General features: G+C 71.3%; 208 protein-coding genes, 3 tRNA genes, 3 rRNA genes, 2 pseudogenes and 2 riboswitches (1 of these 218 cut by a window edge). Of the genes and pseudogenes, 115 read left to right on the top strand and 101 right to left on the bottom strand.

The genetic code is table 11. The annotated features are described in order from the left end of the window. A protein-coding gene (locus ACRAKF_RS22055; RefSeq protein ID WP_447039005.1) for a DNA repair helicase XPB crosses the window boundary here: on the bottom strand, positions 1-1,397 show its 5' portion. The gene continues 247 nt to the left of window position 1, outside the view; 1,397 of the gene's 1,644 nt are visible here — the first part of the coding sequence; the start codon lies at positions 1,395-1,397; its stop codon lies off the left edge, out of view. 216 nt (positions 1,398-1,613) lie between these two features. Here ACRAKF_RS22055 and ACRAKF_RS22050 point away from each other — a divergent pair, with 216 nt between their 5' ends. Both ACRAKF_RS22050 and ACRAKF_RS22045 read left to right on the top strand, forming a co-directional pair. Then, entirely contained in the window at positions 1,614-4,160 is a 2,547-nt protein-coding gene (locus ACRAKF_RS22050; protein WP_447039004.1) for a helicase-associated domain-containing protein, read from the top strand. Positions 4,161-4,389: 229 nt separating this feature from the next. Then, the gene (locus ACRAKF_RS22045; protein ID WP_447042103.1) at positions 4,390-6,447 is read left to right on the top strand and encodes a HelD family protein; all 2,058 of its coding nucleotides are present in this window, start codon (positions 4,390-4,392) and stop codon (positions 6,445-6,447) included. Here ACRAKF_RS22045 and ACRAKF_RS22040 read toward each other — a convergent pair. The 3 genes from ACRAKF_RS22040 to ACRAKF_RS22030 form a co-directional block, all read right to left on the bottom strand. Continuing rightward, positions 6,444-6,983, bottom strand: a complete 540-nt coding sequence (locus tag ACRAKF_RS22040) for a DUF2165 domain-containing protein (RefSeq protein ID WP_447039003.1) — start codon at positions 6,981-6,983, stop codon at positions 6,444-6,446. The genes ACRAKF_RS22045 and ACRAKF_RS22040 overlap by 4 nt on opposite strands. A gap of 74 nt (positions 6,984-7,057) precedes the next feature. Then, positions 7,058-7,753, bottom strand: a complete 696-nt coding sequence (locus ACRAKF_RS22035; RefSeq protein ID WP_447039002.1) for a copper homeostasis protein CutC — start codon at positions 7,751-7,753, stop codon at positions 7,058-7,060. A 171-nt stretch (positions 7,754-7,924) separates the two neighbouring features. Then, a complete protein-coding gene (locus ACRAKF_RS22030) occupies positions 7,925-10,234 on the bottom strand; it encodes a heavy metal translocating P-type ATPase (protein ID WP_447039000.1) in 2,310 nt (769 codons plus the stop codon). Positions 10,235-10,446: 212 nt separating this feature from the next. On the opposite strand from ACRAKF_RS22030, the gene ACRAKF_RS22025 reads away from it, so the two are divergent. Continuing rightward, positions 10,447-11,400, top strand: a complete 954-nt coding sequence (locus ACRAKF_RS22025; protein ID WP_447038999.1) for a hypothetical protein — start codon at positions 10,447-10,449, stop codon at positions 11,398-11,400. 9 nt (positions 11,401-11,409) lie between these two features. Here the strand turns inward: ACRAKF_RS22025 and ACRAKF_RS22020 are convergent, their stop codons facing one another. Together ACRAKF_RS22020 and ACRAKF_RS22015 are read right to left on the bottom strand one after the other, a co-directional pair. Continuing rightward, on the bottom strand, positions 11,410-12,858 hold the full coding sequence (locus ACRAKF_RS22020) for an NF041680 family putative transposase (RefSeq protein WP_447042102.1): 1,449 nt from the start codon (positions 12,856-12,858) through the stop codon (positions 11,410-11,412). 179 nt (positions 12,859-13,037) lie between these two features. Continuing rightward, complete coding sequence (locus ACRAKF_RS22015; protein ID WP_447038998.1) at positions 13,038-13,724, bottom strand: maleylpyruvate isomerase family mycothiol-dependent enzyme; 687 nt, start codon at positions 13,722-13,724, stop codon at positions 13,038-13,040. 123 nt (positions 13,725-13,847) lie between these two features. On the opposite strand from ACRAKF_RS22015, the gene ACRAKF_RS22010 reads away from it, so the two are divergent. From ACRAKF_RS22010 to ACRAKF_RS22000, 3 genes are all read left to right on the top strand, one after another. Beyond that, positions 13,848-14,513, top strand: coding sequence for an HD domain-containing protein (locus ACRAKF_RS22010; protein WP_447038997.1), 666 nt, complete (start codon positions 13,848-13,850; stop codon positions 14,511-14,513). 41 nt (positions 14,514-14,554) lie between these two features. Beyond that, a complete protein-coding gene (locus ACRAKF_RS22005; RefSeq protein ID WP_447038995.1) occupies positions 14,555-15,625 on the top strand; it encodes a GNAT family N-acetyltransferase in 1,071 nt (356 codons plus the stop codon). A 131-nt stretch (positions 15,626-15,756) separates the two neighbouring features. Then, positions 15,757-16,974: a Cmx/CmrA family chloramphenicol efflux MFS transporter gene (locus ACRAKF_RS22000; RefSeq protein WP_447038993.1), complete on the top strand. Its 1,218-nt coding sequence runs from the start codon at positions 15,757-15,759 to the stop codon at positions 16,972-16,974. Positions 16,975-17,011: 37 nt separating this feature from the next. On the opposite strand, the gene ACRAKF_RS21995 is transcribed toward ACRAKF_RS22000, so the two are convergent. Together ACRAKF_RS21995 and ACRAKF_RS21990 are read right to left on the bottom strand one after the other, a co-directional pair. Then, entirely contained in the window at positions 17,012-17,278 is a 267-nt protein-coding gene (locus ACRAKF_RS21995) for a DUF4031 domain-containing protein (RefSeq protein ID WP_447038992.1), read from the bottom strand. Continuing rightward, entirely contained in the window at positions 17,275-17,631 is a 357-nt protein-coding gene (locus ACRAKF_RS21990; protein ID WP_447038991.1) for a hypothetical protein, read from the bottom strand. Before ACRAKF_RS21990 ends, ACRAKF_RS21995 begins: the two co-directional genes overlap by 4 nt. 115 nt (positions 17,632-17,746) lie before the next feature. Here ACRAKF_RS21990 and ACRAKF_RS21985 point away from each other — a divergent pair, with 115 nt between their 5' ends. Continuing rightward, positions 17,747-18,670, top strand: coding sequence for a MurR/RpiR family transcriptional regulator (locus ACRAKF_RS21985; RefSeq protein ID WP_447038990.1), 924 nt, complete (start codon positions 17,747-17,749; stop codon positions 18,668-18,670). Positions 18,671-18,843: 173 nt separating this feature from the next. Next, on the top strand, positions 18,844-19,860 hold the full coding sequence (gene murQ / locus ACRAKF_RS21980; protein WP_447038989.1) for an N-acetylmuramic acid 6-phosphate etherase: 1,017 nt from the start codon (positions 18,844-18,846) through the stop codon (positions 19,858-19,860). Positions 19,861-19,867: 7 nt separating this feature from the next. Here murQ and ACRAKF_RS21975 read toward each other — a convergent pair. After that, positions 19,868-20,002: pseudogene (locus ACRAKF_RS21975) on the bottom strand (PIN domain-containing protein); the annotation flags it as partial. Between the two features lie 108 nt (positions 20,003-20,110). Here ACRAKF_RS21975 and ACRAKF_RS21970 point away from each other — a divergent pair. Further along, complete coding sequence (locus ACRAKF_RS21970) at positions 20,111-20,584, top strand: N-acetyltransferase family protein (protein ID WP_447038988.1); 474 nt, start codon at positions 20,111-20,113, stop codon at positions 20,582-20,584. Between the two features lie 109 nt (positions 20,585-20,693). Here the strand turns inward: ACRAKF_RS21970 and ACRAKF_RS21965 are convergent, their stop codons facing one another. Continuing rightward, positions 20,694-20,924, bottom strand: a complete 231-nt coding sequence (locus tag ACRAKF_RS21965; RefSeq protein WP_447038987.1) for a hypothetical protein — start codon at positions 20,922-20,924, stop codon at positions 20,694-20,696. Continuing rightward, positions 20,921-21,127, bottom strand: coding sequence for a hypothetical protein (locus tag ACRAKF_RS21960; protein ID WP_447038986.1), 207 nt, complete (start codon positions 21,125-21,127; stop codon positions 20,921-20,923). The genes ACRAKF_RS21965 and ACRAKF_RS21960 overlap by 4 nt, the downstream gene beginning before the upstream one ends. A gap of 116 nt (positions 21,128-21,243) precedes the next feature. Between ACRAKF_RS21960 and ACRAKF_RS21955 the strand changes: the two genes are divergently transcribed. The 7 genes from ACRAKF_RS21955 (at position 21,244) to ACRAKF_RS21925 (ending at position 26,335) form a co-directional block, all read left to right on the top strand. Next, on the top strand, positions 21,244-22,086 hold the full coding sequence (locus tag ACRAKF_RS21955) for a helix-turn-helix domain-containing protein (RefSeq protein ID WP_447038985.1): 843 nt from the start codon (positions 21,244-21,246) through the stop codon (positions 22,084-22,086). After that, positions 22,067-22,276: a DUF397 domain-containing protein gene (locus ACRAKF_RS21950; RefSeq protein ID WP_447038984.1), complete on the top strand. Its 210-nt coding sequence runs from the start codon at positions 22,067-22,069 to the stop codon at positions 22,274-22,276. The genes ACRAKF_RS21955 and ACRAKF_RS21950 overlap by 20 nt, the downstream gene beginning before the upstream one ends. A 284-nt stretch (positions 22,277-22,560) precedes the next feature. Next, positions 22,561-23,379: a hypothetical protein gene (locus ACRAKF_RS21945; RefSeq protein WP_447038983.1), complete on the top strand. Its 819-nt coding sequence runs from the start codon at positions 22,561-22,563 to the stop codon at positions 23,377-23,379. A gap of 59 nt (positions 23,380-23,438) precedes the next feature. Further along, positions 23,439-24,113: a Uma2 family endonuclease gene (locus ACRAKF_RS21940; RefSeq protein WP_447038982.1), complete on the top strand. Its 675-nt coding sequence runs from the start codon at positions 23,439-23,441 to the stop codon at positions 24,111-24,113. Between the two features lie 358 nt (positions 24,114-24,471). Beyond that, positions 24,472-25,743 carry an esterase/lipase family protein gene (locus ACRAKF_RS21935; protein ID WP_447038980.1) on the top strand — a complete coding sequence of 424 codons (1,272 nt, stop codon included), beginning with the start codon at positions 24,472-24,474 and terminating at the stop codon, positions 25,741-25,743. Positions 25,744-25,823: 80 nt separating this feature from the next. Continuing rightward, positions 25,824-26,075, top strand: a complete 252-nt coding sequence (locus tag ACRAKF_RS21930) for a type II toxin-antitoxin system Phd/YefM family antitoxin (protein ID WP_399926588.1) — start codon at positions 25,824-25,826, stop codon at positions 26,073-26,075. Further along, positions 26,072-26,335: a Txe/YoeB family addiction module toxin gene (locus ACRAKF_RS21925; RefSeq protein ID WP_399926590.1), complete on the top strand. Its 264-nt coding sequence runs from the start codon at positions 26,072-26,074 to the stop codon at positions 26,333-26,335. The genes ACRAKF_RS21930 and ACRAKF_RS21925 overlap by 4 nt, the downstream gene beginning before the upstream one ends. Before the next feature lie 102 nt (positions 26,336-26,437). Here the strand turns inward: ACRAKF_RS21925 and groL are convergent, their stop codons facing one another. The 4 genes from groL to thrC all read right to left on the bottom strand — a co-directional run bounded on the left by groL (position 26,438) and on the right by thrC (position 30,685). Beyond that, positions 26,438-28,063 carry a chaperonin GroEL gene (gene groL / locus ACRAKF_RS21920; RefSeq protein WP_160505762.1) on the bottom strand — a complete coding sequence of 542 codons (1,626 nt, stop codon included), beginning with the start codon at positions 28,061-28,063 and terminating at the stop codon, positions 26,438-26,440. Positions 28,064-28,363: 300 nt separating this feature from the next. Continuing rightward, the gene (locus ACRAKF_RS21915) at positions 28,364-28,567 is read right to left on the bottom strand and encodes a cold-shock protein (RefSeq protein WP_005315736.1); all 204 of its coding nucleotides are present in this window, start codon (positions 28,565-28,567) and stop codon (positions 28,364-28,366) included. A gap of 421 nt (positions 28,568-28,988) precedes the next feature. Then, complete coding sequence (locus ACRAKF_RS21910) at positions 28,989-29,264, bottom strand: MoaD/ThiS family protein (RefSeq protein ID WP_447038979.1); 276 nt, start codon at positions 29,262-29,264, stop codon at positions 28,989-28,991. Positions 29,265-29,392: 128 nt separating this feature from the next. Beyond that, the gene (gene thrC, locus ACRAKF_RS21905) at positions 29,393-30,685 is read right to left on the bottom strand and encodes a threonine synthase (RefSeq protein ID WP_447038978.1); all 1,293 of its coding nucleotides are present in this window, start codon (positions 30,683-30,685) and stop codon (positions 29,393-29,395) included. Between the two features lie 17 nt (positions 30,686-30,702). Further along, positions 30,703-30,831: riboswitch (SAM riboswitch) on the bottom strand. Positions 30,832-30,986: 155 nt separating this feature from the next. Between thrC and ACRAKF_RS21900 the strand changes: the two genes are divergently transcribed. Together ACRAKF_RS21900 and ACRAKF_RS21895 are read left to right on the top strand one after the other, a co-directional pair. After that, complete coding sequence (locus ACRAKF_RS21900) at positions 30,987-31,931, top strand: glucosyl-3-phosphoglycerate synthase (RefSeq protein WP_447038977.1); 945 nt, start codon at positions 30,987-30,989, stop codon at positions 31,929-31,931. Positions 31,932-32,007: 76 nt separating this feature from the next. Then, positions 32,008-33,426 carry an alpha,alpha-trehalose-phosphate synthase (UDP-forming) gene (locus tag ACRAKF_RS21895; RefSeq protein ID WP_447038976.1) on the top strand — a complete coding sequence of 473 codons (1,419 nt, stop codon included), beginning with the start codon at positions 32,008-32,010 and terminating at the stop codon, positions 33,424-33,426. A 23-nt stretch (positions 33,427-33,449) separates the two neighbouring features. Here the strand turns inward: ACRAKF_RS21895 and otsB are convergent, their stop codons facing one another. From otsB to ACRAKF_RS21880, 3 genes are read right to left on the bottom strand one after another with little or no spacing between them, the layout of a single operon-like run. Further along, entirely contained in the window at positions 33,450-34,322 is an 873-nt protein-coding gene (gene otsB, locus ACRAKF_RS21890; RefSeq protein WP_447038975.1) for a trehalose-phosphatase, read from the bottom strand. A 19-nt stretch (positions 34,323-34,341) separates the two neighbouring features. Next, positions 34,342-34,575, bottom strand: coding sequence for a DUF3263 domain-containing protein (locus ACRAKF_RS21885; protein WP_447038973.1), 234 nt, complete (start codon positions 34,573-34,575; stop codon positions 34,342-34,344). Positions 34,576-34,585: 10 nt separating this feature from the next. Next, positions 34,586-35,851: an ABC transporter substrate-binding protein gene (locus ACRAKF_RS21880; protein ID WP_447038972.1), complete on the bottom strand. Its 1,266-nt coding sequence runs from the start codon at positions 35,849-35,851 to the stop codon at positions 34,586-34,588. Positions 35,852-36,077: 226 nt separating this feature from the next. On the opposite strand from ACRAKF_RS21880, the gene ACRAKF_RS21875 reads away from it, so the two are divergent. The 5 genes from ACRAKF_RS21875 (at position 36,078) to ACRAKF_RS21855 (ending at position 41,263) form a co-directional block, all read left to right on the top strand. After that, positions 36,078-36,971, top strand: coding sequence for an SIS domain-containing protein (locus ACRAKF_RS21875; RefSeq protein WP_447038971.1), 894 nt, complete (start codon positions 36,078-36,080; stop codon positions 36,969-36,971). Between the two features lie 201 nt (positions 36,972-37,172). After that, complete coding sequence (locus ACRAKF_RS21870; protein WP_447038970.1) at positions 37,173-38,141, top strand: ROK family protein; 969 nt, start codon at positions 37,173-37,175, stop codon at positions 38,139-38,141. After that, the gene (gene nagA / locus ACRAKF_RS21865) at positions 38,141-39,280 is read left to right on the top strand and encodes an N-acetylglucosamine-6-phosphate deacetylase (protein WP_447038969.1); all 1,140 of its coding nucleotides are present in this window, start codon (positions 38,141-38,143) and stop codon (positions 39,278-39,280) included. The genes ACRAKF_RS21870 and nagA overlap by 1 nt, the downstream gene beginning before the upstream one ends. A gap of 141 nt (positions 39,281-39,421) precedes the next feature. Then, positions 39,422-40,357 carry a 1-phosphofructokinase family hexose kinase gene (locus tag ACRAKF_RS21860; RefSeq protein WP_447042100.1) on the top strand — a complete coding sequence of 312 codons (936 nt, stop codon included), beginning with the start codon at positions 39,422-39,424 and terminating at the stop codon, positions 40,355-40,357. 57 nt (positions 40,358-40,414) lie between these two features. Further along, the gene (locus ACRAKF_RS21855) at positions 40,415-41,263 is read left to right on the top strand and encodes a class II fructose-bisphosphate aldolase (RefSeq protein ID WP_447038967.1); all 849 of its coding nucleotides are present in this window, start codon (positions 40,415-40,417) and stop codon (positions 41,261-41,263) included. 33 nt (positions 41,264-41,296) lie between these two features. Here ACRAKF_RS21855 and ACRAKF_RS21850 read toward each other — a convergent pair whose 3' ends face one another. Beyond that, positions 41,297-42,295: a carbohydrate-binding protein gene (locus tag ACRAKF_RS21850; protein ID WP_447038965.1), complete on the bottom strand. Its 999-nt coding sequence runs from the start codon at positions 42,293-42,295 to the stop codon at positions 41,297-41,299. 87 nt (positions 42,296-42,382) lie between these two features. Further along, the gene (gene cdgB / locus ACRAKF_RS21845) at positions 42,383-44,014 is read right to left on the bottom strand and encodes a diguanylate cyclase CdgB (RefSeq protein WP_447038964.1); all 1,632 of its coding nucleotides are present in this window, start codon (positions 44,012-44,014) and stop codon (positions 42,383-42,385) included. A gap of 427 nt (positions 44,015-44,441) precedes the next feature. Between cdgB and ACRAKF_RS21840 the strand changes: the two genes are divergently transcribed. After that, a complete protein-coding gene (locus ACRAKF_RS21840) occupies positions 44,442-45,023 on the top strand; it encodes a flavin reductase family protein (RefSeq protein ID WP_447042099.1) in 582 nt (193 codons plus the stop codon). Between the two features lie 49 nt (positions 45,024-45,072). Here the strand turns inward: ACRAKF_RS21840 and arfB are convergent, their stop codons facing one another. Beyond that, the gene (gene arfB, locus ACRAKF_RS21835) at positions 45,073-45,534 is read right to left on the bottom strand and encodes an alternative ribosome rescue aminoacyl-tRNA hydrolase ArfB (protein ID WP_447038963.1); all 462 of its coding nucleotides are present in this window, start codon (positions 45,532-45,534) and stop codon (positions 45,073-45,075) included. 209 nt (positions 45,535-45,743) lie between these two features. Between arfB and ACRAKF_RS21830 the strand changes: the two genes are divergently transcribed. The 4 genes from ACRAKF_RS21830 (at position 45,744) to ACRAKF_RS21815 (ending at position 48,629) form a co-directional block, all read left to right on the top strand. Beyond that, on the top strand, positions 45,744-46,319 hold the full coding sequence (locus tag ACRAKF_RS21830) for a TerD family protein (RefSeq protein WP_447038962.1): 576 nt from the start codon (positions 45,744-45,746) through the stop codon (positions 46,317-46,319). 193 nt (positions 46,320-46,512) lie between these two features. Continuing rightward, a complete protein-coding gene (locus ACRAKF_RS21825) occupies positions 46,513-47,142 on the top strand; it encodes an NAD(P)H-dependent oxidoreductase (protein ID WP_447038960.1) in 630 nt (209 codons plus the stop codon). Positions 47,143-47,205: 63 nt separating this feature from the next. Further along, complete coding sequence (locus ACRAKF_RS21820) at positions 47,206-47,541, top strand: PadR family transcriptional regulator (protein WP_447038958.1); 336 nt, start codon at positions 47,206-47,208, stop codon at positions 47,539-47,541. After that, positions 47,538-48,629 (top strand): hypothetical protein, encoded by a 1,092-nt coding sequence (locus ACRAKF_RS21815; protein ID WP_447038957.1) that lies wholly within the window; start codon positions 47,538-47,540, stop codon positions 48,627-48,629. Before ACRAKF_RS21820 ends, ACRAKF_RS21815 begins: the two co-directional genes overlap by 4 nt. Before the next feature lie 43 nt (positions 48,630-48,672). Here the strand turns inward: ACRAKF_RS21815 and ACRAKF_RS21810 are convergent, their stop codons facing one another. Continuing rightward, entirely contained in the window at positions 48,673-50,148 is a 1,476-nt protein-coding gene (locus ACRAKF_RS21810) for a M1 family metallopeptidase (protein WP_447038955.1), read from the bottom strand. A gap of 46 nt (positions 50,149-50,194) precedes the next feature. Then, the gene (locus ACRAKF_RS21805; RefSeq protein ID WP_447038953.1) at positions 50,195-50,755 is read right to left on the bottom strand and encodes a GlcG/HbpS family heme-binding protein; all 561 of its coding nucleotides are present in this window, start codon (positions 50,753-50,755) and stop codon (positions 50,195-50,197) included. A gap of 372 nt (positions 50,756-51,127) precedes the next feature. Between ACRAKF_RS21805 and ACRAKF_RS21800 the strand changes: the two genes are divergently transcribed. The 3 genes from ACRAKF_RS21800 to ACRAKF_RS21790 all read left to right on the top strand — a co-directional run bounded on the left by ACRAKF_RS21800 (position 51,128) and on the right by ACRAKF_RS21790 (position 53,815). Continuing rightward, positions 51,128-52,507, top strand: coding sequence for a sensor histidine kinase (locus tag ACRAKF_RS21800; RefSeq protein ID WP_447042097.1), 1,380 nt, complete (start codon positions 51,128-51,130; stop codon positions 52,505-52,507). Next, complete coding sequence (locus tag ACRAKF_RS21795; protein ID WP_447038951.1) at positions 52,504-53,151, top strand: response regulator; 648 nt, start codon at positions 52,504-52,506, stop codon at positions 53,149-53,151. The genes ACRAKF_RS21800 and ACRAKF_RS21795 overlap by 4 nt, the downstream gene beginning before the upstream one ends. A gap of 160 nt (positions 53,152-53,311) precedes the next feature. Then, on the top strand, positions 53,312-53,815 hold the full coding sequence (locus ACRAKF_RS21790; protein ID WP_447038950.1) for a hypothetical protein: 504 nt from the start codon (positions 53,312-53,314) through the stop codon (positions 53,813-53,815). A 97-nt stretch (positions 53,816-53,912) separates the two neighbouring features. Here ACRAKF_RS21790 and ACRAKF_RS21785 read toward each other — a convergent pair whose 3' ends face one another. Beyond that, entirely contained in the window at positions 53,913-54,620 is a 708-nt protein-coding gene (locus ACRAKF_RS21785) for a pentapeptide repeat-containing protein (RefSeq protein WP_447038948.1), read from the bottom strand. A 197-nt stretch (positions 54,621-54,817) separates the two neighbouring features. Here ACRAKF_RS21785 and ACRAKF_RS21780 point away from each other — a divergent pair, with 197 nt between their 5' ends. After that, positions 54,818-56,122, top strand: coding sequence for an NAD(P)-binding protein (locus tag ACRAKF_RS21780; protein WP_447038947.1), 1,305 nt, complete (start codon positions 54,818-54,820; stop codon positions 56,120-56,122). A 146-nt stretch (positions 56,123-56,268) separates the two neighbouring features. Next, complete coding sequence (locus ACRAKF_RS21775; protein WP_447042095.1) at positions 56,269-57,285, top strand: zinc-binding dehydrogenase; 1,017 nt, start codon at positions 56,269-56,271, stop codon at positions 57,283-57,285. Between the two features lie 56 nt (positions 57,286-57,341). On the opposite strand, the gene ACRAKF_RS21770 is transcribed toward ACRAKF_RS21775, so the two are convergent. The 3 genes from ACRAKF_RS21770 to ACRAKF_RS21760 form a co-directional block, all read right to left on the bottom strand. Next, complete coding sequence (locus ACRAKF_RS21770; RefSeq protein WP_447038945.1) at positions 57,342-57,827, bottom strand: N-acetyltransferase family protein; 486 nt, start codon at positions 57,825-57,827, stop codon at positions 57,342-57,344. A gap of 155 nt (positions 57,828-57,982) precedes the next feature. Next, on the bottom strand, positions 57,983-58,825 hold the full coding sequence (locus ACRAKF_RS21765) for an aminoglycoside phosphotransferase family protein (RefSeq protein WP_447042093.1): 843 nt from the start codon (positions 58,823-58,825) through the stop codon (positions 57,983-57,985). A gap of 76 nt (positions 58,826-58,901) precedes the next feature. Continuing rightward, positions 58,902-59,741, bottom strand: coding sequence for a DsbA family protein (locus ACRAKF_RS21760; RefSeq protein ID WP_447038943.1), 840 nt, complete (start codon positions 59,739-59,741; stop codon positions 58,902-58,904). Positions 59,742-60,310: 569 nt separating this feature from the next. On the opposite strand from ACRAKF_RS21760, the gene ACRAKF_RS21755 reads away from it, so the two are divergent. Then, positions 60,311-61,183, top strand: coding sequence for a hypothetical protein (locus ACRAKF_RS21755; RefSeq protein WP_447038941.1), 873 nt, complete (start codon positions 60,311-60,313; stop codon positions 61,181-61,183). A 616-nt stretch (positions 61,184-61,799) separates the two neighbouring features. On the opposite strand, the gene ACRAKF_RS21750 is transcribed toward ACRAKF_RS21755, so the two are convergent. Together ACRAKF_RS21750 and ACRAKF_RS21745 are read right to left on the bottom strand one after the other, a co-directional pair. Then, positions 61,800-62,468 (bottom strand): YdcF family protein, encoded by a 669-nt coding sequence (locus ACRAKF_RS21750; RefSeq protein ID WP_447038939.1) that lies wholly within the window; start codon positions 62,466-62,468, stop codon positions 61,800-61,802. Further along, entirely contained in the window at positions 62,465-63,259 is a 795-nt protein-coding gene (locus ACRAKF_RS21745; RefSeq protein ID WP_447038937.1) for a GntR family transcriptional regulator, read from the bottom strand. The genes ACRAKF_RS21750 and ACRAKF_RS21745 overlap by 4 nt, the downstream gene beginning before the upstream one ends. Before the next feature lie 496 nt (positions 63,260-63,755). On the opposite strand from ACRAKF_RS21745, the gene ACRAKF_RS21740 reads away from it, so the two are divergent. From ACRAKF_RS21740 to ACRAKF_RS21675, 14 genes are all read left to right on the top strand, one after another. Then, a complete protein-coding gene (locus ACRAKF_RS21740; RefSeq protein ID WP_447038936.1) occupies positions 63,756-64,022 on the top strand; it encodes a DUF6284 family protein in 267 nt (88 codons plus the stop codon). Beyond that, the gene (locus tag ACRAKF_RS21735; RefSeq protein WP_447038934.1) at positions 64,019-64,474 is read left to right on the top strand and encodes a Pycsar system effector family protein; all 456 of its coding nucleotides are present in this window, start codon (positions 64,019-64,021) and stop codon (positions 64,472-64,474) included. Before ACRAKF_RS21740 ends, ACRAKF_RS21735 begins: the two co-directional genes overlap by 4 nt. After that, entirely contained in the window at positions 64,471-64,659 is a 189-nt protein-coding gene (locus ACRAKF_RS21730) for a hypothetical protein (RefSeq protein ID WP_447038933.1), read from the top strand. Before ACRAKF_RS21735 ends, ACRAKF_RS21730 begins: the two co-directional genes overlap by 4 nt. Then, positions 64,656-65,189 carry a hypothetical protein gene (locus ACRAKF_RS21725; protein WP_447038932.1) on the top strand — a complete coding sequence of 178 codons (534 nt, stop codon included), beginning with the start codon at positions 64,656-64,658 and terminating at the stop codon, positions 65,187-65,189. The genes ACRAKF_RS21730 and ACRAKF_RS21725 overlap by 4 nt, the downstream gene beginning before the upstream one ends. Continuing rightward, positions 65,186-66,202 carry a DUF2637 domain-containing protein gene (locus ACRAKF_RS21720; protein ID WP_447038931.1) on the top strand — a complete coding sequence of 339 codons (1,017 nt, stop codon included), beginning with the start codon at positions 65,186-65,188 and terminating at the stop codon, positions 66,200-66,202. Before ACRAKF_RS21725 ends, ACRAKF_RS21720 begins: the two co-directional genes overlap by 4 nt. Next, a complete protein-coding gene (locus ACRAKF_RS21715) occupies positions 66,202-66,558 on the top strand; it encodes an RRQRL motif-containing zinc-binding protein (protein ID WP_447038930.1) in 357 nt (118 codons plus the stop codon). The genes ACRAKF_RS21720 and ACRAKF_RS21715 overlap by 1 nt, the downstream gene beginning before the upstream one ends. After that, positions 66,551-66,868, top strand: coding sequence for a hypothetical protein (locus ACRAKF_RS21710; RefSeq protein ID WP_447038928.1), 318 nt, complete (start codon positions 66,551-66,553; stop codon positions 66,866-66,868). Before ACRAKF_RS21715 ends, ACRAKF_RS21710 begins: the two co-directional genes overlap by 8 nt. Positions 66,869-66,870: 2 nt before the next feature. Beyond that, positions 66,871-67,170 carry a hypothetical protein gene (locus tag ACRAKF_RS21705; RefSeq protein WP_447038926.1) on the top strand — a complete coding sequence of 100 codons (300 nt, stop codon included), beginning with the start codon at positions 66,871-66,873 and terminating at the stop codon, positions 67,168-67,170. Positions 67,171-67,260: 90 nt separating this feature from the next. Continuing rightward, the gene (locus tag ACRAKF_RS21700) at positions 67,261-69,399 is read left to right on the top strand and encodes an FtsK/SpoIIIE domain-containing protein (protein WP_447038925.1); all 2,139 of its coding nucleotides are present in this window, start codon (positions 67,261-67,263) and stop codon (positions 69,397-69,399) included. 204 nt (positions 69,400-69,603) lie between these two features. Beyond that, positions 69,604-70,080, top strand: a complete 477-nt coding sequence (locus ACRAKF_RS21695) for a hypothetical protein (RefSeq protein ID WP_447038924.1) — start codon at positions 69,604-69,606, stop codon at positions 70,078-70,080. 85 nt (positions 70,081-70,165) lie between these two features. Then, positions 70,166-71,044, top strand: coding sequence for a bifunctional DNA primase/polymerase (locus tag ACRAKF_RS21690; protein WP_447038922.1), 879 nt, complete (start codon positions 70,166-70,168; stop codon positions 71,042-71,044). Position 71,045: 1 nt separating this feature from the next. Further along, complete coding sequence (locus ACRAKF_RS21685) at positions 71,046-72,521, top strand: ATP-binding protein (RefSeq protein ID WP_447038921.1); 1,476 nt, start codon at positions 71,046-71,048, stop codon at positions 72,519-72,521. Between the two features lie 473 nt (positions 72,522-72,994). Beyond that, positions 72,995-73,198, top strand: coding sequence for a helix-turn-helix domain-containing protein (locus ACRAKF_RS21680; protein ID WP_211826390.1), 204 nt, complete (start codon positions 72,995-72,997; stop codon positions 73,196-73,198). Positions 73,199-73,261: 63 nt separating this feature from the next. Then, the gene (locus ACRAKF_RS21675) at positions 73,262-74,671 is read left to right on the top strand and encodes a tyrosine-type recombinase/integrase (RefSeq protein WP_447038920.1); all 1,410 of its coding nucleotides are present in this window, start codon (positions 73,262-73,264) and stop codon (positions 74,669-74,671) included. A gap of 47 nt (positions 74,672-74,718) precedes the next feature. On the opposite strand, the gene ACRAKF_RS21670 is transcribed toward ACRAKF_RS21675, so the two are convergent. After that, a tRNA-Thr gene (locus tag ACRAKF_RS21670) sits at positions 74,719-74,792 on the bottom strand. Between the two features lie 207 nt (positions 74,793-74,999). Here ACRAKF_RS21670 and ACRAKF_RS21665 point away from each other — a divergent pair. The 3 genes from ACRAKF_RS21665 to ACRAKF_RS21655 all read left to right on the top strand — a co-directional run bounded on the left by ACRAKF_RS21665 (position 75,000) and on the right by ACRAKF_RS21655 (position 77,614). Next, positions 75,000-76,136: an ABC transporter ATP-binding protein gene (locus ACRAKF_RS21665; RefSeq protein ID WP_447038919.1), complete on the top strand. Its 1,137-nt coding sequence runs from the start codon at positions 75,000-75,002 to the stop codon at positions 76,134-76,136. 248 nt (positions 76,137-76,384) lie between these two features. After that, positions 76,385-76,843 (top strand): hypothetical protein, encoded by a 459-nt coding sequence (locus ACRAKF_RS21660; protein WP_447038917.1) that lies wholly within the window; start codon positions 76,385-76,387, stop codon positions 76,841-76,843. A 51-nt stretch (positions 76,844-76,894) separates the two neighbouring features. After that, the gene (locus ACRAKF_RS21655) at positions 76,895-77,614 is read left to right on the top strand and encodes a nucleotidyltransferase family protein (protein WP_447038915.1); all 720 of its coding nucleotides are present in this window, start codon (positions 76,895-76,897) and stop codon (positions 77,612-77,614) included. A gap of 77 nt (positions 77,615-77,691) precedes the next feature. Here ACRAKF_RS21655 and ACRAKF_RS21650 read toward each other — a convergent pair whose 3' ends face one another. The 6 genes from ACRAKF_RS21650 to ACRAKF_RS21625 all read right to left on the bottom strand — a co-directional run bounded on the left by ACRAKF_RS21650 (position 77,692) and on the right by ACRAKF_RS21625 (position 83,995). Beyond that, entirely contained in the window at positions 77,692-79,392 is a 1,701-nt protein-coding gene (locus tag ACRAKF_RS21650) for a DoxX family protein (RefSeq protein WP_447038913.1), read from the bottom strand. Between the two features lie 114 nt (positions 79,393-79,506). Beyond that, a complete protein-coding gene (gene rlmB / locus ACRAKF_RS21645; protein ID WP_447038912.1) occupies positions 79,507-80,451 on the bottom strand; it encodes a 23S rRNA (guanosine(2251)-2'-O)-methyltransferase RlmB in 945 nt (314 codons plus the stop codon). A 105-nt stretch (positions 80,452-80,556) separates the two neighbouring features. Then, the gene (cysS, locus tag ACRAKF_RS21640; RefSeq protein WP_447038910.1) at positions 80,557-81,957 is read right to left on the bottom strand and encodes a cysteine--tRNA ligase; all 1,401 of its coding nucleotides are present in this window, start codon (positions 81,955-81,957) and stop codon (positions 80,557-80,559) included. A 68-nt stretch (positions 81,958-82,025) separates the two neighbouring features. Continuing rightward, complete coding sequence (gene ispF, locus ACRAKF_RS21635) at positions 82,026-82,529, bottom strand: 2-C-methyl-D-erythritol 2,4-cyclodiphosphate synthase (RefSeq protein ID WP_447038908.1); 504 nt, start codon at positions 82,527-82,529, stop codon at positions 82,026-82,028. Further along, positions 82,519-83,250, bottom strand: coding sequence for a 2-C-methyl-D-erythritol 4-phosphate cytidylyltransferase (ispD, locus tag ACRAKF_RS21630; protein ID WP_447038907.1), 732 nt, complete (start codon positions 83,248-83,250; stop codon positions 82,519-82,521). Before ispD ends, ispF begins: the two co-directional genes overlap by 11 nt. A gap of 262 nt (positions 83,251-83,512) precedes the next feature. Continuing rightward, positions 83,513-83,995 (bottom strand): CarD family transcriptional regulator, encoded by a 483-nt coding sequence (locus tag ACRAKF_RS21625; RefSeq protein WP_003953493.1) that lies wholly within the window; start codon positions 83,993-83,995, stop codon positions 83,513-83,515. Between the two features lie 601 nt (positions 83,996-84,596). Here ACRAKF_RS21625 and ACRAKF_RS21620 point away from each other — a divergent pair. Then, on the top strand, positions 84,597-85,340 hold the full coding sequence (locus tag ACRAKF_RS21620) for a DUF461 domain-containing protein (protein ID WP_447038906.1): 744 nt from the start codon (positions 84,597-84,599) through the stop codon (positions 85,338-85,340). 117 nt (positions 85,341-85,457) lie between these two features. Here the strand turns inward: ACRAKF_RS21620 and ACRAKF_RS21615 are convergent, their stop codons facing one another. Further along, entirely contained in the window at positions 85,458-86,138 is a 681-nt protein-coding gene (locus tag ACRAKF_RS21615; protein WP_447038905.1) for a response regulator, read from the bottom strand. Further along, positions 86,135-87,439: a sensor histidine kinase gene (locus tag ACRAKF_RS21610; RefSeq protein ID WP_447038904.1), complete on the bottom strand. Its 1,305-nt coding sequence runs from the start codon at positions 87,437-87,439 to the stop codon at positions 86,135-86,137. The genes ACRAKF_RS21615 and ACRAKF_RS21610 overlap by 4 nt, the downstream gene beginning before the upstream one ends. 273 nt (positions 87,440-87,712) lie before the next feature. On the opposite strand from ACRAKF_RS21610, the gene phoU reads away from it, so the two are divergent. Beyond that, the gene (gene phoU, locus ACRAKF_RS21605) at positions 87,713-88,393 is read left to right on the top strand and encodes a phosphate signaling complex protein PhoU (RefSeq protein WP_447038903.1); all 681 of its coding nucleotides are present in this window, start codon (positions 87,713-87,715) and stop codon (positions 88,391-88,393) included. Between the two features lie 277 nt (positions 88,394-88,670). On the opposite strand, the gene ACRAKF_RS21600 is transcribed toward phoU, so the two are convergent. From ACRAKF_RS21600 to ACRAKF_RS21585, 4 genes and pseudogenes are all read right to left on the bottom strand, one after another. Next, positions 88,671-88,829 (bottom strand): hypothetical protein, encoded by a 159-nt coding sequence (locus ACRAKF_RS21600; protein WP_447038902.1) that lies wholly within the window; start codon positions 88,827-88,829, stop codon positions 88,671-88,673. 213 nt (positions 88,830-89,042) lie between these two features. Further along, the gene (locus ACRAKF_RS21595; RefSeq protein ID WP_447038901.1) at positions 89,043-89,588 is read right to left on the bottom strand and encodes a GIY-YIG nuclease family protein; all 546 of its coding nucleotides are present in this window, start codon (positions 89,586-89,588) and stop codon (positions 89,043-89,045) included. A 35-nt stretch (positions 89,589-89,623) separates the two neighbouring features. After that, positions 89,624-90,142: a hypothetical protein gene (locus ACRAKF_RS21590; RefSeq protein WP_447038899.1), complete on the bottom strand. Its 519-nt coding sequence runs from the start codon at positions 90,140-90,142 to the stop codon at positions 89,624-89,626. Between the two features lie 224 nt (positions 90,143-90,366). Next, positions 90,367-91,125 (bottom strand): annotated as a pseudogene (locus tag ACRAKF_RS21585) (GntR family transcriptional regulator). Positions 91,126-91,190: 65 nt separating this feature from the next. Here ACRAKF_RS21585 and ACRAKF_RS21580 point away from each other — a divergent pair. Beyond that, complete coding sequence (locus tag ACRAKF_RS21580; protein ID WP_447038898.1) at positions 91,191-91,388, top strand: hypothetical protein; 198 nt, start codon at positions 91,191-91,193, stop codon at positions 91,386-91,388. 101 nt (positions 91,389-91,489) lie between these two features. Here ACRAKF_RS21580 and ACRAKF_RS21575 read toward each other — a convergent pair whose 3' ends face one another. Further along, on the bottom strand, positions 91,490-92,251 hold the full coding sequence (locus ACRAKF_RS21575; protein WP_447038897.1) for a phosphoglyceromutase: 762 nt from the start codon (positions 92,249-92,251) through the stop codon (positions 91,490-91,492). A gap of 192 nt (positions 92,252-92,443) precedes the next feature. Here ACRAKF_RS21575 and ACRAKF_RS21570 point away from each other — a divergent pair, with 192 nt between their 5' ends. Further along, the gene (locus ACRAKF_RS21570; protein WP_447038896.1) at positions 92,444-93,805 is read left to right on the top strand and encodes an MDR family MFS transporter; all 1,362 of its coding nucleotides are present in this window, start codon (positions 92,444-92,446) and stop codon (positions 93,803-93,805) included. Here the strand turns inward: ACRAKF_RS21570 and ACRAKF_RS21565 are convergent. The 3 genes from ACRAKF_RS21565 to mshA all read right to left on the bottom strand — a co-directional run bounded on the left by ACRAKF_RS21565 (position 93,747) and on the right by mshA (position 97,466). Continuing rightward, positions 93,747-95,429, bottom strand: a complete 1,683-nt coding sequence (locus ACRAKF_RS21565) for a glycosyl hydrolase family 28-related protein (protein WP_447038895.1) — start codon at positions 95,427-95,429, stop codon at positions 93,747-93,749. The two genes, ACRAKF_RS21570 and ACRAKF_RS21565, sit on opposite strands and share 59 nt — an antisense overlap. Positions 95,430-95,587: 158 nt before the next feature. After that, positions 95,588-96,127, bottom strand: a complete 540-nt coding sequence (locus ACRAKF_RS21560; protein WP_447038893.1) for a YbjN domain-containing protein — start codon at positions 96,125-96,127, stop codon at positions 95,588-95,590. Then, positions 96,120-97,466 carry a D-inositol-3-phosphate glycosyltransferase gene (gene mshA / locus ACRAKF_RS21555; RefSeq protein WP_447038892.1) on the bottom strand — a complete coding sequence of 449 codons (1,347 nt, stop codon included), beginning with the start codon at positions 97,464-97,466 and terminating at the stop codon, positions 96,120-96,122. The genes ACRAKF_RS21560 and mshA overlap by 8 nt, the downstream gene beginning before the upstream one ends. Positions 97,467-97,622: 156 nt before the next feature. On the opposite strand from mshA, the gene ACRAKF_RS21550 reads away from it, so the two are divergent. The 4 genes from ACRAKF_RS21550 (at position 97,623) to ACRAKF_RS21535 (ending at position 101,620) form a co-directional block, all read left to right on the top strand. After that, on the top strand, positions 97,623-98,420 hold the full coding sequence (locus ACRAKF_RS21550; RefSeq protein WP_447038890.1) for a class I SAM-dependent methyltransferase: 798 nt from the start codon (positions 97,623-97,625) through the stop codon (positions 98,418-98,420). A 240-nt stretch (positions 98,421-98,660) separates the two neighbouring features. Beyond that, positions 98,661-98,855, top strand: coding sequence for a hypothetical protein (locus ACRAKF_RS21545; RefSeq protein WP_447038888.1), 195 nt, complete (start codon positions 98,661-98,663; stop codon positions 98,853-98,855). Between the two features lie 4 nt (positions 98,856-98,859). Next, the gene (locus ACRAKF_RS21540) at positions 98,860-99,777 is read left to right on the top strand and encodes a C40 family peptidase (RefSeq protein ID WP_447038887.1); all 918 of its coding nucleotides are present in this window, start codon (positions 98,860-98,862) and stop codon (positions 99,775-99,777) included. 340 nt (positions 99,778-100,117) lie between these two features. Next, positions 100,118-101,620 (top strand): PP2C family protein-serine/threonine phosphatase, encoded by a 1,503-nt coding sequence (locus ACRAKF_RS21535; RefSeq protein WP_447038886.1) that lies wholly within the window; start codon positions 100,118-100,120, stop codon positions 101,618-101,620. A 35-nt stretch (positions 101,621-101,655) separates the two neighbouring features. On the opposite strand, the gene ACRAKF_RS21530 is transcribed toward ACRAKF_RS21535, so the two are convergent. The 4 genes from ACRAKF_RS21530 to ACRAKF_RS21515 form a co-directional block, all read right to left on the bottom strand. Further along, entirely contained in the window at positions 101,656-101,988 is a 333-nt protein-coding gene (locus tag ACRAKF_RS21530; RefSeq protein WP_447038885.1) for a DUF2516 family protein, read from the bottom strand. 112 nt (positions 101,989-102,100) lie between these two features. After that, positions 102,101-102,787, bottom strand: a complete 687-nt coding sequence (locus ACRAKF_RS21525; RefSeq protein WP_447038883.1) for a hypothetical protein — start codon at positions 102,785-102,787, stop codon at positions 102,101-102,103. 53 nt (positions 102,788-102,840) lie between these two features. Then, positions 102,841-103,371, bottom strand: a complete 531-nt coding sequence (locus tag ACRAKF_RS21520) for a helix-turn-helix domain-containing protein (RefSeq protein ID WP_447038881.1) — start codon at positions 103,369-103,371, stop codon at positions 102,841-102,843. A 160-nt stretch (positions 103,372-103,531) separates the two neighbouring features. Further along, positions 103,532-104,815 (bottom strand): MFS transporter, encoded by a 1,284-nt coding sequence (locus ACRAKF_RS21515; protein WP_447038879.1) that lies wholly within the window; start codon positions 104,813-104,815, stop codon positions 103,532-103,534. Positions 104,816-104,871: 56 nt separating this feature from the next. Here ACRAKF_RS21515 and ACRAKF_RS21510 point away from each other — a divergent pair, with 56 nt between their 5' ends. Further along, the gene (locus ACRAKF_RS21510; RefSeq protein ID WP_447038877.1) at positions 104,872-105,969 is read left to right on the top strand and encodes a DUF5937 family protein; all 1,098 of its coding nucleotides are present in this window, start codon (positions 104,872-104,874) and stop codon (positions 105,967-105,969) included. A 9-nt stretch (positions 105,970-105,978) separates the two neighbouring features. Here ACRAKF_RS21510 and ACRAKF_RS21505 read toward each other — a convergent pair whose 3' ends face one another. From ACRAKF_RS21505 to ACRAKF_RS21495, 3 genes are all read right to left on the bottom strand, one after another. After that, the gene (locus ACRAKF_RS21505; RefSeq protein ID WP_447038875.1) at positions 105,979-106,371 is read right to left on the bottom strand and encodes an MmcQ/YjbR family DNA-binding protein; all 393 of its coding nucleotides are present in this window, start codon (positions 106,369-106,371) and stop codon (positions 105,979-105,981) included. Between the two features lie 357 nt (positions 106,372-106,728). After that, positions 106,729-107,169 carry a VOC family protein gene (locus ACRAKF_RS21500; RefSeq protein ID WP_447038874.1) on the bottom strand — a complete coding sequence of 147 codons (441 nt, stop codon included), beginning with the start codon at positions 107,167-107,169 and terminating at the stop codon, positions 106,729-106,731. Positions 107,170-107,234: 65 nt separating this feature from the next. Then, positions 107,235-108,443: an FAD-dependent oxidoreductase gene (locus ACRAKF_RS21495; RefSeq protein WP_447038873.1), complete on the bottom strand. Its 1,209-nt coding sequence runs from the start codon at positions 108,441-108,443 to the stop codon at positions 107,235-107,237. Positions 108,444-108,496: 53 nt separating this feature from the next. Between ACRAKF_RS21495 and ACRAKF_RS21490 the strand changes: the two genes are divergently transcribed. Continuing rightward, complete coding sequence (locus ACRAKF_RS21490; protein WP_447038872.1) at positions 108,497-109,225, top strand: TetR/AcrR family transcriptional regulator; 729 nt, start codon at positions 108,497-108,499, stop codon at positions 109,223-109,225. Positions 109,226-109,555: 330 nt separating this feature from the next. Then, a complete protein-coding gene (locus ACRAKF_RS21485; protein WP_447038871.1) occupies positions 109,556-110,497 on the top strand; it encodes an alpha/beta fold hydrolase in 942 nt (313 codons plus the stop codon). Positions 110,498-110,514: 17 nt separating this feature from the next. On the opposite strand, the gene ACRAKF_RS21480 is transcribed toward ACRAKF_RS21485, so the two are convergent. Further along, positions 110,515-110,676 carry a hypothetical protein gene (locus ACRAKF_RS21480; protein ID WP_447038870.1) on the bottom strand — a complete coding sequence of 54 codons (162 nt, stop codon included), beginning with the start codon at positions 110,674-110,676 and terminating at the stop codon, positions 110,515-110,517. Positions 110,677-110,704: 28 nt separating this feature from the next. Here ACRAKF_RS21480 and ACRAKF_RS21475 point away from each other — a divergent pair, with 28 nt between their 5' ends. The 3 genes from ACRAKF_RS21475 (at position 110,705) to ACRAKF_RS21465 (ending at position 113,525) form a co-directional block, all read left to right on the top strand. Continuing rightward, positions 110,705-111,538, top strand: coding sequence for a CPBP family intramembrane glutamic endopeptidase (locus tag ACRAKF_RS21475; protein WP_447038869.1), 834 nt, complete (start codon positions 110,705-110,707; stop codon positions 111,536-111,538). 98 nt (positions 111,539-111,636) lie between these two features. Next, complete coding sequence (locus ACRAKF_RS21470; protein ID WP_447042091.1) at positions 111,637-112,782, top strand: sensor histidine kinase; 1,146 nt, start codon at positions 111,637-111,639, stop codon at positions 112,780-112,782. A gap of 92 nt (positions 112,783-112,874) precedes the next feature. Next, complete coding sequence (locus ACRAKF_RS21465) at positions 112,875-113,525, top strand: response regulator (RefSeq protein WP_447042090.1); 651 nt, start codon at positions 112,875-112,877, stop codon at positions 113,523-113,525. Here ACRAKF_RS21465 and ACRAKF_RS21460 read toward each other — a convergent pair. Then, complete coding sequence (locus tag ACRAKF_RS21460; protein WP_447038867.1) at positions 113,501-114,142, bottom strand: TetR/AcrR family transcriptional regulator; 642 nt, start codon at positions 114,140-114,142, stop codon at positions 113,501-113,503. The two genes, ACRAKF_RS21465 and ACRAKF_RS21460, sit on opposite strands and share 25 nt — an antisense overlap. A 150-nt stretch (positions 114,143-114,292) precedes the next feature. On the opposite strand from ACRAKF_RS21460, the gene ACRAKF_RS21455 reads away from it, so the two are divergent. Continuing rightward, a complete protein-coding gene (locus ACRAKF_RS21455; protein WP_447038865.1) occupies positions 114,293-114,967 on the top strand; it encodes a peroxiredoxin-like family protein in 675 nt (224 codons plus the stop codon). A gap of 164 nt (positions 114,968-115,131) precedes the next feature. Next, positions 115,132-116,616, top strand: a complete 1,485-nt coding sequence (locus ACRAKF_RS21450) for a peptidoglycan D,D-transpeptidase FtsI family protein (protein WP_447038863.1) — start codon at positions 115,132-115,134, stop codon at positions 116,614-116,616. A 36-nt stretch (positions 116,617-116,652) separates the two neighbouring features. On the opposite strand, the gene ACRAKF_RS21445 is transcribed toward ACRAKF_RS21450, so the two are convergent. Next, positions 116,653-118,827, bottom strand: a complete 2,175-nt coding sequence (locus ACRAKF_RS21445; RefSeq protein WP_447042089.1) for a HelD family protein — start codon at positions 118,825-118,827, stop codon at positions 116,653-116,655. 180 nt (positions 118,828-119,007) lie between these two features. Between ACRAKF_RS21445 and ACRAKF_RS21440 the strand changes: the two genes are divergently transcribed. Continuing rightward, positions 119,008-119,703, top strand: coding sequence for a TetR/AcrR family transcriptional regulator (locus tag ACRAKF_RS21440; protein ID WP_447038861.1), 696 nt, complete (start codon positions 119,008-119,010; stop codon positions 119,701-119,703). A 34-nt stretch (positions 119,704-119,737) separates the two neighbouring features. Here ACRAKF_RS21440 and ACRAKF_RS21435 read toward each other — a convergent pair whose 3' ends face one another. The 4 genes from ACRAKF_RS21435 to ACRAKF_RS21420 all read right to left on the bottom strand — a co-directional run bounded on the left by ACRAKF_RS21435 (position 119,738) and on the right by ACRAKF_RS21420 (position 124,465). Continuing rightward, positions 119,738-120,613, bottom strand: a complete 876-nt coding sequence (locus tag ACRAKF_RS21435) for a hypothetical protein (RefSeq protein WP_447038859.1) — start codon at positions 120,611-120,613, stop codon at positions 119,738-119,740. 74 nt (positions 120,614-120,687) lie between these two features. Next, positions 120,688-122,676, bottom strand: a complete 1,989-nt coding sequence (locus tag ACRAKF_RS21430) for a phosphotransferase (protein WP_447038857.1) — start codon at positions 122,674-122,676, stop codon at positions 120,688-120,690. Between the two features lie 118 nt (positions 122,677-122,794). Continuing rightward, positions 122,795-123,562, bottom strand: coding sequence for an HAD family hydrolase (locus ACRAKF_RS21425; protein ID WP_447038855.1), 768 nt, complete (start codon positions 123,560-123,562; stop codon positions 122,795-122,797). Next, positions 123,563-124,465, bottom strand: a complete 903-nt coding sequence (locus tag ACRAKF_RS21420) for a winged helix-turn-helix domain-containing protein (RefSeq protein ID WP_447042088.1) — start codon at positions 124,463-124,465, stop codon at positions 123,563-123,565. Positions 124,466-124,589: 124 nt separating this feature from the next. Between ACRAKF_RS21420 and ACRAKF_RS21415 the strand changes: the two genes are divergently transcribed. Beyond that, positions 124,590-124,778 (top strand): hypothetical protein, encoded by a 189-nt coding sequence (locus ACRAKF_RS21415; RefSeq protein ID WP_447038853.1) that lies wholly within the window; start codon positions 124,590-124,592, stop codon positions 124,776-124,778. Between the two features lie 52 nt (positions 124,779-124,830). Here ACRAKF_RS21415 and ACRAKF_RS21410 read toward each other — a convergent pair whose 3' ends face one another. Beyond that, positions 124,831-125,733, bottom strand: coding sequence for a FadR/GntR family transcriptional regulator (locus ACRAKF_RS21410; RefSeq protein ID WP_447038851.1), 903 nt, complete (start codon positions 125,731-125,733; stop codon positions 124,831-124,833). 232 nt (positions 125,734-125,965) lie between these two features. Between ACRAKF_RS21410 and ACRAKF_RS21405 the strand changes: the two genes are divergently transcribed. Then, positions 125,966-126,151, top strand: a complete 186-nt coding sequence (locus ACRAKF_RS21405; protein ID WP_447038849.1) for a hypothetical protein — start codon at positions 125,966-125,968, stop codon at positions 126,149-126,151. A gap of 164 nt (positions 126,152-126,315) precedes the next feature. Here the strand turns inward: ACRAKF_RS21405 and ACRAKF_RS21400 are convergent, their stop codons facing one another. Both ACRAKF_RS21400 and ACRAKF_RS21395 read right to left on the bottom strand, forming a co-directional pair. After that, positions 126,316-127,578 carry a GNAT family N-acetyltransferase gene (locus ACRAKF_RS21400; protein ID WP_447038847.1) on the bottom strand — a complete coding sequence of 421 codons (1,263 nt, stop codon included), beginning with the start codon at positions 127,576-127,578 and terminating at the stop codon, positions 126,316-126,318. A 75-nt stretch (positions 127,579-127,653) separates the two neighbouring features. After that, complete coding sequence (locus ACRAKF_RS21395; protein WP_447038845.1) at positions 127,654-128,268, bottom strand: RsiG family protein; 615 nt, start codon at positions 128,266-128,268, stop codon at positions 127,654-127,656. 171 nt (positions 128,269-128,439) lie between these two features. Between ACRAKF_RS21395 and dtd the strand changes: the two genes are divergently transcribed. After that, positions 128,440-128,877 (top strand): D-aminoacyl-tRNA deacylase, encoded by a 438-nt coding sequence (gene dtd / locus ACRAKF_RS21390; RefSeq protein WP_447038843.1) that lies wholly within the window; start codon positions 128,440-128,442, stop codon positions 128,875-128,877. A gap of 19 nt (positions 128,878-128,896) precedes the next feature. Here the strand turns inward: dtd and ygfZ are convergent, their stop codons facing one another. The 3 genes from ygfZ to ACRAKF_RS21375 are packed head-to-tail and all read right to left on the bottom strand — an operon-like array spanning position 128,897 to position 130,972. After that, positions 128,897-129,862, bottom strand: a complete 966-nt coding sequence (ygfZ, locus tag ACRAKF_RS21385; RefSeq protein ID WP_447038841.1) for a CAF17-like 4Fe-4S cluster assembly/insertion protein YgfZ — start codon at positions 129,860-129,862, stop codon at positions 128,897-128,899. A 34-nt stretch (positions 129,863-129,896) separates the two neighbouring features. Further along, on the bottom strand, positions 129,897-130,367 hold the full coding sequence (locus ACRAKF_RS21380) for a Fur family transcriptional regulator (RefSeq protein WP_447038840.1): 471 nt from the start codon (positions 130,365-130,367) through the stop codon (positions 129,897-129,899). 32 nt (positions 130,368-130,399) lie between these two features. Continuing rightward, positions 130,400-130,972 carry an FABP family protein gene (locus ACRAKF_RS21375; protein ID WP_447038838.1) on the bottom strand — a complete coding sequence of 191 codons (573 nt, stop codon included), beginning with the start codon at positions 130,970-130,972 and terminating at the stop codon, positions 130,400-130,402. 251 nt (positions 130,973-131,223) lie between these two features. Between ACRAKF_RS21375 and ACRAKF_RS21370 the strand changes: the two genes are divergently transcribed. After that, the gene (locus tag ACRAKF_RS21370; protein WP_447038837.1) at positions 131,224-131,586 is read left to right on the top strand and encodes a DsrE family protein; all 363 of its coding nucleotides are present in this window, start codon (positions 131,224-131,226) and stop codon (positions 131,584-131,586) included. A 49-nt stretch (positions 131,587-131,635) separates the two neighbouring features. Next, positions 131,636-131,893 (top strand): DUF3099 domain-containing protein, encoded by a 258-nt coding sequence (locus ACRAKF_RS21365; protein ID WP_447038835.1) that lies wholly within the window; start codon positions 131,636-131,638, stop codon positions 131,891-131,893. Positions 131,894-131,995: 102 nt separating this feature from the next. Here the strand turns inward: ACRAKF_RS21365 and ACRAKF_RS21360 are convergent, their stop codons facing one another. The 7 genes from ACRAKF_RS21360 to ACRAKF_RS21330 form a co-directional block, all read right to left on the bottom strand. Continuing rightward, positions 131,996-132,283, bottom strand: a complete 288-nt coding sequence (locus ACRAKF_RS21360) for a DUF1416 domain-containing protein (protein WP_355819315.1) — start codon at positions 132,281-132,283, stop codon at positions 131,996-131,998. 45 nt (positions 132,284-132,328) lie between these two features. After that, positions 132,329-133,174: a sulfurtransferase gene (locus ACRAKF_RS21355; RefSeq protein WP_447038834.1), complete on the bottom strand. Its 846-nt coding sequence runs from the start codon at positions 133,172-133,174 to the stop codon at positions 132,329-132,331. 156 nt (positions 133,175-133,330) lie between these two features. Continuing rightward, a complete protein-coding gene (locus ACRAKF_RS21350) occupies positions 133,331-133,411 on the bottom strand; it encodes a putative leader peptide (protein ID WP_350310325.1) in 81 nt (26 codons plus the stop codon). 208 nt (positions 133,412-133,619) lie between these two features. Beyond that, positions 133,620-134,372 carry an LmeA family phospholipid-binding protein gene (locus tag ACRAKF_RS21345; RefSeq protein ID WP_447038833.1) on the bottom strand — a complete coding sequence of 251 codons (753 nt, stop codon included), beginning with the start codon at positions 134,370-134,372 and terminating at the stop codon, positions 133,620-133,622. Between the two features lie 307 nt (positions 134,373-134,679). Next, entirely contained in the window at positions 134,680-135,969 is a 1,290-nt protein-coding gene (locus ACRAKF_RS21340; protein ID WP_447038832.1) for a hypothetical protein, read from the bottom strand. 5 nt (positions 135,970-135,974) lie between these two features. After that, complete coding sequence (locus ACRAKF_RS21335; RefSeq protein ID WP_447038831.1) at positions 135,975-136,229, bottom strand: MoaD/ThiS family protein; 255 nt, start codon at positions 136,227-136,229, stop codon at positions 135,975-135,977. A gap of 12 nt (positions 136,230-136,241) precedes the next feature. Beyond that, positions 136,242-137,087, bottom strand: a complete 846-nt coding sequence (locus ACRAKF_RS21330) for an alpha/beta hydrolase (protein ID WP_447038830.1) — start codon at positions 137,085-137,087, stop codon at positions 136,242-136,244. Positions 137,088-137,408: 321 nt separating this feature from the next. On the opposite strand from ACRAKF_RS21330, the gene ACRAKF_RS21325 reads away from it, so the two are divergent. From ACRAKF_RS21325 to abc-f, 6 genes are all read left to right on the top strand, one after another. Further along, complete coding sequence (locus ACRAKF_RS21325) at positions 137,409-138,212, top strand: response regulator transcription factor (protein WP_447038829.1); 804 nt, start codon at positions 137,409-137,411, stop codon at positions 138,210-138,212. 32 nt (positions 138,213-138,244) lie between these two features. After that, complete coding sequence (locus ACRAKF_RS21320; RefSeq protein ID WP_447038828.1) at positions 138,245-139,267, top strand: LacI family DNA-binding transcriptional regulator; 1,023 nt, start codon at positions 138,245-138,247, stop codon at positions 139,265-139,267. A 125-nt stretch (positions 139,268-139,392) separates the two neighbouring features. Beyond that, positions 139,393-140,427 (top strand): S1C family serine protease, encoded by a 1,035-nt coding sequence (locus ACRAKF_RS21315; protein ID WP_447038827.1) that lies wholly within the window; start codon positions 139,393-139,395, stop codon positions 140,425-140,427. A gap of 114 nt (positions 140,428-140,541) precedes the next feature. Beyond that, complete coding sequence (locus ACRAKF_RS21310) at positions 140,542-141,267, top strand: response regulator transcription factor (protein WP_447038825.1); 726 nt, start codon at positions 140,542-140,544, stop codon at positions 141,265-141,267. Further along, positions 141,264-142,694, top strand: a complete 1,431-nt coding sequence (locus ACRAKF_RS21305) for a sensor histidine kinase (protein WP_447038824.1) — start codon at positions 141,264-141,266, stop codon at positions 142,692-142,694. Before ACRAKF_RS21310 ends, ACRAKF_RS21305 begins: the two co-directional genes overlap by 4 nt. 187 nt (positions 142,695-142,881) lie before the next feature. Then, on the top strand, positions 142,882-144,510 hold the full coding sequence (gene abc-f / locus ACRAKF_RS21300) for a ribosomal protection-like ABC-F family protein (RefSeq protein ID WP_447038823.1): 1,629 nt from the start codon (positions 142,882-142,884) through the stop codon (positions 144,508-144,510). A gap of 26 nt (positions 144,511-144,536) precedes the next feature. Here abc-f and ACRAKF_RS21295 read toward each other — a convergent pair whose 3' ends face one another. Both ACRAKF_RS21295 and ACRAKF_RS21290 read right to left on the bottom strand, forming a co-directional pair. Continuing rightward, positions 144,537-145,850, bottom strand: a complete 1,314-nt coding sequence (locus ACRAKF_RS21295) for an LmeA family phospholipid-binding protein (RefSeq protein WP_447038822.1) — start codon at positions 145,848-145,850, stop codon at positions 144,537-144,539. Between the two features lie 153 nt (positions 145,851-146,003). Continuing rightward, positions 146,004-147,836 carry a bifunctional metallophosphatase/5'-nucleotidase gene (locus ACRAKF_RS21290; protein WP_447038821.1) on the bottom strand — a complete coding sequence of 611 codons (1,833 nt, stop codon included), beginning with the start codon at positions 147,834-147,836 and terminating at the stop codon, positions 146,004-146,006. 259 nt (positions 147,837-148,095) lie between these two features. Here ACRAKF_RS21290 and mshD point away from each other — a divergent pair, with 259 nt between their 5' ends. The 11 genes from mshD (at position 148,096) to pstB (ending at position 159,951) form a co-directional block, all read left to right on the top strand. Further along, entirely contained in the window at positions 148,096-149,037 is a 942-nt protein-coding gene (mshD, locus tag ACRAKF_RS21285; RefSeq protein WP_447038820.1) for a mycothiol synthase, read from the top strand. Between the two features lie 141 nt (positions 149,038-149,178). After that, positions 149,179-149,598, top strand: coding sequence for a GntR family transcriptional regulator (locus ACRAKF_RS21280; RefSeq protein ID WP_447038819.1), 420 nt, complete (start codon positions 149,179-149,181; stop codon positions 149,596-149,598). Then, positions 149,595-150,506 (top strand): ABC transporter ATP-binding protein, encoded by a 912-nt coding sequence (locus ACRAKF_RS21275; RefSeq protein ID WP_447038818.1) that lies wholly within the window; start codon positions 149,595-149,597, stop codon positions 150,504-150,506. Before ACRAKF_RS21280 ends, ACRAKF_RS21275 begins: the two co-directional genes overlap by 4 nt. Continuing rightward, complete coding sequence (locus ACRAKF_RS21270; protein WP_447038817.1) at positions 150,503-151,471, top strand: ABC transporter permease; 969 nt, start codon at positions 150,503-150,505, stop codon at positions 151,469-151,471. The genes ACRAKF_RS21275 and ACRAKF_RS21270 overlap by 4 nt, the downstream gene beginning before the upstream one ends. Before the next feature lie 282 nt (positions 151,472-151,753). Continuing rightward, positions 151,754-154,000 carry an RNA degradosome polyphosphate kinase gene (locus tag ACRAKF_RS21265; RefSeq protein ID WP_447038815.1) on the top strand — a complete coding sequence of 749 codons (2,247 nt, stop codon included), beginning with the start codon at positions 151,754-151,756 and terminating at the stop codon, positions 153,998-154,000. Further along, positions 153,981-155,135 carry a CHAD domain-containing protein gene (locus ACRAKF_RS21260; RefSeq protein ID WP_447038814.1) on the top strand — a complete coding sequence of 385 codons (1,155 nt, stop codon included), beginning with the start codon at positions 153,981-153,983 and terminating at the stop codon, positions 155,133-155,135. The genes ACRAKF_RS21265 and ACRAKF_RS21260 overlap by 20 nt, the downstream gene beginning before the upstream one ends. Next, on the top strand, positions 155,132-155,557 hold the full coding sequence (locus tag ACRAKF_RS21255; protein WP_447038813.1) for an NUDIX hydrolase: 426 nt from the start codon (positions 155,132-155,134) through the stop codon (positions 155,555-155,557). Before ACRAKF_RS21260 ends, ACRAKF_RS21255 begins: the two co-directional genes overlap by 4 nt. A gap of 189 nt (positions 155,558-155,746) precedes the next feature. Continuing rightward, on the top strand, positions 155,747-156,871 hold the full coding sequence (gene pstS / locus ACRAKF_RS21250) for a phosphate ABC transporter substrate-binding protein PstS (RefSeq protein ID WP_447038811.1): 1,125 nt from the start codon (positions 155,747-155,749) through the stop codon (positions 156,869-156,871). 113 nt (positions 156,872-156,984) lie between these two features. Further along, on the top strand, positions 156,985-158,010 hold the full coding sequence (gene pstC / locus ACRAKF_RS21245; protein ID WP_447038810.1) for a phosphate ABC transporter permease subunit PstC: 1,026 nt from the start codon (positions 156,985-156,987) through the stop codon (positions 158,008-158,010). Beyond that, entirely contained in the window at positions 158,007-159,086 is a 1,080-nt protein-coding gene (gene pstA / locus ACRAKF_RS21240; RefSeq protein ID WP_447038809.1) for a phosphate ABC transporter permease PstA, read from the top strand. Before pstC ends, pstA begins: the two co-directional genes overlap by 4 nt. An 88-nt stretch (positions 159,087-159,174) precedes the next feature. Beyond that, complete coding sequence (gene pstB / locus ACRAKF_RS21235; RefSeq protein ID WP_447038808.1) at positions 159,175-159,951, top strand: phosphate ABC transporter ATP-binding protein PstB; 777 nt, start codon at positions 159,175-159,177, stop codon at positions 159,949-159,951. Positions 159,952-160,077: 126 nt separating this feature from the next. Here the strand turns inward: pstB and ACRAKF_RS21230 are convergent, their stop codons facing one another. Together ACRAKF_RS21230 and ACRAKF_RS21225 are read right to left on the bottom strand one after the other, a co-directional pair. Next, complete coding sequence (locus ACRAKF_RS21230; protein WP_447038807.1) at positions 160,078-161,076, bottom strand: anion permease; 999 nt, start codon at positions 161,074-161,076, stop codon at positions 160,078-160,080. 8 nt (positions 161,077-161,084) lie between these two features. Further along, positions 161,085-161,705: a DUF47 domain-containing protein gene (locus tag ACRAKF_RS21225; protein ID WP_125513699.1), complete on the bottom strand. Its 621-nt coding sequence runs from the start codon at positions 161,703-161,705 to the stop codon at positions 161,085-161,087. 202 nt (positions 161,706-161,907) lie between these two features. Between ACRAKF_RS21225 and ACRAKF_RS21220 the strand changes: the two genes are divergently transcribed. Beyond that, a complete protein-coding gene (locus ACRAKF_RS21220) occupies positions 161,908-162,267 on the top strand; it encodes a metal-sensitive transcriptional regulator (protein WP_447038806.1) in 360 nt (119 codons plus the stop codon). Between the two features lie 70 nt (positions 162,268-162,337). Here ACRAKF_RS21220 and ACRAKF_RS21215 read toward each other — a convergent pair whose 3' ends face one another. Next, positions 162,338-162,529 carry a hypothetical protein gene (locus ACRAKF_RS21215; protein ID WP_447038804.1) on the bottom strand — a complete coding sequence of 64 codons (192 nt, stop codon included), beginning with the start codon at positions 162,527-162,529 and terminating at the stop codon, positions 162,338-162,340. Between the two features lie 124 nt (positions 162,530-162,653). After that, the gene (locus ACRAKF_RS21210) at positions 162,654-163,481 is read right to left on the bottom strand and encodes a hypothetical protein (RefSeq protein ID WP_447038803.1); all 828 of its coding nucleotides are present in this window, start codon (positions 163,479-163,481) and stop codon (positions 162,654-162,656) included. 151 nt (positions 163,482-163,632) lie between these two features. On the opposite strand from ACRAKF_RS21210, the gene ACRAKF_RS21205 reads away from it, so the two are divergent. Together ACRAKF_RS21205 and ACRAKF_RS21200 are read left to right on the top strand one after the other, a co-directional pair. Further along, positions 163,633-163,818 (top strand): hypothetical protein, encoded by a 186-nt coding sequence (locus ACRAKF_RS21205; RefSeq protein WP_447038802.1) that lies wholly within the window; start codon positions 163,633-163,635, stop codon positions 163,816-163,818. 84 nt (positions 163,819-163,902) lie between these two features. Further along, positions 163,903-165,483: an FAD-binding oxidoreductase gene (locus ACRAKF_RS21200; protein ID WP_447038801.1), complete on the top strand. Its 1,581-nt coding sequence runs from the start codon at positions 163,903-163,905 to the stop codon at positions 165,481-165,483. Positions 165,484-165,546: 63 nt separating this feature from the next. Here the strand turns inward: ACRAKF_RS21200 and ACRAKF_RS21195 are convergent, their stop codons facing one another. Continuing rightward, a complete protein-coding gene (locus ACRAKF_RS21195) occupies positions 165,547-166,263 on the bottom strand; it encodes a phosphatase PAP2 family protein (RefSeq protein WP_447038799.1) in 717 nt (238 codons plus the stop codon). A 249-nt stretch (positions 166,264-166,512) separates the two neighbouring features. Beyond that, positions 166,513-167,541, bottom strand: a complete 1,029-nt coding sequence (locus ACRAKF_RS21190; RefSeq protein WP_447038798.1) for a C40 family peptidase — start codon at positions 167,539-167,541, stop codon at positions 166,513-166,515. A 143-nt stretch (positions 167,542-167,684) separates the two neighbouring features. Here ACRAKF_RS21190 and ACRAKF_RS21185 point away from each other — a divergent pair, with 143 nt between their 5' ends. Then, positions 167,685-167,963, top strand: coding sequence for a DUF397 domain-containing protein (locus ACRAKF_RS21185; protein ID WP_447038797.1), 279 nt, complete (start codon positions 167,685-167,687; stop codon positions 167,961-167,963). Here ACRAKF_RS21185 and ACRAKF_RS21180 read toward each other — a convergent pair. Further along, a complete protein-coding gene (locus ACRAKF_RS21180; protein WP_447038796.1) occupies positions 167,956-168,738 on the bottom strand; it encodes a hypothetical protein in 783 nt (260 codons plus the stop codon). The genes ACRAKF_RS21185 and ACRAKF_RS21180 overlap by 8 nt on opposite strands. Positions 168,739-168,933: 195 nt before the next feature. Here ACRAKF_RS21180 and ACRAKF_RS21175 point away from each other — a divergent pair, with 195 nt between their 5' ends. From ACRAKF_RS21175 to ACRAKF_RS21140, 8 genes are all read left to right on the top strand, one after another. Further along, entirely contained in the window at positions 168,934-169,677 is a 744-nt protein-coding gene (locus ACRAKF_RS21175; protein ID WP_447038795.1) for a DUF4232 domain-containing protein, read from the top strand. Between the two features lie 701 nt (positions 169,678-170,378). Next, positions 170,379-171,890: a tetratricopeptide repeat protein gene (locus tag ACRAKF_RS21170; RefSeq protein ID WP_447038793.1), complete on the top strand. Its 1,512-nt coding sequence runs from the start codon at positions 170,379-170,381 to the stop codon at positions 171,888-171,890. Between the two features lie 226 nt (positions 171,891-172,116). Further along, positions 172,117-172,425, top strand: coding sequence for a hypothetical protein (locus ACRAKF_RS21165; protein ID WP_447038792.1), 309 nt, complete (start codon positions 172,117-172,119; stop codon positions 172,423-172,425). 246 nt (positions 172,426-172,671) lie between these two features. Continuing rightward, positions 172,672-173,496 carry a hypothetical protein gene (locus ACRAKF_RS21160; protein ID WP_447038791.1) on the top strand — a complete coding sequence of 275 codons (825 nt, stop codon included), beginning with the start codon at positions 172,672-172,674 and terminating at the stop codon, positions 173,494-173,496. Continuing rightward, positions 173,486-174,826 carry a hypothetical protein gene (locus tag ACRAKF_RS21155; protein ID WP_447038790.1) on the top strand — a complete coding sequence of 447 codons (1,341 nt, stop codon included), beginning with the start codon at positions 173,486-173,488 and terminating at the stop codon, positions 174,824-174,826. The genes ACRAKF_RS21160 and ACRAKF_RS21155 overlap by 11 nt, the downstream gene beginning before the upstream one ends. After that, positions 174,823-176,382: an SCO6880 family protein gene (locus ACRAKF_RS21150; RefSeq protein WP_447038788.1), complete on the top strand. Its 1,560-nt coding sequence runs from the start codon at positions 174,823-174,825 to the stop codon at positions 176,380-176,382. Before ACRAKF_RS21155 ends, ACRAKF_RS21150 begins: the two co-directional genes overlap by 4 nt. A gap of 30 nt (positions 176,383-176,412) precedes the next feature. Beyond that, entirely contained in the window at positions 176,413-177,801 is a 1,389-nt protein-coding gene (locus ACRAKF_RS21145; RefSeq protein ID WP_447038787.1) for an ATP-binding protein, read from the top strand. Next, complete coding sequence (locus ACRAKF_RS21140; RefSeq protein WP_447038786.1) at positions 177,791-179,467, top strand: type VI secretion protein; 1,677 nt, start codon at positions 177,791-177,793, stop codon at positions 179,465-179,467. Before ACRAKF_RS21145 ends, ACRAKF_RS21140 begins: the two co-directional genes overlap by 11 nt. Here ACRAKF_RS21140 and ACRAKF_RS21135 read toward each other — a convergent pair. Then, positions 179,464-180,168, bottom strand: a complete 705-nt coding sequence (locus ACRAKF_RS21135; RefSeq protein WP_447038785.1) for a TetR/AcrR family transcriptional regulator — start codon at positions 180,166-180,168, stop codon at positions 179,464-179,466. The genes ACRAKF_RS21140 and ACRAKF_RS21135 overlap by 4 nt on opposite strands. 80 nt (positions 180,169-180,248) lie before the next feature. Between ACRAKF_RS21135 and ACRAKF_RS21130 the strand changes: the two genes are divergently transcribed. After that, on the top strand, positions 180,249-181,799 hold the full coding sequence (locus ACRAKF_RS21130; protein ID WP_447038784.1) for an MFS transporter: 1,551 nt from the start codon (positions 180,249-180,251) through the stop codon (positions 181,797-181,799). Positions 181,800-181,892: 93 nt separating this feature from the next. Continuing rightward, positions 181,893-182,501 (top strand): NADPH-dependent FMN reductase, encoded by a 609-nt coding sequence (locus ACRAKF_RS21125; protein ID WP_447038782.1) that lies wholly within the window; start codon positions 181,893-181,895, stop codon positions 182,499-182,501. Between the two features lie 89 nt (positions 182,502-182,590). Here ACRAKF_RS21125 and ACRAKF_RS21120 read toward each other — a convergent pair whose 3' ends face one another. After that, a complete protein-coding gene (locus tag ACRAKF_RS21120) occupies positions 182,591-183,142 on the bottom strand; it encodes a GNAT family N-acetyltransferase (RefSeq protein WP_447038781.1) in 552 nt (183 codons plus the stop codon). A gap of 140 nt (positions 183,143-183,282) precedes the next feature. Here ACRAKF_RS21120 and ACRAKF_RS21115 point away from each other — a divergent pair, with 140 nt between their 5' ends. From ACRAKF_RS21115 to ACRAKF_RS21100, 4 genes are all read left to right on the top strand, one after another. Continuing rightward, on the top strand, positions 183,283-184,218 hold the full coding sequence (locus ACRAKF_RS21115; RefSeq protein WP_447038780.1) for an ATP-binding cassette domain-containing protein: 936 nt from the start codon (positions 183,283-183,285) through the stop codon (positions 184,216-184,218). Then, a complete protein-coding gene (locus tag ACRAKF_RS21110; protein ID WP_447038779.1) occupies positions 184,215-185,015 on the top strand; it encodes an ABC transporter permease in 801 nt (266 codons plus the stop codon). Before ACRAKF_RS21115 ends, ACRAKF_RS21110 begins: the two co-directional genes overlap by 4 nt. A gap of 75 nt (positions 185,016-185,090) precedes the next feature. Further along, positions 185,091-186,278 carry a sensor histidine kinase gene (locus ACRAKF_RS21105; protein ID WP_447038777.1) on the top strand — a complete coding sequence of 396 codons (1,188 nt, stop codon included), beginning with the start codon at positions 185,091-185,093 and terminating at the stop codon, positions 186,276-186,278. Then, the gene (locus tag ACRAKF_RS21100; protein WP_447038775.1) at positions 186,275-186,946 is read left to right on the top strand and encodes a response regulator; all 672 of its coding nucleotides are present in this window, start codon (positions 186,275-186,277) and stop codon (positions 186,944-186,946) included. Before ACRAKF_RS21105 ends, ACRAKF_RS21100 begins: the two co-directional genes overlap by 4 nt. Positions 186,947-187,030: 84 nt before the next feature. On the opposite strand, the gene rrf is transcribed toward ACRAKF_RS21100, so the two are convergent. The 4 genes from rrf to ACRAKF_RS21080 all read right to left on the bottom strand — a co-directional run bounded on the left by rrf (position 187,031) and on the right by ACRAKF_RS21080 (position 193,436). Beyond that, a 5S ribosomal RNA gene (gene rrf / locus ACRAKF_RS21095) occupies positions 187,031-187,147 on the bottom strand. Between the two features lie 86 nt (positions 187,148-187,233). Then, positions 187,234-190,357, bottom strand: a 23S ribosomal RNA gene (locus tag ACRAKF_RS21090). Between the two features lie 316 nt (positions 190,358-190,673). After that, positions 190,674-192,199: ribosomal RNA gene (locus tag ACRAKF_RS21085) — 16S ribosomal RNA — on the bottom strand. Together the 16S, 23S and 5S rRNA genes form the textbook arrangement of a ribosomal RNA operon. A gap of 688 nt (positions 192,200-192,887) precedes the next feature. Beyond that, a complete protein-coding gene (locus ACRAKF_RS21080) occupies positions 192,888-193,436 on the bottom strand; it encodes a MarR family winged helix-turn-helix transcriptional regulator (RefSeq protein WP_447038774.1) in 549 nt (182 codons plus the stop codon). Positions 193,437-193,559: 123 nt separating this feature from the next. Here ACRAKF_RS21080 and ACRAKF_RS21075 point away from each other — a divergent pair, with 123 nt between their 5' ends. After that, positions 193,560-194,861, top strand: a complete 1,302-nt coding sequence (locus ACRAKF_RS21075) for an MFS transporter (protein WP_447038772.1) — start codon at positions 193,560-193,562, stop codon at positions 194,859-194,861. Positions 194,862-194,868: 7 nt separating this feature from the next. On the opposite strand, the gene ACRAKF_RS21070 is transcribed toward ACRAKF_RS21075, so the two are convergent. Both ACRAKF_RS21070 and ACRAKF_RS21065 read right to left on the bottom strand, forming a co-directional pair. Then, positions 194,869-196,542: an ATP-binding SpoIIE family protein phosphatase gene (locus ACRAKF_RS21070; protein WP_447038771.1), complete on the bottom strand. Its 1,674-nt coding sequence runs from the start codon at positions 196,540-196,542 to the stop codon at positions 194,869-194,871. 208 nt (positions 196,543-196,750) lie between these two features. After that, on the bottom strand, positions 196,751-198,145 hold the full coding sequence (locus ACRAKF_RS21065) for an NAD(P)/FAD-dependent oxidoreductase (protein ID WP_447038769.1): 1,395 nt from the start codon (positions 198,143-198,145) through the stop codon (positions 196,751-196,753). Positions 198,146-198,517: 372 nt separating this feature from the next. Here ACRAKF_RS21065 and ACRAKF_RS21060 point away from each other — a divergent pair, with 372 nt between their 5' ends. Beyond that, positions 198,518-199,291 (top strand): TetR/AcrR family transcriptional regulator, encoded by a 774-nt coding sequence (locus ACRAKF_RS21060; protein ID WP_447038768.1) that lies wholly within the window; start codon positions 198,518-198,520, stop codon positions 199,289-199,291. 213 nt (positions 199,292-199,504) lie between these two features. Next, positions 199,505-201,475 carry a sigma-70 family RNA polymerase sigma factor gene (locus ACRAKF_RS21055; protein ID WP_447038767.1) on the top strand — a complete coding sequence of 657 codons (1,971 nt, stop codon included), beginning with the start codon at positions 199,505-199,507 and terminating at the stop codon, positions 201,473-201,475. A 39-nt stretch (positions 201,476-201,514) separates the two neighbouring features. Here the strand turns inward: ACRAKF_RS21055 and ACRAKF_RS21050 are convergent, their stop codons facing one another. Beyond that, positions 201,515-204,898 (bottom strand): AfsR/SARP family transcriptional regulator, encoded by a 3,384-nt coding sequence (locus ACRAKF_RS21050; RefSeq protein WP_447038765.1) that lies wholly within the window; start codon positions 204,896-204,898, stop codon positions 201,515-201,517. 96 nt (positions 204,899-204,994) lie between these two features. Then, positions 204,995-207,079, bottom strand: coding sequence for an asparagine synthase-related protein (locus tag ACRAKF_RS21045; protein WP_447038764.1), 2,085 nt, complete (start codon positions 207,077-207,079; stop codon positions 204,995-204,997). A gap of 827 nt (positions 207,080-207,906) precedes the next feature. Between ACRAKF_RS21045 and ACRAKF_RS21040 the strand changes: the two genes are divergently transcribed. From ACRAKF_RS21040 to ACRAKF_RS21025, 4 genes are all read left to right on the top strand, one after another. Beyond that, a complete protein-coding gene (locus ACRAKF_RS21040) occupies positions 207,907-209,355 on the top strand; it encodes an MFS transporter (protein WP_447038763.1) in 1,449 nt (482 codons plus the stop codon). Positions 209,356-209,559: 204 nt separating this feature from the next. Further along, positions 209,560-210,780, top strand: coding sequence for an L-2-hydroxyglutarate oxidase (lhgO, locus tag ACRAKF_RS21035; protein ID WP_447038761.1), 1,221 nt, complete (start codon positions 209,560-209,562; stop codon positions 210,778-210,780). 447 nt (positions 210,781-211,227) lie between these two features. Further along, positions 211,228-212,091, top strand: a complete 864-nt coding sequence (gene trmB / locus ACRAKF_RS21030; protein WP_447042085.1) for a tRNA (guanosine(46)-N7)-methyltransferase TrmB — start codon at positions 211,228-211,230, stop codon at positions 212,089-212,091. A 62-nt stretch (positions 212,092-212,153) separates the two neighbouring features. Next, positions 212,154-213,542, top strand: a complete 1,389-nt coding sequence (locus ACRAKF_RS21025; protein WP_447038760.1) for a PrsW family intramembrane metalloprotease — start codon at positions 212,154-212,156, stop codon at positions 213,540-213,542. A 31-nt stretch (positions 213,543-213,573) separates the two neighbouring features. Here the strand turns inward: ACRAKF_RS21025 and ACRAKF_RS21020 are convergent, their stop codons facing one another. From ACRAKF_RS21020 to ACRAKF_RS20980, 9 genes are all read right to left on the bottom strand, one after another. Beyond that, a complete protein-coding gene (locus ACRAKF_RS21020; protein WP_447038758.1) occupies positions 213,574-214,518 on the bottom strand; it encodes an aldo/keto reductase in 945 nt (314 codons plus the stop codon). A gap of 123 nt (positions 214,519-214,641) precedes the next feature. Beyond that, the gene (locus tag ACRAKF_RS21015) at positions 214,642-215,727 is read right to left on the bottom strand and encodes a M23 family metallopeptidase (RefSeq protein WP_447038757.1); all 1,086 of its coding nucleotides are present in this window, start codon (positions 215,725-215,727) and stop codon (positions 214,642-214,644) included. An 11-nt stretch (positions 215,728-215,738) separates the two neighbouring features. Next, positions 215,739-215,886, bottom strand: a riboswitch (cyclic di-AMP (ydaO/yuaA leader). A 232-nt stretch (positions 215,887-216,118) separates the two neighbouring features. Beyond that, complete coding sequence (locus ACRAKF_RS21010; RefSeq protein ID WP_447038756.1) at positions 216,119-217,300, bottom strand: PP2C family protein-serine/threonine phosphatase; 1,182 nt, start codon at positions 217,298-217,300, stop codon at positions 216,119-216,121. Positions 217,301-217,521: 221 nt separating this feature from the next. Further along, a tRNA-Met gene (locus ACRAKF_RS21005) sits at positions 217,522-217,595 on the bottom strand. 56 nt (positions 217,596-217,651) lie between these two features. After that, positions 217,652-218,539 (bottom strand): glycosyltransferase family 2 protein, encoded by an 888-nt coding sequence (locus tag ACRAKF_RS21000; RefSeq protein ID WP_447038754.1) that lies wholly within the window; start codon positions 218,537-218,539, stop codon positions 217,652-217,654. Between the two features lie 138 nt (positions 218,540-218,677). Beyond that, a tRNA-Lys gene (locus ACRAKF_RS20995) sits at positions 218,678-218,750 on the bottom strand. Between the two features lie 81 nt (positions 218,751-218,831). Then, on the bottom strand, positions 218,832-221,186 hold the full coding sequence (locus ACRAKF_RS20990) for a DEAD/DEAH box helicase (protein ID WP_447038753.1): 2,355 nt from the start codon (positions 221,184-221,186) through the stop codon (positions 218,832-218,834). A 302-nt stretch (positions 221,187-221,488) separates the two neighbouring features. Then, positions 221,489-222,052 (bottom strand): hypothetical protein, encoded by a 564-nt coding sequence (locus ACRAKF_RS20985; RefSeq protein ID WP_447038752.1) that lies wholly within the window; start codon positions 222,050-222,052, stop codon positions 221,489-221,491. Between the two features lie 112 nt (positions 222,053-222,164). Continuing rightward, a complete protein-coding gene (locus ACRAKF_RS20980) occupies positions 222,165-222,515 on the bottom strand; it encodes a metallopeptidase family protein (protein ID WP_447042083.1) in 351 nt (116 codons plus the stop codon). Positions 222,516-222,586 lie beyond the last annotated feature (71 nt).

The raw sequence follows: 222,586 nt of genomic DNA, 5'->3' as shown, positions 1-222,586 counted from the left end.
GAGAAGTTGGCGACCTTGGAGACGACGAGGACGGAGATCTCGCCCTCCCGGAAGGCGCCGAACAGCTTCTCGCGCTGCGCGTTCGTCGTCTCGCCCTTGATGACGGGCGCGTCCAGGTGCTCACCCAGCTCGTCCAACTGGTCGATGTACTGCCCGATGACCAGGGTCTGCTCACCGGCGTGCTTCTTGACCAGCGCCTCCGTCACCTTCCGCTTCGTGGCGGTGGTGGCGCAGAAGCGGTACTTCTCCTCGGCCTCCGCGGTGGCGTACGCGAGCCGCTCGCCGTCGGTGAGGTTGACCCGCACCTCCACGCAGTCGGCGGGCGCGATGTAGCCCTGCGCCTCGATCTCCTTCCACGGGGCGTCGAACCGCTTCGGCCCGATGAGCGAGAAGACGTCCGACTCGCGCCCGTCCTCCCGTACGAGGGTGGCGGTCAGCCCCAGACGGCGCCGCGCCTGGAGATCGGCGGTGAACTTGAAGACCGGCGCGGGCAGCAGGTGCACCTCGTCGTAGATGACCAGACCCCAGTCGCGCGAGTCGAAGAGCTCAAGGTGCGGGTAGATGCCCTTCCGCTTCGTCGTGAGCACCTGGTACGTGGCGATCGTGACGGGCCGGATCTCCTTCCTGGTCCCGCTGTACTCGCCGATCTCGTCCTCGGTCAGCGACGTGCGCTTCACCAGCTCGTGCTTCCACTGGCGGGCCGAGACGGTGTTGGTGACGAGGATGAGGGTGGTGGCCTGGGCCTGCGCCATGGCACCCGCGCCGACCAGCGTCTTCCCCGCACCGCAGGGCAGCACGACGACACCGCTGCCGCCGTGCCAGAAGCCCTCGACGGCCTGCTGCTGGTAGGGCCGCAGGGACCAGCCGGCCTCGTCCAGGTCGATCTTGTGCGCCTCACCGTCCACGTACCCCGCCAGGTCCTCGGCGGGCCAGCCCAGCTTCAGCAGCGTCTGCTTGATCTGGCCGCGCTCGGAGGGGTGCACGGCGACGGTGTCCGGGTCGAGCCGGTCCCCGACGAGCGGCTGGACCTTCTTGGACCGCAGGATCTCTTCGAGCACCGGCCGGTCGGTCGTGGTGAGCACGAGGCCGTGGGTGGGGTGCTTGGAGAGCGTGAGGCGCCCGTACCGCGCCATGGTCTCGGCGATGTCGACGAGCAGCGCGTGCGGCACGGGGTAGCGGGAGAACTCCACGAGGGCGTCCACGACCTGCTCGGCGTCGTGCCCGGCGGCCCGCGCGTTCCACAGGCCGAGCGGGGTGACGCGGTAGGTGTGGATGTGCTCCGGGGCGCGCTCCAGCTCCGCGAACGGGGCGATGGCACGCCGGCATGCTTCTGCCTGCTCGTGGTCGACCTCCAGCAGGAGAGTCTTGTCCGACTGGACGATGAGGGGACCGTTCACGCAAGCGCCCTTTCAAGAGGCCAAACCCCCAGTGTGCCGCATCCACCGCCACTCACCCCCGGATGACGTCGATGGGCCGATCGCAGGAAAGTCCCGGCGACACGCCGTGGCGTACGGCGTGTCGCCGGGACTTTCCTGCGATCGCCGGTGCTCTGCCGCCCGGTGCCGCGTGGCAGCGGGGGTTCTGGGGCCGGGGCAAGCGCTAACGTGGGGCGGATGAGCACCGACGAGCCGCAGCCCACGGACAGCGCCGGCGCCGGCGCGAGCGTGACCGCACCGCCGCGCGCCGCGGACACGCCCCGATCCCTCGCCGAAGCGCTCCGCTCACGCGGCGACGGCCAACTGGCCGCGCTGTTGCACGCCCGCCCCGATCTGCTCAGCCCCGTCCCCACCGATGTGACCCAGTTGGCCGCCCGTGCCGGGACCCGCGCCTCCGTGGTGCGTGCCCTTGAGCGGCTCGGGCGGTTCACGCAGCAGGTGGCGGAGGCGCTCGCCGTGGCCCCGGAGCCCGCCACCTACGGAGAGGTGCTCGCGCTCCTGGCGGGGGACGACGGCGACCCCGCCGTCGAACCGGCCTTCCGGCGCGCCCTCGCCACCCTCCACGAGCAGGCCCTCGTCTGGGGCACCGACGAGCGGCTCCGCCTGGTGCGGACCGCCCGCGAGCTGCTCGCGCCGGCCCCGCAGCACCCCTCCCCGACCGGGCTCGGGCCCACCGTCGCCGAGGCCACGTCGGGCATGTCGCCGACCCGGATCCAGGACATCGTGACGACCGCCGGGCTGCCCACGACGCACGACCCGGTGTCCGCCGTGCGGTCGCTGACCGCCCTCTTCAACGACCGGGAGCGCATGTCGGCGCTCCTCGACGAGGCGCCCGCCGAGTCCGTGGAGGTGCTGTCGCGGCTGGTCTGGGGCCCGCCGTACGGGCAGGTCACCGCCGAGCCGGCCCGGCATCTGCGCTGGCTCATCGACCGGGGGCTGCTCCTGCCGACCGCGCCCGGCACGGTCGTCCTGCCCCGCGAGGCCGCGCTGCACCTGCGGGCGGGGCGTGCGCACCGCGTCCTCGTACCGGAGCCGCCCGCGGTGGGGGCCGCGCGTGAGTACCGTCCACAGGTTGTGGACGCGGCGGCGGCGGGCCAGGCGTACACGGCGCTCGCCACGGTCGAGGAGCTCCTGAAGGACTGGGACGAGGGCGGCCCCGCGGTGCTGCGCGCGGGCGGGCTCAGCGTGCGCGACCTCAAGCGGACGGCCGCGGCGCTGGACCTGCCGGAGCCGTCGGCCGCGTTCTGGGTCGAGCTGGCCTACGCGGCGGGCCTCCTGGCCTCCGACAACGAGGCGGACGAGCGGTACGCGGCGACCCCCGCGTACGACGACTGGCAGGGACTCCCCCCGGCCGAGCGCTGGGCCGCCCTGGTCACCGCCTGGCTCCCGGCGACCCGCACGGCGGGGCTCATCGGCGGGCGTGACGGCAAGGACCGCACGCTCTCCGCGCTGGGCCCGCACCTGGACCGCTCGGCGGCCCCCGAAGTGCGCCGCCGGGTGCTCACCCTGCTCGCCACGCTCCCCGAGGGCGCGGCGCCGGACCCCGAGACCCTCCTGGCCCGCCTGCGCTGGGAGCGCCCCACGGCCTCCCGCCGCCCCGCCGACCCCTCGGAGCCGGAGGACCTCCGCTCCCGCATCGCCCGCTGGACCCTGAACGAGGCGGAACTCCTCGGCATCACGGGCCGCGGAGCGCTCTCCTCGCACGGGCGGATGCTGCTGGGGGTGGCTGACGGGACTGGGGGCCCCGCCGAGGGCACCGCCGTGGCCGTGCCCACGGCCGCCGAGCAGGCCGTTCTCGCCGACCGTGCCGCCGGGCTGCTCGCGCCGCTGCTGCCCGAGCCCCTCGACCACGTGCTGCTCCAGGCGGACCTCACCGCCGTGGCGCCGGGGCCGCTGGAGCGGCCGCTGGCCGAGGCGTTGTCCGTCCTCGCCGACGTGGAGTCCAAGGGCGGCGCGACCGTCTTCCGGTTCACGCCCGGCTCCGTGCGGCGCGCGCTCGACTCCGGGCAGTCCGCATCCGACCTGCACGCCTTCCTCGCCGCCCACTCCCGCACCCCCGTTCCGCAGCCGCTGGCCTACCTGATCGACGACGTGGCGCGCAGGCACGGGCACCTCCGCATCGGCGCCGCGTCGGCGTACGTACGGTGTGACGACGAGGCGCTGCTCGACGAGATCCTGGCCGACAAGCGCGCCCAGGGCCTGCGGCTGCGCCGCCTCGCGCCCACCGTGCTCGCCGCGCAGGCCGATCCCGGCTCGCTCCTCGAAGGGCTGCGGGGCATGGGCTTCGCGCCCTCCGCGGAGTCCGCGGAGGGCGACGTCCTGATCACCCGGGCCCACTCCCACCGCACCCCGCCCCGCTCGGCCCCGGAGCCCGTATCGGAGGGCCCGCCGGTGCCCGACGCCACGCTGCTCGGCGCGGCGGTGCGGGCGATCCGGGCGGGCGACCTGGCGTCCACGGCACCCCGGAAGGCGGCGCCCGCGGCCAACGGCGAACTGCCGCGCACGACAGCCGCCGAGACGCTGGCCACGATGCAGGCCGCGGTCCTGACGGGCGAGGCGGTGTGGATCGGCTACGTCAACGCCGAAGGCACCGCGAGCCAACGCGTGATCGCCCCGGTCCGCGTGGAGGGCGGCTTCGTCACGGCCTACGACCACACGGCGGACGAGGTCCGCACGTACCCCTTGCACCGCGTGACGGGCGTAGCGGAACTGGCCGACGACTGACCCACCCACGGCACCCGGCGCGCCGCCCCGCCCTCCGGGGGAAAACCATTCGCCCCGTCCCATGCCGCTCGCCTAATATGCCTCCTTCCCCGGCCTCCCGTGTGGAGTGCCGCTGCCCGGTCGGGAACCGGGTGGCCGCAAGAGGCAGGGCCGACGAGCCGTGGCGGTGGACCGCAGCGGCGACCGTGGCGGCCCGCGCCACGACACCGCAGAACCGCCGGAGGCATACGTGCACGCGCACGACCAGACCGACCCCCTCGCCCGCGAGCGGGGTCACCTCGACGCGTCCCGTTCCGCCCTGCGCGCCATGCGCGCGGACGCCGAGGCCCTCGACATCCGTGACGTCACCGCGAACTGGGTGAACGCCGCGGTCCTCGAAAGACAGATCGAGGACCGCATCAAGTCCCTCGCCGACCTCGCCCACACCCCGCTGTTCTTCGGCCGCCTCGACTACCTGCGCGCCCCCGGAGCCGAGCAGGCGGAGGGCGCGGAGGGCGAGCGGTTCTACATCGGGCGGCGCCACGTGCACGACGCCGACGGCGACCCGATGGTCATCGACTGGCGCGCGCCGGTGTCCCAGCCGTTCTACCGGGCCTCGAAGAAGGCCCCGATGGACATCGCGCTGCGCCGCCGCTTCGGCTACACCGGCGGCGACCTCACCGCGTACGAGGACGAGCATCTCAGCGACGCCGACGAGGTGGAGCGGACCAGCGCGCTGCTCCAGCGCGAGATCGAGCGGCCCCGCGTCGGCCCGATGCGGGACATCGTCGCCACCATCCAGCCCGAGCAGGACGAGATCGTCAGGAGCGGGCTGAGCGGGAGCGTGTGCGTCCAGGGCGGCCCCGGCACCGGCAAGACCGCCGTCGGCCTGCACCGCGTCGCCTACCTCCTCTACGCCCACCGCGAGCGGCTCGCCCGCACGGGCACGCTCGTCATCGGGCCGAACGCCTCGTTCCTCCACTACATCGAGCAAGTGCTGCCCGCCCTCGGCGAGCTGGAGGTCAAGCAGGCCACCGTCGGCGACCTCGTCTCGCACGTGGAGGTGCGCGGCGCGGACGAGCCCGCCGCCGCGCTCGTCAAGGGCGACGCACGCATGGCCGAGGTGCTGCGCAAGGCCGTGCGCTCGCACGTCACCTTCCCCACCGAGCCGGTCGTCGTGGTGCGCGGCTCGCGGCGCTGGCGCGTCCCGGCGTACGAAGTGGAGGAGCTGGTCCGGGAGTTGCTCGCGCGCGACATCCGGTACGGTGCCGCGCGCGACGCCCTGCCGCAGCGCATCGCCCACGCCGTCCTGGTCCGCATGGAGCAGTCGGGCGAGGCCCCCGACGACCGCGTGCAGGACGCCGTGGCGCGCAACCCGGCGGTGAAGGCGGCCGTCAAGGCCCTCTGGCCGCCGGTCGACCCGGCGAAGCTGGTCCTGCGGCTGCTCTCGGACGCGGAGTTCCTCGCCACGCACGCCGACGGCGTCCTGACGGAGGAGGAGCAGCGGACGATCCTGTGGGCCAGGCCCGCGCGGAGCGTGAAGTCCGCCAAGTGGTCGGCGGCGGACGCGGTGCTCGTCGACGAGGCGGCCGACCTGGTCTCGCGCACGCACTCGCTGGGCCACGTGGTGCTCGACGAGGCGCAGGACCTCTCCCCCATGCAGTACCGCGCGGTGGGCCGGCGCTGCACGACGGGATCGGCGACCGTGCTCGGCGACCTCGCGCAGGGCACGACGCCCTGGGCGACGCGGAGCTGGGCCGAGGCGCTGGGCCATCTGGGCAAGGCGGACGCGGTGGTGGAGGAGCTGACGGCCGGTTTCCGCGTGCCGCGCGAGGTCATCGCGTACGCCTCCCGGCTGCTGCCGGACATCGCGCCCGGTCTCGCCGAGGTCAACTCGGTGCGTGAGTCGCCGGGTTCGCTCGTGGTGCGGCGGGCGGATGACGCCGGGGCGGCGCTGGACGCGGCCTGCCTCACCGCGTGCGAGGAGGCGCTGCTGCGGGAGGGTTCGGTGGGCCTGATCGCGGCGGACTCCCGGGTGCCCGCGCTGGCGGAGGCGCTGAAGGCGGCGGGGGTCACGCCGCTCTCCCCCGGCGAGGAGACGACGCCCGACGCGCGGCTGACCCTGGTGCCCGCCTCCCTCGCGAAGGGCCTGGAGTACGACTACGTGGTGCTCGACGAGCCCGCCGCCGTCGTCGACGGCGAGCCCGACCGGCGGACGGGCCTGCGCCGGCTGTACGTGGCGCTGACGCGTGCGGTGTCCGGGCTGACCGTCGTGCACGCGGCGGACCTGCCCGCACAACTCGCCTAGTCCGCGGCCCCCTTGCCGCCGCCCGTCGGGCCCGCGGCGGACGGCAGGTGGGTCACGAGGAGCACCAGGCCGGCCAGGGTCACGACGCGGGTCGCCGCGTCGAGGCCGTTCCAGTCCTCCGACTGCCACATGGAGAACCACTCGCCGCCTATGCCGATGAACCCGGCGCCGAACAGCAGCAGCACCATCAGCAGGCCGAGCGTGCCGAGGCGCCGGGCGCGCGGGTAGCCGGAGCGGCGGCGCAGGGCCGCGGCCCACAGGGCCGTCGCGGCGATGAGCACCAGCGCGGCGACGGTCTCCCAGACGATGATCGCGATGTACGCCGCGTCCTGGAGCCCGGTGGACGTCACCGCGCGCCACATCAGGTCGTCGTCCTTGAAGGTGGTGTCCATCGCCAGGACATGGCGTACGAACTGCTGGTTGGTGCCGAAGTCGGTGATGTTCCCGAAGGCGACGAGCGCGATGTAGAGCGCGACGGTCCCGGTGAGCAGGGCCGCGGCGGCGGGCAGTGCCCGGTCTGACGGTGCGGTGTTCATAATTCCCCTCCCTAGGGCACCAGTTCTACCCCGAGGGCCCGGGAGGCGCCCCGCCAGGGGCGGGGCGCACCGCGCTACTCCCGCCCGTCGACGGCCCGGCGCCACTGCGCCACGGCCTTGGCGCAGACCGGCGCCGTCCACCCGGAGGGTCGCGCCGCGCCGCCGATGTGGAAGGCGTCCACCCCGGCCGCCCTCAGTTCGGGCAGGTGGTCGAGGCGGAGGCCGCCGCCGACCAGGAGCCGCTGCTCGTAGCCGGGGTCGCCGCGGCGGGCCGCCTCGGCGACCAGCGTGGGCAGGCCGTCGTCGACGCCGCCCGCGGCGCCCGCGGTCAGGTACGTGTCGAGCCCCGGCAGGTCCGCGAGCTGCTTGCGCAGGGCGTCGCGGTCGGCGGCGCGGTCGATCGCCCGGTGGAAGGTCCACCGGCAGCCGTCGAGGGCGGCGACCAGCGGCTCCACGGCCGCCAGGTCGGGGGCGCCCGCCTCGTCGAGGAAGCCGAGCACGAACTCGTCGGCGCCCTCGCTCCGCAGCTCACCGGCCCGGCGTACGAGCTCGTCGACGTCCCCGGCGGCGAAGCCGTCGGCCAGGCGCAGCATGACGCGCAGCGAGATGTCGACCCGGGCGCGGATCGCGGCGAACGTCTCACGCGAGGGGGTGAGGCCGTCCGCGGCCATGTCGGTCACCAGCTCAAGCCGGTCCGCACCTCCGTCCCTGGCGGCGACGGCGTCCTCGGCGTCGAGGGCGATCACCTCCAGCACTGCACGCTTGCTCATGGATGTCTCTTCCTTCTCATCACGGGCCCGGTCCGTCTCCAGGCCCACACCGCTGCACAGGTCTAGTCCAATTACCAGCCTACGCGCAGAACACCCCGGCGCGAGGCGACTCCCTCGTACCGGGGTGATCCGCTCGGCGTACCGGGGTGATCCGCTCGGCGGCGCGGCGGTTCAGACCAGCGGCTTGAACCCCCTGAGCCGCAGGCTGTTGCCGACCACGAAGACCGAGGAGAAGGCCATGGCCGCCCCGGCGATCATCGGGTTGAGCAGGCCGGCCGCGGCGAGCGGCAGCGCGCCGACGTTGTAGGCGAAGGCCCAGAACAGGTTGGTCCTGATCGTGCCGAGGGTGCGGCGCGAGAGCCGGATCGCGTCCGCCGCGGCCCGCAGGTCCCCTCGTACGAGGGTCAGGTCGCCCGCCTCGATGGCCGCGTCCGTCCCCGTGCCCATCGCCAGACCCAGGTCGGCCTGGGCGAGGGCCGCCGCGTCGTTCACGCCGTCGCCGACCATGGCCACGCTGCGGCCCTCGGCCTGGAGCCGCTTGACCACGTCGACCTTGTCCTGCGGCAGCACCTCGGCGATGACGTCCTCCGGGGCGATGCCGACCTCGGCGGCCACCGATGCCGCGACCGCCTTGTTGTCGCCGGTCAGGAGGATCGGGGTGAGCCCGAGCGCGCGCAGCCGCCGGATCGCCTCGGCGCTGGTGTCCTTCACCGCGTCGGCGACCTCCAGGACCGCACGCGCCTCGCCGTCCCAGGCGACCGCGACGGCCGTACGGCCCGCCTGCTCCGCCTCATCCTTGGCCCGCTTCAGCTCGGCCGGCAGGTGGATCTCCCACTCGGCGAGGAGTTGTTCGCGGCCGACCAGGACCGCGTGGCCCTCGACGACGCCCTGCACCCCGAGCCCGGCGACGTTCGCGAAGTCCTCGGGGGTGGGCAGCGGGCCCGCCTCCGCGGCGGCCCCCGCGGCGATGGCCCGCGCCACGGGGTGCTCCGAGGAGTGCTCCAACGCGCCCGCGAGCCGCAGGGCCTCGGCGGCGGTGGTGCCGGGGGCGGTGTGCGTGGCGAGCAGGGTCATGGTGCCGGTGGTGACGGTGCCGGTCTTGTCCAGGACGATGGTGTCGACCCGGCGGGTGGACTCCAGGACCTCCGGGCCCTTGATCAGGATGCCGAGCTGGGCGCCGCGCCCGGTGCCGACCATGAGGGCGGTCGGGGTGGCGAGGCCCAGGGCGCACGGGCAGGCGATGATCAGCACGGCCACGGCCGCGGTGAAGGCGGCGGTGAGCCCGGCGCCGTTGCCGAGCCAGAAGCCGAGGGTGGCGAGGGCCAGGCCGATGACGACCGGCACGAAGACCGCGGAGATCTTGTCGGCGAGGCGCTGGGCGGCGGCCTTGCCGTTCTGCGCGTCCTCCACGAGCCGTGCCATGCGGGCGAGCTGGGTGTCGGCCCCGACGCGGGTGGCCTCGACGACGAGGCGTCCGCCGGCGTTGAGCGTGGCCCCGGTGACCGCGTCGCCCACGCCGACCTCGACGGGAACGGACTCGCCGGTCAGCATGGAGGCGTCGACGGCCGACGCGCCCTCGACGACCCGTCCGTCGGTGGCGATCTTCTCGCCGGGCCTGACCAGGAAACGGTCACCGGTCTTCAGCTCGCCCACGGGCACGGTCTCCTCGCGCCCGCCGTCGCGCAGCACGGTGACGTCCTTGGCGCCGAGTTCCAGCAGCGCCTTGAGGGCGGCGCCCGCCTTGCGCTTGGAACGGGCCTCGAAGTAGCGCCCGGCGAGGATGAAGGCGGTGACGCCGGCCGCGGCCTCCAGGTAGATGTTCCCGGCGCCGTCGGTGCGCGCGATGGTCAGCTCGAAGGGGTGGGTCATGCCCGGCGTGCCCGCGGTGCCGAAGAACAGCGCCCACAGCGACCAGAGGAACGCCGCCGACGTGCCGACCGAGATCAGCGTGTCCATGGTGGCCGCGCCGTGCCGGGCATTGGTGAAGGCGGCCTTGTGGAAGGGCCAGGCGGCGTACGTCACGACGGGCGCGGCCAGGGTCAGCGAGAGCCACTGCCAGTACTCGAACTGCCAGGCGGGGACCATCGCCATGGCGATGACGGGCACGGAGAGCAGCACGGCGGTGACGAGCCGCTCGCGGAGCGAGCGCAGTCCGTCGCCGTCCCGCGCCCCGCTCCCGCCCCCGTCCCCGTCCCCGTGGCCGCCAGGACCGGCGGCTCCCTCGCTCGTATCTCGTACGGGGGCGGGCTCCTGCGCCGTGTAACCGGTGGCCTCGACGGTGGCGATGAGGTCGCCCACGGAGATGTCGGCGCCGCGGTAGCTGACCTTGGCCTTCTCGGTGGCGTAGTTGACGGTGGCCTCGACGCCGTCCATGCGGTTGAGCTTCTTCTCGATCCGCGCGGCGCAGGAGGCGCAGGTCATGCCACCGATGGCGAGCTCTACCTCTGCCGCCTCGGTGTGGCCGGGGGTGGTGGTGGACATGTCGCAGGCTCCTCGTAACGCTTCGCGGCTCCGCTTCGGATACCCGGCCCGGGTACCCCTGACGAGACCCAAGTTATACCCAGGGGGGGTACCTAACGCAAGGGCGATCCGGACTTGACTTGGTACCCCCCAGGGGTATCGTCGTCCCTGAGTCGAGCCTGAGTCGAGCCTGAGTCGAGCCGAGTACCGCCCAAGAACGCCAGGGAGCCGTCATGAACACCGCACTGAAGATCACCGCCTTCACCACCGCCGTCGCCGCCACGTTCGGCACCGCGTACGGGGTGGGCCAGGCCGTCGACCCCGTCACGGACAAGCCACCGGCCGCGGCCCCGCACCAGGAACACGGCGAGGCGGACCAAGGGGAAGCAGGGGAAGCAGGGGAAGCAGGGGCCGACAGCACCCCCGGCGGCCTGCGGATCTCCGAGGGCGGCTACACCCTCGACCTCAAGACCGCCCACGTCGAAGCGGGCCGGAAGGAAGAGCTCCGCTTCGCCGTCGTCAAGGACGCGACCGGCCGGAACGTCACCGCGTACGAGAAGGAGAACACCAAGGAGCTGCACCTCATCGTCGCCTCACGGGACCTGACCACCTACCGCCATCTGCATCCGGAGCGCGCGGCGGACGGCACCTGGTCGACCCGCCTCACGCTCCCCGAGGCGGGCGGTCACCGCGTCTTCGCCGACTTCCACCCCCGGGGCGCCAAGAAGGCCCTGACGCTCGGCGCCGACCTGGCGGTGGCGGGGAAGTCCGCCCCGAAGGAGCTTCCGGCGAAGAGCGCCAAGGCCACGGTGGACGGCTACGACGTCACGCTGAAGGGCGGCCTGAAGCCGGGCGAGGCCGCCGATCTCACCCTGAGCGTGGCGAAGAACGGCAGGCCGGTGACCGACCTCCAGCCCTACCTCGGCGCCTACGGCCACCTGGTCGCCCTGCGCTCGGGCGACCTCGCCTACCTCCACGTCCACCCGAACGGCGAGCCGGGCGACGGCGCGACGAAGCCGGGCCCCGGGGTCTCCTTCACGACGACGGCACCGAGCGCGGGCGCGTACCGCCTGTTCCTGGACTTCAAGCACAAGGGCGAGGTCCGCACGGCGGCGTTCACGGTGTACGCGGGGGGCCATGAGGGCGGCGGGACCGCGGAGAAGAACGGCGGCGGCCACGGCCACTGAGCTTGAAATTTAAGCTTTGCGAGCTTTGCGCTGAGTGATGCTTTTGGGGCGTTTGGTTGTCTTTCCGATGTCGTAGTGAGGGGCGGGGTGCCGGTTTTTGGAGCCAAGTGGCCTTCCTGGCCCGGGTGTTGAGGGTTTCGGTGCGCGGGCCGGGCAGTGCAGGTGTGGGCGGAGGTTCCGAAACCCTCTCCTGACCCGGGCCGGGGTGAGGCGGGCGGGTTCGGCTCGTTTCTCCCAGGGGCGGCGGAGGTCGGCCGCGGCTTCGCGGGTGAGTCTCAGCTGGGTGTGGGCGGCGATCACGAGCCATGTCCACCGGTCGGCGGCCTCGGGGGTCCGCAGCTTGGGGCGGGTCCAGCCGAGGGTCTGTTTCATGAAGCGGAAGGTGTGCTCCACGTCGAAGCGGCGCAGGAACGCCTGCCAGCGCAGATCGACGTCCGGGCCGGTCATGCCGGTCCGCGAGGACCACAGCCAGATGGGCAGCGGGTCCTGGCCGCCGGGCAGGTGGTCGACCTCCAGACGGATCAGCGTGCCCTCGATGAGGGGTAGTTCGCCCTCGTGGTCGATCCATGCGTTGCGGGTGGTCAGCCGGGGGTGGAGTCGGTCCCAGGCCATGGCGTGGGCGGTGCCGTACCGGTCGGTGACCTGCACGGTTGCCGCGTCGGGCTCGCCCCAGGTGTCCGTCTTGGCGAAGCGGAACTCCTTGCCGTGCTTGGGCAGGTGGCCGCCGCGGGGGTTGGCCCGGTAGAACTCCTCACGCGAGGGCGCCGGGCGGCGCATCACCCGGTCCGAGCGCATCCGCCCCAGCACCTCGACGGGCAGGCCGTCGAGCAGGTGGGCCATGCGCGGGGCGTCGTAGCCGGCGTCGAAGATGACCAGGATGTCGGCGTCTCCTTCCTCCCACTGGCCACCGTCGATCAGGTCGGCCACGACGCGGCGGACCTGGGCGGCGGTGACCCCGGCCAGGTCGTCGTCGGGGCCGAGGCGGATGGCGTCCAGCAGCTGGCACCACGAGGTGCGTCCCGTTTCCAGGGCGGCGACGACCGAGTACGGCCAGCCGGGAACGAACTGGTCACTGGAGCGTCCGTTGCGCCCGTAGACGTGGCAGAACAGGCGGTCTGGGCTGGTGGGGGCGTCCGAGCGAAGCCAGTTGCTCACGTCGACCGCGAGGACGAGCCGGTTGTCGGCGGCCTTGGGCTGCGGCAGCACCGCCAGGGCCCTCCGCAGGCCGTCCACGTCGATACGGCCGTGATTCAAAGCGTCATAGAGCGCGCCGTGGCCGCGACGGTGTTCGGCCAGCAGGGTCAGATCGACCGGCGAGGTCACCGGCCCGTTCTCACAGAGCATCGCGTCCGCGAGCTCGAACAAGGTGTCACCGCGCCGGGTCAGGCACGCGTACAAGTCCTCCCGGAAGTGTGACGTGAAGTCGAACGCGTCACGCCGGGCATCGTGGTCCAGCACACTCACCTCTGCGGCCTTCGTATGAATCTGTTTCCGTGGCGGAACGCAGGATCATGCGAGGGCCGTCCGCCTGTCCGGCGAATCCCCAGGTGAGTGACGTCGTACGACGCCCTGTTCGACGTCAGAGGTTAAAGAACAAGCTGAGAGCCGGCGCCATAACCCGGCCCCCGGCCGGGACCTCAGCCGAAGAGGATCAGCTCGTCCTCGCTCGCCCCGGCCAGTTCGTACCGCGTGCCCGTGAGGGGGCGGCCCGAGCAGAGGCGGATCAGGGTCGGCGCGTCGCCGATGTAGCGGGCCGGGGGCCGCCGGCCGTCCGTGGCGCCGAGGGTCAGCGGCTCGTCCCGGCCGTCGATGTCGGCGTGCACCGCGAGGCCCGGCCTCGCCCTGGCGAACGCCCCCCTGCTGAACTGCCCGAGCAGGGGCAGCGCGTCCGCCAGCGTCGCCCCCGCGTACGCGCCCGGCTTGCCCCAGGCCTCCCGTACGTCACCGGCGTGCACCCACTCCCCCAGCGCGACGCCGTCGAGCTTCCCCTTGGCCGCGGCGAGCACGGGGCCCGCCTCGGTGAGGCCGCGCTCCAGCTCGTCGACGACGCGCGAGTTCGGCCAGCCGGCGCGCTCGGCGATGTCCCTCTCATTGCTCTCGGCGGAGAACACGCCCTCCTCGAAGCGGCTCTCGACCACCCGCATCAGCGCGGCACCGCAGTGTGCGAGCGCGTGCCGCACGGTCCAGCCGGGACAGCAGGTGCGGATCGCGTACGCGTCGTCGGGCGCGTCCCTCAACAGCGGTATCAGGGCGTCGCGTTCGGCGATGAGCAGCCGTCCCGCGCGCTCGGGCTCGTAGGTCTCGTCGGGCGTCATGGTCGTCATGGACCGAGCCAACCGTCCACGGCGGCTCCTGGCAACGGCACGGACACCGCGGCCGCGCGCCCGGCCGGGGGTATGGCGCAGGCTCCAAGAGCCTGTGTATGACACAGGCTCTAAGGTCGAGGCATGGCACCCACGGCCGACCACGGCGACACCGACGACCTCCGCGCCCGCTGGCTGCGGACGCTGCTGCGCGCGCGGAACACCGAAGAGTGCGTCTTCGACCCGTACCGGATCGCCGACAACCTCATCGAGCGCTGGGCCGAACCACAGCGGCGGTATCACACCACCGCCCACCTGACGGCGGTCCTCGACCACATCGACGTACTGGAGGACCACGCCGAGGACGCCGAGCTCGTCCGCCTCGCCGCCTGGTTCCACGACGCGGTCTACCTCCCCGACCGCTCGACGAACGAGGAGCGCTCCGCCCGCCTGGCCGAGCGCGCGCTTCCCGAAGCGGGCCTGACGGCGGCGCAGATCGCCGAGGTGGCCCGTCTTGTCCGCCTCACCGTCAGCCACGACCCGGCCGACGGCGACCGCAACGGCGAGGTGCTCTGCGACGCCGACCTGGCGGTCCTGGCGTCGGAACCCGCCGCCTACGCGGCCTACGCGGCGGCCGTGCGCGAGGAGTACGCCTTCGTGCCCGACGAGACCTTCCGCGCCGGACGGGCCGCGGTCCTCCACCAACTCCTGGCGCTGCCACGCCTGTTCAGGACGGAGCACGGAGCGGCCCACTGGGAGGCCCCGGCACGCGAGAACCTCTCCACGGAGCTGGACCTGCTCACCCCGTAAATTCCGAGGCCCGTCCGTTCGGCCTCCCGTACGCTGCGCGCATGCTTCTCATGGGCGGGGACCGGGTCGAGGAAGCCGTGGCGCACGCGGCGAAGGTGCTGCGTACGGTGGTGGACCGGGACTGGGACGGACCGGCGGGCGGACTCGAATGGAGCTGCCTGAAGACGGCGGAACACACCGCGAGCTGCCTCGTCGCGTACGCGGGACAGCTCACCGGCCGGGCCGCCGGTGACTGGGTGCCCTTCGAGGTCTCCCTCGACGAGGGTTCGGGCCCCGGGGACGCGGTCCGGGTGATCGAGGCGACCGGGGGCCTGCTGGCCTCGGTGGTCCGCACGACGCCCGGCGGGGTCCGCGGGTTCCACCCCTACCCCTGCGGCAGCGCGGACGCGGCGGGGTTCGCCGCGATGGCGTCCGCCGAGCTCCTGCTCCACACGTACGACATCGCCTCGTCGCTCGGCGCCGACGCGGAGCCGCCCGCACCGCTCACCGAAGCCGTCCTCGCGCACCTCTTCCCGCACGTGCCGCCCGCCGCCTCCGGGGCGAGCCCCTGGGAGGTCCTGCTCTGGGCCACCGGGCGCGGCGAGCTGCCGGGGCGGGCCCGGCGGACCGCGTGGCAGTGGCACAACGCGGCCTCGCTGGACGCGGGGCCGCTGGCACTGCGTGAGCTCTCTCCGGCCGCCGCCGCGGACCTCGCCGAAGGCGGCACCGGCGGGCTCACGTGGATCGAGGGCGGGCCCTTCGAGGGGACGCGGGGAGCGGCCGGAAAGCTCGTGAAGGGGTACGTGTCCGGGGTGCACCGCCCCGGGTTCGGCATCTACGCGATCGTCCGCACCGCGGACGAGACGGCCGTCGGGGCCATCGGTTTCCACGGGCCGCCGGACGACGAGGGCAGCGTCGAGATCGGCTACGACCTCGCGGAGGCCGCGCGGGGCCGCGGCTACGCCACGGTGGCCCTCCGGGCGCTGGCCGACTGGGCCCTGGCGCGGCCCGACGTCACATCCCTGCTGGCCCAGGTGGAGCCCCGGAACCTGCCCTCCCAGGCGGTACTGACCCGCGTGGGCTTCACGCCCCTGCCCCCTCGCGAGCCGAACCTCGCCTACGGGCTGCGCTAGGGCCCGGAAGCCGCCGGGCCCGGAAGCCGCCGGGTCGGGAAGGAATGCGGCAGCGTCGCACCGCGTTGACCCCGGTTATGCCGATCTCCACCCGGACCGCGAAGCCGAACGCCGGCGGTACCCGTACCCGTATGCCCGTAGCCGTCTACATGCTCGGCCTCGCCGTCTTCGCGCTCGGCACCAGTGAGTTCATGCTCAGCGGCCTGCTGCCGCCCATCGCCGACGACATGGGCGTCTCCATACCCAGCGCGGGCCTGCTCATCTCCGCCTTCGCCATCGGCATGGTCATCGGCGCCCCTCTCCTCGCCGTGGCGACCCTCCGCCTCCCCCGCCGTACGACACTGATCGCGCTGATCACGGTGTTCGGCCTGGGGCAGGTGGCCGGTGCCCTCGCGCCGAGCTACGAGATCCTCTTCGCGTCCCGCGTCATCAGCGCCCTCGCCTGCGCGGGATTCTGGGCGGTCGGCGCCGCCGTCGCCATCGCCATGGTCGACTTCAACCAGCGTGCCCGCGCCATGGCGGTGATGATCGGCGGCCTCTCCATCGCGAACGTCCTCGGCGTCCCCGCGGGCGCCTTCCTCGGCGAGAACTTCGGCTGGCGCTCGGCGTTCTGGGCGGTCGCCGGGGCCTCTGCCATCGCCCTCGTGGGTGTCCTCACGCTCATCCCCCGCATCCCGCTCCCCGAGGAGAAGCCGCAGCTCAAGAAGGAGCTGTCCATCTACGGCGACCGTCAGGTCTGGCTCTCGATCGCCGTCACGGCCCTCGCGGCGGGCGGCGTGTTCTGCGCGTTCTCCTACCTCTCCCCGCTCCTCACGGACGTGGCCGGCCTCTCCGACGGCTGGGTCCCGACGGTCCTCGGCCTCTTCGGGGCGGGCGCGCTGGTCGGCACGGTGATCGGTGGCCGCGTGGCGGACGCGCACCTGTTCGGGGTGCTGCTCAGCGGCATAGCGGCGTCCACGGTCTTCCTGGTCGCGCTGGCCCTGTTCGCCGCGACGCCCGCCGCGGCCATCACCCTCTCGTTCCTGCTCGGCCTCTCCGCGTTCTACACGGCCCCGGCCCTCAACGCCCGCATGTTCAACGTCGCGGGCGCCGCCCCGACCCTGGCGGGCGCGACCACCACGGCGGCGTTCAACCTCGGCAACACCGGCGGCCCCTGGCTCGGCGGCACGGTGATCGACCTCGACTTCGGGTACGCGGCCACGGCGTGGGCGGGCGCGGCGATGACGGCGACGGCCATCGTGGGAGTGGCGCTGTCCCTGCGCCTGCACCGCGGGGCGCCGAGCCGCGTGATCGAGACGTCGGCGGCCGTGGCGCACTCCGCGTCGGAGAGCCCCGCCGACATCCGCTAGGCCGACATCCGCTAGGCGGGACGCCCATGAAGCACCGCTAGGCCGGGCGCCCCTTCGGCCTCCGCAGCCCGGCCTGCGTGAGCCTGCGCACCAGTTCCTTCGGGCCGATCTGGACGGCCCCCGCCCGCACCGCGTCCTCGTACCGGTGGGAGGGGATGTCGTAGTGGTCGCGTTCGAAGGCGCGCGGCGGCGCGCCGATGGCGGCGGCGAAGGCGTGCAGTTCCTCGTACGAGACGTCGCTGACCAGGTGCGACCACAGGCGCCCGTGGCCGGGCCAGGTCGGCGGATCGATGTAGACCGTCACGTGAGCCGGCCCACGGGCGCCACGACGACCCCCGCCTTCGCGCACACCCAGTGCGGATCGGGCCCCAGCTCCGGCTCGACGTCGAGGGCGTGGGGGTCGCCCGAGCCGCAGACAGGGCAGAGCGGCCACCGCCCGTACCGCTCAAGGAGCGCGTCCTGGACGTCCTGGGCGACGAGCCCGGCCACGTAGTCGATGCCTTCGGGCCACTGCTCGACCCACCAGCGCCGGTGCGCCACCGACTGCTCGACGAGCGAGACGACCTCGGCCTCGGCGACCTGCCGGGCCACGAGGTCGGCGAGGACGAGTGCGCGGGCGGCGTGCAACGCCTGCTCCAGTGGGTCGATCGTGTCCATGCCCTCCATTGTCGCCCCGTACGTGGCACACGGAAAAAGATCACGGACGGCGAGCACCCACGGAACCCCACCCCGGGGTCTTGACCGCCCCCACCCCTGAAAATATCTTTCAGACGTGACCAATGACGTGAAGGAAATTTTCACGGGCGCGGCACCTCCCGCCCCCGCCGCCCTCGCGGCCAAGGTGCGGACCCTGGCGCCCTCGATGACGCGGTCCATGCAGCGGGTCGCCGAGGCCGTCGCGGGCGACCCCGCCGGCTGCGCGGCCCTCACGGTCACCGGCCTCGCCGAGCTCACCGGGACCAGCGAGGCCACGGTCGTGCGCACCGCCCGCCTCCTCGGCTACCCGGGCTACCGGGACCTGCGGCTCGCGCTCGCCGGGCTCGCCGCCCAGCAGCAGTCGGGGCGCGCGCCCGCCGTCACCGCGGACATCGCCGTCGACGACCCGATCGCGGACGTCGTCGCGAAGCTGGCCTACGACGAGCAGCAGACCCTCGCCGACACCGCAGCGGGGCTCGACACCGTGCAGCTCGGCGCGGCCGTCGCGGCGCTCGCGGGCGCCCGGCGCGCGGAGATCTACGGGGTCGCCGCCTCGGGCCTCGTCGCCCAGGACCTCGCCCAGAAGCTGCTGCGCATCGGTCACATCGCGCACGCCCACTCCGACCCGCACCTCGCGGTCACCAACGCCGTGACGCTGCGCGCCAAGGACGTGGCGATCGCGATCACCCACTCCGGTTCGACGGGCGACGTCATAGAACCGCTGCGCGTGGCCTTCGAGCACGGGGCCACCACGATCGCGATCACCGGCCGCCCGGACGGCGCGGTCTCCCAGTACGCCGACCACATACTGACCACCTCCACCGCGCGCGAGAGCGAGCTGCGCCCGGCCGCGATGTCGTCCCGTACGAGCCAGTTGCTCGTCGTGGACTGCCTGTTCGTGGGCGTCGCCCAGCGGACGTACGAGACGGCGGCCCCGGCGCTCGCCGCCTCCTACGAAGCGCTCGCGCACCGCCACAGCCAGCGCGCCGGCACCCGCTGAACGCGTCGGCGCCGCTCTACACGTCGACATCCGCTATACACGTCGACACCGGCTGAACGCGCCGGCACCCGCCGTGCGTACGCCGTACGCCGTACGCACGGCGCACGTACGCCGTACATAGGTACCCACCACCCCCCCTCAGCCCCACCGGACACGGAAGAGCCGCAGAAGCCATGACCTCCACCACCGACGCCACCCCCTCCCACCCCGGTGACCGCGGGCACGGCACCTCCCGCCCCGGCGACACGCCCCGGCACGGCGACTACGGAGAGCTCCGCGCCCAGCTCGCCACCCTCACCACCGAGGCATTCCGGCCCGAGCTGTCGGAGATCGACCGGCGACCCACCCTGGAGATCGCACGGATCATGAACGGCGAGGACGCCACCGTCCCCACGGCCGTGGCCGAGCAGCTCCCGGCGATCGCCGCCGCCATCGACGGCACCGCCGAGCGCATGGCCCGCGGCGGCCGCCTGATCTACGCGGGCGCGGGCACCGCCGGCCGCCTCGGCGTGCTCGACGCCTCCGAGTGCCCGCCCACCTTCAACACCGACCCGGCGGAGGTCATCGGCCTCATCGCGGGCGGCCCCGGCGCCATGGTCAGGTCGGTCGAGGGCGCGGAGGACAGCAAGGAGCTGGCGGCCGAGGACCTGGACGGCCTCGGGCTCACCGCGGACGACGTGGTCGTCGGCATCTCCGCCTCGGGCCGCACCCCGTACGCGATCGGCGCCGTCGAGCACGCCCGCGCCCGCTGCGGTGCCCTCACCATCGGCCTCTCCTGCAACGCGGACAGCGCCCTCGCGGCAGCCGCCGAGCACGGCATCGAGGTCGTCGTGGGCCCCGAACTCCTCACCGGCTCAACCCGGTTGAAGGCGGGCACGGCCCAGAAGCTCGTCCTCAACATGATCTCGACGATCACGATGATCCGCCTGGGCAAGACGTACGGAAACCTGATGGTGGACGTACGGGCGTCGAACGAGAAGCTGCGTGCCCGCTCCCGCCGCATCGTGGCGCTCGCGACGGGCGCCTCCGACGAAGAGATCGAGGCCGCCCTCGCCGCCACCGACGGAGAGGTGAAGAACGCCATCCTCACCATCCTCGGCAAGGTCGACGCCCCCACCGCCGCCGAACTCCTGACCACATCCGCCGGCCACCTCCGAGCAGCCCTGAACGCCTCCCGCACCACGGACTAGACGCGGCTCACAGGTCGTCCGGCAGCAACCGGAAGGCTTTGTGGCCGGTCAGGGGTCGGACCATGCGGAAGTGACGGTCGGTGGTGAACATGGCGTCGGTCCGGTATGCGGCAGCCAGGGCCACGTTCATGGCGTCGGTCATCGGCGGGGCGCCGACCTGGGCGGGGAACTCGTTGGCCAGGCCCCGGAGGTGCCCGAGAAGGCAGGCTGAGAACAGGCCGCACGGTCTGTAACGGCCAGGGCTCCTGCCATGATCGTCGCCATGGGCATACAGATCGTGCCGGCCGGGATGGCCGACTTCCACCAGGTCCTGTCTGATCATTCCCGCTACTGGGGGGAACGCGACCTTCGGTCGCTGCACCTCCTGGCACTGGTGCAGGAGTTCGGCTCGACCTGCCTGGTTGCCCGGGCCGAGGACGGAATCCGTGGGTACGTCTTCGGGTTCGTCACCCCGAACGGCACCGGGTACGTGCATCTGATCGCTACGCGGGACGACGCGCGCGGCACCGGTCTCGGGCGTCGTCTATATGCGGCGTTCGCCGAGGTCGCGGAACGTCATGGCGCACGGCAGCTGAAGGCGATCACGTCAATCGAGAACACCGGCTCGATCGCCTTCCATCGCAGCCTCGGCTTCGACACGGAGATCATCGACGACTACAACGGCCCCGGCCGAGCCATGGCCGTCTTCCACCGAGTTCTGCCGCTCAACGCCTCGTGGCCCTGACCGACCAGCCATCACCGGCAATCGCTCACCAGGCGTCAGGTTCACCGGACACCCGGCAGCCTGACACCACCGGCTCAGCCGGGGACGAGCGGCCGAGGCGGCGAACCGCTCACCGCGGCCTCGCCTGGGCCTGCCGGTTCAGCTCCCGCACCCGTTCCCGCAGGACCTCCATCGTCGGCGCCCGCCCCACCTCCCCCGGCGGACAGTCCCACTCCCGGCCGCCGCCGATCGGCCTGAGCTGGACGAGCCCGCCCTCGCAGCCCATCACCTCGCCCACGCTGCCGTCCCGGTGATCCACGGCGTACGTCCCCGTCTCCGGCACCGCCGGGTCCTCGCTCACCGGGCCCCCTCAATAACCGCCGCGAGCCGCAGCGCCGTGTCCAGGTTGCAGCGCCCCAGCTCCACCAACGGCAGCGCGCCCGCCACGCTCAACGGGTCCACCCGCAGCGACGGCAACGTCACGCCGACCCCCGTGAGCGCGGCCCTCACCTGCCGGACCACCTCTTCCGCCGCCCGCAACCGCTCTTCCGCCGTCAGCGCCATGATCTCTGCCTCTCACACCCAGTGTCGCTCTTTGCTCACTCAGCGTGGCTGACTCTGCGTACGCTGAGAAGCGCAGGCCACCCAACAACCCCCCGTGTCGGATGGATGAGTTGCCCATGACGCGACCCAAGGACCTGGACCCGTCCTCCAACCCCCGAGCCCTCCTCGGCGCCGAACTCCGCCACGCCCGTGAACGGGCAGGCCTCAGCCAGGAGGCCCTGGGGGCGCCACTGTTCGTCAGCGGCTCGTTCATCGGCCAACTGGAGGCGGGCACGCGCAGGATGCACCTGGAGTACGCGGTGCACTTCGACGAGGTGCTCGATACCGGGGGCTTCTTCGCCCGCAACTGCGGAGCACTGGCGAAGTCCCGGTACCCCGATCACTTCGCGGAGGCGGCGGAGGCGGAGGCGGTCGCCACGACCATCAAGCACTATCTGCCGCTACTGATCCCCGGCCTGCTTCAGACTCCCGCCTACTCCGCCGAACTGTTCCGGTCCTACCGGCCGATGGCCACGGACGACGAGATCAAAGAGCTGGTGGCGACACGCTTGGAGCGGGGTCGCCTGCTGGAGGACCCAACAACCCCTGTGTTGTGGATCGTCCTGGACGAGGCTGCGCTTCGACGCCCGGTCGGCAGCCCGGCCATCATGGCCGAGGCCCTGCGCCACGTCGCCGATTTGGCCCACCAGCACAGAATCGTCATGCAAGTACTGCCCTACAGCGCCGGGGCGCATGCCGGAATGGGCGGCTCCCTGAAGCTCATGGAGTTCGCGGAGGCCCCGCCCCTTTGCTTCGTCGAGGGACTGGACATGGGGCGCTTGATAGACGACCCCGCAACGGTCGCTCGCCATTCCATGACGTTCAGCCTCCTGCAAGCGTTGGGTCTTCCACCCCGAGACTCCCTGGCCCTAGTGGAATCAGTGGCGCACGATTACGAACATGAGGAACAACACCCCTGAGTACGACTCCCGTAGGGCCTCCTGGCGCAAGTCCACGCACAGCGCCGGAGACGGTGGCGACTGCCTCGAAGTCGCTGACGGGCACCCGGAAGTCGTCCCCGTTCGGGACTCCAAGAACCCCGCCGGCCCGAGGCTCGTGTTCCGGGCCGCCTCCTGGTCAACGTTCATCGAGAACCTCAAGGAAAGCTGACGCGGCCGACGCCCCGAGGCTCAAGTCCCGCGCTTCGAGCCCTCTTTGAGTGGAACGGGAGGCGGGCCTCACCCCGCCCTCCCGCCCCGCACGTGCCCATACGTGCCCGGCTTGCCACGCACGGTGACGACGCTCTAGCGTGCCCACATAACGAACAACCCCCGCCCGGTGCTACCAACACCAGCGGGGGTCTGACCGCGAGATCGAACCCACTAGAAAGCGATCCCATGGCTGAGCCCAAGCCTAGTACCGACCCCCGTCCCGCAGACACAGCCCCACACCCCATGGCCACCCCCGGCTACGGCAAACGCTCCGTACCAGGCCCAGGCCAATACCAGCGCGCCGCAGTCGACTTCCCCCACCTGCCGCCGCGCGAGGCGGCCATCGCCACGTACCTGGACCGGCTGCCCGACGGCACGGACATCTCCGTGAAGACCCTGGCCAAGCACCTCCCGTACGGGCAGTGCGCCCTCCGCACGGCGCTCAACAGGCTCCAGGCCGCAGGCCACTTGCGGCGCGGCAGGGAACACGTACGAGGAGAGGGCAGCGCCCGCTGGGTCACCAGGACCTGGTACTCCCGCACGCCGCGGGACGACGCCTGGTGGGCGGCGTACACCCGCGGCGACGTGCCCGGGGCGGAGCCGGACGGCCCCCGGCATCCCACCAGGAGCCGCGCGTTCATCCTGCTCGCGGCGCTCGGCCGGACGGCCCCCGCGCTGTCGCTGTCGTACGCCGACTGCGTGGCGCTGGAACCGCAGGTCACGCTGTGGTTTGAGCGGGGTGTGGCCGAGCCGGACATTCTGCGGGCGCTCACCTGCGGGCTGCCCACCCCCGTGCACAGCCCGGCGGCGCTGGTCCGCAGCCGCCTGACGAGCAAGCTGCCCCCGGAGCCACCGGTCCGCCCGAGGGCCCTGCGCGTCCTGGAGTGCGCCGTATGTCGGGCCCCCGGCAGCGCGGAGGCCTTGCCGGGAGGCGTCTGCGGCCCGTGCCGAGGCGAACCGGCCCCGGCCCGCACGGCGCCCCTGCCCCCGGAGGCAGTCCACGCCCACGCGGCAGCAGCACGTACCGCCGCCGGTAGCTCGAGGGAAAGGACACACGCATGACCGCTCCGACGGTCCGGCGGCACAGGCCCGGGGCACGATGGGAGCGAGGAGGCACCACCATGACCCCTGGCACCGATGACCGCCCGCAGATGTCCGTCGAGGAATTCGAGGAGCTGGCGCACCGCGCCCCGGAGACCGTGTCGCTCGAATTCCTGAGCGGCAGGGTGAGCGTCAAGCACGGCCCGATCAGCGTCGAGGAATTCGAGGAGCTCGCACGCGCGGCCCCCGAGACCGTCACGCTCGAACTCATCAACGGAAAGCTAGAGGTCAAGCCCGTGCCGGACGGCGACCACGGCGAAATCATCATGTGGGTGCTGCGCCAGTGCATGATGCAACGACCCGAGCTGGCTCTGTACCCGGAACAGGGACTGCGCGTCGACGCCTACCGAAAGGGCCGCGTCAGACCGGACGGCGCTCTGGCTCCGGTCGGCTACTTCGCCGGACAGCAGGAATGGGCCTCCCCCGACGGAGTCCTGATGACCGTCGAGGTCACTTCCGGCGACCGTGACACCGAGCGCCGCGACCGACAGGAGAAGCCGCGCGCCTACGCCTGTGCCGGCATCCCCGTCCACCTCCTCATCGACCGCGACAACCACACGGCCGTCGTGTACAGCGCCTTGGCGGACGGCAGCTATCAGAGCCGCCGCTCCTACCCCTACGGCTCCACCGTCCGCCTCCCCTCTCCCATCGCCATCACCCTGGAGACCGAACGGCTCAAGGACTACGCCGCCTGACCCGGGCCCCGCCGGCGCCCCCGCCCGGACCAGGTCCGCTTCGCGACAGACTTGCCGCACTCCGGTGGCCCGTGGCCGACCCGGCCGCACGACGAGTTGGCCGACGCGCCGCCACCGGGCACCCCTTCCCCCACCGCCGCCGTCCGCGCACCCCTGGCCAGGAAGCCGCTCTCCCACACGCCCCACCCGTAACCGGCCGAAGCCCCGCTGTCCGAAAGGGACCCGCCCGCCACGCGTTCCGGGCGCTCGCCCTACCCTGCGGACACCGGACGTACCAAAGATGGCACCGCACGTGACCGGCACGCACGTGACCGGCCCGCGTACGTCACCGCAGCGGCACGACCGGAGGGGACCCTTCATGACCGAGCACGGCACGACCGACGAACCGCACGAGCCCACCGACCGAACCGTCTCCGAGGCCATCGGTTCCGCCGCCCGCATCACCCTGGCCCCCGGCCCCAAGGAGGCGAGGGAAGCCCCGGCCGAGGCGCCGGCCCCGGACGACGAGTGGGCCCTGCCGGGCGGCACGGCCTGGGTGTACCTCGCCAACCCCAAGCTGGGCCTGACCCGCCCGGTGATCCTGGGCGACGGCTTCAACTCGGGGCCGAGCGAGCTGGCCTTCTCCTGGGAGATCCTGGAGCGCGGCCCGTACCCGTTCCTCAGCGAGCTGCGCGCCCGCGGATACGACGTCATCCTGCTCGGCTTCGACGAGCGCAGCGCCTCGATCCTGGAGAACGCCGAGGTCGCCAGGGCCGCGATCCTGGAGACGATCGCGCGGCGCAAGGGCAGCCACCCGCTGACCGTCGGCGGCTTCAGCATGGGCGGCCTCGTCACGCGGTACGCGCTGGCCAAGATGGAGCACGACGGCGGCGAGGAGAACGACCACCAGACCGGCCTGTACTTCTCCTACGACAGCCCGCACCGCGGCGCCTGGATCCCCCTCGCCCTCCAGTCGTTCGCGCACTACATCCGCAAGCTCAACGCGGCCTTCTCGAACCAGATGAACAGCCCGGCCGCCCGCCAACTGCTGTGGCAGCACATCGCCGAGTGGGACGACACCCCCGAGACCGACAAGGAGCGCGTCGAGTTCCTCGCCGAGCTGGAACGGGTCGGCGGCTGGCCCTCGCGGCCCAAGAAGATCGGCGTCGCCAACGGCGTACGCACCGGCGAGGGCAACGGCATCCGCGGCGGCGAGAAGGCCTTCCACGGCAAGGGCCTCGCCATCACCGGCACCCGGCTGCACACCCAGTCGGCGGGCGAGAACCAGCTCGTCGCGCAGTTGCGGGTGGTGACCCTGCGCAAGCCACAGATCCACACCTCGGGCCTGCCCGAGATCGACGGCGCCCCCGGCGGCACCCTGGAGGGCTTCGGCATCCTCGCCGACGAGCTGGACAAGATCCCCGCCATCATCGGCCTCGGCTCCCAGGCGGACATCCGCGCACACTGCTTCGTCCCGGCGGTCAGCGCGATCGCCCTGCGCGACATCGACACCCACGAGAAGCTGTACGACCCGTTCCCGGAGAACTCCGAGGACAGCGAACTCGACGAATACCTCTGCGCCTCCCACAACGAGGGCCACACCCTGGTGACGGAAGAACTCTGCACCTGGCTCATGGACCGCCTGCCGTAGTCGGCCCTTGCCCCTCGGAGCAACGTCGACGTACAGTTTCCAGTACGTACAGGAAGCTGTACATACTGGAGGAGGCCGCGATGCGCACGATGACCTACACCGAATCTCGGGCCAACTACGCCGAGACGCTCAACGCGGTGGTCGACGACCGCGAGGAAGTGATAGTGACCCGCGCGGGCCGCGAACCGGTCGTCATCGTGGCACTCGACGAGTACGAGTCCTTGAAGGAGACGGCGTACCTGCTGCGCAGTCCGGAGAACGCGCGGCGCATTCTCTCCGCCATCGAGGACTTGGAGAACGGCGGCGGCACTGTCAGGGAGCTGCTCGATTGAAGCTCGTCTGGCAAGAGAAGGCCTGGGCCGACTACGTCCGGTGGCAGGAGCAGGACCGCAAGGTACTGAAACGCATCAATACTCTCCTCCAGGACATCGCCCGCAACGGCCCTGACGAGGGCATCGGCAAACCCGAGCCTCTGAAGCACGGCTTCCACGGCTACTGGTCCCGTCGCATCACCGACGAGCACCGCCTGATCTACAAGGTCGTCGAGGACCAGATCCGCGTCGCGGCCTGCCGCTACCACTACGAACGCTGAAGCACCCGGTTCGAGAAACGCCCGAGGGCGGCACCCCTTCGTGAGAAGGAGTGCCGCCCTCGGTTCGCGTCAGCGATGAACCGCTGATCAACCAGAGGTCGATCAGAAGTCCATGTCACCGCCCGGCATGCCGCCGCCGGCCGGGGCAGCGCCCGCCTTCTCCGGCTTGTCGGCGATGACGGCCTCGGTGGTGAGGAACAGCGCGGCGATGGACGCGGCGTTCTGCAGGGCAGAGCGCGTGACCTTCGCCGGGTCGAGGATGCCCTCGGCGATCATGTCGACGTACTCACCGGTCGCGGCGTTCAGGCCGTGGCCGATGGGAAGGTTGCGCACCTTCTCGACGATGACGCCACCCTCAAGGCCGGCGTTGACCGCGATCTGCTTCAGCGGGGCCTCAAGGGCCAGCTTCACAGCGGCGGCACCGGTGGCCTCGTCGCCCTCGAGCTCAAGCTTCTCGAAGACAGCGGCGGCCTGGATGAGGGCCACGCCACCACCGGCGACGATGCCCTCTTCGACGGCGGCCTTCGCGTTGCGAACGGCGTCCTCGATGCGGTGCTTGCGCTCCTTGAGCTCGACCTCGGTCGCGGCACCGGCCTTGATGACCGCAACACCGCCGGCGAGCTTCGCCAGGCGCTCCTGAAGCTTCTCGCGGTCGTAGTCGCTGTCCGAGTTCTCGATCTCGGCACGGATCTGGTTGACGCGACCCTGGACCTGGTCGCTCTCACCGGAGCCGTCGACGATCGTGGTCTCGTCCTTGGTGATGACGACCTTGCGGGCACGGCCGAGCAGGTCGAGACCGGCGTTCTCCAGCTTGAGGCCGACCTCCTCGGAGATGACGGTGCCACCGGTGAGGATGGCGATGTCGCCGAGCATGGCCTTGCGGCGGTCACCGAAGCCCGGAGCCTTGACGGCGACGGACTTGAACGTGCCACGGATCTTGTTGACGACCAGGGTCGACAGGGCCTCGCCCTCGACGTCCTCGGCGATGATCAGCAGCGGCTTGCCGGACTGCATGACCTTCTCGAGGAGCGGAAGGAGGTCCTTCACGTTCGAGATCTTCGAGTTGACGATCAGGATGTACGGGTCGTCGAGCGACGCCTCCATACGCTCCATGTCGGTGGCGAAGTACGCCGAGATGTAGCCCTTGTCGAAGCGCATGCCCTCGGTGAGCTCAAGCTCAAGCCCGAAGGTCTGCGACTCCTCGACGGTGATGACGCCTTCCTTGCCGACCTTGTCCATCGCCTCGGCGATGAGCTCGCCGATCTGGGTGTCGGCGGCGGAGATGGAGGCCGTCGAAGCGATCTGCTCCTTGGTCTCGACATCCTTGGCCTGCTCGAGGAGAGCGCCCGAGACGGCCTCGACGGCCTTCTCGATGCCGCGCTTCAGAGCCATCGGGTTGGCACCGGCGGCCACGTTGCGCAGACCCTCGCGCACCAGGGCCTGGGCCAGGACGGTCGCGGTCGTCGTGCCGTCACCGGCGACGTCGTCCGTCTTCTTCGCGACCTCCTTGACCAGCTCGGCGCCGATCTTCTCGTACGGGTCCTCGAGCTCGATCTCCTTGGCGATGGAAACACCATCGTTGGTGATCGTGGGGGCGCCCCACTTCTTCTCGAGGACGACGTTGCGACCCTTGGGGCCCAGGGTCACCTTGACGGCGTCGGCGAGCTGGTTCATGCCGCGCTCGAGGCCGCGCCGTGCCTCCTCGTCGAACGCGATGATCTTGGCCATGTGAAGTGGTCCTCCCGGACGGGGTGGAAAAGCAAGCAAACGGACCGTGCTGGCGCCCGCGACGGACGGCCTGCGTGCCGCGTGGTTCCTTGCCCCACCCGGCCTGCGGACCTCACCGACCCGATCCAAGTTCTGTCACTCTCACTGGGAGAGTGCTAAGCCAATGATTAGCACTCGACCCCTGCGAGTGCAAGCGCCTCTCACGGTCTCGGGCAGACTCCGGACGCACATGAGGGGCCCGTACCCCCATCGGGATACGAGCCCCTCACGATGCTTGCGTCGGTGGCCGTTCGCGCCGAGCTAGACGGCGAGCTTGACCATGTCCGCCTGCGGACCCTTCTGGCCCTGCGAGATCTCGAACTCGACTCGCTGACCTTCTTCCAGGGTGCGGTAGCCGTCCATCTGGATCGCGCTGTAGTGGACGAAAACATCCGCACCACCGTCGACCGCGATGAAGCCGTACCCCTTCTCCGCGTTGAACCACTTGACGGTGCCCTGAGCCATGCCGAACTCCCCTATTTCTGGCCCTTGCACAGGACCGCACTTCGCGGACCCGGGTCAGACCTCACTCCCCAATTGATTGGGGGTGTGCGCCGGAACGCGTCGACCGCCGCTGAATGTATCTGCCCAACTGCCCTCTGCAACAGGTCAATCGGACGAGAATTCTGGGCATGACGGAACGGTGATTTACGGAGAGTCCCCCGGAATCCAGGGCAATTCGGGCCGGGCAAATGCCGCAGAAGGCCCATATAGGCAGCGCGCATTGGCTGCTTCTTGTCGGCTCCAGGCCGACTTCGTCTATGCACTCGGCACCGACGGCGAAGCGCGTTCCCCAACTGTACCGCGCTCAACCATGCTGAATTGCCCCCTCCGTTTCTCTCCCGGAGGGGGCAATTCAGCTCATGCGGGCTGCTCGGACAGAAGATCAGCCACCGGCGACGGCGGGAATGATCGAGATACCGGCGCCGTCCGGAGTGGCCGTTTCCAGACCCTGCTCGAAACGGACGTCGTCGTCGTTCACGTACACGTTGACGAAGCGGCGCAGCTTGCCCTGGTCGTCCAGGACGCGCGCGGCGATGCCGGCGTGGTTCTTCTCCAGGTCGGCGATGACCTCACCGAGGTTGCCCCCCTCGGCGGCGACCTCGGCCTTTCCGCCGGTGTAGGTGCGGAGAATGGTGGGGATACGGACGTTCACGCTCATGGGATTCACCTCAGGGGTACGGGCCCCGTCAGGGGCGCGGGGAACTGCGCGAGGACGGACCAGGACGGACCGGGACGGACCACGGCCCACGGCCCGCGGCCGACAGCGGACCACGGGCCCTACGGTGGCTATTCGGCCAGACCCGCGGCGCGGAACGCCTCAAGGCTCGGCGGGATCGTCGCGGTCGCCTGAGACGTCTCGGCGACGGCGTCAAGCGTCTTGAGCCCGTCCCCCGTGTTCAGCACGACCGTGGTGAGGGCCGGGTCGATGAGCCCCGCCTCGACGAGCTTCTTGGTGACGCCCACCGTCACCCCGCCGGCGGTCTCCGCGAAGATCCCCTCCGTCCGGGCGAGGATCTTGATCGCCTCGACGACCTGCTCGTCGTTCACGTCCTCCACCGCGCCGCCCGTGCGACGCGCGATGTCCAGGACGTAAGGACCGTCGGCGGGGTTGCCGATGGCCAGCGACTTGGCGATGGTGTTCGGCTTCTGGGGGCGCACGACGTCGTGCCCGGCCTTGAACGCGGCCGACACCGGCGAACAGCCCTCGGCCTGGGCGCCGAAGATCTTGTACGGCTTGTCCGCCACGAGGCCGAGCGCGATCAGCTCCTTGAGCCCCTTGTCGATCTTCGTGAGCTGCGATCCGGAGGCGATCGGGATGACGAGCTGGTCGGGCAGAACCCAGCCGAGCTGCTCGCAGATCTCGTACGCGAGGGTCTTGGAGCCCTCGCCGTAGTAGGGCCGCAGGTTGACGTTGACGAAGCCCCAGCCCTCGCCCAGCGGGTCGCCGATGAGCTCGGAGCAGAAGCGGTTCACGTCGTCGTAGTTGCCCTCGATGCCGACGAGCTCGCCGCCGTAGACCGCGGCCATGACGACCTTGCCCTGCTCCAGGTCGTGCGGGATGAACACGCAGGAACGGAAGCCGGCGCGGGCCGCGGCGGCACCGACGGCGCCCGCGAGGTTGCCGGTGGAGGAGCAGGAGAGCGTGGTGAAGCCGAAGGCGCGCGCGGCTTCGAGGGCCTGCGCGACGACGCGGTCCTTGAAGGAGTGCGTCGGGTTGCCGGAGTCGTCCTTGACGAACAGCTTGCCCGGCTCGACGCCGAGCTCACGGGCGAGGTTGTCGGCCTTGACGAGCTTGGTCCAGCCCGGGTTCAGGTTCGGCTTGTCGGCCACGTCGGCGGGGACGGGCAGCAGCGGGGCGTAGCGCCAGATGTTGGCGGGGCCCGCCTCGATCCGGGCGCGCAGTGACTCCGGGTCACCGAGAGGCAGGTCGTACGCGACCTCAAGAGGGCCGAAACACTCGACGCAGGCGAAAATGGGGCCGAGGGGGAATGTGGTGCCGCACTCACGGCACACGAGGCCGGAGGCCGGTCCGAGGTCGACGGTGGGGGTCGTTTCGGTGGCGACAGTCTGAACAGCCATGGAGGCGAGGCCCTTTCTCCTCATCTTCCTCGCGACGCATCTCGCCGCGAGACGGAATTGGCACCTTCCCCGCCGTGACCTCGCGGTCGGCGGAATGGTTGCCGGGGCTTCAACGGGCCGTTTCCCTCTGCCCCTCTGGATGAGCGGTTTTCGATTATGGGTTTCAGTTGTTGGTCGGAACGCGGCGGTGACCCCGACATGCGATGGCCACCGGCGTTGTTCAAGACTGTAACCGAAGCCCCGGACCCTTGAGATAGTCGTCCGAACGGCGAGATGGATCACATAGGGGAGGACGCAGACCGTGCTGGAAGAGGCCGAGCGCTGGCTGAGCAGGCGTTCCTGGTCGGTCGCCGACCGTCCGGCGGACCGGCTGGCCGCGGCCAAACGCGCGTCCGGCGCGACGGTGAGCGTCGTCCTGCCCGCCCTCGACGAGGAGCGGACGGTCGGCGCGATCGTCGCCGAGATCCGCCGCGAGCTGATGGAGCGGGTGCCGCTGGTCGACGAGCTCGTGGTGATCGACTCCGGCTCGTCCGACCGCACCGCCGAGGTCGCGCGGAAAGCGGGCGCCAGGGTCGTCCACCGGGACGCGATACTGCCGCGCCTGCCGGCCGTGCCGGGCAAGGGCGAGGTGCTGTGGCGCTCACTCCTGGTCACCGACGGCGACATCGTGGCGTTCGTCGACGCCGACCTGAAGGAGTTCTCCGCCGACTTCGTGACGGGGACGGTGGGCCCGCTGCTGACCGAGCCCGACGTGCACTTCGTGAAGGCGATGTACGACCGCCCCCTCGGCGCCGAGACCGGCCAGGGCGGCCGGGTCACCGAGCTGATGGCGCGCCCGCTCCTGAACATGCACTGGCCGCTGCTCGCCGGGTTCGTCCAGCCGCTCGGCGGCGAGTACGCGGCCCGCCGGTCCCTCCTCGAACGGCTGCCCTTCCCCGTCGGATACGGGGTGGAGCTCGGGCTGCTCGTCGACGCGCTGCACACCGTCGGGCTCGACGCGCTCGCGCAGGTCGACGTGGGGGTGCGCAGGCACCGGCACCAGGACGGGCAGGCGCTCGGACGGATGGCGGCGGCCATCTACCGCACGGCGCAGCTGCGGCTCGCGCGCGGACACCTCGTACGCCCGGAGCTGACGCAGTTCGAGCGGGGCGAGCACGGGTTCGTGCCGCGTACGTACGCGGTGGACACGGAGGAACGGCCTCCGATGACCGGTATCTCCGAGTACGCGCACCGGCGTGTGGCGTAAGGGCTTGTCCGTGGTGTCTGGCGGAGTCCGCTCGGCATACGTTTGAGCGTTTCCGGTACGGGCTACGTTCTGCCACATGGTTCCAGAGCTCCGTTCGTCGACAGCAGCGCAGGTACTCGTCGCGTCCAACCGCGGCCCCGTCTCGTACTCCGTGGGAGAGGACGGGGAGCTCACCGCCAAACGCGGCGGCGGCGGACTCGTCTCCGGACTGAGCGCCATCGGTGACGAGGCGGACGCCCTGTGGGTGTGCGCGGCGCTCGGCGAGGGCGACCGGGAGGCCGTGCGGCGCGGCGTCTCGGAGCCGGGGGTGCGGATGCTCGACATCGACGCGGGCGCCGGCGAGGGCGTGCACGCGGCGGCCTACAACGGCATCGCCAACTCGGTCCTGTGGTTCGTCCACCACATGCTCTACCAGACGCCGCTCGAACCGTCCTTCGGCCCGGAGTTCCGCGCCCAGTGGAAGGCGTACGAGACGTACAACCGCGCGTTCGCCGAGGCGCTCGCCGCGGAGGCGGCGCCCGGGGCGGCGGTCCTCGTGCAGGACTACCACCTCACGCTCGTCCCCGGCATGCTCCGCGAGCTCCGCGAGGACCTGCGGATCGGGCACTTCTCGCACACCCCGTGGGCGCCCGCCGACTACTTCCGGATGCTCCCCGACGACGTGGCGGAGCAGGTGCTCCGGGGCATGCTCGGCGCCGACCGGCTCGGGTTCCTCACCGGGCGGTGGGCCGACGCCTTCACGGAGTGCTGCGTGCGGCTGCTCGGCGGCACGTCGGGCACGCGCATCGGTGTGCACGGCCTCGGCGCCGACGCGGACTTCCTGCGGGAGCGGTCGCGGCGTGACGACGTCGAGGAGCGGATGCGGGCGCTGCGCGAGCAGGTCGGGGAGGGCCGCAGGACGATCGTGCGGGTGGACAGGACCGAGCTGTCCAAGAACATCGTGCGCGGCCTGCGGGCCTACCGGCAGTTGCTCCGGGATCGCCCCGAATGGCTGGAACGGGTCGTCCATGTCGCCTTCGCCTACCCCTCGCGGCAGGACCTCGCCGTCTACCGCGACTACACCGCGGAGGTCTCACGCGTCGCCGAGGAGATCAACTCCGAGTTCGGCACGGAGGGGTGGACGCCCGTCGTCCTGCACGTCAAGGACGACTTCGCGCGGTCGCTCGCGGCGTACCGCCTCGCCGACGTGGCGCTGGTCAACCCCATCCGTGACGGGATGAACCTCGTGGCCAAGGAGGTGCCGGTCGTCTCCGACGAGGGGTGCGCGCTGGTGCTCTCGCGGGAGGCCGGGGCGTACGAGGAGCTGTCCGAGGACGTGCTCGGGGTGAACCCCTACGACATCTCGGCCACGGCGGCGGCGCTGCACGCGGCGCTGAGCATGGCCCCCGAGGAGCGCGCGGAGCGCACCAAGCGCCTCGCGGCGGCGGCCACGGCCCTGCCGCCGGCGCAGTGGTTCCTCGACCAGCTGCACGCCTTGACCGGCGAGGGGGCCTAGCCGCCGCCTCCCCGCGGCGAGCGTCAGGGCAGGTTCGCCGCGATCGCGGACAGCAGTTCCACCACGCCCGCCGGGCCGTCCACCACCAGGTCCGCGCGGTCCGCGAGCTCCGTGACCTCCGCGCTGCCGCTGCACACCAGGAGGCCCGCGACGCCGTCCGAGCGGAGCTTCTCCACCGCTCCGAAGGCCGGCAGGTCGCCCAGGTCGTCGCCCGCGTAGAGGACCGACTCGGCGCCCACCTCGCGGAGGTACTCCGCCAGGGCCACGCCCTTGTCCATGCCGGGCGGGCGCAGCTCCAGGACCATGCGGCCGGGCTCGACGATCAGACCGTGGCGTGCCGCGAGCTCCGCCAGCGGCTCGCGCAGGGCGTCGAAGGCCGCCTGCGGGTCCTCCGCGCGGCGGGTGTGGACGGCGACCGCGCGGCCCTTCTCCTCCGTCCAGGTGCCGCGCCAGGCCCCGATCGCGTCGAGGAAGCCGGGCAGCTCGGCCCGGACCGCGGCGACGCCGGGGTGCTCCTCCGCGGCCTGCACGGTGCCGGTGACGGCGTCCCAGCGCTCGGCGCCGTAGTGCCCGAGCACCACCAGGCGTTCGAGGCCCGCCGCGCCCGCGAAGCCGCCGTAGCGCACCGCGACGCCCGCCGGGCGTCCGGTGACCACGGCGACGGACCGCAGGCGCGGGGCGAGCGCGGCGAGCGCCGGCACCGCGTCGGGGTGGGCGCGGGCCTGCTCGGGGTCGGGCACGATCGCGGCGAGCGTGCCGTCGAAGTCGAGGGCCACGACGGCCCGTTCCGGCCTCGCCAGAATCGCGGCGAGGCCGTCACGGCCGGCGGGCGTGACGGGCTCGGGCAGTCCAGGACGTCCCGGCTCGGCGGGCTGCGCGTACGTAGGGTCACCCATGGGCCCGACCCTAACGGGATCAGCGCTCCTCGCGCCGTGACTCCCGCACCCGGCGCAGCCGATTGACCGTAATCGGGTCGTGCGCGAGGGCCCGCGGATCGTCCAGGAGGGCGTTCAGGAGCTGGTAGTAGCGCACCGGCACCATGCCGAGCTCCTCGCGCACCGCACGTTCCTTCGCGCCAGGACCCGGCCAGTCGCGCCGCTCCAGGGCGAGCACGGCACGGTCCCTGTCCGAGAGCTCCTGTTCGGTCATGCCCGACACGCTATTCCGCGTTCTCCGCCGCCGCCGCCGTGTTCTGGATACGGCCGAGCACCGAAGCCGGGTTGCCGTTCCTCTCGACGGTCTTGCCGATGTCCTTCTTGATGTCGGCGGAGACCTGCGCCCAGGACGTCTTGCCCACCGGGTAGAGCTGCGAGGTCGGCAGCTCCTTGAGGAACTGGCCGAGCTCGCTGTCGCCACGCTCCGCGGCCATCGTGTCGGACGCCGAGGTCGTCACGGGCAGGATGTCGTACTCGTTGGAGAAGTCGAGCACGTTCTTCTTGCTGTACACGTAGTCGAGGAACTTGCCGGCCTCCTCGCGGTGGCCGTTCTGCTTGAACGCCATCATCCAGTCGGCGACGCCCATCGTGGCCTGCGCCTTGCCGTTGATGCCGGGCGCCGGCACCATGCCGAACTTCACGCCCTTCTTGGCGGCCATCTTCATCAGCGTGGGGTGGCCGTTGAGCATGCCGACCTCGCCGTTCGCGAACGCCGCGAAGGCCTCGGCGCGGTTCAGCTTCCCGGGCGCCTTCGGGCCGGTCAGGCCCTTGCCGACGAGCTCGTCCCGCAGCCAGGCGAACGTCTTGGTGTTCTGGGCGGAGTCGATGCTGTAGGAGCTGACGTTGTCGGTGTAGCCGCCGCCGCCGCTGAGCATCCACATCAGCGTCTCGGCGGGCGCCTCCTCGGGGCCGAGGGGCAGCGCGTACGGGATCTTCACGCCGCGCGACTTGAGGACCTTCGCGTCGGCCTGAAGCTCGCCCCAGGTCTCCGGCGGGGTGAGGTTCGCGTCCTTGAAGATCTTGGTGTTGTAGAACAACAGGCGCGTGGAGGAGGCGAACGGCATGCCGTACTGGGTGCGCTTGACCTCACCGGCGCGGGCGAGCGGGGTCAGGAAGTCGGCCTGGGTCGCGATGGAGAGGACCTCGTCGGCCTCGTACAGCTTGCCCTGGTCCGCGTAGTCGGCGTAGGCGCCGATCTGGGCGAGGTCGGGGGCCTCGTCCTTGGCGACCATCTCCTTGACCTCGCGGTCCACGTCGTTCCAGGAGTGGACGGTCACCTCGACCTTGATGCCGGGGTTCTTGGCCTCGAACCCCTTGATGACCTTGTCCCAGTACTTCTTCGAACTGTTCGCCGCGGAGTCGCCGTAGTCCGCCGCCACCAGCTTCAGGGTGACGTCGCCGGAGTCGCCCGGACCGCCGCAGCCGGCGAGCACGCCCGCCATGCCCAGTACGGCCACCGCCGCGGTCAGTCCTGTCACGCGCCGCTGCACAGCTGTCCCACCCTCATTGCTTCCACGCACGTGGGGCTTGCCACCCCATAGCTCTTGAACTGCGAGTTTCTCCCGCGTCCGGACACAAGGTCTACACCACCCGAGTATCACTTCTGCAACGGCGGCCACAAGGGCCCGGCGGGCGGCCCTGCGTTGCCGCGCGCGCCTCGCGGCTGCTATGCACGTCACGTTCGTGCAGAGCCGTACTCACGAGGAGCCTTGGCGCATGTCGCGTACCGCAGCAGAAATAGCCACACAGCCCGCCTGCTGGCAGCGGGCGGTGGAGGCGGCCGCCTCCTTCGAGAGCCTGCCGAAGCCGGGTGAGCGGGTCGCCGTCACCGGGTGCGGGACCTCGTGGTTCATGGCCATCGCGTACGCGGCGCTGCGGGAGGCCGCGGGGCAGGGCGAGACCGATGCCTTCGCCTCCTCGGAGTTCCCGGCCGGGCGGACGTACGACCGGGTGGTCGCGATCACCCGGTCCGGCACGACGACGGAGGTCCTGGAGCTCCTGGGGCGGCTCAAGGGCGCGGTGCCGACGGTCGCGCTGACCGCCGACCCGAAGACGCCGGTCATGGACGCGGCGGACGCGGTGGCCGTCCTGGACTGGGCGGACGAGGAGTCGGTCGTGCAGACCCGCTTCGCGACGACCGCGCTGGCGTTCCTGCGGGCCGGGCTCGGGGACGTCCCGGGCGTGAAATCGGTGGCCGAAGCCGCCGTCGACGCCGAACTCGCGGTCTCGGAGCCGCTGCCCGCCTCCGTGGTCGGGGCGGAGCAGTGGACGTTCCTCGGGCGCGGCTGGACGTACGGGCTCGCTCTGGAGGCGGCGCTGAAGATGCGGGAGGCGGCGGGTGCCTGGACGGAGTCCTACCCGGCCATGGAGTACCGGCACGGGCCGATCTCCATCACCGGGCCCGGCCGGGTGACCTGGATGTTCGGCGCGCTGCCGGAGGGTCTCGCGGGGGATGTCGCCCGGGTCGGCGGCGATCTCGTCGCCCGCCAGGAGGCGGACCCGCTGGCCGACCTGATCCGCGCGCAGCGGCTCGCGGTCGCCCTCGCGGAGGCGCGCGGCCTCGACCCGGACCGCCCCCGCAATCTCACGCGGAGCGTGATCCTCGACTGATATGGGCGGGCGGGGGCGCCTCGGGGATTCAAGGCCGCCGCTTCGCGGCGGACCTCTCCCCCCACCCGCCCATTACCCCGGAGCGGACCCCCGCCGTAGGAGCGGAACGGCGGGGCCTTCCAAGGGCCGCCGAGGATCCGAGAAAGCGATTACCGCGAGTGGACTAGACCTTTCATGGGGTGACGCGCGAGACTGGGGGGCGTGAGACACGTCATCGCCCTCGATGTGGGCGGCACCGGAATGAAGGCCGCCCTGGTAGGGGCGGACGGCACCCTGCTGTACGAGGCGCGCCGTCCGACGGGCCGCGAGCGCGGGGCCGAGGCCGTCGTGGAGACCATCCTCGGCTTCGCCGAGGATCTGCGCGCCCACGGCATCGCCCACTACGGAGAACCGGCCGCGGCGGCGGGCGTAGCCGTACCCGGCATCGTCGACGCGGACCGCGGCTTCGCCGTGTACGCGGCCAACCTCGGCTGGGCCGACGTCCCCCTGCGGGGCCTCCTCAGCGACCGCCTGGCAGGCGTCCCCGTGGCCCTGGGCCACGACGTCCGCGCAGGCGGCCTCGCCGAGGGCCGCATCGGCGCGGGCCGGACCGCCGAGCGCTTCCTCTTCGTCCCGCTCGGCACGGGCATCGCGGGCGCCATCGGCATCGGCGGCGCCATCGAGCCCGGCGCCCACGGCTCGGCCGGGGAGATCGGCCACATCGTCGTACGCCCCGGCGGCCCGCCCTGCGGCTGCGGCCAGCGCGGCTGCCTGGAGCGCCTGGCGTCCGCGTCCGCGGTCAGCAAGGCCTGGGCCGAGGCCAGCGGCGACCCCGAGGCGGACGCCGCGGACTGCGCCAAGGCCGTGGAGTCCGGCGACCCGCGCGCCCTGGAGGTCTGGCGCACCGCCATCGACGCCCTGGCCGACGGGCTGCTCACCGCCGTCACCCTGCTGGACCCGGACACGCTGATCATCGGTGGCGGTCTCGCCGAAGCGGGGGAAACGTTGTTCACGCCGCTGCGGGCCGCCGTCACGGAACGCGTCGTGCGGTTCCAGACGCTGCCGGACATCGTCCCCGCGGCCCTCGGCGACACCGCGGGCTGCCTGGGCGCGGGCCTCCTCGCCTGGGACCTCCTCGACAACCCGAAGCCCGATCCCACGAATCCCGACCCCGCGGAGGTAACCGCCTGATGGCCGCCAGCAAGGTTCTCACCGGTGCCCGAGTGGTACTGCCGACCGGGACGGTCACCGCCGGCCGCGTCATCGTCGACGGCACGCGCGTCGCGGGCAGCGCCCCCGGGTCCGCCGAGACCGTCGACCTCTCCGGCCACTGGCTGGTCCCCGGCTTCGTGGACATCCACAACCACGGCGGCGGCGGGGCCTCCTTCACCTCCGGCACCGTCGAGGACGTCCTCAAGGGCGTCCACACGCACCGGCTGCACGGCACGACCACGATCGTCGCGTCGACCGTCACCGGTGAGATGGACTTCCTCGCCCAGCGCGCCGGACTGCTCAGCGAACTGGCCGAGCAGGGCGACATCGCCGGCGTCCACTTCGAGGGTCCTTTCATCTCGCCGTGCCGCAAGGGCGCCCACAGCGAGGCGCTCCTGCGCGACCCCGACCCCGCGGACGTCCGCAAGCTGATCGACGCCGCCCGCGGCCACGCCAAGATGCTCACCCTCGCCACCGAGCTGCCGGGCGGCCTCGACTCCGTACGGCTGCTCGCCGAGCACGGCGTCATCGCGGCCGTCGGCCACACGGACGCCACGTACGAGCAGACGGTGGCGGCGATCGACGCCGGTGCCACCGTCGCCACGCACCTCTACAACGCCATGCCGGGCCTCGGCCACCGCGCCCCCGGGCCGATCGCCGCCCTCCTGGAGGACGAGCGGGTCACCGTCGAGCTGATCAACGACGGCACGCATCTGCACCCGGCCGCCCTGGAGCTGGCCTTCCACCGCGCGGGCGCGGACCGCGTCGCCTTCATCACCGACGCGATGGACGCGGCGGGCTTCGGCGACGGCCGGTACATGCTCGGCCCGCTGGAGGTCGAGGTGAGGGACAGCGTGGCGCGGCTCGTCGAGGGCGGCTCCATCGCGGGTTCCACACTGACCCAGGACCGCGCCTTCAAGCGCTCGGTGACCGTCGACGGGCTGTCCGTCGAGGACACCGTCCGCGCCCTCTCCGTCAACCCCGCCAAGCTCCTCGGGATGTACGACACGGTCGGCTCCCTGGAGCCCGGCAAGGACGCCGACCTGGTGGTCCTCGACGCGGAGTTCGACCTCAAGGGCGTCATGCGCAAGGGCGAGTGGGTGGTTGCCCCCCATTAGGTCCGCCTCCCCCGCATGAGGTCCGGCCCCCCGCGCCTCTGGGCCAACCGCCTTCTGTTTGGCATGATCAGAGCCGTAGCGGGGTGCGCCGGCAAGCGCGCTCCCCAGGGCACGGGGACGACTTCGGGGGTGGTGACGCGGGTGATCCTCACCGTCACGCTCAACACCGCTCTCGACCTCACCTACCGCGTGCCCGCCCTCACCCCGCACGCCTCGCACCGCGTGACCGGCGTGACCGAGCGCCCCGGCGGCAAGGGCCTCAACGTCGCCCGCGTCCTCGCCGCCCTCGGCCACGACGTGACCGTCACCGGCTTCGCGGGCGGCGACACCGGACGCGCCCTGCGCGAGCACCTGGCCGCCGGCGGGCCCCGCGTCACCGACGCGCTCGCGGAGGTCGCGGGGACCACCCGCCGCACCCTCGCCGTGGTCGACGCCGCGAGCGGCGACACCACCCAGTTCAACGAGCCGGGCCCCGCGATCACCCCCGCCGAGTGGACCGCCTTCCTCGGCGCGTACGAGGAGCTGCTCCGCGCCCCCGGGACCCGTGCCGTCGCGCTCTGCGGCAGCCTGCCGCCCGGCGTGCCCGTGGGGGCGTACGCACTTCTCGTACGCGCCGCACGCGCCGCACGCGTGCCGGTCCTGCTCGACACCAGCGGGGAGCCGCTGCGCCGGGGCGTCGCCGCCCGCCCCGACATCGTCAAGCCCAACGCCGACGAGCTGGCCGAGCTGACCGGCTCCCACGAACCCCGGCAGGCCACCCGCGACGCCCGCCGCAGGGGCGCGCACAGCGTGGTCGCCTCCCTGGGCGCCGACGGCGTCCTCGCCGTCACGCCCGAGGGCACCTGGCAGGCCCGGCCCCCGGCCATGGTCCGCGGCAACCCCACGGGAGCGGGCGACTCGGCGGTCGCCGGGCTGCTCTCCGGCCTCGCCGAGGGGCTGCCGTGGCCGGAGCGCCTGGCCCGCGCCGTCGCCCTCTCGGCGGCGACCGTGGCCGCCCCGGTGGCGGGCGAGTACGACGTGCCCACCTACGACGACCTGCTGCCGCGCGTCACGGTGACCGACCGGACCGCGGCGTGAACGGACCCGTGTAACACCGCGCAACGGGGCACCGCGCCCTGGGAACTGGGGAGCACCGTGCCACTGGTCAGCACCGGCGATCTCGTCACGGAGGCCCGCGCCGCGGGTCACGGCGTCGCCGCGTTCAACGTCATCACCCTGGAGCACGCCGAGGCGATCGCCCTCGGCGCGGAGCGCGCCGGGGTCCCCGCGGTCCTCCAGATCTCCGAGAACGCCGTGAAGTTCCACGGCGGCCGCCTGTCGGCCGTCGCGGCGGCGACGGCGGCGGTGGCCCGCACCTCCTCGGCCCGCCTCTCGCTCCACCTCGACCACGTCATGGACGTCGAGCTGCTGCGGGCGGCCCACCCGGAGGGCTTCAGCTCCGTCATGTTCGACGCCTCGAAGCTGCCGTACGAGGAGAACGTGCGGGCCACGGCCGACGCGGTGCGCTGGGGCCACGAGCGGGGCATCTGGATCGAGGCGGAGCTCGGGACGGTGGGCGGCAAGGAGGGCGAGGCCCCGCTGGACGCGCACGCGCCCGGGGTGCGCACCGACCCGGCACAGGCCGCGGCGTACGTGGCGGACACCGGCGTCGACGCGCTCGCGGTGGCGGTCGGCTCCTCGCACGCGATGACGGAGCGCACGGCGGCCCTGGACCACGCCCTGATCGCGTCCCTGGCGGCGGCCGTCCCCGTCCCGCTGGTCCTGCACGGCTCCAGCGGTGTGCCGGACGACGAGATCCGCCGGGCCGTCGCGTCCGGCATGGTGAAGATAAACGTGGGCACGGCCCTGAACACGGCGTTCACCGGCGAGGTCCGCGCCTACCTGGCGGCGGACGCCAAGGCCGTCGACCCCCGCAAATACCTCGTCCCGGCCCGTGAGGCGATGGCCGGGACGGTGGCGGACTTCCTGGGACTGCTGCGGTGATCTCCTGGGTCCAGGGCTAGCCCTCAGCCCTGGTCAGCCCTGGTCGCCCCTGACGAGCCACATCTGGTCGATGTTCGCGCCGACCGACCCGCAGAGGTTGCTCTGGTCACAGGTGAGCGTGACGGTGTTGGTGCCCTTGGTGAGCTGCACCACGGACCAGGTGTTCGTCCAGCCCTTCTCCCAGTCGCCTTCCTTGGCGCCGGAGAAGTTCTTCATGTTGAGCGGACGGGTCTGCTTCTTGCCGTTGACGAGGATCGAGGCGTTGGAGTCCTTGCCGGGGACGCCGTAGTTCACGCGCAGGCTGTACGCGCCGGGCTTGTCGATGCCGTCGACCGTCCACGTCACCTGGGCGCCGACCTTGTCGAAGCCCGCGACGTACACGCCGCCGGCGGCCTTCGCGCCGTCGATGTCGGACGCCGTGCTCGTGCCGCCCTCCAGCTTCAGGGCCTTCGCGTCCGTCTTCGGCAGCTCGACGTCCTTCTGGGGCTTCTTCGTCGGCTTCTCGCTCGGCTCGACGGTCTGGGCCTGCGACGGCTTGCCGCCCGCTTCCCCGCCGTCGTCGCTCTTGTCCCCGTCACCGCCGAAGAGCAGGGCGGCGCCGATCCCGATGGCGACGACGCCGACCACCGCTATCGCCGCGATGAGCAGCCCCTTGCTGTTCGGGCCGCGGCCCCGGCCCGAGGGCGCGTGCTGCGGGTTCGCGACGGGGGCGCCGCCGGGCTGCGCCTCGGGCGCGGTGTAGTGGGCGTTCGGCCGGCCGTAGGGCTGCTGGGGCTGCTGCGGGGCCTGCTGGCCGTACGCCTGCTGTCCGTTCGCCTGCTGCCCGTACGTCTGCTGTCCATAGGCGGGGCGGCGGTCGCCGACCGCTCTGACGTGGTTGTACGAGGAGCGCGGGCCCGGGTACCCATAACCGCCCCCGCCGTTGGGTGGGGTCGCTCCGGCTGCCTGTCCGTCCTCATACAGGTAGCCGAACGGATCGTCGTCGCCCTGCGGCGCGCTCGGCGTGTTCTCGCCGTTATTGCCGGGCGTCATTCCCAGGTCACTCCCTCATATCGCTGACGCGGGGAGCCTACCCGCTCCACGTGGGGCCAAGGGGTGGCGTTGACCTCATCGAGACCGCTAGCCGGCCCGCCTGTGCTGCTTGGCACGTGAGCGTTTCTCCACGTACATCCGCTGGTCAGCCGAGTGCAACACTTCGTCGGCCGACATCCCGCAGTGTGCCCATCCGATGCCGAAACTCGCCCCCACCCGGACCGCCCGCCCGTCGACGCGGATCGGCGGGATGATCGCGTTCCGCAGCCGCACGGCGAGGTCCTGGGCGTCGGCGCGGCCGAGGCCGTCCGCGAGGACGACGAACTCGTCACCGCCGAGCCGCGCGACCGTGTCCCCGTCCCGCACGCCGCTGGTGAGGCGCCTGGCGACCTCTATGAGGACGGCGTCGCCGGTGTGGTGCCCGAAGCGGTCGTTGATCGACTTGAAGCCGTCGAGGTCGCAGAAGAGGACCGCGAGGCCCTTGGTGCCGTCGTCCACGTCCCCCTCGCCCTCGGGGGCGACGGTGTGGACGTGGCGGTCGAAGCCGTCGTCCGGCTGGCGCGAGGCGGGCCCGAAGTCGAAGCCGTGCTCGTAGGCGGCGTCGAGGGAGTCCACGGCGCTCGGCTGCCCCGCGTGGGGCCTGCGACAGAGCCGGGCGCCGAGCCTGGCCCGCAGCTCGGCGGAGTTCGGCAGGCCGGTCAGCGAGTCATGGCTGGCCCGGTGCGCCAACTGGAGCTCGCGCCGCTTGCGCTCCTCGATGTCCTCGACGTGCGTGAGCAGGAAGCGGGGCCCGTCGGCGGCGTCGGCGACCACGCTGTTGCGCAGGCTGACCCAGACGTACGTGCCGTCGCGCCGCGCGAGCCGCAGCTCGGCCCGGCCGCCCTCGGCGGAGGTGCGAAGGAGGGTGCCGATGTCCTCGGGGTGGACCAGGTCGGAGAAGGAGTACCGGCGCATGGCGGACGCGGGGCGGCCGAGGAGGCGGCAGAGCGCGTCGTTCGTGCGCAGGATGCGGCCGTGCTGGTCCCCGCCCATCTCCGCGATGGCCATGCCGGAAGGCGCGTACTCGAAGGCCTGCCGGAAGGATTCCTCGCTGGCCCGCAGCGCCTGCTGCTCCCGCTCCAGGCGGACGAGGGCGCGCTGCATGTTGGCCCGCAGCCGGGCGTTGCTGATCGCGATGGCGGCCTGGAAGGCGTACATCTGAAGGGCCTCGCGGCCCCAGGCGCCGGGCCTGCGGCCGTTGCGCGGCCGGTCCACGGAGATCACGCCGAGCAGCTCGCCGCCGGCGCCGGACGCGTACATGGGGGCGAAGAGGCGGTCCGCCGGGTGCCACTCGTCCTCGAAGCGCGGCTCGGGGCCCTCGGTGTACCACTGCGGGACGTCGTCGTCGTCGAGGACCCAGCCCTCGGTGAACGAGATGAAGCGCAGGGCGCCCCAGGACTCGCCCATCGCAAGGCGGCGCTCCCAGGCGTCGCGGGAACCCACGCGGCCGGTGATGAGCGCCTCGGCGGAGGAGTTGCCGGCGAAGGCGGCGACGACGAGGTCACCGTCCGGGCGCACGAGATTGACGCACGCCAGCTCATAGCCAAGGCCGTTGACGACGCCGTCGGCGACCGTTTGCAGCGTGTCAGCCAGGCTCCGGGCCGTGTTCAGCTCCGCAACCACCTGATGCAGCTGCCGCAGGGTCGCAAGACGGACGTACGGCTCCGACTCGGTCTCCATGCTCGTTCTCCCCGAGACCTCGACAGCAACTCCAGGATGCGCAGCGCCCGCAGTGTCTTCTTCTGCTTCCGTGCCCGTGTGATCTGTGCCCGTGCGTTCCGTGCCCTTGTGTTCTGTGCCCTTGTGCCCTCAGTGTCTTATTGCCACCGTCACTGAATCACAGCGAGCTGCTCACTCGGTACACAGGGTCAACAAAATATGGGTCCTGTGACTCAAGTCACAGGTGAGGCACTGCCGTTGGTCCAGACCCTCCAGGATCCGCGGCGTCCGGCGGCACTGCGTGCCACCTCCGGGTTTCCCGCTTCCGCGGGGTCCCCCGAGCCCACGCGTGGCCCGTCTCGGCCCTCGGTCCTAGGACCGGTCTCGGCCCAGGGCCCGATGTGGCCGCGGAGCCGCCCGGGCTAGCGTCGGCACCGTGGCTCACGTACTGAAGACTCCCCCCGCCCCGTCCACCCCGCGCCACCCGTCACAGGATGGGCATGCTGAGGGGGTGAGCAACGACGAGTTCCGCGCGGTGATGTCCCGCCTGGCCGCCGGCGTCGTCCTGGTGACGGCGCGCGAGCCGGGCCTGGACCCGGACGACCCGAGCGCCCCGGCGGGCGAGGACGTCGGCATGACCGCGACGTCCTTCCTCTCCGTCTCGCTGGACCCGCCCCTGGTCCTGGTGAGCCTGCGCGAGGGCTCCCGGATGGACGACCTGCTGGCCGAGCAGCCGACATGGGCGGTCTCGGTGCTCGCCGAGAGCCAGCGCCACATCGCGGGCCGCTTCGCCATGAAGGGCCGGATCAGCGACCGCCTGCTCTTCGAGGACATCCCCTGCGTACGGGGCGAGAGGTCCGGCGCCCCGCTGGTCGACGGCGCGCTGGCGGCGCTGGAGTGCCGCACGGAGCAGACGGTACGGGCCGGTGACCACACGCTGGTGATCGGCCGGGTCCTCACGGCGTCCGTGCCGAACGGCGACGGCGCGCCACTGGCCTACTTCCGGGGCCGCTACCGACAGCTCGGCTAGAGCCTGCCCCTGCCCCCTGCAACTTGCCCCTGTCCCTACCCCTGCCCCTTCAGCCCCAGCCCTGACCCGACCGGCCGCGCTTGGTCTCGCTGCGCTGCTTCTTGTTGCGCAGCCTGCGTTCGTTGATGCCGCGCGGGATCTTCGTGGCGCGGCGCGGCTTCGGCGGCGGGGCGGTGGCCTCGGCGAGCAGGGAGACGAGGCGGGTGACGGCCATCTCCCTGTTGCGCCACTGGGAGCGGTGCTCGCTCGCCCGTACGCCGATGACACCGCCGACGAGCCGGGATTCGAGCCGCTCGATGGCCCGCTCCTTCCAGACGTCGGGCAGCGCGTCGGTGTTCGCGAGGTCGAACCGCAGCTCGACCTGGGAGTCACTGGTGTTGACGTGCTGGCCGCCCGGACCGGAGGACCGCGAGAAACGCCACATGAGCTCGGCCTCCGGCAGGGAGACCGAACCGCGGATACGGAGCTTGTCCGGGGAGAGACCCCCGGACCCCCTGCTGAGACCGGACATGACCCCATGGTCCCGCGTCTGTCGGGCTCACGTCACGCTCTTTTTCCGGGGACGCCCCCGGCGCTCCCGGATCACCGGGTAAAGAAAGTAAAGGGAACTGGAACCTGGGGACGCTGGACGTCGTTGGTACCGGTGACGGTAGCTTCGTCCCCAGTACGAAGCGCCGGAGTGCACCGTGCGCACACAAACGAGGGAAGGACTCCCAAACAATGGCAGTAAGCCTGTCCAAGGGTGGCAACGTCTCGCTGACCAAGGAGGCTCCGGGCCTGACCGCCATCACCGTGGGCCTCGGCTGGGACGTCCGTACCACCACCGGCACCGACTTCGACCTGGACGCCTCCGCGATCGCGGTGAACCCGCAGGGCAAGGTCTTCTCGGACCAGCACTTCATCTTCTTCAACAACAAGGCGACGCCGGACCAGACCATCGTCCACACCGGTGACAACGTCACCGGCCAGGGCGAGGGCGACGACGAGCAGATCACCGTCAACCTCGCGGGTCTGCCGGCCGACATCGAGAAGATCGTCTTCCCGGTCTCCATCTACGACGCCGAGAACCGCTCGCAGAACTTCGGCCAGGTCCGCAACGCGTTCATCCGCATCGTGAACCAGGCGGGCGGCACCGAGATCGCGCGCTACGACCTCTCCGAGGACGCCGCCACCGAGACCGCCATGGTCTTCGGCGAGCTGTACCGCAACGGCGCGGAGTGGAAGTTCCGCGCCGTCGGCCAGGGCTACGCCTCGGGCCTGGTCGGCATCGCCCAGGACTTCGGCGTGAACGTCTGAGTCCCCGCGACGCCTGACCGAGGCCGACGAGACCGATAGCGCCGCCGGTCGGCGAAGCACTCAAAAGTCCCACCGACACGCCGTTCACAGCGGCGTGTCGGTGGGACTTTTTTGCGGCCCCAGCCACCCCACACCGAACCCACCGCCCCCGTCCCCGCCCCCTACCCCCTACCGCCCACCCCCGGGAGTCCCCGTGATCAACGTCGCCGTCTATCTCGCCCACCCCCGGCCCGGCAGCTTCAACCACGCGCTGGCCGACGCCGTGGCCGGTGAGCTGAGCGCCCGCGGCTGCCGGGTCGTCACGCACGACCTGTACGCCGAGGGATTCGACCCCTTCCTCACCGCCGACGAGACGGGCACGGTGGACGCCGCCGCCCCGGAGCCGGCCGACTCCCCCCTCGCCGCGCACCGCGCCGAGCTGGCCGAACAGGACGCCCTGGTCTTCGTCCACCCCAACTGGTGGGGCATGCCCCCGGCGATCCTCACGGGCTGGGTCCAGCGGGTCCTCGCCCCGGGCGTCGCGTACAAGCTCGCCACGGCGGACGGCGAACCGGCCGGGCTGCTCAAGGCCGGCCGCGCCCTGGTCCTGAACACCTCCGACACCCCGGCCGACCGCGAGGCCACCGAGTTCGGCGATCCCCTGGAGCGCGTGTGGGCGTCCTGCGTCCTGCCGTACGTGGGCGTGCCGGACGTACGCAGAACGGTGTTCCGCACGGTGACGGACTCGACGCCGCGGCAGCGCGAGGCCTGGCTGACCGAGGCGCGCGCAGAGGCCGCGGCCCTGATCCGGCCGATCCGCCCCGCTAGCGGAAAAGTGGACTAGTATGGATACTGAACTAGTGGGCCGGGCCGACTGGTCGGGTCGGGTGAGGGAAGGGAGCGTCCCGTGGGTGTCGTGAACGGTTCCTGGGTGCGCGCCGCGCTGCCCCTGTGCCTGCTCGGAATCCTCGACGGCGAGCCGCAGAGCTATGGATACGCACTGCTCAGCAGGCTCGCCGACGCGGGGCTCACGGGCGTGAAGGCCGCGACCCTCTACCCCGCCCTCACCCGCCTCGAAGAGGAGGGCGCCGTCGAGGTCGAGTGGGGCGCCGGCGAGGGCGGGCCCGGACGGAAGTACTACCGGATCACCGAGGAGGGGCGAGCGAGGCTGCGGCGTGACCAGGCCGCATGGGGTGACTTCACCCGGACCGTCGACTCGCTCCTCACAGAGGGGGACGCATGAACAAGACGCGGGGCGAGAGCCTCAGCTGGGCCAGGGAAGAGGACGAGGACTGGGCCGCGACGTTCGAGCTGCGGCTCGTGCTGCGGCACGACGCGCCCGCCGGGCTCGCCGACGAGGTGCTCGCCGAGGCCCACGAGATCGTGGGCGAGGCGGGGCGGCCCGCGCTGGAGGTCCTCGGCGATCCGGAGGCGTACGCGGAGACCGTCGCCGCCGAGCGCATCGGCGAGGCACACCGGGCCCGCGTCGACACGGGCGGCCTGACGCCGGGTGAGCGGATCGTCGCCGCCCAGGTGTCGCTCGGCTTCGTCGGCCTGGTCCTCTGCCTGCTCGACTGGGTCCAGGGCGGGCTCTGGATGGACGTGACCCCGTCCGCCGCGGCGGCCTTCGCGGCGGTCACGCTCACCGTGTCGTGCGCGGCCATCGCCGTGGTGGCCGGTGCGGCCGGGCGGGCGCGGGGCATGTGGGGTTTCGCGGCGGGGTCCTTCGTCGCCGTGGCCGGAGGCGGCGTGGTGGCGCTCGTGCTGCCCGACGAGCGGCTGTTCCGCGTGCCCTCGCCCGTGCTCGCCGTGGGCTGCGTGGCCGTCATGGCGGCGGCCCTGGCACTCCCGGAGGCCCGTATCGACCGGTGGTTCACCGCGCCGCCCCCGGCGGGCGACGACGAGGCGTGGCTGGCCCGCCTCGGCCGGCTCCTGCGCGGCCGGCACGCGATGCGGGCGGCCGAGGCGCGAGGCCACGTCGAGGAGGCACGGCAGCACCTGGCCGCCGCGCCGGAGGGCGAGCGGGCCGAGGACGCCTTCGGCGACGTGGAGGTGTACGCGCTGCGGCTGGCCGAAGGCCCCGCGAGGGCGGGCCGCCTGGCACGCAGGAAGCTGTACGGGACGGGTGCCGCGATCCTGGTGTTCACGGTGCTGCTGGTGGACGACCTGGCCGGCGACACCGACGGCTCACCGTTCTGGGCGGCTCTCTACGTCGGCGTCGTGGGCTTCCTGATGTGGACCTTCTGGACGGAGTGGCGCGAGATCCGGGGCGAGGGCCGGGGCGAGGGCCGGGGCGAGGGGCGGGGCGCGCCGCAACGCCCCGCGGACTGACCCCGGAGGCTGGGGCTGGGGCTGAGGCCGGGGCCGGGGCTGGTCAGGGCTGGTCGGGCCTGCCGTTCCCGTAGAGCCAGTCGCCCCAGATCCGGCCGACCCGCGCCCGGGCCTCGTCGCCGCCCGCGTGCTTCTCGACGTACTCGGTGAAGTCCCGCGTGCTCGCGTTGCCGTGGCGGTGCGTCTTGGCCCAGCCGCGCACGAGGTCGTGGAAGGTGCCGTCGCCCACCGCCCGGCGGATCTTGTGGATGACCATCGCGCCCCGCTCGTAGACGGGCGGGTCGGAGATGTGCGCGGCGCCGGGCGGCCTGGCGGGCGGGAAGGCCCAGATGGCCGCGTTGTCGGAGGCCTTCACGTAACGCGTGCCCGCGTAGAGCTGGTCGAAGACGTGCTGGGCGCTGTCGCCGCCGTGGTCCTCCGCGTAAAGCCACTCGGCGTACGTCGCGAAGCCCTCGTTGAGCCACATGTCGCGCCAGGACATCGGCGTCACGGAGTCGCCGAACCACTGGTGGGCCAGTTCGTGGACGAGGAGGCCGGTGGTGGGGGCGCCGGCGAAGACCGGGCGGGTCTGCGTCTCCAGGGCGTACCCCACGTCCTCCTCGCGGTCGACGACGGCGCCCGCGGCGGAGAAGGGATACGGACCGAAGCGGTCCTCGCCCCACTTCAGGATGTCCGGGATCTTCGCGAGGGCCTCGCGGCCCGCCTTGGCCTGCGTGGGGTCGACGGCCGTGACGACCGGCAGCCCCGTCTCGGTCGTCGAGGACCGCATCTCGTACTTCCCGACGGCCACGGTCGCCAGATAGCTCGCCATCGGTTCGGCGCTGTGCCAGACGAAGGTGGTACGGCCGTCTTTCTCCGACTCGCGGGTCAACTCACCGTTGGAGACGGCTTGGACCCCCTTCGGGACCGTGATCCGTATGTCGTACGAGGCCTTGTCGCTCGGGTGGTGGTTGCCGGGGAACCAGGCCATGGAGCCGGTCGGCTGGCCGAGCGCGAGCGCCCCGTCGGCGGTCCTCAGCCACCCCTCCTTGGAGCCGTCGGGGTCGGTGATGGTCTCGGGGGTGCCGGAGTAGCGGACGCTCGTGCGGAACGTCTTGCCCCTGGCCGGCCCGTCGTCCGGCCGGACCGTCAGCTCCTGGCCCGCGCGGTGGAAGCGGGCGGGCTCGCCCTCGACGGTGACGCCGGAGACGTCGAGTCCCCGCAGGTCGAGGTTGAAGGCGCTGAGGTTCTTGGTGGCGCGGGCGGTGATCTCGGCGGTGCCCGTGAGGTGCCGGGAGGCGGGATCGTAACGGAGGGACAGGTCGTAGTGCGTCACGTCGTAGCCGCTGTTCCCCAGCTCGGGGAAGTACGGGTCGCGGACCCCGTCACCGCCCGGGGTGCCGCCCGTACCCGTACCCCCACAGGCGCCGACGGCCGCGGTGGCGAGCAGAGCGGCGGCGCCCCGGACGAGGGCACGGGCGACGGCTCGGCCGGCGGCTCGGGGGACGGCTCGGGCGGCCGGGAGTCTTCGCGGGTCCACGCGATGATCTTATGCGGCATATGTTCTGTACGGGGGGTTGTCCCGCTCAGCGGTTGAGCGCTGCGACGCCTGCCCGCGCGAACTTCTCGTCCAGGTCACCGCTCGGGGCGCCCGCGACGCCGATGCCCGCGACGGGCGCGCCCTTGGCGGTCACAGGAACGCCACCGGCGAGGAACAGCGTGCCCGGGATGTCCTTGAGGTTCGGCGCCTTGTCGAGGCGCTCGGCGAGCACGGAGGTGGGGGCGTTCCAGGAGACAGCGGTGTAGCCCTTCTTCTCGGCGGACTCGTAGGACTGCGGCCCCGCGCCGTCGCCGCGCAGCGTGACGACGGTGTTGCCGTTGCGGTCGACGACGGCCACGGAGACCCGCTGGTTCTCCTTCTTCGCGGCGTCGAGGGCGGCCTGCGCGGCCTTGGTGGCGGCGGCGACGGTCAGGTGCGTGGACCGGCCGAGGTTCTTGTCGCCCGCGTCGGCGGTGACGGCGGCCTTCGTGGCGGCGTCCGGGGTGCCGGCGCTGGCGGCGGATACGGCACCGAAGGCCCCGGCGCCGAGAGCGGCGGCGGCGACCGTGACGGTGAGGACGCGGGTGCGGAGGGAGAGCTTCTGCATCGGGGGCTCCTGGGTAGGGAGGGGGGCTTGTTCCCCTCTGCCGTCAATCCTCGGGTCGCGCCCGCGCCCCGCCCCTCGGCATACCGGCTGGGAGCCCCGCGCGACTCGGCCGACACCGGGGTCAGCCGATCGGTTGACCCCTCGGTGGCCCGAGCGAGCCACAATGAAGGTGTCTGCCCAGTTCAGCGACGCGCGACGGCGGTACGAGAAGCCGGGGGCAGACGCAATGCCGTAGATGCCGGTGATGCAGGTGATGCTGGTGATGCCGGAGATGCCGGTACGAGAGGGAGGCGCCCCGTGGGACAGCGCACGCCGGGCCCCCGCCCCCGCCCCCGCACGGAGGACCCCGACGCCCGCCGGCTCGCGGCCGTCATGCACGCGACGTTCTACCTGCTCCTCGCCACCTCGCTGGCCCGCTTCCTGCTGCGCCACCCCGGCGGCGCACGCGTCCCGTGGATCATCGCGCTGGCGGCGGTGCTGGCCGTCCTGTACGCCCTCCCCTTCCTGACCAGCACGCCTCTGCGTACGACGAATACGCCACTGGAGGAACACGACGCCACGCCCCTGCCGCCGGGGCCCGCGCCCGGCGCCGCCCGCCCCACTCCCCGCCGCCTCACGTGGCTCGCGCTGGTCGTCGCGGTCTGGCTGGTCCTCGTCGTTCTGGCGCCGAGCTTCGGGTGGTGCGCGGTGCCGCTCTTCTACACCGGGCTGCGTACGTTGCCGCAGCGCGCGGCCCTGGCCCTGGTGGCCGTCCTGACCGGCTGCGTGATCGCGTCGCAGCTGCGGCTCGCGGGCCGCTACGACCCCGACCTGATCCTCGGGCCACCCGCCGTGTCGGCGATCGCGACGGCCGTCTTCATCCACATGCGGCGCCAGGCCGCCCGCCAGCGGGAGCTGATCGACGATCTCATCCGCACCCGCCGCGAACTGGCCGCCACCGAGCGCCGCGAGGGCACGCTCGCCGAACGCCAGCGCCTCTCCATGGAGATCCACGACACGCTGGCCCAGGGCCTGTCCAGCCAGCAGATGCTGCTCCAGGCGGCCGACCGCCTCTGGGACACGGATGCGGCGAGGGCCCGCGCCCATGTGCGTACCGCCGAGTCGATCACCGAGCGCGGCCTCGCCGAAGCCCGGCGCTTCGTGCACGACCTGGCGCCCGCCGACCTCGCCGACGGCGGCGGTCTGCCAGAGGCCCTGCGGGCGCTCGCGGAGCGGGAGTCGGATGCCGGCCTCACGGTGCGCTTCCACGCCGAGGGCGCCCTTGTGCCGCTGCCGGACCGGGTCGGCTCGGCGCTGCTGCGGACGGCGCAGGGTGCGCTGGCCAACGTACGAGAACACGCCGACGCCACCACCGCGGCGCTGACCCTGACCCTCCTCGACGACCAGGTGGTCCTGGACGTCGCGGACGACGGCCGCGGCTTCACCCCGCCGTCCGGCACGGCACCGCGGTCGGGCGTACGCGGCCACGGCCTCCCCGCGATCCGGGCACGGGCCCGGCAGCTCGGCGGCACCCTGACCATCGAGTCGACGCCGAACGAGGGATCGGTCCTCTCCGTCGCGATCCCGCTGGGGTCCGTGGCGAACCGGCCCGGGTCCGGGGCGAACCCGTCCGGGCCCGGGGCGAACCCGCCCGACGCACAAACGCCCCTGCCCGACACACCGTCGCCCCCACCCGACGCACCGTCGCCCCCGCCCGACACACCTTCGCCCCCACCCGACGCACCGTCACCCCCTTCGGAGCCGCTGTCATGACCGAGAACGTGCCCCGTGCCGTCCGTCTCCTGGTCTGCGACGACCACGCGGTCGTACGTGCGGGTCTGCTCGCCCTGCTCGGCAGCGCACCGCGCATCGAGGTGGTCGGTGAGACGGGCACGGGCGAGGAGGCGGTCGCCCTGGCCGCGAAGCTGACGCCCGACGTGGTCCTGATGGACCTCCAGCTCGGCGAGGGCATCGACGGCGTGGAGGCGACTCGCCGCATCACCTCGCCGTCGCCGGGCGCCCCGCCGCACGTCCTGGTCCTGACGACGTACGACACCGACGCGGACGTCACGCGAGCGATAGAGGCGGGCGCCACGGGCTACCTCCTCAAGGCGGAACGCCCCGAGGAACTCTTCTCGGCGATCCATGCCGCCTCCCAGGGCCGCACCACGCTCTCGCCGCCGGTCGCCTCCCGCGTCATGGCCCGCATGCGCGCCCCCGTGCCCACGCTCACGGACCGCGAACGCGACATCCTCGGCCAGCTCTCGCGCGGCCTCGGCAACCGTGACATCGCCCGCGCCCTGTTCATCAGCGAGGCCACGGTGAAGACACACCTGGGCCGCATCTACGACAAGCTCGGCGTCGACACGCGGGCGGGCGCGGTGGCGCTGGCGAAGGAACAGCGGTTGCTGCCGTGACCGCGGGCGACGAGGGCGGCGCACGCCCCGCCGTTCATGGTCCCGCCGCTGCTGACGGCCGTGACGTGGTCGTACGGGAAGAGGCACCGGCCGCTGTGACGGGCCCCGCCCGACGCCGCTCCGGCGCGACCGGCGGCCGGGCCGTGACACCATCGACTCCGTGCTCGACATCGGCTACGCGCTCTCCCGCCGCTTCCCTGACCCCCCGCAGCTCGACTACAGCCGCGCGGACGTCCACACGCTCCGTCATGACCTCTTCTGCGGGGACGTCTACCTGGCGGACACCAAGGCGGACCGGGAACTGTCCACAGCCTGGGGATGGGTGCCCGTCCTCGACTTCGCGTGGGCGCTGTGCGACATCGTGGAGACCCTGGACAAGAACCCGCTCGGCAGCAGGGCCTCGCGGCCGCAGTACGCGGAGCTGGACTTCACGGAGTCCGCGGACCGGATGCTGTTCACCCGGCGGTTCGGCTGGGTGGACATCGAGGCGGACTGGATGGACGCGGAGGAGGCTCCGCTGTCCTTCTCCCACGCCGAGCTTCGCCGCGAGGCGCGTGACTTCCTCCACGACCTCGTGGCGGACCTGACGGACCTCCACGACTCCCTGGCGGACAACCCGGCCCTGTGGTCCCTCCAATCCCGCTACCCCCGCCTCCCCGCCTAGCCTCCCGCCCAGGGCCCGTCGCCGCCTCCGCCCACCCCGCCGGGTCGCCCGGCGGCCCATGGGCGGCGGCCCATGGGCGGTCGGCTCCGGTCAAGGCCTAGAGGCCGGCCACCCGTACGCCCACCTGCGCCGCGAACCCCGCCGCCAGGTCCATCAGCTGCTCCGGGCTGATCACCGCGCCCGCCAGGCATTCGATGCCCCGCGTGATCTGGAGCTCTCCCGCGGCGCGCAGGTCCACGTCCTTCATGCGGGTGCCGCTGAAGTCGACCCCCCGCATCGAGCAGCCCAGGAACGCCACCCGCTCCAGGGAGGCGAGCGCGAAGTCCGGCTCCACCAGCACGCAGTCCTCGAAGATCACGTCCCGCAGCCGCGCCTTCCGCACGTTCAGATAGTCGATCTTGCCGCCCCGCACCACGACCCGCTCCAGCACGCCCCCGTGCAACTGCACACCGCCGAGCCGCGCGTCCACCACCTCCACGTCCCGCAGCGACGCCTCCGCCAGGTCCGTGCCGACCCCCCGCGGCTCCCGGAGGACCGAGTCCACGAAGCGCGCGCGGCTCAGCCGGGTCTCGCCGAGCCCGCAGCCCGTCAGTGCGCAGTCCATGAAGAGCGCGCCGCCCCCGTCCATCCCGCCGAGGTCGAGGCCGTCGAACTCCACCCCGTCATAGTCCCCGTCGGGCACCAGCTCCCCACCGTCGAATGGCCTCAGCGGCGGCATCCGCACCTCGGCCCGCCGCGCGGCCTTGACCACCGGAACGGCCTTCGAGGACCGCGAGGACTTCGAGGACTTCGTCGTCTGACCCATGCCCCCCATCCTGCACGCCCCCACTGACAACGCCCCCGAAGAACCCCGAAGAACCCCGGAGCACCCCCACAGCCACCCGGTCGCCCGGCCACCCACCCCCCGAGGCCCAATCCCCCGGGCCCCAACCCCGCCGATGTCACATCCCGCCCCCTCCCACCCGTCGAAGAAGTGAAGCCCAGCAGAGAGGGAGCCCCGCAATGCCCACGCCCCACGCCACGCACGTCACCGTCATCGGCGGCGGCTTCGCCGGTCTCACCGCGGCGATCACCGCCGCGGAAGCCGGCGCCCGCGTGACCTTGCACGAGTCCCACCACACCCTCGGCGGCCGGGCCCGCACCGCCGACGGCCCGTACCGGACGAACGAGGGCCCGCACGCCCTCTACAACGGCGGCCCGCACTGGACCTGGCTCAAGCAGCGCGACCTCATCGGCCCCCTGGCCCCGCTGCCGCTCCTGGAGGGCGCACGGATCCGCTTCCACCACCACGGGAAACTGCGCCGCACCCCGCCCTTCGGCCTGCTCAGGCTGCTGAGCCGGAAGGTCGAACAGGCCCCCGTCGACGAGGACTTCATGTCCTGGGCCACACGCCAGGTCGGCGAGGAGGGCGCGCGGGCCGCCGCGCACTACGTCGGCGTGGCCACGTTCCACCACGACCCCGGCGCCCTCTCCGCCCGCTTCGTCCACGAGCGCCTGCGCCGCACGGCGAAGCTGCCCCCGGAGGCGCACTACCCGCGCGGCGGCTGGGACTCGGTCATCGACCGCATGGCGGCGATGGCCTGGAACCTCGGCGTACGGGTGGAGACGCTGGCCCGCGTCGACGACCTCGCCGACGTCACGGGGCGCGGTCCTGTCATCGTGGCCACGTCGCTCGACGCCGCCCGCCGCCTGCTCGGCGGCGACCCGGCCCTGCACTGGGAGAGCGGCCGCACCACGCTCGTCGACGTGGCGTTCCGCACCCGCGCCGGCGACGCCTTCGCCGTGTCGGACCTGGACCGCACCGGCTGGGTGGAGCGTTTCACCGCCCAGGACCGCACGCTCGCCCCGGCGGGTGAACAGCTCGTCCAGGCACAGCTCCCGCTCGCCCCCGACGAGTCGAAGGCGGAGGGTGTCGCCCGCGCCGAGCACCTGCTCGACCTGGGGTTCAGCGGCTGGCGCGACCGGCTGACGTGGCGCCGCGCATCCGTGGCGAACGGCCGTACGGGCGCGGTGGACCGCCCTGGCACCACCTGGCGGGACCGCCCGGCGATCGACCGCGGCGACGACGTGTACCTGGCGGGCGACCAGGTGGCGGCGCCCGGCGTGCTCTGTGAGGTGTCGTTCAACAGCGCGGTGGGGGCCGTGTCATCGGCGCTGACGAAATCGAGGGCCAAGTTGATGACAAGCACGAGCACGAGCACGAGCACGGGCACGGGCACGCGGACGGGGACGAGCACGCGGACGGGGACAGGGACGGGGACGGCGACAGGCACAGGGACGGCGACAGGGACGCAGACGGGGGCTTGACCTCAACTCCACTTCAGGTTGAAGGGTTGGCGTCGAAGGGCCACAAGGGCAGAAACGCCGGCACCCGCCGACCGCAACCGCCCTGACTCCGCAAAGGCCCTGATGAGCCCGAAGGAGCCCCCATGCAAGAGCCCAGTGGCGCCACGATGCACGCCGTCCGCCTCCACGCCTTCGGGCCCGCCGAAAACCTCGTGTACGAGGAGACGGCCCGCCCCGAACCCGCCGCGGGCCAGGTCCGCGTGGCCGTGGCCGCGGCCGGCGTGCACCTCCTGGACGCCGCGATCCGCGAGGGCACGCCGGGCCCGCTGCCCGAACTGCCCGCTCTCCCCACGATCCCCGGCCGTGAAGTGGCCGGTACGGTCGAGGCGCTGGGCGAGGGCGTCGACCCGTCCTGGCTCGGCAAGCGCGTCGTCGCCCACATCGGCTTCGCCCCCGGAGGCTATGCCGAGCAGGCCGTCACCGAGACGTCCCGCCTCCACGAGCTCCCCGCCGACCTGGACTTCGCCGAGGCGGTCGCCCTGATCGGCACGGGGCGTACGACGATGGGGATACTCCAGTTCGCGGAGCCGGCCGCCGACTCCGTGGTCGTCGTACCCGCCGCGGCCGGCGGCATCGGCACGCTCCTCACGCAGTACGCCAAGCACCGGGGAGCCACGGTCATCGGGCTTGCGGGCGGCCCCGAGAAGGTGGCCCGCGTCCGCGCGAACGGCGCCGACCTGGCCGTGGACTACAAGAACCCGGCCTGGCCGGACGAAGTGCGTACGTACCTGAAGCAGCAGCTCGACGGCCGCTCCGCCACGGTCGTCTTCGACGGCGTGGGCGGCGAGGCGGGCCTGGCCGCGGTGGACCTGCTCGGCCCCGGCGGCGTACACATCGTCTTCGGCTGGTCCGGCGAGGGCCTGCACGACGGCGGGCCGCTGAAGTTCACCGAGGAGGAGCTGGCCGCGCGCGGCATCACGCAGATCGACGTCCTCGGCCCGGCGATGATGCGCAAGGCGGGCAGTGACAACCCCGTGCGCACCCTGGAGCTCGCCGCCCTCGCCGAGGCGGCCACGGGCCACTTCACCCCGGCCGTACAGCGCTACCCCCTGGCAGAGGCCGCGGCGGCCCACCGCGCGCTGGAGTCCCGCGGCACGATGGGCAAGGTGGTCCTGATCCCCTGATCCCCTGCCCCGGGGGCGCGCGGCAGCAGGGCAGCGAGGCGGTGAGGCGAAATGGTCTAGACGGAGGGCCGGCCGCCGAGCGTCGTGAGCGCGGCGTCGGCCAGCCGGTACACGGTCCACTCGTCCTGGGCGCGCGCCTCGAGCGACCGGTAGAAGTTGATCGACGGCTCGTTCCAGTCGAGGACGGACCATTCGAGCCGCTCGTAGCCACGCTCCACGCAGATGCGGGCGAGTTCGGTGAGCAGGGCCTTGCCGTGCCCGCCGCCGCGCGCCTCAGGACGTACGTACAGGTCCTCAAGGTAGATGCCGTGCACTCCCCGCCACGTCGAGAAGTTGAGGAACCACAGCGCGAAGCCGACGGTCTCCCCGGAGGCGTCGTCCTGCGCGATGTGCGCGAACGCGGCGGGCCGCTCCCCGAACAGCGCCTCGCGGAGCTGCTCCTCGGTGGCCACGGCCTCGTCGGCCGCCTTCTCGTACGTGGCGAGATCGCGGACGAGGGCGTGGATGACGGGCACGTCGGCAGGTACGGCGGTACGAATCATGCGCGCAGGCTAACCAACGCCCCGCCCCTCGCCCCCCCCGGCCCTGGGCCCTGGCCCTTGCCCCCGCCGGCCCCCGACCCCTGACCCCTGACCCCCGTCCCCCGTCCCCCGGAGCAGCCCACCACCCCTGGCCCCTCAGTCCGGCGCTCCCCGCCTCACGCCGCGAGGAGCCGCCGTGCGAGTTCCAGGTCGGCCGGCTCCAGCGGTCTGCCGTCCTCGATCTCCCAGAGCGCGTTCTGCAGGACACGGCCGAGCGTCCACGCGCGGGCCCGCTCCCGGTCCAGGCCGAGAACCTCGGTCATCGCGTCGAAGCGCCACAGCACCTCACCCGGCTCGAACGCGTTGTTCAGGGCGGGCCAGAGGTCGAACCCCGGGTCACCGGCCAGCGGCTTCGGGTCGATGGCGAGCCACGGCGCGCGCTCGGACGCCAGGACGTTGTCGAAGTGCAGGTCCCAGTGGAGCATCCGGTCCCCCGCCTCGCCCATGACCTCGCGCACAGCGTCCCCGCACCGCGCGACGAGCGCCCGCTCGGCGGGATCGGGGACGGCCTTCAGGGCCCCCGGCAGATCGTCGACCATCCCCGCCGCGATGTCCGCGAGCCGCCGCATGCCTTCGGGGGCGGGCCCGGCCGTCAGGCGGGCGAGCAGCTCCGCGATGACGAGGACCGCCTCGCGGGTGTCGGCCATGGCGGACAACGCCCGCCCGGCGTCGAGCCGTTCGAGCAGCATCGCGCCGGTGTCCGCGTCGTGGTCGAGGAGCCGCACGGCCCCGTCGCCGCCCCACATCCGCAACGCGACCGGCTCGCCCTCGGTCTCCTCGTCCAGGACCTGGAACTTCACCACGGCGGGCGTCCCGTCGCTCCGCAGCACGGGCAGAACGAGCGCCGCCTGGCCGTGCATGGGCCCGCCGTCGGGCGTGAGATCCCAGCGCTCGGCGAACTCCCGTACCCGCGCCGGGAGTCCGGCGACGAACGCGCGCCCCGCCTCACCCGCGTACATGTGCTGCGACTCGATCAGCCCGTCCGGAACGCGAATGTCGATCACGCCCACGATCCTAATCCGCGCGCGTTACGGGTCAGGAGATCCCGGCGGCCTTGAGCTCCTTGGCGAACGCCGCCTGGTCGTACATCGCGTCGCCCGCGGACTTCTTCCCGTCGATGAAGACGGTGGGCGTGCCCTGGATCCCGTCCTTCGAGAAGGACTTCATGGTCTCGCCGACCCACTTCTCGTACGTACCGTTGGTCACCGCCTTGTCGAAGGCGTCGCCCCGCAGCCCGTCGACCTTGTCGGCGATCTTCAACAGGAACGCCGGGGTGTAGGCGTCGTCGCTCTCCTCCGCGGGCTGGTTGGCGAAGACGGCGGCGTGGAACTGCGGGAACTTGCCCGCGTCCACCGCGGCCCGCAGCGCGTTCGCCGCGTTCACCGAGCCGCTGCCGCCGAGGTTCTTGTCGAGGAACGAGGCGATCGTGTACTCGACCTTGACCTTGCCCGCGGCCACCGGCCCGACCAGCGCCCGAGCCCCGCCCTCCTCGAACTTGCCGCAGAACGGGCAGCGCAAGTCCTCGTAGACCTTGACCGTGTGCCCGGCACTCGGGTCGCCCACGGTGATCACGCCGCCCTCGACCGAGGCGGGGGTGTCGGCGAGCCGGTCGCTGCCGGCGGGCGGCGCCTCCGCCTCGGGAGCCCCGGCCGCGGGATCCTCCGACTCCGCGGGCTTCCCGGACTCCCCGGACTCCCCGGACTTCTCGGGGGCCGCCGAAAAGGACTTCCCTGCGCCGCTGCCCTCACCGTCGCTACCGCCGTCGTCGGGACCACAGGCGGACGCGGTCGCCCCGATCAGCGCCGCCGCGACCACAGCGGCGGCGACACGCCCAGCCTTACGCCCGCCCTTGCCCCCGGCCTTGTGTACGGCCATGAGTTGAGCCCTCCCAGTTGTGCGGGCACGTGCTGCCCAAAGCAGCAAAACCTACCCCGCCCCGCCGCCCGGCACGGTGAACGGCGGCTGTCCCCACAACGGCATCGCGGGACACGACCTCCCCCACGCCTTGAGGGCGCGCCCCACGACTACGGCCCCGCGATCCAAGATCGCGGGGCCGTAGTCCCAGGCCAGCCGAAGAGCCCCCTGTCGGATTCGAACCGACGACCTACGCATTACAAGTTGTCCGATCTTGGTCCGAGGGCGTACACAGCCGTTCATTGGCGAACAGTAAGGCCAGGCCACCCGGCTCGGCGGACCAATACGGATGCCGACAGAATGCCGTGGACGCTGGGACAACCGAGACCAGAACTGAGACCTGGGCACGACTCGTTGCCTGTCCAGGTGCGCCTCTCGGCACCAGACGCCACGTCAGGTTTGCCGGAGTCGGCGTACCATGCTGAGCCTGGATCATCGCTAGGAGCCCGGGGGGGACCTTGATTCACAGCCGCTTCCGCACAGTCTCGTTCTATGAGGTAGTCCGAGGCAAGGACGACCACAATCCGCGCATGGAACTCGTGGACTGGCAGCAAGCCCTGGGCGACGTACTCCGCAGACCCGCCGCCCAAAGGACGTTCACCACACCTGACAGCGACGACACCTACATCGGTGAATCAGTCGCCTACCTCAACCAGATGCACCTGATTGTCGGACGGATCGGCGCAGGCAACATGCAAACCGTCGACCTCGACCATGGGCACATCGAAGAACTACGCCTCGAAGGAAATAGAGGCTTCATCGACACCACCACGATCTGTTTCCTCGACTACGGGAACATCATCGGCGTGATGCGTGGAAACCAGTCAGCCCCTGGTTCTTCCGCTATGCAACGATGGATGAACGCATGCGGAATGATCACGGAAGATGTGGCGTTATGGCCTGTCATCTCTAAGAGCGTATGGGAAAAACTTGAGAACGCTTCAGCGGTCCACAACGTAGAATTCACATTTCGCCCCAACCCGGCATGGATGCCTCAAGATGGTGTGTCCCTCTTCGGTTTCGGTAGAGAGGCTGGAGAACGGTACTCGGACCACCGGGTCACCATCAAAGTGGAAGTACCCAAGCGAGGAGGCGGAGGCCCGACCTCAAGGGCCCGCGGACAGCGACGCCTGCAAGACGACGCCGTGAGCATCGTCTCCGGTCTTGGATACCTCGTAGGTCCCAGCGCCATCGATCGAGCTCGCGCCCTCGTCACATCCCCGACCCCGGACGGCGACCACCGGGAGGAAGCCCTTGACTTCCTGAAGCACCACATCACAGCGAAGAAACGCGTCGAGGTGCGGGATGAAGAGTCACGGCCACGACATGCCGTGGCCGTGCAAGCCATCATGGAGGCTGCTCACGAGCACAGGGACGACCTGCACGCCGCTGTCAGTGGGTAGCTCTATCTTGGGCTTCTCAACAGTGGGGGGCAGACCATGCAACGGCCAATCGAGCTATACAGACGTCTAGTAAGCATTTGGAGCGAGCGCCCAACGATTGACTGGTACCTCGCGCTTGCAGCGACGGCCATCCACCTGAGCACCACACAATTTGAGGCATCTTCCTCATTTTTACGAGGAATAGAAGCCGACCGGCGCGGCGATATATACATGACGATTGCCTCCGTCTCTGCCCTCATCGGGGGATTTGGCACAGCAGCAATCAGTCAATACGCAACGGCAAACGGCAGGAGAATGCTAGAGCTGCGGCGCCGGTTTGGAGTGAGTCTTCGCCGGAACTGGTCCGGAATTTTAGTATCGATGCTTGCAGTCTCCGGCGGAAGTCTTCTGACTTTAGCGCGAGACACAGGAAAAGAAGTCGGCGCGATCGGCTGGCTAATCGAAGGACTACTTGCACTCGGCGTTCTACGGTCAATGCGCCTCGTCTGGCTTTTCAGCATGCTGATCGACATGGCCGATGCCGACGTAACCGAAGTTCAGCGATCACCTGCAATACGCGTAGCTAACCGCTACCCAAATCCACCGCCCGAGTAGTCGGAAAGTGACACGCTTAGCCCTATGCGCCGCCACAGGTTTCCTGCACCACGAGCCGACTCGTGAAGCCTGCGGACCGCAACCGCTCGTAAGCCCAAACGATTTCGTCCGGGATCGGCAGCTCGATCATGAACCCACGTCGGGGATAGAGCATGAGCCGCTGTTGCGCCCCGACGAGCATGTCGACGACGAGGCGCGAGTCACCAATGGAATCCACATACTCCTGGAGCAGCATTGGGGTAGACGCACTCACCCACTCAACTTCGGGCCAGAGCTTCCGCGCCGTGGCGTACGCCCGCCGTTCCTCATACGGCTTGCTGACCAACAGCGCCGACGAGACAGGAACGCCCCGCTCTTCGAGCAGGGCACGAGAGAAGCGGATGTTCTCGCCCGTGTTCCGGGCACGCGGCTCAACGAGGATGGCGTCCGAAGGCACCCCGAGCTCGATGGCCCGCTCTCGGTAGTGCTCGGCTTCGCCCCGAGGCATGCGCTCGCGCGTCGTGCGACTCGTCGCCCCGGTGAAGACGATGACCGGCATCATCCCGCGCCGGTACAAGCCGACCGTGGTGTCGGCCACCCCCAAGTCATGGCTGCCGAGGCCGACCGCCACGGAGCAGGGGCGCGGTTCATGGCCCATCTGTTGGAAGTCCCAGAGCCGTTGGGCATCCGCCCACGCCTGCGTAGAGATCACTGGCTCTCGCCTTCCGCGTTCGCCGAGTCGGGCACCTTGAAGTCGTAGGACCACGAGAACCGTGTTGCCGCGTGAACCCCGATCGCGTACTCCACCACGGTCCCGTCTGCGGTGTACGTGGTGCGGTGCAGCTCCACCACCCACTCCCCCGGCGAGAGCTGGAGGAGCTGAGCCTCGTCCGCGGTCGGGGTACGCGCGAACAGCTCTTCCTTCATGTGGTCAATCTCGTACCCGGCGTCGTACAGCACGCGGAAGCCACCGCCCCGACCCGCAGGGCCCGGGGTCGGGTCGACCAACCGTGTCCCCTCGACGTGCTCAGGGCGGTAGTAACTGGTCAGCGTGTGGGTCGGCTGCGCCCCCTCCTTCACGAGGCGCGCACGCGCATAGACCTCAGCACCGTCGGGCAACCCGTGCGCTTCGGCTACGGGTGCCGGCGCCTTCACGCGGCTGACCTTCTGGGTCTGCTCGTTCCTGCGGTAGGCGCGACCCGACGCCACTCGGTCAGCGATAAACGCGACTTCGTCGCCATCGCGCCACTTGGCCTTGTCGTATCGAGCGATACCCAACCGCTTCAACGGGGTCTGCTGTCGCACGACGGTGCCGTGGCCGCGAGACGAGACCACCAGTCCTTCGGCCTCCAGAGCCTTGTACGCCGCATGGACGGTGGACTTCGATCCCTCCCCCGCCTCCACCTGCTCCCGGATGTGCGGAAGCTGCTGGCCAGGTGCGTACTCGCCGTTCCTGATCCGCTCGGCAAGCCGGTCCGCCAGCTCTCGCCACTTGGGTGCCACGCAGAACTCCTCTCGACGCGTCCCAGTGAAACACAGTCCCAGGACTGTTGACAGTCCTGGGACTGTGGGTGCATTGTCGTCTCAGGCCGCTCGCAGTCCTAGGACAGCGAGTCGGAGCAACCCTCTTGGGGGTTGCTTCTGGCCCAGACGGTTCGGGATAGCTCGCTCTCACGGGGGTGGGCCCCGCGCTGGTGATGCTTGAGAACTCAACAGAGTGCCCAACCCAGCCGTCTGCTCACGGATGGTCGATGGGTTGGAGGTCAGTCCGCCCCACCTCGGCAAGCAAGAGGGCGGACGCGCCCGGGTTCTGTCCCCGTGCGCGGAACAGCGCATCTCGACGTCCGCGGCTTGGCCGCGGCCGGTTGCCTCCGCTGCTCGTCTCGTACGAGCGGCGCTGAGGGGAGCCGGACATTCCGATTCCAACGGCGCGCGGCCCCGGTGCGGGAACACCGGGGCCGCTGTTCGGGCCGTTCCTGTATGAGAGGAACACGACCCAATGAACCACATCGTTACTGTTCAGGACGCTGTTACCGCGTTCGCCGACTTCATGGAGCCGACGAGCGTCGAGCTGGACGCGATCGAGCAGGAGATGCCCGCGATCCTCGCGGACGTCGACCTGCTCGACGCGCAGATCATCACCCTTGACCGTGTGCCGTCCGAGCTGGACGAGCGGCGCATCCGGCGGGCCCGTCGCAAGGTGCTCGCCGCCCGCCGAATCCTCGCCAACACGTCCGCCACCGGCTTTTCGGGGGTGGGCGCGTGAGTGCCATCGAGTCAAATCTGTCGGCCGCGCACGCCGAGGTCAAGGCCGAGATCGTCCGCACCGACACCAAGACCAGCCTGCTCCTCGCGTTCGTCGGTGCGCTGCTGGCGGGGACGTGGACGGTCGCCAAGGACGTGGCCCTGTCGCTGCCCGCCCTCGTGGTCGGCGGCGCTGGCACCGGCCTGCTGCTCGCTGCGGCGGGCCTGCTGCTGTCCTCGGTCCGCCCGAACCTGGGTGGCGCCCCGGTGGGGTTCCCGCTGTGGGCGACGCTGAGCGCTGAGGAGATCAGCGCCGAGCTCGCCGAGGACCGGCGTGCGCAGCACATCGCGGAGCTGTCCCGGATCGCGGTGGCCAAGTTCACCGGCCTGAAGCGGGCCGTGGATCTGACCCGCGTGGGCGGGGCCCTGCTCGTCGTCGCCGCGCTCATCACGCTCGGGGGTGGTCTGGCGTGAGCGAGCAGATCCCGGCCGACCGGAACCTGATCGTCTTCCGCGTCGCCGCGCTGCTGTCCATCGCTGCCTCGGTTGGCTCCCTGGTGGGGGGTTTGCCGTGGCTCGCGGCCGTGTCCGCCGTGTGCTTCACCGGGCAGCTCGTCGGCTGGCGTCGCCACGCCCGTCAGAAGGGGGATGCATCGTGATCCGCATCATCACCGCCAAGCGCTTGGCGCTGCTGGAAGCCGATACGCACGCGGCGTTCGAGCGGGCCCGCCAGACCGGACAGGCCGCCCACGAAGCGCTCGCCCGGCACACCCGGGAACTGTCCGCCGTAACCGACCGCGCGGAGCAGGCGGAGACGGCCACGACCGAAGTGGGCACGCTTCTGTCCCGTGCCGTGGAAGAGCTGTCTGCCGCGCAGCAAGACCTTCTGTTGAAGGACATCGAGATCCGTCGGCTGCGCGAGGAGTTGGCGGGCGAGTCGATGGAGGGGCAGACGCTCACGGTGCTGCTCCGCTACGGCGAGCCGCACACCGTCTACGCCTCCCGCGAGGACGCACTCGCCGACACCGCCACGCACGGCGTGCCCGCCGGAACCGGTTGGGTTCCGGCGGATGAACGCCCGCCGTTGGTGGTCCCGTGGCGCTGTGAGGCGTTCATGTACGACGCCGCGTGCAACGGGTTCCGTCGCGCGTCTGTGCTCGCTCCGGCTCCGGTGGGGGAGGCGGCATGAACAGTGTTCAGACCCGTTCAGCAGAGCGCGCGTTGTCGGGCGGCACGTGGTCGATCGTGTGCGGGGCGATGCTCTACTCCATCCTCACCGTGACGCCGTTGATGGCCGAGCACACGGCCGACGCGTGGGACTGGACGGCACCGATTCTGCCGATCGTGGTGGACGCGGCGGTGGTCATCGTGGTCAAGCTCGATGACGTGCTGGCCCGTCTGGGCGGGCACGGCGGCCGGTGGCCCATCGTGCTGCGGTGGATGACCGGCCTGATGACCCTCGCGCTCAACACGGCCGACTCCGCCCTGAACAAAGACCTGGTCGGCATGGCCGTCCACTCCGTGGCGCCGCTGCTGCTCATCGTCACGGCAGAGACCAGCCTGGCCTACCGGCGGGCCATCGCCCGCGCGGTGGCCGCCCTGGACGCCGAGCAGCAGGCCGAGCAAGAACGACGCGAGCAGGCGGCCCGCGAGCGGGCCGAGCAGGCCCGTGCCGAGGCCCGCGAAGAGCGCGAGCACGCCGCTGCTCTCGCGCGTGAACAGCGTGAACATGAGGCCCGCATCGCCCGCGAGCAGGCCGAGCGGGAGGAACGCCGGCAGCGCGAGGAGCGCGAGGCCCGTGAGCGGGTGGAGGCTGCCGAGCGGGAGAGCCGTGAACGGCGTGAACGGCGTGAACGCGAGCGTGAACAGCGTGAACAAGAGCGGCTGCGGCGTGAACAGCAGGTCCGGCAGCGGGCCGAAGCCGAGCAGCAGGAGCGCGCCGCACTGGCGGAGCGTGAACAGCGTGAACGCCAGGAGCGTGCGGCCCGTGAACGCGCCGCACTGCTGAATCGCGGCCCCGCCGACGGCAAGCTGCCCGAGGGCGAGGCCCGCAAGATCGTGGCCGCCGCGTTCGCTGCGGGCCTGTCGGTGCGGGTGACGGCCGAACTGTGCGGCTGGTCGGTCGGCTGGGTCTCCCACCGCTATGCCGAGCACCGCGACCCCAGCACGCAGGGCCCTGATCTCGCGATCGCGAGTCAGTGATGGCCACGCTGCCGGTGTACCGGTGGCGCCTGGCCCCGGACGGCTACGCCACCCGCCGCCAACTCAGGGCCCGCGGTCTGCGCCCGGGTGGTCAGTGCGTGGCCGCGCAGCTTGAACGGCCACGCCGCCGCCGGGGCCCACTGGTCGCCTACCTCTACCGCGTCGACCTGGCCAAGCCCGTCCGGCCGATGACCGAAGCGCGGTGGGCGGCGCTGGCCAGGGCCAATGCCGCCCGCCGGCACTGCCCGCAGTGCGAGCGCGATGCGGGCTACGTCATCCCCACCTCGCTCGGCACCTGCGTGCCCTGCGCCTACCCCGAACCCTGCGACCTCCCGAGGAGCGCCCGTCATGGGTAAGCCCGACACCCGTCGTCTGGACCGTGAGATCCAGCAGACGGCCCGCAAGCTGACCGCCGTGCAGAACCGCGAGATGTGGCCGCTGGACGGCCGCGAACGCCGCGCCATCCTCTCCGCGGTTGCCTCCAGCTCGGTCAAGGTGGTGCGGCACAAGAGCACCGCCCGCGACGAGTCCAAGGCCGACACCGCCTGGAGCGCCGCCGAGATGCGGCTGAACGCGGAGATCATCGCCTTGCAGGCCGAGCGGCAGCGCATCGTGAACGAGAACGCCAAGGCCAAGGCCGCCAAGAAGTCCTCGGGCTGGTGGTGAGCATGGCCCAGCGTTGCCCCGCCGCACACCCGGAAGACCCCACGCCCTGCGTCGGTCCCCTCGTGGTCACGGTGCTGGACGCGGTCGGCGGCGGGGCCGACGGGTGCGAGCACCACGGCGCCCGTCTGCTGGCCTCCCTCACCCGCGGACGCGTCTACGCCCTGCCCGAGGCCCCGACCGGTGCCGCCATTCGCGTCTTCGCTGCCGCCGCCGGTACCCGCCCGTTCTGCTGGGTCGACGGCCCGCGCAGTGAGCCCTCGCAGCTCAGCGACAACGAGAACCGCGCCCGCCACACCCGCTGACCCACCGGGGTGGCCGCCCCGCCACGGGCCCGGCCACCCCGGCACCCCTCACACTTCGCGCCCCTGCGGCGCAGTCAGGAGTTCTCCCTCATGAGCGGCACCGTCGTTCCCCTGCACACGAACCCCGACCCACCCAACGACACCGACACCGACACCGAGACTGAGGCCGCGTCCGTGACCACGCTGCGCGTGGTTCCCGACCCGGCCCCGGTGCCGCTGTGGGTGCGCTCCAGGCGCGCGGTGCGGCGCATCGCCACCGACGAGCGCACCCGCGAGGCAGGCCGGTCCGCGGTCCGCCACAGCATGTACGTGCTGGGCGGCACGCGGATCGTGGCCCGCCGGACCTGGGACGGGCGCACCGGCTCCCGCTACGAGCGCCTGCTCCGCGCCGCCGAAGCCGCCGGGAACTACGAGGTGGCCCAGGAGTGGGAAGAGCGCTTGCAGCGCTTCCGCGAGGATCGCCACCGCCGCCGCATGGACCTGCTGCACTCCCCCGTCGACGCCGCCAAGGGTCTGGCCGTCGGCACCGGGGTGGGCATCGGCGCCCTGGTGGCGCTCGGCGTCGTGATGGCCGTCAACAACGGCGACGTGGCCGACACCCTCACCCCGCTCGCCGCCACGATCGAGTTCATCGGCCTGCTCATCCGGATCGTGCAGGTCGTGTGGGGCCCCGCCCTCACCATCGGCCCGTTCCTCGCCCTGCTCGCCCTGTGGTCGGTCGGCCGCAAGCAGCAGGCCGCCCCGAACTGGGCCCTGCCCGCCACCGTCCGCTCCGGCGACGGTGAGCCCATCACCCCCTCGATCGTCGTCAAGGCCCTGCGGGATCTCGGCGTGCCCGCACTGCGCAACGCCATCAAGGAAATGGACGATGCCGGCGCCGCCATGCTGGGCCCGATCCGGATTGCCGGATGCGGCGTAGAAGTCGATGTCACGCTTCCGTCCGGGGTCTCCACGATCGAGGTGCAGACCAAGCGGCGCAAGCTCGCCGAGAACCTGACCCGGCACGAGCACGAAGTGTTCATCACCATCCCTGAAGCGGCCCGCACGGTGCGGCTGTGGATCGCCGACTCCGGCGCGCTGGACGAGCCGATCGGCCCCTCCCCGATGGTCACCGACGAGACGATGACCGCCGACTACGTCAAGGGCAAGGCCCCGTGGGGTCAGGACCTGCGCGGCGACGCCGCGGCGCTGAGCCTCTACCAGCGTCACCTTCTGATCACGGGACTCTCGAACCAGGGCAAGACCGTTGCCCTGCGCTCTCTGGCGCTGTGGCTGGCCCTTGACCGGTCGGTGGAGTTCTGGATGGGCGACCTCAAGGGCGTGGGGGACTGGGCCATGTTCGACGGCCTCGCCACCCGTCTTATCCAGGGCCCGACCGACGAGCATGTCATCGAGGTCACCGAGATGGTGGAGGACGCGGTGGAAGAGATGAACCGCCGTATCCAGGCGCCGCCCGGGACTGTGTTCCCGCTGCTGGTGGTCATCGTGGACGAGGCGCAGATGGCGTTCATGTGTCCGGCCATCGGCGACGACAAGCGGCCCTATGGCGGCTCCAAGGCCACCTCCCGGTACTTCATGGCCGTCCGCAAGATTCACAACCAGGGGCGGGCGGTGAACGTGCTGATGTGGCAGGGCACCCAGGACCCCACCGACCAGAACCTTCCCAAGCTGGTCCGCGAAGGCGCCCACACCCGCGCCTCCCTCGCCCTGGGTACGGAGTCCCAGGCCCGCATGGCCCTGGGGGACAAGGCAGTCGACGGCGGGGCCGCCCCGAACCTGCTGCGTCCGGGGCTGGACCGGGGAACCCTGGTCGTCGCCTCTGACGGCGTCACCATCCCGGCCGGACAGTCGTCCATCACCGTGCGCACGCACTACATCGACGACGACGCCGCCAAGGCCATCACCGACCGCGCCAAGGCCCTGCGCGCCGGGGCCATCGCCACCCTGCACACCATCGACCGCGGCGAAGACCGTGACGCGCTCGCCGATATCGCCGACGTGTTCGGCGACGCCCCGCGGCTGCGTACCAACGAGGTGCTGAAGCGGCTGCACGCGCTGGACCCGAAGGCCTACGGCGACCAGTGGACCAACGACCGGCTGAAGCGGGAGCTGGAGGAGCACGGCGAGGAGCCGAAGAAGTCCCACGGGGTCATGGTCGTCCACCGCGATCACGTCCTGCGGGCCCTCGCCAACCGCGACAACAGCGGTTCCGCTTCCACCGCCGGATAGCGGGGAGCGAACACCCTCCGGCCCGGGGAGGCGGGGAGAACTCCCCAAACGCCTCCCCGGACCGCCTCCCCCGCTCTGATCAGCGAAAACACCACTTCGGGGAGGCGGGGAGGCGCGCAGGTCAGCACCCCTGAAACCCCCTCCGCAGCGCCCCTGCAAGGGGGTGCCGCCGCCTCCCCCACCACTGCCGTGAAGGGATTCCGCATGTACCCCGACACCACCCCCGCGACGGGCGCCACGGGCGCCGGTCTGAGCGAGGCGCAGGCCGCAACCGAGGCGGCGCGGATCATCGCCGACGCCTACCGGCCCACCGCCTACCGCGACGAAACCCCGGTCCCGGCCTACGGCGACACCCCGGCCGTCGCTCAGCCCGGACGGCCCCCGATGGGTCAGGGCGCCACCGATGCAAGCGTGCTCATGCTCGCCGGAGGCACCACCACCGTCATGGTCGGCGGCACGGCCGCTGGGCTGATGTACATCTCCCAGTTCGCCGACCCGCTCGTCTGCGGTCTCGTCTTCGGCGCCCCCACCGCCCTCCTGCTCGCCCTCGCCCGGCTCGCCCGTCGGGCGAAGCCCGAACCCGAGATCCACCACCACTACGAGGGCCCCGTCCACCAGGACCGGCGCACCGTCCACAGCCGCACGAACGGCGTGTGGGCCAAGACCGACACCCACCAGTAGCTACGCCAAGGGCGGCCTCCCATTCCGCCAAGAACCGGGGCCGCCCTTGTCACCAGCACTCATCACAGAACTGGAGACATCCAGCATGACGCAACCCACCGACATCCGGCGAGAGTACGGCGACATGAGCGAGCATCTGCGTACAGCGCTCGACCTCGCCGCCTCTCAGATCCCGGTCCTGCCGCTGCGGGCGGGAAAGATCCCGTTCGGGAACTGCCGCCGCTGCACGGACAACGCCTGCGGCGGGCGGCCCAACATGAAGACCCCGGGACCGTGCACCTGCCCCGGCCCCTGCCACGGCTGGGCCGCCGCGACCACCGACCCGGACGTCATCACCTCCGGCGTCTGGCGGCACGCCTGGATGCGCGCGGGCGCGGTCGCCTACCACCCGGGCGGCGCAGGCCTGACGGTCGTGGACCTCGACAACGCCGACGCGATCACATGGGCACGCGAGCACCTGCCCACCACACAGACCGTGGCCACTACCCGGGGTGAGCACTGGCTCTACCAGGGGCGCATGCAGTCCGCCAACGCGGTCCGCCCCGGTGTGGACATCAAGTCCACCATGGCCTACGCCCGCTATCTCGGGCCCGGCACCGGCACCATGGCCTATCTGCCGGACGCCGTACGCACGCTGGCCGTCAAGGACGCGCCCGCCGCCCGGCCCGCACCGAGCGCCGCCATGGTGCCCGCCCCGACCGGGGGCGAGGCCTGCCGGCACCGCACGCCCGCCTTCCTGGAGCGGGGCATCGCGATGGCGGAACAGCGCATCACCCAGGCCCCCAGCGGTGTGCACGCCACCGTCTACCGCACCTTCCTTGCCGTGCTGTCCACGCACGGCCGCTGCGGCTGCCTCGGCCAGGACCACATCACGCGGCTGTTCGCCGCCGCGCAGGCCAAGGGCGAAACCGCCCGGCACTGCACCGACGCATGGACCAACGCCCGCACCGCATTGGGGCTGTGACATGGCCGAGGACGACAAGAACCCGGCCCGCGAGATCATCACCGACTACGCGCAATCGCACTTCCGGTACTTCCGCACCGCCGACGGCACCGTGTACGCGCAGAAGAACGGCCACCCCGTGGCCCGCCCGATCCGCTCCCAGGGCACCACCGGAAGCCACCGCCAAGAACTCATGGTCGGCCTCTACCGCGACGGACTCGGCGTGTTCAACGGCACCGCCCTCAAGGAGGCGTTGGACTTGATCGAAGCACTCGCTCTCACCGAAGACGTGCAGCCCGTCCACATCCGCGTCGCCCCCGGCTACGACGGCGCGACCTGGCTCGACCTGGGCCGCGATGACGGGCGGTCCGTGCGCATCCACCCCACCGGCTGGGACATCACCATCCCCGACCCACGCGAGGTCTCGTGGCGGCGCACCCAGCTCACCGGCGAACTGCCCCTGCCCGCCAAGGACACAGGCGGCAAGGGCATCGACCTGCTGATGCGGCTGTGCAACTTCGCCACCGCCGAAACCGAATGCCTCGCCATCGCCTGGCTCATCGGCTGCCTCGGACCCGACGTGCCCGTGCCCGCACCCTTCCTCACCGGGCCCCAGGGCGCGGGCAAGTCCACCGCGGGCCGCATGCTCCTGCGGATCGTCGAGGGCATGAGCGGAGACCTGCGCCGGGCCCCCAAGGATGAGGAGAACCTGCTCGCGGCAGTGGCGGCCGGTTGGGTCACCGCCCTGGACAACCTCTCCTACATGACCCCGGACCTCTCCGACGCCATGTGCTGCATCGTCACCGGCGCGGAAAACGTCAAGCGCGCCCTGTTCACCGACGGGGACGTCTTCCGCGTCGGCTACCGCCGCCCCCTGCTCATGACCGGCATCGACGTCGGCGTCATCCGCCCCGACCTCGCCGAACGCCTCCTGCCGCTGCGCCTGGTCCGGCCCCGCGTGCGGCGCACCGAGGCGGAGCTGTGGGCGGAATACGCCCAGGTGCTGCCCGTCGTCCTCGGCTCGCTCCTGGACCTCGCGGTCAAGGTCCGCGCCGCCGAGGCGGAAACGCCGACCGATCTGCGGATGGCGGACTTCGCCCACCTGTGCGCCCAGCTCGACGCCGCCACCGGCCTCGGAGCGCTGCCCGCCTACCGGACGGCTCTGGACGACCTGAACGACGACGTCATCGAGGGCGACCTGTTGGCACAGACCGTCCTCAAGCACGCCGACACCATCGAGCCGGGGGCAGCGCAGCGGATGACGTCCACGGAGTGGCTGCACTGCCTCAGCGGCCTCTACAGCGGCGAGGACTTCCGTCCCCTGCCCAAAGGGTGGCCGACCACCGGAAAAGTCCTCTCCGACCGCCTCAAGCGGCTTCAGCCCACCCTCGCCGCCCGGGGCGTGATCATCGACTCCGGCCGCACCAGCGAAGGCCGTTACCTGGAGGTGACCCGTACAGCGGCGCCGCCGCCGCACGAGCAGAAGCGGGCCTTCTGACCCGCGCGCCGCGCGGCCCGTACCCGGACAAGCAAGAGGAGCACCCGGGGCGATGCGTGCTCCTCTTGCTGTTCGGCGGCTCGCCGCCGCCAGAAGGACGCGCCGCGCAGCGGCCCCTTTCTCACGCTCGAAGCGGCGCCGCCCACCACAGACACCACCCCCTCTTTTTTCCTAAGAGGGAAACGCTGCGTCATCTGCGTCACACGGACGGCAAAACCGCCCCCGGACCTGCGGCGACATCCATGACGCAGACGCCCGCGCCTGCGTCATCCTGCGTCACCTGCGTCACCTGCGTCATGCCATGACGCGGCCCATGACGCGGCAATGACGCACCCCTACACCACTGCGTCACGCGAAACCGCAGGTCAGAAGCCCGAATGACGCTGATGACGCAATGACGCAGAAATCCACACCTCGGACAGACGCGATCCCTGAGAAGCGTCCCAGACCCTCCCCGGTAGGAGGCACCCCGGATGAGCACCGCGATTGCTGCCCCCGTCGACCGACTCCTGTACAAGCCCGAAGAGGCGGCCGAAGCACTCGCCATCGGCCGCTCCACCGTCTACGAGCTGATGGCCGAAGGCGCCCTGAAGTACATCAAGTTGGGCCGCACGCGCCGGATCCGACGCTCCGATCTCGAAAGCTACGTGGCGGGCCTCGCCCCTCTGCCCGCCTGACCCGAGCACGACTTGAGGCACCCCGAGCATCCCGCTCGGGGTGCCTCCCGCATGGAGGAGCCCATGAGCCCCCGCAAGCCCAACAACGAGTCCTCCATCTACTTCGGCGCCGACGGCTGGTGGCACGGCCGCGTCACCATGGGCGTGAAGAACGATGGAAGCCCCGACCGCCGCCACCGCCGCGCCAAGACCGAACCGGAGATCAAGCGCAAGGTCAGGGAGCTGGAACGGCAGCGCAACGAGGGCCGCGCGACCAAGGCCGGTCGGGCGCCGACCGTAGCGAAGTGGATGGAGACCTACCTCACCGATATCGCGAGCCTGAAGCTGAAGCCGCGGTCCCTCGATGACTACTGGTCCAAGACGCGCAACGACATCGTTCCGGGCGTTGGGCAGCACCGCATCGACAAGTTGCAGCCGGAGCATCTGGAACGGATGTACCGGGCCCTGCTCGATGCCGGCCACGCCCCCTCGCACGTCGTGAAGGTGCACCGCATCCTGTCCCGCGCCCTGAAAATCGCCCACCGCCGCCGCCTGATCAGCGAGAACGTGGCCACCCTCGTGGACCCGCCCAGCGTCGACGAGACCGAGGCGAACCCCTTCACTCAGAAGGAGTCCAAGGCCTTCCTCGAAGCCGCCGCCAAGCGGCCCACCTTCATGCGGTGGATCGTCGGCGTCGGCATGGGCTTCCGGCAGGGCGAGACGCTCGGCCTGCGCTGGTCGTACGTCGACCTCGAAGCCGAGCTGTTCCACCCCAAGTGGCAGCTTCAGCGCCTCACCTGGCGGCACGGCTGCGGCGACCCGCACGCCTGCGGAGGCCGCCTCCATCGCTTCGCCCCGTGCCCGCCGAGCTGCACCACGCACAAGGGCTACAAGCGGGGCTGCCCGAAGCCCTGCACCAAGACGTGCACGAAGCACGCGAGCGCCTGCCCTCAGCGCAAAGGGGGCGGGCTCGTCTTCACCCGCCCCAAGACCAAGAAGAGCCAGAACCCCGTACCGATCCCGCCCGTGTTCCTCCCGTTCCTGCACGACCACAAGGCGCGACAAGAGGAGATGCGAGCCGCAGCGGCAGAGCTGTGGGAGGAGCACGACGTCGTGTTCTCGCGGCCGGATGGGCGTCCGCTCGATCCCCGGCAGGACTACGAAGAGTTCAAGGAGCTGCTTGCCGAGGCCGGGATCGACGACCGCCGTCTCTACGACGGGAGCCGCCATACGGCCGGCACAATTCTGAATGAGCTGGGCGTCGACATGCCCACCATCATGGAGATCCTGCGGCACACCCAGATCAGCCAGACGCGGCGCTACGTGAAGGGCCGGTCCCACCTCTCGAAGGACGCGATGCGGCGCATGGGCGAGTTCTTCGTACCCGGCCCGCAGAGCCCAGTTCCGGGCCCTTCCGAAGGCGCCACTGAGACCACAACTGAGACCCCCGACACCCGCGCAGCACGCGCCCGCCGACGTCGCCGCATCCACTGAACGACGAAACCCCAGGTCAGAGCAGCTCTGACCTGGGGTTCCAGCGGAGCCCCCTGTCGGATTCGAACCGACGACCTACGCATTACAAGTGCGTTGCTCTGGCCATCTGAGCTAAGGAGGCGTGCACTGGTGTGCCCGTGCAGTGTAACCAACCCCGGCGGCCCGCCCCTCGAAAATTTCCGCGCCGGCTCGAAGGTCGGGGCGGCTCGACTACTGACAGACCACGGACCTCCGGGGTACGGTCACGAGCAGTTCACTCCTGTGGACTACACCACTCCCTCTACTCGGATCGTCCGGCACGTTCCTGCCGGTGAAGGGGGCCTTCACCATGGCCACTGTTACGTTCGACAAGGCGACCCGCGTCTACCCGGGCTCTGAGAAGCCCGCCGTGGACGGCCTGGAGATCGAGATCGAGGACGGCGAGTTCCTCGTCCTCGTCGGTCCGTCCGGCTGCGGAAAGTCCACCTCCCTGCGCATGCTCGCGGGCCTGGAGGACGTGAACCAGGGCGCGATCCGCATCGGTGACCGCGACGTCACGCACCTGCCGCCGAAGGACCGGGACATCGCCATGGTGTTCCAGAACTACGCGCTCTACCCGCACATGACCGTCGCCGACAACATGGGCTTCGCCCTGAAGATCGCCGGCGTCAACAAGGCCGAGATCCGCCAGAAGGTCGAGGACGCGGCGAAGATCCTGGACCTCACCGAGTACCTGGGCCGCAAGCCCAAGGCGCTCTCCGGCGGTCAGCGCCAGCGTGTGGCGATGGGCCGCGCGATCGTGCGTGAGCCGCAGGTCTTCCTCATGGACGAGCCGCTCTCCAACCTCGACGCCAAGCTCCGCGTGTCCACGCGTACGCAGATCGCGAGCCTTCAGCGCCGCCTCGGCATCACCACCGTGTACGTCACCCACGACCAGGTCGAGGCCATGACCATGGGTGACCGCGTGGCCGTGCTGAAGGACGGGCTCCTCCAGCAGGTCGACTCGCCCCGCAACATGTACGACCGCCCGGTCAACCTCTTCGTCGCCGGCTTCATCGGCTCCCCCGCCATGAACCTCGTCGAGGTCCCGATCACCGACGGCGGCGTGAAGTTCGGCAACTCCGTCGTGCCGATCAGCCGCGAGGCCCTGAGCGCCGCCGCCGACCGCGGCGACCGCACGGTCACCGTCGGCGTCCGCCCGGAGCACTTCGACATCGTCGAGCAGAACGGCGCGGCCGCGAAGTCCCTCTCCAAGGAGACCGCGGACGCCCCGGCGGGCCTCGCCGTCTCGGTCAACGTCGTCGAGGAACTCGGCGCCGACGGCTACGTCTACGGCTCCGCCGAGGTCAACGGCGAGCACAAGGACCTGGTCGTCCGCGTGAACGGCCGCGCGGTCCCCGACAAGGGCGCCCAGCTCCACGTCGTGCCGCGCCCGGGCGAGACCCACGTGTTCTCCACGTCCACCGGCGAGCGCCTCTCCGACTGAGCACCGGCACCGACACCGGCACCGCTTCCGACTCCGGTTCCGCTTCCCGAGGGGCCCCGCACCGACCGTGCGGGGCCCCTCGGCGCATCGCCGCGCCGCGGACAGAACATGAGGGTGTCGACAAATACCCCTACAGACCCGTCATTTCGCCCACTCCGTCAACACCGTGAAAGAAATACCGGCTTCGCCGTCGCTCGACCGAGTGACTAAATGTCGCCAAATCATCACCGAGCGCTACGCTCACTCGCGTGAAGCACTCCGCCAACTACCACCAGAAGCCGCGCCGAGCCCACCGAGGCCCCGCCCGCCGCATCGGCCGCACGCTCTCTCTCGTCCTGCCCGTGATGCTGGTGCTCTCCGGGACCCTCGCGGTCACGAGCGTCAACTGGTCGGGCAACCCGTCGGATTCGATGCTCACCGCGTCCGCCGACGACCTGTCCAAGCCCGCCAAGTCCCGCGCCCCGCAGGACGTCCTGCGCGACCGGCTGCTCCTGGAGCTCCAGGAGAAGAACCCCGGCGTGGCGCTCACGCACCTCCAGCGGGAGATGGACCGCCACCCCTCGCTGGCCCGGCACTGCATGTCCATCGCCCGTGCCCTCGGCCGCGCCGCCGTGCAGGCGTACGGCCCGACGCGCGCCCAGTCGTACGCCAGGCCCGTCTGCGACACCTCGTACGCGACGGGCGTGGCCACGCACCAGAACCGCTGAGCGGGGCCGGCCCCCGCCGGCCCGCCGCTACCGCCGCGTAGGGTTTCCGGCATGACCACGCCGAACCCCACGCAGGCCGTCGTCCTGGCCGGAGGCCAAGGCTCCCGCCTCCGGCCGTACACCGACGACCGGCCCAAGCCGATGGTCGAGATCCCCGGTACGGGGACTCCGATCATCGGCCATCAGCTCGCCTGGCTGGCCGCCGAGGGAGTGACGGACGCCGTCATCTCCTGCGGCCACCTCGCCGAGGTCCTCCAGGAGTGGCTCGACTCCGCCGACCTCCCGCTGAACGTCACCACGGTCGTGGAGAAGGAGCCGCTCGGCCGCGGCGGCGGCCTCAAGTACGCCGCCCGCCACCTCCCGCACGCGGACCGCCCCTGGTACGCGACGAACGGCGACATCTGGACCCGCTTCTCGCTGCGCGACATGGCGGCCTTCCACGCCGAGCGGGACGCCACCGCGACGCTCGCCCTGGCCCGGCCCCGCATCCCGTGGGGCGCCGTCGAGACGGACGCGTTCGGCCACATCACGGACTTCATCGAGGCGCCGCCGTCGCCCTACCTCATCAACGCCGGCGTCTACGTCTTCTCCGCCGCCTTCACCGCGCTCCTGCCGGACCTCGGCGACCACGAGCGCACCACGTTCCCGCGCCTGGCCAGGGAGAAGCGCCTCGCGGGCTTCCCGCTCCCCCAGGGTGCCTACTGGCGCGCCATCGACACGGCCAAGGACCTCACCGAAGCCGCCAAGGAACTGGCCGCCCAGAGCCGCTGAGAATCATTCACAGGACGTACGAGATGGGGGCCCCGCACAGCACCTGTGCGGGGCCCCACTGTCATCGCGTCGCCGGGTCAGCGCCCCAGAACACCACCCAGAAGCCCTGGCTTCCGGCCCTCGGAGCCGCCGCTGCCGCCCGTACCGCCACTACTGGTACCGGCGGAGCTGCCCGTACCGCCGGAGGAGGGTCCCGCGGAGGAGGCCGGGGCCTGCTGCTGCTGTTCCTGCGGCGTCGTCTGCTGCGGCGGCGCCTGCTCCACGGCGGCGGCGCCGCCCTGCGTCTGGCTGGGCGGCCCCGCCGTGCCCGCGGTGCCCGTCTCGCCGGCCGTGCCGGGAGCCGTGGCGCCCTGCGTGGGCCCCGCGGAGTCGCCGCCCTGCGTGGGCGAGCCGGTGGTGGCGGACGGGCTCTGCGCCTGGCGCCGCTGCTTCTTCGCGGGGTCTCCGGGGAGCGGTGAGCCGGGCAGTTCGTTGCGCGGGGCCTCGCCGGGACCCGGCACGGTGACCCGGTCGGCGTCGCGCACCGCGCTGCCGAGGAGCGAGCCGATCAGCAGGGTCAGGCCGACCGCGAACCCGCCGACCAGCGCGCCGCGCCGCAGCACGCGCCGCCGCAGGGACCAGATGTCGACGCGCGGCCCGAGCGTGCGCCAGGCCTCGCCCGCGAGGCGGCCGTCCACGGAGTAGACGGGGGCGCCCGCGATGATCAGCGGCGACCAGGCGGCGAGGTAGATGATGTCCGGCGCGTCGTAGGCGGGGACGGTCTTCCAGCTCACGGTGACCAGGAGCGCGGCGGAGAGCAGCACGCCGAACCCGGCCGCGACCCGCTGCCAGAGTCCGAGGACCGTCAGGACGCCGACGATGACCTGGAGGAAGGCGACGCTGAGCCCGGCGCCCACCGGGTGCTGGAGCGCGAAGTCGCGCAGCGGCTCGGCCAGGGCCCACGGGTGCAGGGAGTTGAGCCACTTGACCATGGAGCCGCGGTCGCCGCCGTCGAAGTAGACGGGGTCGCAGAGCTTGCCGATGCCCGCGTAGACGGAGATGAAGCCGAGGAAGACGCGGAGCGGCAGGAGGACGACCCCGAGGTTCATCCGGCGCCCGGGGTAGTAGGCGTGGCGGACCGGGTCGGCACCGTGCCGCCGCCTGCGCTCCTCGCCCTCCGCCCCGTCGTCGTACGCGATCTCGTACGCGTCGTCGTACGCGTCGTCGTACGCGTTCTCGTGTGCGTCGTGCGCGTTCTCGTGTGGGCCGAGCCGCTCGTTCTCTGCGGTCCGCTCGTCGTAGTCGCTGCTGGGCATCCGCATCTGCGGCAGCAGGTGGGTCTCGTGGCCGCGGCCGCCGGTGAGGCCGGGCGTCGTGACGGTCTCCGGGCCCTCGTCGTAGCCGACGCGGGGGATGACCTGGGTGGCGCCCGCGTCGTCGAAGGGCCCTGTGTCTTCGGCCGAACGGCGCACGCTTCTGCCGCGCACGGCTTGCAGGAGTCTGATCGCGCCGGTGTCGTCCGGCTCGGACCTGCCGCTCCAGACGACGGGCGTGCGGCGCTTGGCGGCCGTGTCCGCTGCGGAGAGGCGCACCGTCGGGCCGGCCGCGCCCAAGTGCCGTGAGATACGCGGGGATTGAGTGCGCCCAGCGGCGGGGAGCTGCACGCGGAAGCTCGCGTGATTGACGATGACCTGCGCCGGGTCGCTCGGCACCTTCACCATGCTCAGCGCGGGAGCTTCGTCGAAGCCTGACGAGCTTCCCCCCGTGGGAGTGCGGGGTGTTCTGGTGTCCACACTCATCTAACCGAGTGATGTGTGTTTAGGACACTGCCTTGACCACGGAGAAATGTCCGGACCGCGTCAAAAGATCAACGCGGCCCGGACATGACGGCTCAGCTATGGCGGTGTGAGGCCTCAGGCCCTGCGCCGCGCGGCCTCGTAGAGCACGATGCCCGCCGCGACGCCCGCGTTCAGCGACTCGGTGCCGCCGGGCATCGGGATGCGGACCCGGTAGTCGCACGTCTCGCCGACGAGGCGGGAGAGGCCCTTGCCCTCGCTGCCGACGACGATGACGACGGGACCGCCGAGCGCCGTGAGGTCGCCGACCTTGTGCTCGCCGTCCGCCGCGAGGCCGACGACGGCGATGCCCGCCTTCTTGTACGCCTCCAGGGCGCGCGTCAGGTTCGTGGCGCGGGCGACCGGCGTGCGCGCGGCCGCGCCCGCCGACGTCTTCCAGGCACCGGCCGTCATACCGGCCGCGCGCCGCTCGGGCACGAGGACCCCGTGCCCGCCGAAGGCGGCGACGGAGCGGACGACCGCGCCGAGGTTGCGCGGGTCCGTCACGCCGTCGAGCGCGACGATCAGCGGGTCCTCACGGCCGTCGTACGCGGCGGCGGCGAGGTCCTCGGGGTGCGCGTACTCGTACGGCGGGACCTGGAGGACGAGCCCCTGGTGGTTGAGGCCGTTCGTCATGCGGTCGAGCTCGGGCCGCGGCGCCTCCATGAGGTGGATGCCGCCGCGCTCGGCCGCGAGCTGGAGCGCCTCGCGCACCCGCTCGTCGTTGTCGATGAACTGCTGGACGTAGAGCGTGGTGGCGGGCACGCCGTCGCGCAGCGCCTCGAAGACCGCGTTGCGGCCGACGACCATCTCGGAGGTGCCCTTGCCGCCACGCCCCTTCGGCGCGGAACGGCGGCCCACGGCCTTCTTGGCCTTGACGGTGGCGATGCGGTTCTTCACATGCCCCTTGCGCGCCTCGGCGGGCGGCGTCGGACCCTTGCCCTCAAGGCCGCGGCGCCGATTGCCGCCGCTGCCGACCTGTGCGCCCTTCTTGCCGGACATGCGGCGGTTGTTAGCGGCCATGACCTACCTGTCTGTCGTAATGCGTGTGCGCGTACGTCCGTACGCGCGAGGGTGTACGTCTATGAAGTGTGCCGCCCTGAACGCCGGGCGGCACATCAGCGGGTCCTAGCGCGGCCCGAGCGTCCAGCGCGGACCGGCCGGGCTGTCCTCGATGACGAGGCCCGACTGGCCCAGTTGGTCGCGGATGGCGTCGGCGGTGGCCCAGTCCTTGCGGGCCCGCGCCGCCTCCCGCTGGTCGAGGACCATGCGTACGAGGGTGTCGACCACGCCGTGCAGATCCTCGCCGCGCCGGCTCTCGCCGACGGCCCACTGCGGGTCGAGCGGGTCGAGGCCGAGGACGCCGAGCATGGCCCGCACCTCGGCGAGCCGCGCCACGGCGGCTTCCTTGTCGTCGGCGGCCAGGGCGCTGTTGCCCTGGCGGACCGTGGTGTGGACGATGGCGAGCGCCTGCGGGACGCCCATGTCGTCGTCCATGGCGTCGGCGAAGGCGGGCGGCACCTGGTCGGCGGGCTCGACGACCCCGCCGGCCTTCTCCACCACGCGCTGCACGAAGCCCTCGATGCGGGCGAACGCGGACTCGGCCTCGCGCAGGGCCTCTTCGCTGTACTCGATCATCGAGCGGTAGTGCGGGGTGCCCAGGTAGTAGCGGAGCACGATGGGGCGCCACTGCTTGACCATCTCGCTCACGAGCACCGAGTTCCCGAGGGACTTCGACATCTTCTCGCCGCTCATGGTGACCCAGCCGTTGTGCACCCAGTACCGCGCGAAGGTGTCGCCGAAGGCCTTGGCCTGGGCGATCTCGTTCTCGTGGTGGGGGAAGATCAGGTCGATCCCGCCGCCGTGGATGTCGAACTCGGTGCCCAGGTACTTGTGGGCCATCGCCGAGCACTCCAGGTGCCAGCCGGGGCGGCCACGGCCGAAGGGCGTCTCCCAGGCGGGCTCGCCCGGCTTGACGGCCTTCCACATGGCGAAGTCGCGCGGGTCGCGCTTGCCCGCGACGCCCTCGTCGGGCTGGCGCAGGTCGTCGATGTCCTGGTTGGAGAGCTCCAGGTACTGCGGCCAGGAGCGCACGTCGAAGTAGACGCTGCCGTCCGCCTCATAGGCGTGTCCGCGCTCGATGAGGCCGCGCATCATCTCGACCATCTCGGTCACGTGCCCGGTGGCGCGCGGCTCGTAGGTGGGCGGCAGGCAGCCGAGCACGTCGTAACCGCTGTTGAAGGCGCGCTCGTTCTCGTACCCGATCGACCACCAGGGGCGGCCCTGCTCGGCCGACTTCTTGATGATCTTGTCGTCGATGTCGGTCACGTTGCGCACGAACGTCACGTCGTAGCCGCGGTAGGCGAACCAGCGGCGCATGATGTCGAAGTTCAGGCCCGACCTGATGTGCCCGATGTGCGGGGCCGCCTGCACCGTGGCACCACAGAGGTAGATCGAGACGCAGCCGTCGTTGAGAGGGCTGAAGTCACGGATCTGCCGGGCGCTGGTGTCGTACAGGCGAATCGTCACCACTCCAGGGTAGTGGGCGCGGGGCAGTGCCCCACGCCCCCTTCCCCCACCGGGGACGAACTGTGACGTCAGGACGGTGTGCGGGCGACCAGAGCCGTGGCGACCGCGGCCAGTCCGTCGCCGCGGCCCGGGAAGCCGAGGCCGTCGGTGGTGGCGCCGGAGACCGACACCGGTGCGCCCGCGGCCTCGGAGAGCACCTTCTGCGCCTCGTCGCGTCGTTTGCCGATCTTGGGCCGGTCGCCGATGACCTGCACCGCCACATTGCCGATGGTGAAACCGGCGTCGCGGACGATACGGGCGGCCTCGGCCAGCAGGGTGAGCCCCGAGGCGCCGGACCACTCGGGGCGTCCGGTGCCGAAGTGGGCCCCGAGGTCGCCGAGGCCCGCGGCCGAGAACAGCGCGTTGCACGCGGCGTGGGCGACGACGTCGGCGTCGGAGTGCCCGGCGAGCCCGGGGCCCTCGCCCTCCCACTTCAGGCCGGCGCACCAGAGGTCGCGGCCCTCCTCGAAGGCGTGGATGTCGGTGCCGATGCCGACCTGCGGCAGCAGGACCCGCGGCGACTCAGAAGCCATCGTTGGCCCTCCTGCGGGCGAGCACGGCCTCGGCGAGGACCAGGTCGAGGGGGCGCGTCACCTTGAAGGCCTCCTCGTGGCCCGGTACGACGACGACGGGCAGGCCGAGCCGCTCGACCATGCCGGCGTCGTCCGTGACGTCCGCGGTGACGGTGTCGTGGGCGCGCCGGAGCGTGGCGTGGTCGAAGCCCTGCGGGGTCTGCACCGCGCGCAGCGTGGCCCGGTCGGGCGTGGCCACGACGGGCTCGGGGCCGCCGGGCTCCCCGGCGGCACCGACCTGCTTGACGGTGTCGGTGAGCGGCAGCGCGGGCACCACGGCGAGGGCTCCGTCGCGTACGGCCTCGATGACGCCGTCGACCGTGTCGACGGGCACCAGGGGGCGGGCCGCGTCGTGCACGAGCACGATGTCGATGCCGGGCGGCAGGGCGTCGAGCCCCGCCCGGACGGACTCCTTGCGGGAGTCGCCGCCGGGCACGACGACGAAGTCCGTGCGGTCGGGCAGCGCGTGGTCGTCGAGGAGGTTCTTGACCTCCTGGGCGCCGTCCGGCGGTGCCACCACGACGACGAGGGAGACGGCGCGGGACTCCGCCATGGCGCGGACCGCGTGGATGAGCATCGGGGTGCCGTTCAGCGCGCGGAGTGCTTTGGGCGCGCCGGGGCCGAGGCGCACGCCCCGGCCTGCCGCGGGAATGACCACCGCGGTGCGGGATTCGCTAGACATCGGTTCCGTTCAGGTTTGTGTGCTCGGCCGACGTGGGTATGGCCTGGGCGTGCCCCCGCTCGAGCAAGGAGAGCCGGGGGAGTGCCGGGCCGACACCCTTGACCGGACCCTTCCGTGACATCCGGTCGAGCCGACCGCCCGAGCCCGGCACGCCACACCGGGTACGGACATGCCGCAGCGCCCGGCGACTCCTCATAGGGTCAGCGGGCACCGCGGCATGGTTGCGCGTGCACGGCCAGGGCACTGCCTCAGGCCTTGCGCGTCAGGACGCGAGGACCTCGTCGAGCAGGGCCTCGGCCTTGTCCTCGTTCGTGTTCTCCGCGAGGGCGAGCTCGCTCACCAGGATCTGGCGCGCCTTGGCGAGCATGCGCTTCTCACCTGCGGACAGTCCGCGCTCCCGCTCCCGGCGCCACAGGTCACGCACGACTTCCGCGACCTTGATGACATCGCCGGACGCGAGCTTCTCGAGATTTGCCTTGTAACGACGCGACCAGTTCGTGGGCTCTTCGGCGTACGGCGCTCGCAGTACTTCGAAGACCCGGTCCAGCCCGTCCTGACCGACCACATCACGCACGCCGACGAACTCCGCATTGTCCGCTGGCACACGTACCGTCAGATCGCCCTGGGCGACCTTCAGCACCAAGTAGGTCTTGTCCACGCCTTTGATCTGGCGAGTTTCGATAGCCTCGATCAGCGCGGCCCCGTGATGGGGATAGACCACGGTGTCGCCAACCTTGAACGTCATGTGACAGGTACCCCTTCCGTGGCTATCCATCCTAACACGAGAACTGCCTCTTCTGAATGGCGTTTTCGCAGGTCAGGGCATATCTCGGGGCTTGACAACAGCAACAGGAACGTGCTGCGGACGACTCCCGGAAGGGGGTATTCGCAGGTCGGAGCGGCTCTCCGGGACGGGAGAAACGTGGGCGTTACGCACCTCCGGAGGGCGCCCGCAGCGGCCGAACGTCCCGGTTTGCGCGGTTCCTCGTGTTGAACTTTCGCTACTCCGTTCGGCGGGCGAAGAGGCGTGCCGGACTCCGCGCCGCGCGATTGCAGAATTGATCAAGCCGCCCGAAGATCAATTCTCCGTACGTTCACGCATTCCTCGCGGGAAATCCGCAGGCCCGGCCGCCGGAGCACTTGACGGCACTTATGTGAATGGTGGGCCCGGGGTCATTGGGACGGGCGGTTCGGACGAGGCACGTGGAGGCTCGTGGCCCGTAGGGGCGGGTCGGGTGCGGCGGCGCGGGGGCGGCTCGGTAACCTGAGCGCGCTGACACACCCTTAGGGCGGCTTTACGGCCGCCCGATCCGCCCGTACCTCTCGCCCAAGGAGTTGCCGCCGCCGTGAGCCGCAGCCTTCGACGCGGCGCCATCGCCGCCACCGCCATCGCGTTCTCGCTCGCCTCGCTCGCCGCGTGCGGCGCGGGCAACGACGCTCAGACGCTGGAGGTCAGGCCGGACAACGCCGCGACCTCCGTCGGCGACATCAAGATCCAGAACGCCATGGTCATCACGCAGCCCGACCTGAAGTCCAAGGGCCCCGCCGTGGTCTCCGCGACGGTCTTCAACGACGGGTCCAAGGACCAGACCCTTGAGTCGATCACGGTCGACGGCACCGACAAGAAGGCCAAGATCACACCCGCCAAGGACGACAAGAAGTCCAAGGCGAACGGCTCGCTGACCATCCCCGCCGGCGGCTCCGTCGTCATCGGCGGCAAGGACAACCCCACCGCGGTGCTGCCCAGCAGCCGCGGCGCCGTCAAGGACGGCAACGCCCAGCGGATCACGTTCTCCTTCAGCACGACGGGCGACGTGCGGCTCCAGGCGTTCGTCGTCCCCGCCGAGAGCTACTTCAGCGAGTGGGGCCCGACCGAGGTCCCGAAGGCGCCGGAGAACAAGCCGTCCGCCCCCGCCGACGCCTCCGACAAGCCGTCCGCCGGCGAGAGCGACCAGCCGGTGGGCGAGAACGCCGGCCAGGAGGAGGGCCACGCCGAGGGCGAGGCCGGCACCGACCCGTCCGCTCCGGCCGACGGCGGCCAGGCCTCCGACGAAGCGGGTACCGGTACGGGTACGGGCACCCAGCACTGATCCACGTACGCGTACGTGTGCGCGCCCCGGCGCGCAGGCAGCACGCGGAAGGGCGGGACCCCGGTCGGGTCCCGCCCTTCTTGCCGTCGTCGGCCGCTCGGACGGCGGCCTGTCGGCCTACGGCTCGAACTTGTAGCCGAGGCCGCGCACCGTCACCAGGTAGCGCGGCGCGCCCGGGTCCGGCTCGATCTTGGCGCGCAGGCGCTTGACGTGGACGTCGAGGGTCTTGGTGTCCCCCACGTAGTCCGCGCCCCAGACGCGGTCGATGAGCTGCATACGGGTCAGCACGCGGCCCGCGTTGCGCAGCAGCATCTCCAGGAGGTCGAACTCCTTGAGCGGCAGGTCGACCTTGGAGCCGGAGACCGTCACCACGTGGCGGTCCACGTCCATGCGGACCGGCCCCGCCTCCAGGGCCTGCGGGGCGACCTCCTCGGGCTCACCGCGGCGGCGCAGCACCGCGCGGATGCGGGCGACGAGCTCCCGCGAGGAGAACGGCTTGGTGACGTAGTCGTCGGCCCCTATTTCCAGGCCCACCACCTTGTCGATCTCGCTGTCCTTGGCGGTGACCATGATCACCGGGACGTTGGAGCGGCCGCGCAACTGCCGGCACACCTCGGTCCCGGGCAGGCCGGGCAGCATGAGGTCGAGCAGGACGAGGTCGGCGCCGTTGCGCTCGAATTCGTCGAGTCCGTCCGGGCCTGTCGCCGCGATGGCGACTTCGAAGCCCTCCTTGCGGAGCATGTAGGACAGAACGTCGCTGAAGGATTCCTCGTCCTCGACGACGAGCACTCGGGTCACGGAAGGACCTCCGGGGCAGGGATGGGTTCGTACGTAGTGGTCGCTGTAGCCGCTGTGGTCGCGTCGGGTGGAGTGGTCTCGTCGTCGAGTCCGCCGCCGTGTCCGGTTCCGCGGTCGCGGTGCGCGGCCGCCTCCGGCAGCCGCAGGGTGAACGTGGAGCCCTGTCCCTCGGAGCTCCACACCGTGACCTCCCCGCCGTGCGAGGCGGCCACGTGCTTGACGATGGCGAGGCCGAGGCCCGTGCCGCCGGTGGCCCGTGAGCGGGCCGGGTCGACGCGGTAGAAGCGCTCGAAGATGCGCTCCTTGTCCTTGTCGGAGATGCCGATGCCCTGGTCGGTGACGGCCACCTCGATCATCTCCCCGGTGCCGAAGGCCTGGTAGGCGCCTCCGCCGCCGGGTGCCGCGATCCGGCGGGCGGCTATGCCCACGCGGGTGCGGGCGGGGCTGTAGTTCACCGCGTTCTCGACGAGGTTGCCGAGGGCCGCCGCGAGCTGGCCGCGGTTGCCCCAGATCTGGAGCTCCGCGGTGCCCCCGGCCACCATGGTGATCTGCTTGTGCGAGGCCTGGTGCCGGCTGCGGTCCATCGCCTCCGCCACCAGTTCGTCGACGCGGACCGGCTCCGCGTCCTCCAGGGGGTCGTCGTTCTGTACCCGGGAGAGGTCGATGAGCTCCTGGACGAGGCTGGTCAGGCGGGTCGCCTCGATCTGCATGCGGCCCGCGAAGCGCTCGACGGCCTCGGGGTCGTCGGAGGCGTCCATGACGGCCTCGGAGAGCAGGGAGAGTGCCCCCACCGGGGTCTTCAGCTCATGGCTCACGTTGGCGACGAAGTCGCGGCGTACCGCCTCGATGCGGCGGGCCTCCGTGAGGTCCTCGACAAGGAGCAGCACGAGCCGGGAGCCGAGCGGCGCCACCCGCGCGGAGACCGCCAGGGCCTCGCCGCGGCCGGTGCCGCGCCGGGGCAGGTCCAGTTCGACCTGGCGTATCTCCCCGTCGCGGCGGGTGTCGCGGGCCATCTGAAGCATCGGTTCGACGGCGAGCTTGCCGCCGCGCACGAGCCCGAGGGCATACGCCGCCGAGCTCGCCTTGACCACGCTGTCGGCCTCGTCGAGGACGACCGCGGAGGAGCGCAGCACGGAGAGGACCGTGTCGACACCCGGTGGCAGTACCGGGTCGGTGTGCAGGGAGGTCCGGGTGGGGCGTTTCTGGTCGCGCTCGCTCCAGCGGAACGCCAGCATGGCGATGACACCGGTACATACTCCGGCGATCGCTGCCACTGCGGCGACTGCCGCGTTCACGTCCATGGGTCCAGGTTATGCGCCGGTCGAGTGCAGGCCACAGCCAAAGGGGGGCCGCCTCGAACACTCGTCGCCCAGAGTTCACTGTGGGGACGGCACTGGTTCACTTCCTCCGGACGCCCTGGCGGGGGGCCGCCCGGACGTGCCGCCAGGCGTCTCCCACAGTTCACCTTGATGATGGGGACGGTTCACGTGAGGTGCCGGAAACGGACGCGTGCGGGCCGCACCGTGGGAGCGTGGGGGTCAGCCCCCTGGGACGTACTAGAGAGGGACAGTCACATGCGGGACGCGTACCACGAGGAACTTGACTCGATCGGCGAAGGCCTGGTGGAGATGGCCCGCCTGGTCGGGTCCGCGATCGGGCGCGCCACGACGGCCATGCTCGACGCCGATCTGAAGATGGCCGAGAGCGTCATCGCCGCCGACCAGAAGGTCGACGATCTTCAGCATGACCTGGAGGCGCGCGCGATAGCCCTGCTCGCGCGGCAGCAGCCGGTCGCCACCGATCTGCGCATCGTCGTCACCTCGCTGCGGATGAGCGCCGACCTGGAGCGCTCGGGCGACCTGGCCCAGCACGTGGGGAAGCTCGCCCGGCTGCGTTTCCCCGCTTCGGCGGTGCCGCACGACCTGCACGCCACGATCCTGGAGATGGGCCAGCTCGCGCAGCGCCTGATGGCGAAGGCGGCGGAGGTCATCATCACCAAGGACGTCGATCTCGCGCTCCAGCTGGAGCAGGACGACGACGAGATGGACCAGCTCCACCGCACGCTCTTCCAGCACCTGATGGACGACCGCTGGCAGCACGGCATCGAGACGGCCGTCGACGTGACGCTCCTCGGCCGCTACTACGAGCGCTTCGCGGACCACGCGGTGTCCGTGGCGAAGCGGGTCGTGTACCTGGTGACGGGGGAGCACGCGGACGAGATCCAGCCTGCGGGGGCGCCGGTGGAGGGGGCGTAGGGCTTTGGGGGCGGCTTTGGGGGCGGCTTCGGTGACGGGGCTGTGCGCCGGGGGGTGACCGTGGGGGGCCTTGGGGCGGTGCCTGCCCTGGGCGGTGAGCTAGGCGGTGCGCCGGCGGGTGACCGCGGCGGTACGGCGCTAGCTGGGCGGTGAGCAAGGCGGTGCCTGCCTTGGGCGTGTGCAAGGCGGTGCCTGCCCTGGACGGTGCCTTGGGCGGTGAGCAAGGCGGTGCCCCGCGCGGGGCCAGGTCCGTGCGGGGCACCGCTTGTGCGCACGGTCAGCCGCAGCCGCCGCCGCACTGGCAACTGCCGCCGGACTGGCAGCCGCAGCTGCAGCCCGAGCCGCAGCCGCAGTTGCCGAGCAGCACGAGCCTCGGCAGGCCCGGAGTGTCGGCCGACGGCTCGGGGGTGGCTCGGTTCTTCAGGGACTCGGCCATGGGGGCTCCTCCTCGAAGGCGTACGGCACAGGCGTGCGTACGGCACGGGCGTGCCGCACGAAGGCGTACCGCCTCCCGCCTGTCATCCATTGCATTCCCGGCGAGGCGGGCGCATCAACGGCGCACGCGCGCGTGGCCCGGCCTTTGCGTGCGGGGCAGCACGCTGCAAGCACCTCGCGAACCCCGGCGGCGGCCGGCGGCCGGCGGCACGGCCTACGAGCTGATCGGTGACTCCCTCGCTCGCCGGCGCGCTTGTGCCCGCAGTTCCTTCAGGCGGCCGTAGAACGCGTTGTGCCGGTTCTGATCGAGGTTCAACGGGAGGTCGAGCCGGGAGATGAGCTGCGACTCCGATGTCCACGGCTCGATCTGCTCGACCCAGCACACCCGTGCGTGGTCCGCCATCCACTGGCTGAGGGCCGCTTCGCCGGCCTTGCCGAAGGTCATCCGCTTGCCGCTGCCCACTCGGTGCAGCTCAAGACCGAGCAGGCACCCCAGGGTGAGCCGCAGGGTCGAACCCGCCGCGTTGCCCCGGTAGTGGTAGCGCACCCGCTTGCGCAGGTTCTGCGTGCTGGTCCGGTTCGCCATGTGCCGCGGGGCTATACCGACGTAGAGCAGGCGTCCGGCGTCCACTTCCGCGTGGGGGGACTGCTCGAAGTGCCACCCGTAGACCCCCGCCACGGGCGGAACAGGGCTCGGGCGCGCCAAAACCTCCTGCGCGGACCACAGCCGGTCGGGACTGACCAGAGCAGTAGCTTCCACAAAGCCTCCAGACATGCTGCGGCTGACCGACACGTTCAACCTCGATCAGCGTCCGCGTCCGCGGACAGAGGATCGCCTGCCCGCCCGGCCTTCATCTCCGCCCGTGCCCGGTACTCGTCCAGAAACCCCACGGCGAGCAGCGACAGCACCGCTGCCAGGATGAAGGCCACCGTCAGGGCGTTCAGCAAGCTGTAGGGGCCGGGGGCCTCCACGACGCGCCCCCCGTCCAGCAGGCAATCGAAGCCCAGGGGGAAGTAGGAGGGTTCGTGGCCGGCGAGTTGGCCGAGCGTGCCGGACGGGAGGGAGCGGCAGGGAACGGCGGGTGAGGACCCGGCGCCGGACTCGGCTTCACTCGCGTCCCACTGGACCAGCCCGAGCCCGATCACGTACACGATGACGGCTGCGGCAGCCGCCATGCCCGTGCACCAACGCAGCAGGTCCCGGCCCCAGTGCGGCCGACGTCCAGGGATGACGACCGATACCAGCTTCACCACGACCGCGATGGCCCAGAGCGGCACGGCGAGCAGGGCGCCGTACATCAACAGGACGAACATGCCGCCGCCTTCCGGGCGTTCCTCGATGCCATCGACGACCTGGCCGTCCTGTGCCAGACGTCATGCCGTGCCGGTCGGTTCCCCCACGGTGCCACGGGGTGCCGACGGCGGGCCGGTCGGTGCGCTCGTGGAGGAGGCGCGGCGGCCGGTGAGCAGGAGCAGCGCTACGAGCCGACGCTCAGTCGATGACCTCGATTCCCCGCACCGATCAGGACCACCCGGGCTCACGCCTCGAAGTCGTACTCCAGGATGTAGGAGGCGGCATCCAGCGTCATTTCGTTGATCTCGACGGGACGGCCTTCGTCCGTGTACGCCGTGCGGCAGATGAGGATGACCGGGGTCCCCGTGGACATGCTCAACTGCGTCGCCTCCTCCTGCGAAGGCATGCGTGAGCGGATCTCCTCGCGGAAGTGCACCGGCTCGAAGCCGATTTCGGCCAGCCTCGCGTAGGTCCCGCCCTATCCGGTGTCCCGCTGGGTGATCGCGGTGCCGGCGACCAAAGACATGGGGAGATAGCTCGTCGCGAGCAGGACGGGTTTGTCGTCCAGCACGAAGCGCCGACGTCGCACCCAGACCGTCTCCTCGGCGGCCAACTCCATGACCGCACCCACCCGGTCGGGCGCGGCCTCCTCCGACACCGTGACCTGGTCCACCTCAAGGTTGCGGTTCTCGATGTCCGCCGACCAGATGGAACGCCCGCCACCCCACTGCTGCCGGGCCAGACGCTGGATGCCCCGGCGCCGAAGCGGGCGGAACGCCCGGACGAACACACCAGCACCCTTGCGGGCTTCGGCGAGACCTTCGTCCCGCAGGACGCCCAGCGCCTGGCGGGCCGTCATGCGGGCCACGCCGTACGTGGCCATGAGGTCGTTCTCCCCCGGAAGCCGATCACCAGGACCGTACTCGCCCGACTGAACGGCCTCGCGCAATGTGTCCGCGATCCGCTGGTACTTGGGCCGACGGTCATTGTCGGTGTTGGCCATACCGCGAGTCTCCCCTCATCTCCAGCAGATCAGGCAGACCAGGCGTGCACTCGCTGACCGTAACCGTGCCGGTTGTCGCCACGTCCCGGCTGATCTCCGAGCTGGTGGCGAACGCCATCACGTACGGGCGGGCCGATGAGGAGTGGCGCGTACGCGTGGAGTGGTTCCGGGACGGGACTTCGCCGGCCGGACGCCGACGACGCCCATGGGCGTTCGGCGGGACGGTGGTCGCCTTCCTGATGGCCGATGCGTGGCCTGACTGAGGGCAGCACGCCCGACGGCCCGCCGGAGACGCCCCGGGTACGACGACAAACCCCCTGCCCGCGGAGAACCCGCAGGCAGGGGGCGTGAAGCTAAGGCAGGGCTACTTCTTCTTGCCCTGGTTCTTGACCGCCTCGATTGCCGCCTTCGCGGCGTCCGGGTCGAGGTAGGTGCCGCCCGGGTTGAGGGGCTTGAAGTCGGCGTCCAGCTCGTAGGAGAGCGGGATGCCCGTGGGGATGTTCAGGCCCGCGATGTCGGCGTCGGAGATGCCGTCCAGGTGCTTGACCAGTGCGCGGAGGCTGTTCCCGTGGGCCGCGACCAGGACCGTCCTGCCGGTCAGGAGGTCGGGGACGATGCCGTCGAACCAGTACGGGAGCATCCGGACGACGACGTCCTTCAGGCACTCCGTCTGCGGGCGCAGCTCGGGCGGGAGCGTCGCGTAGCGCGCGTCCTCGAACTGGGAGTACTCCGCGTCGCGGTCCAGCGCGGGCGGCGGGGTGTCGTACGAGCGGCGCCACAGCATGAACTGCTCCTCGCCGAACTCGGCGAGCGTCTGGGCCTTGTCCTTGCCCTGGAGGGCGCCGTAGTGCCGCTCGTTCAGGCGCCACGAGCGGTGTACGGGAATCCAGTGGCGGTCGGCCGACTCCAGGGCGAGCTGCGCGGTGCGGATCGCGCGCTTCTGGAGCGACGTGTGAACCACGTCGGGGAGCAGGCCGGCGTCCTTGAGCAGCTCACCGCCGCGGACCGCCTCCTTCTCGCCCTTCTCGTTGAGGTTGACGTCCACCCAGCCGGTGAACAGGTTCTTCGCGTTCCATTCGCTCTCGCCGTGGCGGAGGAGGATCAGCTTGTACGGTGCGTCGGCCATGCCCCTGAGCGTAATCGAACCCCCGTGGGCCTCGCGCGCGCGGGCGCGGACGGGGCGCGGACGGCACCCATTGACGGAAGTCGTCAATCGGCTGGCGCCCCGGGAGCCGCAGCTCGTAATGTTTGCTCGCCGCGAGAGGCACTTACAACGCGGCACTTACCACGTGTGTACTTCATCCCCGGGGGGACCTTCATGCCCATCGCCGCCATGAGACGTGCCGTCACGGAGAGCGTGTCGGGGCTGCCACGCGCCTTCTGGTGGCTGTGGATGAGCACGCTGGTCAATCGGCTCGGGGCGTTCGTCGCCACGTTCATGGCGCTGTACCTGACGTTGGAACGGGGGTACTCCGCCTCGTACGCGGGGCTGGTCGCCGCGCTGCTCGGGCTCGGCGGGGTCGTCTCCTCGCTGGGTGCGGGGGTGATGACCGACCGGCTCGGGCGGCGGCCCACCTTGCTGATCGCGCAGGCCTCGACGGCCGTCACGGTGGCCGTGCTCGGGTTCATGGAGCATCCGGTGGCCATCGCCGGGGTCGCCTTCCTCGTCGGGATGGCCAGCAACGCCTCACGGCCCGCCGTGCAGGCGATGATGGCGGACATCGTGCGGCCCGAGGACCGGGTACGGGCCTTCTCGCTCAACTACTGGGCCATCAACCTGGGCTTCGCCATCTCCTCCGCGGCCGCCGGGTTCATCGCCTCGTACAGCTATCGGGCCGGGTTCCTCATCGAGGCCGGTATGACCATGGCCTGCGCGATCCTCGTCTTCGTCAAGCTGCCGGAGTCCCGGCCCGTGCGCACCGCGCTGGAGAAGGCCGCGGAGCCGGAGGTCGGGCTCGGGACCGTGCTGCGGGACGGGCGGTTCATGGGGGTCGTCGGGCTGTCCTTCCTCGTGGCTCTCATCTTTCAGCAGGGCGCCCTGGGGCTGCCGGTCGCCATGGGCGAGGCCGGGTTCACGCCCGCCGACTACGGGCTGGCCATCGCCGTCAACGGCGCGCTGATCGTCGTCCTCCAGATCCCGGTCACCCGGTTCATCGAACACCGGGATCCGCGGCGGCTGCTGGTGATCTCGTCGGTCATCGCCGGGTACGGCTTCGGGCTCACCGCCTTCGCCGGGTCCGTCGGCGTCTTCGCACTGACGGTGTGCGTGTGGACGCTCGCCGAGATCGTCAACGCGCCGACGCAGACGACCCTGGTCGTGCGGCTCTCCCCCGTCCATGGCCGCGGGCGCTACCAGGGCATGTACACGACGTCGTGGTCCGTCGCCGCGCTCGTCGCCCCGCTGATGTCCGGCTTCATGATCGACCGGTTCGGGGCGCAGTGGCTGTGGGGCGCGTGCGCGGTGCTCGGCACCGGGGCGGCGCTCGGCTACTGGGGGCTCATGCGGAAGCTGCCCGGGGAGGGTGAGGCCGGAGTGACGCCCGGGAAGGCCCCCGCTGCCCCCGCCGCCGCCGAGGCCCCCAACGCCACAACCGCCTCCACCGCCACAACCGTTCCCGAAGTCACCGCCGCAGACCCCGCTGCGCCTCGTACAGATTCCGCGGCCGCACCACGTCCGTAGTCCCGTACAGCTCAAGCCGCGAGTTCAGGTCGCCGGTGAAGTCCGGTACGTCGGTCTGGTCGAACTCGCGGACGGTGTTGAGGCCGACCGTGGCGCTGTGGGGTGCCAGGCCGTCGATCTTCATGAGGCCCGCGCGCTCGTTGGTGACGCGGATGTTCCAGTGGGTGAAGCGGGCGCCGAAGAGGGGGCCCGCGCTCGCGTCGCCGCCGTGCCGGCCGTTGTTCTCGACGGTGATGTCGGTGCGTACGTTCGCGAAGGGCATCCCGCGGTGGCTGTCGAAGGTGCCCATCTCCATGTGCCCGCGCGACCAGACGTTGTGCGAGGAGAGGCCCTCGACGTTGATGCCGTGCAGTTGGGTGCCGGGCGGGGCGGGGGTGGTACGCGCGTCGATCCTGAAGTCCTCGATCAGGTTGTCGTGGGAGCCCTCGCGGCAGAAGTACGGATGGTGCGAGCCGCGCCCCGTCACGCGCGTGTGGCGCAGGGTGCAGGCGGAGGCGGCGACCAGGCCGAAGCCGTTGTCCACATGGCGTACGACGACATCGTCGGCCCAGCAGTCGTACGCGCACTGGAACGTGACGCCGTTGTACCCCTTGTCCAGGAGGTGCGGGGACTGCGGGGTCTCGACGGCCTCCAGGGTGAGCCCTTCGACGCCGGAACCGGTCAACGCCTTGACGTGGGTGGTGAGACGGGGGTCCCACTCCGGGCGCACGTCGAGCGGCAGGGGGCGCTCGAAGCTGACCTTGCGCCTGCGCCGGTCGACGGAGGCGATCCTTACGGGCCACTCGTAGGGGACGTACGAGGTGAGCTTCGTCTTGTCGTCCCAGGTGTACGCCTCCGGGCCGGGGCCGCCGCCCGCCATGTGCTCCAGGAGGGTGTGCCCGGGGTCGTCGGAGAGACGAAGGAGTACGAGGTCTCCCGCACGGAGTCGGGACGCGTCCGCGACACGGGCGGACCAGCAGCCGCGCCGAGCCGCGCCCAGCGGCGTCAGTGTCCGCCATTCGTCGCGCTTGTTGCCCGTCCAGCCCTCGAAGGGCCAGGCCTTGGCCTCGATGGCGGTGGTCAGCGAGTCGTAACGAGCCCGCGGGCAGAGCCAGATGAGACCGCCGGCCCAGGACCAGCTCGACTTGTCGCCGCCGTAGCGGGAGCCGTAGGGGCCGATCAGCTCGGTGAGGCTCTTCGTGGCGAGGAGGGTGGTGCGGGCGCTGCCGGCGCCGCGGAGGATGACGTTGTCGTGGGCCATGCGGATGACGTCGTCGACGCGGTACGTGCCGGGCGGGACGACCACCGTGCCGCCGCCCTGCTTGCCTGCGTCGGCGAGGGCTCGGTTGATGGCGGGGGCGGCGTTCGCCGTGCTGCCGGGCTCCAGCCCGTAGTGACGGGTGTCGAAGACGCGCTCGTGGTGGGAGCGGGGGAAGGCGTGGCGGCCGGAGCGGTAGCCGGCGTGGCCGATGTAGGGGATCTGGGGGTGCGTGTAGGGGGCGCGGGTGAACTCCGTCCAGATGGCCGGGGTCGGGGCGGTACCGCCGCGGGGCGTGGCGGCGTGGGCTGTGCCGCTGCCGGTCGTGGCTGCCGCCGCTACGGCTATCGCGCCGCCGAGTACACCTCGTCTGCTGAGGTACGCCATGCTGCCGCCGCCTCTCGCTCCACCCCTCCGTCCACGTGTGTGAACGGAGTTCATATTCACGATGGGCGGGAGCATGCCACGGCTGGGAGGGGCCGGGGAAGAGGGCGGACGGGCAGAGGCGGACAGGGGCGCGCAGGGGAAGGGCCCCCGCCCCCTGGCTATCCCTCTCGGTGAGTCAGGTGCGTGAACGCGTCCAGGTTCCGTGTGGACTCACCACGCGAGACGCGCCACTCGTACTCCTTGCGGATCGCTGAGGCGAAGCCCAGTTCGAGCAGCGTGTTGAAGGAGTCGTCCGCGGCGGAGAGCACCGACCCGAGGAGCCGGTCCAGCTCCTCCGAGGTGACCGCCGCCAGCGGGAGCTTGCCCGCCAGGTAGATGTCACCGAGGGAGTCGATCGCGTAACCCACGCCGTAGAGGCGCAGGTTCCGCTCCAGGAGCCAGCGGTGCACCGCCTCGTGGTTCTCGTCCGGATGGCGGATGACGAAGGCGTTCAGGGAGAGGGAGTGCTTGCCGACGATCATCGACAAGGTGGTCGAGAGCTTCCGCGTGCCCGGAAGCTTCACTACGTAGGAGCCCGCTTCGGGGCTCTCCCACTCCAGTTCGGCGTCGTCGAGCGTCCGCCGGATGACCTCGTCCGCGGCGGAGCCACCGCCCACGGGACCGTTCCCACCTGCCGAAAGACCCGTCCGCTCAGCCATGATGCGAGCGTACGTGACGACGGAAGTCATGCATGGCCGCGGTGTAGACGTCCGCCGTGGCGGAGGCCGCCGTGTCCCACCCGAAGGCCTGCGCGTGGCGGGCCGCCGCATCACCCATGGTGTCCGCGAGGTGCGGCCGGTCGGCGAAATCGCGGAGCACGCGCGCGTAGTGGGCCGGTTCATGGCCGCGGATCAGGAAGCCCGTCTCTCCGTCCCGCACCGCCACGGGGAGGCCGCCCACCGAGGCCGCGAGGACCGGCGTACCCGCCGCCTGCGCCTCTATGGCGACGAGGCCGAAGGATTCGCTGTAGGACGGCATGACGAGGACCGACGCCGCGCGGAACCAGTCCGCGAGCTGGTCCTGCCCCACCGGCGGCTGGAAGCGGACCACGTCCGCGATGCCCAGCTTCGCGGCCAGCTTCTGGAGGCCCTCCGGCTTGGCGAGGCCGCTGCCGCTGGGGCCGCCGACGATCGGCACGACGATGTTCGAGCGCAGGGCGGGACGCTCGTCCAGGAGGACGGCGACCGCGCGCAGCAGCACGTCGGGGGCCTTCAGGGGCTGGATGCGGCCCGCGAAGAGCGGGACGAGCGCGTTCTGCGGCAGACCGAGGCGGTGCCGGGCGGCGGCGCGGCCGTCGGCGGGGCGGAACCGGTCGAGGTTGACGCCGGGGTGGACGACGGCGACCTTGCCGGGCTCGGCCTCGTAGTGGCGTACGAGTTCGTCGGCCTCTTCTGAGGTGTTGGCGACGAGCCGGTCGGCGGCGCGCACGATCTGCGTCTCGCCTATGACGCGGGCCGCGGGCTCGGGGGTGTCGCCCTGGGCCAGCGCGGCGTTCTTGACCTTGGCCATGGTGTGCATGGCGTGCACCAGGGGCACGCCCCAGCGCTCGGCGGCGAGCCAGCCGACGTGACCGGAGAGCCAGTAGTGGGAGTGGACGAGGTCGTAGTAGCCGGGCCGGTGGCCCGCCCAGGCCTGCATGACACCGTGGGTGAAGGCGCAGAGCTGGGCCGGCAGCTCCTCCTTGGCGAGGCCTTCGTAGGGGCCCGCGTCGACGTGCCGTACGAGGACTCCGGGTGCGAGCTCCACGGCGGGCGGCAGCGCGCCGGTGGTCGCGCGGGTGAAGATCTCCACCTCGATGTTGATCGCGGCGAGGCGCTTGGCCAGCTCGACGATGTAGACGTTCATGCCGCCCGCGTCGCCCGTGCCGGGCTGGTGCAGGGGCGAAGTGTGCACGCTCAGCACGGCCACACGCCGGGGCCGCCGCGGAGTACCGGGCATACGGAGCCGTGGGGGAGCCGTTGGAGAGCGACGCCCGAGCCTGGACACGTATTGGCTCACGTGGCGGTCCTCCTTGCGTACGGGCATGACGACGGGGAGGGCGTACGTACCTCCAGAGGGGGAACACCGGAGGTTTCTGCTCCATTTCCTTCCGGGCCCTTTTTGCCAAAGCATTACCCGGCCGTGTCAACCGTCCGGCCCGCATACCCTTTCCCCATGGCCCCACGCACCCCTTCCCGCCCCGTGGGAACGGTGACGCGCGGGACCACGAACCCGAACCGCCTGCGCCGCATGGACCGCTGGATCGCCGCCACGCACGGCGCCGCCCTGCGCCGCTCCCCCGACCCCGTGGCCGTCGACCTCGGCTACGGCGCCGCCCCCTGGACCGCCGTGGAACTGCTCCTGCGGCTGCGCACCGCCGCTCCACGCGCGCGTGTCGTCGGCGTCGAGATCGAACCGGCACGGGTCACGGCCGCGAAGCCGTACGAGCGAGAGGGCCTCACGTTCCGCCACGGCGGCTTCGAGGTGCCCCTGCCGGGCCGCCCCGCCCTGATCCGGGCCGCGAACGTCCTGCGCCAGTACGACGAGGACCAGGTCGCCGCCGTCTGGGAGCGGCTCCGCGGGCGCCTCGCACCCGGCGGGCTGATCGTGGAGGGCACCTGCGACGAGATCGGGCGGCGGCATGTCTGGGTGGCGCTCGGCCCCGAGGGGCCGCGCTCGGTGACCTTCGCGGCCCGGCTCGGCTCCCTTGAGCGGCCCTCCGATCTCGCCGAACGGCTGCCGAAGGCGCTGATCCACCGGAACGTGCCGGGCGAGCCGGTCCACGCGTTCCTGCGGGACTTCGACCGGGCCTGGGCGGCGGCGGCCCCGTACGCCTCCTACGGCGCGCGGCAGCGCTGGATCAGGACGGCGCGCGACCTGGGCGCCGACTGGCCGGTACTCGACGGGACTTCGCGTTGGCGGCAGGGGGAACTGACGGTGGACTGGGGCGCGTTGGCGCCGCGGGCCGGGTGAACTCTGACCCGGCCCCTAGGTGATTTCCCGGCGGGGCCAAGCACCGGGCGAGGCGGGTGCGGCCTCGGGCGGGGCGCTCGTCCGGGGCTGTGACCTGCGGGGAACGAACTTCGCGTGCCGTTCGTCACATGTGGCGGGTGGGAAGATCGGAGTTGCTGTCGTCCTCTGTCGCAATGAGCGCAGGCATGGCACCATCCCGGGAGCGACCGCACGTTACTGACGGTAAATCAGGTTTTGGGGGTGGCAGGGCGTGACCGGCAAGCGATGCTCGACGGCGGCGACCGTGGCGCTGATCTGCGCGGCGGCAGTGGTGGTGACCGCACCGGGAGCGGCCCACGCGAGCCCTTCGGCCCCGACGAGACCGACGGATCCGACAAACCCGTCGAATCCGGCGGATCCGGCGGATCCGGCGCCCAGATCGGACAGGTCCCTTGAGCAGGTGCGCAAGGAGATCGAGACGCTCTATCACGACGCGGGCGTGGCGACGGACGCGTACAACGCGGCCGAGGAGAAGGCCGACAAGCAGTCCGAGCAGATCGTGAAGCTGGCCAAGGACATCTCCGACGGCCAGGCGAAGCTGAAGAAGCTCAAGGCCCGCGCCGGCGCCGCGGCCCGCGCGCAGTACCGCGGCGCCGGCATGCCGGACGAGGCCCAGCTGATGCTGAGCGACGATCCCGGTCAGTTCCTGGACGGCGCCGGACGCATGCGGCAGGGCCATAAGGCCACCAAGGGCATGCTGACCGAGCTGTCCAGGACGCAGGAGGACCTGCGGATATACGCCGAGGACGCCACGGCCCGCTGGAAGAAGCTGGAAGCCAACCGCAAGGCGAAGGCCGCGTCGAAGAAGAAGATCAAGAAGAAGATCGCGGACGCGGAGAAGCTCGAGTCGAGGCTGGAGAAGAAGGAGCGCGAGCGGCTGCGCGAGCTGGAGAAGGCGGCGGCCCTCAAGAAGCAGTCGGCGTGGGTGGACTCGGGCGTCCTGAAGGACATCGGCGCCAAGGCGACACCGCGGGGCGAGAAGGCCGTCGAGTTCGCCACGGCCCAGATCGGCAAGCCGTACGTATGGGGCGCCGAGGGCCCCGGTTCGTACGACTGCTCCGGGCTCACCTCGAAGGCGTGGGCGGCGGCCGGGCAGGGCATTCCGCGGACCTCGCAGGAGCAGTGGAAGCGGCTGCCGCGCGTGGACGTCAAGAACATGCGCCCCGGCGACCTGATCATCTACCACTCGGACGCCAGCCACGTCGGGATGTACGTGGGCGACGGCACGATCGTGCACGCCCCGCGGCCGGGCCGCGACGTCACGATCGCGGGGGCGGGTTCCATGCGGATATTGGGGGTCGTGCGGCCCGACAAGTAGCCGCGCGGCGCCCCCTCCCGGCCCCGGCCCCCCGGCGAGCCGGGGGCCATGCGTCCGGGTATATCCGGTACGTCCGTCGTGTTCGGCATGTTTGGCATGCTCGGTACGTCCGGTGTGACCCAGTGCACGGCTCCGGCTCCCGGACGGCCTGCGGGGCGTGATGTTCGTCATCCCGGTGGGAGCACGACGTGCCCAAATGCGTTGATGGTTACGGCATATGACGGTGGCCGTTTGCCCGGCGCCATTCCAATCGAGTCCGGGCTACCGCTATGGTCCGTCGTCGGTGCTGCGTCGACCTGCGTCGCACCACGCCCTCGGGGGGAGGGAAGGAAACCAAGCGATGCCCGTACCCATACCGCGGCAGAGAGTGCTCCCGGCCGCGGAAGACGGTCAGGCTCACGCGGCACCCCACCAGGACACCGGGGCTCGCGCCCTGCACACGTCCGACACGGCCGGTCAGACCAACGTCGGCCCCAAAGGCTCACCGCTCACCCTGCTGGTGATCGAGGACGACCCCGCGGGTTCCCTGAGCGTGCCCGCGCTTCTCGACTCCGCGGGCAACCCCATCCGCGTACGCACGGCCCGCAACCTCACCGAGGCCGAGCGCCTGCTCACCGACGACGTGCACTGCATCCTGCTCGACCTCGCGCTGCCGGGGCCCGGCGGGGCCGGGGTGTCCGGCGGTTCCGGTGCGTCCGGCGGCTTCGGCGGCTCGGGTGGCTTCGCTGGCTCGGGTGGCTCGGGTGGCTCCCATGCGGCCGGTGGTTCCGGCTCCGGTTCCGGCTCCGGCTCCGGGGGCGGCTCCGGCTCCGGGGGCGGCTCCGGGGGCGGCTCCGGGGGCGGCGAGGCGGACGACGACGAGCTCGTCGCGCTCAAGCACGTGCTGCGTCTCGCGCCCCGGCACGCCGTCCTCGCCCTCACCGCGACCGGCGACGCCGAGCGAGGCGCCGAGGCCGTACGGGTCGGCGCCCAGGACTACCTGCTCCGCGACGAGCTGGACGGCAGGCTGCTCAGCCGCACCGTCCGGTACGCGGTGGAGCGCAAGCGAGCCGACGCCGCCCAGCGCCAGCTCACCGAGTCCAGGCTGCGCGCCCAGGAGAACGCCCGCCTGGAGCGGGGTCTCCTCCCGACGCCGCTCCTCGACGGCTCACCGCTGCGCTTCGCCGCTCGCTACCGTCCCGGCCGCTCCCGCGCGCTGCTCGGCGGCGACTTCTACGACACCGTGCGCACCCCCGACGGCTCGGTGCACGTGATGATCGGTGACGTCTGCGGCCACGGCCCCGACGAGGCCGCGCTCGGCGTGGAGCTGCGCATCGCGTGGCGGGCCCTGACCTTCGCCGGGCTCTGCGGCGACGAACTGCTGTCCACGCTGCAAAAGGTCCTGGAGCACGAGCGCCCCGACGACGAGATCTTCGCGACGCTCTGCACCGTCGACATCGCCCCGGACGGCCGCCGCGCCGGGCTCTGCCTCGCCGGGCACCCGGCGCCGCTGATCGCCCGCGACGGCCGCCTCGCCGAACTCCTTCCGTACGAGGACGGCGGCCCCGCACTGGGTCTCCTGCCGCGTGCACGCTGGCCGCGCCGGCAGGTGGAGCTCGGCGGGAAGTGGAGCCTGATGCTCTACACGGACGGGCTGATCGAGGGCCGCATCGGCCAGGGCAACCAACGCCTCGGCCAGGACGGCATGGTGGAGATGGTCCGCCGCCAGCTCGCCGCGGGGCTGCGCGGCGACGAACTCCTCGAAGCCGCCGTGAACGAGGTGCGCGACCTCAACGGCGGCGACCTCACGGACGACGTGGCCGTGCTGCTCCTCGACCGGACTCCGGGCAACGCCGGCGGCTGACGCCCGCTCACGACGCGGCTGCGGTCTCCAACGGCTTACCGGCCGCCGTTGTACGGACCGTAGGGCCCGTCGCTGCTGGAGCCGCCGCGCCGGCCGCCACCGCCGGTGATCTGCCGGAGCGCGGGCCGCACGTCCACCATGTACACGATCGTGGCGATCAGGCCGATGATGGGCAGGAACGACAGGATGTTGAAGATCAGGTTCACCACGAAGGCGAGCCCGAGGATGACCAGCCAGAACGGCTTGGTCTTCTTGTCCGCGGCCCGATAGGCGTCCTCGCGCCGGAGGGCGGCGTCGATGAGCGCGAATCCGCTGAACAAGATCAGGGCCAGCGACAGCAGCCACATGAAGTTCGCGAACCCTTGCATCAGCACAACGTCCACCACCAGTCTCGACGCATCGATTACGCGGCCACGGTACCCGCTACCCGGTCAACGGGCCGGACACTCCACGAGTGCCCGGCCCAGCGCCCCGGTCCCGCTACTTGGCGGGCGGCGTGTTCTTCTTGGCGCTCGTCCTGCTCGCCGCGCTCGTGTCGTCCGCGGGCTTCGCAGCCGAGGGCTTCGCGTCCGCGGGCTTCGCGTCCGTGGACTTGGCGGCCGTCGACTTGGCGGCCGTGCTCTTCTTCGCGGCGGGCTTCTTCGCGGGCGCGGCGGCCGTGCTCCGGGGCTCGGTGGCGAGGGACGCCCCCGTTCCGGCCGGTGCGGGCTCGGGGTCCGGCTCGACCGTCTCGGCCACGTCGAAGATGTCCTCGGCGACCTCGCCGCGCCAGGTCTTCACGGTCTGCTCGCCGTGCTCGGCGACCTCGTCGTACTTCTCGCGCGCCTTGACCGCGAGCTCCGCGGCCACGCCGACGCCGCGCAGCGCGAGGTCCTGCGCGGTCTCGCCGAGCTTCTTCAGGTCGGTGTCGATGGTGCCGAGCACCTCGGTGACCTTGGCCTGAAGGGTCTCCTGCGCCTCCTTGGCGCGGGCGGCGGCCTTGTCCTGCACGGCCTTGGTGTCGGCATTGCGGACCGCTTCGAAGCGGGACGGCGCCTCGGCGATGAGCTGCTCGACGATGGCGGGCACCTTCTTCGCCTGCTGGAGGGCGAGGTCCGCGGACCCGGCGACGAAGTAGGCGGGGGTGGTCGTGGTGAGGGTCTTGCGCAGGTCATCGGTGATGGCCATGACGATGGTCCTCCCGGATTCGCGTCAGCTGGTCCAGCCTGGTTCGGCTCGCCTCAGCCTGAGGGTGTTTGCTTCGGTCGGGCAGCACTGCCGTCGGCCGTACGGGAGCCTTCGACGGCCCCGGTGTCCACATCCGCGTCGTCCGCGAACTGATCCGCGTCCCCCGCGGTTTGATCCGCATCGCCCGCGGGCAGATCCGCGTCACCCACGGACTGATCCGCGTACGCCTGGGGGGTCTCGAAGCCGTTCTCCTTGCGGAACGACTCGTAGATCTGCAGCAGCACCTGCTTCTGGCGCTCGTTGATGGAGGGGTCGGCGAGGATGACGGCGCGCGTCTCCAGCTCATCCCGCTCCTTCTCGTCGAGGATCCCGGCCCGCACGTACAGCGTCTCGGCGGAGATCCGCAGGGCCTTGGCGACCTGCTGCAGCACCTCCGCGCTCGGCTTGCGCAGACCACGCTCGATCTGGCTCAGATACGGATTGGACACCCCGGCGGCGTCGGCGAGCTGCCGCAACGACAGCTGCGCGGTGCGCCGCTGCTCGCGCAGATACTCGCCGAGATTGCCGACGTTGAGTGATGCCATGCCCCGATGGTGCACCACCCTTGCTAACTATTGCAAGCGCCTGCTTGCAAAAGTGCGCTAGGCCACGTGAGACGGAGCGCTTCAGTTGGCCCCTGCGCGCTTTTCCTGGCCCGTTGAGCATGGTGGTCGGCCCACGGGATGGGCGTGGGCGGCGGCGGGGTCACGCTTTGGTGGTGGACGTCGCTCTTGCCCGGCGGGGCGGTGCCGGAGTTGCCGGCAGCTCTCGGAGCGCACGGAGGGGGGAGCAGAAGACCGGGAGGAAGGCGCCGGCCAGGCACGCCGCGCCGGCCCACACGACGATGCGTACGTTCGCGGCCTCACCGAGGAGGCCGCCCAGGGCGGAGCCGATGGCCAGGGCGCCGGTGAGCAGGAAGCGGAAGGTGGCGTTCATGCGGCCGAGCAGCGGGTCCGGGGTCAGGTGCTGGCGCAAGGTGACGCCGAGGACGTTGTCGATGCCCGTCTTTGTCATGGCGGCCAGCCATCCGGCGCCGGCCACCCACAGCCACGGACCGGTGTCGACCAGTGCGATGGCCGGTGCGGCGGGTACGAACCACAGCCCGGCCAGGGCCAGGGTGCGGCCATGGCCGAGACGGGCGGCGAGGGGGCGGGCGAGGCGGGCACCGAGCAGGATTCCCAGGCCGCCGGCTGCCCAGTACAGGCCCAGCGCCGAGGCGGGCAGGCGCAGTTCGCGGGTGAACAGCACCGGCAGCATGGCGTTGATCATCTGTGCGCCGAGGTTGGTGAGGGTCGCGGTGAGCGCCAAGGGCCGCAGCTCGCGTGTGCCAAGGACGTGGCGCAGCCCTTCCGTGATCTCGGTCCGTAGCCGTCGCTTGGCGGTCGAGGTCTTCGTGTGAGCGTGGTGACGGGCGATACCGGTGAGGCCGCAGGCGGAGGCGAGGTAAGCGAGGGCACCGCCGAGAATCGCCAGGGGCGCCGTGAGGATTTGGACCATGAAGCCGCCGGCGCCGCGGCCGACGATGTTGGCGCCCGCCATCAGGCTGACGATGGCGGCGTTCGCCGGCATCAGGCGTTCGCGGCCGACCAGTTCGGGCAGGACGCTCTGCGAGCCGACGTCGAAGAATACGGTGGCGCAGCCGGTCAGCAGTACCACTGCGTACAGCTGTGGCAGCGAGAGCACGCCCAGCCACCAGGTCAGCGGAATCGAGGCGAGCAACACCGCGCGAGTGGCGTCGGCGGCCACCAGTAGGCGGCGACCGGGCAGGCGGTCCACCCACGCGCCTGCGGGCAGTCCGATGAGCAGGAAGGCGGCGGTGGAAAGCGCAGCCAGCGCCCCGGCCTGGCCGGGGCCGGCGTCGAGCGTGGTGACAGCGAGCAGGGGTATCGCCACATAACCGACGTTGCTGCCGAGGTGGCTGAGAGCGCTTGCGGCAAAGAGTGTGCGGAACGCGCCCATGCGCCACGGGGAATCTGGTGCTTCGGTCATGCGGCGTACGATGCGGGACCCTGTGCGGCTCTCCATAGAGATTTACGCTGAGCTAAATGATCGAGATCGAATTCGCCATGGAGGACGTGGCCCGCACCCGCTTCGCGATCTCCCCGCTGTGGGAGGTGGTGGCAAGCGTCCGGGTACTCAAGGGTGCGGACGCACACGGCCTGCACCACCCCTGGGCGGAACAGGTGCGCCCGCGGCTGGCGGCGGCCGGTCTCGACCTGAGCCCGCTGTTCGACCTCGTCCCGATGCCCGGGCGCTCGCCGTGGGCCAGCCGCGTCCCGGGGTTCATCTGCCCGCCGCCCACGACGCCGCTGCCGTCGCTGGACATCGAGCTGGCCACGGTGCGGGCCATGCCTCCGGCGCTTCTGCACACCACGGCCGAGGTGCCGGAATCACGGATGGCAGCTCTGCGCGGCAATCCGGCCGCCGAGCTCGCGCGGCTGGCAGAGGCGATCGAGGCGTACTGGGAGCTGGCGCTGGCCCCGTACTGGTCGCGCATCCTCGCCCTGCTGGAGGGCGACATCCGCTACCGCGCCGACCGCCTGGTCGCCGGCGGCACGCAGCACCTGTTTACCGACCTCGACCCGCAGGTCAACTGGGCTCAGGGCACCCTGCACCTGGAGCACCGCACCGTGCGCGGAGCACGTCGGCTCGACGGCCGGGGCCTGCTGCTGGTGCCCTCCGCCTTCGTCTGGCCACGCGTCTTCTCCGTGCTCAACGAACCGTGGCAGCCCTCGCTGCGCTATCCACCCCGCGCCGTCGGCACGCTCTGGCACACCCGACCCGCGACCGCCCCCAACGCCCTGGCGGGGGTGCTGGGCCGCTCCCGCGCGATGATCCTGACCGAGCTGACCGCCCCCGCGTCCACCACCGAACTCGCCCGCCGCACCGGCCTGACCCCCGGCGGCACCTCCCAGCACCTCACCGCCCTGCGGAACGCCGGGCTGGTCAGCGCCCACCGCGCAGGCAGGCAGGTCCTGTACGCACGCACCCGAGCCGGCCAGACAGTGACAGAGGCCGCGGAGTCGGGCCCATCTCCATCCGCTGCGGCCACGCAGACCCAGCACCCACAGGCCGCGGGCGAACCTCAAGGGGCCGACCGCGGTACTCAGCCGGGCCAACTCAACCGCTCAGGGGCCGGCTGAAGCGCTCAGTCACACCACGCCGCTCCCCCGGTCGGGGGTTCGCGGCGGGCGTTCGCTCCGCGGCAGACTGTCGACGACCAGGTCGTAGGAGTGCTCGACCACGTCGTTGATCAGCCTCTTCGTGACACCCGGGCCGGGTCCCAGCGAGATCCAGTGCCTCTTGTCGAGGTAGCGGCCCGGGGCGATCGAGGAGTGGCCGCGCTCCAGGGCCCGCGCGTGCTCCGGCTCGCACTTGACCGTGATGATCTGCTCGTCCGGGTCGTCGGTGACGATCAGGAACACCTTGCCCCCGACCTTGTACACGTCGAGTCCGGGGCTGAAGGGACGGCCGTGGCTGACGTCGGGGAGGGCCAGGGCCGCCGTGCGGGCGGTGTCCTGGAGGCGGTCACCGGCCGCGCTCATCGGGTCGCCCGCGTGTTGGTGCCGTAGGAGGTCTGTGGGGTCTGTGGGGTCTGTGGGATCTGTGGGATCTGTAGGGTCGATCCGTTCATGAGCGGCTTCCTTCTCTCAGGTGGTGGTCGCGGGCCGGGGCGTCGACCACGGACGCGGACGGCATCCACCACTCTCCCCCTGACGCGGACAAAACGGGCGGCAAGCCGCGCGCGGGTGGACCACAGGCAGACCGCGCGCGGGTGGACCACAGGCAGACCGCGGGCAGGCCGCGGGCAGGCCGCGGGCAGACCGCGGTTCCGCTGTACGGTTTCCAGCCCCCGGTCGGGCTCCACCGCTCGCTGAACGACTTCTCCAGTTCGATGACTCTCAGCGCAGTTGCTCGGCCAGTCCGACGATGATGCCCTCCGGGCCGCGGACGTAGCAGAGCAGATAGCTGTCCTCGAACCGGGCGATCTCGCCGACCAGTTCGGCGCCGTGAGGGCGCAGGCGGGCGACGGTGTCCTCCAGGTCGTCGACGGCGAACATGACGCGGTGCGTGCCCAGAATGTTGTGCGGCCGATCGCGTGGCCCGTCGCTGATCGCCGCGGGACTGCGGTACTTCGCCAGTTCGAGCCGGCTGTGGCCGTCCGGGGTCCGGACCATCGCGATGTCACAGTGGACGCCGTCGAGTCCGGTGCACTGGTCGGCGACCAGGCCCTCGACCTCCGTCCTGCCCTCCAGCTCCATACCGAGCTCCACGAAGAACGCGATGGCGGCCTCCATGTCCTCGACGACGATGCCGACGTTGTCCATCCGTTGAATCGCCATGCTGGTTTCTCCTTCTTCCTCGTACGGCCGGTGGCGGCCGTTGACGTGGCTCTCGCGCTTGGCGCTCAGGATGGCTGGACTTGGTCGAAGAGGGCGAGGGCTTCGGCGGGGTCCGGGCTCACGAGTCGTTCCAGACCGGCCGTCGTGATCTTCGACCACCTGCCGGCCCGTGCCCACATCCGCTCCTCGAAGGCGCGAACGGCCTCGTCCAGGTCTTCAGCGCCGGTGTGGTCGGCGTGGTCGGTGTGGTCGGCACGGTCGGTGTGGCCGGCGGTGATGGATTCGGCGAGTTCGGCGCCTTCCAGCATCGCGAGGTTCGCACCCGCCCCCAAAGGGGGCATCAGGTGGGCGGCGTCGCCCAGGAGCGTCACCCCGGGGACGTGGGTCCAGGTGTGGGACTCGGGCAGGACGTAGAGGGGGCGGTGGACGAAAGCGGTGCCCTGGCGGAGGAGGTCCAGGACGGGAGCCGCCCAGCCGTCGAACAGGGCCAGCAGGTCCGATCGCACCGCCTCGGTGTCGGTGACGGGGTGGGCGGTTTCGGCGTCGGCGTCGACCGGGGCGCCGGCCGCGTCCACGTTCGCCTGCCGGTCCAGCGGCATCCGGAACTGGGCGTACACCTTGACGTGGCCGCCGCTGTTGCGCTGGGCGACGAGCGCTCGGTTCACGCCGTACACAGCCAAGGAACCGTCGCCGATCAACCGGGCGAGGTCGGGGTGGCGGGTGTCCACGTCGTCGAGGGAGGTCTCGACCAGCGTGACGCCGGTGTAGTGCGGCGTCACCGACGAGACCGCCGGGCGGGTCCGCGACCATGCGCCGTCCGCGCCGACCACGAGGTCGAACGTCTCCTGCCGCCCATCCGCGAAATGGACCAGTACGCCGTCCCGCCCACCCGGCACCACCCGCGTCACGCCCCGGCCCCACTGGACGTCGAGAGGACCGAGCAGCAGGTCACGCAGTTGTCCGCGGTCGATCTCGGGATTGGCCCGGTCGCCTGGACGGGGTCGCCAGTCGCGCAGAACGGTTCCGTCCGTGTCCAGGATGCGCATGGCCTGCCCCTCGGGGCGGGACAGCGCCTGGAACTCCGCAAGGAGACCCGCCTTCTCCAGCGCGAGCTGACCCAGCCCCTCGTGCAGGTCCAGCGTGCCGCCCGGAGGACGGGCGTCGGGGGCGGGGTCGCGTTCGAGGATGGTGACGGGGTGGCCATGGCGGTGCAGGACATGGGCGAAGGTAAGGCCGGCGGGGCCGCTGCCGACCACTGCGATGCGACGTCTCATGGCGATACACCGTATTTCCTCGATACACTGTATCGCAACAGTACGATGTGTCCATGACTGTGTGGGACCGGCCGGAGCCGCCGACTCGCCCCGTGTCGCTCGACCGGGAGCGGATCGTCGCCGCCGCCATCGCGCTGGCCGACGAGGGCGGTCTTGAGGCAGTTTCGTTGCGCAAGGTCGCCGCCCGGCTGAACGCCGGCCCGATGCGGCTGTACGGATACATCTCCACCAAGCAGGAGCTGTTCGACCTCATGGTGGACGAGGTCTACGCCGAAATCCTTCCCGAGCCCCTCCCCGAGGCCCTCCCCGAGGCCCTCCCCGAGGAGCAGCCCGGTGACTGGCGGGAGGCGCTGCGCGCCCTCGCCCACCGCACCAGGCAGGCCGCCCTCCGTCACGAATGGCTGGCCGACCTGCTCGGCGGCCGTCCGGCTCTGGGCCCGAACGGCCTCGCCGTGGCCGAGTCCACGCTGGCCGCCCTCGACGGCCTCGCCGACATCGACACGGCCATGCGCGCCGTGGAGACCGTCAGCTCCTACTTCACCGGCGCGATCAGGCGCGAGATCACCAACCTGCGGGCCGAGCGGGCCACCGGCCTGTCCCAGCACGACTGGCAGCGCGCCTCCGGCCCGCATGTGACGAAAATGCTGGCCACGGGACGCTTCCCGGCGCTGGCCAAGGCCGTGCACGACGGCACCGACGTGGACGCCGAGACGTCCTTCGCGACCGGCCTGGACTGGGTCCTCGACGCCGTGGCGGCCAGACTCACCCAGCCGCCGGCGTGACGCTCGGCTCTCGCCGAAAGCCCCTCGCCTCGTAACCGACCGGTAGGCACGTGGGGTTCGTACGCCGCTGTCGGCTGCTGCCGGATGCTGCCGCACGCCCGCTGCCGTCCTCTGCCGCACGTCCGCTGTCCCCCACGTGAGCCACACGCAAGTGCGCTCCCGGGGGTGACGATTCCGGATCGCCGCTTCCATAGCGTTCAGCCATGGCCATCGGGCCCAGAAACCAACGGCCCGGGAACCAACGGCCCGGGAACCAACGGCCCAGGAACCAACGCAGTTACCGGAGCCACCGGACTTTCCCCCCACTCTCCTTTCTCCTTGGAGTTCGTCATGATGCGCACCATCAGGGCAACCACCATGGCCGCACTGTGCTGCGCCGTGGCCGGCGCGGGCCTCGTCGCCTGTGACGAGTCGGCCACCGAGAAGGCCGCCGACAAATCCATCGAAGACGCCGTCGAGGAATCCGTCGACGAGTCCGTCGAAGACGCCGTCGGCGGACCCGGCGGTGACACGTTCTCCGGAGCCAGGAAGATCAAGGTCGGAGACCTGTCCGTGAACGTCTCCTGCTCCGGCAAGGCGGCGGCGAAGGACCGGCCGGTCGTGCTGCTGCTGGCCGGCGCGGGCGACGGCCTCGGCAAGGTGGCCGGGCTCCAGAAGACCCTGAGCAAGGGGGCCAAGGTCTGCTCCTACGACCGGCTCGGCGAAGGCGTGAGCGACAAGCCGGCCGGCGTCCAGCACCAGGCCGACATCGCGAAGGTCCTGACCGCCGTACTCGACCGGGTCGCCGGTGACGGCCCGGCCGTCCTGGCCGGCCACTCCCTCGGCGGCCTGATCGCCGCCCGGTACGCCCCCGACCACCAGGACCGGGTCAAGGGCCTGGTCCTGCTGGACGCCACGGTCCCGGAGTTGAACGCCGGCTTCTCGAAGGTGATCCCCAAGTCGGCCACCGGCCCGGGCGCCGAACTGCGGGCACAGGCCCTCGCGGCCAACAGCGGGGAGAACCCGGAGCGGCTCGTCATCGAGGACGCGAAGGTGGCCTCCGCCGGAGACATCCCCGTGGAGATCATCAAGCACGAGAGCCAGTACGCCGAGGTGCCCGAATACGGGCCCGCCCTGGAAGAGATGTGGTCCAAGGGCCAGAAGCAGTGGCTCGGACTCTCCTCCCGCAGCAAGCTCACCACCGCCGCCAAGAGCGGCCACTACATCTACGTCGACCGGCCCGACCTCGCCGTCGCGGCTGTGCGGCGCGTCATCGCACAGACCAGCCACTGACGACCTGCGCTGACAGGTCAGGTGCGGTCCACCAGCCCGGTCGGCCCGGTCAGCCCGGTCAACCCGGTCGGCCCGGTCAGCCCGGTCAACCCGGTCGGCCCGGTCGGCCCGGTCAACCCGGTCGGCCCGGTCAGCCCGGTCGGCCCGGTCGGCCCCGTCAGTCCGGTCAGTCCGGTCAATCCGGTCTCTTTGAGGAGTCGAGTACACATGAGGTTCGTCTGGCAGTTGCTGACCGTCCTGGCGGTCTCCCTCGTCGGCGGTCAGTGCGTCGCCGCGGTGGAGGACTCCCCGTGGCTGCAACTGGCCGCCGGCACCCTGGCCGCCGTACTCGCGGTCGTCGCCTACGGGTGGGTGGTACGGCGTACCGAGCACCGCCCGTCCACGGAGGTGTCCCGGGAGGGCGCCGCCCCCGCGTTCGGACGGGGGCTGCTGATCGGTGTGGCGATGTTCAGCGCCGTCGTCGTGAACCTCTTCGCCGCCGGGCACTACGAGGTCGACGGCCTGGCGTCGCCGTCCGGCGCGGCAGGGCTGTTCGGCTTCATGGCCGCCGCGGCCGTGACGGAGGAACTGCTGTACCGAGGCGTACTGTTCCGGTACGTCGAGCAACTCACGGGCACCTGGATCGCGTTGACGCTCACCTCGCTCGTGTTCGGCGCGTCGCACCTGTTCAACCCGAACGCCAGCCTGGTGGGCGCGCTCGCCATCGCCATCGAGGCCGGCGGCATGCTCACCGCCGCCTACGTCGCCACCCGCAGGCTGTGGGTGCCGATCGGCGTGCACTTCGGCTGGAACTTCGCCGCGTCCGGCATCTTCAGCACCGAGGTCTCGGGCAACGACACCCCGCAGGGCCTCCTCGACTCCGCGACGTCGGGCCCGGTGCTGCTCACCGGCGGCGACTTCGGCCCTGAGGGGAGCGTGTACTCGGTGCTGTTCGGCGTGCTGGTGACGATCGCGTTCATGTGGCTGGCCCACCGGCGCGGCCGGCTGGTGCCCCGTCGCCGTGCCGACCGGGTCCCCGCCCCCACTACGCTCGTCCGGTGATCGAACTCCGGAACGCCGCCCGAGCCCGGCTGGGCCAATGGCCGGGCAAGTGGCGCCGGTTCGATGTGACGGCTTGGTACGTCCTGCTCGGCCCGCTGATGATGGCCGCGTCGTTCGTACCGTCGATGCAGAACCACGGCACGCAGATCGGCGGCGTGCCGGGCCGCTCCTTCGACGCGCTGGCGGTCGTGGCCATCGCCCTCCAGTGCCTACCCCTGATGGTGTGCCGAAGGTGGCCCGTGGCCTGCGTGGCCCTGGTGTCCCTGGGCTTCGCCGCCGACCAGCTCCGCGGCTACCACTCACTGGCGGGCACCGGCCTGGCCCTCGCGCTGCTGGGCGCCGGGTCCCGGCTGGAACGCCACCGGCGCGTCACCGCGCTGACCCTCTCGACGGCGTACGTGCCGCTGGCCGTCGCCCTCTCCCAGGTCGGTTCTGGTGAACCGGCGGGCGAGTTCGTACTGTTCTACGCGGCGACGGCCCTGGTGTGGGGCATGGGAACGTGGCTGCGCTCCGTCCGGCTCGCGGAGGCCGAGCGCCGGCGCCACGTCGCCGAGGAGACCCGCACCGCCGAACGCACCCGTATCGCCCGCGAGCTGCACGACGTGGTCACCCACCATGTGACGGCGATGGTCGTGCAGGCCGAGGCGGCCCGCTACCTGACCGCCTCGCCCGAGCGCCTCGACCAGACCCTGACCGCCGTCACGGACACCGGCCGGCAGGCCATCAGCGACCTGCGCCACCTGCTCGACCTGCTCAACCCCGATCACGGCACCCACCACGGCACCGGGCACGGCAACAGGCACGGCACCGGCCTCGGTACCGTGCGTGGGGCAGGCGCGGCGGAGGGCAGGGCGCCGCACGTCGGGCGGGTCGTCACGCTGGTCGAGCAGACGCGCAGAGCGGGACAGCCGGTGGAGTTCACCGAGGCGGGCACCCCCGCGGAGTCGACCGGCAGCGCCGACCTGGTCGCCTACCGGGTCGTGCAGGAGGCCCTGACGAACGCCCTCAAGTACGCCCACGGCATCCCGACCTCGGTCCGGGTCCGCCACGGCGAGAAGGAGATAACCGTGGAGGTCAGCACCGAGGCGCTCGGGCCGCGGGCGGTGTCCCCCGGCGGCAGCGGGCGGGGCCTGGCCGGTCTGCGGGAGCGGGTCGACGTCCTGGGCGGCGAGTTCAGCGCGGGCCCGAGCACGGGCGGCGGCTTCGTCGTACGAGCACGCATCCCCTCGGGGAGCCCGTCGTGAACGCAGGAAAGCCGCCCGTGGCCGGCAGCGCCCCGCACACCGGCAGCGCCCCGCATACCGCCAGCGCCCCGCCCACCGCCGGCTCCGCGCCGATCCGGGTCCTGGTCTGTGACGACCAGGCGTTGATCCGCACCGGCCTCGTGACGATCATCGACGCGCAGCCCGACATGGAGGTGACGGGCGAGTGCGGGGACGGGCAGGCCGCCATCGACCTCGTCGGGCGGCTGCGCCCGGACGTCGTGGTGATGGACATCCGCATGCCGGGCCTCGACGGCATCGAGGCCACCCGCGTACTGGCCGGCGCCGGAGTGCCGCACCCCGTCAAGGTGCTCGTGGTGACGACGTTCAACCTGGACGAGTACGTCTACGAGGCGCTGCGCGCGGGCGCGAGCGGCTTCCTGCTCAAGGACGCCCCGCCGGACCGGCTGCTGCTCGGCATCCGGACCGTGGCCACCGGCGCGGCACTGCTGGACCCCGAGGTGACGCGCCAGCTCGTGGGCAGGTACGCCACCCGGATCAGGCCCGCCGATGGCGGCGCGACGCGGGATCTCCCGCTCACCCCCCGGGAGTTGGAGGTGCTGCGGCTGATCGCGGACGGCCTGTCCAACACCGAGATCGCCGCGACGCTCCTGATCAGCCGGGAGACCGTGAAGACCTTCGTGTCCCGCATCCTCACCAAGCTCGGCCTCCGCGACCGCGTCCAGGCCGTCGTCTACGCCTATCGCCAGGGCCTGGTCACCTGAGAGCCTGCGTCACGGCACCCGCCCTCCCGTTGAGGGCCCAGCGCCCCCAGCGCCGCGTCCACCGTCCGCCGCAGCTCCTCCGCGTCCGCCCCGGCCCGGGAGCGCAGGTTCACCCCGTACGCGAGGAGCGCGAGGATCTCGGCGGCGGTGTCGACGTCCGTCGCGGGGCTCAGCTCGCCCTCCGACCGCGCCACCGCGAGCGCCGTACGCAGCGCTCCCCGCAGCCGCTCGTGATGGTCGTCGAGCAGGGCCCGCACCTCGGGGTCGTCCCGTTCGCCGCCCGCGTGCGCGTTGACGACCATGCAGCCCCATCCCGCGTACGGGCCCGTGCAGCGCAGTTCGACGAGCCCCGCGAAGAACTCGCGGATCGTGGTGAGCCCCCGGCCGTCCTCGGCCACGAAGCGGAACGCCCGGTGGGAGTGGTCGCGCAGGTAGCGGCGCAGGGCGGCCTGGTACAGCTCCCGTTTGCCGCCGAACGTGGCGTACAGGCTGGAGCGGTTGAGTCCCGTCGCGGTCGCCACGGCCTGGATGGAGGTCGTGGCGGCGCCCCGCTCCCAGAAGAGCCGGACGACGCGGTCGAGCGCCTCGTCCGGGTCGAAGTGCTTGATGTCGGCCACGAGTTGGACTCTCCCACGTTCTTGAAACGGTGATTCCAAGATACCCCTTGACGGCCCCTCGGCGCCTCACCATGCTGGACACACCGAGCAACCTGGAACGAACGTTCCAAGTTCACTCACGGAAGTTCACTCACGGAAGGCCCCCGCGCCATGACGCTCAGAGACGACCTCCGCGATCTGTACGAGAACGGCCACCGCAAGCTTCCCACCGACGTCCTTGAGGTCATGGACCGCGGCGCCGCCGAACTGCTCGCCACCCGCATCGCCGAGAGCGCCCTTGGCACCGGGGACCGGGCGCCCCGCTTCACCCTCCCCTCGGCCACCGGCAAGGAGGTGTCGCTCGACGCCCTGCTGGCCGAGGGGCCCGTCGTCCTGACCTTCTACCGCGGCGCCTGGTGCCCCTACTGCAACCTCGCCCTGCGCGCCCTCCAGCAGCACCACGACGACATCACCGCCCGCGGCGCCCGCCTCGTGGCCGTCTCGCCGCAGATCCCCGACGAGAGCATCTCCCTCACCGAGAAGGAGGGGCTCGGCTTCGACGTCCTCAGCGACCTCGGCTCCGACGTCGCCAAGCAGTACGGCATCGCCTTCGACCTCTCGGACGAACTGGGCGCCCTCTACAACCGGCTCGGCTTCGAGCTGCACCGCGTGAACGGCGGCCACGCCCGCACACTGCCGCTGCCCGCCACCTACGTCATCGACCCCGCGGGCGCCGTCCGCTGGGCGTTCGTCGACGCCGACTACTCCGTGCGGGCCGAGCCCTCCGACATCCTGGCCGCGCTCGACTCCCTCGCCGGACCGCCGCCGAAGGCGGACCACCGGTAGTCACCCGGTCACCCGGTCACCCTGTCATCCGCTCACCCGCTCACCCGGTCATCCGGTCATCCGGCGCCGAATCGGAGGATTCCGCCCCGGCCCCGGCGGGAAACGGCGAGGATGGACGGGACCGTCCGTCCATCCGTCCGTCGCCGGCACCGGGGGAAGCCACCATGAACCGTCCGCTGCGGCACATAGCCGTCTTCTGCGGAATCCTCACACTGGCCCTGCTGCTGCGGGCGACCTGGGTGCAGTTCGCCGAGAACAACAAGCTGGCCAACCACGAGAAGAACCGCCGCGTGCAGATCGAGGCCTTCTCGCACCCCCGCGGCGACATCATCGTCGGCGGCAAGTCCATCACCGGCTCGAAGAAGACGTCGGGCACCGACTTCGAGTACAAGCGGACCTTCACGGAAGGACCGATGTACGCGCCGGTGACGGGCTACTTCTCGCAGGCCCAGGGCGCCACCTTCCTCGAAGGCGTCCACAACGGCATCCTCAGCGGCAACGACGACCGGCTCTTCATCAAGCGCACCCTCGACATGCTGACCGGCAAGAAGCAGCAGGGCGGCGACGTCGTCACCACCATCGACCCGAAGGCACAGAAGGCCGCGTACGACGGCCTGGTGAAGCTGAACGCCAAGGGCGCGGTCGTCGCGCTCGACCCCCGCACCGGCAAGGTGCTCGCCCTGGCCAGCACCCCTTCGTACGACCCCTCGTCCTTCGCGGGCATCTCGGGCGACGAGGGGCGCGTCTTCGAGCGGCTCGACAAGCGCAAGGACAAGCCGCTGAGCAACCGGGCCCTGCGCGAGATCTACCCGCCCGGCTCCACGTTCAAGATCCTCACCGCTGCCGCCGCCCTGGAGCACGGCGTCGTGACGGACATCAACAAGCCGACCGGCGCCGAGACCCCGTACAAACTGCCCCTCAGCTCCACCCGCATCGGCAACGACGTGCCCGACTCCAACTGCGACAAAGTCTCGCTGAAGACCGGCATGCAGTGGTCCTGCAACAACGTCTTCCTCGACATCGCGGACAAGGTCGGCAAGGACAAGATGCGTGAGACGGCGGAGCAGTTCGGCTTCAACGAACAGCAGTACGTCCCCGTACGCGCTGTCGCGAGCAGGTACCCGACGGACCTCGACAAGCCGCAGACCGCGCTGACCGGCATGGGCCAGGGCAGCCTGTCCAGCACCCCGTTGCAGATGGCGATGGTCACCGCGGGCCTCGCCAACGACGGCAAGGTCATGAAGCCGTACATGGTCGAGGAGTTGCGCGGCCCCGACCTGTCGACGATCGAGAAGGCCGAGCCCGACGAGCTCAACCAAGCCGTCTCCGAGGACACCGCGGAGTCGGTGCAGGAGATGATGGAGAACACCGTCGAGAACGGCACCGCCAACAAGGCGAAGATCCAAGGCGTCACGGTCGGCGGCAAGACCGGCACGGCGCAGCACGGCGCGGACGTCAACGACGAGCGGCCGTACGCGTGGTTCGTCTCCTACGCCAAGGTCCCCGGCGGCGACGACGGCGAGTCGCCGGTCGCCGTCGCGGTCTTCGTCGACCCGTCCAACATGGACATCCCCCGCTCGGAGATCGCGGGCGGCAAACTGGGCGCGCCGATCGCGAAGGCGGTCATGGAGGCGGTCCTGGAACGGTGACGCCCCCGCCGGGCGGTGACCTGTGAGCCGCCGGGCTCATGTCCCGCGCTCCCAGGGGAGCGGCCTGCTGTGCAGGACGTCCAGGCGGGAGACGGCTCGCGTCAGCACCACGTACAGGCGGTGCAGCCCGCGCCGCTCGGCCTCCGCGATCTCGGCGGGCTCGACGGCGACGACATGGTCGTACTCCAGGCCCTTGGCGACCGAGGCGGGCAGCACCGTCACGCGTGCCCCCGGCTCGTCGGGGTCCGCCGCCTCGATGCCGGCGGCGGCGAGGGCGGCGCGCAGCCGCCCGGCCGCTCCGTCAGCGGCGATGACGCCGACGGAGCCCTCCCGCTCCAGCGCCGCGCGTACGGCCCCGACCGCGGCGCTCAGCACGTCCGGCACCTCGCGGACGGTCAGCTCCCCGTCACCGCGCATCGAACGTGCGGGCGGTACGTCGACGTCCAGTTGCCCGAGCAGCCGGTTCGCGAGCCCGATGATCGCCCGGGGCACGCGGAAACCGGTGGTCAGCGGGGTGACCTCGGCCTCCGGCTTCCCGAGATGGCCGAGCAGCTCGGGCCAGCCGCGGACGGCCCAGGGCGTCGTCGCCTGCGCCAGGTCGCCGAGTACCGTCAGCGAGCCGAAGTCCGCCCTGCGCGCGATGGCCCTGCACTCCATCGGCGAGAGGTCCTGCGCCTCGTCGACGACGATGTGCCCGTACCCCGCGGGCCGTTCGAGCAGCCCCTCGATCTCGTCCATCAGCACCAGATCGGCGGCGGTCCACTTCGCCGACTTGTACGAGCGCGGGGGCCGCGCCCAGCCGATCGCCCGCTGCTCCCCCGCGTCGAGGACGCCGTCCGCCGCCTCGGCCAGCGCCGCCGGGTCGGCGAGCAGCCCCGCGAGGACCTCGTCGGCCCTGACCTTCGGCCAGCTCCCGTCGACGAACGCGGTGACGGCACGCGCCCCGGAGATCCTCCGCAGCCAGGTGTTGTTACGGGGCCCTGAGCGCCGCTCGGCCTGCTCCTGCACGAGGCGCACGGCCCGGCTGCGCACACGCTCACGCCCCGTGGCGTACGGCGGCTCCTCGCCCCGCACGCCCTCGACGACGTCCGCCAGTTCGCCGAGCGGCACCCGCCAGCGGTACGAGCCGTCGGGCACCGCGAGCTCCTCGGTGGGCGGCATGACCCGGGAGTAGAGCGCTCGGCGCAGCACCTCGGCCATGCGGGCGTCGTGCTTGACGACCGCGGCGGCCTCGTCGTCCCGCGCGCGCACGGGATGCCGCCCGACCTCGTCGGCCACGGTGGACTGCCGCACCCCGCTCTCGCCGAGCGAGGGCAGCACCTCCGCGATGTAGCGCAGGAAGGTGCGGTTCGGCCCGAGGATGAGCATCCCCGAGCGCCGTACGCGCTGGGGGTGCGTGTAGAGCAGATACGCCGCCCTGTGCAGCCCCACGGCGGTCTTGCCGGTACCGGGGGCGCCCTGGACGCAGAGGGAGGCGGTGAGTTCTCCGCGTACGAGGTCGTCCTGCTCCGGCTGGATGGTGGCGGCGATGTCCCGCATGGGGCCGACGCGGGGCCGCTCTATCTCGCGGGCGAGGATGCGGCTGCCGCGCGGCGGCTGCGACTGTGCCTGCGCCTGTGCTTGTTCCTGTGCTTGTTCCTGCGCCTGTGCTTGTTCCTGCGTCTGCGCCTGCTCCCGTTCCCGTTCCCGTGACTGTGCCGCCCGGTCCTCCTCGCCGAGGGGTTCGTCCTCCATGCCGGTGAGGTCGGCGGAGTCGCCCTTGCTGCCGGGCGCCCAGCCGAACCGCCGCCGGACGGCCACGCCCTGCGGGTCGCGGGCGCCGGCCTGGTAGAACGCCCGGGACACGGGCGCCCGCCAGTCCACCACCAGCGGCGCCGCCGCGGGGTCGTCGGTGACGCGCAGCCGCCCGATGTAGTACCGCTGCCCCTGGTGCTCACCGGCCCCCGCGTCCCCGAAGTCGAGCCGCCCGAAGAACAGCGGCGCCTCGGGAAGCTCCCGCAGAGCTTTGGCGTGGCTCCGGAACCGGTACCCGAGGACTTCGGCGTCGGCCCCCGAAGCGGACACGTCGACGCCGGTCACGACCTGCTCGTCGGCGCCTTCGATCATGCCGTGGAGGGCGGCGCGGCAGATGTCGTGATAGCGGCGCTCCTGGGCGAGGGCTGCCGTCTCGGGCTCGGGCTCGGGCTCGGGCGTCGAGGGGTGGGGGCTCATCGCGGTGCGGACGCTCATGGACCCGAGACTAGCGCAACCGGGTAATGTTTGTAACGCAGTAACGTTTATATCCGAGTAACGCTTGCGCCTCGGTTACGTATGTGACTCAGTAACGCCGAATAACGTGACCGAGTCTCACCGAATAACGTGACCGAGTCTCACCCGGCCTAGACTCGCCCCATGACTACGGGCACCAGCACGGGCACGGGCACGAGCACGGGCACCGGCACCGGCACCGGCGGCCACTCCACCGGCCCCGGCCTGCGCGAGCGCAAGAAGGCGCAGCGCTACCAGGCGATCTCCGAGGCGGCGATCACCCTCTTCCTCGACAAGGGCTACGACAAGGTGTCCGTCGCGGAGGTGGCAGCCGCGGCCGAGATCTCCAAACCGACCCTCTTCCGCTACTTCTCGTCCAAGGAGGACCTGGTCCTCCACCGCTTCGCCGACCACGAGGACGAGACCGCCCGCGTGGTCGCCGACCGCCCCGCCAAGCGCCCCGCGCTCGACGCGCTGCAACGCCACTTCCTGGACGGCCTGGAACGCCACGACCCGGTGACCGGACTCAACGACGCCCCCGGAGTCCTCTCCTACCTGCGGCTCCTCTACGGCACCCCGGCCCTGGTGGCCCGCCTGTACGGGTACCAGGGCCGCTCCGAGGAGGCCCTGGCCGACGCACTGCTCACCGCGCACGGCGGCAACGCCCTCGAAGCGCGCCTCGCCGCCGGCCAGATCGTGGCCGTACGGCGGATCCTCGCGGAGGAGAACATGCGCAGGATCAAGGCGGGCGAGAGCGCGGACGAGGTGTGGCCGGACGCGGTGACATCGGCGAACAGAGCGTTCGCCCAGCTCAGGTCGGGGCTGGCACGCTATGCGTGAGAACGCGCGCGCCACGGACCCACTCGGGGGGCGCTCAGGAGGCGTTCGCGTCGCCCAGTGGTGACGCGACCTCCCACAGCGTGTCGAAAAGCCACTGCCGCTGCGTGACCTTCTCCCACGCCTCGGCCCCCGAAGCGGAGTGCCAACGCCGCAGGACCGTCTGGTAGCCCATGAGGTCGAGGACCTGCCGCTCCGGGGGCGTCGCCGCGGGCTTCCGCACGACCTTGTCGTAGATGCCGTCGAACAGTTCCTCACGGTTGATCAGGCAGAACTTCAGCAGCGGTGTGATGCGCAGGACCCGGAAGTCCGTCCGCAGCTCCGCCCGGCCGTCGTGGCGCAGACTCCGCGTGAGGCTCTCCATGTTCCGCGCGTGCTCGTGGACCTTCTCGAGGAGCAGCGCGCGGAACCGCGGATCGTCCACGGCCTTGCCCTGCTCGTCGAGCATGCCGGGTATCGCCATCGGGGCGGTGAAGTCCGGTACGAGTATCCGGATGACGACCTCGTGCCGGGCGCCGTCATCGAGCGCCTCCAGGCTGCGGCTGACCGGATACAGCACCGTCTCGCCGGTGAACCCGATGGCATCGATCCGGGTCTGCCTGACCTTCCTCGCGGCCAGGGCCCGGTCGAAGTACTGCCGCAGCTCGGTGGTCCGCACCTCGTCCTTGGCCGCGGGACGCAGGGCGTCGTTCAGCCGCCGCACCTCGGCGTAGAGGACGTAGGCGACCAGGCTGAGGAGGGCGCCGCCCAGAAAGGCCTTGCCCTCCAAGGCATCACCCACCGGACGCACGAACTGCGCGACGAGACCAAGACAGAACACCCCGAGCAACGCCAACTTGGTCACCGCGCTCTCGGCACTCGCCCAGCGTTCGGCGCCCCACGCCCGTACCGTCCGGCCACGGCCACTCGCCATCAAGGCCCCCTCGTCGCGCACCCGTTGGCTATCCGCCCCACGGCGGGGGACCATCGTGCCCACGGCGGGGTGGATCAGGAAGGGGCCTCATGAGGAGACCCGAGGAGGTCGAGCAGCGGCCGCAGGGACGGGAGGACGAGCTTGGCGCCGGCCTCGTGCAGGAGGTCGGCGGCCCGGCCGTCGGGCGCGTACCCGAGGAAGGGGACCTCCGCCTTCTCGGCCGCCGCCACGTCGGTGACCGTGCCCCCGATCATCAGTGTGTCGCCGGGCTCGGCCGCCAAGGCGTCCAGGGCCCGGTTCAGCGGGTCGGGGTCCGGCTCGAACAGGCCGGAACCGCCTGAACCGCCCGTACGGCCGTAGACGTGCGGGCCGAAGGCATCGGCCAGACCGTGCCGGTGGAGGTACGCGTGGACGGCGCGCGGTGAGTTGTCGGTGACCACGGCCATGCGTACGCGCCGCCCCCGCAGCTCACGGATGAGCGTGTGGGCGCCCGGGGTGGGCGGGGCGGTGTGCGCGGCCGTCGCCTCGCCGGCCGTGAGGAGCGCCTCCAGGTCGGCGACCAGGCCGGCGACCAGGCCGGGGTCCTGGAGCTGCCCGGTTCCGCGCAGGGCGTGCACGGCCCGCAGGATGTCGCGCGGGTCGCCGGACCCCTCGGCCTCGGGGGGCAGCAGCCCGAGGGCACCGCGGTCGCTCACCATCTTCCGGAGGTCATCGGCGACGCGCTCCGACGCCCCGGCCGGGAAGAGCGTACAGATGGGCCCATCGAAGTCGAGGAGCACGCAGCCGCTGCCGGGTGCCTCCAGGAGGCGGCCCACCTCGGTCAGCTCGGCCGCCCACCGATCCGCCACGGCGTCGCCACCGCCGTCCGGCGCGTCCACCACCCCACGATTCCGTACGCCGCGATCCGGTACGACCCTCGCGGCAGGCTGCCCCAGCGCCCGGCCGAACGGCCCCGCGCACCAGTCGCGCAGCGCCCGCTCCGCCTGTTTCCGGTCCGGCACCACGTCCAGCTTCAGGGGCTCGGCGGCGCGCAGCAGCGCCCGGCAGACCTTGGACGCCGCGTCCGCGTAGTCCTCGGCGGCGGGTTCCCAGGGCAACGTGGTCAGGGCGAGCGCGGCTCTCATGATGTCCGGGAAGACGGACTGGGCGTACTCGAAGTCCAGGTAGGCGGGGAGATCGGTGGCCATGCCCGCCGTCATGCCGCCGTGGCCCGCGCGACGCATCGCGGCGGCCCACAGCGCCGTCATCCGGATCTGCTCGTCCTTCTCGTAGTCCATGCGTACGAGGTGGGTGGCGAGGTCGTGCAGCGGGTCGCCGTACGAGGCCAGCTCCCAGTCGATCACCGCGAGCCTGCGGCGGTCGACCACGATGTTGGCGCGGTGCACGTCCGTGTGGAGGAGGCAGAAGGGGCGGGGGGTGAGCGGCGGGCGGTCCGGATCGTCGCGGAAGTTCCGCATGACGTCGGCGTGGACGCCCACGTCACTGAAGAGCTCCTCGAACCGCCAGCGGTTCGGCCGGTGCACCTTCTCCTCGGCGAAGTCGACCAGCCAGTGGAGGAATTCCTGGCTCCGCGGGGACTCCGGCCAGTCGTCGGGCCGGGGCGGCAGCTCCTCGACGGGCACGCCGGCGGTCCTGGCGAAGAACGCCGCGAGTTCACCCATCAGCGCCTCGCCGACGGGCTCGCCCGGGGCCGCCTCGGAGAGCGCGCGTCCCGCCCGGTAGGAGTGCAGCGACCAGTCTCCGAAGTCCCGCAGGCAGCGCGGCACTTCTCTGAGGTGCCGGCTGACCACGGCGAGCAGCTCAGGTTCGCTGGGCCAGATGCGGGGCACCACCTCCACGACCTCGCGCGGCATCCGGCATTTGACGCGGGCCCTGAACGGCATCGTGCCGAGCAGCAGGGCGAGCGTGAAGCCGAGGGGCACGACATGGTTGACGTTGTGGTGACCGGCCATGACCTCACGGTCCGGGTGGTCCCTGTGCGAATCGGCGAGGCGTCTGATCAACTTCTCGCGGCGACCGCTCTTCGGCGCCTCGTGGGGGAAGCGAGGCGGGGGTGACGGCATGAGCGCAGAGGGTATCGAAATCGGGCAGCCGATCTTGCTGGTTGCCGCATTGTGAACATGGGCGCGCCGCGGACCGCCGCGTTTTGTCCGCCGGCCGCGGTCCCCCGAAAGGAGGCACTCACGCCGTGCTGGGGGCCCCTCTGTCCCAGAGCCGGTCCAGGACGGGGCGCCAGTCCGGTACGAGGGCGTCGGCGCCCGCCTTCCTCAGCAGGGTCGCTTTGCGCTCGTTCCGGGCGAAGCCCACGAAGTGCACGCCGGCCTCCCTGGCCGCCCGGAGGTCCGAGGGGGTGTCGCCGACCATCACCGTCTCGGCGGGGGCCGCGCCCAGGGCGTTCAGGGCCCGGTACACGCAGTCCGGGTGGGGCTTGAGCCGGTTCAGGTGCCGGGTGCGGCCGTAGATGTGCGGTGCGAAGCAGCCCGTCAGGTCGCGGCCGTCGAGGTAGCGGGCCACGGTCTGCGGGGAGTTGTTCGTCGTGATCGCCAGGCCGACGCCGACGGCCGACCAGGTCCGTATGACCCGGTCGGCGTAGGGGGTCGGCCAGGCGCTGGCCACCGCGTTCAGCTCCTGCCGGGTCAGCCTCTCCTCCAGCTCGGTCACGACGTCGCTGCCCGGGTGCCTGGCATCGACGGCGCGCAGCACCTCGAACGGGTCCCGTTCCTCGCGCACGCCGTCCGTCAGGAGGCCGTGCAGGCCCCGGGCGGCCAGCCAGTGGATCTGCGTTTCGGCGATCCGCGGCGCCGAGTGCCCGGCGAAGAGGCGGCAGACGGGGCCGTCGAAGTCGAGGAGGATGAAGCGCGCCCGGGCGATCAGCTCCCCCGCCGCCTGAGCCTCCGCCGCCACTTGCTCCGCATGTGCCGCTTCGGACCGCATCGAGTCGGAATTCATTTAAGAGAGTGTCAGGTCCGAGGTGATGGTTGCCCAGAGGGCGTCGAACCACTTCTGGGATTCGTCCACGAACGTGGCGTCGCGTGAGGCCGGGCCCGCCTTCTCGAAGGAGAACAACGGGGCCACGATTCCCCCGGCGTCGTACATGTCCATCGCCTCGACGTCACCCCTGTCGTCCAGCAGCACCTGCTCCCGCCCCAGCGTGTAGTACGCCAGCAGCGCCTCCCGGCCGTTCACCAGGTACAGCTTCACCGGGGTCGTGAACGGCAGGGCGCGGAACTGGACGGAGACGTCGATGCCGTGGGAGGAGCGCAAGGCGCGGAGGTTGTGGCGCAGGACCTGGCCCTGGGCGTTGCGCTGGGCCAGCCAGCGCCGGTGGAGGCGGTCGGTGCTCGTGGGGTCGGCTTCGACCGGTACGGGGAAGGCCAGCGTGATGTCGCTGCTCGGCAGCAGGATGCGTACCGCGATGGAGTCCGGGCGGATGCGGCCCTCGTGGATCAGGCGGACCGGTTCCCCGAGGGCGACCATCAGGGTCTCGGCGGTGTAGGACACGACGTCGATCCGCACCTGCGGCTCCGCGAACGCCGCCGCGAGGCGTGGGGCGAGCGCGACCATGGACGGCTGCGGGCCCCGGCTCGCGGGTGCGGGCCCCGCCTCGGCGACCCGCGGCGGGCTGCCCTTGCTGACGTTGGACAGCAGGCCTTCGCTCTGGAGCTTCTTCATCGCCTGCCGCACGGCTCCGCGCTCCACGCCGAACTCCTCGGCCAGCTCGGCTTGGGTCGGCAGGCGGTCGCCCGCTCTGAGCTCGCCGGCCCGGATGCGTTCGCGCAGGGTGTCGGCGATGTCCTGGGGTGAGAGTTTTCGGCTGCCGTTCACTGCAACGTTCTCCTGGGTCACCACCAAACGATACAACTGGCGGCCATCTTGCGGGAGTTGTACGGGAGTTGTTTATTCCGGCTTACCAAGCGGGACAACTGAGTCAGAGTTGGTTGCCAACTGACTCAAGATGGCTCAAGGAGGCACCACCATGCCCGTCATCGCCCTCCTCGCAGCCGTGGCCGCCGTCGCCGCCGAACAGCTCGTGCAGTGGAAGTACGGCCCCATGGGCATCGCCGGCCTCCTTCTGCTGACCATCGGCGTCAAGGCGAAGAGCCCGGCCTGTAGCTCGATCGGCGCCGGGGTCCTCGCCCTGATGGTGACCGGTCCCGCTCTCTGACCACCGGTCTCTGACCACCGCTCTCTGACCACCCGTCGGCCAGGGCCTGCACTCAGCCCGCCAGGTGCAGGTCCTGGCTGATCGTGTTCCACAGCGCGTTGAACCACAGGTGGGACTGTTCCACGAACGTCGTGTCCCGCAGCCCGTCCCCCTGCTGGAAGGGGAAGAGCATCGACTGCGTGCCCTGCGCGTCGTACATCTCCAGGGATTCCTCGCCGATCTCCTCGCCCCGCTTGGTCAGCGTGTAGTACGCGAAGAGCGCTTCCGCGCCGTTGAGCAGGTACAGCTTCACCGGCGGCGTGAACGGCAGAGCCCGGAAGTGCACGGACACGTCGATGCCGTGCGAGGCGCGCAGCGCGAGGAGGTTGTGGCGCAGGACCTGCCCCTGCGCGTTGCGCTGGTCGAGCCACCTGCGGTGGACCTCGCCGCCCTCGTCGTCCCGGTCATCGACCGGCGCGGGGAAGGCCAGGTCGATGGTGCGGCTCGGCAGCAGTACCCGGACGTCGACCTTGGCCGGTTTGCGCTGCCCGGCGTGGATCTGCCGGAGCGGTTCGCCGATCGCCATGGTGAGCGAGATGGACGTCAGGCACAGTGCGTCTATCTCCACGTGCGGCGCCTCGAACGCCGCCGCGATGCGTGGCGCGAGCCCCACCATCGTCGGCTGCGGGCGCACCCCGCCGGCGTCGGTGAGCGCACGCCGGGGCGCCTCCGCGACCGTGGCGGGGCTGCCCCTGGACACGTTGGACAGGAGCTGCTCACGGTGCAGTATCCGCAGCGCCTCCCGGACGGCACCGCGCTCGACGCCGAACTCGTCGGCCAGCTCGGCCTGGGTGGGCATGCGCTGCCCGGGCCGCAGCGACCCGGACCTGATCCGGTCGCGCAGCGCCTCCGCCACCTCGTGGTGAGAGCGCGAGCGCCTCTTGTTCCCGTTGACCGGGACGTGGTCCGTAGTCACAACCAAACCGTACAACTTCGCGCCATCTTCCGGGAGTTGTCGGGAAGGTGGTTATGAGTCGACTGTCGCGGAGATAACCCAGGAGGAGTTGGTAGCCAACTTGGGCCACCTGGTCAGACCCTTCCGGGCTTGGCCACCACCCCTCGGCAGTCGCCGCGAAGTCCCGCCGCTGGCCGCCAGTTGGTCACCAGCCGAACGGGGTCCGCCACCCCGATCCCGAAGGAGGAACGTCATGCCGCTCATCGCCATCGTCGTCGCCGCCCTCGTCATCGGTTTCGAGCAGCTCATCCAGTGGAAGTACGGGCCGCTGGGAATCATCGGCTTCGTGCTTCTCACCGTGGGCATCAAGGCCAGAAGCACCAAGCTGAGCGGAGCCGGAGCCGCGCTCCTGATCCTGCTCCTCGCCCAGTCGAACTGAACCGGGCGAACCACAGACCCGGTTGACCGGGCTCCCATCCGGAGGGGAGCCGGGAGTTCGGTCAGCCGCTGATGAAAACGAGCCCCGGCTCCCGGCTACGGGGAGCCGGGGCTCATGTACTCGCCACCGGCGCACAGGGCTCGTCGGCCTCCGACGGGCAGACCTCAGAAGATGTCCGGGCACCACGGCCGCCGTGACGTGCGGAACAGCGTGTCCGCCAGCGCCGCCGCGCCCGCCCGCTCCTCCGCCGCCCGGCCCAGCGCCACCAGCCGCGCCATGGAGCCGTCACCGAGCCACATCTGCCCCAGCTCACCGATCCCCAGAGCGAGATCGGGCGCGTCTCCGGTCGGCGCGCACCGTGCGGCTCCGTCCGCCGCGGCCTCCAGGCGGTAGCGGCCGCCCGCGAGCCCGCCCGCGTCGGCGACCTCCAGGACGAGCGTGCCGGTACCGGCGTACGTACGCGCCTCCAGGGCCCGTACGACATCCAGGACGCGCACCCAGAGCCAGTCGGCATGCGTGGTGACCCTGGCGGCGCGCGGGTCCGGCAGGAGGTCGGGGAGCACGTCGTCGGGGGCGCGGTGGCCGGACTCGACCGAGACGACCTTGTCGATCGAGCAGACGTAGTGCCACAGGGCGCGCTCGGCGGCGGGCGTGGTGGTGGTCGTACCCAGTACGGAGACGGAGTTGACCGGCAGCCTGGACGCGTCGTACCGGCTGCTCGTCGAGCGGTACGCCATGAGACCGTCGACCGTGCCGGAGGGCGAGCGGTAGAGCGCGTAGAACGGCTCCTGCCACGGGAACTCGGCGGTGGCCTGCTGCCCGGTGTTCCGCAGCCACCACGGTTCGTCGCGGTCGATTGCGCCGTGCTGGACGGCGCGGAAGCGGTCGTACAGCTCGGGGCCCAGCTTGCGCACGTCGTGGCCGTCGACGAGGTCGATGCGGGCGCCGGCCTCGTCGGGTCCCGACCAGCGGGGGTCGAGCCCCGCACGCGGTACGTCGACCGTCCACTCGGTGGTCGAGGTCGCGGGCCCGAAGCCGTACCGCCCGTAGATCCGGTGCTCGGAGGCGATCAGCGTGGCGACCACGGCGCCGCGCTCCTTCGCCGCCGCGAGGTCGGCGGTCATCATGCGGCTGAGGATGCCGCGGCGGCGGTGCGTGGGCGCGACCGTGACCGCGGTGACGGCGTGGGCGGCCACAGCGGCGCCGCCCACGGCGGTGAGCTCCTGCGGATAGGAGCGGTACGTGCCCACGCAGCGCCCCCGGTCGAAGGCGCCCCGCAAGGTGTCGATGTCCTTGCGCGCGCGGGCGTTGGCGATGGCCTCGTCCGACATGGCCGCCAGTGCATGGAGGAACCCGGCCTGGACGGTCCGCAGCCAGACCGGTAGTTCGGCGTCGGTGACCGCCCGTATCTCGATGTCGTCGCTCATGCGCCCACGCTAGGCAGCCGGCCGTCCGCACCGCACGTGGTTTGCGCCCCGGCCGCCCGGCCGCCCGGCGTGTGCTCACACCAGCAGGTCGTCCACCTGTGCCTCGCCCTCGCGGTAGCGCCGGGTGATCTCCGCGCTGCAGTCGTCGGCCGTGCGCTGGAGGAGCTGGCGGCGGCGCGACACCTGCTGTTCGTAGCGGACGAGGCGGCCCATGGCCGTGTGCAGCTCCTCGTCCGTGCGCGCCGCCAGGTCGGAGAGCTCGACCTCGGCGAGCATGTCCGTGGCGAGGCGGCGGTACTCCTCGCCGTGCGGGGTGCCGAGCGTGACGTGGCGTGCCGACGAGCGGTGCCGGGCCGGGGCGTCCGCGAGGATCTCCGAGAGCCGGTCGACGACCGCCGCGTCGGGCGAGGACGCCAGCGGATCGCTCGGGTCCTTCCGGCGCGCGAGCTCGGCCCGCAGGATGTCGATGCGGCCCTGGAGCAGCCGCCGTACGTAACTGAGGTCGGCCTCGTCCTGCTGCGCCGCCCTGCGCAGCCCGCGGAGCTCGCCGAGGCGCCGCGCGGCCAGGTCGATCTCGGGCACGTCGGGCAGCCGGGGGCCCGCCGTGCGCTGTGTGGGCGGACGCGCGACCGTCGTGCGCCGCAGCGAGATGATGCGCCCGGGCGCCTGCCCTGCCTCTGGTGTGCTCATGTGCCTCTACCCGTCCCCTCGACCGGCCGACGCGGTGCACCGCGTCGATGCATCGTGCCACTCGAAGTGGCCGCTATGTGAGCGAGTGCCCGGAATCGGCCCCAGATGGGGGGATGCCGGGCTTCCGAGGGCCGGGGCGTGCCGCGGTACGGGGCACGGCATGATGACCGTATGCGAGCTGTGGTGCAGAGGGTCGACGGCGCGAGCGTGGTCGTCGAGGGCGAGGACGGCCCCGAGACGGTGGGCGAGATCAGCGGCGAGGGCCTGTGCGTCCTGGTGGGCGTCACGCACGACGACACCAAGGAGAAGGCCGCTCAACTGGCCCGGAAGCTGTGGACGCTGCGCATGCTGGCCGATGAGAGATCGTGCAGCGACATCGACGCGCCGCTGCTGGTCATCAGCCAGTTCACGCTCTACGGAGACGCCCGCAAGGGCCGCCGCCCCACCTGGAACGCGGCGGCCCCCGGCGATGTCGCCGAGCCCCTGGTCGACGAGGTGGTCGCCCGCCTCCGCTCGCTGGGCGCGACGGTGGCCACCGGCCGCTTCGGGGCGCAGATGCGGGTGGGCCTGACGAACGACGGGCCGTTCACCGTCCTGCTGGACATCTGAACCGCCCGCGCCGGCAGGCTCAGGGCTCGACCACGACCTCCTGCGCGGCGGCCGTGCCCCCCGCGAGCAGCTCGGCGTCCACCGGCACATTGCGCTTGACCAGCGCGAGCGCGATCGGCCCCAGCTCATGGTGGCGTACGGACGTCGTCACGAAGCCCAGCTTGCGGCCCTCGGCGCCCTCGCTCGCGAGGTGGAGCGGCGTCCCGGCCGGCGGCAGGAGGACCTCACTGCCGTCCAGGTGCAGGAAGACCAGGCGGCGCGGCGGCTTCCCCAGGTTGTGGACGCGGGCGACGGTCTCCTGCCCGCGGTAGCAGCCCTTCTCCAGGTGCACCGCGGTGCCGATCCAGCCGAGCTCGTGCGGGATGGTGCGGTGGTCGGTCTCGAAGCCGAGGCGCGGCCTGTGGGCCTCCACGCGCAGCGCCTCGTAGGCGAGGAGACCGGCCGCGGGGCCGTTGCCCGCGGCGTACGCCTCCAGGTCCGCGCGCGGCAGGAACAGGTCGCGTCCATGCGGCGTCTCGCGTACGACGACGCCCTCCGGGACGGCGGCGATCGAGCCCGCGGGCAGGTGGACGACCGCGAAGTCGTCCGTTCTGTCGGCCGCTTCCACGCGGTAGAAGAACTTCATGCTCTCCAGGTAGGCGAGGAGGGCGTCCTGCGTGCCGGGCTCGACGTGCGCCCAGATGGTCTCGCCGTCGTCGACGAGGTACAGGGCGTGCTCGATGTGTCCGTGGGCGGAGAGGATCAGCGCTTCGGTGGCCCGGTGCGGCGGGAGCTCGCTGACGTGCTGGGTGAGCAGCAGGTGCAGCCAGCTCAGCCGGTCGGAGCCGGTGACGGTGATCACACCGCGGTGCGAGAGGTCGACGAAACCGGTGCCGTCGGCGAGGGCGCGCTGCTCGCGGAACAGTTCGCCGTAGTGGGCGGCGACGCCTTCGTCCACGCCCTCGGCGGGGACGGCGCCGGGCAGGGACAACAGGGGGCTCTTCATGTTCACCCACACTACGACCTGGGCGCGGCCCCGCTTATTCCCCGTCCGCGCGCTCCGCTGCCCGGGGCTCGCGTTCCCGGGCCTTCGCCCCGCACTTCTCGCATTGCCCGAAGATCGCGAAGTGCTTCAGGTCGGTGTCGAAGCCGAAGGTCTCGCGCAGCTTGGCGGTGAACTCCGCGGCGATCGCGGTGTCCGCCTCGATGACGTCCGTGCAGTCCCGGCACACCAGGTGGATGTGGTGGTGGCGGTCCGCGAGGTGGTACGTCGGGGCGCCGTGCCCGAGGTGGGCGTGCGAGACGAGCTTGAGCTCCTCCAGGAGTTCGAGCGTGCGGTAGACCGTGGAGATGTTGATCCCCGACGCCGTCTTGCGCACTTCGCAGAGGATGTCGTCGGGGGTCGCGTGCTCAAGGGCGTCGACGGCTTCCAGGACAAGCTGGCGCTGCGGCGTCAGCCGGTAGCCGCGCTGCCGCAGGTCGCTCTTCCAGTCCGCATCGGTGCTCGCCACACCTGGGATTCTAGGCCCTGTCGTCCGGCGGTCTACTTGAAGAAAGCGATGCCGTCGTCCGGCAGGTCACCGAGGTTGCGCGCCATGGCGGCGACGTCCTCGGGCGTCACGACCTTCTTGAGCTGGGCCGACATGTACGGCCGCAGCGGCACCTCGGGGGTCTGCTTCTCGCCGACCCACATGAGGTCGCCCTTCACGTAGCCGTAGAGCCGCTTGCCGCCGGTGTAGGGGCCGGAGGCGGCGGTGCGCGCGACGGCGTCCGTGGCCAGGTCGATCTGCGGCTTCTTGTCGGCCAGCTCGCCGTACCAGACCTCGACGACGCCGTCGTCGCGGACCATCACGACCTCGACCTTGCGGTCCTTGTCGATCCGCCAGAAGCCGGACTCGGACTCCAGCGGCTTGACCTTGTTGCCCTCGGAGTCGAGCACCCAGGTGTACGAGCGGTACTCGATGAAGTCCCGCCCGTCGTGCGTGAAGGAGACCTCCTGGCCGAAGTTCGCCTTCTCGGCGCCGGGGAAGTCGGTGACGCCCGCGCCCGCCCAGTTGCCGAGGAGGAAGGCGAGGGGGACGAGGTCGGGGTTCAGGTCGGACGGAATCTCGATCATGGGATGCTCAGGCGATCTGTGGTGGCGGGATCTGTGGGGTCGGGAGACGTCAGCGCTGGCCCTGGTACAGCTTCTTCACGGTGAGCCCGGCGAAGGCGAGAACGCCGACGCAGACAAGAACCAGCAGGGCGGAGAAGAAGGCCTCAAGCACGGGGTGCTCCTCGGTGAGCGGTCGGGGCAGGTATCAGAGCCGGTCCCACTGTAGTCGGGCGGCGCCCGTACCTCTTGGTGAGGGGCCTTACGATGCGGCCATGGCGAAGAAGCTCGTGATCAAGGTGACCGCCGGGGCCGACGCCCCCGAGCGCTGCTCGCAGGCCTTCACGGTGGCGGCCGTGGCCGTGGCCAGCGGGGTGGAGGTCTCGCTCTGGCTGACCGGCGAGTCGTCGTGGTTCGCGCTGCCGGGCCGCGCCGCGGAATTCGAACTTCCGCAGGCCGCGCCGCTGCCGGATCTCATCGACTCCATCATCGCCGCGGGCCGCATCACGCTCTGCACGCAGTGCGCCGCCCGGCGCGACATCACGGAGAAGGACGTCATCGCGGGCGTGCGGATCGCGGGGGCGCAGGTGTTCGTCCAGGAGGCGATGACGGACGGCGTCCAGGCGCTCGTGTACTGAGCCGCCGCTGAGCCGCACCACTGAGCCGCACCGGCCGTACGCTGGACGTATGTACGCGCGCAGGCGCCATGTGTACTTCGCCATGATGGGGACGTGCGTCACCCTGTTCGTCCTGGCGTGGGGTGTGGTGCGGCTGTGGTCGATGCCCGTCGCCGTCGGGATGTGCGTCGTGGCGATGGTGATCCCGCCGGTGGCCGCGATGGTGGCGAACCGCCGCGGCCCCGAAGACCGCTGGTGGGACGACTGCTCGGGTGACCCGAAGTCCGACGAGTGGTGGGACGAGCTGGACGGCAGGCACCGGCCGTAGCCGAAGGGCCGCCCACCGCCGTAGCCGAAGGGCCGCACCCCGTTCCAGTGGCGTCCAACCCCCTGGGGTGCGGCCCTTCGGCCGATCACGGCGCGGCGCGGATCAGACCGCGATCGCCACCTCCGCGAGGCCGCCCGTCCGGGCGACGACCGTGCGGTCCGCCGTGCCGCCTGGGATCAGCGCCCGGAGGGTCCACGTGCCCTCGGCGGCGTAGAAGCGGAACTGTCCGGTGGCCGAGGTGGGCACCTCGGCGGTGAACTCGCCGGTCGAGTCGAGCAGGCGCACGTAACCGGTGACGGGCTCGCCGTCGCGGGTCACCTGGCCCTGGATCGTGGTCTCACCGGGCTTGATCGTCGAAGCGTCGGGGCCGCCGGCCTTTGCTCCACACATGCGTACTCCTGGGAAACTGGGGAGGGGAAGGAAGGTCGGGCGGGCTTACTTGTTGGCGCCGAGCTCGATCGGCACGCCGACGAGCGAGCCGTACTCGGTCCACGAGCCGTCGTAGTTCTTGACGTTGGTCTGGCCGAGCAGCTCGTGCAGGACGAACCAGGTCAGGGCCGAACGCTCACCGATCCGGCAGTACGCGATGGTGTCCTTGGAGAGGTCCACCTGCTCGTCCTCGTAGAGGGCCTTGAGCTCGTCGTCGGACTTGAAGGTGCCGTCGTCGTTGGCGTTCTTCGACCACGGGATGTTGCGGGCGCTCGGCACGTGGCCGGGGCGCTGCGACTGCTCCTGCGGGAGGTGCGCCGGGGCGAGCAGCTTGCCGCTGAACTCGTCGGGCGAGCGAACGTCGACCAGGTTCTGCGCGCCGATGGCCGCCACGACGTCGTCGCGGTAGGCGCGGATCGAGGTGTCCTGGGGCTTGGCCTTGTACTGGGTGGCGGGGCGGCTGGGCACCTCGGCGCCGTCGACCAGGTCGCGGGAGTCGAGCTCCCACTTCTTGCGGCCGCCGTCGAGGAGCTTCACGTCCTGGTGGCCGTAGAGCTTGAAGTACCAGAAGGCGTACGACGCGAACCAGTTGTTGTTGCCGCCGTAGAGGACGACGGTGGAGTCGTTGGCGATGCCCTTCGCCGAGAGGAGCTTCTCGAAGCCCTCCTGGTCGACGAAGTCACGGCGGACCGGGTCCTGGAGGTCCGTGGTCCAGTCGATGCGGATCGCGTTCTTGATGTGGTTCTTGTCGTACGCGGAGGTGTCCTCGTCGACCTCGACGATGACGACCTTCGGGTCCTCGATGTGGGCCTCGACCCAGTCGGCGTCTACCAGGACGTCGCTGCGGCTCATGCTTTTCTCCTCCGGGGCAGTTACGGCGGTGCGGCGTTACGAGGGGGCGTGCGGGTACGGCTCTGACGCGCGGGGAGGCGCGGCGTACGTGGCACGGGGCGGCCCGGCCGAAGTCGTCGTCGACGGGCCTGGGGCGAACGGGGGTCTGAGCTCCCGTCAGAAGGTGCGACAGAGCATGGCGGCGACGCGGCACAGGTCTACTGCCCGCCGCTTCGTGAGGTCCGCCTGTCGCTTCATGGTGACGATCGTAGGGACGCGGAGGGCGGTGTGTCACCGGTGCTCCGCATGCTGAGACGCGATCGTCCACGATATGAGAATGGTTGAACCCGGCAAGCGCCCCGGCGGCGCCCCGGGCCGGTGTCCGCCCCGTCACATCCGCCCGCCGGACGCGTCCGTCTCGCACTGCGGACGGACGCGCCCGGCCCGCCCCCTCGGAGGCGGTGGTTCAGCCCGTCAGGCTGACGTTCTCGCCCGTCACCGACATGTCCACGCCGTTGGGCGCCACGTCGACCTTCTCCAGCTTGATGCCGGCCGGCAGGTCGTCGATCTTCTGCTCGAAGTCGGTGACGTCGCGGGCCATGTCCTCGGGGAGCGGGATGGAGATGCCGAGGACATCGATCTTCTTCGGGATCTCGTCCGCGTGGACCTTGATGCTGCCGCCCTCGACGCGGACCGTGCTCAGCACGTACACGGGCTTGGGCAGCTTCGTGGCGCCCTTGCTGACCTCGATCTCGACCTTGATCTTGCCGTTGCCGCCGTCGGAGAGGCCGACGACCTTGCCCGTGGCGCCGAGCGGCAGCCCGACGGGCTCGGACTTGCCGGCCTTCAGCAGCTCGTCGTACGTGACGTGGGCCGTGCCCGAGGCGGTCGCGGCGGTCGCGGAGCTGTAGTCGCCGGAGAACTTCACGCCCTTCATGTGGGCCGTCAGGTCGGCGATGCGGATCGAGTCGGATCCGGACCTGGCGTCGTAGTCACTGATGCCGACCTCGACGTCGTCGAGCTCGCCGCCCACGACCTGGGTCAGGAACGGGAAGCCCTTGATGGAGACGTCGGGTGTCTCGCTGAGCCCCTCGTTCGAGCGCAGCTTCTCGGCCGCCTCGCTCTCGGCGAAGTTCACGGCGAGCCGGTCGGCCGCGACGAAGAGGCCTCCCAGGACGACCACGACGATCAGGAGTATGCGTATCGCGCGCTTGCTCATGTCCGGAGTTCCCCCACGTTGTCCCCCACCTAGAGCCTGTGTCATAGCCCCGGCCGGGCGCGCGACGCCTGGCACGCACGCTCGCGGCGTTGCCGAAACGCCCACGTGGCTCCGCCACGAGGACGCTCCGGCGCCTTGCGATCGCACGCACCAGACGCCGCACGCTGATCCGACCGGGGCTATGACACAGGCTCTCACTATCGATGCCGCGAGCCTAAAGGACGGGTCACCGGCGGCCGGGTGCGGCCGGGGACCTGTCGATCAGCTGTGACGATCGCCTACGGGGTGCGAGCGCTCGCCCACGGGATCAGCCGAAGGCGCGGCCGAAGACGTACACCGCGGGGGCGGCCGCCGCGAGCGGCAGCGCGACGCCCGCCGTCATGTGCACGAACCTGGACGGGTAGTCGTAGCTCGCCACGCGGTGCCCGATCAGCGCGCAGACGCCCGCGCCGAGGGCGAGCAGCGCGCCCTCACCGCCGATGTCCGTCATGCCGCCGACGGCGATCCCGCTGCCGGTGGCCGCGAGCAGCGCGACGACGACGGAGGCGGGCGTGGGCAGCGGCAGCGCGCGGGCCATGACCGCCACGGCGACCGCGACGCCGCCGACGGTCACGGCGTCGGGGACGGCCGCGAGGTGCCCCGCGGCGATGATCGCGAGCGCCGCGGAGACGACGGTGGCCATGAGCCCGTACATCCGCTCGTCGGCACCGGCGTGGCTGCGCAACTGGAGCACCAGCACCAGCAGCACCCAGACGCCGAGGGTGCCGAGGATGGCCGCGGGCCCGTGCCCCTCGCCGACGGTGAGCAGCACGGCGTCGGCGACGAGACCGCCGAGGAAGGCGAGCGCGATGCCCTGCCGGGCGGGCCACATGCCGTTCAGCCGGAACCAGCCCGCGGCCGTCACCGCCTGGAGGATGACCAGCGGCACGAGCAGCGCGTACTGCCCCACGGCGGCGCCACCGGCGAGCAGCAGACCGAGCAGCGCGGTCAGCGCCGCGGGCTGCATGCCCGGCTCTATGACGGGCGAGCGCCCCTCGGCGCGGGCCCGCTGGGCGTCGGTGACGCGGGTGTTGCCGGTGGTGGTGGCGGGGCCGTAGGTGGGTTCAGCGCCGCCGGGTGCCGGGGCGGGAGCGACCACCGCGGGCTCGTGGGGCGCCTGGGGTTGCGTCTGGGGTGCCTGGAGTTGCGTCTGGGGTGCCTGGGGCTGGGGGGCCTGCGCGGGCATGTACGCGGTCTCCGTCACGTCCACCGCGGGGACGGGCGGCTGCACCTGCGTCTCCCAGGTCTGGCCCTCCCACTGCTGGGCGTACTGGTCCTGCTCGTAGGGCTGGGGGTACTGGGGCTGCTGGTACTGCGGCGGCTGCTGGTACTGCGGCTGGTACTGCTGCTGCTGGTTCGGGTACGGCTGGGCGTACTGCTGCTGCTCCGGGTACGGGTACGGCTGCTCCGGGTACGGATACGGCTGGCCCTGGGGGTACTGCTGGTCCGGGTACGGCTGCTGCCCCGGCTGCGGGGCGTACCCCTCGTACCCCTCGTACCCCTGACGAGGCTCATGGCCCTCGTAGCCCTCATAGCCCTCGTACGGCTGATTGGACATGGTGCTCATCCTCCTGCGAACGGCGGGAGCACCTCGACCGTGCCGCCCTCGGCCAGCCGTACGGTCTCATGCCCACGGGTGCCTACGGGGTCGCCGTCGACGAGGAAGGAGCATCGCCGCAGGACCCGGACGAGTTCCCCGGGGTGCCGCTCGCGGGCGGCGTCCAGCGCTTCGGCGAGCGTCGCCGCGGTGTAGGGCTCCTCGGCGACGCCCGCGGCCGCCTTGGCGGCGGCCCAGTAGCGAATGGTGCCGTTCACCATGCGACTCCCCTTTCAGTCGGCGGTTGCCGACGTCCATGATGCCGTGGCCCACGCGGCGATCCGTCCGGCCAGCTCGTCGGAGACCGCGTGCTCCGCGTGTCCCATGCCCTCCTCCAGCCACAGTTCGGCCCCCTCCCGCGCGGCGGCGGCCAGCATCCGGGGGTGGTCGACGGGGAAGTACGGGTCCCGCGTGCCGTGCACGACGAGCAGCGGCGCGGGCGCGATGAGGGGGACGGATTCGACCGGGGAGAGGGGCACGGGGTCCCACTCGTGCGGGTGGATTCTCGTACGCAGCCCGAAGCGGCCGACCACACGCCCCGCGGGCCTGGTCACGATCCAGTGCAGCCGCCGCATGGGGGCGGTGCCCCGGTAGAACCAGCGCGCAGGAGCGCTTACCGCGACCACCGCGTCCGCCCGCGCTTCCGTGCGCCCCCTGTGCGACGCACCGTGCCGGAGCACCACGGAACCGCCCATCGAGAACCCGACGGTCACCACGTGTGCGTGCCCCAGCGAACGCGCCCACTCCACCGCCGCCGCCAGGTCGAGCACCTCGCGGTCGCCCACCGTGGAGTGCCCGCCGGAGGCCCCGTGCCCCCGGAAGGAGAAGGTGATCACGGCCGCACGCTGGGCGAAGCCGGCGGCGATACGGCGTACGTGCGGCCGGTCCGCGGCCCCGCTGAAACCGTGCGCGACGACGATCGCCGCGCCCCCGCGCGGCCCCGGCCCCGGCTCGTACGCGGCCTCGATGGCGACCCCGTCCTGTGTACACAGCGTGACGCGCTGTCGAACGGGAGACTGCGCGTAAGTGAGCGGCTGCACAGAAGATCGCGCCGTTTGACCTGCCGGAACGGAACTCATGTGAGCTATTCTGCTGGGCAGAGGATCCGGGCAGCGAAGCCCCCGGGTCCTTTTGTGCTTTCAAACGCGCCATGCGTGACGGCGTGTGGGGCCCCGGGCGCGGGCCCCCGAAAACGCAGCAGCTGACGTACGAAGCAGTGCCGTAAACGCCCCCGAGCTCACCGGAGCGAGGGGGACCCCCCTCCGCAGGGACCGAGGAGGAACCGACGTTATGGGCGAGCGAAACGTGCACGATCACAGGACAGACCGAGGCCGGGGACCAGACCGAGGCCGCGCGGCCCCCCGGTGCGAGCGTGGCCGAGAATCCGGGGGCGCCACGCGATGAGCTCTCTGCTGCTCCTCACCAACGCCCTCCAGCCCTCGACGGAGGTGCTCCCCGCCCTCGGCCTGCTCCTGCACAACGTGCGCGTCGCCCCGGCGGAGGGCCCCGCCCTCGTCGACACCCCGGGCGCCGACGTCATCCTCGTCGACGGCCGCCGCGAACTGCCGCAGGTGCGCAGCCTCTGCCAGCTCCTGCGCTCCACCGGGCCCGGCTGCCCGCTGCTCCTCGTCGTGACGGAGGGCGGTCTCGCCGCCGTCACCGCCGAGTGGGGCGTGGACGACGTACTCCTGGACACGGCGGGCCCCGCCGAGGTCGAGGCGCGGCTCCGGCTCGCGATGGGCCGCAGCCAGATCACCGCCGACGAGCTCCCCACGGAGATCCGCAACGGCGACCTCTCCGTGGACGAGGCGACGTACAGCGCGAAGCTGAAGGGCCGGGTCCTCGACCTGACCTTCAAGGAGTTCGAGCTGATCAAGTACCTGGCGCAGCACCCGGGCCGCGTCTTCACGCGCGCGCAACTGCTCCAGGAGGTCTGGGGCTACGACTACTTCGGCGGCACGCGCACCGTCGATGTCCACGTGCGGCGGCTGCGCGCGAAGCTCGGCGTCGAGCACGAGTCGCTGATCGGCACGGTCCGCAATGTCGGATACCGCTTCGTGACACCGGAGAAGGTGGAGCGCGCGGCCGACGAGGAGAAGGCGAAGGCGGCGACCCCGCGGCCCGAGGGTGCCGGGGAGCCGTCGGCGTCCGCGGCGGAGCCGGCCGCGCGGACCGCGCCGAGGGCGCCCCAGAAACTCTCGTAGGGGCTCGGGGTCCATCCGCGTAGACTGCGCGCGTGGCCAAGGTGACGCGGGACGATGTGGCGCGACTGGCGGGTACTTCGACCGCTGTCGTCAGTTATGTCATCAATAACGGACCCCGGCCGGTCGCCCCGGCCACGCGCGAGCGTGTACTCGCCGCGATCAAGGAGCTGGGCTACCGTCCGGACCGGGTCGCGCAGGCCATGGCCTCCCGGCGTACGGACCTCATAGGCATGATCGTGCCGGACGCGCGTCAGCCCTTCTTCGCGGAGATGACGCACGCCGTCGAACAGGCGGCGTCCGAGCGCGGAAAGATGGTCCTCGTCGGGAACTCCGACTACGTGGAGGAGCGCGAGACCCACTACCTGCGCGCCTTCCTCGGCATGCGGGTCTCCGGCCTCATCCTCGTCAGCCACGGCCTGTCCGACCAGGCCGCCGCCGAGATCGACGTGTGGGACGCGCGCGTGGTGCTCCTGCACGAGCGGCCCGAGGCCATCGACGACGTCGCGGTCGTCACGGACGACGTCGGCGGCGCGCAGCTCGCCACCCGGCACCTGCTCGAACACGGCCACGCGTACGTCGCGTGTGTCGGCGGCACGCCCGACACCCCGACCGTCGGCGACCCGGTCTCCGACCACGTCGAGGGCTGGCGGCGCGCGATGCGGGAGGCCGGCCTGCCGGTGGAGGGGCGGCTCTTCGAGGCCCCGTTCAACCGCTACGACGCGTATCAGGTCGGCCTGAAGCTGCTCGCGCGGCCCGACCGGCCCACCGCCATCTTCTGCTCCACGGACGACCAGGCCATCGGCATCCTGCGGGCCGCCCGCGAGCTGCGCATCGACGTGCCGGGCGAGCTGGCCGTCGCCGGCTTCGACGACGTCAAGGAGGCGGGCCTCACGGACCCGCCCCTGACGACGGTCGCCTCCGACCGCCCGGCGATGGCCCGCGCGGCGGTGGACCTGGTCCTCGACGACGGGCTGCGGGTCGCGGGATCGCGGCGGGAACGGCTGAAGCTGTTCCCTTCGCGGCTGGTCGTACGGCAGTCCTGCGGCTGCGAGTAACACCCGGCCCCGGCCGGGCCTGAGAGCCAGGTCCTGAGCGCCTTTATAAGGGGCATACGCACTTCTGCCGGGCTTCTCAGGACGTACTCAGACAGCTCTCATGTACGGCGCCCAGTCTCGTAGACATGACCGAGACCTTCCGCCCGAGCGGCGAGTACCCCCAGCAGCAGCCGTCCGCGCCTGTTCACCCCGGCGGTACACAGGGCGACGCGTACCAGCAGAGCGCGTATCCGCCCCCGCCCGGCTTCGCGCCGGACGCGGTCCACCAGGGGCCCGGGCCGAAGCGCCGCCGCGCCAGGGGCCCCGCGGCCCTGCTGGCGGCCGTGGCCATCGCGGCCGCGGCGGTCGGCGGCGGCACGGCGTACGCGGTGCAGACGCTCACCCACCAGGGCGGCGGCTCCTCCTCGGCCACCAGCACGGACGTCGTGCCGACCAGCCAGAAGGGCACCGTCGCCGGTGTCGCGCAGGCGGTCAGCCCCAGCATCGTCGAGATCAGCGCCACCTCCGGTCAGGGCGAGTCGACCGGCTCCGGCGTCATCACCAAGAGCGACGGCGAGATCATCACCAACAACCACGTGATCTCGGGCGCCTCGTCGATCAAGGTGCGGACGAACGACGGCAAGACGTACGAGGCCGAGCTCGTCGGCACCGACAGCAAGAAGGACCTCGCGCTCATCCAGCTCAAGGACGCCTCGGGGCTGAAGCCCGCGACCCTCGGCGACTCCGACAACGTCAAGGTCGGCGACGAGGTCGTCGCCATCGGCTCCCCCGAGGGCCTGACCGGCACCGTCACCAGCGGCATCGTCTCCGCGCTCGACCGGGACGTCACCGTGTCGACGGGCGAGGGGCAGCAGCCCCAGCAGGAGCAGGGCGGCTGGCCGTTCGAGTTCGGCGGGCAGGAGTTCAACGGTGACACGGGGTCATCGAAGACCACGTACAAGGCGCTCCAGACGGACGCCTCGCTCAACCCCGGCAACTCCGGCGGCGCCCTCATCGACATGAACGGCAACATCGTCGGCATCAACTCCGCGATGTACTCGCCCGCTTCCTCGCAGGCGGGCTCCGGGACCGGCTCCGGCAGCGTCGGCCTCGGCTTCGCCATCCCGGTCAACACGGTCAAGGACGACCTCGGCAAGCTGCGGGCCGGGGAGCGGTCGTGACACCCCTCTCCGCCGCCCCGGACGCACGGCCCGCCGCGCGCCGCGCCTCCCGCGCCCGCATGCGAGGCTGATACCTGCCGCCCCCGCCCCGACCACTTCCGAGGACCTGTCACGATGAGCCCCGCCGATGGTGACCGCGAGCAGCAGCGCATCCTGATCGTGGACGACGAACCCGCCGTGCGGGAGGCGCTCCAGCGCAGCCTCGCCTTCGAGGGCTACGGCACCGAGGTCGCCGTGGACGGCGCCGACGCGCTCGACAAGGCCGCCGCGTACCGCCCCGACCTCGTGGTCCTCGACATCCAGATGCCGCGCATGGACGGCCTCACGGCCGCGCGCAGGCTCCGCGCCACCGGTGTGACCACGCCGATCCTCATGCTGACCGCGCGCGACACCGTCGGCGACCGCGTCACGGGACTCGACGCCGGAGCCGACGACTACCTGGTCAAGCCGTTCGAGCTGGACGAGCTCTTCGCCCGCATCAGGGCGCTCCTGCGCCGCAGTTCGTACGCGGCCGCCGCAGGCCAGGCCGAGGAGGGCGACGTCCTGGCCTTCGCCGACCTGCGGATGGACCTGGCGACGCGCGAGGTCACGCGGGGCGGACGCACCGTCGAGCTGACGCGTACGGAGTTCACCCTCCTGGAGATGTTTCTCGCCCACCCCCGGCAGGTCCTGACCCGCGAACAGATCCTCAAGGCCGTCTGGGGCTTCGACTTCGAGCCGTCCTCCAACTCCCTGGACGTGTACGTGATGTACCTGCGCCGCAAGACGGAGGCGGCCGGCGAACCGCGCCTCGTGCACACGGTGCGGGGCGTGGGGTACGTGCTGCGGGGCGGCGAATGACCGGGCCGGTACGGCGGTTCCGCTCCCTGCCGTTGCGCTCGCGGCTGGCGTTGCTGGTCTCCACGGCCGTGGCGGTCGCGGTGGCCCTGGCGGCGGCGGTGTGCTGGTTCGTGGTGCGGGACGCGCTGATCGATTCGCTGGACGACTCGCTGAACGAGAGGTCCGTCGGCGAGGACTGGGTGCGCAGCATGATCGACGACCGCGGTCAGTGCCGCCGCACGATCGTCAAGCAGAACGAGGGCGCGCCGAATCTGCTCAACCAGACGGTGCAGGTGGTCGACCAGAGCGGTGGCAGTTGCGTCGTCTTCGGCGAACAGAGCCTCGGGCTCGAACAGGTGGACACCGAGATCGCCCGCCGTGAATCGCCGGCGTCCTTCCACAACGCGACCGCCTCCGACGGCACCGAGTACCGCGTGCTGACCTACCCGCTGGACGGCACCGCGTACGCCGTCTCCACGGCCCGCCCCCTCAGCGAGGTCGACGACACCCTCGGCAACCTCACCCTGATCCTCACGCTCGTCGGCGGCATCGGCATCCTCGGCGCCGGCGCGGCCGGCCTCTGGGTGGCCCGCACCGGCCTGCGCCCGGTGGACCGGCTCACCGAGGCCGTGGAGCACGTCGCCCGCACGGAGGATCTCGACCTCCGTATCCCCGTGGACGGCGACGACGAGATCGCCCGCCTGTCCGCGTCGTTCAACTCCATGACCGCCTCGCTGGCCACCTCCCGCGACCTCCAGCAGCAGCTCATCGCCGACGCGGGCCACGAGCTGCGCACCCCGCTGACCTCCTTGCGCACGAACATCGAGCTGCTGGCCCGCAGCGAGGACACGGGCCGGGCCATCCCGCCCGACGACCGCAGGGCGCTGCTCGCCTCGGTCAAGGCGCAGATGACGGAGCTGGCCTCGCTCATCGGCGACCTCCAGGAGCTGTCCCGCCCCGACGCGGGCCACGCGAGCGGCAGGGTGCAGGTGATCGCCCTGCACGACATCGTCGACGCGGCGCTCGACCGGGCCCGGCTGCGCGGCCCCGAGCTGACGTTCTCGGCGGACGTCGACCCCTGGTTCGTCCGCGGGGAGCCCGCGGCCCTGGAGCGCGCGGTGGTCAACCTCTTCGACAACGCGGTGAAGTTCGGCCCGGCGGGTTCCGTCATCGAGGTCGCCCTGAAGAACGGCGAGCTGACGGTACGCGACCACGGCCCCGGCATCCCCGCCGAGGATCTCCCCCACGTCTTCGACCGCTTCTGGCGCTCACCGTCGGCCCGGAGCCTGCCGGGTTCAGGCCTCGGCCTGTCCATCGTGGCCCGCACGGTGCGGCAGTCCGGCGGCGAGGTGACGCTCGGCCCGGCCGACGGCGGCGGCACGGTGGCGGCGGTACGGCTGCCGGGCGCGGCGACCCCACCGCCGAGCGAACTGCCTGACGTGCCCTGACGTCCTGACGTGCGCGGGTGCACGGGCCCGTCCCGCCGCGGAACCAACGAGACGTTACGTCTTGTCAAGCACCGTTCAACCCGCTACCGTCGACCCGTCGAGACGCGAGACGAGCCGTATCGTCCTGTTGCTGAACGCGCTCACCGCCTCGCGCGATGCCCCCCGTAGCCGACGAAAGGCCACCCACTTGTTCCCAGCAACCGCCCCCACGGCCGCCGGCCGCTCCCAGCTCACCCTCACCCACCTCACCAAGCGCTACGAGGACCGTGTCGTCCTCGACCGCGTGTCCCTCACCGTCCGGCCCGGCGAGAGAGCCGGCGTCATCGGGGACAACGGCTCGGGCAAGTCGACCCTGCTGCGCCTCCTCGCCGGGCGGGAGCTGCCGGACAACGGCACCGTCACCGTCGCCGCCCCCGGCGGCACGGGATACCTCGCCCAGGCGATCGAGCTGCCGGGCAGCGCGAGCGTCGGGGACGCGGTCGACGTGGCCCTGGCCGAGCTGCGTTCCCTGGAGCGGCGCATACGGGCCGCCGAGGCATCCCTTGAGGGCGCGGACACGGCGGCGTACGAGCGGTACGCCGCCCTGGTCGCCGAGTTCGAGGCGCGCGGCGGCCACGACGCCGACCGCCGCGTGGAGGTCACGCTGCGCCGCCTCGGCGAGCGGGAGCCGCTGGACCGCGCGCGCCCGCTGGTCACGCTCTCCGGCGGGCAGCGCTCGCGCCTGGCGCTGGCAGGCACCCTCGCCTCCTCGCCCGAGCTCCTCCTCCTCGACGAGCCGACGAACGACCTGGACGACGAGGCCGTGCGCTGGCTGGAGGACCGGCTGCGCGCGCACCGCGGCACCGTCATCGCCGTCACGCACGACCGGACCTTCCTGGACCGGGTCACCACGACCATCCTGGAGGTGGACGGCGCCACGCGGACCGTGCGCCGCTACGGCAACGGTTACGCGGGATACCTGACCGCGAGGGCGGCCGAACGCGCACGCCATGAGCGGGAGTACGAGGAGTGGCGTGCCGAGGTGGCCCGGCACTCCGCGCTCGCCGAGTCCAACGCCGGGCTGCTGTCGGCGATCCCCCGCAAGGCACCCAGCGCGTTCAGCGGCGCGGGCGCCTTCCGGGCCAGGTCACGGGCGCACGGGGCGATGGGGCGCATCCGCAACGCCCGCGAACGGCTGCAACGCCTGACCGAGCGGCCGGTGCCGCAGCCCCCGCGGCCCCTGCGCTTCGCCGCGCGCGTCGAGGGGGAGGCCGCGGACGCGGTCGAGCTGACCGATGTGCGGGTGCCGGGGCGGCTGACGGTCGAGGGGACGCTGCGGATCGAGGCGGGCGAACGGCTGCTCGTGACCGGCCCCAACGGCGCGGGCAAGTCGACGCTGCTGCGGCTCCTCGCCGGGGAGCTGACCCCCGAGGGCGGCGAGGTCCGGCGTCCGGCGAGGGTGGGTCATCTGCGGCAGGACGGTTCGCGCTGGGACGAGCGGCGGTCGGTGCTCTCCGTCTTCGGTGCGGAGCGGCGCGAGGAGCTGCTCGCCCTCGGTCTCTTCCGCGAGGCGGACCTCGGTCTCCCGGTGCGGGCCCTGTCGATGGGCCAGCGCCGCCGCCTCGAACTGGCCGAGCTGGTCACCCGCCCCCTGGACCTGCTCCTCCTGGACGAGCCCACCAACCATCTGTCGCCCGCCCTGGTCGAGGAGCTGGAGGCGGCGCTCGCCGGCTACCGGGGGACGCTGGTCATCGCCAGCCACGACAGACGGCTCCGTTCCGGCTTCCGGGGGAGGCGGCTCTCCGTACGGGACGGGCGTGCGGACCTGGAGGGTTGATCCATCGACTCCCTCCGAGGGTCCGGCTAGCCGCCGATGCCGAGCCCCGAGCCGGTGAGCCGTACGCGGATGCCTTCCTTCTCCACGGTCACGTCCTGGAGCGTCACCGTGCCCGCGCCCGGCGGCTTCGGGAGCTGGAAGGCGAGGGTAAGGCGGTCGGCGAGGACGGGACGGGTGAGACCGGAGAGGCCCTTGAGCAGGGCGGGGTCGAGGCCGAGCTTCTTGAGCAGCCAGGGGTGGCCCATCGCGACGTCGATGAGGTTGAGGCTCATCACGTCGTCGGCGAAGCGGGCGGAACCGGTCAGCTCGTTCAGCTTGGTGTCGCTCTTCAGCGCCTCGCGGACGACCGCGTCGGGCACGCCGAGCCGCTCGACGATCGCGGGGACGGAGAGCAGGGCCCTCGCCTTCGACGTCTCCTCGGCGACGCGGTCGGCGGACTTCTTCGACAGGTGCAGGCCCTCCTTCTCGCGCGTGCCGGGGCGGTACGTCGCGAGGTCGCCGAGCTGGAGGCTCATGCCGCCGATGTCGGTGGAGATGCCGCGGTCGCCGTTGCGCTGGATACGGGCGTCGGCGCGCACCTTCAGGTCGTGGCCCGCCACGGGCAGCGTGCCGCGCGCGAGGACCTGGTCGCGGCCCTTGCCGGTGAACGTGACCTGCGAGGCTCCCAGTTCACGGTTGAGGTCCTCGAAGGAGAGGAGCACCTCGCCGTTCATGGCGCCGATCCGCGCGCCCTTGACCGAGGTGGGCCCGTCCCCGTCGATCCTGACGTCGGTGGCGGTCGCGGAGACCTTGGCGAGCGAGACGCGGTCGGCCGCGACGTCCGGGACGGTCACCTTCACCCGGTCCAGGCGCTTGTCGAGGACCTGAGTGAGGAACGGGAAGCCCTCGATGTCGACCTCGGGCGCCGCGCTCAGGTTCATCTGGTCCTTGAGCTTGTCCGCGGCCTCGTGCTCGGCGTAGAGCAGCGCCCAGCGGTCGCCGAGAGCGAGGAAGGCGGCGGCGACGACCAGGGCGACCAGGGCCTTCGCGGCCAGCGGAAGGCCCGCGAAGCGGTTGCGGCGACGGCTGCGGCGGCGCCGGCGGTGGTTGGGCGGCTCCCAGGAGTCGTCCTCGCCGTCCGGCCCGTCCGGTCCGTCCGGTCCCTGCGACGCCTTGTCCTCGCGGAGGAACTCATCCAGCGGGTTCGGCGCGAGGGCGGCCAGCTCCTCGTACGGATTGGTGTACGGGGCGGCCGGGAGCCGAGCGGTGTCGTGCCCGCGGTCGAAGTGGTCGACAGCGACATCGGAGTGGTCATGAGGGGCATCCGAAGGATGCGTGGCTATGCGGTGGGGGGAACGCATCGGTCGATCTCACCATACGTTCACACCCCACCCCAAGCCTGACTCCCGGTAAGCGACGGTTTCGGCGGCTTAGCGCGCCGAAACCGCGCCGGAACCGCCCCTGGTCAGGGCGCCGAAGTTCACCGGGACGTCATCTACGTCACTTCCGAGAGGTCACTTCACGACCGTGATCCGGTCGGCCTTCGGCGGGGCGATGGGCTTGTCCGCCGAGGAGTTGGCGCTCAGGTAGTCGTTGAACGCCTTCAGGTCGTCCGCGCCCACCAGCGGCTTCGCGCCCTTGCCCAGCTCGGGGAGGCCGTCGCCGCCCCCGGCGAGGAAGGAGTTCAGGGCGACGCGGTAGGTGGCCGCCGGGTCGAGCGCCTTGCCGTTCAGCTTGATCGAGCCGGTGACGACACGGTCGGCGCCGGTCCTGGTCATGTCGAGGGTGTACGTCAGCCCGTCCGAGATCTGAAGGATCTTCGGGGAGTTGGCGTTGGCCCCGCTGACCTGCTGCTTCAGGGCGGTGACGAGCTGAGCGCCGGTCAGGTCGACGAGGTTGACCGTGTTGCTGAACGGCTGCACGGTGAACGCCTCGCCGTACGTGACGACGCCGTCGCCCTCGTTCCCGCTCGCCTTGTGCACGATGTCGGAGCGGATGCCGCCCGGGTTCATCAGCGCCAGATCAGCTTCCGGGTCCAGGGACTTGGCGTGCGCGAGCTGCGCGTCCGCGATGAGGTCGCCGAGCGGGGACTCGGGGGTGGTGGCGCCGCGGCCGGGGATGTCGGCGGAGATGTAGCCGACGGCCTTGCCGGCAATGGGCGCGGCCAGCTTGTCCCAGCGGGAGATCAGCGAGGTCATGTCGGGCGCCTTGGCCTGCTCGCGGCTGACGACGTGGTTCGCGGACTGCACGCTGGTGCGGACGATGTCCTTGGTCCTGCGGTCGTACGTCAGCGTGGTGTCGGTGTAGAGCTTGCCGTAGGAGGACGCCGAGGTGACCATGCGCGGGTTGCCCGCCGGGTCGGGGACCGTGCAGACGTACGCGTTGTGCGTGTGGCCCGTGACCAGGGCGTCCACCTTGGGCGTGATGCCCTTGGCGATGTCGGTGATCGGCCCGGAGATGCCGTCGCCGGCGCCCGGTGAGTCGCAGTCGTAGTTGTACGTCGGGCTCGCGGGCACGCCGCCCTCGTGGATGAGCGTGACGATGGACTTCACGCCCTGCTTGTCGAGGATCTTGGCGTACTTGTTGACCGTCTCGATCTCGTCGTGGAACTTCAGGCCCTTGATGCCGTCGGCGGAGACGATGTCGGGGGTGCCCTCAAGGGTCACACCGATGAAGCCGATCTTGACGCCCTTGTGCTTCCACACGTGGTAGGGCTTGAGGATCGGCTTGCCGGTCTTCTCGTCCGTGACGTTGGCCGCGAGGTAGGGGTAGTCGGCGCCCTCGAACTGCTTGTCCTTGCCCCGCCTGTCCTTCTCGTAGCAGCCGTCCTTGGGGTGGCAGCCGCCGTTCTGGATGCGGGCCAGCTCCTTGGCGCCCTCGTCGAACTCGTGGTTGCCGACGCTCGTGACGTCCAGGTCCAGCTTGTTCATCGCCTGGACCGTGGGCTCGTCGTGGAAGAGGCCGGAGAGCAGCGGGCTCGCGCCGATGAGGTCACCGGCGGCGGCCGTCACGCTGTAGGGGTGCGCCTTGCGGGCGGTGCGCAGGGAGGTCGCCAGGTACTCGACGCCGCCGGCGTCGATCTTCTTCTCGGTCCCGTCGGCCTGCTTCTCCGTCACCTGGCCCGAGGAGCCCGCGGGCGGCTGGAGATTGCCGTGGAAGTCGTTGAAGGACAGCAGCTGCACATCGACGGTGCGCTTCTTGCCGCCCTTGCCCTGCCCGGCGTGGTCCTGTCCCGCACTGGCGGGCAACGCGGCGACCAACGCCCCGGCGGTCGCGAGGCCCGCCGCCACGGCAAGGACACGGGTGGCACGGCGCCTGGGCCGCCGGTTCTTCGATCTGACGGACACGCGTTTCCCCTGGGGGTTGGATGCGGATGCGGGACGGGACGTACGAGGTACGAGACCGTCGGCAGCCTAGAGTCAACGCGCGTAGCGCAACAGAGGGGAACGGGTTACAGCCTGGTTGCGCACCCGTGAATCCGCCCAGGCCGGCGAGGGCCGGAGCCCGTCCGGAGCCCGTCCGGCGCCCGGGGACGAGCGCGGAGCGCGACGGACGGTGCCCAAGGCCGCCACCGGACCCGCGCCGCCGCCCGCTACCGTCTGACGTATGACTGACGACCGCCCCGCCGAGGCACAGGCCCCCGCTCCCCTCCGGAAGATCGACACCCTCTCCGCCCTCACCTCCGCGCAGGCCGACGCCGTGCTCGGGCTCCTCGCCGAGGCCGCGCGCAACGACGGGCAGCAGGCGGTGTCCGAGCAGGGGCGGCTACAGCTCCGCGGCGGCGCGCGCGAGGGCGTCGAGCACCTGCTGCTCAGCGTCGGCGACGACCTCGTGGGGTACGCGCAACTGGAAGACACCGACCCCGTGGAGGCCCCCGCCGCCGAACTGGTCGTGCACCCCTCGCACCGCGGCCGCGGCCACGGCAGGGCGCTCGGCTCCGCGCTGCTCGCCCAGTCCGGGCGGCGCCTGCGCGTCTGGGCGCACGGCGGCCACTCCGCGGCCCGGCACCTGGCGCAGGTGCTCGGCCTCTCCCTCTTCCGCGAACTGCGGCAGATGCGGCGCCCCTTGGCGGACCTGGAGCTGCCCGAGCCGGTCCTCCCCGAGGGCGTCTCCCTGCGCACCTTCGTCCCCGGCCAGGACGACGCGGCCTGGCTCGCGGTGAACGCCGAGGCCTTCGCGCACCACCCCGAGCAGGGCTCCCTCACCCAGCGCGACCTGGACGACCGCAAGGCCGAGCCGTGGTTCGACCCGGCGGGCTTCTTCCTGGCCGAGCGCGAGAGCGACGGCCGGCTGGTGGGCTTCCACTGGACGAAGGTGCACGAGCAGGAGCGCCTCGGCGAGGTGTACGTGCTCGGGGTCCGCCCGGGCGCCCAGGGCGGCGGCCTCGGCAAGGCCCTGACCACGACGGGCCTGCGCCACCTCGCCGAGGCGGGCCTGCCGACCGCGATGCTGTACGTGGACGCGGACAACAAGGCCGCCGTCAGTGTCTACGAACGCCTCGGCTTCGTCACCCACGAGACGGACCTGATGTACCGCACGGAGACCTGACCTGCGGCTTCCCGCCGAGGAGCGGGGGCCGGTCAAGCCCTTCGCGGGGCCGGTGAAGTCCTTGAGGGGCGGCGTCACTTGACGTCGCCCCTCTCTTGCACCACCCTTTCACTACTCAATTAGTGAAAGGGTGGTGCAGCAGTGGTCGAGTTCCGCATCGACCGGCGCAGTGGCGTCGCCACCTATCTCCAGATCGTCCAGCAGACCCGCCAGGCGCTCCGCCTCGGCCTGCTGGAGCCCGGCGACAAGCTGCCCACGGCCCGCGAGGTCGTCGAGGCGACCGCCATCAACCCGAACACGGTCCTGAAGGCCTACCGGGAGCTGGAGCGCGAGGGCCTGGTGGAAGCCCGCCGTGGCCTCGGCACCTTCGTACGGAAGTCACTGGGCCGTACACCGGCGGACTCGCCGCTGCGGGGGGAGCTCGTCGAGTGGGCCGCGCGGGCCCGGACGGCGGGCCTGGAGAAGGACGACGTGGCGGCGCTCTTCGCCGCCGTACTTGAGGAGCAGTTCGCGGAGCGGCCCGCACCGCGAGCTTCAAGGACCGAGGGGGACCCCGCATGACCGGCACGACCGGCACCGCCATCGAGGCGCACGCCCTCACCAAACGTTACGGCCGGCACCGCCACGCCCTGCGCGACTGCGCGTTCCGGCTGCCCGCCGGGCGCGTCTGCGCGGTCGTCGGCCCGAACGGCGCCGGCAAGTCCACGCTGCTCGCCCTCGCCGCCGGGCTCGACCGCCCCAGCGCGGGCACGCTGACCGTCCTCGGCACCACCCCGGCCGAGGCCCGCACCCGCGTGGCCTACGTCGCCCAGGACAAGCCGCTCTACCCGCAGCTGACCATCGCAGGCACCCTGCGGCTCGGCGCCGAACTCAACGCCGGGCGCTGGGACATGGCCGTGGCCGAGCGTGTCGTGGACGGCGCGGGGCTCGACATGACCGCGCGCGTCCGTACGCTCTCCGGGGGCCAGCGCACCCGGGTCGCACTCGCCCTGGCGCTGGGCAAGCGGGCCGAACTCCTGCTCCTGGACGAGCCCATGGCCGACCTCGACCCGCTCGCGCGCCACCAGCTCATGGGCACGCTCATGGCCGAGGCCGCCGAGCACGGGACCACCGTGGTCATGTCGTCGCACATCGTCGGCGAGCTCGCCGACGCCTGCGACCACCTGCTCCTCGTATCCGCCGGGCAGGTCAGGCTCGGCGGCGGCATCGACGACCTGATCGCCGCGCACGCCCTGGTGACCGGGGCGCGCCCCGCCGCCGACCTCGCCCCGCACACCGTCATCGACTCCCGCGCCACGGGGCGCGGCGTCACCGCCCTGATCCGCCCCGAGGGCCCCCTCGGCGCCGGCTGGGAGGTCGAGGAACCTTCCCTGGAGGAACTGTTGCTGTCCCATCTCCGCGCACCGGACGCGCCGGTTCTCCTCACGCCGGGTACGACGGCGCTCCCCGCGCAGGGGGTGACGGCATGAGCCTGCCGACGCTACGGGGTTCTCGCTGGGTGGACGTACGGCTGCACCGGGGCTCGCTGTGGACGGGCGGCGCCGTTCTCCTGGCGGCGCTCGTCTACACCGGCTGGCTCCGTTGGGCGGCCCATGCCTACCCGGAATCCGTGGACAACTGCCTCGTGGGCAAGCCCTGCGAGACGTTCCTCGGCTTCGCCAGCGCGCGCGAGCTGCTCTACACCAGCATGGAGAACGGCTCCCTGGCGCTGCTTCTGCTGCCCCTGCTCATCGGCGTCTTCGTCGCGGGCCCGTTCATCGCCCGCGAGATGGAGAGCGGGGTGTACAAGGTCTCCTGGACCCAGTCCGTCTCCCCCGCACGCTGGCTCGCCTCACGGCTGACCACGGCCGCCGCGATCGCCCTGGGTGCGACGCTCGTCCTCATGGCGGCCCTCCAGCTCGGCGGCTCCGACGTGCTCGGCTTTCGCGCGAACCTCCACTGGGCCGACCGGGGCGTCTACGAGGCGACCGGCCCCGCCCTGGTCGCGTACTCCCTGTTCGCCGTGGCCCTCGGCACGCTCATCGGGTTCGTCACGCGGCGCACGCTGCCCGCGATGGCCGCCACCGGCCTCGTCACCGGCATCCTCCTGTGGGGGATGGGCAACGCCCGCTGGCACCTGGTGCCCGTACGAACCGCTACGGGGCCCGCTTCCGCCGAGGGTTCCTTCCCCGACCGGTACCCCACGGACTCCTTCTCCATGGACCAGGGCGTCACCAACGCCGCCGGAGACCGGTTCCACGTGGGGCAGTGCGTACCGAGGCCGCAGCCCGGCTTCTCCTGCCCCGCCGACACCGAGGTCACCGGCTGGTACATGGAGTACCACCCCCGATCGCACTTCTGGTACACCCAGTTGATCGAGACCGGCATCCTCCTCACCCTCACCGCCGCCGCCGTCTACGCCGCCTTCCGGGTGCTGCGCCGCCGCACCGCCTGAGCCGACGCCCCGTGTCGAAGGCCCCCGGCCAGAACCCCCGGGGGTCTTCGGTCCATGTCCCGCACGTCATGTCGCCGTAACCGCTGATTCAGACAAGCTTGCGACGCTCAGGAAATGCAGCCCGCCGTGCCCGACCCACCCCCGGAGACCGGGAAGCCGTCCCCGGAGACGGGGAAGCCACCCCGGAAAAACGGTAAGCCGTCCCCGAAGAACGGGAAGCGCCGTCTCACTCCCGCGCTCTCCGACGCGCCTATCGGCATGCCCTCGCGGAAGAATGGCTCCATGAGCCAGCAGAACACGCCGGGACAGGTACAGCACGCCCAGCCCTCCGTCGGTTCCATAGCCGCGCACAGGCCGCACACCATCGCGGCCACCGTCTCCGACCTCGCCCCCGACATCGACGCCGACCTCGACTCCTACGACGAGGACGGCCAGACGGGGCACGACGGGCACGGGCTGCCCCAGGGCCGGTTCCTCGACCGGGAGCGGAGCTGGCTCGCCTTCAACGAGCGGGTGCTCGAACTCGCCGAGGACCCGAACACCCCGCTCCTCGAACGGGCGAACTTCCTCGCGATCTTCGCCTCGAACCTGGACGAGTTCTTCATGGTGCGCGTGGCGGGCCTCAAGCGCCGCATAGCCACCGGTGTCGCCACCCGTTCGGCCTCGGGGCTCCAGCCCCGCGAGGTCCTCGAACTGATCTGGAACCGCTCCCGCGAGCTCATGGCCCGGCACGCCGCCTGCTACCAGGACGACGTCTCGCCCGGCCTCGCCGACGAGGGCATCCAGCTCGTCCGCTGGCAGGAACTGACCGACAAGGAGCAGTCCCGCCTCTTCACGCTCTTCCGGAAGCAGATCTTCCCCGTCCTGACCCCGCTGGCCGTGGACCCCGCGCACCCGTTCCCGTACATCTCGGGGCTCTCGCTCAACCTCGCCGTGGTCGTACGCAACCCGGTCTCGGGCCATCAGCACTTCGCGCGGGTCAAGGTCCCGCCGCTGCTCTCGCGCTTCCTGGAGGCCTCGCCCCAGCGCTACGTCCCCATAGAGGACGTCATCGCCGCTCCCGCGCACCTCCAGGAGCTCTTCCCGGGCATGGAGATCCAGGAGCACCACATGTTCCGGCTCACCAGGAACGAGGACCTTGAGGTCGAGGAGGACGACGCCGAGAACCTCCTCCAGGCCCTGGAGAAGGAACTCATGCGGCGCCGCTTCGGGCCGCCCGTGCGCCTGGAGGTGGAGGAGTCCATCGCGCCGAACGTCCTCAGCCTCCTGGTGCGCGAGCTGAAGATCAGCGAGGCGGAGGTCTATCCGCTGCCGGGCCCGCTCGACCTCACCGGGCTCTTCAGCATCGCCAAGCTGGACCGGCCGGAGCTGAAGTACCCCAAGTTCGTGGCGGGCACCCACCGTGACCTCGCCGAGGTCGAGTCGGCGTCCGCGCCCGACATCTTCGCCGCCCTGCGCGAGCGCGACGTGCTGCTCCACCACCCGTACGACAGCTTCTCCACCTCCGTCCAGGCGTTCCTGGAGCAGGCCGCGGCCGATCCGGACGTCCTCGCCATCAAGCAGACGCTGTACCGCACGTCGGGCGACTCCCCGATAGTGGACGCGCTGATCGACGCCGCGGAGTCCGGCAAGCAGGTCCTCGTCCTCGTCGAGATCAAGGCCCGCTTCGACGAGCAGGCCAACATCAAGTGGGCGAGGAAGCTGGAGGAGGCGGGCTGCCATGTGGTCTACGGCATCGTCGGCCTGAAGACCCACTGCAAGCTCTCCCTGGTCGTGCGCCAGGAGGGCGACACCCTGGTCCGCTACTCGCACGTGGGCACCGGCAACTACCACCCCAAGACCGCACGGCTCTACGAGGACCTCGGCCTCCTCACGTCGAACGCCGAGGTCGGCGCGGACCTCTCCGACCTGTTCAACCGCCTCTCCGGCTACTCCCGCAGGGAGACCTACCGCCGCCTCCTGGTGGCACCCAGGTCGCTGCGCGACGGGCTCGTCGCCCGTATCGACAAGGAGGCCCAGCACCACCGCGCGGGCCGCCCCGCCTACGTCCGCGTCAAGGTCAACTCGATGGTCGACGAGGGCGTCATCGACTCGCTGTACCGCGCCTCGCAGGCGGGCGTCGAGGTGGACGTGTGGGTGCGCGGGATCTGCGCGCTGCGGCCCGGCGTCGCGGGGCTCTCGGAGAACATCCGCGTACGGTCCGTCCTCGGCCGCTTCCTGGAGCACTCCCGCGTCTTCGCCTTCGGCAACGGCGGCGAACCGGAGGTGTGGATCGGCAGCGCCGACATGATGCACCGCAATCTCGACCGCCGCATCGAGGCGCTCGTCAGGGTCCAGGACCCGGCGCACCGTGCGGCCCTGAGCCGGCTCCTGGAGACCGGCATGTCGGACACCACCGCCTCCTGGCACCTGGGCGCGGACGGCAACTGGACCCGCCACTCGCTGGATCCGGAAGGCCAGCCCCTGCGGAACGTACAGGAGATGCTCATAGACGCCCGGAGGCGCCGGCGTGGCACAGCAACACCATGAGACGACAGTGGCGGAGACCGACGCGGCGGACGGGGCCCTGCCGGCCTACCTGCGCGGCCAGGCCACGGAGTTCCTGCGCTCGCTGCGGCTGCACCGCGAGTCCACGACGGACGCGCGGGGCGCGGAGGACTCCCTGGAGGCGGCCCGCTCCCTGCGCCGCGCGGCCCGCCGGATCGGCGGCTCGCTGCACACGTTCCGCCCGCTGCTCGACCCCGAGTGGGCGGCGGTGCTGCGCCCCGAACTGGCCTGGCTCCGCGGCACGCTCGCCCAGGAGTACGCCTGCGCCGCCCGCCTGAGCCGCCTCCTGGCGGCCCTGCACCGCCTCTCGGGGACCCCGGTGCCCGGGCCCGCCCCGGCACCGCTCACCACGCCCGCGGACAGCGGCCTCACCGCCGTCCCCGCCGCGGGCAGACGTACCGCGCGGAGATCGGGCTCCCCCCTGCTCGAACGGGACCGGCAGCTCGGGGAGGGCTGGGAGCGGCTCCCGCCGCCGGGCGCCGATGAGCCGGGCAGGAGTTCACGCGGCCTGACGGTGGGCGCGGCCAAGGCCGCGGCGCTCCTTGAGCGGCAGCTCACGCTGGCCCGCACGCGGGCCCACTCCACCGCCCTCCAGGCCCTCGGCTCCTCCCGGTTCCACGCGGTGGCGGACACCATCGCCGTGCTGGCCAGCGAGGTCCCCCTCACCGGCGCCCCGGACGACCCGAAGCACCTCGCGGCCAAGGCGGAGGCGGACCTCGCCGAAGCCGTCGCCGCCCTCCCGCTGAGCCAGGCGGGCCACCCGTACAACGCGGGCGCCCTGACCCACGGCCTCGCCGCGGACACCGTCCCTGACGCCCAGGACGCCCCCTGGCTGAAGGTCCGCTCCCTGCTGCGCCTGCACCGGTACGCCCAGGAGGCCCTGCTGGGCCACGCCTGCCACGACCCCCGGCTCGTCGAGGCGGGCCGCGCCCTGGACGTCCACCGCGAGGCCGCGGCGGCGGCCCAGGCGGCGGCGCAGGCCGCGCGGACACCCCGTATCGCCCCGGCGACCGCGTACGCCCTCGGCGTGCTCCACGCCGACCAGCGCCACGAGGTCGAGGCGGCACGTTTCGCCTTCCAGCGGGTCTGGCAGCACGAGGCGGTGGTCACCCGGTGACGTCCGTGAACGCCGGGGCGCCCGTCCTCGCGGCCGGCTGCGTCCTGTGGCGCCGCTCCCCCGTCGACGGCGGCCCGGAGCTCTGCCTGGTCCACCGCCCCCGCTACGACGACTGGTCCTTCCCCAAGGGCAAGCTGAAGCGGGGCGAGGACCCGCTCGCCGGCGCCGTGCGCGAGGTCGAGGAGGAGACCGGCCACCGCTGCGCGCCCGGAAGCCGGCTGCCCACCGTCCACTACGCCGTCCAGGGCCGCCCCAAGCGCGTCGACTACTGGGCGGCCGAGTCGACCGGCGGCCACTTCGTGCCCGGCGACGAGGTCGACCGCGTCCGGTGGCTGCCTCCCGCCGAGGCCCGCGAGCGGCTCACCCAGCTCCGTGACCAGCGGCTCGTCGACGCCCTGCTCGACGTACTCAGCGAACAGTAATCACTCGGGTACTTTCCGTCATGCGATGTCGCACCAGGCCGACCGCCGAGGTTCACCCCCCGTTCACTCGTGCCAGTCGGCTGCTTCACCTGTCCTGCCTAATTTCGGCCTTGCACGACAGAAAAGCGCAAGCCAGACATCGCACGCCGCCAGCAACGGGCCGGCGGCTCCCGGAAGGAACACCCGAAAGTGAAGCTTCAGCGCAAGAACCGGCTCCGCGCCCTCTCCCTCGGCGCCATCGCCGTCTCCGGCGCCCTGGCCCTCACGGCGTGCGGCTCCGACGACACGAGCTCCGGCGACGGCGGCAAGGAGACCAGCGCCAACGCCAACATCAAGTGCGACGACGCCAAGGGCCAGCTCGCTGCCTCCGGCTCGTCCGCGCAGAAGAACGCCGTCGACGCCTGGCGGAAGGTCTACACGACCAACTGCAAGGACGTGCAGCTCAACTACAACCCGACGGGTTCGGGCGCGGGCATCACGGCGTTCCTCCAGGGCCAGACGGCGTTCGCCGGTTCCGACTCGGCGCTGAAGCCCGAAGAGATCGAGAAGTCGAAGAAGGTCTGCAAGGACAGCCAGGCCATCGACCTGCCGATGGTCGGCGGCCCGATCGCCATCGGCTTCAACGTCCCCGGCGTCGACAAGCTGACCCTGGACGCCAAGACCCTCTCCGACATCTTCAACGACAAGATCAAGACCTGGGACGACAAGGCGATCGCGAAGCTCAACCCCGACGCCAAGCTCCCCAGCACCAAGGTCCAGGCCTTCCACCGCTCCGACGAGTCCGGCACCACGGACAACTTCACCAAGTACCTCAAGGGCGCGGCCCCCGACGCCTGGCCGTATGAGCCGGGCAAGTCCTGGGAGCCCAAGGGCGGCCAGTCCGCCAACGGCTCCGCCGGTGTCGCGGGCCAGGTCAAGCAGACCCCCGGTGCCATCTCCTACTTCGAGCTCTCCTACGCGGGCGAAGGCATCAAGACCGTCGACCTGAAGACGGAGGCCGAGGAGCCGGTGAAGGCCACCGTCGACAACGCCTCCAAGGCGATCTCCGAGGCCAAGGTCGTCGGCAAGGGCAAGGACCTCGCGCTCGAGCTGAACTACAAGCCGACCGCCGAGGGCGCCTACCCGATCACCCTGGTGACGTACGAGGTCGTCTGCGAGAAGGGCAACAAGCCCGAGACGCTCGCCGCCACCAAGTCCTTCCTGACCTACATCGCCAGCGAGGACGGCCAGAACGTCCTCAAGGAGAACGACTACGCGCCGATCCCGGCCGAGATCATCGCCAAGGTCCGCACCACCGTCGCGGCCCTGAGCTAGCTGAACCGAGTGCGGCCGGCCCCGCAGGACAGGGTCGGCCGCACCGTCCGGTGCACCGCCGCCACGGAGCGCCCGCGCCACGCGCACGGCAGCTCCGCAGACCGGAGAACTCCATGGACATAGCAAGCAGTAACACCACAGCTCCACCCCCCGGCGACCCCGGCCGGCCCGCCGCTCCCGTGAGCAAGGCCGCCGCCCGCGGTGCCACGCGCCCGGGCGACCGGATCTTCCTCGGCTTCTCCCGGGGCTCCGGCATAGCGCTCCTCGTGATCATGGCCGCCATCGCGGCGTTCCTCACGTACCGCACGTCCCTCGCGCTCGCCGACAACACGGGCAACTTCCTCACCACCTTCGAGTGGGACCCGGCCGGCGCGAGCACCGGCGGCAAGCCGTACTTCGGCATCGCGGTCCTGGTCTTCGGCACGGTCGTGAGCTCGGTGATCGCCCTCGCGATCGCGGTGCCCGTCGCCATCGGCATCGCGCTCTTCATCTCGCACTACGCGCCGCGCAAGCTGGCCACCCCCATCGCCTTCGTGATCGACCTGCTGGCCGCCGTGCCCTCGATCGTGTACGGCCTGTGGGGCGCCCTCGTGGTCGCACCGAAGCTGACGGGCCTCTACACCTGGCTCGACGACTACTTCGGCTGGACCGGGATCTTCGAGTACCAGGGCGGCGCACCGCGCTCCCTGATGACCGTCGGCATCCTCCTCGCGATCATGATCCTTCCGATCATCACCAACGTGAGCCGCGAGGTCTTCCTCCAGGCCCCGAAGATGCACGAGGAGGCCGCGCTCGCCCTCGGCGCCACGCGCTGGGAGGTCATCCGCATGTCGGTGCTCCCCTTCGGCCGCTCCGGCATCATCTCCGCCTCGATGCTGGGCCTCGGCCGCGCGCTCGGCGAGACGATCGCCGTGGCCACCGTGCTCTCCCCGAACTTCCTCATCAACGCGTCGGTGCTCGACTACGGCGGCGGCACCTTCGCGCAGAACATCGCCAGCAAGTTCAACGAGGCCAGCGAGTACGGCCAGGACGCGCTCATCGCCTCCGGCCTGGTGCTCTTCGTCATCACCCTGCTGGTCAACGGCGCGGCCCGCCTGATCATCGCGCGCCGCAAGGAGTACTCGGGGGCCAACGCATGAGCACCACGACACCGACACCGACCCCGCCCGCCCCGCTCGTCAAGCGCCCCTCGACGCTGAAGGCCGCCACCCTGCCGCGCTGGTCGTCCCCGGCCGTCGCCCTCGGTTCGGCCGCCGTGGCCATCGGCATCGGCGCCGGAGCCGGCCTCGAAAGCCGCATCCAGTGGGGCCTGATCGCCGCCATCCTCTTCATCGTCGGGTCGTACGTACTCGCGGTGACCGTCGAGGGCACGCGCCAGGCCAAGGACCGCCTCGCCACCTCGCTGGTGTGGGTCACGTTCCTGCTGGCCGTCGTCCCGCTGGCCTCGCTGATCTACGAGACGCTGAATCGCGGCATCAAGGTCTTCGACGTCTACTTCCTGACCCACTCGATGGGCGTCGTCGCCGACGAGGAGACCGGCGGCGGCATCTACCACGCCCTCATCGGCACCCTCCAGCAGGTGCTCCTGGCCTCCGTGATCGCGGTGCCGATCGGCCTGCTCACCGCGGTCTACCTCGTCGAGTACGGGCGCGGGAAGCTCTCCAAGGTCATCACGTTCTTCGTGGACGTCATGACCGGCATCCCCTCGATCGTCGCGGGCCTGTTCGTCCTCAGCTTCTGGATCCTGATCCTCGGCTTCGACTACTCCGGCTGGGCCGGCGCCATGGCGCTCGCCATCCTGATGATGCCGGTGATCGTCCGCTCCACCGAGGAGATGCTCAAGCTCGTACCGAACGAGCTGCGCGAGGCGTCGCTCGCCCTCGGCGTGCCGAAGTGGCGGACCATCCTCAAGGTCGTCCTGCCGACCGCGATCGGCGGCATCACCACGGGCATCATGCTCTCGGTGGCCCGCATCGCGGGCGAGACCGCGCCGGTCCTGCTCCTGGTCTGGGTGAACCCCCTGATCAACACGAACCCCTTCGACGGTTCGCAGGCCTCGCTGCCGCTGTACGTGTACCAGCAGTACGCGGCAGGCACCGACGCCTCGTACGACCGCGCATGGGCGGCGGCGCTCGCCCTCATCGGCTTCATCATGATCCTCAACCTGGCGGCCCGCGGCGTGGCCCGCTGGAAGGCCCCCAAGACGGGCCGCTAGGCATCCCTCCGTCGGCCCACCGACGGAGACCGTGCCGGCGGCCCTCTCGCCCCGCCCCCAGAGCTTTCCGAAAGAAGCAGTGATTCCCATGGCCAAGCGAATCGACGTATCGGGCCTGACGGCCTTCTACGGTTCCCACAAGGCGATCGACGACATCTCGATGACCGTGGAGCCCCGCTCCGTGACGGCGTTCATCGGCCCGTCCGGCTGCGGCAAGTCCACCTTCCTGCGCACCCTGAACCGTATGCACGAGGTCACCCCCGGCGGCCGCGTCGAGGGCAAGGTGCTCCTGGACGACGAGGACCTCTACGGCAGCGGCGTGGACCCGGTGGCCGTGCGCCGCACGATCGGCATGGTCTTCCAGCGCCCGAACCCGTTCCCCACGATGTCGATCTTCGACAACGTCGCCGCGGGCCTCAAGCTCAACGGCTCGTACAAGAAGAACGAGCTGGCCGACATCGTCGAGAAGTCCCTCAAGGGCGCGAACCTCTGGAACGAGGTCAAGGACCGCCTGAACAAGCCCGGCTCCGGTCTCTCCGGCGGCCAGCAGCAGCGCCTGTGCATCGCGCGGGCCATCGCGGTCGAGCCGCAGGTGCTCCTCATGGACGAGCCGTGCTCGGCCCTGGACCCCATCTCGACCCTCGCCATCGAGGACCTGATCGGCGAGCTGAAGGAGCGCTTCACGATCGTCATCGTGACGCACAACATGCAGCAGGCCGCCCGCGTCTCGGACCGTACGGCCTTCTTCAACCTGGCCGCTGTCGGCCAGCCCGGCAAGCTCGTCGAGATCGACGAGACCTCGCGGATCTTCTCCAACCCCTCGGTGCAGGCGACCGAGGACTACATCTCGGGCCGCTTCGGCTGAGCCACCGGCCCCCCGGGCTCCCCGCGGTGCTGCATGGCGGTGCCACCGCAGGGACAACAAGAAGGGCCCGCCCCTGGCTCCCGGGGGCGGGCCCTTCCATGTACCGGCTGAGTGCTGCTGCGGCCGCTACAGGAACGCGAAGTTCACGATGTAGAAGCTGACCGCCGCGACGAGCGCGGCCGCGGGCATCGTGATGAACCAGCCCAGGATGATGTTCTTGGCGACACCCCACCGCACCGCGTTCACCCGCTTCGTCGCGCCCACGCCCATGATCGCGGACGTGATGACGTGCGTCGTCGAGATCGGCGCGTGGAACATGAACGCCGTGGTGAACATGATGCCCGCGCCGGTCGTCTCCGCCGCGAAACCCTGCGGCGGGTCCAGCTCGATGATCTTGCGGCCGAGGGTACGCATGATGCGCCAGCCGCCCGCGTACGTACCGAGCGAGAGCATCAGCGCGCAGGAGATCTTGACCCAGATCGGGATGGGGGCGTCGGCGCTCTGCACGTCGGAGATGACCAGCGCCATCACCACGATGCCCATCGTCTTCTGCGCGTCCTGGAGACCGTGGCCGAGCGCCATGCCGGCCGCGGACACCGTCTGCGCGATGCGGAAGCCGCGCTTGGCCTTGTGCGGGTTGGACCTGCGGAACATCCACATGATCGCGCACATGACCAGGTAGCCGATGAGGAGACCGACGACCGGGGACAGGAACATCGGGATGACGATCTTGTCGACGACCCCGGACCAGATGACGCCGATGCCGCCGGCGAGCGCCGCGCCGACCATGCCGCCGAAGAGCGCGTGCGACGAGGACGAGGGCAGCCCGAAGTACCAGGTGATGAGGTTCCACACGATGGCGCCGATGAGCGCCGCGAAGAGGATCCACATCCCCTTGTCGCCGTGCGGGGTCTCGATGATCCCCTCGCTCACGGTCTTGGCGACGCCACTGCCCATGAAGGCGCCCGCGAGGTTCATCACCGCGGCCATGGCGAGCGCCGCGCGGGGCGTCAGCGCGCGGGTGGAGACGGATGTGGCGATGGCGTTCGCGGAGTCGTGAAAGCCGTTCGTGTACGTGAAGCCGAGCGCGACGCCGATGGTCACGATCAGAGCAAAGGTGTCCATGGCGAGGCTCAGGACTCCTTGACCGCGATGGTCTCCACGGTGTTCGCCACGTGTTCGAAGGCGTCGGCCGCTTCTTCGAGGACGTCCACGATCTGCTTCAGCTTCAGCACCTCCATGGCGTCGTACTTGCCGTTGAAGAGCTGGGCGAGGAGCTTGCGGTGGATCTGGTCGGCCTGGTTCTCGAGGCGGTTGACCTCGATCCAGTACTCGGTGAGGTTCTCCATGGTCCGCAGGTTCGGCATGGCCTCGGCCGTGAGCTCCGCGGCCCGCGAGAGGACCTCGATCTGCTGCTCGACGCCCTTGGGAAGTTCCTCGACCTGATAAAGGACGACCAGGTCGACGGCCTCCTCCATGAAGTCCATGATGTCGTCCAGGGACGACGCGAGGTTGTAGATGTCCTCGCGGTCGAAGGGCGTGATGAACGAGGAGTTCAGCTGGTGGAAGATCGCATGCGTCGCGTCGTCTCCCGCGTGTTCCGCGGCCCGCATACGCTCTGCGATCTCGGCCCGGGCGGACGAGTCCGCTCCGAGCAGTTCCATGAGGAGCTTCGAGCCCGTGACGATGTTGTCCGCGGATGCGGCGAACATGTCGTAGAAGCTCGTCTCCCTGGGGGTCAGACGAAAGCGCACGTGGGGTCCTCGGGGTGCTCTGGATGCGGTCAGGCTGATGCTAGGCGCATCATCCGGCCACGGCTAACCGGCCGCTCCCCAGTGTCGCCCATCAGGCACAGTGATCAGCACACCCCCCGAAGAATCGGCTAGAATATACCCGCCAGGGGTATACGGAACTGCAGAAACACAAAACACAACATAAGTCCCAGAGGAGGACGCGATGACGACCACCGAGGCGGCCGACGCGGCCGTGCCGACCCCGGGGGAGCCCGCGGCGGCCTCCGACCACGCGCACGGCGTGCACGGGTACCACAAGCAGAAGGACGAGCACCTCAAGCGGCTGCGGCGCATCGAGGGCCAGGTCCGCGGCCTCCAGCGCATGGTCGAGGAGGACGTCTACTGCATCGACATACTCACGCAGGTCTCGGCGAGCACGAAGGCCCTCCAGTCCTTCGCCCTCCAGCTCCTCGAAGAGCACCTGCGCCACTGCGTGGCCGACGCGGCGGTCAAGGGCGGCACGGAGATCGACGCGAAGGTGGAAGAGGCGACCAAGGCGATCGCCCGGATGCTCCGGACGTAACGCTCCCGCTGAGGGAACGGCCCCGGCCCCGGCCCTGGCGAGCGACTAGGGGCCAGGGGCAGGGCGTGGGCTAGGGGCGGTCGTCGCCGCGGGCCGCGCCTTCCCGCCCGTCGGAGACCCTCAGCACCTCGTCGATCCGGTCGAAGCTGAGCCGCTCGGCCGCCGCACTCGCCGCAATGATGAGGTCGCCGCAGAGCTCGATCTCGGCGAGGGCGACGTGGTCCTGAACCGCCGTACCACCACGCACCGGAGCCACGTCCATCACCTCTTCCTGATCCGCACGGCCCGCGCCCGTCCCGTCCGGCGCGGCACCGACTTCCTAGAGTAGGGAGCGGCCTACGCGCCGCGCATGGCACGGACGGACCATTTCCACCAGCCGTACGCGACTACGACCCCGCGATTTCACCGGCGAAGATGTCCTTGTCGGCCGGAAGCCGCACCCGCACCGGCGCCCCGAAGCCGTAGAGCAGCATGGTGGACGCCACATCGCCGTTGGCCACGGTGAACTGCTGACGCAGCTTCCGCACCCGCCCCCGATCGTCGAGATAGGCATCGAAGGGCACCCCCTTCTTGCTGAACCCTTTCGCCGCCGCGATCCCCAGCGCACCGCGCTGACCTGCGGAGGCAGCCTTGGCCGCGGCCCGCAGATCGGCGACCCCGCGGTAGTGCCGTACCTCCTCGCCCCCGACCCGCTCCTCCCCCACGTACGACACGTCCCGCGCCCCGCGCAGCAGCTCAGCCGCCGCGAGGGGGTCCGTGGCACCCCCGGTGACGAGGTTCCCGTCGGAGAGCGAGCGTGTCTCGATCCGCACCCACTTGTCGGCCGGCACCCCGGCCCCGCGGTTCTTCATGTACAGCGCCCCCGAGGCCATCAGCTCGGTGATGGGCCTGCGCGTGCCGCCGGCCACCGCGTCCCGCGGGAGCACCACCTCGAACTCCCCGCGCTGCCGGACGAAGTCGTAGCGCCCCTCGCCCCGGATGGTCACGCGCGTCCCTCCGCTGTCCATCTCCATGGACGTACTGGCCTTGGCGCTGCCCGCCCCGACCAGTGCCGCGGCGACCCCCCGCACCGCCTGCCGCGCGCTCGCGGGGTCCTCGGCCCCGCCGCTGTCGGCGGCCGCGCCGCCGCCCACGCACCCGGTGGCGGCGGCCATCAGGCCCGCCACCGCGACCGCGGCGCCCGCTGTGCCGGTGCGCCTGCGCTGCTGACCCATCGCCTGTACCCCCAAGCGTGTCCGCGCTTGTCGATCCCCCGTCGTTCCCCCCTCGTCCTAACGACCGGTCCGTTGACCCGTCACGCCGAGCCCAGGGGCCGAGCCGCACCATGACGCCCCCTGGTTCACCCGTGGTCGGTACCGTGTCCGCGTGGCCGATCAGGAAGACCTCGCACCCCACCGCACGTCGACCGTCGAGAAGGGCCGTTTCGTGGCGGCCCACTGTTCCTGCGGCTGGCGCGGCCCGGCCCGCAGAGCCCGCAGCAAGGCCCGCACGGACGCCGCCGAACACGAGGCGTCCCCGCAGAGCCCCCTGACGTACAGCCCCGCGACGTAGCGTCCCGCGACGTACGGCCCCGCGATCCGGGGAACCCGGCCGCCGCGCACACCGTCTCGTTCTCCGGAAGCAACGGGAGGCGTCATGGAACGACGTACGTTCATCGGCACCACGGCGGCCACGCTGGCCGCCGCCACGGTCGCGGGTTGTTCGAGCGGAGGCCAGGGGGCGGCTCCGGGCACGGAAGCGACGACGCGCGGCAGCGGGAGCCCCGGGGCCACGCCGATCAGGACGACGAGCGCCGCGGCCACCTCCCCCGCCACGCTCAAGGCGCTCGCCAGGGACCTGGACGGCACCCTCGTACAGCCGGGCGAGGCCAAGTGGGCGGCGGCCCGGCAGCTCTACAACACCCGCTTCGACAACCTGAGGCCCACCGCCGTCGCCTATGTGGCGCACCCGGACGACATCCGCACGGCCCTCGCCTACGCCCGCGCGCACCGCACGCCGGTCGCGATACGCAACGGCGGCCACTCGTACGCGGGCTGGTCGTCCGGCACCGGACGGCTCGTCATCGACGTGTCGAAGCTGAGCAGGACACGGGCGAGCGGGAGCAGCGCGACCATCGGCGGCGGCGCCAAACTCATCGACGTCTACCGCTCGCTCGCCGCGAAGGGCGTCACCATCCCCGCGGGTTCCTGCCCGACCGTCGGCATCTCGGGCCTGACCCTCGGCGGCGGCCATGGCGTGGTCTCCCGCGCGTACGGCCTGACCTGCGACAGCCTCACCTCCGCGAAGCTGATCACGGCGGACGGCAAGGAGCTCAGGGCCTCCAAGTCGGAGAACAAGGAGCTGTTCTGGGCGCTGCGCGGCGCGGGCAACGGCAACTTCGGTGTCGTCACCGAGCTGTCCTACCGCACGCACGCCGCGCCCCAGGGAGTCTCGGCGTACATGACCTGGCCCTGGTCGAAGGCGGCCGCCGTCATCAAGGCCTGGCAGGTGTGGGGGCCCGACCAGCCCGACGAGATATGGTCCTCCGTCCACCTGGCGAACACCCCCGGCGGCACCCCGACCGTCTCCGTCGCCTGTTTCTCGCTCGGCACCTACGGCGAGCTGCAGAACGCCGTCGACCGTCTCGCCGACAAGATCGGCGCCTCGGCCCGTAGCGTCTCCCTGAAGCGGCGTACGTACGAGGAGGCCATGGAGGTGTACGCGGGCTGCTCGTCCTTCGCGGCGGACGACCAGTGCCATCTGCCGGGTGCGACGCCGGGCCGTGACACGCAGGGCGCGCTCCAGCGGGAGACGTACGCGGCGAGCTCGGACTTCTTCGACCGTTCGCTGTCGGCGGCGGGCATCCGCGCGATGCTGTCGCAGATCGAGAACGTGACGGGCGCGAGCGCGGGCAGCATCGCGCTCACCGCGCTCGGCGGCGCCATCAACCGCGTCGACCCCACGGCGACGGCCTTCGTGCACCGCCGCTCACGGATGCTGGCCCAGTACATCGCGTCGTGGCGCGCGGGCACCTCGGGTTCGGCCGCCCGGGCTTGGCTGAAGAAGGCGCACGGCTCGATGGGGCGGTACGCGTCCGGGGCGGCGTACCAGAACTACACGGACTCGACGCTGACGAACTGGCGCGAGGCCTATTACGGGGACGCGGCGCCGCGCCTGAAGAAGCTGAAGAAGCAGTACGACCCGAACCGCTTCTTCGACTTCCCGCAGGCTCTCTGACGCCCCGGCAGATCCGGCGGCCGGTCACGTCAGACGGCCGGTCACGTCAGGCGGTCGGTCACGTCAGGCGGCGAGGTCCCGCTCGTCCGGGTCCGCCGCCTGCGAGGACGAGGCCGAGGACGCGTCGCCGAGCGGCGCGGCCACGGGACCGATCCGGCGGTCGCGCACCAGCCAGCCGAGGCTCCCCGACCGTCCGACGGCCTTGGCGAGCGGGGTGAGCAGGGCCATCGCGAGCGGGGAGAGCAGCAGGGCGACGGCGGTGCCGAGCGCGAAGCCGCCGATGACGTCCGTGGGGTAGTGGACGCCCATGAAGACCCGGCAGAAGCCCTCGAACGCGGCGAGCGCGAGGCCGGCGAACCCGAACCTGCGGTTGGCGACGAAGAGCGCCGCGCCCATGGCCATGGCGAGCGTCGCGTGGTCGCTGACGAAGGAGAAGTCGTTCTTGCCGTCGACCAGCACGTCGAGCCCGCTGTGGTCCTTGGCCGGCCGCGGTCTTTCCACGAAGCCGCGGATGGGGACGTTGACGAGTACGGCGATGCCGGCGGCGAGCGGCGCCCAGACGACGGCGGCGACCGAGGAGGCGGCCTCGTCGAGGGTGCCCCGCTTCCGCTGGCCCCACCAGCACCACACCACGAGCAGCACGAGGGCGATCAGCAGTCCGTACTCCCCGACGAACGCGAGGGCGCGATCGAGCCAGTGGGGGGTCTCCTGCGTCAGGCCGTTGATGTCGTAGAGCAGGCTGACGTCGGGGTTCGACCCGGATTCATCGAGTCCAGCCATGGCGCTGCGGCCCCTTGTCTTTAGCCCGTGGGCGCGCCGTTCCGCGCACCCCTTCCATCAGCCCCCGTGGTCGGTCCAGTCAAGGGAACGTGCAGTCCCCACCCCTACGTTCCACTCTCCACCGAAAGATCACTCAGACGTTACCGAAGAGAGATACATCGCCGCAGCTCAGGGGAGTGTTTTTACGGAGGGTTCAAGCCATGTCACCGGGAGCGCACGCCCCGGCGCACATTCCGCAGGCCCCTTGTTTCAGACCTCCGTCGGCTTGACGGGGGCCGCTTTCGCGCCATCTTCGGTGACTCGGGTCGCGCCGAAGTAATCCGGGGTGTCGATCGGGTCGAACCGGATCACGGCACCCGCCCGCGGGGCGTTGATCATGTAGCCGCCGCCCACGTAGATCCCGACGTGCCGGATGGCGCGGGAGTTGGTGAGGTCGTCGGAGAAGAAGACGAGATCTCCCGGGAGCAGCTCTTCGCGCTTGGGGTGCGGCCCGGCGTTGTACTGGTCGTTGGCGACGCGCGGCAGCGTGATGTCCACCGAGCGGTAGGCGGCGAGGGTGAGGCCGGAGCAGTCGAAGCGGCCGTTCTGCTCGGGCGTGCCGTTGCCGCCCCACAGGTAGGGGGTGCCGAGCTTCTTCTGCGCGTAGTAGATGGCGGCGGCCGCCTGCTGCGACGGCTGCACGCGCCCCACGGGCTTCGCGAAGCTCTTGGAGAGGTCGGTGATGGTCTGCACGTAGTTCTGCGTCTCGCGGTACGGCGGGACGCCGCCGTACTTGATGACGGCGTACGGCCCCGCGTTGTACGCGGCCAGCATGTTCTTCGTGGGGTTGCCCGGGGCGTCCTTCACGTAGCCCGCGAGCTTGCAGTCGTAACTGGCCGCGGACGGGATGGCGTCCTCGGGGTCCCAGACGTCGCGGTCGCCGTCACCGTCGCCGTCGAGGCCGTGCGTGGCCCAGGTCCCCGGGATGAACTGCGCTATCCCCAGCGCCTTGGCCGGGCTCTTGGCCCGCGGGTTGAACCCGCTCTCCTGATAGAGCTGGGCGGCGAGCAGCGCGGGGTTGATGGCCTTGCAGAGGTTGCCCCACTTCTGGACGAGGGGCTGATAGGTCGCGGGTACGGCGCCCTTGGCGAGCCCGACGGAAGCGCCGCCGCCCGCGCCGCTCGCACCGCCCGCCATGCTCCCTGCGGCCATGTACGTCCCGAGGACGAGCAGCGCGATGAAGCCGAGGGCACCGCCGAACCCGACGGAGGCGATCAGCCAGGCCTTACGCACCGTCAACCACCCCTTGCCGCCCGGGAGTCCGCCGTCGCTCAGTGTAGAGGGCGCGCACGGAAGTGGCAGTGATCATTCACAGATCCCCGGGGCGCACCGGGGCGCACGCGATAATCGGCGGGCACCGCACCGCGATACAGGGAGAGCCCATGTCCGACGTCCCCGGCGAGGCAACGCCACGCCCCGAGATCCCCGCCGGCCTCGACTGGGTCCGCGCCGCCCCGGAGGGTGAGGACGGCCCCGGCCCGTGGATCGAGATCGCCTTCGGCGAGGACGACTCCGTCCACCTCCGGGAGACCAGCGACCCGGAGAACGTCGTCACCACCACGCGCAAGAAATGGGACGCCTTCGTCCTGGGCGTGCAGGCGGGCGAGTTCGACCACTTCGTGGAGGGCGTGGCCGATCCCGGGGAGGCGCGCCTCAGTTGACGAACTCGTCCGTCAGTACGCAGCCGTCCACCAGGGCGGGCACCTCCGTGGTGTCCCCCGACGGCCGGTGATTCGGGTTGCAGTTGAGGATCAGCAGGCCCGACGAGGAGAGGTCACGGATCGTCCGGTCGTCGGGCGCGATCACGGCGAAGTCCTTGCCGACCGCGAAGCCGCCCTTGATGGCGGCCTGCTGGTTCTTCTTCATGCGCTCGGCCACGTCCGCCTTGTACGCGGACTGGAAACGCTCCATGTCGCTGGTCTTGAAGACGCGGATCCAGCCGCGACCGCCGTCGTCACACGTGCCGCGGAACTGCACGCCCCACGAGGCGTCGAACTTCTCGTCCATGGGGTAGTAACGCTCGTCGGACGGGCTGACGCTGTAGCGCTCGCAGGTGGTGAAGCGCTGGATGTACTCGCCCGCGGCCATCACGCTGCCGGCCTGCGGCATGTTGTCCAGCAGCCGCTTCTGGCGGACGTGGGGGCCGCCGCTGGTGCCGCCGTTGCGGGTGGGGTTCTCGTCACCGGCACCGGCGCTGGTGCCGCCCTCGCCGGCGTCGGTGCCGCTCTCGTGGGCGTCGGCGTCGGTGCCGCTTTCGCCGGTGCCCGAGCCGTCGTCCGGGCCCGTGGGTTCCGAGAGGCCCGGCAGTCCGGCGGCGCCGTCCTTCTTGCCTCCGCCGTCGTCCTCGCAGGCGGTCGCCGTCAGGGCGAGGGCGGTCACCGCGAATGCCGCGGCGAGCGTACGAAGGGGTACGTGAAGGGCTGCGCGGAGGGTCATGAACATGATCGTAGCGTCCCACGGGGGCATTCCAGGGAAGGGTTATTTCCGCAGGTCAGAGGCGTTCCAGCATTCCAGCGTCCCTGATCCCACGGCGATCCTTGCCCGTACCGACCGCCACGGGTTTCTCTGTTGCCAGGCCACGGACGGCGGCCACGCAACCGACACACCAACGCACCTCACGGGGGACCCGACATGAAGCTCAAGCACGCCTCGAAGACCGCCTCGAAGACCCTGCTCACCGGCCTCGCGCTCCTCGGGGCGCTCTCGCTCACCGCCTGCAACAACGGTGACGACGGCTCGGACAAGGCGGACGCCCGGCCCGAGCCCTCGGTGAGCGTCCCCGCGGACTCCGGCCAGAGCGGCGGCGACTCCGACTCCGGCTCCGGCTCCTCGGACAAGGGCTCGGGTTCCTCGGACAGCGGCTCCGGCTCGGGCTCCGGTTCGGGCTCCGGCGGCAACGCCGAGGGCAGCGTCGCGGGCACCGGATCGAACGAGAACGGCAAGGTCGGCATCTGCCGCAGCGACGAGCTGGAGGTTACGGCCGCCGACAACACGACGGGCAAGGAGGAGGGCGTCGTCACCGTCGCGTTCACGAACGGCGGCGGCCGGGACTGCGCCATCAACGGCTACGCGGGAGTCGACCTCCAGACGTCCGCGGGCGACACGCTGTCCGTGGACCGCAACGGCGAGCAGCCGCGCCGCGAGATCCTGAAGGACGGCGAGACCGCGGCCTTCAACATCACGTTCCCGGTCAACAACAGCGGCGGCTCCGGCATACGCATCGCCAAGCTCCTGGTGACCCCGCCGAACGAGACGAAGACCGTCACCGTCACCTGGCCCGCGGGCACCCTCCCGGTGGGCGGCGAGGACGCCTCGGCCGGCCCGAAGCTCTCCATCGCCCCGGTCGGCAAGGTCAGCGACTCCCCGGCGGGCTGAGCGACTCCCCGGCCGGCTGGAAGACGTCCCCCGTCGGCCGAGAAACGGAAGAGCCCCCTGAGCCCAGAGAAACACACCGGCCACAGGGGGCTCCGCCCTGTCCGCCGCGCCTGATTGACGCGCCCCGCAATCAGCCCCGATCGTAGGGGATTGCGCGCTATGCGACCGCCGCCCGAAGCGGCACACCGCAGACGCAGGGCTGGGGGGAGCCGACCATGGACGAGCCACGCGAGGACGCGGGTGGCCGCGGCACCGGGAACGGGGAGGCAACTGGCCGCGGGCCAGAGGCTCAAGACGCCACCGGGCGCAGCGCCGGGGGCGGGGACACCACCGGGCACAGCCCCAGAGACGGCAGCCCCAGAGACGGCAGCCTCAGCGGAGGCGACCCCGGAGATGGACGCCCCGCCGGACGCAATCCCGAAGACGGGCATCCCGCCGGACGCAATCCCGAAGGCGAACGCCCCGCCGGACACAGCCCCGAAGGCGGGAACCCCGCCGGGCCCGAAGCCACCCGGCCCCAGCCGGGCCAGTTCGGTCCGCCGCCCTCGTACCCGTACCCGCCCCCGTACCCGCCCCCGAGCTCCGAGCCCCAGAGCCTGCCGCAACCGCAACCCGGGCCGCAGCCGGGGCCGCAGCTCCCGCCCCCGCCGCCCTCGTACCCGAACCCCTACGCCATCACCGCCCCGCCGCCCCTCCCCCCTATGCCCGCCCGGACGCCCGACGTGGGCCCCGGCCCCGGCCCCGGGCCCCTCCGGCCCCTCACCGTCGCCCTGCTCAACCTGTCGGGCCTCGGGCTCGGTTACCTGCTCGTCCGGCGGTGGCTGCTCGCCGGGGTGTGCTGGGCGGCCACCATCGCCCTGCTGGTCGTCGCGCTGCCCGCAGACGTCGACGGCGTACCCGGCGGCCTGCTCATCGGCTACGGCGCCCTGCTCCTGCTGGCCGCCGCCCACGGCGCGTACCGCGCGGCCCACGACCGCCGCCCCTGGCCGCTGCGGGCCCCGCTCGCCGTGGCGTTGGCCGTCGCGCTGCTCGCCGTACCCGCCGGAGGCGCCTACGCGTACGAGAACGCGCGGGACGAGGCCGTCGAGCAGATGCTCCTCGACCGCCTCCACACCGCCGACCGCATCGTCACGGGGCTCAAGGGCACGGCCTTCAACAGCGGCACGGCCAAGGCCCGGTACAAGAAGGCCCTCGGCATCTACCGCGGTCTCGCCGACGACCACCCGGACTCCAAGGCCGCCGACCGCCTGCCGCGGAGCCTCGACGCCTACTACCAGTCCGTCGCCGCCCCTTACGCCGCCAAGCAGTACTGCGACGCCGTCACCCCGCTCCAACACCTGCGGACCGTCCCCGACACCCTCGGCAAGGACCACCTCGGCTCCCTCGCCACCTGGCCCGACGACCGCCTCGCCACCTCGCTCTACGAGTGCGGCGTCGCGGGCCTCGGCCGCACCGCGGGCGCGGACACCCTCGGCACGCTGCTCCGCACGTTCCCCGACTCCGACCAGGCCGGCAAGGTCGAGCCCGCCCTCCGCGCGGCCATCACGAGCCGCGAGACCGCGCTCAAGGGCTCCGTCCCCTGCACCGTCGTCGACGAGCTGCGCGCCATCGGCACCACCGCGGACGCCCTGCCCGCCGGCAAGGTCGACGGCAAGGCCCTGCGCGGGGCCGCCGACCGCGTCGTGGAGAACGGCGTATACGCCTGCGGGGTCGACGAGTTCGAGGACGGCCGCTTCACCGCGGCCGCCGAGACCCTGAACGGCTTCGCCAAGGACTACCCGGCCAACAAGAGGCACGACCGCGCCGAAGACATCGCCGTCGCCGCCGAGATCGCGGCCGAACGCCCGAGCGCGGGCCGCCGCCTGCCCCCCTCCCGCCCCGGAGGCGGCAGCAAGGTCGACCTGGTCCTCGCCAACCTCGGCCCCGGCGAGCTGGAGGTGCTCTACACCGGCCCCACCACGGGCACCATCAAGCTCAAGGCGTGCGCGTCCTGCGGGCCCTACCCCACCAAGGCAGCGGGCGAAAAGGCATGCCGGGCGGGCGTCTCGAAGTACCCGAAGACCACCTTGCGGCTACCCGCGGGCGACTACCACTTCCTCTACAAGCGGGCGACCGTACGCAAACGAGCCGACGGCGCGACGCTCAGCACGTCCTACCGCTACACCGACTGCTCCTTCGTGACGCGTGGGGCGGCTGGGCTCGGGCTCTCGTAACTCCTGGTCAGAGGCGCGCCGGGCCGTCATTGCCCGGCGTCTTACCGCGTGATACACAGAGTGACCGGGCCTCGCGCGCGAGGAAACGCACGAAGTCAGCCAAGGAATGACGCCAAGGCGGCACACGCAGGCCTGATTGTCGGCGAGAATGAACTGTCCTCTGCGTCGAAGTAGGCAGAGGCAGGCATAGGTACCAGAACAACCCACTAGGGGCGGTGAGTTATACATGCTTATGGCAGCCGAAAAGGGCGACATCACCACCATCATCGGCGGGATCGCCCCCGACTGGGGTCCCTTCGGGAACCTGGGCAACGAAGCACGCGTGATGATCGAGGTCGTGATGGCGATCGCCATCCTCCTCTGTCTCGGCATTGCCATCTGGGGCGCGGCGAAGCAGCGCATCGGTGCGACGGCGCTGCGTGACACCTTCAGCGCGGAACAGGGCAAGGGCCTGATCATCGCGGGCCTGACCGGCGTCTTCATCATCGGTTCGCTGGGCACGCTGTTCACGATCGTCTACGGCATGGCGGTCTAGCGGCCCCCCTCCCCTCTCCCACCCCCACACTCCCCACGCCCCCACACTCCCCTCGTCCCCCTGCTCCCCATCTCCCCTTTCTCCCCTTTCTCCCCATCTCCTTCATCCGTCCGTCGTGCCCACCGGCAGAGGTTGCTGCTCCCTGATGTCGAGTCACCACACCGCGCCCGCGCGGAAACCAGCACGGCTACCGTCATACGTGTCCTTGGTGACGGTCACGCGAAAAGTCGAGGGGGCGTACGCGGCATGAGTCTCGACGACGAGCGGAACAGTGGCCCCTTCGGCGGCTCGGGGGAGACCAGGACGAGACTCCCCGAGGGGGAGGGCGACACCCGCAGAACCTCCCGTTCGGGACGGTCGTCCTCGCGGAGCCTGGTGACGGTGGTCGGCGTCGTGGTCCTGCTGATCGCGGCGATCGCCTTCGCCAACCGTGGCGACGGGGGTTCCGACGGCGACGGCAGCGACGAGAAGAAGCCGCAGGCGACGTCGACGGCCCCTTCGGGGGAGAAGCCCGTCACGGGCAAGAACGGGGGGATTCCCTCGGGGTTCGCGGATACCAAGCAGGGCGCGCAGAGCGCGGCGGCGAACTTCGCCGTACCCCTCGGCTCCGCCGAGATGTTCGACAAGGACAAGCGGGACACCATCCTTGAAGCCGTCATGGCTCCGTCCAGCGTGCCGGAGTTCCGGGCCGACCTCGACAAGGCGTACGGCCCCGCGTTCTTCGAGAACGTGGGCCTGAACAAAGACGGCTCGACGCCCAGCGGTTACCAGTTCGTCTCCCGTACCACCCCCATCGGCACCAAGGTCACCGACTTCTCGAAGGGGAAGGCGACCGTCGAAGTCTGGTGCAGCGGCCTGCTCGGCCTGTCGGGCGAGAAGTCGACCAAGCCGGTCACCAACAACTGGTTCACCATCACCATGGAGCTGGCGTGGATCGACGGTGACTGGAAGGCCGTCACCCACTCCCAGAAGGACGGTCCCGCCCCTGTCCCGGGCGATGACCGTGCGTCCGGCTCCGATGAGATCTCGAAGGCAGTCGAAGGGTACGGAGGGTTCACTTATGCCCGGTAGCCGCCACGTACTCCGACTCGGCGCCGCCGTCGCGGCCGTACAGACCTCTGCGGTCCTGTTCGCGACGCATGCCTTCGCCGCGCCGGACCCGAAGGACGACGCGTGTGACCTGATCCACGGCCCCGCCAAAAAGTACTGCGAAAAAGGCCAACAAGGCGGAGACGACAGCGGCGGTGGCAGTGATTACCCCACCGATCCGCCCATCACCGACGGCGCCGACCCGCTGAGCTCCCTGGCCAAGGGCTGCGCCGAAGCCGCCTCCTGGACCGTCGACAAGCTCTCCGACGCCGTGAAGGAGACCGCCAGCGTCGACTTCACGAACCCCAAGTTCCTCCAGCAGTACGCCGTCGTCTTCGCCGCGTCGACCATCCTCACCCTCCTCCTCTGGCTGCTCGCCGTGGCGAAGAGGGCCGTGCGAGGCGTGCCGCTGACCACCGCGATCTCCGAGGCCATCGGCTTCCTGTGGCTGACGGTGCTCGCCTCCGCGTTCACGCCGCTGATCCTGTACACGGTCGTGTCCGCGGCCGACGGGGTGTCGGACATCATCGCGAAGGCGACGGGCGGCCAGACGGACCAGTTCTTCGGCACGTTCTCCGAGGCCCTGAAGAAGGGCGACGACATCGGCGGCGGCCCGATCATGCTGATCGTCGTCTCGCTCGTGTCGATCCTCGCCGCGGGCATCCTCTGGCTCGAACTCGTCATCCGCGCCGCCCTTCTCTACGTGGGCGCGCTCCTCGGCACCGTCGTCTACGCCGGCCTCGTCGACAAGAACCTGTGGTCGCACGTCCGCCGCTGGGCGGGCATCATGATCGCGGTCATCCTGGTCAAACCGATCATCGTGATCGTGCTGGGCCTCGCAGGAGCGCTCTCCGCCGACGACGGACCCGACTCCTTCTCCGCGGTCGTCTCCGGCCTCTCGATCATCCTGCTGGCCATCTTCGCCAGCGCGATGATCTACCGGTTCGTGCCGGGCTTCGGTGACGACATCGCGAACTCCCGCGAGAACCGCATCATGCGCGGCGCCGAGAACAAGGCCGCCGCCGTCATCACCTCCCCCGCGTCCCTCGTCTCCCAGGGCATCAAGACCCACAGCTCACGAGGGAACGGCGACGGCGGTGGCGGCAACAGCCAGGCGCGGCCCGCCAACCCCGTCAGCGGCGGTGTCGCCGCGCACAGCGGCCGCCCCGCCGGCGGTTCCCCCAACGGCGGCGGATCGGTCACCTCCGCCGCACCCCCGCCGCGCAAGAGCGCGACGGACACGCCGCACGCGGCCAGCCGCGGCGGATCAGGCACCAGCAGCTCCAACCGCACGGGAGGTGAAGGGCGTTGACGACCCAGTCCCATGTGTCCCATCCGGTCACGCCCCGCCGCACATATCTGATCGGCCGGGCACGGCCGAACGCGATCGTCGGCAAGAACCGCGAGACAGGCGAGATCGCCCTGATCATCGTGGGGGCGTTCCTCGGCATGATGTGCGGGCTCCTCGTTCCCGTCCTCTCCCTGCGCATCGTGCTGCTCACCGGCCTCCCGATGATCGCCATCGCGGCGGTGTACGTCCCGTACAAGGGCCGCACCTTCTACAAGTGGTTCGAGATCAACCGCAGCTACAAGCGCTCCCTGAAGCGCGGCACCACCTACCGCTCCGGCGCCGCCGAGGCCGGGATCGCCCTCGACGGCCGCGAGGTCGAGGTGGGCCCGCCGCCCGGCATCGGCCGCATCAGCTGGCTGGCCGCGCCCTTCGGCCCCGACGAGATCGCCGTGCTGCTCCACGCCGACCGGCGGACCGTCACCGCCGCCATCGAGATCGAGGGCCCCGGCGTCGGCCTGCGCGACTCCGAGGACCAGGAGGCGCTGGTCGACCGGTTCGGGACGCTCCTCAAGCACGTCGCAAACGGCGACGGCTTCGTGACCCGGCTCCAGATGCTCGCCCGCACCCTCCCCGCCGACCCCGACGCCCACGCCAAGGACGTCACGGTACGAGGCGACGACCGGGCGCTGCCGTGGCTCCAGGAGTCCTACGACCAGCTCCAGTCGATGGTGTCGACCAGCAGCGAGCAGCACCGCGCCTACCTCGTGGCCTGCATGCACTACTCCCGCGACCTGGCCGCCGAGGCCCAGGCGATGGCCCGCGCGGCCCGCCCGCACGGCGGCAGGAAGCTCGACAAGGACTCCGGGCTCGCCGTCGTCATGGCCCGCGAGCTCACCGACATCTGCTCGCGGCTCCAGGAGGCGGACATCCGCGTACGGCAGCCGCTGGGGCAAGGGCGCCTCTCCTCGCTCGTGCACTCCATGTACGACCCCGACCACCCCATCGACCACATCCAGGCGATGACGAAGCGCAACGCCTGGCCCGCCGAGCTGGACGCCATGGAGGCCACGTACCTCCAGGCCAAGACCCGCGAGTCCTCGACCCGCGCGCCCTGGTGCCACGCCACGGCCTGGGTGAAGGAGTGGCCGATGACGCCCGTCGGCGTCAACTTCCTCGCCCCGCTGCTCGTCCACACCCCGGACGTGATCCGCACGGTCGCGGTGACCATGGACCTCGAACCGACCGAGGTCGCCATCGAGCGGATGCTGACCGAGAAGACCAACGACGAGGCGGAGGCGAGCCGCCAGGCCAAGATGAACCGCACGGTCGACCCCCGCGACATCGCCTCGCACTCCCGCCTGGACCAGCGCGGCGAGGACCTGGCGAGTGGCGCCGCGGGCGTCAACCTGGTCGGCTACATCACGGTCTCGTCCCGCTCCCCCGAGGCCCTCGCGCGCGACAAGCGCACCATCCGGGCCTCAGCCGGCAAGTCGTATCTGAAGCTGGAGTGGTGCGACCGCGAGCACCACAGGGCCTTCGTCAACACGCTGCCGTTCGCGACCGGCATCCGACGCTAGACGGTATCGACGTAGAGGCAGGCTGTTGCGATGCGGGATCCGCTGACCGTCCTCACGGACGCCTTCACGTCCTTCCTCTTCGGGAAGGTCGAGACGACCAGGCTTCCGGTGCGTACGTCGACGGGGCAGGCCCAGGCGGTCTACCTCCCGACGGCCGCGCCCGGCCTCGGCGACTCGGGTGTGATCATCGGCCGCGAGGTGTACTCCGGCAAGGGCTACATCTACGACCCCTTCCAGCTCTACGGGCAGCAACTGCCCGCACCGCACTGGCTGGTGCTCGGCGAGTCGGGCAACGGCAAGTCGGCGCTGGAGAAGACGTACGTACTGCGGCAGCTGCGGTTCAAGGACCGGCAGGTCGTCGTCCTCGACGCGCAGGGCGAGGACGGCGTCGGCGAGTGGAACCTCATCGCCCAGGAGCTGGGCATAACGCCCGTCCGGCTCGACCCGACGGCCGCCCTGGACATGGGCATCCGGCTCAACCCCCTGGACCCGTCGATCACCACGACCGGCCAGCTCGCGCTGCTCCGCACGATCATCGAGGTCGCGATGGGGCACGGCCTGGACGAGCGCTCGGGCTTCGCCCTCAAGGTCGCGCACGCGTATGTGAACGAGACCATCGTGGAGCGGCAGCCGGTCCTCATGGACATCGTCGAGCAGCTCCGCCATCCGGAACCGGAGTCGGCCGAGGCCATGAACGTGGCCATAGACGACGTACGGGCGTGGGGCCTGGACGTGGCGCTGGTCCTGGACCGCCTGGTCGACGGTGACCTGCGGGGCATGTTCGACGGGCCGACCACGGTCGGGATCGACCTGGACGCACCGCTGATCGTCTTCGACCTCTCGCACATCGACCGCAACTCCATCGCCATGCCGATCCTCATGGCGATCGTCGGCGTCTGGCTGGAACACACCTGGATCCGGCCCGACCGCGTCAAGCGCATCTTCCTCGTCGAAGAGGCGTGGCACATCATCAACTCGCCCTTCGTCGCCCAGCTCTTCCAGCGCCTGCTGAAGTTCGGGCGACGTCTCGGCCTGTCGTTCGTGGCGGTGGTGCACCACCTGAGCGACGTCGTCGACGGGGCGGCGGCCAAGGAGGCGGCCGCGATCCTCAAGATGGCCTCCACCAGGACGATCTACGCCCAGAAGGCCGACGAGGCGAGGGCGACGGGACGGGTGCTCGGACTGCCCAGGTGGGCGGTGGAGATCATCCCGTCCCTGACCCCCGGCATCGCGGTCTGGGACGTGAACAGCAATGTCCAGGTGGTCAAGCACCTCATCACGGAGACAGAACGGCCGCTGGTCTTCACGGACCGGGCCATGACCGAGTCGTCGTCCGACCGCCTCGCCGACGACGCCCTGCGGGCGGCCGAACTGGAGGCGGAGCAGCGGGCGGCTTACATGGAGCAGCATGCGGGATGAGTGGGAACGGGACAGACCGGCCGGCCACGGGCGCGGCCCTGACCGGGGTGGGCGCGGTGAACGCGGGGTACCCGACGCGCTGTTGATCGGCCTCCTCGGCTTTTTCCTCTGTGCCACCGTGCTCGCCTGGTCCGCCACGGGCCTCGCGGGCCTCTTCGCCCGGGGCGCCTGGCCGGAGGACGTGACCTTCCGGAATACGCCGCTGGCGGTACGTCACCTGGCGGGGCATCCGCAGGACCTCGCGGGCGCCTGGCCGGAGACGCCCGCCGGTCAGCTCTCCGGGTACGGGCTGTTCTGGGGGCTGTTCATCGGGCAGCTCATGGTGCTGTGCGTCCTGGTTGTGTTCGTGGTGGGGACGGTCGTGCGGTGGCGTGCGGTGCGCAGGGCCCGGCGTCTCGACCTGGCCGCGGCGCGGCGCGCCGCGGCGGCGCCGGATTCAGCAACTCCCGGCCCGGCTGCGGCCCCCGGCCCGCCCGCGACTTCCGGTCCGGGTGCGGCTCCCGGCCAGTCCGCGGCTCCTAGCCCATCCGCGACTCCCGGCCAGTCCGCGACTCCCGGCCAGTCCGCGGCCGCCGGCCCGTCCGCGGCCGCCGTACCCTCCGCGGCTCCCTCCGCCCCGCCTCCCGTCGCCGCCACCCCCGTAGAGGCTGGCCCCGTCACCGCCGCCACCCCCGTAGAGGCCGCCCCGGTGGCGGCAACCACCCCCGTGCCGACGCCCGTGGCCGTTCCCGCCCCCCGTTCTCCCCTCGTCCTCGGCGGCCCCGACGCCCGGCGGCCGCATGCCGTGCAGGCCGTGCGGGACGCCGAGGGCGCGGCGCTGGTGCTGACCTCCGACCCCACCCTGTGGGAGGAGACGAAGGACGCGCGGGCGAAGCTCGGCCCGGTGCTCCTGTACGACCCCTCGCACCTCTGCGACACCCCGGCCCGCATGCACTGGTCGCCCGCCTCCGGCTGCGAGGACAAGGCGACGGCCACCCGGCGCGCCGCCGCGCTGCTCGCCCCGATCAGGCCCTCCGCCCGGCTCGACGCCGCCGTGGCCGACACGGCGGAGCTGCTGCTCCGCAGCTTCCTGCACGCCGCCGCGGTGGGCGAGAAGCCGATCAAGCACGTGCACCGCTGGTCGCAGGGCAACCAGGTCCAGGAGGCGGTACGCATCCTGCGTACGCACCCCAAGGCCGCGTCGGGCGCGGCGGGCGAGCTGGAGGCGGCCCTCACCGCCTATCCGGAACGGCGGGACATCGCCCAGGAGTTGACGGCACGCGCGCTCTCCGCCCTCTTCACCGTCCACGTACGTGAATCCTGCACCCCAAACCGAACTGATGCGCTCACCCTGGATTCCTTTGTGCATGAAGGGGGCACGCTTTTTGTGGTGGGTGAGGCGATCGAGGATCCCAAGTCCCGCCAGGGCCCGGGTGCCATGCCCCTCCTCACGGCACTCGCCTCCAGCGTGGTCGAGCACGGCCGGCGCATGGCCGAACGGTCATCCTCCGGTCGGCTCGACCCACCAATGACGCTGGTCCTCGACGACGCCGCCGCGGTGGCCCCGCTGCCCCAGCTCCCCGAGCTGCTCCTGACCGGCGCCGACCAGGGCCTGCCGACCCTGGCCCTGCTCCGCTCCCGCGAACAGGGCAGGGCCCGCTGGCCGGACGGCGAACTCCCGGTCTAGGACGCCGCCTTCCGGCCCCTGTCCTCCACCCCGTCGTCCACCCCGTACAGCCGCAGGAAGATCCCCACGCCGTCGCGGATGATCTCCTCGACCTCCGCGGGCTCCAGCCGCAGTGCGCCGAAGTACGACTCGGCCGTCACGCCGCCGCCCACCAAGAGGGCGAGGTGGCGCGCGGCCCTGCGGGCGTTCGACTCGTCGACGGCGAGCTTCCCCTGCCGCCCCACCTCGAGCAGCCGGCGCGCCAGGGCCTGCTGGGTCGCCCGGGGCCCGAGCCGCTGCCACTCCTCCAGGACGTCCGCGGGCAGCCGCCCGCCCTCCGGGATGATCTGGCGTACGACGGAGAAGTGCCCGGGGTGCGCCTCGCCCTGGCCGACCCACTCACGAGCGAGGTCGAGGAGGTCCTCCTCGATGTCGCGGACCTTGCGCAGATGCCGCTCGAAGAGGGCCTCCGTCGCCTCCGTCACGGACTCCGCGCTCTCCAGCAGGACGGCGCGGAAGAGGCCCTCCTTGCCGCCGAAGTGGTTGTAGATGGTGCGCGTGGACACGCCGGCCTCGGCGGCGATGGCGTCGATGCTCGCGCGCGTGTAGCCCTCGCGGCCGAACACGGTGCGGGCGCCGCTCGTGATGGCCCGGCGCTTCTCCAACATCCCTTTGCGCAGCGGCTTCCGCTCGCCCTCGCAACTCTCTTCCCGCTCCGGCATCTCACCTCTCCCAGAAAGATCACGACCAAAAATTACAATGAACGTTGTAATTACTACAACGCACGTTGTACTTTACTCGCATGCCCACCGAGTCCGCTCCACAGGCCCCCCAGGCCACCCGCAGGGCCCGTCCCGCCCTGACCCTCGCCGTCGTCCTCCTCGGCATGCTCACGCTGCCGATGGCGATGTCCGGTACCACTGTGGCCCTGCCCCGCATCGGCTCCGACCTCGACGCGTCCGGCGCGGCCCTCCAGTGGGTGGTCGTCGGGTACTTCCTCGCCGCCTCCTCCTTCATGCTCGTCGCCGGCTCGCTCGGCGACATCCACGGCCGCCGCCGGGTACTCGCCGCGGGCGCCACCCTCTACTCGGCCTCCACCCTGGCCTCCGCCTTCGCCCACCACATCCTGCTCCTGGACGCCGCCCGCCTCCTCTCGGGCGTGGGCGCCGCGGGAGTCATGGCGAGCGGCGGCTCCCTGATCGCCGCCACCTTCACCGGGCCCTCGCGGACCAGGGTGTTCGCCGCGCTCGGCACCACGGCGGGCGTCGGCCTCGCCATCGGCCCCACCTTCTCCGGCTGGATGGTGGACGGTCTCGGCTGGCGCACCACCTTCCTCGCCTTCGCCGCCGCCGGCGCCCTCATCCTCGGCGGTACGCGCTTCCTCACCGAATCCCGCGCCGACACCCCGCCACGCGTCGACAAGGCGGGCGCCGCCACCTTCATCGGCGGGCTCTCCCTGACCCTGTTCGCCATCACGCAGGGCTCCAAGTCCGGCTGGGCGTCGGGGCATACGCTCCTGCCGCTCGCCGTGGGCCTGGCGCTGCTGACCGCCTTCGTACGCGTCGAGAAGCGCATCGCCACGGCAGGCGGCCGGCCCATCCTCGACCTCTCCCTGGCCCGCGACCCCGCCTTCCTCGGCTGGTCCCTCGGCTCCTTCGGGCTCGGCGCGGGCACCACCGGCGTCCTCGTCTTCCTGCCCACCTACCTCCAGGGCACCAGCGGCACCACGGCACGCGAGGCGGGCCTGATCCTGCTCCTGATGACCGCGCCCGTCCTCGCCCTGCCCCCGCTCGGCGCCCGCCTGGTCAACCGCGGCGCTGCGGCCCGCCACCTGCTCGTCCTGTCCCTGCTCCTGATCGCCGCGGGCAACGCCTGGCTGACCACCCTGCACCCCGGCATCTCGGCGGCCGCGCTCGCCGGGCCCCTGCTGACCGTCGGCATCGGCCAGGGCCTGTCCCTCGGCATCATCGACGCCCAGGCCCTCGGCATGGTCGAGCCGTCGAAGGTCGGTATGGCATCCGGCCTCCTCAACACCGTCCGGGGCGGCACCGGCGCCGTCATGCTCACCCTCTTCGGTGCGCTGCTGCTCGCCCTCGTGGAGTCCCGGGTCGGCTCGGCGGAGCTCGCGGGCCGCGTCACGGCCGGCACGGGCGGCCACGCCGAACAGTTCACCGAGGCCTGGCGGATCACCCTCTGGGCCGTGGCGGGGCTCAGCGCCGCCCTCGCGCTCCTCGTCCACGCACTGCTCAGGCCCCGGCCCCGGCCCCGATCCCGGCCCCGACCTCGTACGGCCGATGCCCCGAAGAGCACCCCGGCGGTCCTGTCGGAAACCACGACGGCGCAGACTCACTGATCGACCGCCGCAGCGGCCAACTACCGTGCGCCCAGCGGCTTTCGCACCGACCTGTCCAGACCTTCACCAGCACGCCCATTCAAGGAGAACACCATGACCACCACCCCGAACACCGCCCCGAACACCGCCCCCGAGCCGCTCCGCCTCGCCGTGATCGTCGGCTCCACGCGTGAGGGCCGCTTCGGCCCCACCGTCGGCGGCTGGTTCACGGCCATCGCCGAGTCGCACTCCGGGTTCACCGTCGACGTCATCGACGTGGCCGGCCTCGAACTGCCCGCCGCCCACCCCGACTGGGGCACCGAGCGCACCCCGGCCCTGACCGCGCTCGGCGAGCGGGTGGAGGCCGCCGACGCGTACGTCGTCGTGACCCCGGAGTACAACCACAGCTTCCCCGCCGCCCTGAAGCACTTCATCGACCTGCACCGCACGGAGTGGCAGGCCAAGGCGGTCGGCTTCGTCTCCTACGGGGGCGTGAGCGGCGGCCTGCGCGCCGTCGAGCAGCTCCGCCTGGTCTTCGCCGAGCTGCACTGCGTCACCGTCCGCGACGGCGTCAGCTTCCACGGCGCCTGGGACCACTTCGGCGAGGGCGGCCGGGCCCACGAGGAGGAGGGCGCGGCCGGCGCCGCCAAGGTGATGCTGGACCAGCTGGCCTGGTGGGGCAACGCCCTGCGGACGGCGCGCACGGAGAACCCGTACCGCTGAACCCGTACCGCTGGACCCCCCTGAGAGCCTGTGCATGACACAGGCCGGGGTCATGACACAGGCCGGGGTCATGACGCAGGCTCTGACCGTCAGGGCTTCTTGAGCACCATCTCGTACTCCTGGGAAGAGGGGTCGCCCGGCACCTGGGCGGCCCCTCCGCCCGGTACGAAGCCGTACCGCCGGTAGAAGGCCATCGCCCGCGGATTGCGCTCATGAACGAACAACCGCACCCGCTCGACCCCCTCCAGAGACCACGCCCACGCGACCGCCGCGTCGAACAGCCCCCGCGCCGGCCCGCCGCCGCGGTGCCCCGGCCGCACGTAGACCGCGACGAAATGGGCCTGCCGCTGCTCGATCACCCCGCCGAAGATGTCCTGTGCCCCCGGCTCCTCGACGAGCACGGTCACCGTGCCCGCCCAGTCACCGCCCGGCGCCACCGCCACGAACTGCCGGGCCGGCGTGGCGTGCGAGCGGCCCGCCGCCCGCGCCCGCCAGTGGGAGTCGGGCTTCGCGACAGCCTGCTCGTACGTCTCCAGGAAGGCGACCGGCGCCGCCGGATCCCGCAGCGCGGCCAGGCGCAACTCCTTGACCTGTGGCCACTCCTCGGCACGGACGGCCCGTATGACGTAGTCGTGTTCCATGCCGTGATCCTAGGTTTTGGCCGGGGACCCCGCCCGGGGATGTCCCCGAGCCGTACGTCGTACCCCGGTACTACGCCCGGCCGCCACGTCCCGCCCCCGGTCCGACGATCCGCGCCCCCGCGACCGGCAGCATCGAAGACATGATTAGGGCAAACGGACTGACCAAACGCTACGGCGACAAAACCGTCGTCGACGACCTCGGCTTCGAGGTCCTGCCGGGCACCGTCACCGGCTTCCTCGGCCCCAACGGCGCCGGCAAGTCCACCACCATGCGGATGCTCCTCGGCCTCGACGCCCCCACCCGGGGGCGCGCCACCATCGGCGACCGCGTGTACGCGAGCCATCCCGCACCCCTGCACGAGGTGGGCGCCCTTCTCGAAGCACGCTCCGTCCACCCGGGCCGCTCCGCCTTCCACCACCTCATGGCGCTCGCCCACACCCACTCCATCCCCAAGAGCCGCGTCGAGGCCGTCCTCGCGCTCGCCGGCATCAGCGAGGTGGCCCACCGGCGCGTCAAGGGCTTCTCCCTCGGCATGGGCCAGCGCCTGGGCATCGCCGCCGCCCTGCTCGGCGACCCGAGCACGGTCATCCTCGACGAACCGGTCAACGGCCTCGACCCCGAGGGCGTCCTGTGGATCCGCAACCTCCTCAAGTCCCTGGCTGCCGAGGGCCGTACGATCCTCGTCTCCTCGCACCTCATGAGCGAGATGGCGCTGACCGCCGACCACCTGATCATCATCGGCCGGGGCAAGCTGCTCGCGGACACCACCGTCGAACGGTTCGTGCGCGAGTCGGGCACCGGCGCCGTCAAGGTCGTCAGCCCCGAGGCAGGACGCCTCACCGAGCTGCTCGCCGCCCCCGACGTGCACATCACCAGTGAGACACCCGGCGTCCTCGACGTCCGCGGCACCGACGCCGAGCACATCGGCCGCACCGCCGCCGCCCACGCCATCCCCCTCTTCGAACTGACCCCGCACAGCGCCTCGCTGGAGCAGGCGTTCATGGACCTCACCCGGGACTCCGTCGACTACATCGCCTCGACGGGCGTCCCCCAGCCGGAAGGAGCCGCGGCATGAGCACCCTCACCACCGCCCCCACCGCGACCGCATCCTCCGCCTACCGCCTGAGCACCAGGGGCATCCTGCGCTCGGAGTGGCACAAGCTGTGGACGCTCCGATCCACCTGGATCACCCTCGTCACGGCATTCGCCCTGGTCGTCGCCGTGGGCATCACCATGGGGGCCACGTACAACGGTGACGACTCCGAGATCGACACCATCGTCTTCATCCTGTTCGGCACCCAGCTCGCCCAGATCTGCCTCGCCGTCCTCGGCATCCTCGTCACCGCGGGCGAGTACTCGACCGGCATGATCCGCGCCTCGCTCACCGCCGTCCCGACCCGGCTGCCCGTCCTGTGGTCCAAGGCCGGAATCTTCACGGCGATCGCCTTCACCGTGTCCCTGGTGACCAACATCGTCACCTTCCTCGCCGCCCAGATCTGGCTCTCCGGCAGCGACAAGGAGCTCTCCCTCACCGACGACGGCGTCCTCGGGGCGCTCACGACGAGCGCCGCCTCCCTCACCCTGCTCAGCCTCATCGCGCTCGGCCTCGGCGCGCTGCTCCGCTCGGTGCCCGGCGCCATCGGCGCGTTCGTCGGAGCCGTCCTGATCCTGCCCGAGGTCCTCTCGATGCTGCCCTTCAGCGCCGTCGAGACCGCCATCAGGTACTTCCCCGCCCAGGCGGCGGCATCGCTCGGCTCGGTGGTCCGGGTGGAGAACACCATCGCCCCCGGCACGGCCCTGCTCACCCTCACCCTCTGGGCAGCCGTGATCATCGCGGGCGCGTCCGTGCTGCTCAAGCGGCGCGACGTATGACCCCCAACCACGGCGCGCCTGTACGAGGATGAGGCCGTGACCGAGCCGCATCCCCTCACCCAGACCCTCCAACGCATGACACAACGGGCGCGCGCCTTCGACAGGCGCCGCCCGCTCGTCTGGGACCTGCTGGTCACCGCGTTCTTCGTGGGTGCCGCCCTCATCGACGCGAACGGCGGCTGGCGCAACAACGCGCCCAACACGGACGTGCCGGACCCGCTCATCCAGCTCATGAGCCTCGGCCTCTCACTGCCCGTGCTGTGGCGCCGCCGCCACCCCATGGTCGTCCTCACGCTCATGGTCGCGACAGCCCTGGTCAACAGCTGGAGCGGCGCCATGCTCCAGGCCGCCCTGATACAGATGCTCGTCCTCTTCAGCATCGCGATGCGACTGCCCCTGAGAACGCTCGGCTGGGCGGGCCTCATGATGATGGCCCCGTTGATCGTGGGCGCCATCCGCTATCCCGAGGGCAGTTGGGACCAGCAGATCATCCCCAACGTCTGGGCGTACGCCCTCGTCGCGCTCCTCGGCATCGCCGTCCGCTCCCGCCAGGACTACACGCAGGCACTCGTCGAACGCGCACGCCGGCTCGAAGTGGAGCGCGACCAGCAGGCCCAGCTCGCCACGGCCACCGAGCGCACCCGCATAGCCCGCGAGATGCACGACATCATCGGCCACAACCTCGCCGTCATCACGGGCCTCGCGGACGGTGGTTCATACGCCGCCGCCAAGTCCCCCGAGCGCGCCGCACAGGCCCTCGAAGCCATCGGCTCCACCAGCCGCCAGGCGCTCTCGGAGCTCCGGCGCCTCCTGGACGTCCTGCGCGACGACGTGTCCGCGGCGGCCGAGCGTTCCCCGCAGCCCGCCCTCACCGATCTCAGCCGGCTCATCGACGGCGTACGGGCCGCGGGCCTCCCGGTCCGCAGCACGCTCCACGGACACCCGGACACCGTCCCCGCGGGCTGCCAACTGACGGTCTACCGCGTCGTCCAGGAAGCCCTGACCAACACCCTCAAGCACGGCGGACCCGACGCCACCGCCACCGTCGACATCTCCTACGCCGATGACGGCGTCACGGTCGAGGTCACCGACACGGGCAGGGGCGGACCAGAGCTTCCCGCCGACGGCCGGGGCCGCGGGCTGACGGGAATGCGCGAGCGAACCTCGTTGTACCACGGCACACTTGAGGCCGGGCCGCTCTCCCGACCGGCAGGCGGCTGGCGGGTCCACCTCCATCTCCCGAAGGACAGCGAGACACCGTGACGACCGTGCTCATCGTCGATGACCAGCCCATGCAGCGCTTCGGCTTCCGCATGCTCCTGGAGAGCCAGGACGACATGACGGTGGTGGGCGAGGCCGGCAACGGCAGCGAGGCGGTCCGCATGACGGCCGAACACCATCCCGACGTGGTCCTGATGGACATCCGCATGCCCGGCCTCGACGGCATCGAGGCCACGCGCCGCATCGTCGCCTCCGGCGACCGCACCCGCGTCCTCATCCTCACCACGTTCGACCTCGACGAGTACGCGTACGACGGCCTGCGCGCGGGCGCCTCCGGCTTCCTCATCAAGGACGCCCTGCCCGAGGATCTCCTCTCCGGCATCCGCACGGTCGCCGCGGGAAACGCGGTCGTCGCCCCCAGCCTGACCCGCCGCCTCCTCGACACGTACGCGGCCCATCTGCCGGTGGCCGGCGCCCTGCCCGCCGACCCGGCGGACCATCCGCGGCTGACCTCGCTCACGGACCGCGAACGCGAGATCCTGACGGTCATCGGCCAGGGCTGGACGAACGCGGAGATCGCGTCGCGCCTGCACCTCGCGGAATCCACGGTGAAAACGCACGTGGGCCGCATACTCGCGAAGACGGGGGCGAGGGACCGTGTGCAGGCGGTGATCCTGGCGTACGACACGAAGCTTGTACGGCCGTCATAGGCTGACGGCGTGCTTTGGCGTGCTTTCCGACCCATAACGCAGAAAACCCCCGCACCATAGGTGCGGGGGTTTCCCTTAAAAGGAGTTCGGCGGCGTCCTACTCTCCCACAGGGTCCCCCCTGCAGTACCATCGGCGCTATGAGGCTTAGCTTCCGGGTTCGGAATGTAACCGGGCGTTTCCCTCATGCTATGACCACCGAAACACTATGAAACTGACAACCGCACCGCCATGTGGCATGACGGGGTTGTTCGTGGTTTCAGAACCAACACAGTGGACGCGAGCAACTGAGGACAAGCCCTCGGCCTATTAGTACCAGTCACCTCCACCCGTTACCGGGCTTCCAGATCTGGCCTATCAACCCAGTCGTCTACTGGGAGCCTTAACCCCTCAAAGGGGGTGGGAATACTCATCTCGAAGCAGGCTTCCCGCTTAGATGCTTTCAGCGGTTATCCTTTCCGAACGTAGCCAACCAGCCATGCCCTTGGCAGGACAACTGGCACACCAGAGGTTCGTCCGTCCCGGTCCTCTCGTACTAGGGACAGCCCTTCTCAATATTCCTACGCGCACAGAGGATAGGGACCGAACTGTCTCACGACGTTCTAAACCCAGCTCGCGTACCGCTTTAATGGGCGAACAGCCCAACCCTTGGGACCGACTCCAGCCCCAGGATGCGACGAGCCGACATCGAGGTGCCAAACCATCCCGTCGATATGGACTCTTGGGGAAGATCAGCCTGTTATCCCCGGGGTACCTTTTATCCGTTGAGCGACGGCGCTTCCACAAGCCACCGCCGGATCACTAGTCCCGACTTTCGTCCCTGCTCGACCCGTCGGTCTCACAGTCAAGCTCCCTTGTGCACTTACACTCAACACCTGATTACCAACCAGGCTGAGGGAACCTTTGGGCGCCTCCGTTACTCTTTAGGAGGCAACCGCCCCAGTTAAACTACCCATCAGACACTGTCCCTGATCCGGATCACGGACCGAGGTTAGACATCCAGCACGACCAGAGTGGTATTTCAACGGCGACTCCACGAACACTGGCGTGCCCGCTTCAAAGTCTCCCACCTATCCTACACAAGCCGAACCGAACACCAATATCAAACTATAGTAAAGGTCCCGGGGTCTTTCCGTCCTTCTGCGCGAAACGAGCATCTTTACTCGTAGTGCAATTTCACCGGGCCTATGGTTGAGACAGTCGAGAAGTCGTTACGCCATTCGTGCAGGTCGGAACTTACCCGACAAGGAATTTCGCTACCTTAGGATGGTTATAGTTACCACCGCCGTTTACTGGCGCTTAAGTTCTCAGCTTCGCACGCCCGAAAGCGCACTAACCGGTCCCCTTAACGTTCCAGCACCGGGCAGGCGTCAGTCCGTATACATCGCCTTACGGCTTCGCACGGACCTGTGTTTTTAGTAAACAGTCGCTTCTCGCTGGTCTCTGCGGCCACCCCCAGCTCAGAGTGCAAGACTCATCACCGGTGATGGCCCCCCTTCTCCCGAAGTTACGGGGGCATTTTGCCGAGTTCCTTAACCATAGTTCACCCGAACGCCTCGGTATTCTCTACCTGACCACCTGAGTCGGTTTAGGGTACGGGCCGCCATGAAACTCGCTAGAGGCTTTTCTCGACAGCATAGGATCATCCACTTCACCACAATCGGCTCGGCATCAGGTCTCAGCCTTAATGTGCGACGGATTTACCTATCACACGGCCTACACCCTTACCCCGGGACTACCATCGCCCGGGCTGGACTACCTTCCTGCGTCACCCCATCACTCACCTACTACCACCTTGGGTCGGCGGCTCCACCACTTCCCTTTGCCCGAAGGCTCCAGGACGGCTTCACGGCCTTAGCATTAATGGGCTCGATGTTTGACGCTTCACAGCGGGTACCGGAATATCAACCGGTTATCCATCGACTACGCCTGTCGGCCTCGCCTTAGGTCCCGACTTACCCTGGGCAGATCAGCTTGACCCAGGAACCCTTAGTCAATCGGCGCACACGTTTCTCACGTATGTATCGCTACTCATGCCTGCATTCTCACTCGTGAACCGTCCACCACTAGCTTCCGCTGCAGCTTCACCCGGCACACGACGCTCCCCTACCCATCACAGCGGGCGTTGGCCCTATAGCTGCAATGACACGACTTCGGCGGTACGCTTGAGCCCCGCTACATTGTCGGCGCGGAATCACTAGACCAGTGAGCTATTACGCACTCTTTCAAGGGTGGCTGCTTCTAAGCCAACCTCCTGGTTGTCTGTGCGACTCCACATCCTTTCCCACTTAGCGTACGCTTAGGGGCCTTAGTCGATGCTCTGGGCTGTTTCCCTCTCGACCATGGAGCTTATCCCCCACAGTCTCACTGCCGTGCTCTCACTTACCGGCATTCGGAGTTTGGCTAAGGTCAGTAACCCGGTAGGGCCCATCGCCTATCCAGTGCTCTACCTCCGGCAAGAAACACACGACGCTGCACCTAAATGCATTTCGGGGAGAACCAGCTATCACGGAGTTTGATTGGCCTTTCACCCCTAACCACAGGTCATCCCCCAGGTTTTCAACCCTGGTGGGTTCGGTCCTCCACGACCTCTTACAGCCGCTTCAACCTGCCCATGGCTAGATCACTCCGCTTCGGGTCTTGAGCGCGCTACTAAATCGCCCTATTCGGACTCGCTTTCGCTACGGCTTCCCCACACGGGTTAACCTCGCAACACACCGCAAACTCGCAGGCTCATTCTTCAAAAGGCACGCAGTCACGACGCACCAAGCAAGCTTGATGCGCGACGCTCCCACGGCTTGTAGGCACACGGTTTCAGGTACTATTTCACTCCGCTCCCGCGGTACTTTTCACCATTCCCTCACGGTACTATCCGCTATCGGTCACCAGGGAATATTTAGGCTTAACGGGTGGTCCCGCCAGATTCACACGGGATTTCTCGGGCCCCGTGCTACTTGGGTGTCTCTCAAACGAGCCGTTGATGTTTCGACTACGGGGGTCTTACCCTCTACGCCGGACCTTTCGCATGTCCTTCGTCTACACCAACGGTTTCTGACTCGCCTCACAGCCGGCAGACTGTGAAAGAGAGATCCCACAACCCCGCACACGCAACCCCTGCCGGGTATCACACGTATACGGTTTGGCCTCATCCGGTTTCGCTCGCCACTACTCCCGGAATCACGGTTGTTTTCTCTTCCTGCGGGTACTGAGATGTTTCACTTCCCCGCGTTCCCTCCACACTGCCTATGTGTTCAGCAGTGGGTGACAGCCCATGACGACTGCCGGGTTTCCCCATTCGGAAACCCCCGGATCAAAGCCTGGTTGACGACTCCCCGGGGACTATCGTGGCCTCCCACGTCCTTCATCGGTTCCTGGTGCCAAGGCATCCACCGTGCGCCCTTAAAAACTTGGCCACAGATGCTCGCGTCCACTGTGCAGTTCTCAAACAACGACCAACCACCCATCACAGCCCGCCAAAGCAGACTTTCACTGGGGTCGGCATCCCGAAGGACAGGCTCAAACAAGCCCGTACCCTCAGATACCCAACAGCGTGCCCGACCCGGTCCCGTCCGAAGATCATGCTTTCCACGCCCCGAAGAGCAGTACTCGCAGCCTCCGACCCGTGAACCCGATCGAATAGTCAACGTTCCACCCATGAGCAACCACCGTCGATCATTTGCCGACGTAGTGGCCTCTGGACTGCCGTAGCAGCCTAGAAGTGCTCCTTAGAAAGGAGGTGATCCAGCCGCACCTTCCGGTACGGCTACCTTGTTACGACTTCGTCCCAATCGCCAGTCCCACCTTCGACAGCTCCCTCCCACAAGGGGTTGGGCCACCGGCTTCGGGTGTTACCGACTTTCGTGACGTGACGGGCGGTGTGTACAAGGCCCGGGAACGTATTCACCGCAGCAATGCTGATCTGCGATTACTAGCAACTCCGACTTCATGGGGTCGAGTTGCAGACCCCAATCCGAACTGAGACAGGCTTTTTGAGATTCGCTCCGCCTTGCGGCTTCGCAGCTCATTGTACCTGCCATTGTAGCACGTGTGCAGCCCAAGACATAAGGGGCATGATGACTTGACGTCGTCCCCACCTTCCTCCGAGTTGACCCCGGCAGTCTCCTGTGAGTCCCCATCACCCCGAAGGGCATGCTGGCAACACAGAACAAGGGTTGCGCTCGTTGCGGGACTTAACCCAACATCTCACGACACGAGCTGACGACAGCCATGCACCACCTGTATACCGACCACAAGGGGGGCACCATCTCTGATGCTTTCCGGTATATGTCAAGCCTTGGTAAGGTTCTTCGCGTTGCGTCGAATTAAGCCACATGCTCCGCTGCTTGTGCGGGCCCCCGTCAATTCCTTTGAGTTTTAGCCTTGCGGCCGTACTCCCCAGGCGGGGAACTTAATGCGTTAGCTGCGGCACCGACGACGTGGAATGTCGCCAACACCTAGTTCCCACCGTTTACGGCGTGGACTACCAGGGTATCTAATCCTGTTCGCTCCCCACGCTTTCGCTCCTCAGCGTCAGTAATGGCCCAGAGATCCGCCTTCGCCACCGGTGTTCCTCCTGATATCTGCGCATTTCACCGCTACACCAGGAATTCCGATCTCCCCTACCACACTCTAGCCTGCCCGTATCGACTGCAGACCCGGGGTTAAGCCCCGGGCTTTCACAACCGACGTGACAAGCCGCCTACGAGCTCTTTACGCCCAATAATTCCGGACAACGCTTGCGCCCTACGTATTACCGCGGCTGCTGGCACGTAGTTAGCCGGCGCTTCTTCTGCAGGTACCGTCACTCTCGCTTCTTCCCTGCTGAAAGAGGTTTACAACCCGAAGGCCGTCATCCCTCACGCGGCGTCGCTGCATCAGGCTTTCGCCCATTGTGCAATATTCCCCACTGCTGCCTCCCGTAGGAGTCTGGGCCGTGTCTCAGTCCCAGTGTGGCCGGTCGCCCTCTCAGGCCGGCTACCCGTCGTCGCCTTGGTGAGCTTCTACCTCACCAACTAGCTGATAGGCCGCGGGCTCATCCTTCACCGCCGGAGCTTTCAACCCTCTCCCATGCGAGAGACGGTATTATCCGGTATTAGACCCCGTTTCCAGGGCTTGTCCCAGAGTGAAGGGCAGATTGCCCACGTGTTACTCACCCGTTCGCCACTAATCCACCCCGAAGGGCTTCATCGTTCGACTTGCATGTGTTAAGCACGCCGCCAGCGTTCGTCCTGAGCCAGGATCAAACTCTCCGTGAATGTTTTCCCGTAATCGGGATGAACACCACGAGAGCGGAACCAAGGAGAGGAATAATCTCCCGGTTCACAGCGTCCTCGCTGTGTCGCCTGCACGAACAAATGCCGTACAGGACTTTTTCAAAGGAACCTCAACTCACCGAAGTGAGCCGGGGTATCAACATATCTGGCGTTGACTTTTGGCACGCTGTTGAGTTCTCAAGGAACGGACGCTTCCTTTGTACTCACCCTCTCGGGCTTTCCTCCGGGCGCTTCCCTTCGGTGTTTCTTTTGTTCTTGCGTTTCCGACTCTATCAGACTCTTTCGTGTCCGACTTCCTCGGTGCCTTTCCGGTTCCCGCTCGGCCTTTCGGCTTCCGCGTTTCCCTTTCCGGCGGTTCCGACTCTATCAGATCCTTTCGGGCCTGATTCCCAGTCAGTGGGGCTTGTCTTCCCGGCCGTTGGGCCGTTCCGACGTCTCAAACTCTAGCGGGTCTTCCCGGCGACTCATAATCGAGCCTTGGAATTGAATTCGGGCATGCCGAATGCGATCCGTTGGGAGGTCGTGCAGAGTTTTTTTGCCGCTACCCGCGGCGGGGAGTCGCTGCCGCAGAACCGTTACGGCTCCGTGGCAACCCGAAGAACTTTACGGATCGGCCAGGTGGCTGTCAACCTCCGTCGGGCGACCGCCGGTCAGGCCGTCAGTCGGGCGCTCAGTCGAGGTCGTTGAGGCGGCCGCCGGCGTCCGGCTGGGCGTCCTCCACGCGGCGCAGGAGCCGGGTGAGCACCTCGCCCAGGGCGCCACGCTCCTCCTGGGAGAGGTCCTGGAGGAGGTCCTCCTCGAAGACGGTGGCGAGGCGCATCGCCTCCAGCCACTTCTCGCGGCCCTCCGCCGTGAGCTCCACGATGACGCGCACGCGGTTGCTCTCGTCGCGGTCCCGGGTGACCAGGCCCTCCCCCACCATGCGGTCGATGCGGTGGGTCATGGCGGCGGGCGTGAGGCCGAGCCGCTTGGCCAGCTCGCCGGGACCCATTTGGTACGGGGCGCCGGAGAGGACCAGTGCCTTGAGGACCTCCCACTCGGCGTTGCTGATCCCGAGGGTCGCGGTCTGGCGGCCGTAGGCGACGTTCATGCGGCGGTTCAGTCGGCCGAGGGCCGAGACGATCTCCTCCACCTGGGGGTCGAGGTCCTGGAACTCCCGCTGGTACGCGGCGATCTGCTCTTCAAGTGTCGGCTCACTCGGGCCGGGGGTGTCACCCATGGGCCGAGTATGGCACGGCCTCGCTTGGCATCGAAGTCCTTCGGTGTGTACAGTTTAGCTCTGTACTTTAGCTTCGAAGTCTTCACCACTAAGGCTTCACCCTCACTCCTAAGGCAGGTGAAAGTGACCAGGGCGATGGGCGCAGCGATGCGTCGAATCCAGGCAGGCAGCGCGCTGAGCGCGTTCGGCATCGGTTTCACGGTCCCGTTCCTCTACGTCTACGTGGCGCAGGTGCGAGATCTGGGAGCCAGTACGGCGGGCATCGTGCTCGCCGGTTTCGCCATGGCCGCTCTGATCGTCCTGCCCGTCACAGGCCGCGTCATCGATCGTCGCGGCCCCCTTCCGGTGCTCGTGGGCGCGGCGGTCGTGGCCTCCGTGGGCGCGGTCGCGCTCGGCCTCGCCAACAGTGAGCCGACGGCCATCCTCGCCGCGGCCCTGCTCGGCGCGGGCACGGCGGTCATGCAGCCGGCCCTGGCGACGATGATCGTCTGGTCGTCGACGCCCGCCACGCGGACGCGGTCCTTCGCGACGCAGTTCTTCCTCCAGAACCTGGGCCTCGGCATCGGTGGTCTCATCGGCGGCCAGATCGTCGACGAGAGCCGTCCCGGCAGCTTCATGCTGCTGTTCTCGATCGAGTCCGTGATGTTCCTGGTGCTCGCGGCGATCGCGCTGACCGTGCGCCTTCCGCACGCGCCGTCCTTCGAGGACGCCATGCCCACGGACGCGTCCGCGCCGCGGGGCGGCATGCGCGCGCTCCTGAAGCACAAGGCCATGGTGCAGCTCTGTGTGCTCGGCTTCGTGATCTTCTTCGCCTGCTACGGGCAGTTCGAGTCGGGCCTCTCGGCGTACGGCGTGGAGGCCGCGGGCATCTCGGCCTCGACGCTGGGCATCGCGCTCGCCGCCAACACGGCGGTGATCGTGGTCGCGCAGTTCGCCGTCCTGAAGTTCGTCGAGCGGCGCAAGCGGTCCCGGGTGATCGCCGCCGTGGGTCTGATCTGGGCCTTCGCCTGGCTCCTCGCGGGCTACGCGGGGGTCGGCCACGGCAGCCAGGCGATGGCCACCGCCGCGTTCATCTCGACGTACGCGCTGTTCGGGCTCGGTGAGGCGATGCTGTCGCCGACCGTCGCGCCGCTGGTAGCCGATCTGGCGCCGGGCGGCATGGTCGGGCAGTACAACTCGGCGTTCGCCCTGGTCAAGCAGCTCGCCCTCGCGGTCGGCCCGGCCGTGGGCGGCCCGATGGGTGCCGCGCTGCACGTCCCGTACATCGTGACGTTCGTGCTGTTCTCGCTGGGCATCACGGTGCTCGCGGTGCGTCTGGGGCGGCGGCTCACCCCGGTGCAGAACCAGCCCTCGCTCGCCAAGAGCCCGGTGGTGGCGCAGGGCGGTCCGGCGGCCACCGAGCCGGCGGCGACGGCCAACGCCTAGCCGCGCGCTACTTCGGCAGCGCGAACTCGCACCAGACGGCCTTGCCGCCGTCCGGTGTGCGGCGTGAGCCCCAGTTCGACGCGATCGTGGCGACGATGGCGATGCCGCGTCCCGCCTCGTCGGCAGGTTCTGCCTGGCGGCGGCGCGGCAGATGCTCGTCGCCGTCGGTCACCTCGATGATCAGGCGGCGGTCGGTGCGGCGCAGCCGCAGGCGCATCGGCGGCGTGCCGTGCTGGAGTGAGTTGGCCACCAGCTCGCTGGCGGCGAGGACCCCCAGGTCGTGCAGGTCCGGGGCGAAGCGCCAGCTCGCGAGGACCCCCGTGGCGAAGGCACGCGCGCGTGGTGCCGCTTCGATCCCGCCGAGGAGCTCCAGGGTGGCGTTGCGGAAGAGCTCGGCGTCGGAGCCGGTGCGGGCGGGGTGCTGAAGGACGAGGACGGCCACGTCGTCGTCGTGGTCCGCGGTCACCCCGAGGGCGCGGATCAGCCGGTCGCACACCACCTGGGGCGTGCCGGTGGCGCCGGCCAGGGCGCGCTCCAGGGACGCCACGCCTTCGTCGATGTCCTCGCTGCGCCGCTCCACCAGGCCGTCGGTGTAGAGGACAGCGGTCGAACCCGGGCCGAGCGGCACGGAGGCCGAGGTGTGCTGCCAGCCGCCGGTGCCGAGCGGGGGGCCCGTGGGCTCCTCTGCGCGGTGGATCAGGCCGTTCTCGTCGCGTACGAGGATGGGGAGGTGCCCGGCGGACGCGTAGGAGAGGCTTCCTTCGTTCGGATCGTGCACCGCGTAGACGCACGTGGCGATCTGCATGGCATCGATCTCGGAGGCCAGTCCGTCCAGGAGCTGGAGGACCTCGTGCGGGGGCAGGTCGAGTCGGGCGTAGGCGCGCACGGCGGTGCGGAGCTGGCCCATGACGGCCGCCGCGCGCACCCCGCGGCCCATGACGTCGCCGATGACCAGGGCGGTGCGTCCGCCGCCGAGGGTGATCACGTCGTACCAGTCGCCGCCGACCGCGGCCTCGGTGCCGCCCGGCTGGTACGTGGCGGCGATGCGCAGGTCGTCGGGCTGCTCCAGCTCCTGGGGCAGGAGTGACTTCTGCAGGGTGACGGCCGTCTCGCGCTGGGCGCGCTCGCTGGCGCGCAGGCGCTCGGCGGCCTCGGCGTGGTCGGTGACGTCGGCGGCGAAGACCAGGACGCCGCCGCCCTCCCGTGGACCCGCGGCGGAGCCGCCGAGGGGCAGCGCCACGGGGGTGCACGTGAACGTGTACGAGCGGCCGCTCGCCGCCTTGCGGGACTTGACCGTCCGTGGCTTCGCGCTGCGCAGGACCTGGTCGAGCAGGGGGAAGAGCCCCAGCTCGGCCAGTTCGGGCAGCGTCGCGCGCGCGGGCTCGCCGAGGGGGCGGGGCCCGAAGGCGGCCGTATAGGCGTCGTTGACGTACGCGACGCGGTGCTCGGCGCCGTGCACGAGGGCGACGAGGGCCGGGACGCGGTCGAGCACCTCGCGGACCGGCAGGGCGTCGACGCCGTCGACCGGGGTGGTGGTGCGGGCTCCGTCGGAGAGCCGCTCGGCGCGGGCGGCGGGGACGGCGCCGTCCCCGCGCGGTGCCGCGGGGACGGTCTGCTTGGTCCGCGCCGCCGCGCGGCGCTGCGTTCCGGGGAGCCGGGCGCTCCAGCGCGTGAAGTTCACTGCGGTAGGCCTCGTGGTGTCGCTTCTGGATCGGCTTCGGGATCGGCTTCGGGATCGAGAACACAGCGTGTCGAGGGCGGGTGCCCCAGGGCCGGCCTCGCGGCCGGACCATGGTCACACGGACAGGGTGACCGTCCGGTCCGACATCCGCCGGGCGCGGCCGGTATCCGTCAGACGCCGGGCCGCCGCGGGGAGTTCCTGACTCCGGTCAGGAGGACTCCTTCGGGGGCTTGTGACCGGCCGCGAGTTCGAACTCGGCGCGAGGGTGTTCGAGCGACCCGAGGGAGACGATCTCGCGTTTGAACAGCCCGGAGAGGGTCCATTCGGCGAGCACACGGGCCTTGCGGTTGATGGTCGGCACTCTGCTCAGGTGGTAGACGCGGTGCATGAACCAGGCAGGGTAGCCCTTCAGCTTGCGTCCGTAGACGTGTGCGACGCCTTTGTGCAGCCCCAGGGAGGCCACCGAGCCGACGTACGCGTGCGTGTACCGCTGGAGCGGCTGCTTCCGCAGGGACGCGACGATGTTGTCGCCGAGGACCTTGGCCTGGCGTACCGCGTGCTGCGCGTTGGGCGCGCACTCCTTGCCGGTCTCCTCGGCGGTGACGTCGGGGACGGCGGCCGCGTCTCCCGCGCCCCACGCGTGCGTGGTGCCGTCGACGGTCAGCTCCGGGGTGCACTTCAGCCGGCCGCGTTCGTTCAGCGGCAGGTCGGAGGCGGCGAGCACGGGATGCGGCTTGACGCCGGCGGTCCACACGACGGTGCGGGCGGTGAAGCTGGAGCCGTCGCTCAGGACGGCGACACGGTCCGCGCACGAGTCAAGACGTGTCTCCAGGCGTACGTCGATATTGCGCCGACGCAGCTCGCCGACGGTGTACTTGCCCATCTCCTCGCCGACCTCGGGCAGGATGCGCCCCATGGCCTCGACGAGGATCCACTTCATGTCCGAGGGCTTGATGTTGTGGTAGTACCGCGAGGCGTAGCGCGCCATGTCCTCCAGCTCGCCGAGCGCCTCGACACCGGCGTAGCCGCCGCCCACGAACACGAAGGTCAGGGCCGCGTCGCGGATGGCGGGGTCGCGGGTGGAGGAGGCGATGTCCATCTGCTCGATGACGTGGTTGCGCAGCCCGATGGCCTCTTCGACGGTCTTGAACCCGATGGCGTACTCGGCGAGCCCGGGGATCGGCAGGGTCCGCGCGATGGAGCCCGGCGCCATGACCAGTTCGTCGTACGTGATGTCGACGGGGCCCGCGCCTTCCTCCTCGGTGGCGAGCGTGGTGAAGGTCGCGGTGCGCTTGGCGTGGTTCACGGACTCGACCTCGCCGATGACGATGCGGCACTTGTCGAGGACACGGCGCAGCGGTACGACGACGTGTCTGGGCGAGATGGAGCCGGCCGCAGCCTCGGGCAGGAAAGGCTGATAGGTCATGTACGGATCAGGCGTGATCACCACGATCTCGACCTCACCCCGCTTGAGCTCCGCCTTCAGCTTCCGCTGGAGGCGAAGTGCGGTGTACATGCCGACGTACCCACCGCCGACGACGAGAACGCGCACACAGTCCGGAGTGCCGGGGGTCGTCCCCCGGGAGATCTCAGCCTTCACCATCCCATGACGCACCCGGCTCCGGAGTTTGTCCACAGGCCCGACGAATTGTGTGACCGGAGGCGGCGCGCGGCGGGTGTTCGGGGGCCCGCCGAAGCGGGCGGAAGACACGCAGGTCATGCGGGGTGGACAGGGAACGGACGTGGGGTGCAATAAGGCCTGAAACGGTGCGTACTCCGATCGGGGGGCGGTCCGTGCGGAACCCACCCCTTCTGAATTGACCCTGGCTCAACTATGTTCGTGTGACGTCGGGGTGTCGGGGGATGCGCTCGTCGGGCCGAGTTCCGGGCCCGCGGAAGGGTTCACTCCTCACACGCCGGTCACCAATGACGGGGAGTGTCTCCGGGGGGAGACGTCATTACCGGGGGAACGTGTATGCACATTCAGGAGACTCACTGGACTTCCGCTGCCGCGTCGGCTTCAGCCGTCGGCACGGCCGGAATCGGACGCGACATGGGGGAAGGAGCGCGCACGACACCGCTGCGTGTCGACGCACAGCGCAATCTCGAACATGTACTTCGTGCGGCACGCGAAGTCTTCGGCGAGCTGGGTTACGGCGCGCCGATGGAAGACGTGGCACGCCGCGCACGGGTCGGTGTCGGCACCGTCTACCGGCGCTTCCCGAGCAAGGACGTCCTGGTCAGGCGCATAGCCGAGGAGGAGACCTCCCGGCTGACCGACCAGGCTCGTGCGGCGCTCGGGCAGGAGGACGAACCGTGGTCCGCGCTCTCGCGCTTCCTGCGGACCTCCGTGGCGTCGGGGGCGGGGCGGCTGCTGCCGCCCCAGGTGCTGCGGGTGAGCGTCGAGGACGGCGCTCCCGAGGACGGGGCACGGGTGCCGCAGCAGCGGCAGGCGTCCCCGGGCTCGCCCGAGCTGCGTCTCGTGGAACAGCGCCAGGCGCCCGCGGAGGAGTCCACCTCCCTGGGCGTGGGCGACGACTCCGGGGCGGCGACGCTCCTCGACGTCGTCGGCCGTCTCGTCGAGCGGGCCCGTGAGGCGGGTGAGCTGCGTCCGGACGTCACCGTCTCGGACGTCCTGCTGGTGATAGCGACCGCGGCGCCCTCGCTGCCGGACGCCGCCCAGCAGGCCGCCGCCTCGTCGCGACTGCTCGACATCCTGCTCGAAGGGCTCCGGTCGCGGCCTGCGTGACGGCCGGCCGCGGTGCACTCGGTTCGGTGGAGGGCTCGGCTGCGAGGGAGACATCAAGCGCTGAGCCTTCCCCGAATGGGTGAACGGTAGTACTCGACTGCGGTAATTCACCCCGGACGGGTGGTTGCTTGTTGACGCCGGCGATGTGAGCGCGGCCGTGTGCCACCCTTTCCCGATGGCCGGGACTGAGTGTGCGGGCGGGGGCGTTCCGCGATGAGCGACGACGGTCGGGACGAGCCGTCCGCCGGCTCCACCGAGGAGACATCCCCGGCGAGCGGCGGTGCGGATTCCGAGAGCCCGCCGCCACGGCAGGTGCCGTCCCAGGGCGGACCCGTGTCCCAAGGCGGGCCTCCCGGACGGCCCGAGGAAGCACCACCCGGCTCCGGCGTGCCCATACAGCGCGCGGGCGGCGCGGACACCCGCTTATCCGCCACCGGGGAGGCTTCCCCGGCCGACGCCGACCTGATCGCGCGGATGCGGGCGGGCGACGACACCGCGTACGAGGAGCTGTACCGCAGGCACGCCGAGGCGGTCCGGCGCTATGCGCACACCTGCTGCCGTGACGCGCACACCGCGGACGACCTCACCGCGGAGGTCTTCGCCCGCATGCTCCAGGCGGTGCGCGGCGGCAGCGGGCCCGAGCACGCCGTGCGCGCCTATCTCCTGACCACCGTCAGGCGGGTCGCCGCGGGGTGGACGAAGTCCGCCGGGCGGGAGCAGCTCGTCGAGGACTTCGCGGTCTTCGCGGCGCAGGCCGCGCGGGGCCAGGAGATCTCCGACGACGACACCCTGGAGCTGGGCGCCGACGTCCGCGCGATGCACGAGGCCGAGCGGTCCCTGGCGATGCGGGCCTTCCTGAGCCTGCCCGAGCGCTGGCAGGCCGTGCTCTGGCACACGGAGGTCGAGGACGAGTCGCCGAGCGACGTCGCCACGCTCTTCGGCCTGGACGCGAACGGCACGCGCGTGCTCGCCAGCCGCGCCCGCGAGGGACTGAAACAGGCCTATCTCCAGGCGCACGTCAGCGCCACGCTCACCGGGAGCGAGGAGTGCGCCCGCTACGCCGACCGGCTCGGCGCCTACGCCCGCGGCGGGCTGCGCGTCCGCGCCGAGCGGGGCCTTCGCAAGCATCTGGAGGAGTGCGCGGAGTGCCGCCTGGCCGCGGGCCAGATCAAGGAGATCGCCGGTGGCATTCCCGGGGTCGTGCCGATCGCGGTCATCGGCTGGTTCGGCGCCGCCGGGTACGCGAAGGTGGCCGCGCTCGTCGGCGGCGGTGCCACGGCCGGCGCGGGGGCCGGTGCGGCGAGCGCCGCCGTGGGCGGCTCCTCCGGCGGATCGGCCGCGGGCGGGGCCGCCGCCGCCGAGGGGCTCGGCGCCCCGGCGAAGGCCGGCATCGCGGCGGGCATCGTGGTGGCGGCCGGGGTGGTCGCGGCGATCGCCCTCACCGGCGGCGGCGACAGGCCGAAGGACGACCCGCCGCCCAAGGCGGACGGTCCCGCGGTCTCCGAGTCGATCGTGCCGCAGAAGCCGCCGTCCCCGGAGCCGAAGCCGGAGCCCGCCCCGCCGTCGCCCACGCCGAAGCCGTCCCGCACGCCCTCGCCGCCTGCTCCGGCACCCGAGCCGAAGCCGCCGGTGAAGGAGACGCCCGAAGCGAAGCCGCCCCCGCCCGACCGGGAACCCGAACCCACGCCCGTACCCCCCAAGCCGAAGCCGACCCCGCCCCCGAAGCCGACGCCGTCGCCTCCTTCCGCCCCGGTGGTCTACCAGTGGAGCGAGCTGCGGTACGGCATCGCCGGCGACGGCACCGAGCCCGAGATGCGGCTCGCCGAGAGCAGTTGGGTGTGGCAGCGCCAGGGCCTCTCCGTGGCCGACAGGCGGTACGCGCACGGCGTGACCGTGCACGGCAAGTCCTCCGTGACGATCGACCTGAACCGCACGTGCTCCACGTACGACGCGCTGGTCGGTGTCGACGACATGACACTGCGGATCGGTCGACTCCGCTTCTCCGTGTACGCGGACGGGGCGCGCCTGTGGCGGTCGCCGCTGATGAAGGGCGGTGACCCGGCGGTGCCCGCGCACGTGGACATCACCGGACGCAGGACGATCCGGCTCGTCGTCGAACCCCACACGTCCTTCGACACGGTGGCCCTCGCGGACTGGGCGCAGTCACGGCTGAGCTGCACCTGACCGGCCCGCACCTGACCAGCCCGCACCTGACCGGACGGCTCAGTCCCCGGCCGGGCGCGCCGCCTCTCTCAGCTCCTCGTACACGTCGTCGGTCGTGAGGGTGCTGCCCGCGGCGCTCGCCGCCTCGTACTCCTCGGTGCCGAGTGCGGCCGTGGCGGCGGACAGGACGCTCTGGGCCGCGGTCGAGTCGGGGCGCGGTCGCGGGCGCCCGCCCCTCAGTCGCGTGCCGACCGCGAGCAGCCGGGCCGCGCGCGCGTGGTCGCCGAGTTCACCCGTGAGGGCGGCACCCCAGTCCACCAGCGAGGCGACGATCATCTCGGAGCACCGGCCCTCCACGGCCTCGCGCAGCGCCTCCGCCAGCTCGGGGAGACCTGCCGCGGGACCCGACTCGAAGGCCAGGACCCGTGACTCCACACCGCGCAGGGCCGCCTTGAACTGCGCCGGCGGTGCCCCGTACCGCATCTCGTCGCGGACCTCTTCGCACAGCGCGCGAGCCGTGGCCGCGTCGCCGTCGTCCACCGCCATCAGCGCGCGCAGCAGCCGTACGAACGCCCGTGACTCCGTCACGCCGTGCCGCTCGGCCTCGGCCGTCGCCTCATCGAGGGTCTTGAGAGCCCCGGCCCTGTCGCCCTCGCGGTAGGCGATCTCGCCGAGCCGGGCCAGGAGGAAGGACGTCTCCGCGTACGCCCCGACCTCGTGGGCCAGGCGCAGTGCGTCCTCGTACGCCGCACGGGCCGACGCGTGGTCGCTGCGGGCCATCGAGGCCTCGCCGACGGCGCTGCTCACCTGGGCGTGCATCCACCGGTCGCCCACCCGGGCGCTGAGCGTCGCCAGCTCGGCCAGGTCCTCGTCGACGCCCGAGAAGTTGCCGCTCATGTCGATGGCCATGTGCACGCGGAACATCAGGATGAGGCAGATCTCCCAGTCCCCTCCGTACCTGCGGCAGTTCTCGACCGTCGCGTCGACGGCGGGGCGCGTGTCCTCCAGCGTGCCGCCGGTGAAGTGGGCCGTGAACGCCCAGATCAGGCCGGGGAACGTGGCGGCCTCGGGGCCCGACTGCTTGAAGGCGTCCCGCACCCCCTCGACATACGCGATCCAGGCGTGGTCTTCCGTGGCCGCGTCCGCGGGCCTGGACTCGGCCACGAGGAAGAGGTGGAGCAGCCGGAGCTTCATCCACGGCCAGTGGAGCGGGTCGTCCTCGTCCGGCAGGGCCGCGGGGCCGACCGACGGCGGGTGCGGTGCCAGGGACAGGACGCGCTCCATCCAGGCGAGGCCCTCCCTGCGGAAGTTGCGCAGCCACCAGAACCAGCCCGTGTTCAGGACGAGCGCGATGGCCGTCGGGAGGTCGCGGGCCTGGACGGAGTGGTGGATGGCCGCGCGGATGTTGTCGAGCTCGGTCTCCAGGCGGTCGATCCACGGCAGTTGCTCGGCGGAGCGGAGCAGGGGCTCGGCCCGCTCGACGAGCGCGCGGAAATACGCGCTGTGGCGCCGTGCCGCGGCCGCGAGCAGGTCGGGGGTCTCGGCGGCGCGCTCACCGGCGTACTCGTGGATGGTCTCCAGGAGGCGATAGCGCATGCCGCCGTCCTTCTCGTCACCGCAGGGGACGGTGACGATCAGGGACTTGTCGACGAGGGCGCCGATCAGGTCGGTGGCCGGTCCTGTGCAGACCGCCTCTGCGGCGGGCAGGTCCCAGCTCCCCGCGAAGACGGACACCTCGCGCAGCACGGTCCGCTCGGCCTCGCCGAGCAGTTCCCAGGACCAGTCGACGACCGCCCGCAGGGTCTGCTGGCGGGGCAGGACCGTGCGGGCACCGCTGGTCAGGAGGCGGAAGCGGTCGTCGAGGCGGTCGGCGATCTGCCGCGGGGTGAGCAACCGCAGGCGGGCCGCCGCCAGCTCGATGGCGAGGGGCAGTCCGTCGAGCCTGCGGCAGATCTCCGCGACGGCCCCGGCCGACTCCTGGGCGTCGAAGCCGGGCCGCACCGCCGTGGCCCGCTCGGCGAAGAGGCGGTGCGCGGGGTCGGGCGGGAGCGGCTCGACCGGGCGCACGGACTCGCCGGGCACGCCCAGCGGCTCCCGGCTGGTGGCCAGGACGGTGAGGCCGGGGCAGTGCGTGAGGAGGGTCTCGGCGAGCTCGGCGGCGGCGCCGATCAGGTGTTCGCAGTTGTCAAGGATCAGGAGCAGTGCGCGCGATGCGCAGTACTCGACGAGCAGGGCGACGGGGTCGTCCTGCGGGGCGGTCAGCTCGCTGGTCATCAGCACGGTCTCGCGCAGACCGAGCGCGCTGACGACAGCGCCTGGCACCGCCTCGGGCCGGTCGAGCGGGGCGAGCTCGACCAGCCACACCTGCGGAAGCCCGGCGGCGGCCTCCTCGGCGAGGCGGGTCTTGCCCGAGCCGCCGGGGCCGGTGAGGGTGACGAGGCGTGCTCTGTGTATGTCCGAACGGATGGCCCGGAGCTCGGGTTCCCGCCCGACGAAAGAGGTCAAACGGTTACGGATGTTCCCCTTCCGCCCGGGACGAGCAAAGCGGTCGGGCCTCGCGGGATCGGTGACCCCACCGTGGCCGGCAGGGTGCTCGGCAGAGTGCTCGGCAGGCAGCGCGGGTCCGGCAGGAGCAGCCGGGTCGCGGGGCCCGGCCAGGGGGTCGGGGAGCCGTGCGGGGTCGGAACGCCGTGCGAGGTCGGAAGGCGGTCGTCGACGCCGTTCCTCGCCTTCTTGGAGCAGCTCCTCGTGCAGTGCTCGCAGCTCCGGTCCCGGATCGGCTCCGAGGCCTTCGGCCAGCGCACGGCGGGTGTTCTCGTAGGCGGCGAGGGCGTCGGCGCCGCGTCCCGCCGCGCGCAGGGCGCGGATCAGCAGGGCGTGCAGCGGCTCGTCGTACGGCCGGTCCCCGGTGAGTTGCCGGAGCTCCGGTATGACGTCGGAGGCCCTGCCGAGCAGCAGCTCCGCCTCGATGCGCGCGCGGACGGTTTCGGTGCGCTGCGCGTCGGGGCGCGCCGCGGCGGTGCGGTCGGGCAGGTCGGCGAGGGCCGGGCCGCGCCAGAGGGCGAGCGCGTCGCTCAGGACGCGGGCGGCCGACTCCGGGTCGGCGCGGTCCAGGGCGGCCCTGCCCTCGCGCGCGAGCCGCTCGAAGCGGTGCAGGTCGACCTCGTCGGGGGCGACCGCGAGGCGGTAGCCACCCTGGCCCGAGACGATGGCGTCCCTGCCGATGGCGCGGCGCAGGCGGCCGACGAGGGCCTGAAGTGCTGCGGGGGCGTCGGCCGGCGGATCGTCCGCCCAGACCTCGTCGATCAGACCACCCACGGTGACCGCGCGGCCGGCGTGCAGCGCGAGGGCGGCGAGCAGGGCACGCAGCCGTCGGCCCCCCACGGCCAGGGGAGCGCCTCGCTCGTCGTACGCCTCGGTGGCGCCCAGGATTCGGTACCGCACCGGGTCATTCTCCCCGCACGGCCGCGACTCGGCGCGGGAGTTTCCCGGCGCGGCGGCGCACGACCGGGGCGTCGGTCACCGCAGAGGCCCCCGCGGCTACCGCCCGGCCCCCAGCGCCCCTCTCTGCGGAACCACGCTCCCCGTGGGAACGGCCCGCTGCCGTGCCGGAGTTCCCGTCCAGCAGGTACCTCTCCGCGACAGGAGCCTGCGCAGCCAGAGCTCGGTGGAGACCAGCTCGGCCAGGCCGTCCAGCGGCAGCGGTGCCCCCTCGGCGGCCTCGCGCAGGGCTTTGCGGACGACGCGGGCCTCGACCAGGCCCGCCTGGGCGAGCAGCGGGGTGTCGAACAGGGTGATCAGGTCGTCCACGGCGGCGCGCAGGCCCGCACGGGCGGCCGCCGCGTTCGGGGCGTGGGACGGGGCTCCCCAGCCCGGCGGCAGCTCGGCGACGCCCGCGCCCTCCAGGACCGTGCGCAGGATCGCCGCCCGCGCCCCCGGCTGGACGCGCAGCGCCTCGGGGAGCGCCCGGCACGCGCGTACGACCTGGTTGTCCAGGAAGGGTGCGTGCAGCCGCTGGAAGCGGACCTCGGCGGCCTGTTCGAGGATGCGGAACTCCGCTGCGTGCCGGGCGAGGGCGGACCGCGCGCGGAACTCGCCGGGGCGCTGGCCCGGGCCGCCCGCGCGCAGGGTCGTGTCGTTCAGCCGAACCGATACTTCAGCGAGGGCCTCTCCGGTCAGCCAGCGGGCGGCTGGGCCGGGTCTGGCCCAGGCGAGTGCGGCGAGCGAGGCGCCCACGGCTCCGCCCGGCTCGTCGAAGCGCCGGTGCAGGAGCCGATCGGCCAGGGAAACGACGCCCGCGCGGTGCGGCGTACGGGCCAGCTTGCGGGCCGCGCCGTACACGCGCGCGGGGACCATGACCGAGCCTTCGGCCTTCGCCAGGGCGGCCACCGGGCGGACCAGGTGGCGGCGCTTGCGGTCCATCAGGAGGTCGGCGAGGCGGGCTGGGTGGGCGTCGAGGACCTGCCGCGCGCCGTAACCGGTGAAGTGGTCGGCGCTGCCCGACGCGAGCCGCGCGCGGTGCCGCTGGGCGGTCACCAGGGCGGCGCCCGGCTCGTCCGTCAGGGGCCCTTCCAGGTCGGCGTAGGGCAGCGTGTCCTCACCGGCGGCGACGACCACATGGTGCAGCCGCGGGTTGGCCGCGATGGCGCCGGCCCGTTCGAGCTCGGCCTCCCGGCCGTTGACCGCGAGGTCGTTGAACGTGACGGCCAGGAGCCGCTCACCGGCCCCTGTGCCGTGTCCGAGGACGGTGCCCGGCATGCCGGGCAGACCGGCGGCCAGGAGGGCGAGGGTGCCCGACGCGGGGCCTCCGGAGAGGTCCGCTCCGATGCCGGGCACCGGCATGCCGCGCGCGGCGCGCCGCTCGGCGGGGCCCATGCCGGGCACCGGGCCGGGGTCGATGTCCGTGCCGGGCACGTGGCGCGGCGCGGTGAGGCGGGCGCGCACCGCCTCGACCAGGGCGTCGCGCACCCCTTCGACGGCACTGTCCGCGTCGGCCGCGGGGGCGGCGACGGCGAGCGAGGCCACCGGGTCGTACCCGGCGATCTCCCGTGCCCCCGCGCGCAGGATGAGCGCGTGCCCCGGGGGTACGCGCCGCACGCCCTGGTAGGGCGTCGAGTCGTGCAGCGCCTCCGGGACGTCGGGGGCGGCGAGCAGTGCCGCGAGGTGGCCGATGTCCAGGTGGGCCTCGACGAGGTCGGCCAGGGGGAGCGCCGCGGTGGCGTACGCGGTGCCGCCGGCCCAGGGGGTGTGGAAGACGGGGCGCGCGCCCGCGAGGTCTCCGGCGACCATGAGGCGGCGGCCGACCTGGACGACCGCCGTGTAACTGCCGGTCCAGGCGGTCAGATGGCGCAGGGCGCCCCCGCGCGCGGAGAACAGGCCGGCCCGCAGCTCGTCGTCGGATGCCCCGCACGTGCCGAGCACCGCGATGCGGGTCTGCTCGTCGGCCGTCACCGTCCGTACTTCGTCGGCCCGCCAGTCGCCGACCGCCCAGAGCGGATCCGGGTCGCCCCACAGGAGTTGGGAGCCCACGGGGCGCACGGCCTCACCGTCGTCACCGGTGGCTCCGGCCGATCCCACGACCGAGGGCCTCGCGGCGGTACTGCTCCACCCCACCAACCACCGCATCGCTGCCTCCACAGGCTGTGGACGGGGCCGTCGGCGACGCGCCGACAGGCACGGCCGACCCATGCACCGAAGAACTGGAGTCCCATGCTGCCACGAAGGGGGCGCACGGGAGGGCCCGCGTGGCCGCTTGTGCGGCGGTTAATGCACTCCAGGACGGCGGTAGTTGAACTGCTGAACTACGCTCCTCTTCTTGTGGGCACCCGGCGCGCCGGCTTGCAGGTGGCGTCGACGTATGACGCGCGTCGCCACGCTCGGGCGAAATGCCCGTTCCGTCCTGGGAGTGTTTTCGGCCAAATCGGCCAGGGATGAGCCCAGCGGAGAACCGCCCGCGGACAACACACAGCCCGGGAGGCGGTGTTCGCCTCCCGGACCGGTCCGCCGCCCGCGGGGATGAAGGCAGCGGTGTCCCCCAGCCCGCTGACTCCAGCGCAGCGGGCCGACCCACGCATCGCCAATCGAAGCGCCACCGACATGGCCGGAGAAGAGCGCACACACAGGCGCACGGCCACACACCAGGAGCACGGCCACAGCGGCCGCGCACCCCCGCACGGACAACAATCCCGCCATCCGGAACTGGGCCTCTTAACGCTTGGGATGCGGCGAACTACGCTGTGTGTGCTGATGTTTTCGCGGAGGCATATACCTGGAGGATCGGCCAAACGCTCTTGCGGCCGTCGATCCGGCCACGACGCCCGGAGCTCAGGCCACGGCGCCTGATGTCCGACACACGGCGGCCGCGGCCACGGGTGCCGTGCCCCCGGGGAACGCAGCACGAATGCCGTGCGGTCCAGCCATCGCCCGGCAGCCGTCTGTGTCGAGGGGTGGCCATGTCCAGGGAGCAACGCGGGCCGAACGAAAAGCTCGGCACCGTTCTCGCCCTCGCGGGAATCAGCAATGCGGGACTCGCCCGCCGGGTCAACGACTTGGGGGCTCAACGCGGGTTGACGCTCCGTTACGACAAGACATCGGTGGCCCGCTGGGTGTCCAAGGGCATGGTGCCGCAGGGCGCCGCCCCGCACCTGATCGCGGCGGCCATCGGACAGAAGCTCGGCCGGCCCGTGCCGCTGCACGAGATCGGCCTCGCGGACGCCGACCCCGCGCCGGAGGTGGGCCTCGCCTTCCCCCGCGACGTGGGCGCGGCGGTCAAGTCGGCGACCGAGCTGTACCGCCTGGACCTGGCGGGACGACGCGCCGGCACCGGCGGCATATGGCAGTCCCTGGCCGGCTCCTTCGCGGTGAGCGCGTACGCGACGCCCGCCTCGCGGTGGCTGATAACCCCGGCCGACAGCTCCGTCGCCCGCGACGCCTCGGAGGACGTACCGCGCGACACGGCGCAGGCCGACGACAGCGGCGCGCCGATGAAGGTCGGCCACAGCGATGTCCTGAAGCTCCGGGAGGCCGCGGAGGACGCCCGGCGCTGGGACTCCAAGTACGGCGGCGGCGACTGGCGTTCCTCCATGGTGCCGGAGTGCCTGCGCGTCGAGGCCGCGCCCCTGCTCCTCGGTTCCTACTCCGACGAGGTCGGGCGCGCCCTCTTCGGAGCCTCCGCCGAGCTGACCCGCCTCGCCGGGTGGATGGCCTTCGACACGGGCCAGCAGGAGGCCGCCCAGCGCTACTACATCCAGGCGCTGCGGCTCGCCCGGGCCGCGGCCGACGTCCCCCTCGGGGGGTACGTACTGGCCTCCATGTCCCTCCAGGCGACCTACCGCGGCTTCGGCGACGAGGGAGTCGACCTCGCGCAGGCCGCCCTGGAGCGCAACCGCGGGCTCGCCACGGCCCGCACCATGAGCTTCTTCCGGCTCGTCGAGGCGCGGGCACACGCGCGTGCCCATGACGCGCAGGCCGCGGGGGCGGCGCTGCGGGCCGCCGAGGGCTGGCTGGAGCGGGCCCGCGACGGTGACAACGACCCGTCCTGGCTCGGTTTCTACTCCTACGACCGCTTCGCCGCGGACGCCGCCGAGTGCTACCGCGACCTGAAGGCGCCCCGGCAGGTCCGCCGCTTCACCGAGCAGGCGCTGTCCCGCCCCACGGAGGAGTTCGTGCGCTCCCACGGTCTGCGCCTCGTCGTCTCGGCCGTCGCCGAACTGGAGTCCGGCAACCTCGACGCGGCGTGCGAGCAGGGGACGCGCGCCTTGGAGGTGGCCGGACGCATCTCCTCCGCGCGGACGACGGAGTACGTGAAGGACCTCCTGCACCGCCTTGAACCGTACGGGGACGAGCCCCGGGTGGTCGAACTCCGCGAACGGGCCCGCCCCCTGCTGGTGGCCCCGGCGTAGCCTGGCGGGGCGCCCCGCCCACCCGTTCACCCGGCATCGACGACGTCGCGCGGCGACGGCACAGCGGCCCGCCCCGCCCCGGGGTGAACACTGGCCCCGCCCCGGGTTAAGCGGAGCCGAGCTGTGGTGGAGGATTACGGCCCCGCAGGTTTGGGGGCGATGTCAGTGGCGCAGGGCAGTATCTGTGGTGGGAGGTGAGACGCGGTGAAGAAGCTCGCGTACGACTGCGACGTACTGGTGATCGGCGGCGGAATCGTCGGCCTGGCGACGGCGTATGCCCTCACGCGCTCCGCCCCCGGCACAAGCGTCACGGTCCTGGAGAAGGAGGAGGGCCCGGCCCGCCACCAGACGGGCCGCAACAGCGGCGTCATCCACAGCGGCATCTACTACCGCCCCGGCTCGCTGAAGGCGAGATACGCCGTCCACGGCGCCGCCGAGATGATCAAGTTCTGCGCGGAGTACGGCATACCGCACGACGTCACCGGCAAGCTGATCGTCGCCACGGACCGCTCCGAGCTGCCCCGCCTGCACGCCTTGGTCCAGCGCGGCAGGGAGAACGGCATCCCGGTGCGTGAGCTCGGCCCCGCCCAGATCGCGGAGTACGAGCCGGAGGTCCGCGGGCTCGCCGCCATCCACGTGGGGACGACCGGCGTCTGCGACTACGGCGCGGTGGCGGAGCACCTGGCGAAGACCTCGGGCGCCGAGATCCGCTACGGGGCGGGTGGCGACGTCGTGCGCGTGGACCGCCGCCCCGACCTCGGCGTCGCCGTGCGCACGGCGGATGGCGCCGTGGTGCGCGGCAAGGTCCTGGTGAACTGCGCGGGACTGCACTGCGACGAGATCGCGCGGCTCGCGGGCGACGACCCGGACATGCGGATCGTCCCCTTCCGCGGGGAGTACTTCGAGCTGGCCCGGCCCGAGCTGGTGCGCGGCCTCGTCTATCCCGTGCCGGACCCGGCCTTCCCGTTCCTCGGCGTCCACCTCACCCGTGGCATCGACGGCGGCGTCCACGTCGGACCCAACGCGGTGCCCGCGCTGGCCCGCGAGGGGTATGACTGGTCGGTCGTCCGCCCCCGGGAGCTCGCGGGCACCCTCGGCTGGCCGGGCTCCTGGCGGATAGCCCGCCGCCACTGGCGGTACGGAGCGGGTGAGCTGCGCCGCTCCGCCTCCAAGGCGGCCTTCACCGAAGCGGTCCGCAGGCTGCTGCCCGCCGTCAGGACCGAGGACCTGGTGCCCTCCCCGGCCGGGGTCCGCGCCCAGGCGGTCCTGCGTGACGGCACGCTGGTCGACGACTTCCTGATACGTGAGGCCGCCCGCACGGTCCACGTCCTGAACGCCCCCTCCCCCGCGGCCACGGCGTCCCTCCCGATCGGCCGCGAGGTGGCCCACAGGGCGCTGGCCGCGCTGCGGGATGCGAACGCCTGAGCGGTACGTGACGCGGATGCCTGAGCGGTACGGGCTGCCCTGCCGGGCTTCGGGCGCCGGCCGCCGGGTGCCTGCCGCCCGGCTTCGACCGCCGCGGTGCGAGGTCGGCGCTCGGTACGGCCCCGCGACCGCTGGGCGCGGGCCGCGCCGGTCGGCCGGATCTGGGAGCGGCACGATCCGCACCGGCTTCGGGCCGCGTCGGCCTCGGTGAGCCGACCGCCACTGCCGGGGTCGGCATCCCCGTAAAATTGGCGCACTGTGTCTGAGTCACCCCACACCCCCGAAGCCCCTGGCACCCGCGAAGCCCACGAGGCCGGCGAGGCCCGCGAAGCCCCGGGCACCCGTGAAGCCCGCGACGCCCGCGACGCCCGCGAGGCGGCCGAGCCGACCGGAGCTCCCGGCACCGCCGAAGCCGCCGAAGCCGCCGAGTCGACCGGCGCCGCCGAGCTGTCGCAAGCTCCTGCGGCGACCGAAGCGCCGGAGCCCACCGCGGCCACCGGAGCCGCCGGAGCCGCCGAGGTCACCGCCGCCGAGCCGGCCCGAGGGCGCCCCCGGGTGAGCCCCCGTTTCCCCGGCGGCCCCTCCCCCGACCCCGCCGGTTCCCACCACGAGCGGCGGATCCGTAGCTTTCAGCCGCGGCGGAGCCGGGTGACCGCAGGCCAGGGCGACGCCCTGCTGCGGCTCTGGCCCGTCTGGGGACTGGACATCGACGGGCTGCGCACGCTGGACCTCGGTGAGCTGTTCGGGGACGGGGACAAGCGGTCCGACAAGCCCGTCGTGCTGGAGATCGGCTTCGGCATGGGCGAAGCCACCGCGCAGATGGCCGCCGCCGACCCGGACACCGGCATCCTCGCCGTGGACGTGCACACCCCCGGCCAGGGCAACCTCCTCGGCCTCGCCGAGCGCAACGGCCTGACCAACGTCCGCGTGGCCAACGGCGACGCGATCATCCTGCTCCGCGAGATGCTGCCGCCCGAGTCCCTCGACGGACTCCGCGTCTACTTCCCCGACCCCTGGCCCAAGCCCCGCCACCACAAGCGGCGCCTGATCCAGCCGGAGTTCCTGACGCTGGCCGCGCCCGCGCTCCGGCCCGGCGCGATCCTGCACTGCGCGACCGACTGGGAGCCGTACGCGGAGCAGATGCTGGAGGTGCTCACCGCCCACCCGGACTTCGAGAACACGCAGCCCGACGGCGGCTACGCCCCCCGCCCCGACTTCCGCCCCCACACCCGCTTCGAGGGCCAGGGCCTGCGGAAGGGCCACGTCGTCAACGACCTGCTGTTCCGTCGAGTCGCCCGCCCCAAGGCCTGAGCACCCGCCCCCGGAACCGACGCACCGTCGCGGCCACCCCCATCGCTCGTTAGGGTCAACGAGTGGCCATCAGTCCTGCGTATCCGATACCCGCCGAGGCGCCCGCCCCGGGGGAACTCCGCCGCGTCCGCTGGTGGCAGCGGCGGGCGATACGCGCGGCCGGACTCGTCGTCCTGCTCGCCCTCTCGGGCCTGGTGATCCTGGCCCTGGTCAGGGAGCAGACCGGCACCGAGGGCTTCCTGGTCGGGCTCGGCCTCGCGACCGTGCCCGTGCCGCTGCTCGTCGCCGCGTTCCGCTGGCTGGACCGGGTGGCGCCGGGCCCCTGGCGGAACCTGCTGTTCTCCTTCTCCTGGGGAGCCTGCGCCGCCGCGCTCATCGCGATCGTCGCGAACAGCTTCGCGATCCGCTGGATAGCCACCGCCACCGCCGACCCCACCAGCGCGGACACCCTCGGCGCGACCGTCATCGCCCCCATCGTCGAGGAGTCGGCGAAGGCCGCCGCGGTGCTGCTGGTCTTCCTCTTCCGCAGACGTGACTTCACCGGCGTCGTCGACGGCATGGTGATAGCCGGTGTGACGGCGACCGGCTTCGCGTTCACGGAGAACATCCTCTACCTGGGCAACGCCTTCGTCACCGACCAGCTCAGCCACGACAGCGGCCTGGCCTCCGTGACGGCGGCGACCTTCTTCGTACGCGTCGTGATGTCGCCCTTCGCGCACCCGATGTTCACGGTCCTGACCGGCATCGGCTTCGGCGTCGCCGCGTTCTCCGCCCCGCGCCTGCGCGTGCGCCGCGTCCTGGTCCCGCTCACCGGGCTGCTGCTCGCGATGGGCGTGCACGCCCTGTGGAACGGCTCGGCGGTCTTCGGGCAGTACGGCTTCTTCATCGTGTACGCGCTGTTCATGCTGCCCTGCTTCGGCCTGCTGACCTGGCTGGCCATCTGGACCCGGCAGCGCGAACTGCGCATGATCCGCGCCGAGCTGCCCGTCTACGCGGCGGCGGGCTGGCTCACCCCGCCCGAGCCGTACGCGCTCGGCTCGATGCGCGCCCGCGCGCTGGCCCGCGACTACGCCTCGTACACCTGGGGCAAGGCCGCCGCCCGCACGGTCGCGGAGTACGAGACGTACGCGACGTCCCTGGCGTTCCTGCGCCACCGGGGCCGCAAGGGCCGGGCGGGCGCCGACTTCGTCGCCCGCGAGCAGGAACTCCTGCACCGGCTCTGGGAGCGCCGCGGACCGGCCCGCCCCGCGCTGGCCTACGCGGCCCGCGCGACGGCCCCGGTCCCGCTGCCCGGCCCGTACGCCGTGTACGGGCGCCCGCAGTACGGCTACCAGGCCCCGGCGACGGCATACGGCCACCCGCCGTACGCACCCCTCCCGCACGCACCCCTCCCGCACGGGCAGCCGCAGACGTACCCGGCGGCGCAGGCGTACAACCCATACCGCACCTAGACGTCTGGGCACCCGGGTACGCCGGCGTTCCTCAGGCGGAGGCGGCGTTCAGCGTCGAGAGTTCGGCCGCCGTCAGTTCCAGGTCCGCCACCGCGAGCAGCGCGGGAAGCTGTTCGACCGTGCGCGCGGAGGCGATCGGCGCGGCGACGGTGGGCTGGGCGGCCAGCCAGGCGAGCGCCACGGTCGCCGGTTCGGCGCCCCGCGCCCGCGCGATCTCGTCGAGCGCGACGAGCACCCGGTCGCCCCGCTCGGTGCCCACGTACTTCTCGACCCCCGCACTCCGGACGCTGTCGACCGTGACGCCGGGGCGGTACTTGCCGGTCAGGAAGCCGGACGCGAGCGCGTAGTAGGGGGCGGCCGCGAGGCCGGAGCGCGAGGCGACCTCCTGGAGCGGGCCCTCGTAGGTGCCGCGGGAGACCAGGTTGTAGTGCGGCTGGAGCGCGGCATAGCGCGCGAGGCCCTCGCGGTCGGAGAGGTCGAGGGCCTCCTGGAGCCGCTCGGGGCTGATGTTGGAGGCGGCGATCGCGCGGACCTTGCCGGCCCGGACCAGCTCGTCGAGGGCGCCGATGAACTCCTCTACGGGGACCGAGGGGTCGTCGTAGTGGGTGTAGTACAGGTCGATGTAGTCGGTGCCCAGGCGGCGCAGTGACTCCTCGGCGGCGGCCTTGATGGTGCTCGCGGCGAGGCCCTTGCGGTCGGGGTGCCCGCCGACCTTGGTGGCGATGACGACGTCGGCGCGGTTGCCGCGGCTCGCCAGCCATTCGCCGATCAGGGTCTCCGACTCGCCGCCCCGATTCCCCTCCGCCCAGGCCGAGTAGGAGTCGGCGGTGTCGATGAAGTTGCCGCCCGCCGCGGTGTAGGCGTCGAGGACGGCGAAGGACGCCGTCCGGTCGGCGGTCCAGCCGAAGACGTTGCCGCCGAGGGCGAGCGGGAAGACCTCAAGGTCGGAAGAGCCAAGCGTACGAAGAGAAGTCATGCGTTCCTCAACGACCGCGGCGGAAACGGAATTCCATGACCCCCGGTGTATCCGGGGGCCCTACTCGGGACCGGCGGCCCTGGCGCCGGGGGGTTGGCGCCAGGACCACCGGAGTCAGAGGCGTCAGAGGCTGAGGCCCTTGCCCTGAAGCCAGGCGAGCGGGTCGATGTTGGCGCCGGCCGCGGTGTGGACCTCCATGTGGAGGTGCGGCCCCGTCACGTTGCCGGTCGCGCCGACGCGGCCGATGACGTCGCCGGTGCTGACCTTCTGCCCGGCGCTGACGTTCATCGAGGACTGGTGGCAGTACCAGATCTCGGTGCCGTCATCGAGCTCAAGGACCGTGCGGTAGCCGTAGGCCCCGGCCCAGCCGGCCTCCTTGACGGTGCCGGTGTGCACGGCCTTGAGCGGCGTACCCGTCGGCGCGGCGAAGTCGAGGCCGGTGTGCTGCCCGGAGGACCACATGGAACCGGAGTCGCCGAAGTGCGAGGTCAGGGTGTACGAGGAGGTGGGGATCGCGAAGCTCTTGGCGAGCTTGGCCAGGCGTTCGGCCTCGGCCTTGGCCTTGCGGGCCTCCTCCTCCTTCTTCTTCTTCGCGGCGGCCTTGGCCTCGATCTTCTGCTCGGCCGCCTTCTGCTGGGCGGCGGCCTCCTCGGCGGCCTTCTTGACGGCGGCGCCCTCGGCCGCGGTCCGCACCGCGTCGTCGGCCTGGCTCTGCTGGTTCTCGGCCTGCCGCATGATGCGGGCGCGCAGAGCCTCGCCCGCGTCGGTGGTGCCCTGCTGGGCGTCGGCGGAGCTGACACCGGCGGCGGTGAGCGGGGCCGCGGCGGTGGCGGCGTCCACCGCGGAGCCGGAGCCGGAGTCGGCGGAGTCGTCGGAGATCAGGGAGCCGACGCCGGGAAGGGACTTGGCCTCCGGCAGCGAGTCGGTGACGGCGCCCAGGTCGGGCATCGATATGGAGACCGGCGGCTTGCCGTCCTGCGCGGTGGCGATGCCTCCCGCGCCGACGGCGGCGATGACGCCGACGCCCAGAACGGTGGAGCTGCGGGCGAGGCCGCCGCCGCCCTTCTTGTGCACACGGTGCCTGCCGCGGACGGGACGGACGGACTCCTCGGTGGGATTCCACTCCTCCCAGGTCTGCTCGTCGTACCCACCGAAATCGGGGTCATTCGGAACGTACGCGGCTTCTGGGGCAGGCCGGTTGGACGCCACTGGGGCGCACTCCTTTCCTTCCTTCTCGCCTACCGGGTTAGCTGACGGGTTCGGAGCAGGAAGGTCTCCTACGAACACCTGGCACGGATGCACAGATGCCCGATTCACCCCAAGTAGGTGGTTCCCCGGCTCCCTTGCGGGATTAGGCGTGTGCGCACGGAGCCGCCTCTAGTGACGGCTGGGACGACCGCGCTGCGTTATCGAACGTTAATAGACAGCGGGCCCGTATTCCAAGCTGTTCCTGTTGATTCTTAACGCCTCCGGGGTACGACCCGGCCGTACGTATGGGGACACGGGGGCCGCGAACGGGGCGAGTCGCCCGGCCGTGCGGCCGAACCGGAACCTACCCTCCACATGACAGTACGTCAGTTGTTATGCAGAGGGGTGCAGTTCAGTCACCCGCCGTGACATCGGGGTCGTCCGCGGCGGGCCGCCGCACCGCGAGCAGCGCCAGGTCGTCCGTCGCGCCGCCCCCGGTGTGCCACCGCACCTCCTGCGTGAGCGTGGCAAGGAGCGTCTGCGGGCCCCGGCGCCCCGGGAAGACCCGCCCGCCGAGCCGGGTCGCGGGGTCGTAGAACTCCCCGGTCCCGTTCCGCGCCTCCGAGAGGCCGTCCGTGTAGAAGAGCAGCATCGCGCCCGGCGGGAACTCCGTCTCGTCCGCCCGGTCCGGCCAGGACCCCAGCGAGCCCATGCCGAGCGGCAGCGCGGGGTCGGTCGGCGAGAGCACGCACAGCCGCCCGTCCCCGCGCAGCAGCAGCGGCTCCGGGTGCCCCCGGTTGATCAGGCGTACGTGGCTGTCGCCGTGCCCGATCTCCGCGAGGACGGCCGTGGTGAACCCCTCGAAGGCGTCGAGCCCGTCCCGCCGGGTGCCCTCCCGCGCGAGCGCCCGCTCCAGGCGCTGCACCACCGCCTCCAGGGTGGCCTCCTGCTCGGCGGCCTCGCGGAACGCGCCGATGACGACGGCGACGGCCGCGACCGCGCCCATGCCCTTGCCGCGCACGTCCCCCACGATGAGCCGCACCCCGTGCGAGGTGTCCTGCACGGCGTACAGATCGCCGCCGATGAACGCGTCGGCCTGCGCCGCCTCGTACCGCGCCGCGATGTCGAGGCCACCGATGCGGGCGTCCGGCTCCGGCAGGACGGCGCGCTGGGCGGTCTCGGCGATGGAGCGGGCGGTGGCGAGCCGGTCGTTGCCTCGGCGCACGACGCGGTTGATGACGACGGCGAAGACGGCGACGGTCACCACGGTGAGCAGTTCGGTGATGGACTCGACGTGGCCGACGGCATGGTTGCCGTAGTGCAGCAGGGCGACCGCGGCGGAGGCGGCCGCGCCGGTCAGGACGGTGTTGAGCAGCGAGTAGAAGGGGGCGGCGATCAGGGGTGCCGCCGTGTAGAGGGGGGTCGCGCTGAACTCGGTCGGGGTCGAGACGTCGTACGCGATGCCGACGATGAGCAGCAGGAAGGGCAGGGCCCGGACGAAGGTCCGCTCGTGGGGGGTGGCTGTGCGGCCGCCCAGGCGCCGCCCGCGGCGGTTCCCACGGCCGGACCCGTCGGTCCCTCCTCGCTGCCCCACCGCTCGTCTCCCGCCGACTCCGCGCCCATCACCGCGCTGCACCTACCCAGGCTTCCCGCAACGCGGTGCGGGTGCGACCTGGTGTGGGCCGACCGGGTGACGGAAGCGCCCCCACGGGCGCCCGTCCGGCGGTCGGGCACCCGTGGACGCCCGCCCGACGGCCGGAGCCGGAAAACACTCAGGGCCGGGAAGCTGAAAAGCTTCCCGGCCCTGAGTTTCAGTAGCGGGGACAGGATTTGAACCTGCGACCTCTGGGTTATGAGCCCAGCGAGCTACCGAGCTGCTCCACCCCGCGTCGTTAAACCCAACTCTACGCCATCCGAAGGGGTGCTCCGAACCACTTGCGGGCCGTCACACGACGGGCGGCCGGCCGAGGCGCGTGAGCCGCCACACCGTGCGCCAGCGCATGGGCCTGCGCTCCCCACAGGGCTCCCGCACGCCCTCGACGAAGCCGCCCGCCCACGCGCGCAGCCCCGGCAGGGAGCGGGTACGCGCGACGGTGAGGAGGGTCCAGATGCCCAGGTGTACGGGGATCAGCGGCAGGGGAAGGCGCCGCCGGACCAGCCAGACGCGGTTGCGGGCGGTGTTGCGGAAGTAGACGGCGTGCCGGGCCGGCGAGGTCGCGGGGTGCCGCAGGAGCAGCGCGGGCTCGTAGAGGATCTTCCAGCCGGCGTCGACGGCCCGCCAGGCGAGGTCGGTCTCCTCGTGGCCGAAGAAGAACTGGGCGGGCCAGGTGCCGGTCTGCCGCAGCATCTCCGCGGAGAAGGCGTGCCCACCGCCGAGGAAGGCGGTGACCAGGCCCCGGCGCATCGGGTCGGTGGCGCGCAGACGGGGGATGTGGCGGCGCTGGGTCTCGCCCGTCTCGTCGGCGATGCGGAAGCCGACGATGCCGAGGCGCGGATCGGCGGCGAAGAGGTCCCGCACCCCGCGGAACACGTCTCGGTCGACGAGAAGCCCGTCGTCGTCCAGCTCGACGATGACGTCGACGTCGCCGAACTCCAGGAGCCGCTCGATCGCCACGTTGCGGCCGCCGGGGCAGCCGAGGTTGTCGTCGAGCTCGACGGCCGTCACCCGGCCGGGCAGCGGGGGCAGGGCGGGGAGCGGCGAGCCGTTGCCGACCAGCACGATCCGGTCCGGGGGCACGTCCTGGGCGGCCACCGACGCGAGCAGCGCGTCGAGCTCCTTGGGGCGGTTGCCCATCGTGATGACGACGACGCCGATACGGGGCGGCTGCGGCACGGAGAAACTCCATCGGGCGAGGACGAGGACGGCGGCCCCGAAGCCGGCAGGCAGGCATGGCACTGGGCGGCCGTGCGCCGGGCGTACGGGGATACACCACAGGCCCAGGTCAGAAACTCCTGACCTGGGCCTGAGCGGTAGACCGTGTGGGACTCGAACCCACAACCAATGGATTAAAAGTCCACTGCTCTGCCAATTGAGCTAACGGTCCGCGTCGGTGCACCCCCGAGCATAACGGAGGGCCCGCACGGCGCGTGCGCCGTGCGGGCCCTCCGTGCGTTCTGACTACCGGTCAGCTGTTGCGCTTCCAGCGCGGCTTGTCGTCACGACGGCCGAACGAACCCGTGGCGGAGCCGGTGCGGTCGCGGTTGGGCGCCGGACGGTCGTGGCCGCCGGAGCGGGAGCCGCCCGCGGGGCGGTCGTCGCGGCGGTCACGGTTGAACGGGCGGTCGCTGCCGCGGTGGCCGCCGGCGGGGCGGTCGTCGCGACGGAAGCCGCCACCGCGGGTGTCGTCGCGGCGGTCGCGGTTGAACGGGCGGTCGCCGCCACGGGTGTCCCCGCCACGGTTGTCGCCGCCACGGAAGCCACCCTCGCGGCGGTCGCGGTTGAAGCCGCCGCCGCGAGTGTCGTCACGGCGCTCGAAGGAACGGCCGCCACGGTCGCCGCCGCGCTCGCCGCCGCGGGTGTCGTCACGACGGTCACGGTTGAAGCCGCCGCCACGGTTGTCGTCACGACGCTCGAAGGAACGACCGCCGCCACGGTTGTCGTCACGACGCTCGAAGGAACGACCGCCACCGCGGTTGTCGTCACGGCGCTCGAAGGAACGGCCGCCACGGTCGCCGCCGCGGTCGTCACGACGGTCACGGTTGAAGCCACCGCGGTCACCGCCGCGGTCGTCGCGGTTGAAGCCGCCACCGCGGTTGTCGCGACGGTCACGCTCGTAGTTGCCGCGATCGTCACGCTGCGGCCGGCGGTTCTCGTACGAGGAGGAGCGCTCCTCGCGCGCCGGGCGCTCGGCGACGGCCTGCTCGGGCACCGAGACGGCAGCCTCCACGACCGCCTCGGCGGCGGCCGCGGCCTCGGCGACCGCGACATCCGGGTCGTCGCCGCGCTCACGGGCGGCACGCGCGGTGAGGCGGTCGGCCTCCTCGCGCAGCTCGGTGGCGCGGCGCGTGGCGCGCTCCAGCTCCTTGGTGAGCTCCTTGACCTCACGCTCGGCCTGGGTCGCGGCGTTGCCCGCGGAGTCGGCCTGCACCTCGGTCATCGACCGGGCGCCGGTGATCTCGGCGACCTCCGGGTCGAAGGTGCCGCCACCGTTGATGATGTGACGCCCGGCGTCGACGCCCGCGTCCTCCATCAGCCGGAAGATCTGGCGGCGCTGGTGCGGCAGCGAGAGGGAGACGACGGTGCCGCTCCGGCCCGCGCGCGCCGTACGGCCCGAGCGGTGCAGGTAGTCCTTGTGGTCACCGGCCGGGTCCACGTTCAGAACCAGGTCGATGTCGTCCACGTGGATGCCGCGGGCGGCGACGTCGGTCGCGACGAGCGCGTTGACGTAGCCCTTCTTGAAGTCCTCGAGCACGCGGGTGCGGGCACCCTGCGTCATGCCGCCGTGCAGCGCGTCGGCCTTCACACCGGAGTCGCAGAGCTGCTCGGCGATGCGGTCGGCGCCCAGCTGGGTGCGGACGAAGATGATCGTGCGGCCCTTGCGCGCGGCGATGGCGGCCGTGACGGGCGCCTTGTCGCGGGGCTTCACGATCAGGATGTGGTGCGACATGGTCGTGACGTTGCCCTGGGCGCTGTCGACCTCGTGCGTCACCGGGTTGGTCAGGTAGCGCTTGACCAGCGTGGAGATCTCGTTCTCCATCGTGGCCGAGAACAGCATGCGCTGGCCGTCGGACGGAACCTGGTCGAGCAGCTCCGTGACCTCGGGCAGGAAGCCCAGGTCGGACATCTGGTCGGCCTCGTCGAGGACGGCGATCTGGGTGTTCTCCAGCGAGCAGGCGCCGCGGCTGATGATATCGCGCAGACGGCCCGGGGTGGCGACGAGGATGTCGACGCCGCGCTCCAGGGCGTAGATCTGGTTGCCCATCGACGTACCGCCGCAGACGACCTTCATCTTCAGGCCGAGCACGTCGCCGTACGGCTGGAGGGCGTCCGCGACCTGCATCGCGAGCTCACGGGTCGGGGTGAGGATGACGCCGCGGGGCTTCTTCTTCTCGGTGCGGCCGTCCTTGGCGAGAGTCGCCAGCATCGGCAGACCGAAGGAGAGGGTCTTGCCGGAGCCGGTACGGCCACGGCCGAGGATGTCCTTGCCGGCCAGGGCGTCCGGGATGGTCGCGGCCTGGATCGGGAAGGGGGCGGTGACGCCGTTCTGGGCGAGCTTGCGGACGATGCCCTCGGGCAGACCGAGGTCACCGAAGGTGAGCCCGGGCTCGGCATCGGCATCGTCGTCCGCCTCGGCGGCAACGGCCTTGGAGACGTCGGCGTCAGACGCGCCGGCGTCGGGGGTGACCTCGGTGACGTCCTGAGACTCGGTGGACTCGACGGTCTCGGACACGACGGTCTCGGCGACGGCCACTACGGCCTCGTCGTTCTCGACGGTGTCGTTCTCGGGCAGGACGGCCTGGTCAGAACTGAAAATGGACATACGTAATGCGAAACCTTCCGGAGTTTCGGCACGCGCCCGTCAACTCCGTGATTTCGCAATGGACCGCCTCTATGCGGTCAGCCACGGCAAGGGAGAGTACGCGCCACGCGGCGCTCTTCTGTGTCGGCGCCGGGCAAATGGGATCAAACGATCTACCACCATACTCACCCACCCCCCTGGAAGGCAAACCACCCCCGTCACACCCCCTCCGACCTGCGCATACGCACATCCCGCCCCGGTGGCGAACCCCCGGCGGACACCGTCGCACGGCGGCTGCCGCGCCACTTCGGCCCGGTCGCGGGCTACGGCTGGCGCCCGCCGATCTCCGCGTTCCGCCGCTGGAGCTGTGCCCCCGGTCCCGACCCCTCGTGCTCCGACGAGGACGGCTCCGGAGTGGTGGGGTCCGGCGTCGGGGTCGGCTCGGGCTTCGGCGGCTCGGGCTCCTGGGTCGGGCGCGTCGGGGTCGGCTTCGGCGGCTCCGGCTGCCCCGGCCCGCCACCCGGCCCGCCCGGCTTCGGCGGGTTGCCGGAGGGCGTGCCGGAGTCACCGGGACGCTCGCCGCGCTCCGCGGCGGCCTTGCCGTCGTCGCCCCGGGCGGCGTCACCGCCCTTGCCGCCCTTGCCGTCCCTGCCGTTCTTGCCCTTCGCCCGGCCCTTGCCCTTGCCCTGGCTCCGCTCACCGCCGGACATGACGTCGTCACCGCGGACCACGGGAGCGCCACCGGGAGCGGCCTCGCCGCCATGGCCCCCCGCGGAGCGCCCGGGCCTCGGGGCGCCGCCGTCGTCGCCGACGCTCATGCACCCCGCGGTCGCCGCGACGGCCACCGCGACCGCGGCCCAACGGACGGGAACGTACAAATGACGCACGGCCGAGCACCTCCTGAGGCGCTGACAATCGGGACGCCCTGCCCAACTCCCGCCACACGCAAGAAGACACGGACGCGGGAGGAAGGACCCGGCGTCACCCGACCCGAACGCGTCACCCGTACCCGAGCGCGTGCAGCCTGGCGTCGTCGATGCCGAAGTGGTGCGCCACCTCGTGCACCACGGTGATCTCCGTCTCGGCGACGACCTCCTCGCGCGACTCACACATCCGCAGCGTCGGCCACCGGTAGATCGTGATGCGGTCCGGCAGCACCCCGGCGTACCACTCCCCGCGGTCGGTCAGCGGCGTCCCCTCGTAGAGCCCGAGCAGTTCGGGGTCGTCGGAGGGCGGCTCGTCCTCGACGAAGACGGCCACGTTGTCCATCAGCCGTGTCAGCTCCGGCGGAATCCGGTCGAGAGCCTCGCCGACCAGTTCCTCGAACTCTTCGCGCGTCATCTCCAGCACGCCCCCATTGTCGGCCACGCCGCCGCTCCCGTCCCGGCTACCCGGGGGCCCGGGCGTACGGCGTCCCGGCA

The sequence above is a fragment of the Streptomyces sp. DSM 118878 genome, from assembly GCF_052936595.1.
Note: the sequence above shows the minus strand (reverse complement) of the source record. Positions and strands in the feature narration are given on the sequence as shown.

What these genes read in the sequence shown, in the direction of transcription:
- ACRAKF_RS22050 (WP_447039004.1), top strand. Translation starts at nt 1,614, where the DNA reads ATGAGCACCGACGAGCCGCAGCCCACGGACAGCGCCGGCGCCGGCGCG.
- ACRAKF_RS22040 (WP_447039003.1), bottom strand. Translation starts at nt 6,983, where the DNA reads ATGAACACCGCACCGTCAGACCGGGCACTGCCCGCCGCCGCGGCCCTG.
- ACRAKF_RS22035 (WP_447039002.1), bottom strand. Translation starts at nt 7,753, where the DNA reads ATGAGCAAGCGTGCAGTGCTGGAGGTGATCGCCCTCGACGCCGAGGAC.
- ACRAKF_RS22030 (WP_447039000.1), bottom strand. Translation starts at nt 10,234, where the DNA reads ATGTCCACCACCACCCCCGGCCACACCGAGGCGGCAGAGGTAGAGCTC.
- ACRAKF_RS22025 (WP_447038999.1), top strand. Translation starts at nt 10,447, where the DNA reads ATGAACACCGCACTGAAGATCACCGCCTTCACCACCGCCGTCGCCGCC.
- ACRAKF_RS22015 (WP_447038998.1), bottom strand. Translation starts at nt 13,724, where the DNA reads ATGACGACCATGACGCCCGACGAGACCTACGAGCCCGAGCGCGCGGGA.
- ACRAKF_RS22010 (WP_447038997.1), top strand. Translation starts at nt 13,848, where the DNA reads ATGGCACCCACGGCCGACCACGGCGACACCGACGACCTCCGCGCCCGC.
- ACRAKF_RS22005 (WP_447038995.1), top strand. Translation starts at nt 14,555, where the DNA reads ATGCTTCTCATGGGCGGGGACCGGGTCGAGGAAGCCGTGGCGCACGCG.
- ACRAKF_RS22000 (WP_447038993.1), top strand. Translation starts at nt 15,757, where the DNA reads ATGCCCGTAGCCGTCTACATGCTCGGCCTCGCCGTCTTCGCGCTCGGC.
- ACRAKF_RS21990 (WP_447038991.1), bottom strand. Translation starts at nt 17,631, where the DNA reads ATGGACACGATCGACCCACTGGAGCAGGCGTTGCACGCCGCCCGCGCA.
- murQ (WP_447038989.1), top strand. Translation starts at nt 18,844, where the DNA reads ATGACCTCCACCACCGACGCCACCCCCTCCCACCCCGGTGACCGCGGG.
- ACRAKF_RS21970 (WP_447038988.1), top strand. Translation starts at nt 20,111, where the DNA reads ATGATCGTCGCCATGGGCATACAGATCGTGCCGGCCGGGATGGCCGAC.
- ACRAKF_RS21960 (WP_447038986.1), bottom strand. Translation starts at nt 21,127, where the DNA reads ATGGCGCTGACGGCGGAAGAGCGGTTGCGGGCGGCGGAAGAGGTGGTC.
- ACRAKF_RS21955 (WP_447038985.1), top strand. Translation starts at nt 21,244, where the DNA reads ATGACGCGACCCAAGGACCTGGACCCGTCCTCCAACCCCCGAGCCCTC.
- ACRAKF_RS21950 (WP_447038984.1), top strand. Translation starts at nt 22,067, where the DNA reads ATGAGGAACAACACCCCTGAGTACGACTCCCGTAGGGCCTCCTGGCGC.
- ACRAKF_RS21945 (WP_447038983.1), top strand. Translation starts at nt 22,561, where the DNA reads ATGGCCACCCCCGGCTACGGCAAACGCTCCGTACCAGGCCCAGGCCAA.
- ACRAKF_RS21940 (WP_447038982.1), top strand. Translation starts at nt 23,439, where the DNA reads ATGACCCCTGGCACCGATGACCGCCCGCAGATGTCCGTCGAGGAATTC.
- ACRAKF_RS21935 (WP_447038980.1), top strand. Translation starts at nt 24,472, where the DNA reads ATGACCGAGCACGGCACGACCGACGAACCGCACGAGCCCACCGACCGA.
- ACRAKF_RS21930 (WP_399926588.1), top strand. Translation starts at nt 25,824, where the DNA reads ATGCGCACGATGACCTACACCGAATCTCGGGCCAACTACGCCGAGACG.
- groL (WP_160505762.1), bottom strand. Translation starts at nt 28,063, where the DNA reads ATGGCCAAGATCATCGCGTTCGACGAGGAGGCACGGCGCGGCCTCGAG.
- ACRAKF_RS21915 (WP_005315736.1), bottom strand. Translation starts at nt 28,567, where the DNA reads ATGGCTCAGGGCACCGTCAAGTGGTTCAACGCGGAGAAGGGGTACGGC.
- ACRAKF_RS21910 (WP_447038979.1), bottom strand. Translation starts at nt 29,264, where the DNA reads ATGAGCGTGAACGTCCGTATCCCCACCATTCTCCGCACCTACACCGGC.
- thrC (WP_447038978.1), bottom strand. Translation starts at nt 30,685, where the DNA reads ATGGCTGTTCAGACTGTCGCCACCGAAACGACCCCCACCGTCGACCTC.
- ACRAKF_RS21895 (WP_447038976.1), top strand. Translation starts at nt 32,008, where the DNA reads ATGGTTCCAGAGCTCCGTTCGTCGACAGCAGCGCAGGTACTCGTCGCG.
- otsB (WP_447038975.1), bottom strand. Translation starts at nt 34,322, where the DNA reads ATGGGTGACCCTACGTACGCGCAGCCCGCCGAGCCGGGACGTCCTGGA.
- ACRAKF_RS21885 (WP_447038973.1), bottom strand. Translation starts at nt 34,575, where the DNA reads ATGACCGAACAGGAGCTCTCGGACAGGGACCGTGCCGTGCTCGCCCTG.
- ACRAKF_RS21875 (WP_447038971.1), top strand. Translation starts at nt 36,078, where the DNA reads ATGTCGCGTACCGCAGCAGAAATAGCCACACAGCCCGCCTGCTGGCAG.
- nagA (WP_447038969.1), top strand. Translation starts at nt 38,141, where the DNA reads ATGGCCGCCAGCAAGGTTCTCACCGGTGCCCGAGTGGTACTGCCGACC.
- ACRAKF_RS21850 (WP_447038965.1), bottom strand. Translation starts at nt 42,295, where the DNA reads ATGACGCCCGGCAATAACGGCGAGAACACGCCGAGCGCGCCGCAGGGC.
- cdgB (WP_447038964.1), bottom strand. Translation starts at nt 44,014, where the DNA reads ATGGAGACCGAGTCGGAGCCGTACGTCCGTCTTGCGACCCTGCGGCAG.
- arfB (WP_447038963.1), bottom strand. Translation starts at nt 45,534, where the DNA reads ATGTCCGGTCTCAGCAGGGGGTCCGGGGGTCTCTCCCCGGACAAGCTC.
- ACRAKF_RS21830 (WP_447038962.1), top strand. Translation starts at nt 45,744, where the DNA reads ATGGCAGTAAGCCTGTCCAAGGGTGGCAACGTCTCGCTGACCAAGGAG.
- ACRAKF_RS21815 (WP_447038957.1), top strand. Translation starts at nt 47,538, where the DNA reads ATGAACAAGACGCGGGGCGAGAGCCTCAGCTGGGCCAGGGAAGAGGAC.
- ACRAKF_RS21805 (WP_447038953.1), bottom strand. Translation starts at nt 50,755, where the DNA reads ATGCAGAAGCTCTCCCTCCGCACCCGCGTCCTCACCGTCACGGTCGCC.
- ACRAKF_RS21800 (WP_447042097.1), top strand. Translation starts at nt 51,128, where the DNA reads ATGCACGCGACGTTCTACCTGCTCCTCGCCACCTCGCTGGCCCGCTTC.
- ACRAKF_RS21795 (WP_447038951.1), top strand. Translation starts at nt 52,504, where the DNA reads ATGACCGAGAACGTGCCCCGTGCCGTCCGTCTCCTGGTCTGCGACGAC.
- ACRAKF_RS21785 (WP_447038948.1), bottom strand. Translation starts at nt 54,620, where the DNA reads ATGGGTCAGACGACGAAGTCCTCGAAGTCCTCGCGGTCCTCGAAGGCC.
- ACRAKF_RS21780 (WP_447038947.1), top strand. Translation starts at nt 54,818, where the DNA reads ATGCCCACGCCCCACGCCACGCACGTCACCGTCATCGGCGGCGGCTTC.
- ACRAKF_RS21775 (WP_447042095.1), top strand. Translation starts at nt 56,269, where the DNA reads ATGCACGCCGTCCGCCTCCACGCCTTCGGGCCCGCCGAAAACCTCGTG.
- ACRAKF_RS21770 (WP_447038945.1), bottom strand. Translation starts at nt 57,827, where the DNA reads ATGATTCGTACCGCCGTACCTGCCGACGTGCCCGTCATCCACGCCCTC.
- ACRAKF_RS21765 (WP_447042093.1), bottom strand. Translation starts at nt 58,825, where the DNA reads ATGTACGCGGGTGAGGCGGGGCGCGCGTTCGTCGCCGGACTCCCGGCG.
- ACRAKF_RS21760 (WP_447038943.1), bottom strand. Translation starts at nt 59,741, where the DNA reads ATGGCCGTACACAAGGCCGGGGGCAAGGGCGGGCGTAAGGCTGGGCGT.
- ACRAKF_RS21755 (WP_447038941.1), top strand. Translation starts at nt 60,311, where the DNA reads ATGGAACTCGTGGACTGGCAGCAAGCCCTGGGCGACGTACTCCGCAGA.
- ACRAKF_RS21740 (WP_447038936.1), top strand. Translation starts at nt 63,756, where the DNA reads ATGAACCACATCGTTACTGTTCAGGACGCTGTTACCGCGTTCGCCGAC.
- ACRAKF_RS21720 (WP_447038931.1), top strand. Translation starts at nt 65,186, where the DNA reads ATGAACAGTGTTCAGACCCGTTCAGCAGAGCGCGCGTTGTCGGGCGGC.
- ACRAKF_RS21715 (WP_447038930.1), top strand. Translation starts at nt 66,202, where the DNA reads ATGGCCACGCTGCCGGTGTACCGGTGGCGCCTGGCCCCGGACGGCTAC.
- ACRAKF_RS21710 (WP_447038928.1), top strand. Translation starts at nt 66,551, where the DNA reads ATGGGTAAGCCCGACACCCGTCGTCTGGACCGTGAGATCCAGCAGACG.
- ACRAKF_RS21705 (WP_447038926.1), top strand. Translation starts at nt 66,871, where the DNA reads ATGGCCCAGCGTTGCCCCGCCGCACACCCGGAAGACCCCACGCCCTGC.
- ACRAKF_RS21700 (WP_447038925.1), top strand. Translation starts at nt 67,261, where the DNA reads ATGAGCGGCACCGTCGTTCCCCTGCACACGAACCCCGACCCACCCAAC.
- ACRAKF_RS21695 (WP_447038924.1), top strand. Translation starts at nt 69,604, where the DNA reads ATGTACCCCGACACCACCCCCGCGACGGGCGCCACGGGCGCCGGTCTG.
- ACRAKF_RS21690 (WP_447038922.1), top strand. Translation starts at nt 70,166, where the DNA reads ATGACGCAACCCACCGACATCCGGCGAGAGTACGGCGACATGAGCGAG.
- ACRAKF_RS21685 (WP_447038921.1), top strand. Translation starts at nt 71,046, where the DNA reads ATGGCCGAGGACGACAAGAACCCGGCCCGCGAGATCATCACCGACTAC.
- ACRAKF_RS21680 (WP_211826390.1), top strand. Translation starts at nt 72,995, where the DNA reads ATGAGCACCGCGATTGCTGCCCCCGTCGACCGACTCCTGTACAAGCCC.
- ACRAKF_RS21675 (WP_447038920.1), top strand. Translation starts at nt 73,262, where the DNA reads ATGAGCCCCCGCAAGCCCAACAACGAGTCCTCCATCTACTTCGGCGCC.
- ACRAKF_RS21665 (WP_447038919.1), top strand. Translation starts at nt 75,000, where the DNA reads ATGGCCACTGTTACGTTCGACAAGGCGACCCGCGTCTACCCGGGCTCT.
- ACRAKF_RS21655 (WP_447038915.1), top strand. Translation starts at nt 76,895, where the DNA reads ATGACCACGCCGAACCCCACGCAGGCCGTCGTCCTGGCCGGAGGCCAA.
- ACRAKF_RS21650 (WP_447038913.1), bottom strand. Translation starts at nt 79,392, where the DNA reads ATGAGTGTGGACACCAGAACACCCCGCACTCCCACGGGGGGAAGCTCG.
- rlmB (WP_447038912.1), bottom strand. Translation starts at nt 80,451, where the DNA reads ATGGCCGCTAACAACCGCCGCATGTCCGGCAAGAAGGGCGCACAGGTC.
- ispF (WP_447038908.1), bottom strand. Translation starts at nt 82,529, where the DNA reads ATGGCTTCTGAGTCGCCGCGGGTCCTGCTGCCGCAGGTCGGCATCGGC.
- ispD (WP_447038907.1), bottom strand. Translation starts at nt 83,250, where the DNA reads ATGTCTAGCGAATCCCGCACCGCGGTGGTCATTCCCGCGGCAGGCCGG.
- ACRAKF_RS21625 (WP_003953493.1), bottom strand. Translation starts at nt 83,995, where the DNA reads ATGACGTTCAAGGTTGGCGACACCGTGGTCTATCCCCATCACGGGGCC.
- ACRAKF_RS21610 (WP_447038904.1), bottom strand. Translation starts at nt 87,439, where the DNA reads ATGGACGTGAACGCGGCAGTCGCCGCAGTGGCAGCGATCGCCGGAGTA.
- phoU (WP_447038903.1), top strand. Translation starts at nt 87,713, where the DNA reads ATGCGGGACGCGTACCACGAGGAACTTGACTCGATCGGCGAAGGCCTG.
- ACRAKF_RS21600 (WP_447038902.1), bottom strand. Translation starts at nt 88,829, where the DNA reads ATGGCCGAGTCCCTGAAGAACCGAGCCACCCCCGAGCCGTCGGCCGAC.
- ACRAKF_RS21590 (WP_447038899.1), bottom strand. Translation starts at nt 90,142, where the DNA reads ATGTTCGTCCTGTTGATGTACGGCGCCCTGCTCGCCGTGCCGCTCTGG.
- ACRAKF_RS21575 (WP_447038897.1), bottom strand. Translation starts at nt 92,251, where the DNA reads ATGGCCGACGCACCGTACAAGCTGATCCTCCTCCGCCACGGCGAGAGC.
- ACRAKF_RS21570 (WP_447038896.1), top strand. Translation starts at nt 92,444, where the DNA reads ATGCCCATCGCCGCCATGAGACGTGCCGTCACGGAGAGCGTGTCGGGG.
- ACRAKF_RS21565 (WP_447038895.1), bottom strand. Translation starts at nt 95,429, where the DNA reads ATGGCGTACCTCAGCAGACGAGGTGTACTCGGCGGCGCGATAGCCGTA.
- ACRAKF_RS21560 (WP_447038893.1), bottom strand. Translation starts at nt 96,127, where the DNA reads ATGGCTGAGCGGACGGGTCTTTCGGCAGGTGGGAACGGTCCCGTGGGC.
- ACRAKF_RS21550 (WP_447038890.1), top strand. Translation starts at nt 97,623, where the DNA reads ATGGCCCCACGCACCCCTTCCCGCCCCGTGGGAACGGTGACGCGCGGG.
- ACRAKF_RS21535 (WP_447038886.1), top strand. Translation starts at nt 100,118, where the DNA reads ATGCCCGTACCCATACCGCGGCAGAGAGTGCTCCCGGCCGCGGAAGAC.
- ACRAKF_RS21530 (WP_447038885.1), bottom strand. Translation starts at nt 101,988, where the DNA reads ATGCAAGGGTTCGCGAACTTCATGTGGCTGCTGTCGCTGGCCCTGATC.
- ACRAKF_RS21525 (WP_447038883.1), bottom strand. Translation starts at nt 102,787, where the DNA reads ATGGCCATCACCGATGACCTGCGCAAGACCCTCACCACGACCACCCCC.
- ACRAKF_RS21520 (WP_447038881.1), bottom strand. Translation starts at nt 103,371, where the DNA reads ATGGCATCACTCAACGTCGGCAATCTCGGCGAGTATCTGCGCGAGCAG.
- ACRAKF_RS21515 (WP_447038879.1), bottom strand. Translation starts at nt 104,815, where the DNA reads ATGACCGAAGCACCAGATTCCCCGTGGCGCATGGGCGCGTTCCGCACA.
- ACRAKF_RS21510 (WP_447038877.1), top strand. Translation starts at nt 104,872, where the DNA reads ATGATCGAGATCGAATTCGCCATGGAGGACGTGGCCCGCACCCGCTTC.
- ACRAKF_RS21505 (WP_447038875.1), bottom strand. Translation starts at nt 106,371, where the DNA reads ATGAGCGCGGCCGGTGACCGCCTCCAGGACACCGCCCGCACGGCGGCC.
- ACRAKF_RS21500 (WP_447038874.1), bottom strand. Translation starts at nt 107,169, where the DNA reads ATGGCGATTCAACGGATGGACAACGTCGGCATCGTCGTCGAGGACATG.
- ACRAKF_RS21495 (WP_447038873.1), bottom strand. Translation starts at nt 108,443, where the DNA reads ATGAGACGTCGCATCGCAGTGGTCGGCAGCGGCCCCGCCGGCCTTACC.
- ACRAKF_RS21490 (WP_447038872.1), top strand. Translation starts at nt 108,497, where the DNA reads ATGACTGTGTGGGACCGGCCGGAGCCGCCGACTCGCCCCGTGTCGCTC.
- ACRAKF_RS21485 (WP_447038871.1), top strand. Translation starts at nt 109,556, where the DNA reads ATGATGCGCACCATCAGGGCAACCACCATGGCCGCACTGTGCTGCGCC.
- ACRAKF_RS21475 (WP_447038869.1), top strand. Translation starts at nt 110,705, where the DNA reads ATGAGGTTCGTCTGGCAGTTGCTGACCGTCCTGGCGGTCTCCCTCGTC.
- ACRAKF_RS21470 (WP_447042091.1), top strand. Translation starts at nt 111,637, where the DNA reads ATGATGGCCGCGTCGTTCGTACCGTCGATGCAGAACCACGGCACGCAG.
- ACRAKF_RS21455 (WP_447038865.1), top strand. Translation starts at nt 114,293, where the DNA reads ATGACGCTCAGAGACGACCTCCGCGATCTGTACGAGAACGGCCACCGC.
- ACRAKF_RS21450 (WP_447038863.1), top strand. Translation starts at nt 115,132, where the DNA reads ATGAACCGTCCGCTGCGGCACATAGCCGTCTTCTGCGGAATCCTCACA.
- ACRAKF_RS21445 (WP_447042089.1), bottom strand. Translation starts at nt 118,827, where the DNA reads ATGAGCCCCCACCCCTCGACGCCCGAGCCCGAGCCCGAGCCCGAGACG.
- ACRAKF_RS21440 (WP_447038861.1), top strand. Translation starts at nt 119,008, where the DNA reads ATGACTACGGGCACCAGCACGGGCACGGGCACGAGCACGGGCACCGGC.
- ACRAKF_RS21435 (WP_447038859.1), bottom strand. Translation starts at nt 120,613, where the DNA reads ATGGCGAGTGGCCGTGGCCGGACGGTACGGGCGTGGGGCGCCGAACGC.
- ACRAKF_RS21430 (WP_447038857.1), bottom strand. Translation starts at nt 122,676, where the DNA reads ATGCCGTCACCCCCGCCTCGCTTCCCCCACGAGGCGCCGAAGAGCGGT.
- ACRAKF_RS21425 (WP_447038855.1), bottom strand. Translation starts at nt 123,562, where the DNA reads ATGAATTCCGACTCGATGCGGTCCGAAGCGGCACATGCGGAGCAAGTG.
- ACRAKF_RS21415 (WP_447038853.1), top strand. Translation starts at nt 124,590, where the DNA reads ATGCCCGTCATCGCCCTCCTCGCAGCCGTGGCCGCCGTCGCCGCCGAA.
- ACRAKF_RS21405 (WP_447038849.1), top strand. Translation starts at nt 125,966, where the DNA reads ATGCCGCTCATCGCCATCGTCGTCGCCGCCCTCGTCATCGGTTTCGAG.
- ACRAKF_RS21400 (WP_447038847.1), bottom strand. Translation starts at nt 127,578, where the DNA reads ATGAGCGACGACATCGAGATACGGGCGGTCACCGACGCCGAACTACCG.
- ACRAKF_RS21395 (WP_447038845.1), bottom strand. Translation starts at nt 128,268, where the DNA reads ATGAGCACACCAGAGGCAGGGCAGGCGCCCGGGCGCATCATCTCGCTG.
- dtd (WP_447038843.1), top strand. Translation starts at nt 128,440, where the DNA reads ATGCGAGCTGTGGTGCAGAGGGTCGACGGCGCGAGCGTGGTCGTCGAG.
- ygfZ (WP_447038841.1), bottom strand. Translation starts at nt 129,862, where the DNA reads ATGAAGAGCCCCCTGTTGTCCCTGCCCGGCGCCGTCCCCGCCGAGGGC.
- ACRAKF_RS21375 (WP_447038838.1), bottom strand. Translation starts at nt 130,972, where the DNA reads ATGATCGAGATTCCGTCCGACCTGAACCCCGACCTCGTCCCCCTCGCC.
- ACRAKF_RS21370 (WP_447038837.1), top strand. Translation starts at nt 131,224, where the DNA reads ATGGCGAAGAAGCTCGTGATCAAGGTGACCGCCGGGGCCGACGCCCCC.
- ACRAKF_RS21365 (WP_447038835.1), top strand. Translation starts at nt 131,636, where the DNA reads ATGTACGCGCGCAGGCGCCATGTGTACTTCGCCATGATGGGGACGTGC.
- ACRAKF_RS21360 (WP_355819315.1), bottom strand. Translation starts at nt 132,283, where the DNA reads ATGTGTGGAGCAAAGGCCGGCGGCCCCGACGCTTCGACGATCAAGCCC.
- ACRAKF_RS21355 (WP_447038834.1), bottom strand. Translation starts at nt 133,174, where the DNA reads ATGAGCCGCAGCGACGTCCTGGTAGACGCCGACTGGGTCGAGGCCCAC.
- ACRAKF_RS21350 (WP_350310325.1), bottom strand. Translation starts at nt 133,411, where the DNA reads ATGAAGCGACAGGCGGACCTCACGAAGCGGCGGGCAGTAGACCTGTGC.
- ACRAKF_RS21345 (WP_447038833.1), bottom strand. Translation starts at nt 134,372, where the DNA reads ATGAGCAAGCGCGCGATACGCATACTCCTGATCGTCGTGGTCGTCCTG.
- ACRAKF_RS21340 (WP_447038832.1), bottom strand. Translation starts at nt 135,969, where the DNA reads ATGTCCAATCAGCCGTACGAGGGCTATGAGGGCTACGAGGGCCATGAG.
- ACRAKF_RS21335 (WP_447038831.1), bottom strand. Translation starts at nt 136,229, where the DNA reads ATGGTGAACGGCACCATTCGCTACTGGGCCGCCGCCAAGGCGGCCGCG.
- ACRAKF_RS21330 (WP_447038830.1), bottom strand. Translation starts at nt 137,087, where the DNA reads ATGAGTTCCGTTCCGGCAGGTCAAACGGCGCGATCTTCTGTGCAGCCG.
- ACRAKF_RS21325 (WP_447038829.1), top strand. Translation starts at nt 137,409, where the DNA reads ATGAGCTCTCTGCTGCTCCTCACCAACGCCCTCCAGCCCTCGACGGAG.
- ACRAKF_RS21315 (WP_447038827.1), top strand. Translation starts at nt 139,393, where the DNA reads ATGACCGAGACCTTCCGCCCGAGCGGCGAGTACCCCCAGCAGCAGCCG.
- ACRAKF_RS21310 (WP_447038825.1), top strand. Translation starts at nt 140,542, where the DNA reads ATGAGCCCCGCCGATGGTGACCGCGAGCAGCAGCGCATCCTGATCGTG.
- ACRAKF_RS21305 (WP_447038824.1), top strand. Translation starts at nt 141,264, where the DNA reads ATGACCGGGCCGGTACGGCGGTTCCGCTCCCTGCCGTTGCGCTCGCGG.
- ACRAKF_RS21295 (WP_447038822.1), bottom strand. Translation starts at nt 145,850, where the DNA reads ATGCGTTCCCCCCACCGCATAGCCACGCATCCTTCGGATGCCCCTCAT.
- mshD (WP_447038820.1), top strand. Translation starts at nt 148,096, where the DNA reads ATGACTGACGACCGCCCCGCCGAGGCACAGGCCCCCGCTCCCCTCCGG.
- ACRAKF_RS21275 (WP_447038818.1), top strand. Translation starts at nt 149,595, where the DNA reads ATGACCGGCACGACCGGCACCGCCATCGAGGCGCACGCCCTCACCAAA.
- ACRAKF_RS21270 (WP_447038817.1), top strand. Translation starts at nt 150,503, where the DNA reads ATGAGCCTGCCGACGCTACGGGGTTCTCGCTGGGTGGACGTACGGCTG.
- ACRAKF_RS21265 (WP_447038815.1), top strand. Translation starts at nt 151,754, where the DNA reads ATGAGCCAGCAGAACACGCCGGGACAGGTACAGCACGCCCAGCCCTCC.
- pstC (WP_447038810.1), top strand. Translation starts at nt 156,985, where the DNA reads ATGGACATAGCAAGCAGTAACACCACAGCTCCACCCCCCGGCGACCCC.
- pstA (WP_447038809.1), top strand. Translation starts at nt 158,007, where the DNA reads ATGAGCACCACGACACCGACACCGACCCCGCCCGCCCCGCTCGTCAAG.
- pstB (WP_447038808.1), top strand. Translation starts at nt 159,175, where the DNA reads ATGGCCAAGCGAATCGACGTATCGGGCCTGACGGCCTTCTACGGTTCC.
- ACRAKF_RS21230 (WP_447038807.1), bottom strand. Translation starts at nt 161,076, where the DNA reads ATGGACACCTTTGCTCTGATCGTGACCATCGGCGTCGCGCTCGGCTTC.
- ACRAKF_RS21220 (WP_447038806.1), top strand. Translation starts at nt 161,908, where the DNA reads ATGACGACCACCGAGGCGGCCGACGCGGCCGTGCCGACCCCGGGGGAG.
- ACRAKF_RS21215 (WP_447038804.1), bottom strand. Translation starts at nt 162,529, where the DNA reads ATGGACGTGGCTCCGGTGCGTGGTGGTACGGCGGTTCAGGACCACGTC.
- ACRAKF_RS21210 (WP_447038803.1), bottom strand. Translation starts at nt 163,481, where the DNA reads ATGGGTCAGCAGCGCAGGCGCACCGGCACAGCGGGCGCCGCGGTCGCG.
- ACRAKF_RS21200 (WP_447038801.1), top strand. Translation starts at nt 163,903, where the DNA reads ATGGAACGACGTACGTTCATCGGCACCACGGCGGCCACGCTGGCCGCC.
- ACRAKF_RS21195 (WP_447038799.1), bottom strand. Translation starts at nt 166,263, where the DNA reads ATGGCTGGACTCGATGAATCCGGGTCGAACCCCGACGTCAGCCTGCTC.
- ACRAKF_RS21185 (WP_447038797.1), top strand. Translation starts at nt 167,685, where the DNA reads ATGTCCGACGTCCCCGGCGAGGCAACGCCACGCCCCGAGATCCCCGCC.
- ACRAKF_RS21180 (WP_447038796.1), bottom strand. Translation starts at nt 168,738, where the DNA reads ATGACCCTCCGCGCAGCCCTTCACGTACCCCTTCGTACGCTCGCCGCG.
- ACRAKF_RS21175 (WP_447038795.1), top strand. Translation starts at nt 168,934, where the DNA reads ATGAAGCTCAAGCACGCCTCGAAGACCGCCTCGAAGACCCTGCTCACC.
- ACRAKF_RS21170 (WP_447038793.1), top strand. Translation starts at nt 170,379, where the DNA reads ATGCCCGCCCGGACGCCCGACGTGGGCCCCGGCCCCGGCCCCGGGCCC.
- ACRAKF_RS21165 (WP_447038792.1), top strand. Translation starts at nt 172,117, where the DNA reads ATGCTTATGGCAGCCGAAAAGGGCGACATCACCACCATCATCGGCGGG.
- ACRAKF_RS21160 (WP_447038791.1), top strand. Translation starts at nt 172,672, where the DNA reads ATGAGTCTCGACGACGAGCGGAACAGTGGCCCCTTCGGCGGCTCGGGG.
- ACRAKF_RS21155 (WP_447038790.1), top strand. Translation starts at nt 173,486, where the DNA reads ATGCCCGGTAGCCGCCACGTACTCCGACTCGGCGCCGCCGTCGCGGCC.
- ACRAKF_RS21145 (WP_447038787.1), top strand. Translation starts at nt 176,413, where the DNA reads ATGCGGGATCCGCTGACCGTCCTCACGGACGCCTTCACGTCCTTCCTC.
- ACRAKF_RS21140 (WP_447038786.1), top strand. Translation starts at nt 177,791, where the DNA reads ATGCGGGATGAGTGGGAACGGGACAGACCGGCCGGCCACGGGCGCGGC.
- ACRAKF_RS21135 (WP_447038785.1), bottom strand. Translation starts at nt 180,168, where the DNA reads ATGCCGGAGCGGGAAGAGAGTTGCGAGGGCGAGCGGAAGCCGCTGCGC.
- ACRAKF_RS21130 (WP_447038784.1), top strand. Translation starts at nt 180,249, where the DNA reads ATGCCCACCGAGTCCGCTCCACAGGCCCCCCAGGCCACCCGCAGGGCC.
- ACRAKF_RS21125 (WP_447038782.1), top strand. Translation starts at nt 181,893, where the DNA reads ATGACCACCACCCCGAACACCGCCCCGAACACCGCCCCCGAGCCGCTC.
- ACRAKF_RS21120 (WP_447038781.1), bottom strand. Translation starts at nt 183,142, where the DNA reads ATGGAACACGACTACGTCATACGGGCCGTCCGTGCCGAGGAGTGGCCA.
- ACRAKF_RS21115 (WP_447038780.1), top strand. Translation starts at nt 183,283, where the DNA reads ATGATTAGGGCAAACGGACTGACCAAACGCTACGGCGACAAAACCGTC.
- ACRAKF_RS21110 (WP_447038779.1), top strand. Translation starts at nt 184,215, where the DNA reads ATGAGCACCCTCACCACCGCCCCCACCGCGACCGCATCCTCCGCCTAC.
- ACRAKF_RS21105 (WP_447038777.1), top strand. Translation starts at nt 185,091, where the DNA reads ATGACACAACGGGCGCGCGCCTTCGACAGGCGCCGCCCGCTCGTCTGG.
- ACRAKF_RS21080 (WP_447038774.1), bottom strand. Translation starts at nt 193,436, where the DNA reads ATGGGTGACACCCCCGGCCCGAGTGAGCCGACACTTGAAGAGCAGATC.
- ACRAKF_RS21065 (WP_447038769.1), bottom strand. Translation starts at nt 198,145, where the DNA reads ATGGTGAAGGCTGAGATCTCCCGGGGGACGACCCCCGGCACTCCGGAC.
- ACRAKF_RS21060 (WP_447038768.1), top strand. Translation starts at nt 198,518, where the DNA reads ATGCACATTCAGGAGACTCACTGGACTTCCGCTGCCGCGTCGGCTTCA.
- ACRAKF_RS21055 (WP_447038767.1), top strand. Translation starts at nt 199,505, where the DNA reads ATGAGCGACGACGGTCGGGACGAGCCGTCCGCCGGCTCCACCGAGGAG.
- ACRAKF_RS21045 (WP_447038764.1), bottom strand. Translation starts at nt 207,079, where the DNA reads ATGCGGTGGTTGGTGGGGTGGAGCAGTACCGCCGCGAGGCCCTCGGTC.
- ACRAKF_RS21040 (WP_447038763.1), top strand. Translation starts at nt 207,907, where the DNA reads ATGTCCAGGGAGCAACGCGGGCCGAACGAAAAGCTCGGCACCGTTCTC.
- ACRAKF_RS21020 (WP_447038758.1), bottom strand. Translation starts at nt 214,518, where the DNA reads ATGACTTCTCTTCGTACGCTTGGCTCTTCCGACCTTGAGGTCTTCCCG.
- ACRAKF_RS20990 (WP_447038753.1), bottom strand. Translation starts at nt 221,186, where the DNA reads ATGTCCATTTTCAGTTCTGACCAGGCCGTCCTGCCCGAGAACGACACC.